This window comes from Methylomonas montana, from assembly GCF_030490285.1.
Lineage (GTDB): Bacteria > Pseudomonadota > Gammaproteobacteria > Methylococcales > Methylomonadaceae > Methylomonas > Methylomonas montana.
The window spans coordinates 1,664,163-1,894,848 of sequence record NZ_CP129884.1 but is presented as its reverse complement, the minus strand read 5'-3'; the positions used below and the strand labels follow the sequence as shown (position 1 = coordinate 1,894,848).

196 protein-coding genes, 7 tRNA genes, 1 pseudogene and 2 riboswitches (2 of these 206 only partly in view) are annotated in these 230,686 nt (G+C 52.6%); of the genes and pseudogenes, 65 read left to right on the top strand and 139 right to left on the bottom strand.

All coding sequences use genetic code 11. The annotated features are described in order from the left end of the window. The 13 genes from ssuE to QZJ86_RS08750 all read right to left on the bottom strand — a co-directional run. On the bottom strand, window positions 1-145 hold the beginning of the coding sequence (ssuE, locus tag QZJ86_RS08810; RefSeq protein ID WP_301938242.1) for an NADPH-dependent FMN reductase. The gene continues 476 nt to the left of window position 1, outside the view; 145 of the gene's 621 nt are visible here — the first part of the coding sequence; it begins with the start codon at window positions 143-145; its stop codon lies beyond the left edge, outside the window. Further along, window positions 136-1,377: a hypothetical protein gene (locus QZJ86_RS08805; protein WP_301938240.1), complete on the bottom strand. Its 1,242-nt coding sequence runs from the start codon at window positions 1,375-1,377 to the stop codon at window positions 136-138. The genes ssuE and QZJ86_RS08805 overlap by 10 nt, the downstream gene beginning before the upstream one ends. Before the next feature lie 222 nt (window positions 1,378-1,599). Further along, entirely contained in the window at window positions 1,600-2,634 is a 1,035-nt protein-coding gene (locus QZJ86_RS08800) for an IS5 family transposase (RefSeq protein ID WP_301938238.1), read from the bottom strand. Window positions 2,635-2,778: 144 nt separating this feature from the next. Further along, window positions 2,779-3,531, bottom strand: a complete 753-nt coding sequence (locus QZJ86_RS08795) for a GntR family transcriptional regulator (protein ID WP_301938236.1) — start codon at window positions 3,529-3,531, stop codon at window positions 2,779-2,781. Window positions 3,532-3,960: 429 nt separating this feature from the next. After that, window positions 3,961-4,104 (bottom strand): hypothetical protein, encoded by a 144-nt coding sequence (locus tag QZJ86_RS08790; protein ID WP_301938234.1) that lies wholly within the window; start codon window positions 4,102-4,104, stop codon window positions 3,961-3,963. A gap of 65 nt (window positions 4,105-4,169) precedes the next feature. Further along, window positions 4,170-5,390, bottom strand: coding sequence for a sigma-54 interaction domain-containing protein (locus QZJ86_RS08785; protein ID WP_301938231.1), 1,221 nt, complete (start codon window positions 5,388-5,390; stop codon window positions 4,170-4,172). Window positions 5,391-5,554: 164 nt separating this feature from the next. Next, on the bottom strand, window positions 5,555-6,826 hold the full coding sequence (locus QZJ86_RS08780; RefSeq protein WP_301938230.1) for a bifunctional O-acetylhomoserine aminocarboxypropyltransferase/cysteine synthase: 1,272 nt from the start codon (window positions 6,824-6,826) through the stop codon (window positions 5,555-5,557). A gap of 276 nt (window positions 6,827-7,102) precedes the next feature. Continuing rightward, entirely contained in the window at window positions 7,103-8,338 is a 1,236-nt protein-coding gene (locus QZJ86_RS08775; protein ID WP_301938229.1) for a bifunctional 3,4-dihydroxy-2-butanone-4-phosphate synthase/GTP cyclohydrolase II, read from the bottom strand. Window positions 8,339-8,348: 10 nt separating this feature from the next. After that, complete coding sequence (locus QZJ86_RS08770) at window positions 8,349-9,542, bottom strand: acyl-CoA dehydrogenase family protein (protein ID WP_301938223.1); 1,194 nt, start codon at window positions 9,540-9,542, stop codon at window positions 8,349-8,351. Beyond that, a complete protein-coding gene (gene sfnG / locus QZJ86_RS08765; RefSeq protein ID WP_301938220.1) occupies window positions 9,542-10,648 on the bottom strand; it encodes a dimethylsulfone monooxygenase SfnG in 1,107 nt (368 codons plus the stop codon). The genes QZJ86_RS08770 and sfnG overlap by 1 nt, the downstream gene beginning before the upstream one ends. A 10-nt stretch (window positions 10,649-10,658) precedes the next feature. Then, on the bottom strand, window positions 10,659-11,201 hold the full coding sequence (locus QZJ86_RS08760) for an OsmC family protein (protein ID WP_301938218.1): 543 nt from the start codon (window positions 11,199-11,201) through the stop codon (window positions 10,659-10,661). A gap of 102 nt (window positions 11,202-11,303) precedes the next feature. Then, the gene (locus tag QZJ86_RS08755; protein WP_301938217.1) at window positions 11,304-12,485 is read right to left on the bottom strand and encodes an acyl-CoA dehydrogenase family protein; all 1,182 of its coding nucleotides are present in this window, start codon (window positions 12,483-12,485) and stop codon (window positions 11,304-11,306) included. A 10-nt stretch (window positions 12,486-12,495) separates the two neighbouring features. Continuing rightward, window positions 12,496-13,074: an NAD(P)H-dependent oxidoreductase gene (locus QZJ86_RS08750; protein WP_301938216.1), complete on the bottom strand. Its 579-nt coding sequence runs from the start codon at window positions 13,072-13,074 to the stop codon at window positions 12,496-12,498. Between the two features lie 1,067 nt (window positions 13,075-14,141). On the opposite strand from QZJ86_RS08750, the pseudogene QZJ86_RS08745 reads away from it, so the two are divergent. Beyond that, a pseudogene (locus tag QZJ86_RS08745) lies at window positions 14,142-14,490 on the top strand (transposase); the annotation flags it as partial. A 60-nt stretch (window positions 14,491-14,550) separates the two neighbouring features. Here QZJ86_RS08745 and QZJ86_RS08740 read toward each other — a convergent pair. Beyond that, window positions 14,551-15,918, bottom strand: coding sequence for an OmpP1/FadL family transporter (locus QZJ86_RS08740; RefSeq protein WP_301938215.1), 1,368 nt, complete (start codon window positions 15,916-15,918; stop codon window positions 14,551-14,553). 442 nt (window positions 15,919-16,360) lie between these two features. On the opposite strand from QZJ86_RS08740, the gene traL reads away from it, so the two are divergent. The 14 genes from traL (at window position 16,361) to traN (ending at window position 29,942) form a co-directional block, all read left to right on the top strand. Then, the gene (gene traL / locus QZJ86_RS08735; RefSeq protein ID WP_301938214.1) at window positions 16,361-16,642 is read left to right on the top strand and encodes a type IV conjugative transfer system protein TraL; all 282 of its coding nucleotides are present in this window, start codon (window positions 16,361-16,363) and stop codon (window positions 16,640-16,642) included. Next, window positions 16,639-17,250: a TraE/TraK family type IV conjugative transfer system protein gene (locus QZJ86_RS08730; RefSeq protein WP_301938212.1), complete on the top strand. Its 612-nt coding sequence runs from the start codon at window positions 16,639-16,641 to the stop codon at window positions 17,248-17,250. The genes traL and QZJ86_RS08730 overlap by 4 nt, the downstream gene beginning before the upstream one ends. Further along, the gene (locus tag QZJ86_RS08725) at window positions 17,247-18,218 is read left to right on the top strand and encodes a TraK domain-containing protein (protein ID WP_301938210.1); all 972 of its coding nucleotides are present in this window, start codon (window positions 17,247-17,249) and stop codon (window positions 18,216-18,218) included. The genes QZJ86_RS08730 and QZJ86_RS08725 overlap by 4 nt, the downstream gene beginning before the upstream one ends. Next, window positions 18,218-19,597: a TrbI/VirB10 family protein gene (locus QZJ86_RS08720; protein WP_301938208.1), complete on the top strand. Its 1,380-nt coding sequence runs from the start codon at window positions 18,218-18,220 to the stop codon at window positions 19,595-19,597. The genes QZJ86_RS08725 and QZJ86_RS08720 overlap by 1 nt, the downstream gene beginning before the upstream one ends. A gap of 27 nt (window positions 19,598-19,624) precedes the next feature. Further along, a complete protein-coding gene (locus QZJ86_RS08715; RefSeq protein WP_301938206.1) occupies window positions 19,625-20,449 on the top strand; it encodes a DsbC family protein in 825 nt (274 codons plus the stop codon). Beyond that, window positions 20,446-20,958: a TraV family lipoprotein gene (locus QZJ86_RS08710; RefSeq protein WP_301938204.1), complete on the top strand. Its 513-nt coding sequence runs from the start codon at window positions 20,446-20,448 to the stop codon at window positions 20,956-20,958. Before QZJ86_RS08715 ends, QZJ86_RS08710 begins: the two co-directional genes overlap by 4 nt. 130 nt (window positions 20,959-21,088) lie before the next feature. Further along, entirely contained in the window at window positions 21,089-21,388 is a 300-nt protein-coding gene (gene traA / locus QZJ86_RS08705) for a TraA family conjugative transfer protein (protein WP_064007116.1), read from the top strand. 13 nt (window positions 21,389-21,401) lie between these two features. Further along, window positions 21,402-21,659 (top strand): RRXRR domain-containing protein, encoded by a 258-nt coding sequence (locus QZJ86_RS08700; protein ID WP_026600537.1) that lies wholly within the window; start codon window positions 21,402-21,404, stop codon window positions 21,657-21,659. Then, window positions 21,656-24,070: a type IV secretion system protein TraC gene (traC, locus tag QZJ86_RS08695; RefSeq protein ID WP_301938203.1), complete on the top strand. Its 2,415-nt coding sequence runs from the start codon at window positions 21,656-21,658 to the stop codon at window positions 24,068-24,070. The genes QZJ86_RS08700 and traC overlap by 4 nt, the downstream gene beginning before the upstream one ends. After that, on the top strand, window positions 24,060-24,377 hold the full coding sequence (locus QZJ86_RS08690) for a hypothetical protein (protein ID WP_301938201.1): 318 nt from the start codon (window positions 24,060-24,062) through the stop codon (window positions 24,375-24,377). The genes traC and QZJ86_RS08690 overlap by 11 nt, the downstream gene beginning before the upstream one ends. After that, a complete protein-coding gene (gene lepB, locus QZJ86_RS08685) occupies window positions 24,355-24,945 on the top strand; it encodes a signal peptidase I (protein ID WP_301938199.1) in 591 nt (196 codons plus the stop codon). The genes QZJ86_RS08690 and lepB overlap by 23 nt, the downstream gene beginning before the upstream one ends. Continuing rightward, window positions 24,932-26,131 carry a TrbC family F-type conjugative pilus assembly protein gene (locus QZJ86_RS08680; protein WP_301938198.1) on the top strand — a complete coding sequence of 400 codons (1,200 nt, stop codon included), beginning with the start codon at window positions 24,932-24,934 and terminating at the stop codon, window positions 26,129-26,131. The genes lepB and QZJ86_RS08680 overlap by 14 nt, the downstream gene beginning before the upstream one ends. Continuing rightward, complete coding sequence (locus QZJ86_RS08675; protein WP_301938196.1) at window positions 26,128-27,159, top strand: TraU family protein; 1,032 nt, start codon at window positions 26,128-26,130, stop codon at window positions 27,157-27,159. The genes QZJ86_RS08680 and QZJ86_RS08675 overlap by 4 nt, the downstream gene beginning before the upstream one ends. Window positions 27,160-27,164: 5 nt before the next feature. Then, on the top strand, window positions 27,165-29,942 hold the full coding sequence (gene traN / locus QZJ86_RS08670) for a conjugal transfer mating pair stabilization protein TraN (RefSeq protein WP_301938194.1): 2,778 nt from the start codon (window positions 27,165-27,167) through the stop codon (window positions 29,940-29,942). Window positions 29,943-29,954: 12 nt separating this feature from the next. Here traN and QZJ86_RS08665 read toward each other — a convergent pair whose 3' ends face one another. After that, the gene (locus QZJ86_RS08665; protein WP_301938935.1) at window positions 29,955-30,254 is read right to left on the bottom strand and encodes an HU family DNA-binding protein; all 300 of its coding nucleotides are present in this window, start codon (window positions 30,252-30,254) and stop codon (window positions 29,955-29,957) included. A 166-nt stretch (window positions 30,255-30,420) separates the two neighbouring features. Between QZJ86_RS08665 and QZJ86_RS08660 the strand changes: the two genes are divergently transcribed. After that, window positions 30,421-32,949 carry a DNA phosphorothioation-associated putative methyltransferase gene (locus tag QZJ86_RS08660; protein ID WP_301938192.1) on the top strand — a complete coding sequence of 843 codons (2,529 nt, stop codon included), beginning with the start codon at window positions 30,421-30,423 and terminating at the stop codon, window positions 32,947-32,949. A gap of 27 nt (window positions 32,950-32,976) precedes the next feature. Here QZJ86_RS08660 and QZJ86_RS08655 read toward each other — a convergent pair whose 3' ends face one another. From QZJ86_RS08655 to QZJ86_RS08615, 9 genes are all read right to left on the bottom strand, one after another. Beyond that, the gene (locus tag QZJ86_RS08655) at window positions 32,977-33,852 is read right to left on the bottom strand and encodes a protein kinase domain-containing protein (RefSeq protein WP_301938190.1); all 876 of its coding nucleotides are present in this window, start codon (window positions 33,850-33,852) and stop codon (window positions 32,977-32,979) included. A gap of 14 nt (window positions 33,853-33,866) precedes the next feature. Then, window positions 33,867-35,180, bottom strand: coding sequence for a GmrSD restriction endonuclease domain-containing protein (locus QZJ86_RS08650; RefSeq protein ID WP_301938189.1), 1,314 nt, complete (start codon window positions 35,178-35,180; stop codon window positions 33,867-33,869). Beyond that, window positions 35,177-40,597, bottom strand: coding sequence for an FtsK/SpoIIIE domain-containing protein (locus QZJ86_RS08645; protein ID WP_301938187.1), 5,421 nt, complete (start codon window positions 40,595-40,597; stop codon window positions 35,177-35,179). The genes QZJ86_RS08650 and QZJ86_RS08645 overlap by 4 nt, the downstream gene beginning before the upstream one ends. Continuing rightward, entirely contained in the window at window positions 40,597-42,117 is a 1,521-nt protein-coding gene (locus tag QZJ86_RS08640) for a hypothetical protein (RefSeq protein WP_301938185.1), read from the bottom strand. The genes QZJ86_RS08645 and QZJ86_RS08640 overlap by 1 nt, the downstream gene beginning before the upstream one ends. Continuing rightward, window positions 42,114-44,009: a hypothetical protein gene (locus QZJ86_RS08635; RefSeq protein WP_301938183.1), complete on the bottom strand. Its 1,896-nt coding sequence runs from the start codon at window positions 44,007-44,009 to the stop codon at window positions 42,114-42,116. The genes QZJ86_RS08640 and QZJ86_RS08635 overlap by 4 nt, the downstream gene beginning before the upstream one ends. A gap of 48 nt (window positions 44,010-44,057) precedes the next feature. Continuing rightward, window positions 44,058-44,861, bottom strand: coding sequence for a phosphoadenosine phosphosulfate reductase family protein (locus tag QZJ86_RS08630; protein WP_301938181.1), 804 nt, complete (start codon window positions 44,859-44,861; stop codon window positions 44,058-44,060). After that, complete coding sequence (locus QZJ86_RS08625; protein WP_301938179.1) at window positions 44,858-48,349, bottom strand: hypothetical protein; 3,492 nt, start codon at window positions 48,347-48,349, stop codon at window positions 44,858-44,860. The genes QZJ86_RS08630 and QZJ86_RS08625 overlap by 4 nt, the downstream gene beginning before the upstream one ends. A 9-nt stretch (window positions 48,350-48,358) precedes the next feature. Beyond that, window positions 48,359-49,264 (bottom strand): DUF4007 family protein, encoded by a 906-nt coding sequence (locus QZJ86_RS08620; protein ID WP_301938177.1) that lies wholly within the window; start codon window positions 49,262-49,264, stop codon window positions 48,359-48,361. Between the two features lie 156 nt (window positions 49,265-49,420). After that, complete coding sequence (locus tag QZJ86_RS08615; protein WP_064029425.1) at window positions 49,421-50,053, bottom strand: hypothetical protein; 633 nt, start codon at window positions 50,051-50,053, stop codon at window positions 49,421-49,423. A gap of 410 nt (window positions 50,054-50,463) precedes the next feature. Between QZJ86_RS08615 and ssb the strand changes: the two genes are divergently transcribed. The 10 genes from ssb to QZJ86_RS08565 all read left to right on the top strand — a co-directional run bounded on the left by ssb (window position 50,464) and on the right by QZJ86_RS08565 (window position 59,651). Next, window positions 50,464-50,895: a single-stranded DNA-binding protein gene (ssb, locus tag QZJ86_RS08610; RefSeq protein ID WP_152428902.1), complete on the top strand. Its 432-nt coding sequence runs from the start codon at window positions 50,464-50,466 to the stop codon at window positions 50,893-50,895. A gap of 143 nt (window positions 50,896-51,038) precedes the next feature. Further along, on the top strand, window positions 51,039-52,079 hold the full coding sequence (gene bet / locus QZJ86_RS08605; RefSeq protein WP_301938173.1) for a phage recombination protein Bet: 1,041 nt from the start codon (window positions 51,039-51,041) through the stop codon (window positions 52,077-52,079). Between the two features lie 95 nt (window positions 52,080-52,174). After that, a complete protein-coding gene (locus QZJ86_RS08600; protein ID WP_064007135.1) occupies window positions 52,175-52,510 on the top strand; it encodes a hypothetical protein in 336 nt (111 codons plus the stop codon). Continuing rightward, a complete protein-coding gene (locus QZJ86_RS08595) occupies window positions 52,507-53,508 on the top strand; it encodes a YqaJ viral recombinase family nuclease (protein ID WP_301938170.1) in 1,002 nt (333 codons plus the stop codon). Before QZJ86_RS08600 ends, QZJ86_RS08595 begins: the two co-directional genes overlap by 4 nt. Before the next feature lie 318 nt (window positions 53,509-53,826). Beyond that, complete coding sequence (locus QZJ86_RS08590) at window positions 53,827-54,039, top strand: hypothetical protein (RefSeq protein WP_301938168.1); 213 nt, start codon at window positions 53,827-53,829, stop codon at window positions 54,037-54,039. 111 nt (window positions 54,040-54,150) lie between these two features. Next, window positions 54,151-55,092: an AAA family ATPase gene (locus QZJ86_RS08585; RefSeq protein ID WP_301938166.1), complete on the top strand. Its 942-nt coding sequence runs from the start codon at window positions 54,151-54,153 to the stop codon at window positions 55,090-55,092. 2 nt (window positions 55,093-55,094) lie between these two features. Next, complete coding sequence (locus tag QZJ86_RS08580; RefSeq protein ID WP_301938164.1) at window positions 55,095-55,865, top strand: hypothetical protein; 771 nt, start codon at window positions 55,095-55,097, stop codon at window positions 55,863-55,865. Between the two features lie 83 nt (window positions 55,866-55,948). Further along, complete coding sequence (locus QZJ86_RS08575) at window positions 55,949-57,145, top strand: DUF3150 domain-containing protein (protein ID WP_301938162.1); 1,197 nt, start codon at window positions 55,949-55,951, stop codon at window positions 57,143-57,145. An 84-nt stretch (window positions 57,146-57,229) separates the two neighbouring features. Further along, window positions 57,230-58,768, top strand: a complete 1,539-nt coding sequence (locus tag QZJ86_RS08570; protein WP_301938161.1) for a vWA domain-containing protein — start codon at window positions 57,230-57,232, stop codon at window positions 58,766-58,768. 346 nt (window positions 58,769-59,114) lie between these two features. Beyond that, entirely contained in the window at window positions 59,115-59,651 is a 537-nt protein-coding gene (locus QZJ86_RS08565; RefSeq protein ID WP_301938159.1) for a hypothetical protein, read from the top strand. On the opposite strand, the gene QZJ86_RS08560 is transcribed toward QZJ86_RS08565, so the two are convergent. After that, window positions 59,629-60,006 carry a hypothetical protein gene (locus QZJ86_RS08560; RefSeq protein WP_301938156.1) on the bottom strand — a complete coding sequence of 126 codons (378 nt, stop codon included), beginning with the start codon at window positions 60,004-60,006 and terminating at the stop codon, window positions 59,629-59,631. The genes QZJ86_RS08565 and QZJ86_RS08560 overlap by 23 nt on opposite strands. 164 nt (window positions 60,007-60,170) lie before the next feature. Here QZJ86_RS08560 and QZJ86_RS08555 point away from each other — a divergent pair, with 164 nt between their 5' ends. The 4 genes from QZJ86_RS08555 (at window position 60,171) to QZJ86_RS08540 (ending at window position 63,752) form a co-directional block, all read left to right on the top strand. Next, window positions 60,171-60,833, top strand: a complete 663-nt coding sequence (locus QZJ86_RS08555; RefSeq protein ID WP_301938154.1) for a hypothetical protein — start codon at window positions 60,171-60,173, stop codon at window positions 60,831-60,833. Window positions 60,834-60,985: 152 nt separating this feature from the next. After that, window positions 60,986-61,483 carry a hypothetical protein gene (locus QZJ86_RS08550; protein WP_301938152.1) on the top strand — a complete coding sequence of 166 codons (498 nt, stop codon included), beginning with the start codon at window positions 60,986-60,988 and terminating at the stop codon, window positions 61,481-61,483. 352 nt (window positions 61,484-61,835) lie between these two features. Then, window positions 61,836-61,958, top strand: a complete 123-nt coding sequence (locus QZJ86_RS08545) for a hypothetical protein (protein WP_301938150.1) — start codon at window positions 61,836-61,838, stop codon at window positions 61,956-61,958. Between the two features lie 141 nt (window positions 61,959-62,099). After that, window positions 62,100-63,752 carry an ATP-binding protein gene (locus QZJ86_RS08540; protein WP_301938148.1) on the top strand — a complete coding sequence of 551 codons (1,653 nt, stop codon included), beginning with the start codon at window positions 62,100-62,102 and terminating at the stop codon, window positions 63,750-63,752. A 117-nt stretch (window positions 63,753-63,869) separates the two neighbouring features. Here the strand turns inward: QZJ86_RS08540 and QZJ86_RS08535 are convergent, their stop codons facing one another. Next, on the bottom strand, window positions 63,870-64,853 hold the full coding sequence (locus tag QZJ86_RS08535) for a hypothetical protein (RefSeq protein WP_301938147.1): 984 nt from the start codon (window positions 64,851-64,853) through the stop codon (window positions 63,870-63,872). 86 nt (window positions 64,854-64,939) lie between these two features. Here QZJ86_RS08535 and QZJ86_RS08530 point away from each other — a divergent pair, with 86 nt between their 5' ends. From QZJ86_RS08530 to QZJ86_RS08510, 6 genes are read left to right on the top strand one after another with little or no spacing between them, the layout of a single operon-like run. Then, a complete protein-coding gene (locus tag QZJ86_RS08530) occupies window positions 64,940-65,584 on the top strand; it encodes a flagellar transcriptional regulator FlhD (protein WP_301938145.1) in 645 nt (214 codons plus the stop codon). Further along, window positions 65,526-66,182 carry a FlhC family transcriptional regulator gene (locus QZJ86_RS08525; RefSeq protein ID WP_301938143.1) on the top strand — a complete coding sequence of 219 codons (657 nt, stop codon included), beginning with the start codon at window positions 65,526-65,528 and terminating at the stop codon, window positions 66,180-66,182. The genes QZJ86_RS08530 and QZJ86_RS08525 overlap by 59 nt, the downstream gene beginning before the upstream one ends. A 32-nt stretch (window positions 66,183-66,214) precedes the next feature. After that, window positions 66,215-66,808: an STAS-like domain-containing protein gene (locus QZJ86_RS08520; RefSeq protein ID WP_301938141.1), complete on the top strand. Its 594-nt coding sequence runs from the start codon at window positions 66,215-66,217 to the stop codon at window positions 66,806-66,808. A gap of 12 nt (window positions 66,809-66,820) precedes the next feature. Beyond that, window positions 66,821-67,285 (top strand): FlhC family transcriptional regulator, encoded by a 465-nt coding sequence (locus QZJ86_RS08515; protein WP_301938139.1) that lies wholly within the window; start codon window positions 66,821-66,823, stop codon window positions 67,283-67,285. Beyond that, window positions 67,236-67,673 carry a helix-turn-helix domain-containing protein gene (locus QZJ86_RS21595; protein ID WP_157203928.1) on the top strand — a complete coding sequence of 146 codons (438 nt, stop codon included), beginning with the start codon at window positions 67,236-67,238 and terminating at the stop codon, window positions 67,671-67,673. The genes QZJ86_RS08515 and QZJ86_RS21595 overlap by 50 nt, the downstream gene beginning before the upstream one ends. After that, on the top strand, window positions 67,556-68,569 hold the full coding sequence (locus QZJ86_RS08510; protein ID WP_407081659.1) for a tyrosine-type recombinase/integrase: 1,014 nt from the start codon (window positions 67,556-67,558) through the stop codon (window positions 68,567-68,569). Before QZJ86_RS21595 ends, QZJ86_RS08510 begins: the two co-directional genes overlap by 118 nt. Window positions 68,570-68,598: 29 nt before the next feature. On the opposite strand, the gene QZJ86_RS08505 is transcribed toward QZJ86_RS08510, so the two are convergent. The 13 genes from QZJ86_RS08505 to QZJ86_RS08445 all read right to left on the bottom strand — a co-directional run bounded on the left by QZJ86_RS08505 (window position 68,599) and on the right by QZJ86_RS08445 (window position 79,818). After that, window positions 68,599-68,675, bottom strand: a tRNA-Pro gene (locus tag QZJ86_RS08505). A 55-nt stretch (window positions 68,676-68,730) separates the two neighbouring features. After that, complete coding sequence (locus QZJ86_RS08500) at window positions 68,731-69,084, bottom strand: MerR family transcriptional regulator (RefSeq protein WP_301938136.1); 354 nt, start codon at window positions 69,082-69,084, stop codon at window positions 68,731-68,733. After that, window positions 69,068-69,364 carry an integration host factor subunit alpha gene (ihfA, locus tag QZJ86_RS08495; protein ID WP_026146839.1) on the bottom strand — a complete coding sequence of 99 codons (297 nt, stop codon included), beginning with the start codon at window positions 69,362-69,364 and terminating at the stop codon, window positions 69,068-69,070. Before ihfA ends, QZJ86_RS08500 begins: the two co-directional genes overlap by 17 nt. 2 nt (window positions 69,365-69,366) lie before the next feature. Further along, complete coding sequence (gene pheT / locus QZJ86_RS08490; RefSeq protein ID WP_301938133.1) at window positions 69,367-71,742, bottom strand: phenylalanine--tRNA ligase subunit beta; 2,376 nt, start codon at window positions 71,740-71,742, stop codon at window positions 69,367-69,369. Between the two features lie 15 nt (window positions 71,743-71,757). Continuing rightward, the gene (gene pheS / locus QZJ86_RS08485; RefSeq protein ID WP_301938132.1) at window positions 71,758-72,777 is read right to left on the bottom strand and encodes a phenylalanine--tRNA ligase subunit alpha; all 1,020 of its coding nucleotides are present in this window, start codon (window positions 72,775-72,777) and stop codon (window positions 71,758-71,760) included. Between the two features lie 140 nt (window positions 72,778-72,917). Further along, entirely contained in the window at window positions 72,918-73,280 is a 363-nt protein-coding gene (rplT, locus tag QZJ86_RS08480) for a 50S ribosomal protein L20 (protein ID WP_020481986.1), read from the bottom strand. Window positions 73,281-73,309: 29 nt separating this feature from the next. Next, window positions 73,310-73,507 (bottom strand): 50S ribosomal protein L35, encoded by a 198-nt coding sequence (gene rpmI, locus QZJ86_RS08475; protein ID WP_256600880.1) that lies wholly within the window; start codon window positions 73,505-73,507, stop codon window positions 73,310-73,312. Between the two features lie 161 nt (window positions 73,508-73,668). Then, complete coding sequence (gene infC, locus QZJ86_RS08470; protein ID WP_082879515.1) at window positions 73,669-74,193, bottom strand: translation initiation factor IF-3; 525 nt, start codon at window positions 74,191-74,193, stop codon at window positions 73,669-73,671. Window positions 74,194-74,215: 22 nt separating this feature from the next. Beyond that, window positions 74,216-76,123, bottom strand: a complete 1,908-nt coding sequence (gene thrS / locus QZJ86_RS08465) for a threonine--tRNA ligase (RefSeq protein WP_301938129.1) — start codon at window positions 76,121-76,123, stop codon at window positions 74,216-74,218. Between the two features lie 48 nt (window positions 76,124-76,171). Further along, window positions 76,172-76,248, bottom strand: a tRNA-Val gene (locus QZJ86_RS08460). A 269-nt stretch (window positions 76,249-76,517) separates the two neighbouring features. Beyond that, window positions 76,518-78,983, bottom strand: a complete 2,466-nt coding sequence (locus tag QZJ86_RS08455; protein WP_301938128.1) for a heavy metal translocating P-type ATPase — start codon at window positions 78,981-78,983, stop codon at window positions 76,518-76,520. A 163-nt stretch (window positions 78,984-79,146) separates the two neighbouring features. Continuing rightward, window positions 79,147-79,407: a hypothetical protein gene (locus QZJ86_RS08450; protein WP_301938127.1), complete on the bottom strand. Its 261-nt coding sequence runs from the start codon at window positions 79,405-79,407 to the stop codon at window positions 79,147-79,149. A gap of 30 nt (window positions 79,408-79,437) precedes the next feature. Further along, entirely contained in the window at window positions 79,438-79,818 is a 381-nt protein-coding gene (locus tag QZJ86_RS08445; protein WP_301938125.1) for a hypothetical protein, read from the bottom strand. A 208-nt stretch (window positions 79,819-80,026) separates the two neighbouring features. Here QZJ86_RS08445 and QZJ86_RS08440 point away from each other — a divergent pair, with 208 nt between their 5' ends. The 9 genes from QZJ86_RS08440 (at window position 80,027) to QZJ86_RS08400 (ending at window position 87,937) form a co-directional block, all read left to right on the top strand. Continuing rightward, window positions 80,027-81,316: a sulfite exporter TauE/SafE family protein gene (locus QZJ86_RS08440; RefSeq protein ID WP_301938123.1), complete on the top strand. Its 1,290-nt coding sequence runs from the start codon at window positions 80,027-80,029 to the stop codon at window positions 81,314-81,316. Between the two features lie 349 nt (window positions 81,317-81,665). Next, the gene (locus tag QZJ86_RS08435) at window positions 81,666-81,959 is read left to right on the top strand and encodes a hypothetical protein (protein ID WP_301938122.1); all 294 of its coding nucleotides are present in this window, start codon (window positions 81,666-81,668) and stop codon (window positions 81,957-81,959) included. Continuing rightward, window positions 81,956-83,203 (top strand): ABC transporter permease, encoded by a 1,248-nt coding sequence (locus QZJ86_RS08430; protein WP_301938120.1) that lies wholly within the window; start codon window positions 81,956-81,958, stop codon window positions 83,201-83,203. Before QZJ86_RS08435 ends, QZJ86_RS08430 begins: the two co-directional genes overlap by 4 nt. A gap of 2 nt (window positions 83,204-83,205) precedes the next feature. Further along, window positions 83,206-83,886 carry an ABC transporter ATP-binding protein gene (locus tag QZJ86_RS08425; protein ID WP_301938119.1) on the top strand — a complete coding sequence of 227 codons (681 nt, stop codon included), beginning with the start codon at window positions 83,206-83,208 and terminating at the stop codon, window positions 83,884-83,886. Beyond that, window positions 83,883-84,896 (top strand): hypothetical protein, encoded by a 1,014-nt coding sequence (locus tag QZJ86_RS08420; protein WP_301938117.1) that lies wholly within the window; start codon window positions 83,883-83,885, stop codon window positions 84,894-84,896. The genes QZJ86_RS08425 and QZJ86_RS08420 overlap by 4 nt, the downstream gene beginning before the upstream one ends. A 12-nt stretch (window positions 84,897-84,908) precedes the next feature. Beyond that, window positions 84,909-85,409, top strand: coding sequence for a nitrous oxide reductase accessory protein NosL (locus QZJ86_RS08415; protein WP_301938116.1), 501 nt, complete (start codon window positions 84,909-84,911; stop codon window positions 85,407-85,409). Window positions 85,410-85,414: 5 nt separating this feature from the next. After that, complete coding sequence (locus QZJ86_RS08410) at window positions 85,415-85,912, top strand: TlpA disulfide reductase family protein (protein WP_301938114.1); 498 nt, start codon at window positions 85,415-85,417, stop codon at window positions 85,910-85,912. A gap of 10 nt (window positions 85,913-85,922) precedes the next feature. Continuing rightward, window positions 85,923-87,368: a nitrous oxide reductase accessory protein NosL gene (locus tag QZJ86_RS08405; RefSeq protein WP_301938112.1), complete on the top strand. Its 1,446-nt coding sequence runs from the start codon at window positions 85,923-85,925 to the stop codon at window positions 87,366-87,368. 101 nt (window positions 87,369-87,469) lie between these two features. Then, on the top strand, window positions 87,470-87,937 hold the full coding sequence (locus QZJ86_RS08400) for a protein-disulfide reductase DsbD N-terminal domain-containing protein (RefSeq protein WP_301938110.1): 468 nt from the start codon (window positions 87,470-87,472) through the stop codon (window positions 87,935-87,937). Between the two features lie 189 nt (window positions 87,938-88,126). Here the strand turns inward: QZJ86_RS08400 and QZJ86_RS08395 are convergent, their stop codons facing one another. The 13 genes from QZJ86_RS08395 to QZJ86_RS08335 form a co-directional block, all read right to left on the bottom strand. Next, window positions 88,127-88,282, bottom strand: coding sequence for a hypothetical protein (locus QZJ86_RS08395; protein WP_301938108.1), 156 nt, complete (start codon window positions 88,280-88,282; stop codon window positions 88,127-88,129). A gap of 205 nt (window positions 88,283-88,487) precedes the next feature. Continuing rightward, complete coding sequence (locus QZJ86_RS08390; RefSeq protein ID WP_301938106.1) at window positions 88,488-88,892, bottom strand: winged helix-turn-helix domain-containing protein; 405 nt, start codon at window positions 88,890-88,892, stop codon at window positions 88,488-88,490. Between the two features lie 200 nt (window positions 88,893-89,092). Next, window positions 89,093-89,851, bottom strand: coding sequence for a hypothetical protein (locus QZJ86_RS08385; RefSeq protein WP_301938103.1), 759 nt, complete (start codon window positions 89,849-89,851; stop codon window positions 89,093-89,095). A gap of 90 nt (window positions 89,852-89,941) precedes the next feature. Further along, entirely contained in the window at window positions 89,942-92,194 is a 2,253-nt protein-coding gene (locus QZJ86_RS08380) for a cytochrome c peroxidase (protein ID WP_301938101.1), read from the bottom strand. Between the two features lie 20 nt (window positions 92,195-92,214). After that, on the bottom strand, window positions 92,215-93,114 hold the full coding sequence (locus QZJ86_RS08375) for a hypothetical protein (RefSeq protein WP_301938099.1): 900 nt from the start codon (window positions 93,112-93,114) through the stop codon (window positions 92,215-92,217). Window positions 93,115-93,237: 123 nt separating this feature from the next. After that, window positions 93,238-94,125 carry a hypothetical protein gene (locus QZJ86_RS08370; protein ID WP_301938097.1) on the bottom strand — a complete coding sequence of 296 codons (888 nt, stop codon included), beginning with the start codon at window positions 94,123-94,125 and terminating at the stop codon, window positions 93,238-93,240. Window positions 94,126-94,356: 231 nt separating this feature from the next. Beyond that, window positions 94,357-95,052, bottom strand: a complete 696-nt coding sequence (locus QZJ86_RS08365) for a YkgJ family cysteine cluster protein (protein WP_301938095.1) — start codon at window positions 95,050-95,052, stop codon at window positions 94,357-94,359. Window positions 95,053-95,060: 8 nt separating this feature from the next. Continuing rightward, window positions 95,061-95,924, bottom strand: a complete 864-nt coding sequence (locus QZJ86_RS08360) for an IS5 family transposase (RefSeq protein WP_301938093.1) — start codon at window positions 95,922-95,924, stop codon at window positions 95,061-95,063. A gap of 3 nt (window positions 95,925-95,927) precedes the next feature. Next, window positions 95,928-96,053 carry a hypothetical protein gene (locus QZJ86_RS08355; protein WP_301938091.1) on the bottom strand — a complete coding sequence of 42 codons (126 nt, stop codon included), beginning with the start codon at window positions 96,051-96,053 and terminating at the stop codon, window positions 95,928-95,930. Window positions 96,054-96,070: 17 nt separating this feature from the next. Then, window positions 96,071-96,220, bottom strand: a complete 150-nt coding sequence (locus QZJ86_RS08350; RefSeq protein WP_301938089.1) for a VPLPA-CTERM sorting domain-containing protein — start codon at window positions 96,218-96,220, stop codon at window positions 96,071-96,073. After that, a complete protein-coding gene (locus QZJ86_RS08345; protein ID WP_301938087.1) occupies window positions 96,210-98,246 on the bottom strand; it encodes a hypothetical protein in 2,037 nt (678 codons plus the stop codon). Before QZJ86_RS08345 ends, QZJ86_RS08350 begins: the two co-directional genes overlap by 11 nt. Window positions 98,247-98,423: 177 nt before the next feature. Further along, window positions 98,424-100,241: a class I SAM-dependent methyltransferase gene (locus QZJ86_RS08340; protein ID WP_301938085.1), complete on the bottom strand. Its 1,818-nt coding sequence runs from the start codon at window positions 100,239-100,241 to the stop codon at window positions 98,424-98,426. 66 nt (window positions 100,242-100,307) lie between these two features. Next, entirely contained in the window at window positions 100,308-100,718 is a 411-nt protein-coding gene (locus QZJ86_RS08335; protein WP_301938083.1) for a group III truncated hemoglobin, read from the bottom strand. Window positions 100,719-100,747: 29 nt separating this feature from the next. On the opposite strand from QZJ86_RS08335, the gene QZJ86_RS08330 reads away from it, so the two are divergent. Next, window positions 100,748-100,876: a hypothetical protein gene (locus QZJ86_RS08330; protein WP_301938081.1), complete on the top strand. Its 129-nt coding sequence runs from the start codon at window positions 100,748-100,750 to the stop codon at window positions 100,874-100,876. Window positions 100,877-100,971: 95 nt separating this feature from the next. Here the strand turns inward: QZJ86_RS08330 and QZJ86_RS08325 are convergent, their stop codons facing one another. The 13 genes from QZJ86_RS08325 to QZJ86_RS08265 form a co-directional block, all read right to left on the bottom strand. After that, window positions 100,972-101,856 (bottom strand): hypothetical protein, encoded by an 885-nt coding sequence (locus tag QZJ86_RS08325; protein WP_301938079.1) that lies wholly within the window; start codon window positions 101,854-101,856, stop codon window positions 100,972-100,974. A gap of 108 nt (window positions 101,857-101,964) precedes the next feature. Continuing rightward, window positions 101,965-102,042, bottom strand: a riboswitch (cyclic di-GMP riboswitch). A gap of 583 nt (window positions 102,043-102,625) precedes the next feature. After that, on the bottom strand, window positions 102,626-104,239 hold the full coding sequence (locus QZJ86_RS08320; protein ID WP_301938077.1) for a ShlB/FhaC/HecB family hemolysin secretion/activation protein: 1,614 nt from the start codon (window positions 104,237-104,239) through the stop codon (window positions 102,626-102,628). Beyond that, window positions 104,236-105,105, bottom strand: coding sequence for a coiled-coil domain-containing protein (locus QZJ86_RS08315; protein WP_301938075.1), 870 nt, complete (start codon window positions 105,103-105,105; stop codon window positions 104,236-104,238). The genes QZJ86_RS08320 and QZJ86_RS08315 overlap by 4 nt, the downstream gene beginning before the upstream one ends. Window positions 105,106-105,114: 9 nt before the next feature. Then, window positions 105,115-107,016, bottom strand: coding sequence for a putative porin (locus tag QZJ86_RS08310; RefSeq protein WP_301938073.1), 1,902 nt, complete (start codon window positions 107,014-107,016; stop codon window positions 105,115-105,117). Window positions 107,017-107,095: 79 nt separating this feature from the next. Next, window positions 107,096-107,767 (bottom strand): energy transducer TonB family protein, encoded by a 672-nt coding sequence (locus QZJ86_RS08305; protein WP_301938071.1) that lies wholly within the window; start codon window positions 107,765-107,767, stop codon window positions 107,096-107,098. A 525-nt stretch (window positions 107,768-108,292) separates the two neighbouring features. Further along, entirely contained in the window at window positions 108,293-108,697 is a 405-nt protein-coding gene (locus QZJ86_RS08300; protein WP_301938069.1) for an ExbD/TolR family protein, read from the bottom strand. A gap of 3 nt (window positions 108,698-108,700) precedes the next feature. Further along, window positions 108,701-110,482, bottom strand: coding sequence for a DUF2341 domain-containing protein (locus tag QZJ86_RS08295; RefSeq protein WP_301938068.1), 1,782 nt, complete (start codon window positions 110,480-110,482; stop codon window positions 108,701-108,703). Between the two features lie 334 nt (window positions 110,483-110,816). After that, window positions 110,817-111,656 carry a PEP-CTERM sorting domain-containing protein gene (locus tag QZJ86_RS08290; protein ID WP_301938066.1) on the bottom strand — a complete coding sequence of 280 codons (840 nt, stop codon included), beginning with the start codon at window positions 111,654-111,656 and terminating at the stop codon, window positions 110,817-110,819. Window positions 111,657-111,678: 22 nt separating this feature from the next. Continuing rightward, window positions 111,679-111,765, bottom strand: a riboswitch (cyclic di-GMP riboswitch). Window positions 111,766-111,913: 148 nt separating this feature from the next. Beyond that, on the bottom strand, window positions 111,914-112,333 hold the full coding sequence (locus tag QZJ86_RS08285; protein ID WP_301938065.1) for a hypothetical protein: 420 nt from the start codon (window positions 112,331-112,333) through the stop codon (window positions 111,914-111,916). 142 nt (window positions 112,334-112,475) lie between these two features. Continuing rightward, window positions 112,476-113,633: a cytochrome-c peroxidase gene (locus QZJ86_RS08280; RefSeq protein ID WP_301938063.1), complete on the bottom strand. Its 1,158-nt coding sequence runs from the start codon at window positions 113,631-113,633 to the stop codon at window positions 112,476-112,478. Window positions 113,634-113,747: 114 nt separating this feature from the next. Further along, a complete protein-coding gene (locus QZJ86_RS08275; RefSeq protein WP_301938061.1) occupies window positions 113,748-114,821 on the bottom strand; it encodes a molybdopterin-binding protein in 1,074 nt (357 codons plus the stop codon). 334 nt (window positions 114,822-115,155) lie between these two features. Continuing rightward, window positions 115,156-116,781 carry a hypothetical protein gene (locus QZJ86_RS08270; RefSeq protein WP_301938059.1) on the bottom strand — a complete coding sequence of 542 codons (1,626 nt, stop codon included), beginning with the start codon at window positions 116,779-116,781 and terminating at the stop codon, window positions 115,156-115,158. A 25-nt stretch (window positions 116,782-116,806) separates the two neighbouring features. After that, window positions 116,807-117,664 (bottom strand): hypothetical protein, encoded by an 858-nt coding sequence (locus QZJ86_RS08265; protein ID WP_301938057.1) that lies wholly within the window; start codon window positions 117,662-117,664, stop codon window positions 116,807-116,809. Between the two features lie 359 nt (window positions 117,665-118,023). Between QZJ86_RS08265 and QZJ86_RS08260 the strand changes: the two genes are divergently transcribed. Both QZJ86_RS08260 and QZJ86_RS08255 read left to right on the top strand, forming a co-directional pair. After that, window positions 118,024-128,355 (top strand): filamentous haemagglutinin family protein, encoded by a 10,332-nt coding sequence (locus QZJ86_RS08260; RefSeq protein WP_301938055.1) that lies wholly within the window; start codon window positions 118,024-118,026, stop codon window positions 128,353-128,355. A gap of 25 nt (window positions 128,356-128,380) precedes the next feature. After that, window positions 128,381-129,187 carry a sulfite exporter TauE/SafE family protein gene (locus QZJ86_RS08255; RefSeq protein ID WP_301938053.1) on the top strand — a complete coding sequence of 269 codons (807 nt, stop codon included), beginning with the start codon at window positions 128,381-128,383 and terminating at the stop codon, window positions 129,185-129,187. Between the two features lie 333 nt (window positions 129,188-129,520). On the opposite strand, the gene QZJ86_RS08245 is transcribed toward QZJ86_RS08255, so the two are convergent. The 10 genes from QZJ86_RS08245 to QZJ86_RS21590 all read right to left on the bottom strand — a co-directional run bounded on the left by QZJ86_RS08245 (window position 129,521) and on the right by QZJ86_RS21590 (window position 145,028). Further along, entirely contained in the window at window positions 129,521-129,703 is a 183-nt protein-coding gene (locus QZJ86_RS08245; protein WP_301939085.1) for a hypothetical protein, read from the bottom strand. A 144-nt stretch (window positions 129,704-129,847) separates the two neighbouring features. Next, window positions 129,848-130,312, bottom strand: a complete 465-nt coding sequence (locus tag QZJ86_RS08240) for a hypothetical protein (RefSeq protein WP_301938052.1) — start codon at window positions 130,310-130,312, stop codon at window positions 129,848-129,850. Between the two features lie 584 nt (window positions 130,313-130,896). Next, entirely contained in the window at window positions 130,897-132,954 is a 2,058-nt protein-coding gene (locus QZJ86_RS08235; RefSeq protein ID WP_301938050.1) for an amylo-alpha-1,6-glucosidase, read from the bottom strand. Then, window positions 132,944-134,893, bottom strand: a complete 1,950-nt coding sequence (gene treZ / locus QZJ86_RS08230) for a malto-oligosyltrehalose trehalohydrolase (RefSeq protein ID WP_301938048.1) — start codon at window positions 134,891-134,893, stop codon at window positions 132,944-132,946. The genes QZJ86_RS08235 and treZ overlap by 11 nt, the downstream gene beginning before the upstream one ends. A gap of 448 nt (window positions 134,894-135,341) precedes the next feature. Then, the gene (gene treY, locus QZJ86_RS08225; protein ID WP_301938046.1) at window positions 135,342-138,338 is read right to left on the bottom strand and encodes a malto-oligosyltrehalose synthase; all 2,997 of its coding nucleotides are present in this window, start codon (window positions 138,336-138,338) and stop codon (window positions 135,342-135,344) included. A 51-nt stretch (window positions 138,339-138,389) separates the two neighbouring features. Next, on the bottom strand, window positions 138,390-140,510 hold the full coding sequence (gene glgX, locus QZJ86_RS08220; RefSeq protein WP_301938044.1) for a glycogen debranching protein GlgX: 2,121 nt from the start codon (window positions 140,508-140,510) through the stop codon (window positions 138,390-138,392). Between the two features lie 115 nt (window positions 140,511-140,625). Next, on the bottom strand, window positions 140,626-143,943 hold the full coding sequence (gene treS / locus QZJ86_RS08215; RefSeq protein ID WP_301938042.1) for a maltose alpha-D-glucosyltransferase: 3,318 nt from the start codon (window positions 143,941-143,943) through the stop codon (window positions 140,626-140,628). Between the two features lie 202 nt (window positions 143,944-144,145). After that, window positions 144,146-144,547, bottom strand: coding sequence for a type II toxin-antitoxin system VapC family toxin (locus tag QZJ86_RS08210; protein ID WP_301938040.1), 402 nt, complete (start codon window positions 144,545-144,547; stop codon window positions 144,146-144,148). Continuing rightward, a complete protein-coding gene (locus tag QZJ86_RS08205) occupies window positions 144,531-144,776 on the bottom strand; it encodes a type II toxin-antitoxin system Phd/YefM family antitoxin (RefSeq protein WP_301938038.1) in 246 nt (81 codons plus the stop codon). The genes QZJ86_RS08210 and QZJ86_RS08205 overlap by 17 nt, the downstream gene beginning before the upstream one ends. A gap of 33 nt (window positions 144,777-144,809) precedes the next feature. After that, entirely contained in the window at window positions 144,810-145,028 is a 219-nt protein-coding gene (locus tag QZJ86_RS21590) for a protein NO VEIN domain-containing protein (RefSeq protein WP_407081658.1), read from the bottom strand. 239 nt (window positions 145,029-145,267) lie between these two features. Here QZJ86_RS21590 and QZJ86_RS08195 point away from each other — a divergent pair, with 239 nt between their 5' ends. Beyond that, window positions 145,268-145,840: a chemotaxis protein CheB gene (locus QZJ86_RS08195; protein ID WP_301938033.1), complete on the top strand. Its 573-nt coding sequence runs from the start codon at window positions 145,268-145,270 to the stop codon at window positions 145,838-145,840. Between the two features lie 195 nt (window positions 145,841-146,035). Here QZJ86_RS08195 and QZJ86_RS08190 read toward each other — a convergent pair whose 3' ends face one another. The 11 genes from QZJ86_RS08190 to ccmA form a co-directional block, all read right to left on the bottom strand. After that, window positions 146,036-146,869, bottom strand: coding sequence for a GGDEF domain-containing protein (locus QZJ86_RS08190; protein ID WP_301938032.1), 834 nt, complete (start codon window positions 146,867-146,869; stop codon window positions 146,036-146,038). A gap of 678 nt (window positions 146,870-147,547) precedes the next feature. Next, window positions 147,548-148,927 carry an oxygen-independent coproporphyrinogen III oxidase gene (hemN, locus tag QZJ86_RS08185; RefSeq protein ID WP_301938031.1) on the bottom strand — a complete coding sequence of 460 codons (1,380 nt, stop codon included), beginning with the start codon at window positions 148,925-148,927 and terminating at the stop codon, window positions 147,548-147,550. Further along, entirely contained in the window at window positions 148,927-150,135 is a 1,209-nt protein-coding gene (gene ccmI, locus QZJ86_RS08180) for a c-type cytochrome biogenesis protein CcmI (protein WP_301938029.1), read from the bottom strand. Before ccmI ends, hemN begins: the two co-directional genes overlap by 1 nt. Then, complete coding sequence (locus QZJ86_RS08175) at window positions 150,132-150,590, bottom strand: cytochrome c-type biogenesis protein (RefSeq protein ID WP_301938028.1); 459 nt, start codon at window positions 150,588-150,590, stop codon at window positions 150,132-150,134. The genes ccmI and QZJ86_RS08175 overlap by 4 nt, the downstream gene beginning before the upstream one ends. Beyond that, window positions 150,587-151,117, bottom strand: a complete 531-nt coding sequence (locus QZJ86_RS08170) for a DsbE family thiol:disulfide interchange protein (RefSeq protein WP_301938026.1) — start codon at window positions 151,115-151,117, stop codon at window positions 150,587-150,589. The genes QZJ86_RS08175 and QZJ86_RS08170 overlap by 4 nt, the downstream gene beginning before the upstream one ends. 5 nt (window positions 151,118-151,122) lie before the next feature. Next, window positions 151,123-153,060 (bottom strand): heme lyase CcmF/NrfE family subunit, encoded by a 1,938-nt coding sequence (locus QZJ86_RS08165; protein WP_301938025.1) that lies wholly within the window; start codon window positions 153,058-153,060, stop codon window positions 151,123-151,125. After that, complete coding sequence (ccmE, locus tag QZJ86_RS08160; RefSeq protein WP_301938023.1) at window positions 153,057-153,491, bottom strand: cytochrome c maturation protein CcmE; 435 nt, start codon at window positions 153,489-153,491, stop codon at window positions 153,057-153,059. The genes QZJ86_RS08165 and ccmE overlap by 4 nt, the downstream gene beginning before the upstream one ends. Continuing rightward, window positions 153,488-153,655, bottom strand: a complete 168-nt coding sequence (gene ccmD, locus QZJ86_RS08155; protein WP_301938022.1) for a heme exporter protein CcmD — start codon at window positions 153,653-153,655, stop codon at window positions 153,488-153,490. Before ccmD ends, ccmE begins: the two co-directional genes overlap by 4 nt. After that, window positions 153,652-154,413: a heme ABC transporter permease gene (locus QZJ86_RS08150; RefSeq protein WP_301938020.1), complete on the bottom strand. Its 762-nt coding sequence runs from the start codon at window positions 154,411-154,413 to the stop codon at window positions 153,652-153,654. Before QZJ86_RS08150 ends, ccmD begins: the two co-directional genes overlap by 4 nt. Then, a complete protein-coding gene (gene ccmB / locus QZJ86_RS08145) occupies window positions 154,413-155,087 on the bottom strand; it encodes a heme exporter protein CcmB (protein ID WP_301938018.1) in 675 nt (224 codons plus the stop codon). The genes QZJ86_RS08150 and ccmB overlap by 1 nt, the downstream gene beginning before the upstream one ends. Beyond that, entirely contained in the window at window positions 155,078-155,710 is a 633-nt protein-coding gene (ccmA, locus tag QZJ86_RS08140; RefSeq protein ID WP_301938016.1) for a cytochrome c biogenesis heme-transporting ATPase CcmA, read from the bottom strand. The genes ccmB and ccmA overlap by 10 nt, the downstream gene beginning before the upstream one ends. 146 nt (window positions 155,711-155,856) lie before the next feature. Here ccmA and purE point away from each other — a divergent pair, with 146 nt between their 5' ends. The 4 genes from purE (at window position 155,857) to lplT (ending at window position 161,202) form a co-directional block, all read left to right on the top strand. After that, the gene (purE, locus tag QZJ86_RS08135) at window positions 155,857-156,354 is read left to right on the top strand and encodes a 5-(carboxyamino)imidazole ribonucleotide mutase (RefSeq protein ID WP_301938014.1); all 498 of its coding nucleotides are present in this window, start codon (window positions 155,857-155,859) and stop codon (window positions 156,352-156,354) included. Continuing rightward, the gene (locus QZJ86_RS08130; protein ID WP_301938012.1) at window positions 156,351-157,445 is read left to right on the top strand and encodes a 5-(carboxyamino)imidazole ribonucleotide synthase; all 1,095 of its coding nucleotides are present in this window, start codon (window positions 156,351-156,353) and stop codon (window positions 157,443-157,445) included. The genes purE and QZJ86_RS08130 overlap by 4 nt, the downstream gene beginning before the upstream one ends. Window positions 157,446-157,771: 326 nt before the next feature. After that, window positions 157,772-159,940 (top strand): AMP-binding protein, encoded by a 2,169-nt coding sequence (locus QZJ86_RS08125; RefSeq protein ID WP_301938010.1) that lies wholly within the window; start codon window positions 157,772-157,774, stop codon window positions 159,938-159,940. 89 nt (window positions 159,941-160,029) lie between these two features. After that, a complete protein-coding gene (lplT, locus tag QZJ86_RS08120) occupies window positions 160,030-161,202 on the top strand; it encodes a lysophospholipid transporter LplT (protein ID WP_301938007.1) in 1,173 nt (390 codons plus the stop codon). On the opposite strand, the gene QZJ86_RS08115 is transcribed toward lplT, so the two are convergent. Next, on the bottom strand, window positions 161,144-161,770 hold the full coding sequence (locus QZJ86_RS08115) for a TetR/AcrR family transcriptional regulator (protein WP_301938005.1): 627 nt from the start codon (window positions 161,768-161,770) through the stop codon (window positions 161,144-161,146). The two genes, lplT and QZJ86_RS08115, sit on opposite strands and share 59 nt — an antisense overlap. A 69-nt stretch (window positions 161,771-161,839) precedes the next feature. Here QZJ86_RS08115 and QZJ86_RS08110 point away from each other — a divergent pair, with 69 nt between their 5' ends. Next, a complete protein-coding gene (locus QZJ86_RS08110; protein WP_301938001.1) occupies window positions 161,840-162,340 on the top strand; it encodes an NUDIX hydrolase in 501 nt (166 codons plus the stop codon). Between the two features lie 63 nt (window positions 162,341-162,403). On the opposite strand, the gene QZJ86_RS08105 is transcribed toward QZJ86_RS08110, so the two are convergent. Continuing rightward, a tRNA-Asp gene (locus QZJ86_RS08105) sits at window positions 162,404-162,480 on the bottom strand. Between the two features lie 64 nt (window positions 162,481-162,544). Here QZJ86_RS08105 and QZJ86_RS08100 point away from each other — a divergent pair. Beyond that, window positions 162,545-163,204 carry a class I SAM-dependent methyltransferase gene (locus QZJ86_RS08100; RefSeq protein WP_301937999.1) on the top strand — a complete coding sequence of 220 codons (660 nt, stop codon included), beginning with the start codon at window positions 162,545-162,547 and terminating at the stop codon, window positions 163,202-163,204. Here the strand turns inward: QZJ86_RS08100 and dmeF are convergent. Continuing rightward, the gene (gene dmeF, locus QZJ86_RS08095) at window positions 163,167-164,141 is read right to left on the bottom strand and encodes a CDF family Co(II)/Ni(II) efflux transporter DmeF (protein ID WP_301937996.1); all 975 of its coding nucleotides are present in this window, start codon (window positions 164,139-164,141) and stop codon (window positions 163,167-163,169) included. The genes QZJ86_RS08100 and dmeF overlap by 38 nt on opposite strands. Window positions 164,142-164,303: 162 nt before the next feature. Between dmeF and xseA the strand changes: the two genes are divergently transcribed. From xseA to QZJ86_RS08080, 3 genes are all read left to right on the top strand, one after another. Continuing rightward, window positions 164,304-165,647 (top strand): exodeoxyribonuclease VII large subunit, encoded by a 1,344-nt coding sequence (gene xseA / locus QZJ86_RS08090; protein ID WP_301937995.1) that lies wholly within the window; start codon window positions 164,304-164,306, stop codon window positions 165,645-165,647. Next, window positions 165,640-166,494 (top strand): peptidoglycan DD-metalloendopeptidase family protein, encoded by an 855-nt coding sequence (locus QZJ86_RS08085; protein ID WP_301937992.1) that lies wholly within the window; start codon window positions 165,640-165,642, stop codon window positions 166,492-166,494. The genes xseA and QZJ86_RS08085 overlap by 8 nt, the downstream gene beginning before the upstream one ends. Before the next feature lie 78 nt (window positions 166,495-166,572). Then, window positions 166,573-167,046, top strand: a complete 474-nt coding sequence (locus QZJ86_RS08080) for a hypothetical protein (protein WP_301937990.1) — start codon at window positions 166,573-166,575, stop codon at window positions 167,044-167,046. A 70-nt stretch (window positions 167,047-167,116) separates the two neighbouring features. Here QZJ86_RS08080 and QZJ86_RS08075 read toward each other — a convergent pair whose 3' ends face one another. Further along, window positions 167,117-169,165 (bottom strand): TIR domain-containing protein, encoded by a 2,049-nt coding sequence (locus QZJ86_RS08075; protein WP_301937988.1) that lies wholly within the window; start codon window positions 169,163-169,165, stop codon window positions 167,117-167,119. A gap of 587 nt (window positions 169,166-169,752) precedes the next feature. Beyond that, on the bottom strand, window positions 169,753-172,872 hold the full coding sequence (locus QZJ86_RS08070) for a sensor domain-containing protein (protein ID WP_301937986.1): 3,120 nt from the start codon (window positions 172,870-172,872) through the stop codon (window positions 169,753-169,755). A gap of 285 nt (window positions 172,873-173,157) precedes the next feature. On the opposite strand from QZJ86_RS08070, the gene uvrA reads away from it, so the two are divergent. After that, on the top strand, window positions 173,158-175,974 hold the full coding sequence (gene uvrA / locus QZJ86_RS08065; protein ID WP_301937983.1) for an excinuclease ABC subunit UvrA: 2,817 nt from the start codon (window positions 173,158-173,160) through the stop codon (window positions 175,972-175,974). Between the two features lie 181 nt (window positions 175,975-176,155). On the opposite strand, the gene QZJ86_RS08060 is transcribed toward uvrA, so the two are convergent. Further along, window positions 176,156-176,563 (bottom strand): YybH family protein, encoded by a 408-nt coding sequence (locus QZJ86_RS08060; RefSeq protein WP_301937981.1) that lies wholly within the window; start codon window positions 176,561-176,563, stop codon window positions 176,156-176,158. A 503-nt stretch (window positions 176,564-177,066) separates the two neighbouring features. Then, complete coding sequence (locus tag QZJ86_RS08055; protein ID WP_301937980.1) at window positions 177,067-177,459, bottom strand: YciI family protein; 393 nt, start codon at window positions 177,457-177,459, stop codon at window positions 177,067-177,069. A gap of 240 nt (window positions 177,460-177,699) precedes the next feature. On the opposite strand from QZJ86_RS08055, the gene QZJ86_RS08050 reads away from it, so the two are divergent. Further along, the gene (locus QZJ86_RS08050) at window positions 177,700-178,230 is read left to right on the top strand and encodes a metallophosphoesterase family protein (protein WP_301937978.1); all 531 of its coding nucleotides are present in this window, start codon (window positions 177,700-177,702) and stop codon (window positions 178,228-178,230) included. Window positions 178,231-178,268: 38 nt separating this feature from the next. Here the strand turns inward: QZJ86_RS08050 and QZJ86_RS08045 are convergent, their stop codons facing one another. Beyond that, window positions 178,269-178,931 carry a class I SAM-dependent methyltransferase gene (locus QZJ86_RS08045; protein ID WP_301937976.1) on the bottom strand — a complete coding sequence of 221 codons (663 nt, stop codon included), beginning with the start codon at window positions 178,929-178,931 and terminating at the stop codon, window positions 178,269-178,271. Window positions 178,932-179,263: 332 nt separating this feature from the next. Here QZJ86_RS08045 and QZJ86_RS08040 point away from each other — a divergent pair, with 332 nt between their 5' ends. Beyond that, window positions 179,264-179,854, top strand: a complete 591-nt coding sequence (locus tag QZJ86_RS08040) for a Uma2 family endonuclease (RefSeq protein ID WP_301937974.1) — start codon at window positions 179,264-179,266, stop codon at window positions 179,852-179,854. 129 nt (window positions 179,855-179,983) lie between these two features. Here the strand turns inward: QZJ86_RS08040 and QZJ86_RS08035 are convergent. Both QZJ86_RS08035 and QZJ86_RS08030 read right to left on the bottom strand, forming a co-directional pair. Next, window positions 179,984-180,059: transfer RNA gene (locus QZJ86_RS08035), tRNA-Val, on the bottom strand. A gap of 71 nt (window positions 180,060-180,130) precedes the next feature. Then, window positions 180,131-181,363: a dicarboxylate/amino acid:cation symporter gene (locus QZJ86_RS08030; RefSeq protein ID WP_301937973.1), complete on the bottom strand. Its 1,233-nt coding sequence runs from the start codon at window positions 181,361-181,363 to the stop codon at window positions 180,131-180,133. 125 nt (window positions 181,364-181,488) lie between these two features. Between QZJ86_RS08030 and QZJ86_RS08025 the strand changes: the two genes are divergently transcribed. Continuing rightward, window positions 181,489-181,983: a YchJ family protein gene (locus QZJ86_RS08025; protein ID WP_301937972.1), complete on the top strand. Its 495-nt coding sequence runs from the start codon at window positions 181,489-181,491 to the stop codon at window positions 181,981-181,983. A 24-nt stretch (window positions 181,984-182,007) separates the two neighbouring features. Here QZJ86_RS08025 and trmL read toward each other — a convergent pair whose 3' ends face one another. From trmL to secA, 3 genes are all read right to left on the bottom strand, one after another. Continuing rightward, window positions 182,008-182,475, bottom strand: a complete 468-nt coding sequence (gene trmL / locus QZJ86_RS08020; RefSeq protein WP_301937971.1) for a tRNA (uridine(34)/cytosine(34)/5-carboxymethylaminomethyluridine(34)-2'-O)-methyltransferase TrmL — start codon at window positions 182,473-182,475, stop codon at window positions 182,008-182,010. Window positions 182,476-182,478: 3 nt separating this feature from the next. Continuing rightward, complete coding sequence (locus tag QZJ86_RS08015; protein ID WP_301937969.1) at window positions 182,479-184,983, bottom strand: glycogen/starch/alpha-glucan phosphorylase; 2,505 nt, start codon at window positions 184,981-184,983, stop codon at window positions 182,479-182,481. 134 nt (window positions 184,984-185,117) lie between these two features. After that, window positions 185,118-187,856, bottom strand: coding sequence for a preprotein translocase subunit SecA (gene secA / locus QZJ86_RS08010; protein ID WP_301937967.1), 2,739 nt, complete (start codon window positions 187,854-187,856; stop codon window positions 185,118-185,120). Between the two features lie 417 nt (window positions 187,857-188,273). Here secA and trkA point away from each other — a divergent pair, with 417 nt between their 5' ends. Further along, a complete protein-coding gene (gene trkA / locus QZJ86_RS08005; RefSeq protein WP_301937965.1) occupies window positions 188,274-189,629 on the top strand; it encodes a Trk system potassium transporter TrkA in 1,356 nt (451 codons plus the stop codon). Here trkA and QZJ86_RS08000 read toward each other — a convergent pair. The 13 genes from QZJ86_RS08000 to QZJ86_RS07940 all read right to left on the bottom strand — a co-directional run bounded on the left by QZJ86_RS08000 (window position 189,626) and on the right by QZJ86_RS07940 (window position 197,916). Continuing rightward, entirely contained in the window at window positions 189,626-190,168 is a 543-nt protein-coding gene (locus QZJ86_RS08000; protein WP_301937963.1) for a hypothetical protein, read from the bottom strand. The genes trkA and QZJ86_RS08000 overlap by 4 nt on opposite strands. Further along, the gene (locus tag QZJ86_RS07995) at window positions 190,156-190,689 is read right to left on the bottom strand and encodes a hypothetical protein (RefSeq protein ID WP_301937961.1); all 534 of its coding nucleotides are present in this window, start codon (window positions 190,687-190,689) and stop codon (window positions 190,156-190,158) included. Before QZJ86_RS07995 ends, QZJ86_RS08000 begins: the two co-directional genes overlap by 13 nt. Before the next feature lie 6 nt (window positions 190,690-190,695). Further along, window positions 190,696-191,070 carry a VOC family protein gene (locus tag QZJ86_RS07990; RefSeq protein ID WP_301937959.1) on the bottom strand — a complete coding sequence of 125 codons (375 nt, stop codon included), beginning with the start codon at window positions 191,068-191,070 and terminating at the stop codon, window positions 190,696-190,698. Window positions 191,071-191,114: 44 nt separating this feature from the next. Next, the gene (locus QZJ86_RS07985; protein ID WP_301937957.1) at window positions 191,115-191,897 is read right to left on the bottom strand and encodes a hydroxypyruvate isomerase family protein; all 783 of its coding nucleotides are present in this window, start codon (window positions 191,895-191,897) and stop codon (window positions 191,115-191,117) included. Next, complete coding sequence (locus QZJ86_RS07980; RefSeq protein WP_301937955.1) at window positions 191,897-192,775, bottom strand: NAD(P)-dependent oxidoreductase; 879 nt, start codon at window positions 192,773-192,775, stop codon at window positions 191,897-191,899. Before QZJ86_RS07980 ends, QZJ86_RS07985 begins: the two co-directional genes overlap by 1 nt. Window positions 192,776-192,789: 14 nt before the next feature. Further along, entirely contained in the window at window positions 192,790-193,284 is a 495-nt protein-coding gene (locus tag QZJ86_RS07975) for a nucleoside triphosphate pyrophosphohydrolase family protein (RefSeq protein WP_301937953.1), read from the bottom strand. Window positions 193,285-193,451: 167 nt separating this feature from the next. Continuing rightward, window positions 193,452-193,940 (bottom strand): hypothetical protein, encoded by a 489-nt coding sequence (locus QZJ86_RS07970; RefSeq protein ID WP_301937950.1) that lies wholly within the window; start codon window positions 193,938-193,940, stop codon window positions 193,452-193,454. After that, a complete protein-coding gene (locus QZJ86_RS07965; protein WP_301937948.1) occupies window positions 193,940-194,389 on the bottom strand; it encodes an FMN-binding protein in 450 nt (149 codons plus the stop codon). The genes QZJ86_RS07970 and QZJ86_RS07965 overlap by 1 nt, the downstream gene beginning before the upstream one ends. A gap of 265 nt (window positions 194,390-194,654) precedes the next feature. Continuing rightward, a complete protein-coding gene (locus QZJ86_RS07960) occupies window positions 194,655-196,085 on the bottom strand; it encodes a porin family protein (RefSeq protein ID WP_301937947.1) in 1,431 nt (476 codons plus the stop codon). Window positions 196,086-196,192: 107 nt separating this feature from the next. After that, window positions 196,193-196,456: a GIY-YIG nuclease family protein gene (locus QZJ86_RS07955; RefSeq protein ID WP_301937945.1), complete on the bottom strand. Its 264-nt coding sequence runs from the start codon at window positions 196,454-196,456 to the stop codon at window positions 196,193-196,195. A 7-nt stretch (window positions 196,457-196,463) separates the two neighbouring features. Then, window positions 196,464-196,739 carry a hypothetical protein gene (locus QZJ86_RS07950; RefSeq protein ID WP_301937944.1) on the bottom strand — a complete coding sequence of 92 codons (276 nt, stop codon included), beginning with the start codon at window positions 196,737-196,739 and terminating at the stop codon, window positions 196,464-196,466. Between the two features lie 21 nt (window positions 196,740-196,760). Beyond that, window positions 196,761-197,201, bottom strand: coding sequence for a ribonuclease HI (rnhA, locus tag QZJ86_RS07945; RefSeq protein ID WP_301937943.1), 441 nt, complete (start codon window positions 197,199-197,201; stop codon window positions 196,761-196,763). After that, the gene (locus QZJ86_RS07940; RefSeq protein ID WP_301937942.1) at window positions 197,194-197,916 is read right to left on the bottom strand and encodes a class I SAM-dependent methyltransferase; all 723 of its coding nucleotides are present in this window, start codon (window positions 197,914-197,916) and stop codon (window positions 197,194-197,196) included. Before QZJ86_RS07940 ends, rnhA begins: the two co-directional genes overlap by 8 nt. A gap of 86 nt (window positions 197,917-198,002) precedes the next feature. Between QZJ86_RS07940 and QZJ86_RS07935 the strand changes: the two genes are divergently transcribed. After that, entirely contained in the window at window positions 198,003-199,598 is a 1,596-nt protein-coding gene (locus QZJ86_RS07935; protein WP_301937939.1) for a lytic transglycosylase, read from the top strand. A 291-nt stretch (window positions 199,599-199,889) separates the two neighbouring features. Here QZJ86_RS07935 and QZJ86_RS07930 read toward each other — a convergent pair. The 5 genes from QZJ86_RS07930 to QZJ86_RS07910 all read right to left on the bottom strand — a co-directional run bounded on the left by QZJ86_RS07930 (window position 199,890) and on the right by QZJ86_RS07910 (window position 202,259). Further along, window positions 199,890-199,965, bottom strand: a tRNA-Glu gene (locus tag QZJ86_RS07930). 73 nt (window positions 199,966-200,038) lie between these two features. Continuing rightward, window positions 200,039-200,114, bottom strand: a tRNA-Glu gene (locus tag QZJ86_RS07925). Between the two features lie 20 nt (window positions 200,115-200,134). Continuing rightward, a tRNA-Ala gene (locus QZJ86_RS07920) sits at window positions 200,135-200,210 on the bottom strand. Between the two features lie 41 nt (window positions 200,211-200,251). Beyond that, entirely contained in the window at window positions 200,252-201,658 is a 1,407-nt protein-coding gene (gene gltX / locus QZJ86_RS07915; protein WP_301937937.1) for a glutamate--tRNA ligase, read from the bottom strand. Between the two features lie 7 nt (window positions 201,659-201,665). Further along, the gene (locus QZJ86_RS07910) at window positions 201,666-202,259 is read right to left on the bottom strand and encodes a tetratricopeptide repeat protein (RefSeq protein ID WP_301937935.1); all 594 of its coding nucleotides are present in this window, start codon (window positions 202,257-202,259) and stop codon (window positions 201,666-201,668) included. A gap of 16 nt (window positions 202,260-202,275) precedes the next feature. On the opposite strand from QZJ86_RS07910, the gene QZJ86_RS07905 reads away from it, so the two are divergent. Beyond that, window positions 202,276-203,463: an OmpA family protein gene (locus QZJ86_RS07905; RefSeq protein ID WP_301937932.1), complete on the top strand. Its 1,188-nt coding sequence runs from the start codon at window positions 202,276-202,278 to the stop codon at window positions 203,461-203,463. A 102-nt stretch (window positions 203,464-203,565) separates the two neighbouring features. Here the strand turns inward: QZJ86_RS07905 and dnaE are convergent, their stop codons facing one another. The 22 genes from dnaE to QZJ86_RS07795 all read right to left on the bottom strand — a co-directional run. Beyond that, window positions 203,566-207,054 carry a DNA polymerase III subunit alpha gene (dnaE, locus tag QZJ86_RS07900; protein WP_301937930.1) on the bottom strand — a complete coding sequence of 1,163 codons (3,489 nt, stop codon included), beginning with the start codon at window positions 207,052-207,054 and terminating at the stop codon, window positions 203,566-203,568. Between the two features lie 6 nt (window positions 207,055-207,060). Continuing rightward, window positions 207,061-207,651, bottom strand: a complete 591-nt coding sequence (rnhB, locus tag QZJ86_RS07895) for a ribonuclease HII (protein ID WP_301937928.1) — start codon at window positions 207,649-207,651, stop codon at window positions 207,061-207,063. After that, window positions 207,626-208,396: an acyl-ACP--UDP-N-acetylglucosamine O-acyltransferase gene (gene lpxA / locus QZJ86_RS07890; protein WP_301937926.1), complete on the bottom strand. Its 771-nt coding sequence runs from the start codon at window positions 208,394-208,396 to the stop codon at window positions 207,626-207,628. Before lpxA ends, rnhB begins: the two co-directional genes overlap by 26 nt. After that, on the bottom strand, window positions 208,397-208,840 hold the full coding sequence (fabZ, locus tag QZJ86_RS07885) for a 3-hydroxyacyl-ACP dehydratase FabZ (RefSeq protein ID WP_301937924.1): 444 nt from the start codon (window positions 208,838-208,840) through the stop codon (window positions 208,397-208,399). A gap of 110 nt (window positions 208,841-208,950) precedes the next feature. Continuing rightward, window positions 208,951-209,451, bottom strand: coding sequence for an OmpH family outer membrane protein (locus QZJ86_RS07880; protein ID WP_301937923.1), 501 nt, complete (start codon window positions 209,449-209,451; stop codon window positions 208,951-208,953). Window positions 209,452-209,534: 83 nt separating this feature from the next. Continuing rightward, window positions 209,535-211,844, bottom strand: coding sequence for an outer membrane protein assembly factor BamA (gene bamA, locus QZJ86_RS07875; protein WP_407081643.1), 2,310 nt, complete (start codon window positions 211,842-211,844; stop codon window positions 209,535-209,537). A gap of 204 nt (window positions 211,845-212,048) precedes the next feature. Beyond that, the gene (locus QZJ86_RS07870; protein ID WP_301937922.1) at window positions 212,049-213,347 is read right to left on the bottom strand and encodes an NAD(P)/FAD-dependent oxidoreductase; all 1,299 of its coding nucleotides are present in this window, start codon (window positions 213,345-213,347) and stop codon (window positions 212,049-212,051) included. Next, window positions 213,347-213,640, bottom strand: coding sequence for a c-type cytochrome (locus tag QZJ86_RS07865; RefSeq protein WP_301937920.1), 294 nt, complete (start codon window positions 213,638-213,640; stop codon window positions 213,347-213,349). Before QZJ86_RS07865 ends, QZJ86_RS07870 begins: the two co-directional genes overlap by 1 nt. Window positions 213,641-213,645: 5 nt before the next feature. Beyond that, window positions 213,646-214,389, bottom strand: a complete 744-nt coding sequence (gene rlmB / locus QZJ86_RS07860; RefSeq protein WP_301937918.1) for a 23S rRNA (guanosine(2251)-2'-O)-methyltransferase RlmB — start codon at window positions 214,387-214,389, stop codon at window positions 213,646-213,648. Further along, window positions 214,386-216,710 carry a ribonuclease R gene (gene rnr / locus QZJ86_RS07855; protein ID WP_301937916.1) on the bottom strand — a complete coding sequence of 775 codons (2,325 nt, stop codon included), beginning with the start codon at window positions 216,708-216,710 and terminating at the stop codon, window positions 214,386-214,388. The genes rlmB and rnr overlap by 4 nt, the downstream gene beginning before the upstream one ends. 62 nt (window positions 216,711-216,772) lie before the next feature. Continuing rightward, window positions 216,773-218,365 (bottom strand): hypothetical protein, encoded by a 1,593-nt coding sequence (locus tag QZJ86_RS07850; RefSeq protein ID WP_301937914.1) that lies wholly within the window; start codon window positions 218,363-218,365, stop codon window positions 216,773-216,775. 569 nt (window positions 218,366-218,934) lie between these two features. Beyond that, window positions 218,935-219,381, bottom strand: a complete 447-nt coding sequence (locus tag QZJ86_RS07845; RefSeq protein WP_301937913.1) for a hypothetical protein — start codon at window positions 219,379-219,381, stop codon at window positions 218,935-218,937. 94 nt (window positions 219,382-219,475) lie between these two features. Continuing rightward, complete coding sequence (locus QZJ86_RS07840; RefSeq protein ID WP_301937912.1) at window positions 219,476-222,418, bottom strand: DUF748 domain-containing protein; 2,943 nt, start codon at window positions 222,416-222,418, stop codon at window positions 219,476-219,478. Window positions 222,419-222,440: 22 nt separating this feature from the next. Next, window positions 222,441-224,219: a hypothetical protein gene (locus QZJ86_RS07835; RefSeq protein WP_301937911.1), complete on the bottom strand. Its 1,779-nt coding sequence runs from the start codon at window positions 224,217-224,219 to the stop codon at window positions 222,441-222,443. Between the two features lie 247 nt (window positions 224,220-224,466). Further along, complete coding sequence (locus tag QZJ86_RS07830) at window positions 224,467-224,865, bottom strand: RNA-binding S4 domain-containing protein (RefSeq protein ID WP_301937909.1); 399 nt, start codon at window positions 224,863-224,865, stop codon at window positions 224,467-224,469. Next, window positions 224,858-225,217, bottom strand: a complete 360-nt coding sequence (locus QZJ86_RS07825; RefSeq protein WP_301937907.1) for a rhodanese-like domain-containing protein — start codon at window positions 225,215-225,217, stop codon at window positions 224,858-224,860. Before QZJ86_RS07825 ends, QZJ86_RS07830 begins: the two co-directional genes overlap by 8 nt. 24 nt (window positions 225,218-225,241) lie before the next feature. Further along, window positions 225,242-226,198, bottom strand: a complete 957-nt coding sequence (gene ispH, locus QZJ86_RS07820) for a 4-hydroxy-3-methylbut-2-enyl diphosphate reductase (protein ID WP_301937905.1) — start codon at window positions 226,196-226,198, stop codon at window positions 225,242-225,244. Between the two features lie 37 nt (window positions 226,199-226,235). Further along, window positions 226,236-226,721, bottom strand: coding sequence for a ribonuclease E activity regulator RraA (gene rraA, locus QZJ86_RS07815; RefSeq protein WP_301937904.1), 486 nt, complete (start codon window positions 226,719-226,721; stop codon window positions 226,236-226,238). Window positions 226,722-226,736: 15 nt separating this feature from the next. Then, entirely contained in the window at window positions 226,737-228,092 is a 1,356-nt protein-coding gene (gene trhP / locus QZJ86_RS07810; RefSeq protein ID WP_301937901.1) for a prephenate-dependent tRNA uridine(34) hydroxylase TrhP, read from the bottom strand. A 74-nt stretch (window positions 228,093-228,166) separates the two neighbouring features. Then, window positions 228,167-229,339, bottom strand: coding sequence for a glycosyltransferase family 4 protein (locus QZJ86_RS07805; RefSeq protein ID WP_301937900.1), 1,173 nt, complete (start codon window positions 229,337-229,339; stop codon window positions 228,167-228,169). Then, window positions 229,336-230,151, bottom strand: coding sequence for a glycosyltransferase family 2 protein (locus QZJ86_RS07800; protein ID WP_301937899.1), 816 nt, complete (start codon window positions 230,149-230,151; stop codon window positions 229,336-229,338). Before QZJ86_RS07800 ends, QZJ86_RS07805 begins: the two co-directional genes overlap by 4 nt. Beyond that, window positions 230,148-230,686 carry the end of a glycosyltransferase family 4 protein gene (locus QZJ86_RS07795; protein WP_301937897.1) on the bottom strand. Its footprint extends 568 nt past the window's final position, so the window shows 539 of its 1,107 coding nt (coding positions 569-1,107); the start codon falls outside the window, past its right edge; its stop codon occupies window positions 230,148-230,150. Before QZJ86_RS07795 ends, QZJ86_RS07800 begins: the two co-directional genes overlap by 4 nt.

The window sequence follows — 230,686 nt, the reverse complement described above, 5'->3', positions numbered from 1 at the left end:
CGATTTCCTCCAAATGCAGAAAAACCTTTCTGATTAATTCCGTGGATTTAGATTTGTCGGAGGGGCTACCCGCTATAGCGACGATATGTGTCATGGAATATCCTGATTTTGTTGGTTTTGAATAACGGTTAATAGTTACAGCCAATATTGGGCGCCGACGTAAACTTGAGTGTCGTTAACATCGAAATCGTGTTGAACCCGAACATTGGTATCAATATGTCCGAAGCGTTTGATATAACCCATATTTCCGCTAATACCCGATTGGTTTGTTGTTGCCAGCGTACTTCGATAAGGCTTAGCACCATTGGGATTGCTAATGCCGCCACCGATGAATATCGAGTTAAGGAAATTATCAACACCAAAGAATTGGGCCGCAAATACGTTGGCTTCGAAGGTTTCCGTGCGAGGGGAACCGGCGGCAACGCTGGTGTTGATATAACGGAAATTGAGTAATCCACCCAATTCCCACGTTTCCGCGCGCCGATTAAATGTTGGATCAGTCGCGGTATTGAAGTAGCCCAGCGGATTGGCGAATTGCATGCCGGTGGGTCCCATCGCCCGGCCCAAGGTTGCTTCTTGGCTTAAGAAGCCTTTGCTAAAGCCCAACGAACCGCTCACCATTAATGTTTTGTCAGCGCCTATTTTGCCGATACTGTTATCGATATATAAAACTTCGATGGCCGGACGCAGCATTTCGGTTATCTGCGGAGCTACATACTTAAAAGCACTACGCCATTGCTCTCCGTCATTGCCATAAGTGGCCATCCACTCCTTGTTATAGACGGCGACATAGCCGCCGCCAGAATCTTTGCCTGCAAAATTCTGCCATTGGGTCGAAACGATATATTTAATATCCTGCCACTGGTTTTGATAGGAAACCTTGGCAAATTTGGCGTCTTGAACGCTCTGGCTTTTATCGGCGAAGCCACCTCCAAATCCCAGTCCATTCGGCAAGCGATATTCGCCTTGAACTTCGGTGGAAATACGGTCGCCTTGAAGTACCTGCTGCGCACCGACAAACAATTCACCTAACTCTGGCTTGGTCAGTAATGGCCGGGCATAGCCACCATAATAATTGAGGTTCTGACCGCCTGTTTCCGAGACAAAAGAACCACCGCCGCCTTTAAATACCGGCGTCCATAGAATGTCGTTAAACGAAAAATCGCCGTTGGCATAACGATTAAAGTTGGAATCGAATTTTCCACCTTTAAAATAGGGCGATTGAGTGTAATCGTCATCTGCATTTGCCATAGTTTGTGCAAGCAGCATCGATACGGCTAATATGCCTTTATATGCTTTTTCACAATTTGGTTTGTTGGAAGTTGTTACAGCCGATTTTATTGGTAAATCAAACTTCCCATGCTTATTATTAGGCACAGTTAAATACTCCTTTTTTTTTAATAAACCTCCGGTTGTCCAGTCAGTTTTTTATATTGAAATTAATTGGGGACCTCGAAATACCGGCAAAATAGCCTAGAAATCTGTATCTAAGTTACCCCTCAAACCAGCCAGCTGATTTGGCGCCTTATTTTCGCCCTGTTTGGGGCGGTTTTTATCCTGAAATCGCCATTTTTGATGATTTCAGGCGGACGATGCCTGTCAGAAGGCAAAAGCAGGCTTAATACCGCAGGTCTTTAAACTGCAGAGGCGACGCAAATTATAAGTGGCCACCTTGAAGTTCAGTTGTAACGTGGCGCGAGCTAGCCCAACACTTCGCAAGCCTTTGCCGCCCATCTGTTCCAAACTGGCAAACACATGCTCAACTCGGGCACGGGTCTTGGCAATCCGCGTATTGCGCCGCTTTTGGCAGTCGGATAGCGGTTTGCCTTTGGCCGCCTTGCGTTGGATATGCACCCGAAGACCTGACGCTTTGATTCGCGCTTCACGTTCTTTGTCCACATAGCCTTTGTCAGCATACAGTTCGCGGCCGGTATTAAAAGTGTCCAGCACCTCATCCAGATGCAAGGTATCGTGCTCGCTGGCCGTGCTGACTTTAACTTTACGAACCAGTTTGTATCGCTTATCCACGTTGGCTGACAACTTGTATCCGAAGTACGATTTGCCATGCTTTTTTGTCCACATCGCATCGATGTCTTTTTGCCGACGCTTGGCAGGTGACCAGTCGATAGGCATGGCCTGCTCTTCGATCAGGGCTTTCTCGCCTTTAGGCCGATGCTGCTTGGGCGCGGGCACGATGCTGGCATCAATCATTTGGCCACCACGCGCCAGATAGCCGTGCTTATCTAATTCCCGATTCGCGGCTTCAAAGATCGTTTCACTGGCTCCCGCCGCCATCAGTCGCTCACGGAATGTCCAGAACGTGGTGCGATCGGGGATCTGGCTGCTGTGCCTTAGCCCGGCAAACCGTTGGAAACTCAAACGATCCAGCAATTGAAATTCCAGTTGTTCGTCGCTGAGGTTATACAGCTGCTGCAATAACAACGTACGAACCATGATTTCGGTCGGAAACGGCGGACGACCGCCGCGCTCCCGACTGGGTCGGGGTGCCGCTGCATCAATCGCAGCTGCTAAGGCGGCGAAATCGACATGCTGTTCCAGGATTTGAAGAACATCACCTAACTTGTTCAGCTTGGTTTCTCGTTCTTCGGCAGCAAACAGGCTTTCTTTGATCATGGGCTTTAGAATCCGCTGGATGATGATGCGACTATGTTCTCTTGGGGGCAGGTTTTTCGAGGTGCCCAATTGTCTAGCTATGACACGATTGATTCGAGTTAACCATGTCATGTAATCCCGTTCCGTCGAATTGGACCGGGCAATTTATCGGGTAATACGTAATCGGAATTGAAAGTTGTCGGCACGACAAAATAAGTATTCGAAATTCAATGGCGCGCCATCTTCTGTATGCGAAAGCCGTTCGACTCGTAAAATCGGCGAAGCCTCGGCTATTTGCAATAATTCTGCTGTTTCCGTATCTGCCAGTACTGCGTCAATCGCTAGGTCAGCGAATCCAAGTGGAATGCCGTAGTCATTTTCCTGAATCAAAAATATATCGCGGCTGGCAAGATCTTCTTTGGCGAGTCGTTCGCCAATACTGCTATTCACATAAAAAATATCGAACGAAATCGGTTCGCGATTGAGGTGGCGCACACGTCGCACTTCCGTGATTGAGCTACCCTCCGCCACCGCCAGTCGTTGTGCCATCTCCGCCGATGCCGGTAAAAAAGTAATACCAACCAATCGGTTATAGATTTCATGACCATGCTGTGACATCGCTTCCGCAAAGCCCTGCAACCGCGTCAACGATTGAAACGGTTTGGGCTTGGAAGCAAACATGCCTTTACCGGCTACCTTGAATAGCAAGCCTTCTTTTTCCAACTCACCCAACGCCTGACGCACCGTTATTCGGCTAACGCCATAACTCTTGATCAAGTCGCTCTCCGACGGTAAACGTTGATGCGGCTGGTAAGTGCCGGTAACAATCATGGTACGTAGCTCATCCCGGATACGTGCGTACAAAGGGCCAGGTGCCGACTGAAAAGAATTCGAAGTGGGTGTCACAGGTGTTGTCACGATATAACTCGTCATAACAGGTTATTAATGAAATGACGTTTGCGATATCCGTGCCACTTTATTTTTAAACTAATTTTTTATTATAAAATCTTTAATTTTCAAATGCTTATTAACATAATTGACGACATAAGGAATTAGACCATTTCCTTAGGAAATGCCTAGCCTGTTGCTTTATCAGCATAAAGTGTTGATAGGCTGCTGATAATTCAACAACTTACTTGATTGGTATTTACAACATCCCCACAGCGCGAATGCCCCATGGCGAAGTCCATGATTGCTGCAGAAACCGAATCCCCCGGAGGTTCTCGAAGGCTCCAACTTTTGAAAAATTGGGTTATGAAAGAGAAAAGCACGAAGCAAAACTCGAAAACGAGCTGTTCGCATAGCGCGGGAGTATCAAAGCGAATAAGGTTCGGAATGGGCCGTCATTCAATCGATTTCGGCCAAGTTTGCCTGTAGGCCGAGACAATCACAAACTGCCAGTGGAAGGCCATCTCGTTTCGCCCGATCGATGGCTTGCTCTTTAAATTGAAGGGTGTAGCGATTGCGTTGGGTGAATTTGTTCGTTTTCATAAGACGCCTCAGGGTCAGAGAAAAATCTCTTAACTGGGTGTCTGTGAAATCTGGGCAAGATCAAATCAAAAGCCCCAGCATTCTTGCGACGATTCGGCTAAAAAATCCTCATTGTATTCTTCATCCTTTGGAAAAAAGTCACGCACGATAATGGGAGATCCACCCGTACTCTGCGGCAATACAGGATGAGATTTTTCAGTTCCCTGCTCCCCTGCTGTCAGGATGTGGTGCTGAATCAATCTAGCCCGAACCACATGTCGGCTCAGCCCAAGCAATCTTGCTGTTGCCAATTGGTTTCGGTCGGTATGCATATAAGCCACTTGTAACAATGCTTGTTCGGCACGAGCATACAAATCAGGATAGCCTTGCTCACATAAAACCTGAAAAGCACTGACTAATCTCTCAAAATCCCCAGTATCAGAGTCTGCCGATTTAGGAAAACTTGGCAATTGAGAGAGATTTAAATCCGTTGGTTTAATGGTAAGGTCACGGGCTACCAATAAGGCATGATGGATAACATTTTCCAGTTCGCGGATGTTACCGGGCCAAGTATGCGATAACAAAATTTGCTTTGCAGTTGGAGCAATAGTAGCCTTCGGACAACCGAGTCGCTGACCATAAACTTTTAAAAAATGCTCGGCTAGGGGCAAGATATCCCCGATACGTTGCCGCAATGGCAATAAATTCAATGCAGCCACATTCAGGCGATAGTACAAATCCTCGCGAAACCGGCCGGCCATGACTGCTTCCTCTAACTTGACGTTGGTTGCTGCAATCAATCGCACGTCTATGGGTATTGCCTTGCGAGAGCCAACCCGAACCACCTCTCGTTCCTGCAAAACCCGTAATAATTTTACTTGCATCGACTGCGGCAGATCACCAATCTCATCCAAAAAAAGCGTGCCGCCCGAAGCAGCCTCAAACCAACCCTGTTTGGTCGTCATCGCGCCGGTAAAAGCCCCTTTTTCATGGCCGAACAGCTCGCTTTCAATCAATGTTTCCGGTAAGGCACAGCAATTAACCGCTAGAAAGGGCCCGTTGCGCTTTGCACTCAGTTCATGTATGTGACGAGCGACCAGTTCTTTCCCTGTACCGGTTTCGCCAATGATAAGAGCATTCAACTCACTGGGTGCAATACGTTTGATTCTGTCAAGTAACTCTTTGGATTTTGGATCTTCGAAAACGAGAGCCGATGCCCGAATTGAGAGAGCCATCTCGGTGGGATTAGGAAAAGCAAGTAAATGCATAAGTAAAAACATATCCTTTGAAGTTACGTTAGCCGTCAAGATAACATGCTTTAAAAAACTTATAAAACGATTAAGAACAATATGTTTATGCCTAAATGTAATAATTCGGGTTGTCGGGTTTCGCAAAAATTAACGGCTTTCAGGACAAGCAGATCCTGGCTTGTTGACCCCGGATCTGCCAAGTGCGGAATAATCCTCCGGCGTCAAACCACCTCGAGCGCCTGTTCCAGATCCGCGACAATGTCGTCGCCGTGTTCTATCCCTATCGATAAACGCACCATGTCCTCGGTGACGCCAGCCTTGAGCAGTTCTTCAGAAGACAATTGCCGATGCGTGGTCGATGCCGGGTGGCAAGCCAGCGATTTGGCATCGCCGATATTCACGAGCCGGGTGAACAGTTTTAGCGCATCCTGAAAATGCTCTCCCGCCTTACGGCCGCCTTTCAAGCCAAAAGTCAGAATGCCGGACGCGCGTCCGCCCATGTATTTATCGACCAACGCTTTATCCGGATGATCTTCGAGCCCAGCGTAGTTGACCCATTCCACCTTGTCGTGGTTTTGCAGGTATCGCGCCACCTTGACGGCGTTTTCAGAGATCCTGTCCATGCGCAGCGCCAGGGTTTCTATGCCTTGCAGGATCAAAAACGCGTTGAAGGGCGAAAGGGCAGCACCGGTATTGCGTAACGGCACGACTCGGGCCCGGCCGATGTAAGCGGCAGGTCCCAGGGCTTCGGTGTAAACGACACCATGATAGGACACGTCGGGCTCGTTCAGACGAGGAAAACGCGCTTTATGTTCGGCCCAAGGAAATTTGCCGCTATCGACGATCACGCCGCCGATGCTGTTACCATGACCGCCCAGATATTTGGTGAGCGCGTGCACGACAATATCGGCGCCGTGCTCGATCGGACGGCAAAGATAAGGCGACGGCACCGTGTTGTCGACAATCAGCGGCACGCCGTGGCGGTGGGCAATGGCGGCCAGCCGTTCAAAATCGGTCACGTTCCCGAGCGGGTTGCCGACCGATTCGCAGAAAATCGCCTTGGTTTTGCCGTCAATCAGCGCCTCGAAAGCTTCGGGATCGCGATAATCGGCAAAACGCACATCGATGCCGTATTGCGGCAGGGTATGGGCAAAGAGATTGTAAGTGCCGCCGTACAGCGTGGCGGCTGAGACGATGTTGTCGCCGGCTTCGGCGATGGTCATGATCGCGTAGGTAATCGCCGCCATGCCGGAGGCCAGCGCCAGCCCGGCGATTCCGCCTTCCAAGGCGGCCACGCGCTTTTCGAGCACGTCCGAAGTCGGGTTCATGATACGGGTATAGATATTTCCGGCCACTTTCAAATCGAAGAGATCGGCGCCATGCTGGGTATCGTCAAAGGCGTAAGACGTGGTCTGATAAATGGGCACGGCCACGGCTTTGGTGGTCGGGTCGGGGCTGTAGCCACCGTGTATAGCAATCGTTTCTAGTTTCATGGGTTTTAAAGTTGGTTGACGAGGTTGATAGAGTCTGTAAAGGGTCAGGTTTTAGGTTTCTATTACGGGCTTGAGGGGAACAAGCGATGTCATCGTCAGCCTCGGCTCGGCCTCTGCTCATCCGGCCTTGGCTTGCAACTCGACTTTTCCGGTATCGCCCACGAGGCTTAAATGGAATATCGATCTGGCGCGTGTTTTTTCAGGCGCTTTTGCAACCGGTAACAGGGGAACAGCAATTCGGCGACACGGGTAGGCTTCTTCCAGGTGCGGGTAGCCTCATTTAACGCTCAGCGTTTCCCAGGGCAGATTGTCCAGATTGAGCAAATGCCCCAGCTTCTCGGATTTAGTGCGTAAATAGACGATGTTCTCCCGATTGGGGGCGGGCTCCAGCGGTACGCGCTCGACGATTTTCAGCCGGTATCCCGCCAGCTGGCTGAACTTGGCCGGGTTATTGCTCATGAGTCTGATCGTCGTCACCCCCAAATCGCTGAGGATCTGGGCACCGACATCATAGCTGCGGGAATCGATAGGCAACCCCAAATCCAGATTGGCTTGTACGGTATCCCGGCCCTGATCCTGCAATTCATAGGCGCGCAACTTGTGCGCCAAACCGATGCCGCGGCCTTCATGCCCGCGCAAATAAACCAGTACCCCGCTGCCCGCCTGTTCGATTTTTGCCAGCGCCATTTTGAGTTGATTGCCACAATCACAGCGTAACGAGTCAAGCACATCGCCGGTTAAACATTCGGAATGCACCCGCACCAGGACGTTCTGCTGTCCCGTCACCTGGCCTTTGACCAGGGCCAGATGCTCCGAACCGTCCAGCACCGAGCGATAAACATGGGCGGTGAAAACCCCAACGGCGGTGGGTATCCTGGCTTCCGAGACGTGCTCGACCAGTTGTTCGTTACGGCGGCGGTAGGCGATCAAGTCGGCAATCCGGATAAAGGGTAATTGATGCTGGTTGGCGAATGCCCGCAGCGCCTCGCCGCGGGTCATGCTGCCGTCGTCATTCACGATTTCGCACAATACGCCGGCCGGATACAATCCGGCCAAGCGCGCCAGGTCCCCGGCCGCTTCGGTATGGCCCGGCCGCGCCAACACGCCATGCTGCCTGGCCCGCAACGGAAACACATGCCCCGGGCGCGCAAAATTGTCGGCGGTGCAGGCCGGATTCGCCAAGGCGCGGATGGTGGCGCTGCGGTCCGCGGCGGAAATGCCGGTGCTGGTGCCTTTGTTCAAGTCCACCGAAACGGTAAATGCCGTGCCATGTGCATCGCTATTGCTCGCGACCATCGGTTCCAGATGCAGCGCATCGACGCGCTCGCCCGGCAGGGAGACGCAAACGACGCCGCTGCTGTGCCGTACCAAAAAGGCCATGCGTTCGGGCGTGATTTTTTCGGCCGCGATGATTAAATCGCCTTCGTTTTCCCGGCTTTCATCGTCGGCCACTACCACGAAGCTACCGCTGCGGATGGCTTCCAGCGCCGTTTCTATTGTGTCGTAACTCATGTTTTGATCCTTAGGAGTAAAAGCTCGGAGTGGGCGCCTTGGCATTCAAAACCCATTCGCCAAGATCGCGCAGCTTATAATCGACCGGATCATGCAGCGAATGGGTGCGCAGATTGCGCCAATGGCGGTCGAAGCCGGCCTTGGCGCTGGTCGCCCGCGCGCCGGTGACTTCGAACAAGCGTTGCGTCACGTCCAACCCGGCTCTGGTAGCCAGAACTTTGGCCGTCGCGCTGGCGATCGCCACGCTGCCGCGCTCCGCCTCGGTGAGCGCATTTTCCTGGCGCCAGGCAGCATCCAATAAGCTGGCGGCATAATCGGTCGCCAGCGCGGCGGCGTTCAGGTCGACCCAAAACTCGCCGTACTTTTTGAGCACATAAGGATCGCGGGTCGCGCTTTCCACGCCGGACAAAAACCAGGCCCGCGACTGGCTGCGGGTATAACCTATCGCCTCCGCCAAAGCGCCTTCCCCAATACCTAAGTAGATATTGATTAACACCAGTTGCGCAATCAACGGGCGCAAGGTGGCAAACACGCTGCCCAAGGGGCCGGGTTGCCTTAAGATTTCATGGTCATAGATGCGCACTCCATGAAAGTCCACCGTGCCGCTGTCGGTCTGGCGCTGCCCCATATTGTCCCAATCCGAATGAATCCGGATGCCTGGGCGATCGCTGGGAATCGCGGCGATAACTAATTTGCCACCCGCCTCCGTCAAGGCCGATACGATTAAGTGATCGGAATCGGTGGCGCCGGAGCAAAAGCTTTTGGTGCCCTGCACCAGCCAGTCCTGACCGTCTGCGCTAATCTTGGCGCGGGTATCCAGAGGATTCAGGGTGTTGCCCCAAAACCAGCTGTTTTTAACCGTTTCGCGGTAATAATGCGGCCATTGGTCGCCGAACAGCCGCAGCGTCGCCAGCAGCAAATGCTGGAAACCGAACAGATGCCCGAGCGAACTGTCGGCCCTGGAAATAATGCGCACGATCTGCAAGGTATCGTGCCAATCCAGGCCGTGCCCGCCGTATTCGGCCGGGATGATCAGGTTTAACAGGCCGCTTTGACGCAGGCTGTCGCGCTCACTTTTCGCCGTGCCGCCGCGCCGATCGCGTTCCACGGCGGTGGCGGCAAACTCCGCCGCCAATTGTTCGGCCTTTTCGAACAACGCCTGAGTCTTTGCTTGAGCCTGCTTAGGAGGATTCGCCTTGCTCATCAGGCGGCCACTTTGTCGGCTTGCCGCGCTTCCAGTTCGCGGACCAAAGGCAAAACCCGCTGACCGAAATATTCGACTTCTTCCTGGAAATGCAAAAAGCCGGTCAGGATCAGATCGACGCCGACCGCTTTCAACGCGACAATGCGCTCGGCGATTTGTTCGGGTGTGCCGATCAGGTTGGTCTTGAAGCCATCGTTATATTGCACCAAATCTTCGAATGTGGACTTGGCCCAATTACCCTCGCCTTCAGGGGATGCTTTTCCTGCCTGCTTGACTTCATGTCCGAATGCATTGACGGCGTCTGCGTCGGCTTTATCAATAATTTCATCCAGTACCGCCCGGGCTTCCGCCTCGGTATCCCGGGCAATCACGAAAGCATTGACGCCGATCTTGACCGAATGACCTTCCTTGGCTGCCTTGGCGCGAATATCGTCGACCTGCGCTTTAATACCTTCCAATGTATTGCCATTGGTAAAATACCAATCCGAAATCCGGGCCGCCATATCACGCGCCGCCCGGGAACTACCACCCTGAAAAATCTCCGGATGCGGTTGTTGCAGGGGTTTCGGCTTCAAGGTGAAATGGTGGAAACGGTAGAAATCGCCGAAAAAGCTGAAATCGTTCTGTGTCCAAATGCCTTTCAACGCGCGGATGAATTCTTCCGAACGGCGATAGCGTTCGTCATGCTCCAGCCATGGCTCGCCTATCGCGGTAAATTCGGTTTTGAACCAACCGCTGACGATGTTGACGGCGATACGGCCGGCCGTCAGGTGGTCTATCGTCGCAATCTGCTTAGCGACGACTACCGGATGCCAGGGTCCCGGCAAAATAGCCGCGATCACCCTTAGCTTCTTGGTCGCGGCCAACAAGGCATGGGAGAAAGAGACCGATTCGTGCTGATACTCCGCACCGTAACCCGCGGTGAAACGGATCTGCGTGAGGGCGTAGTCGAAGCCGCTTTGCTCGGCGATTTGCGCGAGCTTGCGGTTATAGTCGATATCCCAGCTGGTGCGCTGCTCGACTTTGCTGACCAGCAGACCGCCGCTGACATTGGGAACCCAGTAGGCGAATTTGATGGGGCTGTTGCTGTGATGTGATTGGCTCATGTGGATTTCCTCACGCGGCATTGCTGGCCAGGACGTTCAGCGGCGCACCATTGAGTATGACCGTGCCTGCCACCTCGACAGGCCGGGTCAAGGTATCGAGCACGGGACAATGCGCTTCCACAACCGCCACCAGCTTTTCGATCGTTTCCGGGTCTGCAGGGCTCTTCAATGCGGTTTCGAAGCTGATTTTCTGGAAACCGGAGCGTACCTCTTTCAAGCCGAACAGGCCATGCAGATCCAGATAGCCCTTGGCGGTCACCTCGACGGCAGTCAAAGGGATACCCAACACAGCGGCGTAGGCCGCATAGACGATTTCCTGGCAGGTGCCGAGCGCGGCCAAGATCAGCTCGACCGGATTTGCCCCCGCGTCCCCCCCACCCAGTTCGGGCGGTTCATCAATGATCAGCGGCGGAAAATCCCGCACTTCGGCGACGCAACGCACGCCATTGAGCAGGCGGGTCTGCGCCTTGAAGACCAGGCGGGCGCCCGCCGGATTGTTTTGCAGGGTGGCAATGGTGTTCTCTAATGTTGCTTTCAAATCATTCTGTGACATGCGGTTCTCCGAAATAGTGTCGATCGAGATGGCTGGCTTCGCGCCTATGCCTTCCAATCGAGGCCTGGCAAAGGTTGATTAATCGAAACGTTCTTGCTGGTTCTACTCGCCGCCTGCCTCGAACAGTTCCAGCGGCAATCCGACCAGCGCCTTGCCTATCCATTCGCGGGCAATGTTGTTCGACGGCCCCATGCCGATGCCGGCTCGTGCATCACGGAAGATGCGTTCGATCGGGCCTCTCTTGTATCCGTAACCGCCGCTGACATCCAGGGCGTTGCGCGCCGAGATATTGGCGACTTCCGCCGCATGCACCTTGAATTCGGTCAACGGCAGTAGGATTTGCCCTTGCGGCTGGCCGGAGGCCTGCAACTGGTCCAATTGCCGCGCCAGATCGTGTTGCCAGGGCCGTAAACTTTCGACCAACACCTTGGACTCGCCCAATTGCTGGCGCAACACTTGGTAGTCGGACAGTTTGCGGTTGAAATCGCGGTGAATGGTGCCGGTCAGGTGATCTGATGCTTTTTCCAGCGCCGCCCTGGCCACACCGTGCCAGACAGAGCCCAGACCGACCAGATAGACCGGCGATACGCCGTGGTAAACGATGTCCTTGCCCTGGCCTTCGTCGCCCAGGCGATCGATGCTTTTTACATTGACATCCTTGTAGGTGATCGGCCCGCTGTGGTTGCCGCGCACGCCGAGCGCTTCCCAAGTGCCGTGCGTGATGCCGTCCAGCTTGGAATCTACGATGAAGAAGCTGATATCGGTGGGCCCCTTGGCGCCCGGCGAACGGGTTTGAAAAATGTAGTAATCCGCTTGTCCGGCGCTGGTGGTAAATGATTTTTCCGCATTCAGCATATAGTTATCGTCGCTGCCACGGCTGGCTTCGCTGAAGTTGAACCACCAGTGTCCGCCCGAGGCTTTTTCGCTGGTCGAATAGGTACCGATCAAACCGTCTCTGGCCGGCTTCAACCAACGTTCTTTTTGGTCGTGGTTGCCGAATAAGTTGATGGTCTGCGCCGCGCCGGTGTGCATCACATAGACCAGGCCGGTCGAAGCACAGGCACGGCCGATTTCTTCAGCCACGATCGAAAAGGCGACATGATCCAGACCCAAACCGCCGTATTCCTTAGGAATCAGTACGCCATTCCAACCCGCCCGGCCCAAGGCTTCAAGATTCTCCCGCGGGAAAACGCCAAGGTCGGTTTGCTCGGCATTAGGCCGAATGACTTCGTCAACCAGGGCGCGAATTTCGGAACGGATTTTTTCGTAATCGTGTACAGACATGATGCTCTCCTTAAGCTACTTCACATAATTGGGTTTGATCCGCTCGGATAAGCGCCGCTGTAACAGCCTGGCGCGCTGCCGCATGGATACGTTCATTGACGACGGCATCGCTAAAACGTGAACCGTCATAGTTCTGTTCGGTGGCGTAGATACCGGAAGGAACGGTTTGCGCACCGAAGAAGCCGAATAGCGGCCGCAGTTGATGTTCGATAATCAGGGCATGCTTTTCCCCGCCGCCGGTGGCGCCAAGAATCACCGGAACTTCGTTCAGCACTTTCACATCCAGAAAATCAAACACATGCTTGAATAGGCCGGTGTAGGAACCCTTGTAAACCGGTGTAACCGCGACCAGGATGTCGGCCGATCCGATAGAATCCAGCACGGCTTTGCCACTCTCGCTCAACTCCCCCGGATGACGGGCTGGACCGAAAACCGGGCCCAGATCAGCCAAGCTGTGGGTTATTACATCAATGCAAGCTTGCTGGTAGGCTTGCTGCTTGATTGCATCGATGATTTGCTCGGCCAATTTCAGCGTCTTGGACGGTAGCCCTAGATTGCCCGAAACAACCACGACTTTTAATGTACTCATGTTGATTGCCTTTGTACGGTTGAAAAATCCCAATGCCTGTAACGCATGGGTACTGTACTTAAGCTTTAGCACCGACCATGCCAACTAGTAAATCATTGTTTTTTATAAAACTTATAAGATGTTTACCGATTTCAATGCCGATTTTTCAGCAGTGAATCGCAGCGATTGCTGCTACAGCGGCAATCGCTGCGGGACAAACAACCGCCACCCCTATATGAAACCGCCCCGCTGTTTGGGCTCTAAACAGGACGATCGCTTTGTCCGCTCGCATAACTCTGGATTGGTTTATCGAGGAAATTCGCAAGGGGGGGGGGAATCCATCATGCAGTCGTCGGTCGCGACACGCCCGCCATCCCAATCTCCAACGAGAGCATTCGTGCGCACCCGAAACCGATCGGCATCGCCAAATAAATTGAAAAGACCTTGAACACACGGTGCTTGAGAGGAATTAACATGGAACCCGGATTCGGCCCTCCGACCATACAGGCCGATAAGTCGTTGCTCTAGCCGATTTATGGCGCCTGCAAACAACTGGATGTGCCGGTATTTTTAATATCCGGCCCAACCACACCGAACCTGGAATATGTCAATCCGGTCGCCGTCGGCAAGGTTGGCAGAGCTTTTTCAGGTTTGCCTAACGTCTGTCACCACGTTTTTTATCCCGTATGTGAACGAAATGATCGGCGTCGCATTCGCTATGAAAACGTTACGTCATCCCGAACATGTCTATTTTTACTGGATGGAAGCTTGTATGTGGGAAGCGTCTAACGGTTTTATGAAGGAGCAATTGTTATTAAGCGGCTTGTACCCGTTCCAGGGAATGAGGTAATCGATTGAGAATTTTCTAAAACCAGGTTTGCACGAAGACATGCGGACCAGGCTATATCAAAACGGTTGTTACGGATTTGAGCTGGATATTAGGGGCTGTTGCCATTTTGGAATGATAGTCTTGAAATCGAACTGATTTGCCCAATTGATTGAATTTTTCAATCAAAAGATAATCAAGCGATGCCACGACAGCTGTTTACGGACGAATACTGGAATAAATTCAAAGCCATCCTGTTAAGCCTGGGGATTTCTCGGTCACCGGTGGTGAAGTCCATGACTACAAAGAAGCACTGAAATTAGTGACTAAACTGCCTTTGGCTAACTACACGGTCGCTGACAAAGGATATAACAGTACACCCTTACGGATTCAAATTCGAGAGAAAGGGAGTGTCCCCATCATTCCTAGAAAACAGAATTCAACAGTCGGGAATCACGGAATGGATTGGTGTCTCTACAAATACCGCCACCTCGTTGAAAATGTATTTGCAAGACTGAAGCATTTCAGAACCATCGCGATATGACAAATTGAAACGTAATTTTGAAAGTGTCATCGCTTTGGCTTGCGCTTTCATTTGGTTACCTATGTGAAACGGCAACAGTCCCTAGTTTTGCCGAATAACCCATAGCGAATTATTCGGCGCTAATCACTTAAAATCTGAAATTGGCCCCCGCACCCAGCGCCCATTCGCTACTGTTAACCGCATACTCCCCCAAAGCCAGTGTACTGCGGCTTGCCGAACCTTCAAAAGCATAGGCCGCAAAGGCATCCAGCCTAAGCTTGGGTGAAAAAGCGTATCCCAAACCTGCCGTCGCTGTATGCTGCCAAACAACCGGGCCTAAGGTAGTTTGTACGACTTTAACCAAATCGTTGTTATTAAGAACACCAGGGACGCTGGTATCAAGAGGAAGCGACCCCACCCCTTTAAAGCCTCCCACCGTGCCGTTCGGTTCGTCGCGGAGCAACTGAGTAGCATAACTGTAGCCTGTCCTAAATTGCCAATTCCCCAGATTATATTGCCCGCCAAACATGGCCAAAAATTGATCATCATAGACATCCTTATATAACGAAGATTGCGACCAGTTTTTCCATGCTACGTCCGCCTCTAACAACAAATTAGTGGTCGGATTGGCTGCTATACCCCAAGTTGCTTCCAATGGTTGTTCGACCTTTACGCTTTGGTATTCCTGAGCGCCGCCCACTGTGGTCGACAATACATTACGATAGTTATATTCCAAAGGAGTCTTTACTGAAGCGCCTATCTTTACATCCTGAGTGAGCTGATAAGTTGCACCGAAAGCGCCACGAATTGAAATATTATGTACGCTGGACGTTGTCCCCCCAAAATCACCCGATAAACCGCCAAGTCCCGTAGTATTTCCCGCAGTCCCGAACTGGCCCAAACCGAATCCTACCGTTAATGCAGCGCCTAATGACAATTTGGGTGTCAACTCATAAGCAGTCCCCACATTGGCGCTAAATGACAGCAATTCCACATTCAAAGGCAAGGTAGCCGCGCCGCCGGCTCCGGCGCCACCCAGCCCGAGTCCGGCCCCTCCATTGATTGGCTGCGTACGATAATCGGCGCCCAGGCCGGAATCAACCGCAACCCCTGCACCAATCACAAAACCAGGCGACACTTCCCCACTGAGAGCAATATCGGGCGCAATGTAATTCTGGGCCAGACTATGGGAATGGTTGGTAAATCCGTTGTTACTTTGATAATTGTCCACTTCAGGCTCGAGAATGGCCGCTCCTAAACCAAAATTGAAGCCTTTAAATTGTGTCAAGGTGGCAGGATTGCCAAACAACGCGGCGGAAACTTCTTGAGGTTTAGTATAAGCGGCGCCCGCCATGCCACCGGCAATGGGCTTTAAAGACAGATTCAGATCAGTTCCGGTATTCAGCGCCAATACGCTAGGCGACACCGCACTCGCTAGCGCCAATAACGACATCTTCCGTAATTTCCATGAATTTATACCCTGGTAATTTTTGAGAGAAAACAATTCTCTATTCATTTGAAACTCCAATTAAAATATTTTCAGATATCGGCTACGTTCGTTAAGTTTGTCCCAATAGATTTCGCAGAAAGACAAACACGTTGCGCCTGATCTCTTACCTTGCAAACTTCATGCCGCTTATAAATAATTGTTTTTTCAGAATAAATTCTTTGTGTTTTTATTATTGATGCCGCGATAGCGGCAATGCAGTGGAAAAGCCGCCGCTATTGAAGCAATAAATTAGAAGAGCTAGTGTCCTTGGAGCAATTTGATGTACTTGTCGGCCTTTTACGCCGCCCCGCCTTGTCGGTAATTGGTTCTAACAACTCAAGGTAACAATAGCCCCCCTATCGAGTTATTAGAACCAAACATCTGCAGCTGAGCGCAAATTCGTCGTCAGCTGCAAATGACCTACCAAAAATCTTCTTCACAATAATGACCATCCCAACCAGAGGTCATTATGGAACCCGTTGCCATCCCCCAATCGATAGACGATCCGATTCATATTTTGCTGTGGAGCGCGGACGAGATCGTACCCTTCATGGTCAGCATGCTCACCGGCATGTTGATCGATCAGTTCATACCCGGCTTGGCGCTCGGATTCATCGCGGTCAAGTTTTACCGGCGTTTCCGCGATAACCGGCCTGACGGCTATACCTTGCATGCTCTGTATTGGCTGGGCCTGTTGCCTAATCGCGCGCAGAGCATTCCCAATCCCTACATCCGCCGGTTTCTGCCATGAGATGGTCGGATTTTCTGCAGACCTGGGACGGGCACGAGAGCGAGAACCGGTTTAGCCGCGTCGTCATCATTGGCTTGCTGGTCATTTGTGTGGTTACCTCGCTGGCCGCCTGGCGAACCGAGCGCAGCATCATTCTGGTGCCACCGACCTTGACACAGGAAGTCGAAGTGACGCGCAGCCAGGCATCCAGCGAGTTCAAAGAGTCCTGGGGCTTGTTCCTGGCTGAACTCCTCGGCAATACCACGCCGGCCAATGCCGATTTTCTGAAAACTGCGGTCGAGCCGCTATTAGCGCCGGATATTTACCGCAGTGTCCTGGATGCCATGAGCGATCAAATCAAGGCCATCAAAATGGATCGGGTCGCGATCAGCTTCACCCCGCGTCATGTCGATTACGAAGCCGAGACTAACAAAGTCTTCGTCAGCGGCGAACTGAAAAGCCAAGGCCCCAGTTCCAAACCCGACGTCAAACCCCGTACCTACGAATTCATCATCGCCATCAAAAACTATCGCCCCCGGCTGGAATACATCGACGTGTATCCGGATTCCCCCAGAACCTTGGATCGTCTGAAAGCATTGCAAGGCCAAACCCGCGAGGCTCGACCATGAATCGCTCATTCCCGCTAATTTTGTTATTCCTGACCGTTAGCACTGCCTTGTCTGCGGATGAATTACCCGTGACTGTGTTACCACCGGCAACCACTGTGGCCGAAGATTCTTCCTCATCGCAGCCAGGTGTCCCGTCGCAGCCAGATTTTGGCATCGAGTTACCGCCGGTCGATGCCAGCGTCTTGAAAGCTGCCAAACAGCAAGCGACGGCGTTAACCTCAACATCAGCCACTTCAATCGGGCCGCAACACATTGCCGTCAAACCCGGCATCAACGAACTGATGCCAATTGCCGTCGGCCACTTGAATCGCCTGGTCACGCCGTTCGAACATCCGGTGGTCACGACCACTAGCCAAGCCACCACCAGTACCAAAGGCAAAATCGTTTATGTCGCCACCGCCGACGAAACGCCGGTCACGCTATACATCACGCCCGGCGACAACCAGGACATCGCACTATCCCTAACCCTGATCCCCAAACGCATTCCGGCGCGGGAAATCCACCTCGATCTGGATAAGGACAGCTACCAATTGCTGAACCAATGGCAACGCGCCGATTCCGCAAGTCGAACCTCAAGCCAACAGGAACAGGCCTACATCAGCCAACTGAAATCGCTGTTTCGGGATTTGGGTATGCAAAAGACCCCGCCTGGGTTTTCACTCCGAGAACCCAAGCCGCAGGAACAGATTCGCTGCCTGCAAGACCGCGTGCAGATTAAAACCGGCCAAGTTCTGGAAAGCCAGGATCGATTGATTTTGGTGGGGCTTGCCAAGAATACCGGCAGCGAGATGCTCGAGTTCGACGAACGCAGTTGCGCGACGACGCAACAGGACGTGCTCGCCGTTTCGATCTGGCCCAACGTGGTATTGAAACCGCAGGAAGCGACCGAATTGTATGTCGTGGTCCGACAATCGCCTGAGGCGTCATCCAGTTTGCGGCCTTCGTTACTGAGCGGAGGTCAACCCTAATGGCCAGCGTCGATACCTGGTGGACACGCTTGAGTCCGAGCGCCAAACGTAATATGGCCGTTGGCAGCATTGGTACCGTGCTGTTGGCCGTCATCATCGCGCTGGCCACGGTTACCCCGGAAGTCAGCAAACCGCTGAGCAAACAGGCCACCATTCAACACATTCTGACCGACAGCGATCCGCGCTCGCTGGGCATCGACGGCATTTCCGCGCAATTGCGAGATCTGCTGCAGAAGAACGACGAGCAAGCCCGCCGACTGGCGGCCATCGAAGAACAGCAGCGCCGGGAACAGCAATCCGACGAAATCCGTTTCAAACAATGGACGGCAGCGGAACGCGAAGCCTATGAAGCCAAACTCCAGGCAGTCACCGGCGAAGTGGAGTCGTTGAAGAACAAATCGTCTACACCGGCAGTGGCTGGCAACCCTGGCGACGTCAGTCAAACCACCGTGGAGCCAACGACACCGGGAAGACCGTCAAACCGCCGCCCAGGCTATCCGCCGTTCGACAACGGCCAGGACGATCTCAACCGCGTGTTCGAGCAAGCCGCTATTCCCGCACCGACTGCTAGCAATTCCGGCGTCTCAGGAGCACGAGCCAATAACCAAGCACCGGCGGCGATGCAAATTCGCGTCATCCAGGAAGGCGCTGAGCAGTCCAATGGTAAAGACAAAGACGCAGCCCCTAGCGAGGGTCGAGACCGCTCGAACCGTGATCACGCCAGCAGCGATGTCTTCATCCCCGCCGGCAGTATTTTGACCGGCGTGTTGTTGAATGGTCTCGATGCCCCGACCGGCAAAAAAGCCAAGAAAGAACCCATGCCGGTGCTGTTCCGGATCAAGAAGGAAGCCATCTTGCCCAACCGTTTCCATGCCGATGTGCGGGAGTGCTTTCTGCTGGCAGCCGGCTTTGGCGACTTGAGTGCCGAGCGCGCTTACTTTCGCGGCGAGACTTTTTCCTGCGTACGCCAGGACGGTGGCGTAATCGAAGTCCCGATGAATGCCTACGCCACCGGCGAAGACGGCAAAAACGGGGTGCGTGGCCGCGTCGTTTCCAAACAAGGCGCGCTACTCGCCCAATCCATGATGGCCGGTTTCCTGCGCGGCTTTTCCGATGCCTTCGGCCGCAATCAGATTCCAATGTTGATGACCGGCGGTCTGGGGGCGCTTTCCGGTACTACACCGTTTCAAAGCGCGTTTTCCTCGCAGTCGATGGAAGGCGGTGCCCTGAAAGGCGCCGGTTATGCCATGGAGCGACTGTCGCATTTTTACATGGACATGGCTGAAGAGATTTACCCGGTCATCGAAGTCGATGCCACCCGCCAAGTCAACTTCATCGTGCAAAAAGGCACGGCGCTGAAGCTGAAGTCGCCGAGCTGATTCTTTAACCCAACTCCAAAGGTCGTTATGACGCTACGCCAAATTTCTTTATTGATAGCCACGTTAATCGGTACATCCATCGCCCTGGCCGCCAATCCGCAAAAGCAGGCGGTCTCGGATATTGCCGCCGGTTTGCTGTCGATCAAAATCGAAGGCATGCAAGACTTGCCGATCTCGGGCCTGAAGATGGTCAAATCCGGCGAGCAGACGGTGTTTATCTCCAGTAATGGCCGCTTTGCCTTTTACGGCGGCAAATTGATGGACATCTGGACCCAGCAGGAAATCAAGGCACTGGCGGATATCGACAATATCGCCAATCGCATCGATCTGTCCCGGATGAAACTCAAGGCCGACGACCTTGGCGCCGTGACTGTCGGCCACGGCAAAGGCCAGGTGTTGGTATTCATCGATCCGCGTTGCCCATATTGCGGCAAGGTCATGAAAGACCTGCAAGCCTTGCAAGACCAATACACCTTCAAACTGGTGATGGTCCCCATCCTCGGCCCCGAATCGCAAAACATCGTCGTGCAACTGGCGTGTCAGTTGGAAACCAACGAGACAAAAGCCAAAGACGCCGTGCGCGACCGCTTGTTGAAACAGGATTACACCGGCTTGCCGAGCGAACCGCCCGTTCAATGTAACAAAGAGCCGCTGCAAAAAGCCGTGGTCACCGCCAAGTTATTCGATTTGAAGGGTGTGCCATTTCTGATTGCTCCGGACGGTCGCACGCACAGTGGCGCACCCGAGGCGTTAGCCGATTGGTTGGCCGATAAACCAAAACCGTCGCCCAGTCTGGCAACAACGCCCGATACAAACGCACAAAACACAAACGCCACGGAGAAAAAGCCATGAAACGCTTTCATCAGTTTTCTATTTATAGCCTCAGTGTACTGCTGATCGCCATCACCACCGGCTGCGCCACCGACTACGGCTGTAAAGGCATGCCGGACGAACCCAGCTGTCTGTCGACGACGCAGGCCTACCAGGTGACCAATACGGCGTTGCCGGAAGCCCCTCCGGAAAATAGCCAGGAATTGGAGTCTGCCTCGACACCGGCACTCGCACCACCGTTACAACAACCCGTGCCCAAGATCGAAGATCCCACGCCGATTCGGACGCCATCCCAGGTGATGCGCATCTGGATCGCGCCTTGGGAAGATGCTGAGGGCGATTTGATGGTGTCCAACTACGTCTACACCGAACTAGAACCCCGGCGTTGGATGATCGGCAAGGCGGCACCGACAGCCAGTGCGTCGTTGATCCCGCTGCAAGTCGAGCAACGCCCAGCGGAGAAACGATCCAGCGTCGATACAGCTGACGACGAGAGCCAGGTAAATCGATTGGGTAATAAATTGCCTTGATCCTTAAACCCTTTCACCGCAGGTCACACACCCCCTCCGAGAGTGAGCGGGCAACCGCTTAAAACCTGCCGGACTGAACGTCCGAGATTCGACGGGCAACCGTCTTTTAACTACATAGAGGATATTTTTGATGAAAACATCGCATCGAACCGGGGTACTGGTGACCCTGGCATCGCTATTTTTTATGTTGATGGCATCCGACGCCATGGCCGGTGCTGGCGGTACCGAGTTCAACAACGTCTGGACCTTGCTGACCGGCTGGGTGGAAGGCTTGCTCGGCCGCATCATCGCCATCGTGTTCGTCATCGTCGGCCTGGTCGCCGGTGTCGTGCGTGGCAGCATCATGGGCTTTGTACTGGGGATTGCCAGCGGGGTCGGCCTGTTTGCGGCACCGACCATTATCACCAACATCGTGACGGCCACGATTTAGGCCTGGAACAACGATGACCGGTTCAACTATTGATACCGAGAACGCGGCGGGCAACCGCCGCCCTTGCACATTGGCGAAGGATAAGCGGACCGTCAAGGTCCAAGCCGCCAATGGCCAGCCGATCAACCCCTGCCATCCGGCCAGGGCACGGCAGTTGAAACGCAAAAAACGTGCGGTTCGCGTTTGTCGACATCCCTTTACGATTCGCCTGCGTGCCGAGCATCAAACCGAAGCCATGCAACACCTGTATTTCGAGGATCAGACCCCATGACCACCGCGCAACGCCAACGTGCCGATCAGTTATTCACGGTACTGGCTTATGAATATGACCATCATCTGTTCTTGATGGCCGATAGCAGCATTGGCTTTGGTTTTCTGTGCCGACCGCTGACCGGTGCCGATGCCAGCGTCTCCGCGCGGGTCAACGTGTTGCTAAACCAGGACTGGCCGACCGAAACGCTATTGCAAGTGTCGCTCTGGACATCACCGGATATTGAAGAATCGCTGGCCATCATGCAGACCCGCCGCTTGAAACAGCAAAAGCCAACCTATAAAACCATGACTCAAGCCAGTATCGAGTTTCTGCGACAAGGCACCACCAAACCGCCGGAATCGATCTCGGGGGCTCGCTTGCGGCGCAGTCACATTTTCGTGACCGTGAAATTGCCCATGGCGCATCCCCGGCCCAGTGAAAGTGACATCCGCCGGGCAACTGAATTGCAACTCGCTACGCAACAGTCGTTGTCGACCATTGGCTTGTATCCGGAGGTATTGGGGGCTGATCAATATGTGCGCATCCTGAACACACTACTCAACTGGCAGCCCGATGCCGGCTGGAAAGACCGGGTAGTACCTGAGTGCGATACTACCCAATTGATACGGGATCAATTGCTGGATTTCGATAACGCAATTCGAACCGACGAGAAAGGCATTTGGCTTGGATCAAAACGGGTAAAAACCCTATCCGCCAAACGCACACCGGATCATTTTTATTTCGGCAGCGCCAAGAGTTATCTGGGCGACATTTTGTCCGGCACCCGCGGCATTCGTCAAAACACCTTGCTCAGTCTGACCCTGCATTACCCGGACGCTGAATCGACCCGTACCCACCAGGAAGGTGTTCGGCAATTCATCACCAATCAGGTCAATACGCCGATAGCCCGTTTTCTACCGGTGCTGGTGCAACGCAAACACCATTTCGACGTGTTGTTTGACGCCTACCGTGACGGTGATCGACCGATCCGGGCGTATTTCGGTGTACTGCTGTTTTGCGACGAACAGGAAGAAGCGGCGGCGGTGTCCAATGCTCGGGTGTATTTTCGGGAATTGGGCTTTCAGCTTTTGGAAGACAAGTATTTCTGCATGCCGTTTTTCCTGAACTGTTTACCCTTTGGGCCGGAACGTTCAGCGATTGCCGACCTGAAACGTTATCGCACCTTGGCCACGCGCCATGCGATTCCGTTATTACCGCTGTTCGGTGATTGGGCCGGCACCGGGACGCCGACCTTGAATTTCGTCTCCCGTAACGGCGAACACATGGCGGTATCGTTGTTCGACACCACCGGCAACTACAACCTGTGCATCGCCGCCGAATCCGGCAAAGGTAAATCCTTTCTGACCAACGAGATCATCGTTAGCTATCTGACCGAAGGCGCGCAAATCTGGGCGATCGATGTCGGCCGCTCTTACGAAAACCTGTGTGAAGTATTGGAAGGCGATTTCGTCAAATTCACTCATGGTTCAAACATCTGCATGAACCCGTTTGAAATCGTGCAAAACTTCGAGGAAGAAGCCGACATGTTAGCCGGATTGGTCAGTCAGATGGCGGCGCCGACTGAGAAGTTGACCGACTTTCAAACCGCCGGTCTCAAGCGGATATTGAAACAGCTTTGGACCGAAAAGGCTCAGGCCATGTCCGTCGACGACATCGCCCGGCAGCTCTGCGCCGAAACCGATCAACGCTTGAAGGATGTCGGCGAGCAGTTATTTCCATTCACCACTAAAGGCGAATATGGCCGCTATTTTAACGGTAAGAACAACGCCAAATTCGCCAACGACTTTACCGTGCTGGAATTGGAAGAGCTAAAGGGCCGCAAGCATCTGCAACAAGTCGTGTTGCTGCAACTGATCTACCAAATCCAGCAGGAAATGTATCTGGGCGAACGCAACCGCCCGAAGATCGTCATCATCGACGAAGCCTGGGATTTGCTCACCGAAGGCGATGTGGCCAAGTTCATGGAGCACGGCTACCGGCGGTTTCGCAAATATGGCGGCGCGGCGGTGACCATCACTCAGTCGGTGAACGATTTATACCGAAACGCCGCCGGCCGGGCCATCGTCGAGAACTCCGCCAATATGTACTTGCTCGGTCAAAAAGCCGAAGTCATCGAAGGCATGAAGCAAGATCGGCGCTTGCCGTTGTCGGACGGCGGCTATGAACTGCTGAAAACCGTGCATACCTTGCCCGGCGCTTATTCCGAAATCTTCTTCATTACCGAGATGGGTTCCGGTATCGGACGGCTGATCGTCGATCCGTTCAAACGCATTCTTTTCTCCACCAAACCCGAAGATGTCAACGCCTTGAAGCAATTGCGCCGGCAAGGTTTGAGTCTGGGCGATGCCATTCAACAACTCATCGACAGCCGCCAGTCTAAAACACGGGAGTTGAATCATGGACGCTAAATCACAATGGCTCAGCACTGTTTTAATCGCTGTCTGTCTGGGATGTCTCGGTGGCTGTTTGGCTGCGCAACAGCAATTACAACAGCCCTTGGCGCGCCTGAATCTGGTTACGCCGGTGTTCGTGCTCGACCGTGCCAAATTGATTCAATCGATACCGCCCAATGCCAGTCAGGAGCAGATGGCCAAGATCGTCGATGACTGGCAGGGTCAAGCCAAAAAGCTCAGTGACGCAGGCTATCTGGTGATCGATTCGACGGCGGTGGTGGCTGCACCGGCGGATGTCTATGTTCAGCATCAAACCCGGTGAGTCTATGCAATCCAACCAATCAAGCGTCGCTATCGCCACGACAACCACGACCAAGCAGAAACCCTATCAAACCCGAGCGGCGTTAGTGCGGTTCATCGTGAAAGCTTTACCGATTTTGTTGCTGGTGTTAGCCGTGGAACGTTACCTCGGCCAACGCTTTCTGATCGGCGGTGATGAGCAGGTCGATCGCTGCCTGCCGGATAAATGGATTTACCTGATCGATACCCACAACAAGGACATCTGGCGCGGCGATTTGATTGCGTTCCGCGCCGAGCGCATGGCGCCATTTTTTAAGGACGGCCAGATCATTGTCAAAATCGCCGCCGGCGTCACGGGCGATACCATTCATGTCGATCCGACGCATACCACGATAAACGGTGAACCAGTTATCGACGGGCTACCCTTGACAGAGAAACTCAAGAAGCCGGCTACCCGTTTTAACCGCCATGAAACGATCCCACCCGCCGCCTATTGGGTGACCGGGCAAACCGACAAAAGCTTCGATTCGCGTTACTGGGGCTATGTCTACGACCATCAAGTGATTGGACGCGCCTATGCGTTGTTTTGATCGACCCCACCGTCCTTGGCGTCAATCGGCGGTCTGTTTGCTCTGTTGGTTCAGCGTTCATACGGTTCCGGCTGAAGAAGCCTGGCTAGATCGTTCTCAGGCCAATTTGCAAGCCTTGGAAGGCCAGCCTCGACCTGAGTGGTTGAATGGTCAATCTGAACAACTGGAAATAAAACGCCAGGCGCAACAAGTTTTGGATGCTTCGCAAGCGATGCGAGCAAAGGCACTATCGACAGGATCGGCAGGCGGCCTGCAGACATCCCCTTCGAACAAACCACTCACACTGCTGTTTGTCTCGTTTTCACTCGGCGATACGGCGCTAAAAGGCATCTTTGAAGAAGCGGCCGGCCGGGACAATGTGTTACTGGTGTTTCGCGGCCCCAAACCCGGCCAAAAACTGCCGGCGTTGATGGCGGACCTCAAGCGCTTGCTGAAGGGCATCGATCCACTGCCCAACATCATCATCGATCCCACCCATTTTCAGCGCTGGTCGGTGACGTCGGTGCCTGACATTATCGTCGAACAGGATGGGAAATCCCGTTTACACATTCATGGCGTCAGTAGTTTGTCATGGCTGGACGATCAACTCAAAGCCGGCAAGCAGGGTGATTTGGGAACGTTAGGCGATGTCAGCGAGATTGCCGAAATCGACTTGCTTGACGAAATCAAACGCCGGATGAATACCATCGACTGGAAACAAAAGCAGCAACAGGCGATTGCACGGTTTTGGGAACAGCAGAAATTTGAAGACTTACCTACTGCTCAGGAGGATCGCGATCGGTCCGTGGATCTGAGCATTACCGCACCGCGCGATTTGGCGGCGCCCAACGGGCAGCTGATCATCCGAGCCGGACAAACCGTCAACCCATTGGACAAAATGCCGTTTGGCTTATGCCTGATGGTGTTCGATGCCACGGTGCCGGGACAAGTCGAGCTGATTCGGCATCAGTCCTGCCAGGACAAAAAGGCCCACGTGATGTATTTGGCCACGTCTCTGTCGCGTCAGGAAGGTTGGGACAGTTTAAAGCGTTTGGAAACTACGTTGCATGCACCGGTGTATCTGCTGACGCCGGATGTGCGCAGCCGTTTTCAGTTACAGCATGTGCCGTCTTTCATCGAACAATCAGGCAACCGTCTGATTGTTCATGAACGAAAACTGCCTGTCTCTTCGGGAGAGCGGTCATGAAACGATTCGTTTTCCCTTGGATTTTGGGAGGCTTGATAACACTGGCAACCCCGCTTTATGCCGAAACCACAACCAATAGCGTCGATCCGTTGTGCTCGGATGCCGAATTGTGGTCCGGCAAGCTGGTCACCGATATTTGCTGGAGCTGTTTGTTTCCGATTCGAGCGGCCGGGGCGTCGCTGGGCGGTGGCAACGTACCAAGTATCGCCACCGATGAAAAGTTTTGCTTCTGTACCGATCCGATGGGAATTCCGGAACTTGGCATGACCATGGGTCTTTGGAATCCGGCGAGGCTGATCGAGATCGTCCGCAATCCCTGGTGCTCGCCGGCTTTGGGAGGCCATAAATTCAGTGCCTCGAACGTGCGTCTAATCGCCACCACCGGCAAGGCGGACTTCGATGCCAGCGAGATGTCATTTTTCAATTACCACTATTTTGCCTTTCCGCTGACCATCCTGCTAGATCTATTCTGGGATGGTCGCTGCAACAGTGACGGCTACCGGGATTTTGATTTGCTGTATGTATCCGAGCTCGATCCCACCTGGAACAGTGACTTGCTGGCGTTCTTCACCAGTCCGGAAACGGCGTTGTTTGCCAATCCGGTGGCCATTTCCGCCTGTGTCGCCGATGCCGCAGCGGCCGCCACCGGCAATCCCTTGGATGCCTTGTTCTGGTGTGCCGGTGCCTGGGGTCACATGTATCCCTTATCCGGGATTTCGCCGACCAGTTACGGCACCGATCCGCGTATCACCAGTTTGTTGGCCACACGTGCCACGGCGTCCTTGCATCGGCGCGGACTGGCCTGGAAAACATCCGGTAACGATGCTTTATGCGGCGGCTATATCTATCCCTTCATCCCCAAGTCGCAATACCGGCTATCGATGTTTTATCCGGTCGCGGAAACTGAGTCCAATCACGCCATCGGCGAAACCACCTTCAAGTGGGGGGCGGGCCGCACCTATCCGGGACCGGGCGAAGATCATCTATATCTACTTTGGTCTTGGCGTGACTGTTGCACAGGATATTGATCCGTATGAGACAGCTTTTTAACTCTCAGTCACTAATAAATCAAAGTCTGTCTGCCGTGTTGTGCGTCACGATGGCCTGGACACCGTATGGCGTTTCCTGGGCGGATGCCATTCAGGCGGCCGGGCGTGATGGCCAACAATTGGGCCAGCAAGTTCTGGGCGGTTTTGCGTTTCCGCTCGATACCGGTAACGGCACGCTGACCTTAAATCCGGGGACGGCTCAGGAAAGTGCCATATCGATTGGCACCTTGTTTCCGGATACTAACAGCGCTACGACCACGGCCCAGGACTTTGCCGATCTCTATGGCAACAACCCCGGCACACTGGCGGCGGGGTTGAACGCGCAGACCGCCTTGAACGGCGAAACCAGCTTCACCGGCGAAGCCTACCGCACGCTGATCGACAATGCCCACCAGTCGCATCCGGATTTACACAACGATGCAGTCTGGACTGCCGGCGATCAGGTTTTTGCCAATTTCACGCCCTGGGCGCAGTCGTTTTCGGACTGTACCACGGTGACGACTCAAACCGAGACCAGCCATTCGGTGCAAGTGCCGGATTATCAATTGTGTCTGCGCCAACCGACGGTACCGCAAAGTTGTACCGCCACCCATCAAGTCAATGTTGAGACGCTACTCAGCTTTGTCTCCGGTAACGGAGGCATGTCCAGTTGTGGATCTGGCTGCATGGATTTGTACGTGGGCCGCGTTGGCGATAACTATTGGTCAGCCGGCTGCGGCATATTCAACTGGGAAGTTACATACGACGTCCTGCATCCGGAAGCCATCATCAGTGCCACATTGGAGGATGTCGAGTTCGATGACCATGCCCGCGTGTATTACGGCGGCAATCTGATTTACACCGGTTCGACCGGCTGGGGCGGTTCTTGCGAACTGAGTAATAGCTGGGTCGATCATCCCAATCGTGATGTCACCTATGCCTTCAACAGTACGGGCAACAAAGTCTTTAAACAGGAAACCATGGTCGGTGGTAATGGTGAGGGTTATTCCAGGATTCGACTCCGCTACGATTTGTCGAAACTGATCACCCAGGACCAATGGAGTTGGAGTGGCCCGAATTGCCAAAACTTAGCCAATGCGATTACCGACGGCATTTGCCAAGCCGGCAGTCAATTGGTTTGCACGAACGATCCAGCCAATGCGTCGGGTTGTTACGTCGATCCCACCTCGCAAGTCATGGTCTGCGGTTCAGATTTGGCCCAAGCCCCGGTGGCCAGTTCGACCGGGATTCGCAATACCTGTATGAATATCCAGTCCTCTGGACACTGCGATTTGAATCAGTATGGCCAATGCTGGACCGATACCGCCGGCACCCACTGTTTAGAACCGCCGGCGAACGGGATACCCAACAAGACCTGTGCGTCGTTGGAAACGCAAGGCTGCTCGTTCATCAAAAGCCAATGTACCAGTGTGTTGGCCTCCGGCACCTGCTGGGACAGCGTCGATACTTATGACTGCGGGCAAACGGTGGGCATTCCCGGCATTCAAAGCAACACCCAACAGCAATGTGCCGGGCCGATTCGGTGTATGGGGGAAGATTGCATCACCATGAACCGCACCCAGAGCCAGGATTTCAGCAAGGCGGTCGCCTTACTCAATAGCGCCCAACAAATGGCGATGGATTTGCATTGTGACTATGCCAACGCCGATCTGCAGCAGAAGGATCCGACCACCTGTCAGGTATTCCAGGGTAAACCCGCCAGTTGCAAAATGGTCGGCGGCGCTCTCAGTCTGGTCGATTGCTGCGAAACGCCCTCGGGTGCGATGGGGCTGGGACGTTACATTGATCTGCTGATCGCCACCAGTCAGATGGACGGCGCTGTCATGGCCATGGACAGTACCTCGGCGATTCGAGGCGCCTGGGAAACCATGCGCACCCCGTTCACCTTGGCTGGCGATGCCTGGAACAGTTTTCAGGCGGATTTTGCATCGACGGTGAATGACTTGGTCGGCACCGACATGCTCAGTACCAGCGACATTGCCTCGCAAGGCTTGCTCGACTCGCTGAAAGGCGAATTAATGAAATCCGTGGCGGAATGGATCGGCCAGACCTTTGGCGAAGCGGCCGGCAATGCTTTGTTCAGTGCCGGTGGCCAGGCAGCTTTCGATTCGGCTGGAAATTTAACGCCAGCTGCGGAATCCGGTGGCGTCGAGTTGGGCGGCGGTGCGGCGGTCGCGGGCGAACTTCTCAGTACCTTGATGACGGCCTATACCGTGGTCATGATCATCATCATGATTATCCAGATCGTCTATTCCTGCGAAGAACCGGAGTACGAACTCGCCGCCAAGAAACAACTGAAAGTATGTACGGACCTGGGCACCTATTGCGAGAGCAAGGTCGCTGGGGTGTGTTGGGTGCGTAAGGAAAGCTATTGCTGCTACAACTCGCCGCTAGCGCGCATTCTCAACGAACAAATCAAACCGCAGTTGGGCATGGATTTTGGCACGCCGGAAAGTCCAAGCTGTACCGGCATCAAAGTTGCGGACCTGGACCGTGTGGACTGGACACAGGTCAATCTGGACGAGTGGTTGGCAATTCTGGCGCAGACCGGTCATTTACCGACCGCCGCCAATTCCTCATCCATGCTCAATCTAGATCAACTCACCGGCACAGGCAGCCGACTCAATCCGCAGAAATACGGCGCAGCCTCCAGCGGCCGCCAAGACACCTTAACCCGTACTCAAGGCCGGATGACCGATTTGGACGTGCCTACGGTCAAACGGCAGTCGGAACTGGAAGGCTGGGGTATGGGGCCGCAATGAGCGGTCTAAAACTTACTGAACCGCGTCTTTCAAGCCTTTGCCGGCTTTGAAGGATGGCAATTTGGCGGCGGCAATCGTAATGGCTTCGCCTGTTTGTGGATTGCGTCCAGCGCGTTCGGCACGTTCTTTTACTTCAAAGGTACCAAAGCCTACCAAAGCCACGGAATCACCGGATTTCAACCCAGCTTGAATGGATTGGGTGATGCCATCCAATGCGCGACCGGCGTCGGCTTTAGTTAGATTGGCGTGGCTGGCGATGGCGTCGATGAGGTCGGATTTGTTCATAGTAGGTGTAGGTTTAAGATAAAAAATTGATTTAGATACGATAAGCTACGCATCTGTAGCAACAGGGTGATAGGTTGTAAAAATCGGTTAGCAATATTTCAATTATGCGTAAACTGCATATGCCAAGGGAAGGTAAATATTATGGATTAATGGCCAACAACCCTTCAAATAAATTGTAATATGGCTTAAACCTATGCTGGGCAAAAAAGTTCTAAACAATGTTTATTGGCATTACAGTCTAACGGATTCTCAACATTACGAAATACAGCAGACTGTCAAGGCCGCCGAGATTTTGGCTCATTTAAAACCAGGCCTTGGTTACAACGTCATCAAGTATGACGGCAAATCAAGCATGCTGTCTTTGCTTTGGTATCCCAATTTCTTCGAAGAGCCATTCCCTGCCTTAGAGACGAGTTTTCGGATTGATCTGACAACGCAAAGAGTCGAAAAGCGCAGTTATCAGACCTCGTTAAATCCGCCGATCTTACATCGCAAGGAATTATTACTGAGCCGCGATGCGCCAAACTATCAGCAATTTACCCAATTAACCGAGACAGCCGAACAACTGGGGCTATTCGACGACACAATCAGGATTGGCTTCAAACAAGCCTGGGACGCGTTAATCCGCGAAAAAGGTTTTCAAATCATCGATTACCAATTTCTGCCGATTGGCAATGATGAATTTCCGTCCACCGATAGCCTAACATTTGAATCGATTGAAAGCACAAGCATTTCCCGGCACCTGACGGCGCTTTCCCGCAGTAATTTATCCGCGCCGATGCAATGCCTGGCGCGTCACGGATTTTTAGGCGGCTCGCTAACCGTATTCGATTACGGTTGCGGCAAAGGCGACGACATTCGTAATCTTTCGGCAAATGCCATTCCGGTGTCCGGCTGGGATCCGCATTACGCACCGGATCAACCCAAGCAAGCCGCCGACATTGTCAATTTGGGCTTTGTGATCAATGTCATCGAAAACTATCAGGAAAGACTGGAAGCATTGAGAGGCGCATATAACCTGGCTAACCAAGTGTTGGTGATTTCCGCCATGTTATTCAACCAAAATGCATTTAAAGGCCAGGCTTTTAATGATGGCGTCATTACTCAGCGCAATACCTTCCAAAAATACTATACCCAAAGCGAGCTCAAAGAATTTTTAACGGATTCCTTAGAAACGGACGCCATTCCTGTCGCGCCCGGCATCTTTTTTGTATTTAAAAATCAAGATGCGGAACAGCGGTTTTTGCTTGGGCTGCAACGTAGCCAACGCAACGTTTTACGCTTAACGTATCGATCCGTTTCACCCGCAGAGCCAAAACTGTCTCGAAGTGAGAAGAAGTATTTGGCGTACAAACACCTTATCGACCCGCTGTGGCAGAAAATTCTGGAACTTGGGCGGCAACCCGACAAATCGGAAATCGATGCACTGATCGAGCTCACCGAAACCTTTGGTAGCATCGGCAAAGCCATACGCTTTACGCTGGACAACAATGAAGAAGCGCTACTCGAGCAAGCCCGGCAAAGTAAAATCGAAGACTTAATCACCTATTTCGCGTTACAGGCCTTTTCCAAACGCAAGCCCTACAGACATTTAGAAACTGGGCTGCAAAAAGACATCAAGGCCTTTTTCGGCGATTATCAAAATGCCATCGGGACAGCCAGATCGATTTTATTCAAAATCAGCGATGCCGAGCTCATTGCCGAAGCCTGTAAACACGCGACTGAGCAAGGTCTAGGATTTTTGGATGAAGGCGAGGCTTTGCATCTGCACACCAGCATGGTTCAGGAACTGCCGGCTTTGCTGAGGATATACATTGGCTGCGCCACGATTTTGTATGGCGATATCGAACAAACGGATTTGATAAAAATACATATCCAATCCGGCAAATTAAGCCTGATGCGTTACGACGACTTTGAGAACCAGCCTATCCCACGCTTGCTGGAGCGAGTCAAAATCAATTTGCGAGAACAAACGTTCGATCTATACGAGTACGGCGACGCATTCGTACCCACCAACCTGTATTTAAAATCCCGCTTTATCAACGAGGAATTCCCGCACTTCGCCAATCAGCTAAATTTTGATGAGCAGTTACAAGCATTAAACTTATTTGACCTGAGCGGCTACGGCCCCCAACCCGAAGAGTTTCGGCAGACCTTAGCTCTAGCTCGATGGGAAATTGATGACTTTGAACTGATTCGTAGCCGTTCAATACCTGATCTAGATGTCCCATGCGGACAATATTTTACTTACCGACAGTTGATTGAATGCGGAGAAACCCAAGCGCGTATTGGACTTCCAAATCTCCCAAAAGAACCAGACAGCTACAACGCGCTTTATGAACTAGCTACGAAAATTTTGGACCCGTTAATCGACTACTACGGCATGATCAAACTCACCTACGGTTTCTGCTCACCCGAACTCAGCAGGCACATCAATGGACGCATTGCACCAAAGCTAGATCAGCATGCCGCACATGAGCTGAACCGACTGGGCAAGCATGTCTGCCCGCGATTGGGTGCAGCAGTAGACATCCTCGTAGAGGATGAAGATATGAAAGAAGTTGCTCAATGGATAATTGATAATTTGCCTTATGATCGACTGTACTTTTATGGATCAGATCGACCTATTCACGTAAGTTATTCGGCAATACCAAATGGAGAAGCTTGGGAATTACGAGTACAAGCAAATGGACTGAGAGTCCCAAGAGTTTTCTCAAGATAACCGGAATCTAGTGATAAAATATGATTTTTAAAATCCTATGGCTTGGACCACTGCTGTTCCGAATTCATTTGCCGTAGAAAAACGGCGGTTCAATGAATGCTGTAATCCCCGCGCTACAGGTTCGTAAAGGTATTCGGCTCCTATCCAGTCTTCACGAGACAATATTCCACTCGGATGCCGACGATTTACGACCCACCAGAAAACGGCGGCAAGCTGGAACACATCAGATGCAAAAGTAATCTCCTCCGACAATCCGATCGCTTTGTTGTTAGCCTCTGGCGACATCCAGAAGCGCGGTCCCGGAACCTGCCAACTTGGTGTCAGATCCTGTCCACCGCAGCCATCGAGAAGAGAACATAGCCCGAAATCACTGATCACCCATCGTTCACCGATAACAAGAATGTTATCAGGCTTAATGTCCCTGTGAATCGCGTGACGGTGAAGCAATTCCAAAGCGCTAACCAATCCACGGAATTGGGCAGAATAAATTTCATACTCAATGGGGACTTTCTCGTTTTTCACAAACTCTCTTAAAGAGCAGTTTGCTCGCTCCATTATGACAAAAGGTAAAGTCAACTTGCATTCCTTCTGCCGTTTGTCAAAAGTAGACGAATCAACGGTTCCGCTAGTGATAGAACCGATCAAATGGTCGTGTCGCAAAGCGGTAAGGCTCTGCATCAATTGTCGCTCTATTTCGAATCGTTCGGATCTGCTGTCTTCACGTGTGTTCGTCAGAAACTTGACTGCATACACTTCGCCATCGGATTCATCGGCGCATTCGCAGACTACAGCATTGCCACCCTCCGCAATTTGCTCCTGAACCGTATAGAACTTACCGTTTGTACCAGTGATACGCTCGGGAATCTTAAATCTCTTTTTATGGAAAAGAATATCTACAAACATATGTCTAGGCTTCCTCAAAATAGGCTGCTTTGCGACCCTTGATCAAAAGTTAGCTCATGAGATGTATCCTCGCTTGTGATGAAGGACCACTTCACAGGATCGGCGCACTCACTATGAATCCGATGCGTATTACTCAATTGGAACACGGCTGAGTCTTTAGGCCATCCTATGATCTCATCAGTTCTTGGATCAATGGACCGTTCGCATTCGGAGCAATCAAACTCTGGAGGTGGGCACATCCCACCTCCAAAATCGGTTGTCAATATGCGATAAAAGAGAACTGCTCCATCGCCTACGGGAGGCTTGCGCAAATAGCTTCCACTTAAAATGCTTTTCAGGAATTGTATCCGCCAACGTCGACTAGAATGGGAGTTTGCCTGTGAAACGCATTTGATCGCGTAGTCTCGGCAATCCTTACACTCAGATTCTGGAGCAATCAGTTGATCGAGCCATTTGAGATCTTCCCTTAACGGCCCTAATTCAATGTTGTCGATGTTCCCACCAGCCTTTCGTAGATCGTCGATCGCAAGAACGAGCGCATAAAAATCCGCTTTCTGCCTGAACCGAGTCGAAGATATCGGTAATTCGTCGGAGAAAATCCTCTCAAGATCTGCCACAACAGCCATAAATCTGTCATTGGTCGCTTCTCGATCCTGAGGCACCCATGACGCATACGACAAATAATACGAATCGAGCATATCGCGCTTGTCTTGGGGACCGGCAATCAACCCTGCCAACAATTCGGAAACGAACTCGACATCGGCGGAGCGGCGACGATTAGCTACGGTAAAAATTTTGCTTGTCTCGAGAAAGTCGATGAGCGCTAGACTTTCGGAAAGTCGCAGGAAATCCCCCGGAAAATCAGCCCTGCGCAACTCTTGTTTGGTAAGGGCAACAGAATATTTGTTCAGCCGAGAATAGGTTTCCCTTAGCTCCTCATCCGAGAATTCGATTGCCTCATTGAAATCGACGCGATACTGAAGAAAAGCATTTTTAACCTCTGTCGGCAATTCCGAGAAGAACTTACCTTGGAACTCCGCCGTATAGGGTTTTTCCAAATTGAATTGGTTTTTTAAGAAGGCCAAAATAGCACTAATGCGTTGCTGTCCGTCAATGACAGTGCGATATATCTGGTCATCCTTTATTGTTGAAGAGACGAAAATCTTCGGCATTGGAATGCCACGAAGTATGGTGTCCATCAACATGATCCTAGCAGCGTCGCTCCAGACCTCCTTTCGCTGAAAATCTGGCCTTATTTCAAGGCGTCCGTTGGTTTGCCAATCCCTGATATCGGAAATTGGATGCGGGCTCGAATTCCAACTTTTCATTTTCTAATCTCGTCGTCTGTTTGCTCGTTTGTCGATCTGATGGAATCGACAGCTAAAACGATGTCATCATCTGTCAAGAATGGGGCCTGCGCAAAAATCAGTCCCTGCTCGCCGTTGAGTTTCGCGGCAAGATGTCCCTTGCCCAGCAGTAATTCAGCGCCGGGTCGGTCCAAGGCGATTTTAGAGGTCGCCTCGCTGGCTACCTTCAGAATCAGCCTGTTCCCAAGATTCTCCCTAAGCTGCATTGGCATCACATCCTTATCAGGACGTTGAGCCGCAAATATCAGATGAATTCCAGCGGCACGAGCTTTAACCCCAAGCCTTTGGACCGCAGCTCCGACCGCTGCCTTATAAGCATCATCGAGCATCCAGTCAGCAAATTCGTCATGGACAAGGAAAACCATCGGAAGTCTACTTTCTGGAGTGGCTTTGGCGTTGTATGTAGCCAAATCCCGCGCTCTAGCTGCTGCGAACGTCCGGTAGCGAGTTTCCATCTCCTCGACCAATTCAGCAAGAACCTCGGCTGCGCGCTCCCGCGTGGTAACCATCGGCTCGCGCAAATGGGGTAAGTTCTCGAGAGCAACGTAGTCGACCCCCATCTTCGGATCGATCAAGACAATCTGTGCTAACTCTTTCGGATTGGTCACGGCTATATCCAGCAAAATAGCTTGGATTAAAACCGATTTACCACTTCCCGTTGCTCCCGCAACCAAAGAATGGGGTTCGTGAGCTGCAAGCCCAGCAAATTCTCCCCCTAAATTGAGATAAAGGATGGAGCCGCTGATCTCCTGTAGACCGAGGATGAAGGAAGTGTTAATTCCAGCGGCGTTCCTATTTAGTTTTCTGCGCGCCCAAAGATCCCACATGGAAACCGACTGTCTTTTCTCACTGGCCAGAGTAATCACAATCTCCCCTGGTTTTGGCTGAACGGTTACCAAACGAAGCGCATGTGTTGTTAACAGTTGTGTACGCTTTGCCTCTATATCCTCGATGCGTAAGCGGTCAGATCCGGCCAACCTAATAAGACAGCCATTGGGGGTTAAGCGTGTCCCTAGAACAGAAGTCTGTAAGCCGTAGCTGTTGAGCGCTGTCTTCAGTTTTTTAGTTGCTTCTTCGGCCCAAGATTCGCGCTCATCCTCCGCAGCGAACAAGCTGGCGGCCTTTAATGAAACAATTCGTGCAAATTCGGTGTGACCGTGTTCGGATTCGGCGAGTGGATTTTCGTCGGATACAGTCGGCTTAAACTCCTTTGGAGTCTTAAGCGGCGATGTCTCGACGCCGGTATCGGGAGGCTGCGGGACAAGAGTCACATCGCTTTTCACCTCTGTGTAAGATTCGACAATTGGAGTGAGTCTCTCAACCATAGCGGACCATGCCACTCGAGCCGCTGGTAAACGAGGATCGGAAAGTGTCCATGGGGTCTGAAAGCCAAAGGACGCCCGGATTGGTGTAGGATCTTCTTTGCATGAGTAGGCTTCCAAAAGCCGACGGAGCTCGGGTCTGTCAAAAACTTCTTGCCATGCATCGATCCCATCAGAATTATCCAACAGCAGCCTTTCGGATCCTGGAGACTGTGTGGTCGGGTCAGAGGAATGAATGAAGATATGCGAATAGCCTCGCAAGGAGATTTTAGCTTCTCCGTCCCTCAATTTAGCCCGCATTCTTTCAAGTAATTCCGCACATCCTGGCGGGATGTCAGAGTCAATGAGCAGATCGGCTAGCCTAGAGAGCCAGAGATCTCTATCGAGGCGACCAGGATCGCCGAAAAGCGCATCCCGAAACGTGCTTAGCGTGGCCAGGAGCTGAGCTTTAGAGGATCGTCGGGCCTCCGTAGCGCCATGCACTGATACATATTTGGACTCAACAACGACCACATGCAGCAGTGGCCCGTCGTCCGACTCTTCCACGCAAAGCCCCAATATATCAGCGATTCTACTCTCCCGCTGAGCTAGCCAGTCGGCATAGTCATCCAGCAGAAAATAGGCGGTGAAAGCTGGTCGCGCTCCATTGCCGGCAAGTCCTTTCAGTTCCCGCTCAACGAGATATCGACTCATCACCAAGCCAATCATTTCTCCAGCGGACACGCCTCTTTTCGCCGCTCGCAGGACAATATCTCCCGAGATCGATAGAGCGTCTCTTTTGGCACGATTGGTGACTTCATTGAGCTGGTCGGGGGTTAGCGTCACAACTTCTTCTAGCCGCCGTCGTAAAAGAACGCTTAATAGACGCAATTCCGATGTGGAACTCACAATCATATTTCGGCCGTTTGTCGTGGCTCGTCTATAGCGAACGACAGTGATTCCGTTGGCCTGTAGCTGGCGCTTGTCCAATAATTCATCGTAGGTGGCGACCCATTCTGCCAGAGAGTGCGCGTCGTCCAAAATCTCGTGAAGAGCTTCGCTTTGCAGGGAAATCCTACGAGCAGGAAGATACTGGGTGTTCAGGGGGGCATCTAACTGCCTCGCGACCGAGGCGACAGTATTCACATAAGCCCAGCCAGACGCGGTCTGGCGCGGACATGTGAGAAAAGTCGTCGATTTAAGCTCGTTCTCGCCGGAGACACTGCGGTAAGACCATCGAGAGGGTACGTGTTCCAAATTCGGGCGATCGTTACTCCAATCGACGGAGATCCATTCCACTACAGCAGTCCTGGAAATGACATCGTGCAAAAAGGCGATATCGAAGGGTCGGAACCCCGCAGAAGAGGAGGAAGGCGGTGTCGATGTTGCGGGTATAGCCGACATGCGCAGCTTTGATATGAAGTTTTCCGAGGTCTCACTGACCACAGGAAGGTCGGGATCATCGCTAGCCTTGGCGACAAGTTCCGTATAGACCCGACGCAGTTTTTCCGGATCACGATGCCGCACAGAGATATCGCATTGGAACCCACCATTAGTTTGCATCCCGGCGAGTTCACGCACGACGGACACTGGAAGTTCGGCTGCGTCCGAGTTATAGAGAAGTATGCTAAGGTTGGCAGCCTCATGTGGCTGGAGTCCAACATAGCGTTCCATGAGTTCTTTTACCTGCTTTGCTGCTATGCTGGGATCCACGTCAGACATTGAACTATCCTCACCACGAATGGGGCGCTCAAGAAGGCTATATCCGTTGACCGTACTAGTTTCAGAAACCAAAACCGCGCTGCCACCACGCGTAGCGATGGCAATCTCTGGATAGAACGGATGGGCTAGCTCTGCCGAAAACTCTCGAAAGAAGATATTTCTATCTCCAAAGGAAACGGCAGTTCCGCCTAACATATGAGAGATCAAACCCGCTACTCGGCGGGTTTTGACAGCAAGAGCTTTCATCCGCTCAGGATGCCAAGGAGGGATGATGACACAAGGCTGGTCTCCCAAAACGCGGACTGTGCCTATGGAAATGGTTTCGGAAACGAGCTTTGACCGACAGATATCGCCTCGAGCGTGGGTCAGTAACGCCCGTAGAAAGGTCGCAAAAGAGTCAGCTTGCCGCAAAACAGCCTCTCCATGCAGTCCCGTTTCAATGAAGTCTTTTACTGCCTGACTATAGTCAGCCTCAAAAACGTCCCATGTATTCCTCAATTCGTCGCGTTGCTCCGAAGTTAGACGACTCTCTGAGGCTAGTCCGTTGATCGCGGTCTTGATCACGTTCCGCAAGCTTTTCAGTTTCGCAGACGCTGGCACCAAAGAGCCTGCGTCTCTCGAAAACGTAGCCTCGATCGTGCTGGTGTCAAGCAGCGACACGCTCTGCACCCCCCCTTTTTTGCTTACCATCCGACGAGGAACCTCGGTGCAGGCAACCGTGCCTTTTTCTTGGAGACGACGCATGTCATCAAGTAGCGAAAGCCCGATCGACTCAGACCTGAATGTCCAGAGTAGCTGAGTCTTTTCCAAGATAGTTTGACTGTCGCCACGGCCCTCAATGAGAGCGACCTCGAATTTAATTTGGATAGCTTGGCGAGCCAGTGAAACGACTTTTTTGAATTTTTTACCTCGGATTTCCTTCTCTTTAGCGGCGAATAAAGGGAATTCGAAGATTGGATCAGGTAGGTTAGTAGCTCCTCGTATGGCCGGCCACTCGACCTTATCCCCCATTAAATCACGTAGGCCTCGATACATCAGAGAAAAGAAAGTTCCGACATCATGGTTGAAGCGCTCACGCAACTCCGTTCGGCCTTTACTAACGGTGAGTCGAAGGAACCTCTCTTTCCCGGAAGCTGAAAGTCCGGCCCTAGCGATCAGGCGATGAGTGACGGTGGCTAAGCCGTCTAGGAAGTCATTGCATTCAATTGGCTTACCGAAGATAAATTTTTCCCAGCGCGAATGCAGTGCCGGGTTTTGCTCCATATAGCGGCGGTGTAAATCGAAAAATGACTCGTCGTCTTCGTCACTTCCCTCCGATCGACGTTCTCTGCCCTTAAACTCGTCCAAGTAAGTTCGCCAGCGCTCTTCTAGCAAACATTCCTCATCACAATCGTGTTCGAAAAAATGCAACGTCGCCTCGGCAAGGCCAAGCTGCCTGGCTCGGGGTTTATCGAAAATGTGATGGACCCCGTCTTGCTCCCATTCAAAAACAGCCAAATCTACCGCAGTCTGTGAATTCCCGGGAACAGCCTCAATGAATGCTTTGATCGTGTCCTGCGCAGACTCGGCTATATCGTCGACATTTTGCTCGAAGCGCTCACGCATCTCGTCGGCGTCCAGCGGTTGACCGTTCGGCCGAAGCCTTTTCAACAGAGGGGCCCGTGTTGCATAAAGTTTTTCGAAAGCCTTGCGCCAAGACGTCGAAGCTGAACTATAGGATTTTGTGTTGGCGAAGAGCAAGGTGTCTCGAGGAAGACCAACGCAGTGAAGCGCCCAGCCCAAAGCGTGACGGATGGGATGCCCGTGTGATGTCGTGGCTTCGCTGATCATGCAGCAGTATTCCGCCAAATCGTTCAGAGAGAGTTCGGTGGCAGCTATAAGTCCTTTCAGAGCCGCGCGAAAGATGGCCCGATCTTCTGGAGTTGGTGACATGCCGGCTACATGACAAGACGCTTCAACCCATGCATATTCATTGGCTCGAAGCTCCTTAGCTCCAAGAGCCGAAACGTGGCCCAAAGTGTCGGCCAGGTTGTGCTCGTTCCCATTGGCTGTGAGCAATGCCTCTCGGGTCGTGCCTCCGTTTCTAACAGCCCCAGCGTTGAGGCTAGTTAGCGCTTGTATCGGAAGATCCTCACCCTCAACCAAAGTCATGGGTATACGAAGATCAACCCTGCGAGCCAAATCGGGGTTAGCGAGAATCTCCCGCACCACGGCAGCGATCTGGGCAGGCGATAGCTTGTCGAGCCTGAACAGGGCGGTACTCTCGTCTCCGAACAAGTCACCTTGGCGCGCTTCGTCCAGGCGTCGGCGCAGGATGTCAGCGCCCACGCGACCAATGATGCGATCCGTCAACATCAATTTTTTCCTCTTGCAAATGGATTCTCAACGAATGAACAGGAATCCGAGAGTCTGCGAACGAGGCCGAGACTCATAAGACGGGACTCTAAGTTTTCGCGATTGTCGCTAAGGGCTTCCTGGTCGATTTGATCCTCTCGTATCAGATGTCCTCCTTCGGTGTCGCCTATCACTAGACCATATCGGCGCTTGGCCTCATGGAGAAAATCGTCAAACTGCATTCTCTCGTCGACCATGGAAACGACCAAAGTTTTAAGCAAGCGATCATTAGGAGCGTAGCGATAGCGGCGAGAAAGCCTTCTAGAGCTAAGGCCTATGGCGCGCGACCAGGATGCGTGAATCTTGCCAAAATGCTGTTCGTGCCTAGCGAGGGCCTTTTCAGTTAGCACTGCGGCCATCTCTTCACCAGTCATCTGGCTATAATCGTTGTCCTCGTCACTCTCCGTAGACGGCCATTGAAAGCGGTCTCGCAACGCGAGTATGCATTGTGTGCTCTGATCGATTGAGGACAATGCGTTCTCCCATTCCGGAGTGAGCAGGAAACTTTCTATTGAGGCTCGAACCGCCCTCAAAGAAAGTGACTGATTTGCTTGGTAGCACTCACCCGAGAGAGCTCGAACCTTGCTCCTCTCACGAGAGACGATTTCGCAAACGATCTCGACAGGGTCAGTGTCTCCTGCTTCCGCTTTTGAGCATTCGAGGAAATAAAGCAGTAGGTTAAGTCCAGCGCTCGAGATGAGATGTTCCAAGGCATCATACACGGGCATGTCTCGCGAGAGGATCGCTAGCCAATCATCGCAAAGCCTGTCAAACCGTGAGTGCTTTAGATGTGGCAGATACCCAACTGCCCTCGGTTCTGGTGCATGCTGGGACTCTCCTTGCAGTGCTCGAGCGAGGCGATTAAGGGGAGAAGAGGAGACAAAAAGACGCTCGACGAGCAATTGACCGAGCTGGCGACCATTGATAGATCGACAAAGCATCAGATAGAGCAGCTCCCCCGTCCTCGCGAAGAATCGCCGATCGTTCGTGGCGCTTGATGAATCGATGCGCAAATCCTCGTAAAGGGCATCCGGCCCGAACGGGAAAATGAACTTGGAACTCCAGCGCTTGTTGCTGCGAGCCTCGAAAGCGGAAGACCTTAGGAGTTCGATCGCCTTGGCAAAGTCATCAAAGGAAAGGAAGACTTCACGTAGATAGTCGATATTCTCATCACCATGCCCAGTTGCTTCGGCTACAAATAGATCTCGCCATTGCTCCCACTTATCGCTGTCCGATATGGTGCGGTCGCGAACAGTCTGGACATAGGGATTGTTAAACAGCAAAGAGCGTAATCGGATCTGTCGCTGAGGCTTGTAACGAACCTTATCGCCAGGAAGCTCAATCAAGGGGGCGTCCTTGTTAGAGCCGAGAACTCCCAAAAACTCCAGGACTGCAAAATGTGGGAGCTGCTCGTCGTAGAGTCGATGTCCCCAGATATGTTCGTCGACCGTGAAGTCGACGTTATCGATCCGCTCCCTCATATTCCAACCCTAACTGCAATTGGTCTCGAAAAGCCATGGCCATTGTGCTCGATCTCGATAAAGTTAAGATAAAGAGTCCCGTCATCGGGAAGAGGCTCCCCATCTAGTTCCAGTCCGGATCGGAATAGTTCGGCTTGGCGTAGCAGCCGTGCCTTGAAGGCCATCAAGTCTTCCAAGCACTCGTTGGAAAAGCTCGCCGGCAGGGCTCCTTCGGCAACTCGGCAGAGAAATTCGAATCGAATTGGGGATAGGAGGAGGGAAACCTCGTCGTTTGCTCCAAACACGACCGTGATATCAATGCGGGGTTGACCGGTAATTTCGTCCAATTTAATCGCCATGCCTAGGCCGCCAGATACTTTCCGTGCAGGGAGTTCGCTATCACAAAGTACGCTAACTTTTGAATGCGTAAAGCCTCCAGAACTAGCGACAAATATCTTATCTGTATTCTCTAGCAGCAAGCCCGACATAATCCTGTTAAGTCCTCGCGCTAGGCGGGCGCGGGCAGGCTCAGCGATAGCTTTTCGTTGGACAAGGGCCGCAACCGTTTCCAAATAGTCTCCGGCGAAGCGAAACGCAGTCAGGTCCCAGAATCGGAAGTCCGGTTCAGTCTCGGGAAGAGTGAAAAATAGGCGCTGGCGCTGGCTCTCCATGCGCTTGAGGAAAGCCGAAGCGCCCTCGTCAAGCCTCGCCCCCTCATCGCCCTCCAAATATCTCCTTTGGGCGGCTAAATATGATTGCGTTGCTCCATAAAAGGCGTCGGACGCTACTAGGCGGGCGAATGCATCTGAAAGCTTGCTGTCGTCGGTTCCATATACGAGCAGGCCATCTATAGCATTCGAAGTCTCCTCCCCAATTCCAAAACCAGTCAATACCCGAAAAACTGGGCGAGATAAAGTTCTTCGCCTAGGGAGATTCGCGCCAAAAACGTTCCCGTATATACTGCCATTCTCGACGGATCCCGCTTCCTGAATTCTGACGATATCCGAGCAGGACATGAGACCTTCGCGTGCGGTTGGATGACCTAGGATCATGTTCGCGGATAAAGCTAGCAAATCGCGAACTGGTAGATGGGCGCCGTTGTATCTAGCAATCTCAACCAGATCACCTAATCTTTTTGCCATTCGGCGACCGTCGTTTTCTCCAAGTAAACGCCTGCGGTTTTCGGAAATTGGGCAAACACGCCCATCCTTATCCAGGGAACAGCTCAAGCAATTTGACCAAGCGGGATGCCTAGAGACGGCATCGAGTGATTCTTCGAGCGAATGTCGGTGGGCAGTTTTGCTCAAGTCGAAGACGGCTAGCCTTTCATGTTGAGAGCTCGATTGCAGGAAGGCGTCTTGTATGAGCTTGCGCAATGGATGGGAATGCCCTTGGCGATTACCAAGTGACCTGAGCCGCTCCAATATCTGCCCATGATTAGCAGCTAAGACTAGGAATTCCTGATCCTCCTTTCCCAGCACGGATCGTTCTAACATGCCAAGAGCTTCGTCGCCTTGTTCGTCGCTAAGCTCGCTTAGATCCTTTACGAATATGGCTACTCGACCGCCATCAATTGACTGTTTCTTGATTGGCTGGGGATCAGACCACACGCGATCATCACCTCCTAACTCAGACCACAGGCTGCGGCAATGGTATGTCTTGCCATCTCCAGCGGTTCCTGCTATTAGAATAGAGCCTGGCACACCGGAGCGAACACGCTCCAAGATATTAATTAGTTGAGGGCTATTGAGCCGAATAGGGGCAACCTTGGCTTTAGCTAAAGCAGCTGAAACATATTCGTCAAACAAACTTGCATTGTTTGGGGTGGGTCCATAGGAGCGTAAGAAACGTACCCACGAGCTAGCTGGCGGGCTTACAGATGTTTGCAAAGTACGAGTGATAGAATCGTCCATTATTCAGAAAATGAGGGCTAAATAGAGAATAATATTGGCTTGGTATTTTTAAAGAGTGCAAATGAGGCAAGACTCGTTATCTTCCTCGTCAGCGAGATTGGCTAACTGTTCTTGCCAGGGCATACGTTTTGTTACGGTTTTCCTTGAGTTAGCCTGAGCTTTGATATCACTCGCTCTTGCAACCAACTGTTCTAACGTTTCTCCCTGTGTCCATGTATATTGTTCACCGGTCAAAGTATTTAACTTCTCGTATTTCTTAGCGCGCTCGAAGAGATCGGGATGTCTCTCAGCGAGTGAAATCCACTCATTCTTGCGTTGAAAGAAACAAAAATAGCATCCGGATCGACTCCGCCACTCGTAATATTTTGGATAGCCAACTCCCGCATTGATCAAGATACGCTCAATATCTGACCGCACAATCCCGTCAACCTTAAAGGGGAATTTAGGTTGGATATTTGCTTTTGTGCTGCGGTACCCATCGCGATCTTCATCAGCCCGTATCGCAACATATGTAATTACTTGATCAATCCCTACCCACTCCTCGAACGGACGAATTTTCATCTCGCGAGTACACCATCTTGTGTTCGGTGACGGAAGAAAATTGTTGTACTTACTTAGAAGGTGATCAAAATCGCCATTCGTCATTAACCGAGTTATTGGCTTAGCCAAGTAGGCTTCGAGCTTATCAAGATAATCGTACACCTCGGGCAACTCAGCACCAGTGTCAGTAAAGAAATACTCCATCTCTGGCACCTTATCGCGCATATAAATTGCCAAGGCAGCACTATCCTTACCACCGGAGATGCCGAGAACGTGGCGAATTGGTTTGTTACTTACGATGCTAGTACTCATGATTTACCTTCCACTGCAACATATTCATTATTCCGATCAGCTTCGGGGATCGAAGACGTAGCTGCGGTAAAACTAAGCGCAAGAGCTGCATGTCTCAAGCTAACATCATCTAAACTAGAGAGAAGCTCAGAAATTTTACTGACAGTACCTGCCACAGCTCGTTTTTTGGCTGAATCTAGTACGACAAACAGCTCTGTTTCGCCAGTTTGCTGTTGTACTCCCTTAAGTAACATTACTTCGATATCATCACCGAAATCAGAAATTCGGTCTTGATGGACGAAACGCAACCGCTCCAAATCACGAATACGTTTTGCGTATTCAGTTATACGATATTCCACAGCCTTAATATCATCATCAGTCCATTTCTCAGGCGGTTTACGAGCAAGGAAACTCGCAATACTAATTAGCCAAGGGGTTTCCTCCCCGTAAGGATCTACAATGCGTCCTATGAATGCTCGCAATCCATGGATATCGATTGTGTAATTCTCTAATTGCATACATCGACCACGCAACATGTCGCGAAGATCCTGAATCAGGACATCATTTTCGATGCCAAACGCCTTCTTGATCATGTTCATAACATTCCAAAGCAAGCTATGATACGCACCTCTCAACTCTCCAATTACGCTCTGAAATTTTTGGGAGAACATATGCAATTGCTCTACTTCAGGCTTAATGCTAGTGAGAGAACTGAATCCACATGCTTTTGGCAGATCGACTAGGACAAGTTGTGCAGGCGATTTCGATTCGAAAAATAGGTTTCGTACTGAAATCGCTTCAGGGGACAGATGTTGGGTCCGTTTCGTGTAATCTGGCAGATTCACCATCATTTGAGCCAGCGGTTTGACTGCCGTGAGTAGTGTAGCTTCGTTTGGTATTTCTCCCGAAACAATTTCGGCATAACGTCTGAATAAAGCTTCTCGTAGAGAATCTATTTGAAAACGTTGAAGACTAAAAGACTTAGGGTTTTTCAGAAGCCGCTCGTATATCTCAACAGTCAGAAATGGGATAAAATTCCCTTCTTCAAATAACGCCAATTCATCTCTATTAGCTAGAAAAATTGTCAAAAATAGAATCGGGATTACGCCAGCTTTTAAGCCGTATGGCGGCTGAACTAGACGAGCAAACAAGTCAGCCACAGGAATCGGATTGGTTTCGGAATCGTCAAATTCTTTCTCGATAGCCTTCCAAACGGGTCGAATTCGATACTTATCCTTTAAAGTGGGGGATAAACCAAATTGCCAACCATCACCATTTTTGTAATGCAATCCTGTCGCCTTGAGCAAAGCACGATACATAGATTTTTCAGCAGGATATTTCTCAATCCCAAGATCTTCCTCATGGCCATGCTCAAACATTGCGGCGATCAGCTTATTGCGCCCAGCCATTGCGCTGGGGGATGGCTTATCGCGATTTATTAGCTCGTTATGTAATAAAGGGGCAGCATAATAAACATCATCCAATATTGCGGAAAATTTTTGTTGTAACTGGCGTTTATTATCGATCAAAGGTATACGCCCTTGAGCTATCCACTCAGATTGGTTAGGAGCCTCCAGGATCGAAGCAATAATGACAGTTTCGTTTTTTTGTGCAGCCGCCAGTCGATCTTTGAGTTCACGTTGAGCCACTGGATCATTGGCAAGTAAGGCATTTTCGCGCTGTATCCGAGATAGAGCGAATATGGTTAATACCGCCTCGCGCAGGGATTCAGGGTTCCCGACAATAACCCCCATAGTATGTCCGTTACCTAGTTCAATAAGCTTTTGCCTAAACAGAATTACTTCATCTGTCGTATTCGCAAGGCAAATAAATAATGTTGGCTTATTCATGGGCCGTATTCGGCTAATGCTAGGGGCGCTAACAAAGTCTGGCTGGTAATAGCGAAGAGTGCCAGTAGCAATAGCATGACGACGGGCTACGATTGGAGCTAGCGGCTTAGCTAGGTTCAATAACTCAGCAATATCGACCTGACCAATCTGAGAAATTTGCTCAGAGAGTGCGGTTTCTAAGTCGAAATCGCTTCCCTGCCACACACGATATTCTCCACTAAATTTACGGAAGGTAATTAGCGAGCGCTCACCCAGAGCATCGAGAGTGGACCTTGTGGTTTTGGCATTCTCATCACATAGTGATAGCACTTCAAATGAAGCCTTGAGCCCACCTTGAATACCAACGATATTCATAAGCCCTATCATCTTAAGCAAGGAAATTTCACTTGAAAGTGCATCGCCAAGCCGTTCAACGGCTGTTACAACTTCTGCCCAGCGACGGTGAGTATGTGGATCAGTGACTAAACCGGGTTGATTCAGAATGAAATAATCGTATATTTCCCATGGGCATATCCAATCTAACCGATCATTCTTGACACTGAGTCGGCTCAAACTTTCCATAAAACCGTGCGGTTCCTGGCTTCCCAAATAACTAAAAAGAGTCCGCTCATTCTGTGCTACACGCTGACAAAGTGCTGGCAATACCAACAGGGAAATAGGATGTAACGGGTAGCAAGCCGTAAACAACGCAGCAGCATCATCCACTAATAAGCCTGGAGGCAATGCTCGTTGTTGATCCAAAGCTGCAGCAAATTGGAATGCTTCAGCATCTAATTTAGTCTTTATGCGTGGGTCAAGATTCTGCACGAGTGCAGCCCTGATGACTCGAATGACCTGTTCGGCAGTCTCGACAAAGGGGATGCTTTCAAACCTCCCCTGAACCTTCTTCCACTCATTGCGAAGATGGTCGCCGAGGGTCTGGGCATATTGTTCAAAGGATTGATGTAACAGTACGACTAGTTGGAGAGGTGCTTCATCAGGGCGAACAGCGTGTTCGGCTAAGGCCTGCAATAGAAAAATTTCCGAGTTGCTCCGATGACGAGCCTCATATTCTAAAAATTTGCCAAGTTCGTCTACAACAATTAGGAGACCAGCGCCACCTACTTTGGTGATTGCACTCTGTAATTCAGAGATGAGAGCAAGGATATCGCTCGTTTTTGGATTGATCTCATTCGTAACTTCCTTTAACAGGGAAAGCAATTGCGGATTTAGATCATCGCGATGGTCACCAAAGTATCGCAAAACAGCCTTATTTAATGCTTGTAATAAACGGCGCCCAAGCGATTCCGGAGTGCCGGCAATACTAGCAATACAGTAGCCTTTTGGTGCTGCGCAATTTTTTTTGAACTGCTCAGCTAACTCGGGGGCGACTTGCTGCAAGCCGGCAATAGCGTGCTGAGTTGTCTCATCTTCTTTATTGCCTAAGAGTTGCGATAGGAATAAGCCAAAAGCCGATTTACCTGAGCCGTAAGGGCCCACTAGAGCCCATGCTCGTGGAATCTCAATTGGCTTTAATGTATCTGTAAAGCGATCGAGCACCTGTATAGCTCTGCTCGTTAAGATATAAGGACGAACACTATTTTGATATTCGCTGTCGCGCTCTATATTAATTGAACGGGTATAGCTTGTATTGACGTTTATAAATTGGGCGATTGACATAATGATCTACTAGTGTGCTCCAACATAGTGTCGACGTAACAAACTAATCGGTTCGAGTTCCTTGAGAAGATATAGCTGATGAATTCCCGCTGATTCTCTTAGGTTGAAAACACCAGGATACCAAGCAATCATCTCCTCAAGTTTAGTGATGAGACATTCCTCCGTGAGCCTAAACACAGAGCCAGGTGCGGCAAGAACGCCATCACTATGCATGAGACGCTCGATCGGTAAATTGGGTGCACCTGATTCCACAAGCACTTGGGCAACAGAAAAAGCAAAAATTGCCACTGGTACTGAGCGGAATTCGGGTTTGGACTCATGATATTTCGAACCTGTAGCCATCTCCATTAATCCGAGCATAGCCACAGGGGAATCTAAACCTTCTTCTGAAGGAACAGATTTTGAATTCAACGTGGGTTGATACATACGAACTAGCAAGGTCACGTCATGTTTGAGAGTGGCTTCAGAAACCTTAGCCGAAAGATGTTCCGAGACAAAATATTTCTGAGCATCTATGAGCTCCTTCATAGTGAACTCTGGCTTATGGAAACGATTAAAAAACCAGAATGGAGTGGTGGCTTCAGCAGGATTTGAAGAAATCAGCCAATGCAAAAGCCAAATTGTTGCATCATCTTCAAGGTAAGGATCCCATCCATTAGGGGAGAAGATACGTTCTCCTAGTTCCGATGACACGATAGATTGGCGATCACAGTTAATCATCTGCGTAGCGATAAGCCAATATTTAATCGCAGAAACCATGTTTTTCCCTACACCGAGCTTAACTGTAGCATCATCGTCTTCAAACACGCCAGGCGTAGACAACCAAGCTTGATAACCCTTAGTGAGCCAACCAAAGCGTAATGGAAAAGTTTCGTGGCGACCGAAGGAGTAGCAATCAGGTCTCAGCGGAATCATTTATGAAATCCTAGATTTTTTAGATGTACCATTATAAATCAGCTCATCCTTTTTCAATGTCCTTTATTGGAGATCTGATTAGCTCCGAAAGCTTTTAATTATTGATTTTAATAAGATTCATTTTGAATCGCTAAGAGCTGCCAGCGCAATGGTGTGTCAAAATTCAGCTGCATTTGCTGAAATTGCCTCTGGTTCATCGGTTAGCCCCTCAGTTTCCCTTGCAATCCTGAGTTCTTCACCATGCCCCTGCTCATACGCCGCCTGATGCGCATGTTTTTCCATCGTCACAATTTTATTTGCCAGTCGTTGCAATCGCTGCTGCCACTGATAACGGGCCTCAATGCAATGCTTGTTGGAGATGACCTGGCATAGCCACAAGGTGTCCATCACGATCATCAACTGATCCAGCAAACGAATCAACTCGACGAATTGCGCAATCTGCGGCGAGGCGATTTTCGCCACAAATTCCCTGGGGTGCGTGTACGTGGGCGTTTCGGTGATGCCGTTGTCGGCCTTGAGTTTTTCCAAGCGTAGTTTTTCCTGCTGCAGTTGCTCCGCGCATTCGGCAATCATCTGGCTAACAATGCCTTCAATTTCATCGACCGTTTCCTCTCTTCCAATGATGCGCAGAATCACGTCGATGGCGTACAGGGACACCATCAATCGATGATAGCTGTTACGAATCACGCGAATGGCTTGTTCGCTGTTGATGCTAAATGTACGCTCAAATATCGGCCGACTGATAGCGCGTCGCGGGACTGATTTAGGCTGTGGAGCTGTTTCGGACATGACTGTTTCCTGATATGGACGAATGGGCAGTGATCGTAAGCCAGATTTTTTTTAACCTGTCCGCAGCTGATGGCGAATTCGGCGTCAGCTGCAAAATCTCTTCAAAATAATTCTGCTTCAATACCCGCCAACTGAAATGGTTGGCCATCAGCCTTCCGCTTCACCCCAGACTTTCTCGGCTGGTCTTTCATGGCCGCCTTGATCCGACTTTGGTCGGCGTTCCGTTTTTAAGCGGCGACGGTGGTTTTCCATCGGCGTGTCAGGTGCGTCAAGCCTGATGTGAGTATTAATTGTTTAACCCTGCCGGGCGTATCGATTCCCCCAGGGATTCGAGGCGCCGGCATGCCCATCGCCGCGCCGCTGGGTATTTTATCGTTGAGTCGGGCGCGGCCGACAGGAGGAATGTCATCATGGCCAATCGCGGCGTGAACAAAGTCATCTTGCTGGGCCGGCTCGGCGCCGATCCGGATGTTCGCTTTATGCCCAATAACGGCGGCAAAGTCGTCGCCATCCGTTTGGCAACCAGCGAAATCTGGAACGATCCCAAAAACGGTAAACAGGAGCGGACCGAGTGGCATCGGGTGGTGTTTTTCAAAAAACTCGCTGATACCGCCGAACAGTATTTGCACAAAGGCAGTCAGATCTACATCGAAGGCCGTTTGCGTACCCAGCAATGGGGTCAAGCGGGCGATAAGCGCTACCGTACCGAAATCGCCGCCTTTGAATTGCAGATGCTGGATCGTCCCAATGCATCGGCATCCGCAAGCGGCTCGTCATCATCCCCAGCGGCGCCCGAAGATGCCGATTGGGAGGACGACTACAGCGATATGCCTATGCATTAATCCGCGGCGCGCCGATTATTGGCGTTCGTGGATATAACGTTTACACCGCCGATCCTTTTCAGGCTTCGGTATTTCAACCCCAAGGGGAATTCCATTCCCCGGCGGGCAATGGCGTTCCCTTTTTTTATTGAAGGAGACCCACCATGAGCCAAAACAACCGCAACAACTCACCCAAAACCCGCGACCTGCCGATGCCGGTCACTGCGCAACAAAGCTATGGCCTATCGGAACAGTCCTGGAAAGTACTGACGGAAGTGACCTTCCCGACAGCCAAAACACCGGAAGCCATCCTGATGGCGCTGGATTATTGCAAGGCCCGCAAGCTCGATATCTTCAAAAAGCCGGTGCATATCGTGCCGATGTGGAGTGCCGCTTTAGGCCGCAATGTCGAAACCGTCTGGCCGTCCATCATGGAAATTCAGACCACCGCATCCCGAACCGGTGTTTGGGCCGGCATGGATAGGCCCGTCTGGGGTCCTGATGTCACCAAGACCTTTACCGGTCGCTATAAGGACGACAACGAGCAATGGCAGGAATCCAGTGTCACCGTGACCTTTCCCGAATGGGTGGCGGTTACTGTATACCGGATCGTCGGAGGGAAACGCTGCGCCTTTACCGAGGAAGTGTATTGGCTGGAAGCTTACAGCACGGCCGGCGGTAAAAACTCGCAAGTGCCGACCGCGATGTGGATCAAACGCCCCAAGGGGCAATTGGCCAAATGCGGTAAAGCAGCGTCACTCAGGGCAGCCTTTCCGGAGGAATGCGGTTATGCGGCCGAGGAAATGGATGGCAAAACGCTCGACGACCTCACCGACGCTACTGTAATTGATGGCGAAGCGACTGTGTGGGAAGGCGATGCAGACGATCGGTTTCCCGAATCATCCGAGCACACGTCTCAGGTGATCAACTTGTCGCAAATCCATCCCAAGGTGCAAAAGGCCGTAGCGGAATTGGTACGTCGTACCAAGGCGGCAGGTGCCTGGAAAGCAGCCTACGACTATGCCCACCAGAAGTTCAAAGGCATCGACCTGACCTTTGCGTTGGCCGAGTTGGACAAGGTATCGCAAGTTGAACCCAAGGCAACACAAGCCCTGGAACAAACCGAAAACACTGGCATGCCACCCATGTCCGCGAAAGACATGGCCATGAATCAGGCCCGTCAAACCCTGGGACACGCGGCGTAGAAACGCTGCAATCCTAAATTCTTTAACCACCCACGAGGGCGTCATTATTCGCCCACGGGGTAGGACATGGCGCTCTTCATTTATCAGGAGAGGTCATGAACACAAACGATCAATCTTTAAACCGCGTGCCCTGTCATACCGACTGGCAACGTTACGATTCACCCACGGTGTTACGCCGTCACGGCCGAGGTTTTCTGGAACGCCTGTGGCGACCCCAGAGCAACGAACCCAATCCGCAACCCTTGAGCCAACCGGAATTGACGACACTGGCCGAGAGTTTTGGCGGAGTCTGTCTGCCGGCGCAAGACGAACTGCTGTTGCTATTCGGCGATGGCCATTGGGCCCGGCGTTGCCAAACCCAGTTGCACAAGCTCGGCATCGAGACGGTGCGCTTCGGTTGTCAGGTACAACTGACCGGATTCTCGCGATGAAAGTCGTCAACGTCTCCCAACGTAGCGACGCCTGGCGGCAATGGCGTTCACAAGGCGTCAGTGCCAGCGAAGCGGCCATTGTCATGAACCGCTCGCCGTACAAGACCCCGTGGAGGTTGTGGGCGGAGAAAATCGGCCTGGTGCTGGAAGTCAGTCTGGACAACAACCCGTTGATCCGCGCCGGTATCCAGCAAGAGCCCGAGGCTTTGCAACGCTTCGAGGACAAACACGATCTGATGTTGTTGCCGCTGTGCGGCGAGTCGGAACAGTATCCCTTGATGCGCGCCTCGTTCGACGGCTTGTCCGACGCGAATGAGCCCGTGGAAATCAAATGCCCGCACGAGACCACGTTTTTGGATGTGGAGTTGAATCGGGAAGCATCCCAGGCCTATCAACTGTATTGGTGCCAAGTCCAGCAACAATTGCTGGTGTCCGAAGCGCAACGCGGGTTTTTGTTTTTCTTCCATCAAGGCCAGGACATCGAGTTTGAAATTCAACGCGATGAGCACTTTCTCACGGATCTGATCGAGTCCGCGATGGATTTCTGGTCGGCGGTCAAATCGAAAAAGGAACCGATCAAGGATCCCGAACGCGATTTGTACTTGCCCAAAGGTCATGCGGAGCAGCAATGGCAGCAACTGGCGGCGAGTTATCGCAATCGTGCCGTGAAAATCGCGGATTTGAAAGCGGAGCTAGCAACCTTGGAGGATAGTCAGGCGGCCATTGAAAACACTTTGGTGTTGCTGATGGGCGAATACGTGGCTGCCGAACACTCGGGGTTGCGTATCAGCCGTTTTCAAAGCCAAGGCGCCATCGATTACAAGGCAGCACTCCAAGCCTTGCAACCGGATGTACAGGCCTCGGCGCTGGAAGTTTACCGAAAACCGTCTGCCACGCGAGTCCGTGTGACCTGCCGGGACGACGACGGTAAACACGCCGAAGTCCCGTTCGACGCGCAGGCCTTGAAAGACCTGGCTGGCGTGGACTTTTGGTTTTGAGTTTGATGGTTCGTTTCACGACATCCTGTAACCCTGGCGGTTGCAGGGTGTCGCTTGATTGACAGGAACATACATTCGGTGCCGGCGTGTCGGTTTTAGGCTGGATTTTCAAAAAAAATCCAACCCAAAACCCGCATCGTTCAGGCATTCCCTTCGTGGAATCCCGAATCCGGTTTCGACCGGCGTTCCGTTGTTAAGCGGCATGAGCGTTTGCCTCGTGTGCCAGGTGCGTCAAGCCTGGTGTTTTTGTTTGTCCCGTTGGGGTTCATCACCCTTGTGGGACTCGGTGACCCCTTTTATTGATTGAAGGAGGTCATTATGAATCACGACTTTTGGAAAACCTTGCATGGCTGGTTGAACGTTGCCCATAGCAACGACATTCAGGCCAAAAAACGTTTGTTGCTGGAAATGCATCGTCAAATCTCGGCCCCCGGTTTGAGAAGCGACATTCAGCGTATTGTGAGTTTGATGGATCGGGAGCTGTTGGCCCGCACCGAATGGGCGATGTACTGTGTGATGCAGTTGCGTTAACTATTTTTTATCCACCCTGGTTTACCAGGGTTTTAATCACCCGTTGGGGCTCATCACCCCTCGGGGCGGTGCGCCCCTTGTTTTCTGAGGCTAGTCCTCGAGGAGCTCACCATGTATCAATTTTATTCCATCGCCGACACCTTCGGCATTCCGGCCCCGGCCTCTATGAAAGTGGAAGGCTTTACACCCGGACAAAACGCCTATGTGCCGACGCAAAAGCCCTATGTGTTTCGTAAGGATCACCTGCGCGATGTGTTGGCGTTTTTAGGTGCCCACAACGGCGACGGCTTATACCTGACGGGTCCCACCGGTTCCGGTAAAACCTCGTTGTTGGAGCAAGTTGCGGCGCGTCTTAATTGGGGTGTGCATTCGGTCACCGGTCACGGTCGACTGGAACTCAACGATCTGCTGGGCCAGTACATGCTGGTCGATGGCGGCGCGATGAAGTGGATCGACGGTCCTTTGACCCTGGCAGTACGCCTGGGCCATGTGCTGTTGATTAACGAAATCGATGCCATCGACCCCGCAGAATTGATTGGCCTGAATGAAATCGTCGAAGGCAAGCCTTTGACGATCCCGCAGACCGGCGATGTGATTACACCACATCCCAAGTTTCGTTTGGTCGCCACCGGCAATAGTGCCGGCAGCGGCGATCAGTCGGGCTTGTATCAAGGTGTATTGCGTCAGAACCTGGCCTTCCTAGATAGGTTTCGCTTGATGGAGGTCGGTTATCCCGAGCCGGAAGACGAAATGAAACTGTTGGCCGATGTGGTGCCGAGCATGCCGGAAACGGTACGCGAAAGCATGATCAAGGTCGCCAATCAGATCCGCAAGGTGTTCATCGGCGGAGCAGATGGCGGCGGCATGTTATCGGTGACCTTATCGACGCGCGGTTTAGTGCGCTGGGCGTCATTGGTGGCCACCTTTAAAAGTGCGCCCAATGCCTTGGCCTATTCCTTGGATCGGGCCTTGACCTTCCGAGCCGAACCCGCCGAACGCGAAGCGATTCATCGCATCGCCAAAGATGTTTTTGGTGACGATTGGACGGCTTAACCATGGCTGCCTGGAATTTATATCGTCATCGTAACCCTGACGGCAGTTCCAAAGACTGGGCGATCCGAAGCAATTCGGATGGCAGTATCACCACCCGTTGGGGCAAAACAGCATCTTGTTTACCGGGTGTCAGTAACCGCAGTGGCGTTCGGAAATTCGACATCGAAAAGCAAAAACAGGCCAAGGGCTATGTGTTTATTGCCGAGGTCGATATTGATGGTGACGGCAATGTGCTATTTCCGAGTAAGACTTCGGTAAATACATCACAAAGGCCGCCTGAACTTGACGCAACTCCCCAGTTTGTGCCAACACCACGAGTCGAGGCACTGTATTGGACCATTGATTGCCATGCCAAACAGTCTATTCGTGTGGACTTGGGTATCGAGGTCAGGCGACTGATCGGCGCTATTCAAAACGTATCGAATCATCAGCCTAAGCCTGAACAGGACTGGGATGGCTGGCAACAGTGGATTGATGCCACCCTCAATGCCGAAACCTTTGAACTCAGTGGTCAGATCAAATCAGTGCTGGGTGTTTTGCCCTGGCTGTTTTTACTGGCGCTGAAAACAAAAGGTTTCCATGGTGTGGAGATCGATATTGCCACCGAAACTGCCCGAGATCTCTCGGTCGATCTGAAAGCTGAACAGGACGTGCTGGCATTTTTCGGCACCGATCTGGACAGCATTCGTGAAACTGCTGAAATTTTGGGCCTGCTCAAACCCCGATTAAATCTGGCAGCGGCCATGTCCGACACGGACGACTGCTGGTTTTAACCGGTTTGTTATTTTCATTTAACCCGACAGGGGCACATCGGCCCCTGCGGGATGGGTGTGCCTCTTTTCTATAGGAGGTTCCCATGTCTCATGAAACGCAAGTGTTATTAGACCGCGTGGTCTTGGTGAAAGTCGAAGCCAATATCTACGGCGCCCGCAAGAAACTGAAAAAAGAAGACCTGGTGCTGGCCGATGGCAGCAAATTGCCACCGGAGGACTTAGCTAGCCTGGGTTCAAAGCGTTTGCTCGATCCCGATAAGCTGACGGTGTTTAACCGTCTGAAGAAGGAGGCCGAACGCATTTGCTTGCGCGTCGGCACCCGCTTTCTGGGTGGCTTTGCCGTGCCGGTTGAATCGGCCGCCAGTATTACCGTGGAACTTGAGCGTATCGGGCTGGATTTTGCTGCGGCTAAAACCGAGTTTATTGCCGGTTACGATGCGGCGGTGACTGACTGGGTGGTTCGCCATCCGGAATTTGCCGGCATTATCGAGCAAGCGGTGGATTCAGTGGAATTCGTCTCGACGCGGTTGTCGTTTGATTTTCTGGTGGTCAGCGTCGGTTTACCCGATCGCTTGCCGCCGGCGGATGTCGCACGACTGGAAAGCAAAATCGGGTCACTCAGTGAGCAGATGTTCTACGAAATCTCCGTGGAAGCCAATCAACTCATCGAGCAATCGTTGCTGGGCAAGGAGCAAGTGACGCGTAATGCGTTACGGCCGATTCGCCGCATGCGCGACAAACTCGATGGTTTGGGCTTCCTGGATCATCGCGTGGCACCAGTAGTCGCCACCATTGACGATCTACTGGCTAGAATCCCCAATAAAGGCGCCATTGAAGGCGGCATTTTGCAGGAGATTCTGGCTACGGCGATGCTGTTGTCCGATCCGGATAAAACCCGGCGGCACGGTGAAGGCTTGTTGGCGACTCAACTGCCCGTTGTTGATGAGACTGAAGTAGTCATCGAATACGCGGAGTCCGAGCCACCAGCAGTACTCGTCGTACCAACAGCGCCGACACCCGTCATCGCTGAAAGCGCTGCAGACAGCCCCGATTTTACTGATCTGTTTGACGGCATCTTTGATGATGAACTCGAAGCGGAAACAGTGACAACATCGGATGACTGGGCGCTGGATATATTGCTGGAGAAATGTCAGACCGATCTAAAAACCGGTAACGATACCGATGAATCCAACTCTTCTGAGCATTCAGCAGAACCGGCAACGGTGACGGCGGGAGACGATAAGGAGGCGGACGATTCCGACCAGGATTACTGGTTCTGATCCTACGCCATTTAACTATTCACCCACTGGGGCAAATTCATGTCCCGCTGGGGTCGTGGTTTGCCCCAACTTTTGGAGCACACCATGAAAAATAGAACCTTACACAACGCATTTCCCATCGTCGCGGCGGCCATTGGCAATCGCTTTGGCGTCAAAGTCAGTGTCGGCGGTGATAAAGCCGAAACCGATGGCCAAACCATTTGGCTGCCGGCCTATGAGGGCGACGATGCGGATTTTCAGGATTACGCCTGGGGACTGTTGGCCCACGAGGCGGCGCATATTCGTTATTCGGATTTTACGCTGCGCTTTGGGCATTCGGTATTACGCAGGCGCTTATGCGGTGCCATCGAAGATGTCCGCATCGAGCACGAACTGGCCAAGGACTTTCCAGGGACACGGCTGACCATCCGCACGGTGATAGAAAAGATGATTGTCAAAAGGGACTTTGTAGCCAGCAGTATTGATGATCATCCGGCTAATATTCTGTACAGCTTTGTGTTGAAAAGTTTGCGGGCAAAGGTATTAGGTCAATCGGCCCTGCAACCTTTGGTTGAGCAAACCGAACTGGCACTAAAAGCGAAGTTTCCGAAAGGTGCGGTAACCCGACTGAAAGGCTTGTTGTCCGAAGTGCCGCTGGGTTTGCAATCGGAATCCGATTGTCTGCAGTTGACCGACCGTGTCCTGACGATGATCGAGCAGGAGTTCGAGCAACAACTGCTGCGCAATCAGACACTGTCATCGGCAGATGAGGACACACCGCCTGAACCGGATGATACGGATCAGGCCGCTGTATCAGCAGATTTGGACGATTCGAACGGCTCGGATTCCGAGGAGGATATGGAACACGATCAACGTTTACCTGCCGATAATGACGACGAACAGTCTTCAGAATCCGGTGGTAACGATGATTCGAATCCGGAAAATCCTGACGATCAACCCGGTGCGCAGGCAGAAAGTTCTTCATCCAATCCTCAAGGTGATGATGAAGAGTTCACGGAGATTGCCGACCCGAGGGGCGTCTTGCAAACTCTATTGTCCGCCGGAGACGATGACATCGAACAGGATTTGTTTGAATCGCTGAAAACGGCGTTGTCATTGGCGGCGGAAAATGTATCGGAATTGCTGATGCCGAGCGGCGACGAGCCACCCATGGACGAGAGGGCCGGTGCGTTTTTACTGCGCAAGGTGCAAGGCGAATCGGGAAAAATCCGTGCCGCTTTGCAAGGCTTGGTGCAATCGCAAACCTTAAACCGCTCGCAACACGCCAGTCGTGGTCGGCGGATGGATGGCAAGCGTTTACACCGTTTGCCATTAGGCGAAACCAAGCTGTTTCAACGCAAACAGGCCAAAGCTGCACCCAATACGGCGATTCATCTGTTACTGGATAAATCCGAAAGCATGGGTTATCAGGTGCTGATGGTGATGACCGATGGTCAACCCAACGATACCCTGAGCACGCTGGAATTGTTGCAGCGTTGTCGGGATAGCGGTATTGAAACGGTAGGTATCGGTTTGGGACTGGATGTCAGTCATCTGTTCCCGATTGCCATCACTATTAACGATCTATCGGAGCTGAGAGCGCAATTGTTCGAACTCTCGAAATCGTTGTTGTTGGCGGCGTAATCCTCAGTCCGTTATCCGTAGCCCAATCCTTGGCCCAATGCCTTGGATTGTGGCTATGGGTAGCTGATTGCACTTTCTGTTTGTCGAATATACTCCACATAACGAGCCCATTCGACAAACAGACATTTCATGCGTTCTTTCCAGAATGCTGAATCCGACTTCGGTCGGCGTTCCGTCATTAGGTGGCGAGCAAGGTGTTTCCTTGATCGTGTTGGGTACGTTAAGCCCGATGTAAAACGCAGTGGTATGACCCTCTGCAAATTCCAAACCCGCTTCGGGCGACCATCGCCCGGCCGGGTGTTGTTCATTCGAAGTGCTTTCTTAAATTTTATAAAGGAGAACTTCAATGAACTTTATCTTCGGCATCATTATTTTGGCGCTGTTCATCCTCGCCTTGCGGGTCATATGGACAACGGCGTTGCAACTGCTGAGCGCATTGAAACATGCGTCTCAAACGTTTCACCGCTATCGTGCGCAGCGATTGGCACGACACCGGCTACCGGTCATCATGCCACGTAGCCGCGAGGACATGGATTGGTTGGCAATATCGGATTCGGTACGTCAGGAAATTCATAGTCGCAATCGAGAAACGAATCGCGAACTGGATCGCTTGGAGCTTCAGTATCAAGCCAAACAGAAAACAATCAAACTTTACGAGGCGGATATTGAAATCGCCAAACTGGAGCGGGAGCTATTGAAAATCAAACCGACAATCGTCTCGGCGGAAACCGAGGCTAAACCCCGTCGGCGGTCTAAAAAAGTGGGCGAATCAGCCTTGGTGAATGACAAAACCACCAAAACCGCCCAACAGGTTTTTCAATTGCGGGAAGCTCTGAAAGGTAACGCCAATGCGTCACCGATTAATCCGCAAGCCCGCCATTGAATACCCGTAACGTGGTTCCGGTTGCAGTATTGATACGGCGAACTGGAATCTCGTGTTGATTCGATTCATCAGCAAACACCCAGCTGCCTTCGGGCAATAACGACAACAAATCGTTCTGGGTTTCCCGGCGAATTTGTCGAATCTTGTTTAGAAACGGCCAGGCTTGTTCAGGATCGTCCACACGATTGAGCACGTCGGCTTCCAAAACATCCAATTTTTGGAAAATTTGTTGGCAATGTCGAACGACTTTTAGTGGTTCGTCGACAGGACTCGCCATTGGTTTTCGACTTGGATACGGCTCCTGTGTCCGCTTAGGACTGAGGAAATCAAAAATGCGCAAAATATCGTCAAACATGGTTATTTCTCGGCTTTTTAATGAGTTTTAGCCACCATATACCGATTTTTGCGTGAATTCAATCCTGCTGTGCGAGCCGATTTTCGGCCTTAATCAGCGTTCTTTACCTGCAGGAACCTCATCCTGCCGGGTGGTTGTTCCTGCATTTTATGGAGGATACGACCATGAAAACAATCAACCAACCCAGCGTTGGCGCAACCCCACATGAGAACAGCACGGTTCGCTATCTGAATCAGTACCGCTGTCCCTACTGCCAAACCGAATGGGAGGATGTATGGGATTGCGGCTGTAACGATCGCTGCCCGGACTGCAACAAGGAGATCGAGCCTTATGAAAGCATATTGATCGATGGTGAATCGGCGAAAACCGAATCGCCAGTCGAAGAACCCGCCTCAGCCAATGTCACGGCGGAGGATGTGAATCGGCTCTTCGTAGTCTCCTACGAAATCGACTATGTGCACCGGGTGTCGGTCTGCATCACCGCAGACAGTCCCGAAGCGGCACAACAGATTGCCGAACAGGCATTCAATGATGGCACGATTTGGGATGACACCGCTGCCATGCCGTTATTTTCGGACGAATACCATGAAGCGGAGGGTGAAAGCTTGGCATGGGAATGCGTTGCCGTTGCACAGTTGCCAGAACCGGATCATTCGGTACGGCAATTGAAGAAGGAACAAGCGGCCATGCAAGTTTGCCGGGGTTTGGTTGACGCCTATCAACAAGGCGAAGCCAACGGCGGCAGTATCGATTGGGAAAATTTGGATCAGTTAATCCCTCTGGCATTACAAGCCTTGGGAAAACCTGTACTGGACATCCAATCCTGAAAACTGCGCGTTGATATGTTTATTGGCGCAATTTGTACAAGCCCGAGTTAGCCAAATCATTCGATTCGGCGCTCATTTTTATCCACCCACACGGGAATGCCATATTCCCGCTGGGGAATCGTGATGTTTCCGTTTTAATTGAGGACAACATCATGACACAAATCTTTGAACACACCTTCGGCACGGGTCATTGCATCCAGTACCAGCGTTTGCCGTCTGGCACCTGTTATCACGCCGACACACCGGAACCGGTGGTCGAGTTGTTGGAACAGCTTCGCCATAGCCGACGCAAAATCCGGCTGTATTACGGCGATACCCAAAGCGGCCAGTCCTGGCACGATGAACACGATGTCATCGGCTGGATCGGCCGTTCGACCGGCACCATCAAAGTGCCGCTGTTGATCGAACCGGGTGACATCGATGGTCCGGCATTGCTGGATCACTGCATCGTTCGCATTGATAGTCCACGCCAGGTACTTTACCAACACGATGATTTTCGGGTTGGCGAGGTGGAACTGGTCAGAGGCGAGCTTAAACGCTTGCCCTGGGAAATCTGGATCGACGGCAGCGTGCATGCCCGGTTCAAAGTAAAAATCGAAGCCCGACAGTACCAGGACTTCATTCAAGGCAAACGGTTTGCATTGATCTGACGCGCTGTTTTCATTTTTGACACTCGGTTAAGCCGAGCTTTTTCACTATACCCCTGCGGGATGATTCTATCCCGCCTGGGTTGAATCAGTCATCAGAGGTCTTATCGGAGATCACCATGATAGATAATCATCAGTATTATGCAACGCCTGAAGCCTTGAGTATCAAGGCTTGGGAAACTTCAAGAACCGGCATTTTATTCGTGTAGCAGAAAAACGCGATAAAGCCTTTCGAACCGAAGTCAGTAGGCACTGTAAACGAGATGGCCGGCATTATCACTTTGATCCATTTTGGGCGATCAAATACGGCGGTGAATCCGAACGTGAGCGAGGTCATACCCTGCTAACCCAGGCCATGAGCACTGTACTGGCAAATCATGGCATTGATCCCGATAGCTTGTTGGATAGCGATCAAAACGGTGTCCGGCAATTGGATTGGGATGGCCTGCATGATAGCCATTTGGCTTTAGCTTCATAGCCAGCGCACAAAATCTAAAGTAAGTCTTTTACATAACCACTGGTCTAACCAGTATCACCCGCCTCGGGGAGATGAACGACTCTCCCCAAGGGGTTAGTCTGTTTCATGTCCTCGGGGCTTTTTTATACCTGGAGATAACATATGAACACACAAATCAGTGAAGTCGCGATGAAAGTCAACCAAGCCAATTTGGTCAAAAATCTACGTTTCAGTTTCACCAACAAAACCACGGTGCTGGGTGAGCTAATCCAAAATGCTCGCCGGGCCAATGCGGCCATGGTGGTGATTAACTTTTGTCCTGAAACCAAAACGCTACAGGTTTTGGATGATGGTTGCGGCATCGACTCAATTGCAACACTACTGACAGTCGCCGAATCCGGTTGGGACGCAGACGTGGTTGCCCATGAGCATCCGTTTGGAATCGGATTTTTATCGGCACTGTTTGCCTGTCGGCAAATCAGCGTCATGAGCAAAAGCGGATCAATTGACGTCGAAACCGACCACATTTTGGCATTTAAACCAGTGACGATCACGCCAGTCCACGACTGGAGCGGTATCACCCGCATTACCTTGCAGGATGTGGAGTTGGACATGGGGCAAATTGCCACCACGCTGAAACGCTTGGTGCGCGGCTTTCCAATTCCAGTGCTGTTCAATGATCAATTGCTTGAACGCTCCTGCGCACTGGATAGTGGATTGACCTTTGTTGACACCGAGATTGGCGCGATTTATTTGCATGGCATAGACCACCCCAATGGGGCGCAGTATGAGTTCGATGTCTATCTGCAAGGTTTGCCCATATATTCCTCGCACAGCTACACATCGCATCGCCATATCATTCATCTGGACTCCTCCCGTTTTCACGCTCGCTTGCCGGATCGTGACAAGCTGGTCGATGAAGCCGATGTGATCAAACGGGTTAAAGCGGTTCTGGCACAAACCATCGAACAGCGCTTTATCCAGATGAAAGCCACTCTGTCTGCTGAAGCGTTCGTTGGTTTTTATGAAATGCTGCGGCATTGGGAGCTGTTGAAGTTACTCAACGATGTACCTGTAGTGCCGCCCGAGGCTTTACGCGAAATCATTGCCTACCCGGTTTGCGATACCGAGGTTTTCGATAACTTCGAACAGCGGCCGGAAAAAGCCATGACCCGTGCAGAAATTATGGCCCGCGGCATCGTCTCGATTGATGATGACATCAAACAGGACGGCGCTGGCCGTTATTTGTTTGCCTGGAGCCGGGATTATTTTCTGTACCACGGCACGTTGGATAAAGGTCATTGGATTCATGCCCTGGTTCGGCATCTCAATGATGAGGAGCTAGTGATTGAATCGGTCAATGAAAGCCACCAGGCTCAATTCCAAGGTGATTGGTGCTGGGTTAGCGTGCGTTTTTGCGATGCGTACCGAATCCAACTGGGACAGGATGTTGTTGAAATCAGGGATGAGGCTTGCTACCAAGGTCAGGAAAACGCCGATGACATCATTGTGCCCAGAGGCGATTGCTCGGCTCAGGTGTTGCAACAAATGGCCAGCTTCAAAAGCGAATATGATGAATTTCAGGAGTCGACATTTGAAAGCGATTCGGATGCCTTCATTGCCTTTGTGGTGGCCAATACCGCGAGCGATCCGGCCAATGCCATGCAACGCTTGTTACCGGATTTTTGCGGTTGTCCTGCCTTGTACGGTAAAGCCTTCGTGGTTGAGTTGGATCAGCAAGGTAAAACGGCTTCGGTGATGGCATTTCCTGCCGAATCGGGTCAAAAGCAAATCCTTCAAACCAGCATGAATTGACAGTACTTAGTGCATGAGCGCATTATCCAGCCGGATAATGCGCTCATTTTCTTTACCAAATCTGAAAATAAGTCACAGTTCCATCCCCACCAAAATGGCTGACGACCTTTGGAAAGTTTATCGCTCTACCAGTAACCGCCCGCAACGCGTGATTCGATCGAAACTAAACACATGCTCTCTTGGGCTTTCATAGCATCGACCCACCAACCTTCGCCGGTAATCCGGTTCGCCTTTTTCGAGATAAATAGTGGCTCCACAAATTGGACATGCGGCCGAATACCGAACTAACCGTACAACTCGTAAATCCCCATCGCGTAACAGCTCGAACTGCGCAGACTGTTCATAAAAATTTGTGAACAGTTCATGGGCGACGACGATTCGATCATCCAACAATAATATCCAAGGCTTGATGATAGTGACCCAGGCACCATAGGGAATCACGAAAATACTTATCAGTAATGTCAAATCGCGCGTTGTCACGGACCTGGGCACGGATAACGATAGCCAGCCGGCATAGGCAATTAATACTGCTAATCCAGCTATGATTGCTAGCCAACCCAATATACCCCAGACATGCCATTGTCTTAATTCGATCTGTCCATGCCGAAATAACCAACTCGCGATCCAACTGGGTTTGACTTCACCAAGTTCAGTCATTTGGTAGCTAGCTTGCAACTCTGCTGCGTTGCTCCCAGCCCGAACGTCCTCGATTGTTTGGTCTTCTTCCAATATCTCCGGAACCGGTTCAGCTTTGATATAGAACGTCGTGTGTCGTCCCGGCCCTCCTTTTGTGCTTTTACGCTCCGGCTTTGGATAATAAGGAAGCCCACGCTTACGGGCAAATTCCATGATTTGCGGTTCGCGGATTTCGCAATATTTTTTTAACGAACCCGGCCAGTCGATCCATTTTTTAGGTTCGGCACTTTCTAAGGACTCACCAACAGCAGCGACGATTGCATCGGCCGTGAAACGTCGCTTCGACTCTTCGAAATCCGCTTTCATTAACGATTCCTGGGCTAACGTACGCAATATGCGGTGGCCTTTTTCATCGCTTGGCTCGCTATCCAACCAATCGATCAAGCATTGAATTACCTCGCGCATAAACCACCCCAAACCAGGTAGCCGGCAGTTGCGGTCTGGTTTACGAACAGAAGTTTCATAACAATTTCCTCCATAGCCAATGTGATATGAGCGAAGTAAAAATGATTTTGGAATGTAGTTATTTAGATCAAACACCAAGTAAGACGCCGCTTGTCGCGGGCAAAGCCTCTGGCAAGCAGAACGAGATTAGAAGAATTTCAGGATCATTCAATCCATCAGATCGAACAAATAGCCTGCCGTTATCAAAGTGGCCATCCATCACATGCCGAAAGCAGCATCGCCAGCCCAATAAGCCGATTATTTTCAACAACGCCAAATCATATCAATCGGGGCGTCCAGAGCTTTGTGACCCAAATCAGGTCACTTTGCGACCGGGACATTTCCGCGTTGCCTGTCTAGCATATCGACAACAGTCGTTAATCAACTCAGAGGCGTTTATGTCAACACTGGATGAAGATCTTGCCCGGTTAAATTTCGAATATCTCATGCTAGCCAGGGAATGCTCACGCAGTAACCCTGAAGAAACGGCCTGGCGCTTTGGATTAGATCGGAATGGTATAGACCATCTCGCCGGCATGACACAGGAGCAACTTCGTGAACACGCCGAAAGCAGTCGCGCAGTAATTCAGTTATTGCCGGTCTATGTTCCAAGCAACTTGCCCATGGTTGCCTATGTGGATCTTCTCCAACCGTGTATCACTGGAACTGCGGATGAAACCAATGCCCTTTAAAAGCAGGTCAAACATTGGCACAGACTTGCTATTGGCGGAAAGACTAATCCAACTCGGCGCCCGTCCGCCAATTGTTAGCCAACTCTGCCATTTAACCCGAAAGCAAAGCATCGAATTTTTTAAAGCGGTACAAGGACAACCGCCCAAACAAGGCATGCTGCCACATGATCATCAATGGGCCATCCGCTCGGCGTTCAACAACATTCATGCCTCGCTATTTTTAAGCATGATCGAAAACATCAGACACCGGCTTTCTACTCCGAACCTGAGTGCAACCTTACTGGTTACGGCCTATGAGATCTACAGCAACGTCGCTTCCAGAATTTTAGCCGATCGGCAATGTATCCAACCGCACTCCAGCCAACATTATCCGTTAGATATAAACCGCGCTTGGTATTTAATCAGCCTGCTCTCGGCGGGTGATTTGGTATTCATTCTTTGCGGGCGTTGCCGCGCCCGTTACCTGGGCATGATTCATCCTGATACTGCATTTAGTCAATGCCCTATTTGCGAAGTGTGGACTGATCGCTCAGGTCGGCGACGCTGGATTTCCACAAAATCAAAAATGCTCACATTGAACAAACCAAGCGCTCGTTAGAGACGATCCATCAGCTACTAAGGAGAAGTCGCATGCATATCGTTGTCGTCACAGCCACCAATTCCCAAATACCTCAGTCTATCCATGGCAAAAACCTCGCGCGACTGGCACGCGAGTGCTTTGCCAATCAGCAATCGCTGACGATTGATTTTAAGGACGTTAAAAGCATCACGCTGGGGTTCTTTCAGGAATTGTTTTTGCCATTGGTCTCCGAATTCGGATCCGATTTTCTGAAATCGAAACTGAAAATAGTCAATATGGCGGGGCACATCGACAACATGATGCAGTCAGCATTCAAAAATCTTGAGGTCTACTTTGACAAACTGACGGCGATCGATCAACTGGGTTGCGATGAAGAGATTTATGCCATGAATCAGGCCTGGCTCATCAAAGCCAGAGAAATCGCACGGGAGAACCCGGTGCTGACTGAATTAATCTTGGGGATTACCGATGAGGCCATGCGCTTGGCAGTTGAACGTTTATCTTTAGAAGACATTGATTTCATTGCCCGCTCCAACTGGCTATGTTTTACCCCCCGATTTTCGAGTCAATTTATTCAAAACATCAACAGAGAATCTCCACCGATGGTGGAAGCCATGCTCGGATTGAGCGGCACTATTGATTAAGGGAGGCAGCTAATGCTCAAGAAATATCAACAGCAATCCCTGGCAATTGAACTGCTTAATCGTCACGCCAAGGTCAAAATCGTGCATCAAGCCACGGGTATTCCGATCAAGCTATTGAGACAGACATACCGTCAATTGCATGGCCGTTCGCCCAGCCGTGGATCCATCAAATTTTCCACCCGTGGCTTGACTGGAAGCCGGCGGAAACACAAGGACGTAACGCTGTTTGCCGTGTGCTATCGGGCTGCTTCAAACAAATCGGCCGACAGTCAAATCCAAACACTGATAAGCGCTTTTGACGCCTACAAGCGTTCCTATCCTTCCGGGCAACTCGACTTTTCGGCTGCTTGGGTGGTGGCCCAGGACATCAAAGATAAAAAAGTTCAGATTTCGACATGCAAGAATTGTCGAGCCTGGGTCTTGTTAAATGCTAGGGATGATCATGATCGCTGTGAGATCTGTAAGACCGGCATGTAAGCGATATGTTGATAATAACCACAGACGCCTAATTCAAAAAACTGCTATGGAGACACTTGATTTAAATGAAGCCGCACTTTTTTTGAAGATCAATCCAGAAGTACTCCGAAGAAAAGCAAAATCGAAGCAAGTTCCCGGTAAAAAAGTTGGGAAACGATGGGTTTTTGTTAAGGAACATCTTGCCGATTGGGTCAGTGATCGTTATCCTGCATCTGCGAGAAATCTGCAAGTAGTTGACGGATATACATCTAAGGAGAATATTCCATGTCAATCTACAAGCGAAAAGACACATGGTGGATCCAATTCACCGCGCCGGACGGAACGAGAATACAACGATCTGCTGGCACTAAAATCAAGCAAGAAGCGCAAGAACTGCACGACAGATTAAAGGCTGATGCTTGGAAAACGAAAAATCTTGGCGCGAAGCCAATACGCACTTGGCAAGAAGCAGTTATCAAGTGGCTTATCGAACAGGGTCATAAGCGAAGCATAGAAACCGACAAATTTCACCTTCGTTGGCTTGATGACATTCTTGGCAACAAGACTTTAAATCAAATCGACAAAATGATGTTGGAGCGCATTACGGAGGCAAAAAAAGCCGAAGGTTCGAGTAATGCCACTGCCAATCGGATTCTTTCGCTGATCCGGGCGATTTTGAATCGTGCTAAAAACGAGTGGGAATGGATTGATGCTGTACCCAATTTTCGCTTTTTGCCAGAACCGAATGAGCGAATCCGCTGGTTAACACATGAGGAAGCCAGCAAGCTCTTAATTGAGCTGCCAAGTCATTTGGAAGCCATGGCAAGATTCGCTCTTGCTACTGGCCTGAGGGAAGCCAACGTCACCGGTTTAAAATGGTCGCAAGTCGATTTGAGGCGAGAATGTGCATGGATAGATGCCGCGCAAGCTAAAGCCAAAAAGCCGATTTCTGTACCGCTCAATACTGATGCTATGGCAGTACTTAGAAGTCAACAAGGGCAGCACAATACCTTTGTTTTTACTTTTGATGGCGAACCCATCAAAAAGGCCGGCGGAAAAGCCTGGAAAAAGGCGCTAAAACGCGCAGAAATTGAGGACTTCCGATGGCATGACTTACGCCATACTTGGGCAAGTTGGCACGTTCAAGCGGGAACGCCGTTAAACGTTCTGCAAGAACTAGGAGGATGGGCAAGTTACGACATGGTTTTAAGATATGCACATCTTTCGAGTGAACACCTTAAAGTCCATGCAGGAAACTCAAAGCTTGTTGTGACAAAAATACTACACTTCGAAAAAAGAGCGTAGTAAAAAATCATGTAAGCTATTGAAAATATTGGTCGGAACGACAGGATTTGAACCTGCGACCCCTTGTCCCCCAGACAAGTGCGCTACCAGACTGCGCTACGCCCCGTGATTTATTGCTAGCGAAATTAGGAGCGGAATGATACCACAATTTCCATGAATTACTATTTCAACAACTCTAAAATATCTTCTAATTCGCCTATCATTTGGTGAATCAATTGTTTGGTCCGTAGGCTGTCTTCCTTGGCACTACCACTAGTTAGATGGGCCCTCGCCCCGCCTATCGTATAACCTTGCTCGTATAACAAAGCCCGAATTTGCCGAATCAGCAGTACATCATGGCGCTGGTAATAACGCCGATTGCCTCGCCTTTTTACCGGGCTCAGCTCGGTGAATTCCTGCTCCCAGTAGCGCAACACATGCGGCTTGACGCCACACAGCTCGCTGACTTCACCTATCGTAAAATAACGTTTGGCCGGAATGACCGGCAGTTCGTTGTTGTTACTGGGTTCCAGCATATGCTTCCACTCGAGCTTTCAATTTTTGCCCTGTTCTAAAAGTCACGACGCGGCGTGGCGTGATGGGGATCTCTTCGCCGGTTTTGGGGTTTCTACCTGGACGGCCACTTTTGTCACGCAACTCGAATTTACCAAACCCGGAGATTTTTACCTGCTCTCCACTCTCCAGGCTTTTTTTAATTTCGTCGAAAAATAACTCTACGATTTCTTTAGCTTCTCGTTTGTTTAAACCGAGGTCTTCAAACAATTTCTCTGCAATATCTGCTTTGGTTAATGCCACAATCACTCCCTCAATTTTGCATTCAGTTTAGCCGCTAAAGTGTCCAGCACTTTGCGAAATATAGCATCAATTTCGGTGTCGGTAAGGGTTTGTGTAAAATCCTGCAAAACCAGACCTAACGCGACACTCTTGCAACCCTCGACTACGCCTTGTCCACGATAAATATCGAAAATCGATATTTCGCGTATTGCCGCTTCCTGACACTGTTCAATAGTGCTGATAATCGTAGCAACCGATACTGCTTCCTCTACCAATAACGCCATATCTCGGCGTACGGAAGGAAATTTGGATAATGGACTAAATTTAGGCACCTGGCGCTCCAACACAGCGTCTTGCTCCAACTCGAACAGAAACACCGGGCTATCGAAACCCAATTGCTTCTCCAATGTCGGATGCAACATGCCAATCAAACCTAATACGTCGCCGCGTTGGTTTTTAATTTGTGCAGTTTGGCCGGGATGCAATGCCGGATGCTGAAATGCTACGAAGTCGGCGCCGATACCGGCTAAACCAAATAAGGCTTCGACATCGGCTTTCACATCGAAAAAATCCGTTTTCCTGGCTTTTTCGCCCCATTGCTCGGCATTAACCGTACCCAAGGCCAAACCGGATAACATTTTCCGTTGCTGAATTTGCCCGTCTTGATAGAAAAACCGCAAGCCAGTTTCGAACAAGCGTACCCGATTCTGCTGGCGGTTGATATTGTACAAGGCTGCGTTCAGCAAACCGCACCATAACGTGGTACGCATGACCGCCAACTCGGAGGATATCGGGTTTTTAATCCGGATAAACTCTTCGCCCGGCGCAACGGCATTTTGCATCGCCTCGTCGACAAAGCTATAGGTGATCGCTTCCTGATAACCGCGATCGACCAAACAATCCTGCAATCTGGCCAATGGCAACTGCGCCTCAGGCGCCTTCCCCAGCTCGGAACGCATCAACAGACTGCTGCTAGGTAAATTGTTATAACCGTAGATTCGGCCAATTTCTTCCAGCAAATCTTCTTCTATGGCGATATCGAAACGAAAACCCGGCGGGGTAATTTCCCAACCACTCTCGGATGCCTGGACTTGCATCCCCAGGCCTTCGAACAAGGTATGCACCTCATCGTCGTCGAATTGAATTCCCAGCACTTTAGCAATACGCTGGCTACGCAATTTGACCGGCGCTCTGGCCGGCAGCGCCGCAGCAGCAATCACTTCTTGAACCGGACCGGGGCTACCGCCGGCAATCTCCAGAATCAATTGGGTCGCGCGCTCGATGGCACGGCGTTGTAAATTAAAATCCACGCCTCTCTCGAAGCGGTGCGAGGAATCGGTATGCAAACCAAATTGGCGAGCCTTACCAGCCACATTGAGCGGCGTAAAAAAAGCGCACTCCAGGAAAATGTCGCGCGTTTCACCGAATACCGCGCTGTCCTTGCCGCCCATCACCCCGGCCAAAGCCAAGGCTTGCCGCTGATCGGCAATCACTAGCGCTTCGCCGTCCAGTTCTATGGTTTGATCGTTCAATAAAGCCAAGGACTCGCCGGCTCGACTGCGTCTAACCACAATTGGCGCACTCAGTTTATCGGCATCGAAAGCATGCAGCGGTTGACCCAGTTCAATCAACACATAATTGGTAACATCGACGACCGGGCTTAAGCTACGAATGCCGCAACGGCGCAGACGTTCTTGCATCCACAATGGCGTGACCGCGGCAGGATTGATATTTTTGATCAAACGCCCGAGATAAACCGGGCAAGCTTGAGAGTCTTCGACCTTAACGTCCAGGGTTTGTTGGTGCTGCGGTTCGATAGTAGCGAACGCCGTTGCCTGGAACGGCAGCTTATTCAACACCGCCACTTCCCTGGCAACGCCTTCGACGCTCAAGCAATCGGCTCGGTTTGGCGTCAAACCCAACTCGATCACATTGTCGTTCAGTGCCAAATAATCGCGGATATCGACACCAACCGGCGCATCTGCCGGCAATTCCATCAAACCTTCCGAACTAACCGCCAAGCCTAACTCTTTTTCCGAGCACAGCATGCCAAACGACAATTCGCCACGCAGTTTGGATTCCTTGATTTTAAAATCGCCAGGCAATACTGCGCCGATCAACGCCGCAGGAATTTTCAAGCCAGGCCGGACGTTGCTGGCGCCACAAACGATTTGCAACGGTTCGACCTGGCCAACGTTGACCTGACAAACCCTAAGTTTATCGGCATTAGGATGTTGAATGGTGGACAGCACTTCTCCAACGACTACACCGCTGAATTCGGCGGCAACAGGCGTTACGGCATCGACTTCCAGACCGGCCATGGTCAACTGCTCAACCAATTCGGCGGTAGCGACAGGCGGATTGACCAGTTCTCTTAACCAGGCTTCACTGACTTGCATGATTACTATCCACCGTTACTTAAACTGTTGTAAAAATTTGAGATCGTTTTCGAAAAACATCCGTAAATCGTTAATGCCGTAGCGCAACATCGCCAAGCGTTCGACGCCCATGCCAAAGGCAAAGCCGGAATAAACTTGGTTATCGATGCCGACAGATTTAAACACTTCCGGATGAATCATGCCGCAACCCATGACTTCCAGCCAGCCGGTTTGGCTACAAACCCGACAACCTTTGCCATCGCAAATCACACACTCGATATCGACCTCGGCAGAAGGCTCGGTAAACGGAAAATAGGATGGACGGAAGCGAACTTGAATGTCTTTCTCGAAAAAAGCCCGCAGAAATTCAAACACCACGCCTTTCAAATCGGCGAAACTGACATCGGTGTCAACCAGAAAGCCTTCCACCTGATGGAACATCGGCGTGTGGGTTAAATCGGAATCGCAGCGATACACCCGGCCCGGTGCGATGACCTTCAAGGGCGGTTTTTCGGATTCCATCACCCGGATCTGCACCGGAGAGGTATGGGTTCTCAATACCGTGTGGGCATCGAAATAAAAGGTATCGTGCATCGCCCGCGCAGGATGATGCTCGGGAATATTCAATGCACCGAAATTATGATAATCGTCTTCGATCTCCGGGCCTTCAACTACGTTGAAGCCGACGCTGGCGAAAATTTTGGCAATCCGCCGCAGGGTAATCGTGACGGGATGCAAACCGGATACGGCTTGGCCGCGACCAGGCAAGGTGACGTCTATGCATTCGCTAGCCAAACGGGCTGCCAATTCGGCATGTTCCAACGTTAGTTTGTGCTCATCCAAGGCTTCTTGAAAGGTATTTTTAGCATCGTTGATAACCTGACCAGCGCTTCGCCGCTGCTCCGGATCGAGGCTACCCAGCTCTTTCATCTGCTGAGTAAATAAACCTTTTTTGCCAAGATAATTGACTCTGACCTGATCCAGTTGGCTAAGGTCTGTTGCACTTGCAAGCTCTTGTAATGCCTGCGTAACAATATCTTCGATACTAGCCGACACGACTCAGCTCACTTTTGTCTGCAATTGAGGGGAATTCCAAAACGATAGGTTTCCGCCGACGGGATCGGGCGAAAAACTCCCTACCAAAGACAGGGAGTCGAGCGATTAAGCCACTCAGCAAGAGTGACTCAATATTTTCCTTACGGTTTGCTTTGGTTCGCTATAGCCACTTTCGCGATCGCACCAAAAGCGTCGATATCGCGTACAGCCAAGTCGGCCAATACTTTGCGATCGATCGCAACATTGGCTTTATTCAGACCGTTGATCAAACGGCTATAGGAAATACCGTACAAACGTGCGGCAGCATTGATACGCACAATCCACAAGGCGCGAAATTGGCGTTTTTTCTGTTTACGGTCGCGGTAAGCATATTGACCGGCCTTGATGACCGCTTGCTTGGCGACGCGGTAAACCCGGCTACGGGCACCGTAGTAACCTTTTGCCAGTTTTAAAATCTTTTTATGTCTTGCTCTAGCGGTGACGCCGCGTTTAACTCTAGCCATGTTCTACTCTCTTCAATATCAATTATAAATCAACTGTACGGCAGCATACGCGCAACCAATGGCGTATCCGACGGATGAAGAATGGCTGTTTTACGCAGTTGTCTTTTACGTTTGGTGGTTTTTTTGGTCAGAATATGACGCTTATGCGATTGTTTGCATTTAAAACCGCCAGTTCCGGTTTTCTTGAAGCGCTTGCCGGCACCACTATGGCTTTTCATTTTTGGCATTTGTTTTCTCCAATGATTAAAAGTAAAGTCCCTGAGATAAAACCCAGTGAGGCAAAATGCTTGGCCCCATTGAATTTCCGGACACAAAAGTATCCGCTAGCCGATTCGCTCCTGAATCGCGTTGCCGTTTTAAAAAAACGGCTAAAACCATTTTGGTGAAGCTATTTCTTTTTCTTAGGGCCCATCACCATGACCATTTGTCGGCCTTCCAGCTTGGGAAATTGCTCGACGATAGCCATTTCTTCCAGATCGGTCTCAATACGTTTCAACAAGTCCATACCCAACTCGCGATGAGTCAGCTCACGGCCTTTAAAACGCACGGTGATCTTGGTTTTATCGCCTTCGCTTAGAAATTTGATCAGGCTGCGCAGTTTGACCTGGTAATCGCCTTCTTCGGTACCGGGCCTAAACTTGATTTCCTTGATCTGGATTTGTTTTTGCTTTTTCTTGGCGGCTTGCAGTTTTTTGTTTAACTCAAACTGATATTTGCCAAAGTCCATGACTTTGCAAACCGGAGGATCAGCATTGGGCGATATTTCGACCAGATCCATGTTTGCATCGTAGGCGAGCTGTAACGCTTCGTTTATTGAAACAACCCCGACTTGTTCACCTTCAGCGCCTACTACCCGAACCCGTCTGGCGGTAATCTCGGTATTTAAGCGCGTTGCATCTTTTTTAGAGCTGATACCCTAATCCTCCAAGTTGTTATTATTTTCGATCCGCAATCTGGTTTCTCAAGCGTTCGCCAAGTTCGCCAATTGACAGACTTCCTAGATCCTCGCCCTGCTGCGTGCGTACACTGACAGTCTGAGTTTCTAATTCCTTGTCGCCGATAATCAAAAGATACGGCACACGCTGCATGGAATGCTCGCGGATTTTAAAGCCTATCTTCTCGTTTCTCAAGTCAATTTTGACCCTAAGACCTTGTTTTTCAAGTTCTCGCCGTACCTGCTCGGCATAATCGGCGTGGCGGTCGGTGATATTCATTACCACCAACTGCACCGGCGCCAGCCATAGCGGGAAGGTTCCGGCATACTGCTCGATCAAAATCCCAATGAAACGCTCCAAGGAACCCAGGATCGCCCGATGCAACATCACCGGCACATGCCTGGCGCTATCTTCGCCTATATAAGAGGCATCCAATCTTTCCGGCATCGAGAAATCAACCTGTATAGTACCGCATTGCCAGACCCGACCTATACAATCTTTTAAGGAGAACTCTATTTTAGGGCCGTAGAAGGCGCCCTCGCCCGGCTGCAATTGCCAATCCAGGCCTTTATTGTTCAATGCCAATTCCAAGGCACTTTCCGCCTTATCCCAGACCGCATCGTCGCCGACCCGATTTTCCGGGCGGGTCGACAGCTTGATAATCACTTCCTCGAAGCCAAAATCCTTGTACACCTCGAACAACAAATCGATGAAGGTAGAGACTTCGGATTGAATCTGATCTTCGGTGCAGAAAATATGCGCATCGTCCTGCACAAAGTTTCTAACCCGCATCAGACCATGCAAAGTACCGGATGGCTCGTTGCGGTGGCAGGAGCCGAACTCGGCCAGGCGCACCGGCAAATCGCGGTAACTCTTGATGCCTTGATTATAAATCTGGATATGACAAGGACAATTCATCGGCTTGACCGCATAATCGCGGTTTTCCGAATTCGTGGTGAACATCATCGCACTGAATTTATCCCAATGCCCTGACCTTTCCCATAAGCTACGATCGACAATTTGCGGGGTTTTGACTTCGCCGTAACCGTTGACGCGCAATTTCTCGCGCACGTATTGCTCGATCTGCTGATAAATAGTCCAGCCTTTGTCGTGCCAGAACACCATGCCCGGCGCTTCTTCCTGGGTATGAAACAAATCCAGCGCCTTGCCGATCTTGCGGTGGTCGCGTTTCTCGGCCTCTTCCAGGCGATGCAGATAAGCAGCTAATTCCTTACCGTCACCCCAGGCAGTACCGTAAATGCGTTGCAGCATCTCGTTCTTGGAATCGCCTCGCCAATAGGCGCCGGCAATTTTCATCAATTTAAAGGCTTTTAACTTGCCGGTGCTGGGCACATGCGGGCCCCGGCATAAATCAGTGAACTCGCCTTGTTGGTACAAAGACAAATCTTCGTTAGCTGGAATCGAAGCGATAATTTCGGCTTTATATTTCTCGCCCAAACTTTCGAAGAACTTCACAGCCTCATCGCGCGACATCAAAGAACGCTTGACGGCAATATCCTGAGCTGCCAGCTCCAGCATCTTCTTTTCGATAGCCACCAGATCTTCAGGCGTAAAGGAACGCTCAAAGGCAAAATCGTAATAGAAACCGTTTTCTATGACCGGCCCAATGGTAACCTGCGCAGAGGGAAACAATTGCTTGACGGCCTGCGCCAACAGATGCGCGGTGGAATGACGAATCACATCGACGCCTTCCGCATCCTTGGCAGTGATGATTTGCAGACTCGCATCGGAATCGATCAACGTGCTGGCGTCCACCAGCTTGCCGTTCACCTTGCCCGCTAACGTCGCCTTAGCCAAACCCGTACCGATAGACAGGGCCACATCCATTACAGACACCGCTTGGTCGAATTGACGCTGAGAGCCGTCAGGCAAAGTAATTACAGGCATTTTCGATTCCACAATAAAAAAAGCACCGTCATGCGGTGCTTTATGTTTTGGTAGGCGCGAGTGGACTCGAACCACCGACCCCCACCATGTCAAGGTGGTGCTCTAACCAACTGAGCTACGCGCCTAAAGTCTATCGTTCGAGCCGCGCATTATAACGATCCAAATCGTTTATGCAAGCTTTTTCTGGAAATCCTATCCTAGAAACCGTTTACACGGCCGCGCTCTACACAGCAAGAGCCGACTCTTTAGGCATCGAACATCGGATTTCAGAACTTTTTTTCAATTCAAACACAGGAAAAACTGGCGAGTCGTGCTTTAAACTCTGTCAATTTATCATCCCTCCAAGCAAAAAGAATTTTGACTCTAAATCGAACAAGATAAGTAAATTCATTACTTACTTACGTTGCAAACGTAGCGAGTTGAGAACCACCGAAATCGAACTCATCGCCATCGCCGCCGAGGCGATCATAGGATTCAGCTTGCCCATCGCCGCCACCGGGATCGCCACGGTGTTGTAGCCCAGCGCCCAGAACAGGTTTTGCTTGATGATACGCAAGGTTGCGCCGCTGAGTTCCATGACTTCAGCGACCTTGCCGATGTCGCCGCTGACCAGCGTCAGGTCGGCGGTTTCGATCGCTACGTCGGTGCCGGTGCCGATCGCAAAACCGACGTCGGCGGCGGCCAGTGCCGGCGCGTCGTTGATGCCGTCGCCTATCATGCCGACCTTGGCGCCTTTGGCTTGCAATTGATGGACGATGTCCAGCTTTTGTTCGGGCTTGGCGTGGGCGATGACGGTGGTGATGCCGACTTGTTCGGCGATGTAGCGCGCGGTGGCTTCGGTATCGCCTGTGACCATCAAGGGTTCGACGCCCAATTTGCGCAGACGATGAATCGCTTCGGCAGCGTGCTCGCGCGGTTTGTCGGCAATGCCGAACAAGCCCGCCGCCTTGCCGTCGATCGCGACGAATACCGGCGTCTTGCCTTGTGCCGCCAAAGGTGAGGCATGTTTGCCCAGGGTTTTGACATTGATTTTCAAGTCTTGCAGCCAATCTGCGTTGCCTATCAAGACCTCCGAACCGTCGATCCTGGCCTTGATGCCGTGGCCCGGAAAATTTTCGAAGGCCTCGACTTGCCCAGGCTTAACGCTACGCGACTCGGCATAGGCGACGAGGGTCTTGGCCAGGAAATGCTCGGAACCGTCTTCGGCCGCGGCGACCAAGGCCAATAGCTTAGTTTCGTTTTGTCTGGCGGCGATGATGAAGTCGGTGACCTCAGGCCTGCCTTCGGTGATGGTGCCGGTCTTGTCGAAAATGATGCTATTGAGTTTGGAAGCCATCTCCAGGCTGCCACCATTGCGGATGTAGACGCCGCGTTTGGCCGACTGGCCCGTGCCAACCATAATGGCCATCGGCGTCGCCAGTCCCAGCGAACATGGACAGGCGATCAGCAATACCGCGATGGCGTTGGTAAGAGCAAAGCCGAAACTGGCGCCGGTCAGCAGCCAGCCACCGAACGTCAAAGCCGAAATAGCCATCACCGACGGCACGAAAACCGAAGAAATGCGATCGACGGTTTTCTGTATCGGCAGCTTAGCCGATTGGGCCTGATCGACCATGTGAATGATGTTGGCCAGCACTGTGTCGTTGCCGACCGCGGTGACGCGCATCTTCAATACGCCGTTGGCGTTGATACAGCCGCCGACCAATTTGTCGCCGGTCTGTTTGATGACCGGCAGGCTTTCGCCGGTGACCATGGCTTCGTCGACAGCGGACAGGCCTTCCAGCACGATGCCGTCGGTCGGGATTTTTTCGCCGGGCCGCACCAGCAGGATGTCATCGACGGTTACTTGATCGAGCATGACGACGGTTTCCTGGCCATCGCGCAGCAAGGTGGCATGCTGAGGTTGCAGATCGACCAATTTGCGGATGGCTTCGTGGGCCTTGCCCTTGGCCTTTTCTTCCAGATAGCGGCCGATCAATACGAAGGTAATGATGCCGGTGGCCGAATCGAAATACAGCCCGCGCTTGCCGGCCAGTAGCGAGAACAGGCTGTAGCCGTAAGACGAGCCGACGCCCATCGCGATCAGACTGTCCATATTGGTGGCGCCCTGTTTGGCCAGTTTGGTGGCCTTGACGAAGAAGGGCCTACCGGCCCAGAACACCACCGGAATCGCCAACAAATGTTGCGCCCAGTGCCAGAGGCGCGAGCTGGGCGCCGCCATGCCGATCGCCATGACCGGTACGCTTAAAGCCACCGACAGTATCGCGCGGTTTCGAGCGTCTTTCAGACGTTGTTTTTCGCGTGCTATCAGCACCTGGCGTTGTGCCAGATTATCGAAACTGTGAGCCTTGTAACCGGCTTTTTCGATCAGGGCGGTGACTTGCTCTTTACTCAAACGGCCTTTGATTAAAGCCGACTCCGAGGCGTAATTGACGTTGGCGACGGTGATGCACGGATCGCGCCGCAGCAGCATTTCGATCAGCAGTGCGCAGGATACGCAGGTCATGCCTTCGATGGCCAGATTGTATTCCTGCTCCGCTTGCTTGGGATCGGCCTCCAGCGCTTCGGCAGCCAAAGGATGGTGGCTGTTTTTCTGGCCGACGTTACCCAGCAATGCATCCAGCACGGTCAACAGACTGGTTGACGACAATTTCAATGGATCGAAACGTATCGTCAGCGAGCCTATGGCTGGTACGCTGTGCGCGTCGACGATACCGGGGCGTTTTTTCAGCAGGATTTCCAGGATGTAACAGCGTTCCGGGTCTTTCTCCAAAACCGGCGAGATTATGCGGATGCGGCGCTTGAGCTTATGTACCAGTTCGCCGTGAGCCAGTTTGACGTTTTCATGGTTCGTTGTCATAACGATCTCCGGAAATTCTAGCTAACGCGTCTTGGAAAAGGCCCCAATGATTTGATTTTGTCGGGCTACGCCAACCCAATGTTTTGGTTTTTTCGACAGCGTCCTAAAATAACAAAAACGTTGCAAGCCCTTGGTTTCGCGCTTTTCGCGGGCAAACCACAGTTTATTCTTCGTGCGGTTGCGTTTCGATGATATCGTGGCGATATTTATACGCGAAGTAACCCAACGCAAAACCAGCTCCAAGCAAGGTAATTGGGTGGGTCAGGATTTTCTTCAGTGCGCTTGTCTTGGCGGTTGCAACTGCACCCGCGACAGCGCCTGTCATCATCGGATGCGTCATGGTCTCGCTCATTTTGCTCATTGCGGTATCCATCATTTTTGCGCCCGCGTCTGCGACCGCCTTTGCTCCGTGTACATGTGCCATTATCGTTACCTCACTACGTGTGAAAAGTGGTTATTTAGATTTGTCTCGTTCGCCTGCATATTCTCGGCTTTCGGCAACCAAGTCTAATAAATTTTCTTTTTGTCTCAGTACGAAATGCTTGCTTTCCATCGCGGTTTGAGTGCCAATTGCGACAATCTCTTTTCGGTATTTATGTGTCAGGTAACCAGTGACAGCACCGGAGGACAACAAAACGAGAGGGTGTCTGAACAGCACACGAGTGATATTTTTGCTGGCGTGAGTGACACCGGAGATGATGAAGCCCATGAGCACACCCTTGACCAGCGTTTCACCTCGGGTAGCAGGCGCCATACGACCGGATTTGCCTTTACGAGCGCTGTTTTTATGGTGACCGTCGCCAACGGATTCTCTGGTTTTTTCTATGTCATTCATAACTTGCTTCCGTGTTCTTGAAACCGTGAGAGTGACCGTGCAGCCTAAGCGGTGGCCTAATCGCTAAATCGAAAATTTCGATATGAAACTTGACCACCATATCTACATTCAATAATCTTGGACCACTTCATCCAGTCGGTCAACTCATTTGCACCCTTGAAAGGCTTTTGGTCTGATTCGTACTTTTTATACTTTTCGGAACTCCATCATGGCCGCCCATCCCAAAGAAGCCAACAATGGCATCGTAAAAAAAACCGCCATGATCACCTTGGCGTTGCTAGGCATTATTTTCATTCTCTGGCTGGACAGTTGGTTCATGGATCACGCCGGCATGCCGAATTTGACCGGCGATGTAAATTACGGTTTGTTGATCCTGATCGGCTTTTTGACCAGTTTTCATTGCGTGGGTATGTGCGGACCCTTGATTTTGGGTTATACCGCCAAAAGCGCCAGTTCTGGGCAAAAATCCTACGCCACGCATTTTTTGTATGGCCTTGGCAAGACCATTTCCTATACTTCTATTGGGGCCTTGTTTGGTGCATTCGGCGCCATCGTTGCCTTCACACCCTACACTCAAGGCGCTGTCGGTGTTGCCGCTGGTTTTTTTCTGATGTTGTTCGGATTGCATATGCTGGAGGTTATTCCGGCCTTGAGTCATTTCCAGCTCAAGACCCCGGCATTCGTGATGCGCTTCGTCGGCAAGGAATATCGCAAACACAGCAATCCGTTCGCCATCGGGCTGTTGAACGGCTTGATGATCATTTGCGGGCCGCTGCAAGCCATGTACGTGCTGGCGGCCGGTACCGGCAGTTGGTCCCAGGGCGCCGCCGTCCTGTTCTTTTTTGGCATAGGCACCTTGCCGTTATTGCTGGGTTTCGGATTTCTGACCAGTCTGTTGTCCGGCAATCTGACGCCAAAACTATTGAAGGCCTCCGGGGTGATCGTGATGGCGCTGGGGTTGATCATGCTCAATCGCGGCTTGGCGGTAACTGGCAGCGGACTCGATTTCAACACTATAGTCGCCCGAGCCTCTCAGGAATTGGCCCCCACCGCCGCCGAATCACCTAGTTGCGACACTGAACAAACCATACACATGGATGTTTTAAAAACCCGCTTCTCGCCGAACAAGTTCACGTTGCGAAAAGGTATCCCGGTAAAATGGGCCATCAACGTCAAGGAATTGAACGAATGCAACAAGGAAATCGTCGTCCGTGATTACGGCTTGGACATCAAGCTGCAGAAAGGTTTACAGGTCATTGAATTCACGCCCGCCGAGGCTGGCGTAGTGCCCTGGAGTTGCTGGATGGGGATGATACCGGGAACGTTTATCGTGATCGAAGATCCACAGCCGGCCAAAGACAGCACTCCTGGCGCCCCGCCCTTGATTCAGTCCGAACAGCCGCCAGCTGATGAGGACGATCAACAGCGCCTGATACGACAATTCAAGGAAGAGTGGCAACAAATTTTGAGTTTTTTTCGAGATCCAGTGGATTCATAATCCGGTTTTGTAAAAAATCGGGTGCTCGATCGCCTTAATACTGAGGCATATCACGCAATAAACCACGCTAAATAACATAGCTATATTTATCACTAACCAAATACTAATTTACTAGTGTTTGATATATAACTAAAAAGCAATTTTTGGTTTGATTTTACCCAGCTATAGGCGATCCATTTTTCGACTATCGATTCGTCACCATTGCTAAGCCGCCTACCTTGCTAACCCTGGGTTTTGTGCTGATAATGGCTTGGCAAAAATGACAAAATGTAAGCAGATTACGACATTTTGTTGCCTGCTCACCTTGACGAGCATCCTGAAAAGCAACGCATTGGGTAGCCAGTCGCTTATGAGAAATTCCTCACTATTTTTTCTAAGCATCCTCAGCGAAGCCGTGCTGTTGGGTGCATTGTTACTCCATGCTTCTTTCAGCGAAACGACCCAGCGCGGCATCCTTGAGCACAAAACCATGCTGGTCAAAAATCTGCGTCTGACTGATCTTTGTCTGTTCACCGAAGCCCGCTACACCCGGCATCTGTCGCAGGCCGATTTGAATACCGCCTTCCAGGATCATCCCTTGTCGCTGGAACATTTCCCGTCCGGGTCTTTCACCGAGCCCAATCTTCATAACGACATACCATGACCGTCTGGATCGAAAAACAACGTTACATCATCGATTTTACGATTTCTTCACTATTACGGCGTAAAGTCAAAAACATCGGTTTGCTGGCCTTATATACGCTGATCGTGTTCATTCTGGCTTCGACGATGTTTTTTACCTATTCGATCAAGAAGGAAGCCAAACTGATTCTGCAAGGCTCGCCAGAAATCGTCGTGCAAAAAATCGTCGCTGGCCGCCACGACCTGTTTCCGGTCAGTTACATCGACGAGATCAAGGCTATTCGCGGTGTAGCCGATGTCGAAAGCCGCTTATGGGGCTATTACTACGACAGTCTGGTGCAAGCCAATTACACACTACTGACACCATCAAAGCCCATCGACGAATCAACTTCAAAAGCTCGCACTACTGTCGTGGTCGATCCTCACGATCCACGCGCAGCCGATGTCAACAAGCCGCTGTATGACTACGACGGCGCGGCCCCGGAAGCCGGCACACTCATCATCGGCAACGGTGTGGCGCGGATGCGCGAGATTGGCCCCGGCGATTACATGCCGTTCATGGCGTTCGACGGTCAAATCATGAACCTGAAAGTAGCCGGCACGCTGGCGTCGGAATCCGAACTGGTATCGTCGGATTTGATTCTGGTCAACGGCCAGGACTTCAGAAAACTGTTCGGCATCGACGATAAATGGATCACCGACGTCATCGTTACTGTTAAAAATCCCAGCGAGATAGCGACCGTGGCTGGCAAGATCAAGAAAAAACTGCACGACTCCCGCCCCATCATCCGCGACGAAATCCTCAGAACCTATGATTCCATCTTCAACTGGCGCGGCGGCATGATGATCGTGGTGTTTTCGGCGGCGGTGCTGGCCTTCGTGATTTTCGCCTGGGACAAGGCCTCAGGGCTAAGCGCTGGCGAACGGCGCGAGATTGGCATCCTGAAGGCCGTGGGCTGGGAAACCGGCGACGTGATTCAGATGAAGTTCTGGGAAGGGGCGATGGTGTCGCTGACTGCGTATTTCAGCGGGGTGATTCTGGCCTACATCCATGTATTTTTTACCGGCTCCGCGGTGTTCGAACCGGCCTTGAAAGGCTGGTCGGCGTTGTATCCCAACTTTGCGCTGACGCCATTCGTCAATGCCGAACAGTTGACCACCTTATTTTTTCTGACCGTGGTGCCTTATACCGTGGCGACCATCGTCCCCATCTGGCGCGCGGCAACCATAGACCCCGACAGCGCGATGCGCCACACCGGAGAATAGCCATGATCGAATTGCTGAATGTCAGAAAAGTCTTCAATGCCGGCAGCCCCAGCGAATTTTCGGCGATCAACGGCGTCAATCTGAATATCGCCGAAAACAAGGTCACGGTGCTGAAAGGCCCCAGCGGTTCCGGCAAGACCACCTTGCTGAGCATCGTCGGATGCATGAGTCGGCCCTCGGCCGGCCGGGTCAAATTGCAGGATAGGGAGATTACCAGCCTGCCGGAGCGTTTCTTGACCGACATCCGCCGCAAGACCTTCGGTTTCATCTTTCAGCAGCCCAATCTGATCAAGGGTATCTCGGTGCTGGAGAACGTCATGCTGCCGGCCTATCCGCTCGGCGAAAAGCGCGCCTCTTTGAAAATCAAGGCGATGAACGGTTTGAATGAACTCAATCTGTCCAGCAAGGCGGCGTCGAAAGTGGAGTGGCTGTCCGGCGGCGAGGCGCAGCGGGTAGCCATCGTCCGCGCCCTGATCAACGATCCCGAAATCATCATCGCCGACGAACCGACCGCGCATCTGGATACCACGCTGTCCTACCGTTTCATGGAAATCGTCGACCAATTCAAGGCGCAAGGCAAGACGGTCATCATCACTAGCCATGACCCGCTGGTTTACGATTCGATCATCGTCGACGACGTGGTGAATCTGCGCGACGGCAGGCTCGAGGATAGCCCGAAGTGATCCTGAACCCCACCGTCATCGCCAATCTGTTGGCCTCGTATGTATCGAGCGGCATGTTGATCTATGCGGCCTATTACGGCGCGCAAATCCTCAAGCACTGGAACATCGAGAGCGGCGACGAATTGCAGTTGGTACTGGAGCGCAAGACTTATCTGATTTCGACGGTGCTGAGCTTCGTGTTCGGCCTGCAGCTCTTGTCGTTGTTTTTATATATTTTCACGGCCGATGCCTTGGCTCCCTTGTTCGTCGGCGCGATGTGCGGGGCCGGCACGTTGAATGTCAACGGCTTCGGCTATCCGACGCTGGAATTGAAAATCCTCAACTTCATGCTGGCAGGGCTTTGGCTGGTACTGAATCACGCCGACAATCAGGGTTACGACTATCCCTTGATCAAGAAAAAATATCTGTTGCTGGTGGTCATCACGCCGTTCATCGCCGTCGAAACCGTGCTGGAAAGTTTTTATTTCTTAGGGATGCGGGCCGATGTGATCACGTCCTGTTGCGGAAGCCTGTTCAGCAGTGAAAAAGCCGAGGGCCTGGGTTCGGAAATCGCCTCATTGCCGGCCAAACAAATGCTATGGGTCTTTTATGGCGGGATGTTCGTGACCTTGCTCAGCGGCTTGTTTTTTTACGTCAAGCGCAAGGGCGGCTATCTGTACGCAGGAATGAGTTTGGCGATGTTTGGGATTTCGCTGGTCGCCATCGTCTCGGCGATCTCGCTATACATCTACGAACTGCCGACCCATCACTGCCCGTTCTGCATCATCATGCAGGATTACAACTACATCGGCTATCTGCTGTACGTGCTGTTGTTCGGCGCCGTGGTGGCCGGCATGGGCAGCGGCCTGTTGCTGCCGTTTCGCGGCGTTGCCAGCTTGAATCAGGTGCTGGACGGCTTCATCGACAAGCTGGCGCTGGCTTCGATTTTGTTATATGGCCTGTTCACGGCCTTGGTGAGCTACGAAATAATCAGCTCCAGCCTGGAGATCAGTTATGAAGTCGTCTATTGAGTCGGAGGAATCATGAAAACGCATTTAGACGCGGCGCGGCTTGCGGCCTGGCTGCTGGGCTTATGCATGCTCTTGGCCATGACGAATGGTCGCGCGGATCAGCAAATAGAAATCACCAAGCAGGACCGTTGTCCGGTTTGCGGCATGTTCGTCTACAAATACCCCAAATGGGTCGCCCAGATTTATTTCAAGGGCGGCAGCGCCTATTTCTACGACGGCGCCAAGGACATGTTCAAACACATCTTCAACACCGAAAAATACACGCCTGGCAAGACCGTCGAGAAGATGACCGAGATTCTGGTGACCGATTATTACGAGGTGGAATTGATAGACGCCAAGTCGGCGTTTTATGTGATCGGCTCCGACGTGCTGGGGCCCATGGGCCACGAATTGCTGCCGTTCAAGGATCAGGAAGCCGCCAAGGAGTTTCTTGAGGATCACAAGGGCAAATCGATCATGCGTTACCAAGAAGTGACGCCGGCGATCATCGAATCCCTGGATAGACGCGGATGATGAGCATGACTCGGCGACGACTGCTGCTGATGGGCTTGATCCTGCTCGCGCTGGCCGGTTGCAACCGGCGCGGCGGCCTGCAAATCGACGATCCGGCGCCGGTCGTCAGTCTGCAGGACTTGCACGGCAAGACCTTCACCTTGCCGCAGGATTTACACGGCAAGGTCTGGCTGGTGCGATTCTGGTCGCTGGACTGCGGCTTTTGCGACAAGGAGGTTTTGCTGGGCCTGGAAACCTTGTATCAAAAATACAAGGATGGGGGCTTCGTGCCGGTCGCGGTCAATGTCGGAAAATACGATGCCGGTGATGAACACTGGAAACGCTTCGCGCAATTAAGCTATCCGATGCTGATCGACGAACGTGGCCTGACGGCAAAAAAATTCGGCGTAATCGGCTTGCCGACCAGTTTCGTGATAGATCGCGAAGGCGTGTTGCGGGAAAAAATCACCGGCGAAGCCGGTCTGGAAGAGATCGAAAAGCTTTTTACGACAGTACTTAAATAAGGAGAAGTTTATGAAGACAATGAAAACATTATGGATGGTACTACTTTGCCAACTACTGCTGCCCGGTTGGGCGTGGGCCGACGACCCTTCGATGAAACCGGTGATCGTGACACCGCATGAGAAACAGCAACGTCCAAGTTGCCGCGTCTGTGGCATGTGGATAGACCAATACATCAAAACCGCCGGCGTCATCACCTACAAGGACGACAGCCAGGAATATACCTGTGGCGTGGCGTGTCTATTGCGGGAAGTGACTGATGCTGGCGGCATCTCCGAATTGAAATCGGCCAAGGTGACCGACTGGGTATCCGGTGAACTGGTCGATGCCGATGCCGCGACTTATGTGGTTGGCAGCAAAGTCATTCCCGACATGCTGCCCAACTATATCGCTTTCGCCGAGCGCGACGAGGCGGTGGCCTTTGCCGCGAAGGAAGGCGGTGAAGTCATCGATTTTAATATTGCCTTTCAGGATTCGTCACCAGTCGGCACCACCGCGCCGTTCCGGATCCGCACCGCGGTGACGCCGGGAGAGGGGAATTTTAGCGTGGGGATGGTATACGGCTACATGCAAAAAGACCACGTCAAAGACGGCTCGAATGGCGCAGAGCCCGGCGAATTCATTGCAGGCAACGGCAATCAGTTGCAAGCCCCGAACGAAAGCCAAGTGATGCAACAGGCGTTGATTTTCAACTATTCGCCAACCGACAGCCTGGCATTATTCATGAACATGCCCTGGTTCGAAAAACGGGCGCATACCTTGAGCCGTAGCACCGCAAACGCCGCTGTTCGCGATACGGTCTCCGCAGAAAACGGCCTTGGCGATATCAGCCTCGAAGGCCGCTATAACTTCTGGCACAGCACCCGATACGATCAATTCGCCAGTGTGTTGTTGGGCACCAGCCTGCCGACCGGCGAGTTCAATGGTCAGCGCAACGCCAACCGAGTCCTGGTGACGAGCGCCGGGCTGCAACAAGGCAAAGGCACCGCGACATTCACCGGCGGTTTATTGTATTCCCAGCGTTGGAAAGATATTTGGCTACATGCCTCCGCGCTATACAATGCCAACCCCGAAAACGACGATCATTACAAATACGGCGACGTGGTAACCGGAGGCCTGGCCCTTCATTACACGCCCAACTACGACCTGATGCTGGGCATCGAAATCGATTCCAATTACACGCAAAAAAGCGAAGATCTAGGCAATAAAGTCGCCAACAGCGGCGGCCTGGCCACCAATCTGGCTTTTGTCGGTGATTATCGGTTTCTCAATGCCTTCGGCGGCAACTTTAAATTACGCGGCTCGGTAGGCCTGCCGATCTATGAAGACTTGAACTCCTTCCGCATCGCCCTGCCCGGCAACAATTACCGCACCCAAGTCCAACCCGGCGAGGGCTTCTTCGGCAATATCGCGATTCAATGGACGTTCCGCGACGCGCCGGACTATCATAACCACTAACCTTCGTTGTTCAATAGCCGGTTTGCCGGTACGGGCAAATCGGCTATCGGCCGTTATCCACACACATTATTCCCCCGCCACGACGACTTTGCATTGAAGCTATGCGGATACCTACATTGTTCCTTGCCAAGCTTTGGCTTTCATCGATATTGGCGTTCTTAGTCAGTGCCAGCGTATGGGCCGATGAAGAACCCCTGGATGCCGGCCAGGCTTTCGAATTGGCGAGCGCCCGCCCGGACGCCGACGCGATACGCTTGTCCTGGAATATCTCCTCCGGCTATTACCTTTACCGGCAAAAATTCAAATTTGTTTCGCTGACACCAGGAACCACGGTTGGCGCCCCCCAGTTTCCTACCGGACAAACCTGGCAAGACAGTAATTTGGGCCGCGTGGAAATTTACCGAGACCATCTGGAGCTGGAACTGCCACTACGACGACAAGACGACCAATCCGCAACGTTGCGCCTGGAAATCACTTATCAAGGCTGCGCCGATTCCGGCTTCTGCTACCTGCCTATCCATAAAACCCTGGAATTCGATCGGCCAATCATTCCCGACGCTCAGCGCTGACCCAGGAAATATTTTAGCCTGCTGTTGATTTTGCGACAGCGTCAACGCGCTAAAATAGTGACGCTTACCCCAATCCATGCCACTGCCTGTTGCGCTACACAGGTCGTCCCATGCTGATCACATTGTGCACAGCGCGTTAAACATATCAGGGTTAACAGTATCGGCTTCGTGTGGCTCTTGTGACTGCGCTCATTTATCCAGTGCCGAGAGGTCTTCCAGGGATAACACCCGGTTAAGAATCAGCAAAATGATCAACACATCGTCGACACGTACCATCGCCTGAATGAAATCGGTGCGAATAGCGGCCCCAAAATCCGGTGGTGGTTGGATATTAGATGAGGGCATTCCAGAATTTCCCTAACCTCATCCACCAGCATGCATGCCAATCATTTGCAAGCTTTTCGCCGTCTCGACGGTTACCAGCACTTTAACGAAAGTCCCAAGCAACTCATCGCTGAAGTCCGCGAACCCATACCCGTCGAACCGGGTTCGCCGGCTCGCTTTGACACCGAATATGAACGTCGCGACTTAATGATGATTTGCGAACCTACTATTCATCGGTCGGGCTTCCATCCGTCCGCTTAGCCATAAATCCGGAAAACAAGGGCAAATACGCTTGAGCGGTATGACTAACAGCCGTGGCCATTTTCGTGTACTGATCCAACACTTGCAGCCCCAACGGCGTCAGCGTCGTTCCTCCGCCGTGCCTGCCACCCTTGGCGGCATGTACCAAAGGACCGGAAAAACTTCGATTCATCACGTCCACCAACAACCAGGCCCGCCGGTAGCTCATATTCATGGTCTTACCGGCGGCCGCGATCGAACCGGTTTTCTGAATCGCTGCCAAGAGCTCAGCCTTACCCGGCCCCATGGCAATTTCATCGTTATGCAGCAAGCGTAGGGTGATTTTTAGGCGCGGAAGTGAAGCGTCCGTTTCTATCTCTGTGGATTTCATGCCATTTTAACGAATGAATATGATGACTAAGAGTTTTCATAATACATGACCAACGAAGATTAGGTGACAATCGCCTCATGCATTCGCCATTTATAACGCCATAAGTGCATTCGATCAAAGCTGCAATTTAACTAGCGAACGACAATCCCCCAAATTGCTCGTACTCATTCCGACTATAAGATACCGCCGTATAAAGGTATCTATAGAACCCGGCCGTCAATACTGCCCATTTTTTTGACGCTTATCATACCCAACAGACCAGCTGCAAATAGCCAGAACGCCGATGGCATGGGCACCGGCGCGGTACTACTGGAATCGAGTCCGGATTGGCTGCCGACTTTAGCGATAAAACGATTGCTGGCACCGGGAGCCAGTGTAAACACTAAATCCGCGAAACCCGATACCGATTGACTATCGTAGGCATGGTCGAGATAAGTGCCCGCTGCTGCGTAGTCCACTCCACTGACATTGTTGTTGGTATCCCAAAAATCCAGAAAAATAGCGCTGTTGGCGTAAATGCCGTTAGTCACGGCGTTTAGCCAGTAATCCAATTTCACATCAACGGTATAGCTGTTGGTGCCGGTATTACTAAAATCCATACTAAATACGCCGGTATGGAACGTGTTGACAGAGCCATAGAGTGCGCTATGGCCACTGACGCTGAATGTACCGGACGGGCTTAGGGCTCCGGAAAAATTAGGGGTATTGGTTTGATACGAACCGTCGCCGCTGGTAGCGGCATAAAAATCATTGGCGCCGGTCAACTCTAAAAACGACCCCGACATCGAAAGTCCGGACAAGTCATTAGGATTGTCAAGATTGGTAATGCTGTTAATCGTATAGAGGAGTGTTGCCGAACTCGTGTAGCTAACATCGGCGGAAGCGGTCGGAACGACCGCCATTACACTTGCTATCAATACGGAACCTACTAAAAGATATTTGTTACGGTATGGTTTCATAAGTCTATCCAAAGAACTGTTGTTTGAACTCGAATAGGCCGGCCCGGTTTTTCATAGACCGGCCCATTTCGTTAGCCTTTTTGCAGCAAATTATGGTGAAGCCGATAAAAACGCCGAAGTCGGCGCGTCCGATCCGCCGGCGCCAACCGCAGGAATCACCAACGGCTGATCCTGGGCCAGACTGGCATTCAACGGATTGCCAGCTGTCAATTGCAATTCGTTGCCAACCTGCCCGTGCATTACCGTCAATTGCGGATGATCGAACGGCGCCCGTTGGTATCGGACCCGCTCGTCGGTCAACGACAGCAGAAAATTCGTCAGGTCGGTGATGTTTTGCTCCGAATTCAGCAAGGTAGAAAAACTGGCAAGATGAAAATGCTGAGTGTCGCTGCTGAAATTGCCGTGCCGGCCGTAAAATTCCAATACTTGCCGCAAAGTGGCCATACCGCCGTTGTGCATATACGGGCCGGTCAGTTCGACATTACGTAGCGTCGGCACCTTGAACGCGCCTTGGGTCGCTATCGCCATTTTCGAGCCCGCCGAATTGGCTTGCGCGGCGGTCGGGGCCGGGATGAAAGCCGTTACTGGATTGAGGCAATTTTGATTGCGCAACACACCTTCGCGGCTACCGTCGGCGATCAAGCCATCGCTCGGTAAAAAATAATTGGGGAGATTAATCTGTAAGTTATAGGCCAAGGGGCTAATGAAATCGCAAGCGCGGATACTGTCCACACCGGGATCGATAATGGCCGCAGAATCGCCCAGCAAATAACCGACATACTGCTCGGTAAAGGACAGCGGATTGCCAAAATCGTCAACCCCGCCCAAGCCTGGATCGTCTTCGACCGCTACTGCGCCTATGTTGGTAAAGCCCAGGTCCATTAATTTAGGCAGCTGTTGAATATTGGTATCACGCGTCACGGTATTGCCGTACTGGGTCAAGCCTCCCTTGGACGCTGCGTTGAACGGTCCTAAGGCATTTGGCCCGAAGGCTATCGGCGTGTCCGGCGGTCCGAAGCTAGCGCCGGGCATTGGTTTCAGCAACGCGGCGTTGGTGGCGACTGCCGCTAAACTGAGCGAAGGGCCGGCATGGCAAAGATTGCAATGGTTATGAATGAATAATTCCACACCGTTTTTCAAAGACGCGACCAGCGTCGTGGTATTCGCCGGGGTTTCGGCAACAACGTTACGCCAGGTCGGTTTCATACTGGCATCGATCGGGCTCAAGTCGAATGGGGCCTGATCGGATACCAGCGTGGACTCGTACAACTGGATGGCAATGCCGAAAAACATCGCGAAGTTGGCTTCCATCTGATTGTAAGGCACACCAGAGACCGGCGCGCCGAACGGACCGACGCCGCTGTAGGCCCAGTATTGCGGATTGAAGGCCTGGGTAATCAGGCTCTTGTAAGTGGTTTTCAAACCCGGTTTCAAGCTGGCGCCGTTGCTCAAGCTAAGTGTGCCCAGCACGCTGTCCTGGGGATGAACAGACTGATTCTGCAACGGCTGCCGCAACAACAGCTTGCGGCCGATGTCCGGCCAGCCCCTGCCCTGGCAAGCCATTTCGACATCGTTGACAGGCGGAGCGACGGCCTGGGACGCCAAGGATGAATTGATCAGATGCAGTTTCTGTTTCACCACACTGAGGGCGTTTATTTTCACCCAAACGCCGGCGTTCGGATCGCGCTCGCCCCATGGGCTGCTGCCGTTGAACACATTGTTGGCGCGGCCATCCCAAAAGTTGCGGTGATTGAACACCGCATTGATCACGGTCGGCGCATTTCTGGAGGTCACCTGGCGCACGCCAATCCGGTTGACGTTAAACAACGGATCGGCGCTACGCAGACATTGATCGTTCGCGCCGCTGAACTGGGAAGTGGTTTTATATTGCCCGCCGAAGCTGCCGGCGGAACCCACCACATCATCGCTGCTGAAAATCACTTGACTGGTGTTGTCGGCCGGATTGCTGAATTGATGCAGCGGAAAATCGTCCAGGCTGAGCGTGTGATTCGGACCAGCGCCACCGGAAGCCAAGCCGTCAAAAGTATGACCGTTATTGTGGCCGGGATTGACCTGATTCTTGATCCTGCCGTCGGCACCGGCATGAAAATGGCAGGACGCGCAGGCCTGGCCGTCGCTGCCGACATTCTGATCCCAAAACAAGGCTTTGCCCAATGCTATCGCCGCGTTCTTGTTCACGACAATCGGATTGACACCGTCCAATAGGCCCGGTACCGGCGGCACAGGCACATTGCGTAACGAAACCGGCACCGGCCCAATAGCCAGGGCCGCTTGCGCAGCCAACAAGCCGCCGGTCAGCAAAAATATCTGGATAATTCGCATAAGCACCTCGTAAATAAAATTTATTGGGCCGCGCGGCGAGCCTTCGGAGGATAGGGCTTGCGTCTCAAACCGGCTAACATCGGCAAGCAGCCGCTCAGGAACAACCAGATACCAGCCGGCAGCGGCACGGCGGCAGCGCCGGCCGCCGCGCTGACGAAGATTTGCGAATGGCCGCCCGGTTTGGTGAGTTGATTGACCAGATAAGTGACATTGGCGTCCGCCGCCGAACCGAATAGCGAGACTATCCCGCCGCTGGCGACGCGATCCAGCAAATCGGCGTTGTCGCCCAAATCCCAGAAACGCGGCGCACAGACATCGTTACTGCAATTGTTGGTGCCGTTGAAATTGCCGCCGGCATAGCTGTAGCTTCCCAAGGTCTGGATGCCGTCCAGCAAGGTGCCGTACTTGCCGCCGACACCGAACACTGAGTTCCAGTTCAGATCGTTATTGGCCAAACCCAGCGGTCCGGCCGCAGACGCGTTAAACCAATTATCGCTTGCCAACAACGAGATATTGAAGTCACCGGCGGCCGGCACGTTGAACTGCGGGTTATGCGCCGGTACGCCCAGAATGTCGAAATTGGTATACCACTTCACCGAAACATCGGTGACATGCCAATTGCCGGCGCCGTATTGCATGTCGAACCTGGCCTTGATCGCCGACGTATCGTAAGCCACCAGCAAATCCAGGGTTCGCGGGTACATGATGCCCTGAATGTAATCCGGCAGATCCGCCGAAATCTGCATCGCCCCGAACGCCGACATATCGCGATTGGCATAGTCCGGGTCGCTGGAAATGAAAGTGTCGGCGACGGCATCGATATTCAAGGTGGTAGCGGCCAAAGCCATACCGGTTTGGCCAAACCCTGCCAGGGCGATCAGCGCCATCAGGCGGAAATGGTTGATTTGCTTTGTATTCATAAAAAGCCTTCTATTGAGGTCGCCCTTAAATTCCCTGTACTCGTCATTCCTGCGAAATCGGGCGCGACGATAATTAAGGGTCGGATTAATAAACGGTTAAAGGAGGGTGTTGTGGGGCTGAGACTATTCCGACCGGGTTGGTAAATGACGGCAGCCGGATACACCCAACAGGGCCAGGCAGCCGCTGATGAACAGCCAGATGCCGGCCGGAAGCGGCACGGAGGCAACGCCCGCCGCCGCGCTGACGAACAATTGCGGATGCGCGCCGTTGGCGCTACGCTGGCTGACGATATAGGTCACGTTGCTATCGGCCGCCGAGCCGAACAGCGACACAAAACCGCCATGGCCGATGATGCCGAATAAATTGGCGTTATCGCCCAAATCCCAGAAGCGCGGCGCGCAAACCTCGTTGAGACAATTGTTGCCGCCGTTGAAGTTGCCGCCGGTATAGTGATAGGTGCCGAGAGTTTGCACGCCGTCCAGCAAATTGCTGTAGGCCCCGCCGCTGCCGAAAACCGAATCCCAATTCAGATCGGTATTGGCAAAGCCCTTGTCGCCCGCCGTTGCCAGGTTGAACCAATCGTTATGGGTCAACAGGGAAATATTGAACGAGCCGGCGGCCGGCACATTCAGCTGCGGGTTCTGCGGGGCAACGCCTAGAATGTCGTAATTGGAATACCACTTCACCTTGACGTCGGTGACATGCCAGTTACCGGCGCCAAATTCGACATCGAAGCGGGTTTTGATCGCCGCCATGTCGTAAGCGATCAGCGCGTCCATGGTCCTGGGCGTGTTCATGCCTTTCGCCGGATTGGCCAGATTCGCCGAAATCCCCATCGCACCAAAATTAGACCAATCCCGGTTGGACAACTGCGGGTCACTGTTTAGATAGGTGTCGGCCACTGAATCGACGCTCAGCGTCGTATCGGCGAACGTTGTTTCGATTTGCCCAAATAGCGCCAAGGCCACGGCGATGCTCATCGGCAAACGCTTGGTAGGTATTTCTATCATCGTTGTTCTCCTGTAGAGGATTTCGCTAAAAATTACTTCCCGAAATGATTCCCCCCAAACCGTTCGTGCTGAGCCTAGTCGAAGCATGAACGGTTTGGCACGGTGAATGCCCGGATTTTCTCGTCCATCCTTCGACAAGCTCAGGACGAACGGGAAAATCCTCGTAACCCGAAACAGGGAAGTTATTTGTAACCATTTCCTAAGTATTGAAAAGCCTGCATTTCTTGCTGCTCAATGCAGGGTGCCGGGCGCAATCTCCGCATCCGAAGAAGCGCGGAATTTAATCTGCTCGAAAACTTTTCCCATCTCCTCAGGATTGACTTCCGCGATTCGAGCCGGCGCAAAAACCTCCTCGCCGCCAGCCCAGCGCCGATCACAGCTTTCGTCGTTCAACGCCAGCTGCAGCGCTTGATTCAGCTCGTAAAGGCTCCAGGCATAGCCGGAGTCGCGCAACGCCGACTGCATGGCGTTCTGGATCAAGCCGCGAAACAGCCGATGCGGCTCGGAAATGGGGATTCGCTCGACTCGACCGGCCGCCGCATCGACGCAAGCCTGCTTGTCGTAACAGGCATGTCCCCGGCACGCCAACGGCCGTACCGGATAAATCAGACACGCGCCTTGCATGATGAACGGGCAACGCCGCCTCAACTTCACCCGCTGCGCTTCGTCCAGGCCGCAGGTTTGTTGATTGGCCTTCGCAACCCGCTTAGCCAGATTGATCTCGCCGTCCGCAAACTTAGCCCAGGCGATGTACCGGGCAATCAACAACACTTCCGGCGCCGTCGCGGTCACCCGCAAGGTACAGCAGGTGGCGCAGCCCTTGTGACAAGCGATGGCCGGATAATCCTGGGCTTCCCTCTCCACGTTGCCTTCGAAACTGCTGAAGGCCTGCGACAACAAGCCGTCGATTAAGAGGATATCCGGCACATAAGATGCTAGGCGATAGCCTCTAGCCGCCGAGTGAGTACAAGAGTGCAGGCCAGATGGAGCAATGCCAAATAGTTGGCTCCCCTGCAGGTGTAGCGGGTCCTGATAGCCCGAAATCCTTTCAACCATGCAAAGGTGCGCTCGACTACCCAGCGTCTGGCGGGATGACTGTCCTGAGTCACATGCTGTTTTTCCTCGCCAATCCGACGGATATGCGGTGTGTAGCCATGGTTTAGCACCTCGATCTCAACGCGTTTCATGTCGTACGCTTTATCCAAACAGAGGTGAGGCCTTTCCTCCATAGGCTTGATTTTCGGTGCGGACAAGGCGAGACCTTCGACGGTGGCCGTCACTAACCGGCTGTCGTGAACATTGGCACCCGCCAGCGCCACGCCACAAGGCATGCCTTCCTGATCCGTCAAGAGATGAATTTTGCTACCACTCTTGCCGCGATCCGTGGGGTTTCTGCCCACCCCTTCCTCCGACAGACTTGTCGATTGGCGCGTAGGGGCTTGCACCAGACTGCCATCCATGGACTGCCAGTCCCACTTGAATCCTTGGAGTTCTTCATACCTGGCCGCCCCCAGTCTGAACATTTCGGCGAAAATACCGGCGCTCGCCCAACGCTGAAAATGTTCGTGAAGTGTGCTTTTCGATCCGTAGAAGCTCGGCAAAAACGCCCACTGGCAGCCCGTTTTGAGGAGGTAGAAGATGCCGTTCAATAGAACTCGGAACTCCAGCGGTTTGGAACCACCCGGCTTTCGGCGTTTGAACCGCTCCAATAAAGGCGCAACAAGATCCCAAAAATCATCCGAAATTTCCTGATAACTCATAACCCACAAAAAGTATTTATAAATCAGTAGATTATTCAATATTCATAACATATAGCACAAGTTGTGCCGGATATCCTCTAAATCGTCGCGGCCCCGGCGGCTCGCCAGGGTCTCAGCGAAAGCCTGCGCTTGCGCGGTAAAAAATTCCAAACTCTCGGTTTCGTTCATAATCGATTCCTGTCGAACTAAGCCACGCTACGCCGACTCACTGCCCCCAACCCCGCCAACGCACTGGCGAACAGCCAAACCGCCGCAGGCACAGGGACCGGCGCGGTAACGGCGTAGCCGCTGAAGCCGTTAACGGTGAAGCTGGCGTAGTGGTTGTCATAGGCCAAATCGTTGGCCGCGAATTTGGCCCAGGCTGAACCGTCGAAGTGCCAGACCGCCAGGTCGGACAGCTTGAAGCCGGCACCGATCAGCATGGATAGATAAACCGGGTCGCCGGAAGCGTAACCGGCACCAGGCGTAAAGTCCCAAGCACTGACCACGCCTTGACCGGATACCAGACCGCTTTGCAACAGGCTGCGCTCGCCGCTGGTGGCTTCGCTGGCCGAGATTGTCAGGCCTGGTGGGAGTGGTGCTGCCTTTAAAGCCCAGGCCGACACTGTCGCCGCTGGCGGCATCGGTGACCAGCAAGCGCTGGTTGACGGACAAATCTATCGTTTTGCTTTCGTCTGCCAAAGCCGTGGCCGCATCGGAAACGGTGACGGTGTGGGCGCTGCCATTCCAGACACCGCCCAGGGCTTGAACGCTGCCTGTGCCGGTTAGTGTGCCGTAAGCCATCGGGGTGTAGCTGCCGTTGGCGGCGTCGGCTCCGGCCGCAAGACGGATGGTGCCGTTGTTGGTGATTGCTCCGCTGCCATTACCGACGGTAAGGGAACTGCCGGCGCCAAGATCGGCCGTCATTCGTGACGACGTATTGATGATCAGAGAGGAAGCCGAAACAGCCCCTCCGTCACTGACGTTGAGTATTCCTGTGCCGTTTTTGCCGACGGTGAGACTGCTACTATTGATCCATTGTGAGCCTGCGCCGTCGACGCTGACCATACCGCTGGAACCGACGACGTTGCCGAGTGTGGCGCTGGTATTGGTGACGATTGCGCCGTCCGTGATGCCTAGGGAGCCCTTGCCAGCGTTGCCTACCGTGATAACCCCGCTGTTGGTCCATTTCGAATTCGCGCCGGTCACAGTGGCCGCGCCATTGGCACCCACCTTGGAGCCAAGAAAGCCGCCATTGGAGGCAATGTTGACACCATCCGTGATGAGCAAAGTGCCGGCGCCGAGATAGCCGACACCCAATGCGTTGGCGCCGGTCAGGCTCAGGTTTACGCTTACCCCATTTAATGCGAAGGATTGTGCGGTGCCGTGAGATGCATCAAAGACCAGATTCAGGTCGCTGACGATCCCGGAGGTATTGATGGTACCTGCACCAGATAATTGGGAGCCAGCGGCATAGAAGCCGCCGGTGTTAAGAGTGCCGCCGTTCGCGCCAAAATCCAATGTGCCGAAGCCGCCGAGATTGCTGAGGCCGGTAACGGTTACAGACCCGCCGTTGCCAATGAAGAGCTTTCCGATGCCAGCTCCACCGACTGAAAGGCTATTGCCAATCCACTGCGAGCCGGCGCCATCGACACTAAGGTTACCTTTACCTGTTACGGTACTGCCTAGCGAGCCGCTTGCCGCCGTGACTTTGGCACCATTGGTGATGGCGAGCGTTCCGCTACCGGAATTGCCGACGGTCAGATTGTTGCCAACGATCCATGCCGAATCTGCGCCGTCGACGCTAGCGCTGCCGGTGGAACCTATCGATGCGCCGAGAATCGTGCCGGACGTGGTGCCGCTATTGACCGTGCCGCCGTTCGCGATGGTCAAAATGCCGCTGCCGAGGTTGCCGATATTGAGAAGCCCGCTGCTGTTGCTGGTCCAGGTCGAATGGGCACCGCTGACACTTACGCTGCCGACAGAGCCGGCGCTATTGCCGAGAATAGTGCTGAAACTGCTGACCGCACCGCCATTGGTGATGGCGAGAGTCCCGTTGCCGGAAGTCCCAACATAAAAAGTGCTGCTTGTCAGCTGCGAGCCTGCGCCGTCGACACTGAGTGTCCCGGTTTTGCCGGAAGCGTAGCCTAGATAGGTCTTGTTGACGGTCAAACTGCTTCCGCCATCGATATTCAGGAGGCCATCGCCGGTGTTGTACCCAATATAGGCGATGGTTGAACTGGTCCAGGTCGTAGGTGCAATGGTGGGGGAAATATCGCCACTGTAGGTCAGGGCCGCATGAGCAGATGAATCTGCCAACGCCCCCATCACCACCGCAGCAATAGGTAATAATCCAGTTATTGGATTGGAAAACTTATGCACGAAAAACTCCTCGCCCTAGGGCATTTGTTCAATAAATTCAATGGAATCGAAAGCAGCAAAGTCTCGTGCGAATTCCCCTCACCCTAACCCTCCTGCTGGAGAGGGGCTTAATTGTCCTTTCAGGGATTAACCTTGTCGGCCCGCCGAGCGGCATTGACCGAAACGGTGTCGCCGCCATTAGTCAGCCTCCCACGGTTTTTGCAGCACCAGCCCATACATGGACACAAAGGCGGCCGGGTACTGTTCCTCGAACTGTGCCCAATTGGCGAGATCGGTGCCGTTAGGATCTTGCGAAAAATTTGCCCGGTATAGCGCTTGTAACGGCGCCGGCAGGCCGCGCATGGTGATGAAACGTAAATCCAGTTCTGCCAGATGCCGCTCGATTTGCGGCAAGGTGTAGCGATGTTCGTTGGCGTGGAATACCAGGTCGCGGAACATGCTCAGGTTATAGAAATCCCGCCATTGCAGCAGCGGCCGTAGCTCTTCATGCTCGCCGGCCAGGATGGCTTGCCGGAATTGCCGCATCCGTCGCGGCGTGGGCTGCCAGGCGTTGTCGGCGATCAGCCGCCTGGCGCGGACCACGGTCTGCCGCGCCGCTTCGCTGTACAAACTCACCAGCATGATGCCGCCGGGTTTTAATAAATCGGTCAAAATTCGCCAGCCGGCCACGGGGTCTTCCAGGTGATGCAACACGCCGCTGGCGGTGATCAGGTCGAAACGCTCGGCAAAGCCATCCAATCGGGTGATGTCGGCTTGTTTGAAGTCGATGGCCTCGGCCAGCCCAAATTGCCTTGCCATGCGTTTGGCATAAGCCAGACTGGCACGGCTTAGATCCAGCGCCAGATAGCGGCCGGTTTGAATTTGCCGAACCAGGGAAATCGGTTCCAGGCCGGTGCCGCAGCCGGCGGTCAGCACATTGACCGGGCCATCGAATCCGTCCGGCAGATGCAGGCCGGGAGCGAAACTTGCCAGCCACTGATTGGCCGTCAAACGCCGATGAGCGATAGGGTCGTGCTGCCAGCGCGGAAACGGGTTTTCTTCGTATTGCCGGCGCACTTGTTCGGAGACTTCGCCGCCGGTGGTGGTGAGGCTTTCGATTTCCGCAGTCTGGGTGCGTTCCGCCAGGCAGGCTTGCCATTCACGGATCAGCGGCTGTAAATAGGGTTTCCAACTGCCGGAAGCCGGCAGGAATAGCGAACGGCAATCGGCCAAATCCAGGCCGGAGCGATATAGCGAGTGGTAGGCCAGCGCTGCTTGCCAGGACGGTTCGGACGGCAAACTCAAGCCATCTTCCAATTGCCGCCGCAACAACCCGACAATGGCGGTTTCCTGTTCGTCCTCGGCGATGGCGTATTCGGTCAGCCAATTGTAATGGGCCAATGCGCCGATGCATTCCCATCCCGCCTTGCCCGGACGAGCGCTTTCAACGGTCTTGGCCGATGCGGCGTAGGTCAGCAGCAGCGCCTTGCGCAAACAGCGCAGCGCTGCTTCGAATTCCGGCAGTGGAATCAGACTGCCGCGTAATAGCAACAAAAACAAGGGCGTTTGCATCATTGCCCGCAGCTTGCCTTGGCGCAGGGCTTTAACAGCCAGCTGCTGATCGCCGGACAATAGCAATTCTAACGCCTCGTTAAATGCCGCATCATTGCGTAGCGAGCGGGCAATCACCACCGCATAGGCACTTATATCGGTTTGCGCCAGCACACTATGCAATACCCGCCGAAATTCGGCGGAATCAGGCAAATGCACGTCGCCGGCTTGCAGCAACAGCAGAAAATTGCCGCGAACTTCCGGATCGTTAGGCGCAATCATCAATAGCCTGGTTTGCTGCGCCAGCGCTTCGCCGATATTGCCATTGCGGTACAAGGCCAACGCGTAGCCGGCCAATGCTTGCCGGTAATGGGGCCATAGCCTGACTTTACGAGAATCGTCGCCGACTATTTGCCGCAGCAAAACCGTCGCCTGGCTATAGCGCTGCTGGCGCATAGCTAGCATGCTTTCGCTGAGCAACCGGTTCAAAACGGGAAATTGCGGGTTCTGGCCCATAGACTACTGCAGGCCTCAATCGCCGGGTTTGGCGCAAGACGTTGTCGACGCCGGGCTGTAGTCGAAGAACATGCCGACCTTGAAACTTTCCGCCATATGTTCGGCGCGGCCGATGGCGCGGTCGGCGGCTTCCCCAGGCAATACTTCCCTGGCCGTTTGCCGAAAATATTCCAACCAGATGTCGAAGTGTTCGATCTGCAACGGCAAACGGGTATGGATGGGGTAAGGACTGCCCTGATAGCGGTCGGTATTCAGCAGCGTCCGCGACCAAAAGTTTTCGACGACGCGATGGTGATGGTCCCAATCATGGATGGCCCCGTCGAAAATGGCCTTTAGCCTTTCATCGGCCGCTGCGTTTTCGTAGAAGCGGCGCACCAGTTCGGCTATCGTCTGTTCGGTGACTTCGGTGCTTTCCATGTTCATCATTACCTCTTCATAACAAGCAATTTAAGCGATTGGCCAAGACTGATACTTGGGAAATGGGCCGTACCGCAATCAGCAACATCAGGATTGCGGCGCGGGAAGACGACAGTGGGCTACCGATGGCAAACACAACGCCTTTTGAGATTCCGGAATTCGGCTGATCGCAATTGTCGATTTTTCAAAAAATGCTGAAATTTCCGGATTGGAGCCCATGACGGTGATCCTGGTCTGTTATCGATAGAACGAGGCAGCGAGACTACTTAAGCGCACTGCGTCGTTTTGGAATGCCCAGGACGGACAGGAAGGCGCTCAGGAATAGCCAGACGGCTCCAGGCAGCGGCACGGCCGCCGGGCCGGCTTCGGCACTGACAAATATCTGCGGATGGGCGCCTGGTTTAGTGAGTTGGTTAATTAGATAAACGACTTGATCATCGGCCGCGTAGCCGTGGAAGGATAAATAGTCGCCGGCCAGAATGTCATTCACCAAGCCGGAAGCCAGGCTCAAATCCCAAAAACGCGGCGCGCATGAATCAGGCACGGAAAAACAATCGGTGGTGCCGTTGACGGTGCCGGTTGGATAAAAGAAGGTTCCAGCGGCCTGTTGGCCGGCAAACAGGTTGCTGTATACGCCGCCGGCGCCGTACACCGAAGTCCAGGTCAGGTTGGCATTGGTCAGGCCTGTTGGTCCCGCTGTTGCTGGATTGAACCAACTGTCGTCGCTGAAATAGGAAACGCCGAAAAAACCGGCATGAGGCACGTTGAACTGGTTATTGTTGGCCGGCACGCCTTGTATGTCGAAATTGGTGTACCACTTGAGCTGTACGTCGGTGACATGCCAGTTGCCCGCACCGTACTGAGCATCGAACCCGGATTTGATGGCCGCCGTGTTATAGGCCACCAGATTTTCCATCGTGCGAACTTCGCTGATGCCCTGTACCAGATCGGCTTGCGGCGAGGAAATCATCATCGCCCCATAGCTGGACATGTTGGAGTTGGCCTGAGCTGAATAGCTGGTCAGAAAGGTATCGGAGATGGCTTCTACGCTCAGAGTGGACGCCGCCGTTGCCAGATCCGTCTGGCTCATCAGTGCTGCGGCAACTGCTGCCGCCAAGGTGGATGGGGTAAATTTCGATTGGTTCATCTGGAATCCTCTTATAGTTGGGCTAAGCTCCGCATGCGCAACTGTTAAATGAAATTAAGGTCATTAGTTCGATCACTCAGCCTTGTTTAAAGGCTCTCTGTGCTCGAATGAGGCAATCCGGCCAACTCTGATAAGAGTCCCGTGACTTTCCGGCCCGGCCTTGCGGCTGGTGTGGCAGTTTGGGTTTCCCTGGCCGTTTTCCCTTCTTACGGCTTCTTCCCCGTCGACATGACCGCTCTGCCTATCCCGCCCGCCAAAGAGGGCGGGATAAAGGCAAAACATTTCCCTGTCACAGCATCCTTGCTTGCTCAGGTTGCTGCAAAATGCAATAACGGCTCCCAATTGGACGCAAGGAGCGAGAGCAGTATCGATATGTAATACGGCCATAACAATACGATATGTACAATAGGACATAACGAAAGCAATCGTCAACCCATGTCTACCGGCTATAGAGGCTGTTTGTGGTTTCCATTATTGATCCGTACAACCGTTTGCCTTTTTGCACGGTTTTCCTGATACAGGATCAGACTTTAATTTCAATTAGCTACATTCCGGCTATGTGTGCTCGATCTGATTTTTTCCGCGTGATTTGTATGGATTTAGGAAATAATGTTTTTTTGATCTGCAAACGATATATCAAAAAAAATATATCGTTTGCGGGTGATTGGCGTTTGAAAACGGCTGGATACGTCAGGAAATAACGAATTTACGGTAGGCTCAAGTTAACTAGGCAAGAGGCGCAAACTTTCTTGTTGACCGCGCTCGATCTTCAAAATTCATACACCATTCTAAAATCCACACGTTGCTGACCTTGATCGATCGTACTTTGCCGGTAAAACGGATAACTCCAGTCAAGTTCGGCCAATAAATGCTTGAACCATTGCGTACGCAAGCCGATGCCGGCGGAGGCCAGGTGCGCCGTGGCAGGGGTGGGGGCAATGGGATTGTTGGTCCAGATATTGGCCCAATCAAAAAAGCTCAACAACCGCAGGTTCTGGCTGTCTTCCCACTTCCCCGGCAGCAGATGCGGCGATTGCAATTCGACCGACAGGTTGACGCCGTGGTCACCGAGCAGCTGGGTTTGATGATAACCGCGCACGCTGAGCGGCCCGCCCGCCGAGAACTGCTCGTTGCTGATCAAGGATGACATGCTGGCCTGCCCCCCTGCCCTGGTCAACAGCCGGAAATCCCATGGCAAGCGCTGCTGATGCTTGAGATCGCCGGTCAGATAGAGAAAATTCGGTTCGGCATCGAGACGCTTGTTGGCAAACTGTTGCGCGTCGTTACCCAAACCGCGAATCGAAAAGTGAGCCGCCAAGCTCAGCGACGTCACGCTGGTCTCGTTGCGCCGGCTGCCGTCATAACCGGTCATGAACGAGGCATAGCTGATCGGCGCATTTTCAGTGAAGCTGGCGATCTGTTGGTCGAAGCTTTTGTAATCGAAGCCCAAACTCAGACTATGCAGAATGTTATCCGACGAAGCGGCCAAAGGTTTGACCAGCCTAGCACCGTAGATCGAACCGGCGCCGACCACCGACAGGCCGCCGACGCTGACGCCGAGTTGGGTATTGGAGCTGATGCCGATACCGTATAGAGCCAGGCGGGTATCGGCCCAACCGGTCGGCAACACATAGGTGCCAGACCAGACGCTGACTTCGTCGCTAAGCTCCGGCGACACCTGGTATTGCAGCGATACGCTATGAAAACGCTGCCACAAGTTATCGTAGCGGACCGAGCCCAATAAACGGGTATAACTGGTATTTTCGGAATTACGGCTGTTCATTTCGAGATTGCCGTGCAGCGGCAATTCGTCCTTGACTTTCAGCTCCACTTCCATTCTGCCTGGCGTCGATCCGGCCCGAAAAATCGGCGTGACATTGCGGTCGGCCGACTGCTGGGCCAACGTATTCATCTGCTCCTGCACTTTGGGCATATGCGGCACCAGGCCCTCCGCCAGGGCCGGCACACCGTCGCGGATCTTGCCCAGCGCATAATAGCGCGAACCGCTGACATGCAAGGTCTCGATGGTGCCTTCCACCACGCTCAAGCGCACCGCGCCGCCGTCGACATCTTGTTCGGGAATTGCCACTACCACGGTTGGATAGCCGGCATTGCGGTAGGCTTCTTCCAAAGAAACGCGGGCTTTTTCCACGTCCTCGACGGTTTTGTCCGGCCCTAAATGCGGATAAACGGCCCGCTCCAGCGCTTCGTCATCCAGCACGCTGTTGCCTTCGATCTGGTAATCCAGCACATCGAAACGCGGCTGCTGCTCGCGAGCCCTTTGCTCGGCAATGTCAGCCGATTGCGCTGGCGGTTCGGCCGCTTGAACGACAACACCGTGCAGAATCAAGCCGATCGCAGCCGTTAAAGCATTGCGCGTCATCGCGGCGTCCCGGCACCGGGCGCGGTACGGCGACGACTAGCCGCCTCAACAGCAGTTTCGACCGATTCCTCGGCCATCACTGACTCGCTGCTATCCGACGTCAACCCACCCTGTTCCGGCGGCTGCTTACCGGCAATCACGTCGACGGCGGGCACGGACTGATCCGGCTCTTCGGCCCCGTCGCTCGCCGGAGAAATCGCCTGCACACCGGCCGTGCCAGCCTGGAACGGCGTAATCTTGAGTTGTTGCAAGCGATAGCGATAGTCTTCCGCCGCCGTCTCGGTTTGCACTTGGCCGATGCCGGTTAAAGGCTCCAACTCGGCTAACTGCTGCCACAAGCCTTTTTCCTTATATTGATTGACGATCTCCAGATTGGCGTTGCGCAGCTTTTGATTTAGCGCTCCGCATTGCGCGATCCATTGCTCGCGCTCCTTGACGGCCTGCACCAATAGATTGTTGTCGTCGCTACTGTCGCGAGCCTTACTCACCACCTCGTTATGCTTTTGCAGCAAAGCCTGCTCGCGCTGGCGCTGTTGGCCCAGTTGCGTTTCCAGATTGCCGCGGACCGCTTCCAAGCCGGATTTATAGCGTTCCACTTCGGCCTGTAAGCGTTGCAAGCGGGCGACCGCCGCTTCCAGACTTTTGACTTTGGCGTCCAATGTGGCTTTTTCCGTCAGCCAGACGGCTTTTTCGGCTTCCAGCATGCTTTTCTCCTGGCTCAGTTGGCGGATGATGCCTTGCGCTTTCTTGATCGCCTCGCCGCCAGGCGCCTTGGCTTCGGCCCGGCTGTTTTCCACCCCCGCCAGCAACGCCGCCAGTATCAGACAGGATAAACAGATCGGCATGGAAGGTACTCGTTTAAACATCGCCGCCTCCTAAAACCTGGCATTCAGATCGACATTCAAGGTGTCGATACTGTATTTGGGACCGTCGATGCTATCGGAGCTTAACCAACGCAGGTTCAGCCAGGTATTGCGCGCCAAGCCGTATTGCACGCCAGCCACCCAACCCTTGGCGTTGGTACCGCCCAAATGAAAGATCGAGTCGGTGAAGGCATCCAGCACCGCATCGCGCTGCACGTAGCGATAGGCCAGATTGACGCTCCAATCGGCCCAACGCCGGACCTCCGGCCGGCCGATATCGACCCGTATTTGATAAGCCGTGGTGCGGGGATCGGAATCGGTGTAGTTAACGATGCCGTTCTGAAACTCGGCGGCAATCCGTTGTCTGTCGAAGCCCAAGTTCTTGGCGTAATCGGCGGTCAGCAACACATGGGCCGGCGCGAAACCGGCGTAATCGAGCATTGCCGTGGCATTGAAGACTTTGAACTCCGAGGCTAGGCCGAACAAACAGCCAACCGTATCGTCGCAGACGCCGTTCAAGGTGTTGACATCGGTGATCGCCACCATCGAATTGCCCTTCTGCACGAACTGCGGCGCGGTCCAGTCGTAAGCATGGCTGCCGATCGGATTAGGGCGGGCGTTGACGTTTTGGAATTCGTAGTACGACGCGGCGACATTGAACCGCGAATCGTCGAACAGCAACCAGTCGACGCCGAGCTGTCCGGCATACAGCCATTTATCGTTGACCGAGACGTCGATGTCCTGCAACGGAAATACACCCAAGGTCAGGAACAGGCTGTCGGGGGTTTGTTGCCCCTGATTGATGCCGAAACGCGCGGTCGGATTAGGCGCGTGATAGCCGGCCAATTGATTACTGCCCCGGTTGAACGGCAGGCGGACACTGCCGGCCACCCCTTCGAAACTCAGATCGGGGTCGAAAACCACGTCGGTGGAGACGAAGGGATTGATAATCCGCCCGGCGTACAGACTGAACCAGTTGGTTTTTCGCTCGTCCAGGAAATCGTATTGCAGATAAGAACGGTCGATCGCAAACTGGTAAGACTGGCCGGTATTGCCCAGGGTCTGATCGTTGGACACCGGGTTGTTGATATTGCTGGTGGCGAAACGAATGCCGGCCTTCAAACCCTCGGCCAGATTGGCTTCAAAGCCCAGACGAAAGCGTTCCCGCAGTCGCAAACGGTCTTTTTGATTATTCAGGATCGCTTCGTTCGGGTTTAACGCCACCTGCCGGTTCAAGCCGCCTTGCGGGGTATTGCCGGCCCGGTTGATCGAAAGCCAGTTGTAGGGGCCGAAAAAATTGCCGTCGGCATCGATGCCGACATTATCGACACCGCCTTCGTTATCCTTGGCGTAGAAATCGTCGGCAAAACGCACACGCATATCGAAACTGGGATGAATCGCCGCCACCCACTCCGGCAAGGCGCCGGGGATACCCCAACCTTCGGTTTTGGCGTCCTGTTTGACGTCTTGCAACACCTCGGCTTTCAACTCGGCACGGACCTGGTCGCGAATTTCCTTTTTGACGAACTCCGGCACATAGCCGACATGCTTGATCTTACCGGCCTTGGTTTTGCCGCTGGCCGGCTCGCCGCCCCACTCGGCATTGACGGCAGCATCGCCCGCCGGGGTATTGACAGAGGACAACTCACTGACCGGCGCGGCTTTACCGCCATTGCCGCGAGCCGCGCTGGCTTGCGCGGTTCTGGCTGCTTCCGCGGCTTCCCGCTCGGCGGCGCTAACCAGACCATTCCCTTCGTCTTTGTTGATCACGCCGCGTTGCACCAACAAATCGACCAGATTGATCAAGGTGGATTTTTTGACCGGGATTATCTCGTCGGCGGCTTGCGCCGCGCCGGTCGTGACAGCCAGGCTGCCGGTCAGCAGCAGGACCAGGTTTTTCGTTGCGGTATTCATTGTGGTTTATCGCTTAATCAATAGTCTTAAAAATCCGGAGTGTTTGTCATGGCAATACTCACATGGAACCAGGAAGCCCCTACACCCTTGAGATGAGCCGAATCCGAATCGGCTGCGGCATGTTCTCCGGCGGCGGACGGCCAACGCTAGCTGTTAGCCTTAGCAGCGCGGCGCGCAAGGCCTGATCGACATCGGCCTTACCGCTGCCGGACGATAATTCGCTGCGGTCGACACGGCCGTCGGCGCCTATCCAGACATCGACAATGACGCTGTAACCGGCCTTGCCCGCGGCGCTGTCGGCCAGCAGACTTTGCAAACCGTTCTCCACCTGGCGCTGAATTTGGCCGCCGTACCAGAGAATGGCGTTGCCGCCACCGCCGCCTAATATCGATCGACCGCCCTTGCGCGCCGCCAGACCAAAGCCGTCGCTGCCGGCTGCGCCGTCGGCATCCAGCCCAAGCTCTTCCGCGGGCGGCGCCTGGTCCTGCTCCGGCGCGGGTTCCGGTTCGGGCTCGGGCTCCGGTTCTTCGATCTTTTCCTCTTTCACTTCTTCCGGCGGCGGCTTTTGCTCGGGCGGTGGTGGCGGCAGCGGCGGCGGCTGGATCATCGTGATCCGTTGCGCCACTTTCTTGGTTTGCGGCGGTTTCTCGAACTTTTCCGTCAACCACCACACTCCCAGCGCTATCAAGAGGCCCAAGCCAATCCCCAATAACAAGGGCAATCGGCGCAGCCAGGCATATTTGTTTTTCATCTCGTTATGTTCATTCGTGGTCACGGGACCCAAACGCCCGTGGTCTCAATTCAGTCCTAGCCCAATATCTGCTGTTGTTTCACTTCGGCTGCCTGCCGCATGGGCACTCATCGTGCCCACCGTACGCATCTAAATCCCCAATATTTTCAAGTGTCGGGACAGGGTGCTTCCCGTTATTCCGCCCCGAGCATCGCAGCTTTTGGCAAGATCAGCCCGCCAGGGGCGCGGCAAGGATGCCGCGCGTTTTCGGAGGGCCAGGGATGGCCCTTCCGAAAACCCTCGCCAAAAGCGAGACGCGCAGGATTAAGGCGGAATGTCGGGTGGCCTTTTCTTTGAATACTTTCTTTTGGCCACGCACAAATTCGTCAGGAACGAATTTGAACAGCCAAAGGCTGGCCCGAAGGGCGAAAACCATGGATGGTTTTCGTAGCGAAAGTATTTCGGCTGTCGGGCCGAGACCCGACTTCAAAATCATCCTCGCGTCAGCGACACTTCTTCCAACACCTGTAGCAATCAAAAACATCCTCACTTCACCAACTTCTGCGTCACCAACCCCAACTGACTAATCTGCAACCGAGTCACCACGTCCAACACTTCGATGACTTTCTGGTACTGCACGCTGGCATCGGCTTTCACCACCACCGGTAAGTCCGGGGTGGCGGCTTTGTATTGGGCCAGGCGGGTTTCCAGTTCCTGGAGCGACACCGGGTAGGTATCCAGATAGATGCTGCCGTCCGGGGTAATCGAGATGGCCTTGGTTTTGGGTTTGGACAAGGACGGCGTGCTGCTGGCCTTGGGCAGACTGACGGTGATGCCCTGTACGGTGGCGGTGGTCATGATGATAAAAATCAGCAACAGCACATAGGCCACGTCCAGCATCGGTGTGATGTTGATGTCGTCGTAGATTTTGCCTTCTTCCTCGACTTTCATGACTTAGGCTCTGCGCTGTTGTCGGGCGGCGCGCATCGACAACACGGCCAAAAACTCGTCGGCGAACATCCGCATACTGGCGGTGATGTCCTTAATCCGAGTCAACAGGTAGTTGTAGGCAAACAAGGCTGGGATCGCCACGGCCAGACCGGCGACGGTAGCCAGCAACGCGGCGGCGATACCGGGAGCGATGGCGTTAATATTGACGTCGCCGCTGGCGGCGATCGCCGCAAAGGTAATCATCACCCCGACCACCGTGCCGAGCAGCCCCAGGAAAGGCCCTCCGGCGATGGCGATGGTCAGTAACACCATGTTGCTGTTCAGGCGTTGGCTTTCGCTGACGATCTGGCTATCCAGCTTGACGCGCAGGTAATCCCAGGCTTCTCGGGTCACCACCTGATCGGCACCGCCTTGCAGCTTGTTCAGCTCGTGGATCGCCGTGTGGTACAGGTGATACAAGGTCGAGCTTTGGAAATGGTCGTGTTTGCCGACCAGCGCGGTCAACAAGTCCGAGTCGGCCAATTCCTGTTCGTCGCTGGTTTCGTCCTGATCCAGTTCGCCGAGTTTGTTCGAGTCCAGCCGGCGATATTTTTCCAGGAAGGCTCTGTTATCTTTCGTGACACGAGTAATGACCAATGTTTTGGTGACCATGACGATCACGGCAACGATCAGCATGATCAGGGTCAGACCTATCACCACCCAGCCGTCGACGGTGACGTTTTGGACGATGACCATGAAGTGGCCGGCATCGCCGCTGCTAACGGCTTCGTCCTGGCCGTAGCTCAACACCGAAAAGTCCGGGCTTTGGCTGCGAAAGCCAAACTTGACCCAATCGGCACTGCGGGCGGTGGCGGCGATTTGCACTTCGTCGAGTAGGCCCACCAGGTTGCGGCCGATGCTGATCGTCGGGTTAACGGCGGCTAACGTAATGGCGGCATTGCCGGCCAATACGCCATCGACATACAGTTCTAGTTTGTCGCTCTTGGCGGTCACAGCAATATGTTGCCAGCGGCCCAGGGTCAGGTTGACCGAGGCGGTGCTCGCGCCAGCTAACCACTTAGCGCTCAACACCGTGCCTTGAATGCTCAATTCCAGACCATTCGCGCCTTCGCGGGCTTCCAGCAGGCTGGCGGCGTTCTGCGGCTGATCAAGCTTCAGCCAGGTAGAAAAAGTCCAGCCTTTGGCGGGCGCCATGACCAACTGCGGCGCGGGATTAATCGACAATGGTCCGGTGCCGGTGAATTGAGCCGCAGCACCTATCCAACCGGCCGGCTGAATCGTGGCTTTGGAGTCGGCGGCGTGGCTGGCGTAGGCGGTGGCGTCCTGCGGCAGCGCTTCGCCGTCCTTGAAGTGGTAGACCAAACCTTGCGCCACGTCGTAGAGGTTTTTCGGGTCGGAACCATCCGGTGCATTGGCGTTGCCGTAGTACAGCCAGAAGTCGTCGCTGCTCACGCCGCCGCGCACTTGCGGCAGTTTCACCCAGATCAGACCGATCTCGCTCAACAGGTCGACTTGCTCGACGTCGTACACCAGCGGGGTTTTGTCGTCTTTTAAAAATCGAAAATCGCGGCCGTTCTCGGCCAGTTCGACGAAGTAGCCGAAGTTGCCGGCATGTAGCCGCACCAGTATCGGCACATCGCTCAGCGTCTCCTGAATGTCGGCGCCGGTCGCCGCTGCGTCCACCGCCAGTTGCCGGCGCGACGACCAGTCGTCGTTCCACCAAGCCAGGCATAGAGAAGGTAACAAAAACAGGCTCAAGGCCCACTTCAGTGCATTGTGCGTCATGAGTGTTAGCGGAATTAGTTCGGTTGATGTTGGCTATGCATGGGGCAATTCATATTCATCGCATCGGCTCCATGGTCGTGTAGTTGCGCGTCGAACCATTCATCGGCGAGTGACGGCTTCCGGCGGTAAAGATTATTCATCATCCCTGAGTGAATAATCGCGCCTACACTGTCACGGTGATTGCCTGCGGCGGCCCTGGCCGTCCGCGTCACCTCGGCTTTGACCCAACCAGGGGATCAAAGCCTTGGCTCTCGCATGACTCCACGCCGTTTCGCGATGCCTTGCAGTTTTTCTAGTCGAAAAACCGCCCGGCGCTGCGGCTTCCAGGGACTACTCAACCTTCACTCGCTAGCGCTTCGTTTCCAAGGTTTCGCAGCGGTTGCCTTGAGCCAGCGGCTTTGCGCCGGCCAGCCAGCAGGCCTAACAGACCAGTACCGAACAGCCAAACCGCGCCAGGGACGGGAACGGAAGCGACGGATACGACATTTTTAATGGTTTTGGATGAGCCGATCAAGGAGCTAAATGAGCCGTTGCCGTTATTACCATCCAATGCGTTGACCAGATCTAAAAAGCCGTTGCTCAGACCCGCCAACCAGAGGTTTTCGCCAGTAGAACCGCCGGTCAAACCAGGGTTATTCGCAGCCCAGCCACCGGTGAATTTAGTTTTGAAACCCACAGCGAAACCGCCATAGGTGCCGACATAGTCGGGAGTATTGTTGTCAGGGTTGATATCCAGTAGTTTGGCGCTCAGCAACAATTGCTCGGGTTGCGCGGACCATGAGGTGTTGCCAAAGGTGCCGGCAGGCAGGCTGCCCTTGATTTCCAAATAGTTGCTCAAGCTCGTAGAACCGATTGATGTGATCAATTTGCCGGCCGAGTTGAAGTTAGCCTGATATTTCACGCTATCGCTACCCAAATTAACATAATTGTCCACATCGCCCCAGAATGAAGCAGTGGAACCGGTGCCTTTCAATTGCCAATAAGTGCTTGAGCCAGAACCTTTTCTCTCGATCTTGATCGTTTCGTTGACATCCAGGAACAAAGGCCAGCTTGGCGCGCCGACGCCAGTGGCGTTATATGAGTATGGCACCGCATCGGCCACAGCGTTACCCGTGGTGGCTGCCAGCGGTAACAACAGGGCGAAGGCCCAGCGTGCATATTTAACGACTTTCATTTAAATCTCCTTAATTAATTAAAGTGGCAATCCGGCTATCGTGATGTATCGAACCCTCAGACCCGCAGTTTTCCGCCCCGACCTCACGATCGGTTTAGCTTTTACACACTTCTGATTTTGAATTAACACAACATAGGTACAACATGCCCTGCGCTTCCAGCGATGACTAAAACCTCGGCTCAGTCCCTATCCATGCCATGCCATGCCATCCCATTCATGCACCGCATTGAACAGCGCTGCGTGCTTGGTTCGGAAGCTTAGGCTGGCGCCTCCCGCCTCGGCTGTATAACCGATCTGTAATTGGCCTGGTAGGCAGCGCGCAACTGCGCCAAGCCCGGCATATCGGCGCCATGAATGAAGGCCGGGGCGGAAAAGTCGCCACGCCCGAAACGTTGTGCCAGTTCCTCCAAATGGCGGCGAATCGACCAAACCTGCTCCAGATCCATATCGTCGCGGGCAACGATCCGCTGCACGCCGCCGTCGGCTGTCTTTAGAAATTGATGCTGAGTCCGGGCCAGGGAAATCGGCGTCACTTCGGCGCCGCGACGGGCGACTTCCGCCTGTCTGGCAAGATCTTCGGCCGAAGCAGGATGACTTAACAGTGCCGATGCCATCAATTGGCAAAGGCATGCAAAGCGAGCGCGCAATGCAGGATTGATGGTGCAAGTGTTATTCACTAATAAACCTCCTTCAAGTTTTCTCAACAGGACGAAAACCAATACTGGGAAAATCATACCAAGTGCCTCGGAAAGGGTAGGCAGCCAGTCCAAGCTACCTACCCACCTTTCAGCGCGGTTCCTTAATTGCCATTCCAATGTTCTAAGGAAGGGGAACAGGGCTGGTTTCCGGGCGGAAGCCGTCGGTCAGCGTCGTCAAAAACGTCACGATGTCGTCGACTTCCTGGGCGCTAAGACCCAGCCGGCCTAAAGTGCCTGGCAACAACTGAGCGTTGCGATGGACGGTTTCCGGCACCTCGGCGGGCGGCCAACTGGCGACGTCGCGGGTGTTGTCGAACATCACCACTTCGTGCAGCGTCTTGAACACGCCGTTATGCATGTAAGGGGCAGTGACCTCTACGTTGCGCAGCGTCGGAATCTTGAATTTACCTCTTTGCAGCGGATCGTTAACCACCGCGCCCAAACCGACATCGACAAAATCCGCCCCATCTGGATTCAGCTCCGGCGGGAGGTCGTAGTAGGGGTTTTCGGGATTTTTCGGTACGCCCAGGTTTTGAAAACCGAAGCTGGTAAACAGCGGTCTGCCGTCCGGCCCACCCTTGGGCGTATGACAGTTGGAACAGCGCGCCTTGCCCATGAACAGAAGCCGGCCCCTTTCTTCCGCGGGCGTCAGCGTAGCCAGGCCGGCCAGGAAGTAGTCGTATTTGGCGCTGAACCGATTCATATCGTCCGAGCGTTCATAAGCCGCCAAAGCTTCGGCGATATGCTGAAAGGCCGTATCGACATCGTTTAGGGATTGCGGCCCGAATACCTTGCGGAAAAGATGGGCGTAGGACGAGCGGCGGACGGAACGCACCACGTCTGACTTGTCCTGGTTATGCATCTCCAACGGGTTCAGGAAAGGCTGTTTCGCCTGTTCTTCCAGCGTTCCCGTCTGCGACCGACCGTCCCAGAACAAGCCACCCACATACCCGCCCTGCGGGAAGGCCGGACGCACGGTTGGATCGAAATGGAGCGGCGGGGTGTAAGCCGTGTAGGCCGTGGTCATCGCGTTTCTGCTACCTAAGCGGTCCTTGAGAACGCCTCTTGACACCGGGAGGGCCTTGTTCGGATCGGCGAATCCGGCCGCCGGACTATGACAGGTGGAGCAACTCTGGCCGCTGGGTTTAGAAAGATCCGGGTCGAAAAACAGTTTTTCGCCCAGTTTGTCGATAGTCTCCGCTTTGAGTTTATCGGCATGGACGATCGAGCTCAGAACAAGGCTGCTAAACATCAGTATTTTGGGTATGGCTCGCATCATATTTCTCTTGAGTTATAGTGAATCTGGTACGGATGGGTAAGGCCATCAAGATCGAACAGCGAAACGGCTTTACATCCTCGTCGGATATTTTCAGGAGCCGCTCTCCTTTAAATGTTATCGGGCTGTTCCATGTAAACGATTACGGTAACTATTGAAACCGAACGCAAACAAACCGCTGAGCATGAAAATAGCGCTAGCCGGCAAAGGAACCGACGCCACGCTGACCACGGTCAGACTGGTCAGATTGGAAACATAACGGCCGCCCTTGGCGACATCGCCCGGCACCACCAATTCGGCAAAACCTTTGTTACCTAGCGAATTGCCTAAGCCGTCGGCATAGGCCACCAGTACCGAGATATTGCCGAAATTGGGATTCAGTTCGCCCAGCGCAAACACCGCCTGATAGCCGTCGCTGCCGGTAGCAACTACGTATTTACCGAGAATGTCGTTTTTGACGGCGGGATTAGCATTAATGCCGGACAGATTTACTAAATCCCAAAGCGATACGCCGGTAAACGACGATCCAGTCAGCGGTGGCGTATTCACAGTGACGGTCTGCGCCGGCAGCGCGGCCGCCAGGCTGGTCAGGCCGTAAGTCGCGGCATTGGCGACCGCGCCATTGACGGTAAATTGTCCCGACACGCCGGAGGCGGCGGGTGTGTAGTCGACATGGCCGACGTGCAGACTGGACAGATTCGATACCCAACGCCCAGCTTTGACGTCATCGGGCGACACGATGCGGGCGAAGCCGTTGCTGGTCAAATCCGCGCCGTTGAGTTTATAGGCAAGGATGTCGTTATGATTGCCAAAGGAGGCATTCATTTCCGCCAACGAAAATACTGCCTTATAACCGTCCGTACCGGTGGCGACCACATAATCGCGCAAGATGTCGTTCTTCGGTACGGTAGGATCGGTCTTTAAATAACTACCGAGAAAACCGCTCAGCGATACGCCGGTGTAAACATCGCCATTGCTCAAGGTAACGGTTTTCTGGGCGCCGGGATTGGCCTCTGCATAGCTTTGCAAGGCGGCCAGGTCGAAACTGGCGGGGCTGCCAGCGTTAAGATAGCCGCCCAGACTAAACTGGCTTGATGGAATCGCCGCGAAGACTGGATTGGCGAGTAATATGGCTAGCGACAGCCAGACCAAAGCAGCCGCGCGGCTAAGAAAAATTTTAGTGTCCAACATCAATGAGACGCCTTGGGTTAAATGAACAATTGCCGATAGCGATCTGGTCAAACCACGCATATCGGCGGAAGGCGGCACGTCCTTGTGCCGTTCAAGCCAGCCAAATCCTATGGCAACAGCTTGAAGTGTTGCTTGTTAACGCTATCTGGTATTTTCGATAGCTCCGACAACCGCCCCGACATCCTGTGCTCGGCGGCATGAAACTGGTTGGCAGGTCTCGCAAACCTGCCTATCGAAGAAAGGTGCACATCCTCGTGCCATTCAAGCCCGCCAAATCCTTATGGAATCAACTTGAATTTCCGAATCTATCGTTGCGATCGCCGCGTTAATATCCCTAACGCAGTTCCACGCTGCCGAAGTCCGGATTGACGACAGGGACCGCGCAGGCATCGGGAGTGCCACTCAGGGAACGTGTGAACGGCGTCACTGGGTTGGCCGGATCCCAAGTGGCCGGCGGCGCATGGCCGTTCGCGCTCAGCGCAATGTAACCGGCCTGACCCCAGCTATGATTACTCAAAGTACCGTTGCGAGAGGCAATCGTGCTGGGCAGACTGCTATATGCCACCAAGGCATTCAATGCGCTGTCCTGGTTACCGTTCACATTGTTTTTCCAGGAAATCGCGTACTCGCCAACCAAGGGATAATGACCCAGATAAACTTGCTCGCCGGTCGGCAGCGCACCGTTGATTTTAATGAAGCGGTATTTAGCGGTATTGCCCGCATTACGTTCGGTCGTTTGAATACTGATCGCCCATTGGTTGCCGTGCGGAACACCGGTAGCAGGCGGATTGGGAAACGGCGCCGGATTGCTGGTGCCGAACCAGCCGTTAGTGCCGTCGTTATAGTCGCCCAGACATTTTTCCACCGCGCCCAAACTGGTGGCATATTGCACATCGGCAAATCCGCCCGGTTGAGCCAAGTTAGGCGAGGATTCACCTAGACAAGGGCTTTGCATCACGCTAGCCAGCAAGGCCACCTGCTGGCCTGCGCCATTTTCGCGGCGGCAAATATGCACCGCGGTATCCAGGGGATTGGAGAGCCCGGCCACACCCGCCGTGACGCCATCGGCAACCACCTCCGGCAAGGTTTTTTCGACACTGCCGACTTTCACCCTGAACGTACTCCAATCGGGAATCTGTCCGGAAAACAAACTGACCAGTATTTCCTTGGACAAACTGGGGACGCAAGCCGCGCTTTCGTTACCTACCGTACAACTGGCGGGCAAGGAACCATTCTGGATTTGCGCGTACTGCAAAGCATTACGTAATTTCAAGGTCACCGGCGTACCGATGATATGGCCGCCCAAGGCATATTTATTGTCTAGCGTGGTGGCATCAATTTCCGGTTTGCCGGGCGTGACATTGTCCGTACCCCGAAACACATCCGGCGTTACGTCAGATGTCGCGGCAGTTGCCGCTATGCCGGCCGTAGCAGTGGTACAGGAATAGTTCCATTGATAGGTGGCGCCGCTAGACGAATAAGAACCGTTGAAGGCACTGCATACCGCCGCAGTTGGGTCTTTCAGATAAGTCAGTAAAGTGCCATTGGCGACAGCATCCAAACCGACATAAGAAGCACCTAGCCTACGCCGGGAAATCCATAAGCGGGTGGTATGGTGCGCACCGGTGCCGCCGGTCAAGCCGGGTATCTTGGTGTCGTCTGTATTGCAATAAATCGCCGAATAATTGTCGTTGGTCGCTTTATCGGCGGTACTGGCGGTATAAAAATAGACATGCGCGGTAGTGCCGGCGCCACTAGGTGTCGGGTCATCCAGACACAAGGCATTGGTCGGTGTGAGACCGTTGATCATGAAGCCGAAAGCCGGATCGTTGGATTGCGAACCCGGAATATAAAGCGTCAACTGCGGGGCACCGGCGGCCGGTGTCAGCGCCCAGACATTGCTGACGGCGGCCATCAGCAAGCCGGCGGCTGCCAATTTGCGCGATAAAGAAATAAACATAAATGCTCCAAAAAGTAGTAGTCAATCAAACTGCCGAGGAGAAGCCGGAGCGTTTTTGAACTCTTAAAACAGCCAACATACCGCTCAAAAACAACCAGACAGCACCAGGAACGGGCACCGGTGCTGCAGTGGAAGTCCAGTTCAGTTTGGCGTTGGCGACATCCAGACTCAAAAAGCCGCCCAGCTTATCGAAAACGGCTGGGGTACCTCCGGCAACTGCGCCACCGGGAGAATGGACGAAGAAAAAATTCACTGTCTGGTCAGGTGTTTCACCATTCCTGACCACCGCACTGCCAACCCAACCCGCGATATTCATCGATGCGCCCCAAGTGTTGTTGAAATAAGACGATATGTTGTTGGTTGTCACTTCGCTCAAATTCAAAGGAAAGTCTGTATTGGATGCATCACCGTTTTGTGCATCCTGGTTGATGTTCAAGGCATTGGCTCTAGCCATGACCTTGTTACCCCAGGTTGCGAGTGTGGTCATCGCGATACCACCCGGCGCGGAAGACCCCGTTCTGCGGCTCATCAAGACACCAAAGTCCGCGTCGTTGACCCCGACATAAGAGTTATTGCCAGCTACATTGAAGGTCAGCGGATCGCTGGTAAGCGATGCCCAGTCCACAAAACGTTGATCCAAATTCCAGGAAGTAGATGCTTGCTTGCCAGCCAGAAAGCTTTCAACCGTGGTGCCTAGATCGATACTGTATGAAGTTGCTGCCGCCTGGTCCCATACGTTCAGAAACATTTCACCCGCCGAACCGCTACCCAGAGCCTGAATCGCCAATCCTCCATTGTTGATCGCCGCCTGCGCGGTGTTGATACTAGCCACGACACAAATAGCTGCCGCCCATTGATAACCTTGCCGCTTTACCGTTTTCATAAATTACCTCGTCAAATATGATGAGACCGTAGTCCCGTTACCTACCCATGGCCGCAAAGTCGTGCCGGCATCAATCTATCCGTACCGAATACAGCCCTCTCGGTCAGGAGTGATCGGTCTTCGTTATGTCCTGACGGCTATAACGTATTCTAAAAATGCGAACTCGGTCAAATCTAATTAGGCAAATAACTTATTTCATATAAGGAAATTATCGCGACTAATTCAGCGTATTCGCTGGATTTACAATGATTCACGGGCTTTTTTTCCGGCATCTCTCGCTCGAGACTCGTATCGGCTGTTGCATATTCGATATAAACAAGCAAATATATAAAAACATCAAAGCGTTTCGGTCAGACAGGATGAACAAACAGCGCAGCCCGTTTATCGCCCCAAAAAAATTGCTCGGACTATCCATACGCCGCATCTTGACCGGCGGCGTATTTGCCATGTCCGGCGCCACCGATACCTTGGCCGATAACGGGCTACCGGTATCGATTAACGCCGGCGCCAGTGCCGGGACGGCCATACCCGACCTAACCGCTCCGGCACTGCATCCCGGTGTCGATGTTGGCCATGCCTCAGCCAGCTACAGCGCCGACGGTCAAAAATTGACTATCCGGCAAGCCACCGATAAAACCATTTTGGATTGGCAGAAATTTGACATCGACCCCGGCAAGAGCGTGCAATTCGAGCAACCCGCCAGTTCGTCGGTGGCGCTGAACAACATCCATCAACTCGATGCCAGCAAGATTTACGGGAACCTCAGCGCCAATGGTCAGGTGTATTTGGTCAACGCCAACGGTTTCGTATTCGGCAACGGCTCCTCGGTCAACACCAATTCGCTGGTAGCCACCAATCTGAAGATTGACGACGCGGTGTTCGCGCAAGGCATCGGCAAAATCGTGGACGCCAATGCCAGTGCCAACAACCAGGAGCCGGTGGCCGCATTGGCCGGCGACGGCACGGTGTACCGCAACACCGGCAACGGCAATCGCGAAAAGATTCGGATATTGGTGGAACGTGACGCCCGCATCGCCGCCGCAAACGGCGGCCGAATAATCATGGCCGCGCCACAAGTGGAAAATCAGGGGACGATCAGCGCGCCGGACGGTCAGGTGATCCTGGCGGCAGCCACCGACAAGGTGTATTTGCAAGAGACCGACGACGACAATCTGCGCGGCTTGTTAGTGGAAGTACAAACCGGCGGCGACGTCAAAAACGTCGGCAAGGTTTTGACCGAGCGCGGCAACACCACGCTGATGGGGTTCGCGGTGTCGCAACAAGGCATCGTCTCGGCCAGCACCTCGGTGGCATTGAACGGCAGCGTCCGGCTGCTGGCCCGCGAAGGCGCGCAATTGGAAGCCAGCGGCGACGGGTACCGGCTGAAACCGGTCAGCACATCCAGAGCCAGCGCCGCCGACGACGGCTTGGGCACTCAAGCCAGCGTGACGCTGGAATCGGGCAGCCTGACCACGGTGACCTTGGACGCCGGCAGCGCCGTCAAGGGCCAGGTTCAACCAAAATCGCAAATTGATTTGGAAGCCGGTCAAATACGAATGAAGGCCGGCGCGCGGATCGTCGCCCACGGCGGCAACGTCAACCTCAGGGCCAGCAGCGCGCCAAGCCGGCCGCTGCAAGGCACATCGGCCGACAATGCCAGCCGCATCCTGCTGGAGAACGGCAGTAAAATCGACGTTTCCGGCGTCAAGAACGTAACCATGCCAATGTCCGCCAATATCGTGGACGTGGAACTACGCAACTACGAACTGCGCGATGCGCCGATTCAGAAAGCCGGCATCCTGCACGGCAAAACCGTTAAGGTGGATACCCGTACCGGCACCAAACTGGCCGATATTTCCGGTGCGCTGGAAAAAGTTCAACACGGTATCGAAGAACGCAACATCGACGCTGGCACCGTCAATCTGGCTTCCGAAGGCTTGGTGCAGGTCGACCGCGGCGCCGAGATCGATCTGTCCGGCGGCTCGCTACATTATCTGGCCGGCAAAGTGACGACGACCAAACTGCTTTCGCACGGCCGGCTCTACGATATGGCCTCGGCCGATCCCAATCTTACTTACCAGCAGATCGTTAGCAATAGCTACTACCAGAGCGAGTATGTCCAAGGCGGCAATGCCGGCGGTTTGAATATCCGTACCCGCGACCTGAACTTGTCCGGCAACCTAAACGCCAATACCGTCAACAGTCTCTACCAGCGTACGGCCAATTCCATGAGCAAAGGCGGCACGTTGAGCATAGACACGGCCTGGTCTAACCAAGCTCAGCAAGACATCGTATTCACGGCCGGCAGCGGCGATTCGATTTCCTCCGCTGTACCCATCTATTTGAGTAATGCCTTATTCGCCCAAGGCGTCAATCGCCTGGCCATCACTAGCGGCGGCAAACTGACGCTCCCGCAAGACGCGCACTTAAACCTGGCTGCGGCTGGCAGTCTCAACCTGCAAGCCGGGGAAATAGAGGTGCAAGGCCGAATCACCGCGCCGGCCGGCAGCATTGAGTTGAAAACCCGACGCGGACTGGACCCGACCCGCGACCTGAACGGCCGAATTCATCTAACGGCCGGAAGTAGCGTCGACAGCAGCGGCAGCTGGATCAACGACCTAAGCGACAGCCAAAGGGCGCAAATCTTAAAACCCTTGACGATAGACGGCGGCGATATCGTGCTGCAAGCCCAGGGTGATTTGTTGCTGGACAGCGGCGCGAAAATCAGTGCCAACGGCGGCGCCGCGCTGAACGGCAAACTCCAGGCTACCGGCGGTAACGGCGGCGACATTCGTTTGATCAGCGCCGGCTTGGAGCCCAGCCGTTTCGATCTCGGCGCATCGCTGTCCTCCTATGCCTTGCAATATGGCGGCGCCCTGAGCCTGACCGCCAACACCGTCCAGATCGGTACTAGCACAGCTACCGACCCATCCACGCTCAATCTGCCTGCAGCGCTATTGCAGTCCGGCGGATTCGGCAGCTACCGCCTGACCGCCAACGCCGGCAATTTGAGCATCGCCGCCGGCACCTCCATCCGCTTGCGGCAAAGCAACTGGCAATTGAAATCCGCCGCAGCCCAGGCCGTCAGCGGTAGCGATCTCAGCCAGTTGGTGTCGTTAACGGTATTGCCGGATGACATGCGCCAGGCGGTCGGTCTAAGCCTGAATCTGGCACACAATGCCGCAATAGCCGGCGGCTACCTGGCCGAACGGGCGATCACGATCGCCGACCATGTCGCCGTCGTCGGCGATCCCCGCGCTGTTTTCTCGTTAACATCCGACGCCAACATCCGCATCGACGGCTCGCTGACCGCGCCGGCCGGCACGATAGCCTTGCAACTGACTACGCCGCCCAGCGCGCTGGACAAAGGCTATAACCCGAATCAGGCCATTGTGTTGGGCGGTAACGCCCGGCTGAACGCCGCCGGCACCACGGTTTGGAAAACCAATTCTCAAGGCCTGGCGCTGGGCGAGGTGTTGGCCGGCGGCACGATAGAGATGAGCGCCGAGCGCGGCTATATCCTGGCCGCAGCCGGTAGCAGCATCGACGTTTCCGGCGGACAAGCGAGCGTAGATATTGTCAACGCCAAGGGGCTAAGTCGGCAAACCCTCGCGTCCGCCGGCGGCGCGATTACGCTGACCGCCGCCGAAGGCATGGTACTGCAAGGCCAGTTGCTCGCCAAAGCCGGCCTGGGCAGCAGTGCCGCCGGTCCAGGTTGGAGCGTGTCGGGCGGCAGCCTGAACCTGACACTTAACGCCCAACATCGCGGCGAACCCGAAGATCAGATCTTCACCACCGGCAACCGCGTCATTCATATCGGTTCCGACTGGCCGAATCTGGCCGATGTCGAGCTAATGGCCGCCCATGGCATCCCCAACGCATTGAACGGTCAAGCTTATATTTCGAACCAACAGATCGAACAAGGCGGCTTTGGTTCGTTGACGCTGACGGCGGCGATGATAGAGCCGGATCAATATTCGGACACTCCCACTCAACCCGAACGTGGCGAAATCCGCTTCGACGGCAATCTCAATCTGACGCTGAGCCATTATTTGCAACTGGACGCACCGCTAATTTCCGGCGACGGACTTGTGCAGTTGCACAGCAATACCTTCAGTCTGGGGTCTAGCTGGAACCGCGCCGCCCACAGCGATCTATACGCCACAGATCCCGACGCCGTTCTCAGCGTCGACGCCCGGCTAATCGATCTAGTCGGCGCCAGCAAAATCGCCGGCTTCGGGCAAACCCGGCTAAATAGCACCGGCGACATCCGTATGACAGGCATCCGCCCGAACGGCGAAGCGGACTTGCTCGGCAATCTGTCGCTAGCGGGCGATTTAAGCCTGAGCGCCCGGCAAATCTACCCGACTACCTTCAGCCGCTACAGCCTGACGCTGGATGCCAGCCTCAATCCGGATGGCCTGATCGAAATCCTGCCGGCGAATGCCGACTGGGCGACGCCGCTGTCGGCGGCGGGACATTTGCGGATCGACGCCCCCAACATCGTCAGCCATGGCGTACTGCTGGCGCCCTTTGGCGGCATAGAACTGAATGCCGGCAAGGCATTGACACTGGCAAGCGGCAGCATCACCTCGGTCAGCGACGACGACGGCCTACTGATTCCGTTCGGCCGCACCCAGGGCGGCCTGGACTGGATCTATCCACTGGGCAACTACAGCAACATCCAAACCGGTAGCCCGGAAAAATCCATCGTCTTGTCCGGGCCGGACATCGACCTGGCCGCCAGTGCGGTAGTCAATCTGAACGGCGGCGGCGATTTGTCGGCATTCGAATTTATCGCCGGCCCTGGCGGGAGTGCCGACGTTTTGGATACCGACAGCGCCTTCGCCATCCTGCCCGCTTATCAGGCCGATTACGCCGCCTACGACCCGCTGGAATTCGCCAAATCCGGTCTGACGCCGGGCGACAGCGTGTACCTTGGTGCCGCCGCCGGCCTGGCGGCCGGTTTCTACACGCTGCTGCCAGCCCATTATGCCTTGCTGCCCGGCGCCTACCTGATCACCCCGCAAACCGGCACGGCCGATATGGCGGCCGGCACCACCACGCTACGCAACGACGGCGCAACTATTGTCGCCGGTTATCGCTATACGGCCGGTACCAGCGCGGGCGACAGCCGCTGGTCCGGATTTGCGGTCGAATCGGGTACCCTCGCCCGTACCCGCTCCGAATACCAGGAAACCACGGCCGCCAGCTTCTTCGCCGAACACTCGGCCAACCTACCGCAAGACGCCGGCAACCTGAGCCTGCTGGCTGGACAAAGTCTGCAACTGGCCGCGCAAATCAGCGCCACCGCCGTGGTCGGCGGCCAGGGCGGCATGCTCGACATTGCCGCCAACCGACTGGCTGTCGTCAACAATCGCAGCGCCATTCAGGACACGGATACGGTGGTATTGCTGGCCAGCGAACTGAATCGGCTAAGCGTCGATAGTCTGCTGCTGGGCGGTAGGCGCAGCCGTAGCAATAGCCACACCCAACTAACGGTTGGCGCGCAAACGGTTTCCATCGGCGCCGATACCTATTTGCGGGCGCCGGAAATCCTGCTGGCGGCCAGCGACAAAGTATCCATGGCCGGCGGCGCCGCTATCGTCGCCGAGGGCAGCCTGAGCCGCACCGACACCGATCTCGAAATCGTCAACGCCGATGCCAGCAGCGACGGCGCCCTGCTCAGAGTCTCGGCCGGCGCTCAGGCCGACATTCAGCGCGCCGCCGAGGCCTTGACCGGCCTGACCGGCACGCTGGACATCGCCGTGGGCGCTACGCTGTCCAGCGCCGGTTCGATACTGCTGGACGCCAGCAAGGACAGCCTGTTCTCGGGCAATATCGATATGAGCCAAGGCGAACTGGCGCTGAGTTCCAGCCGAATCGCGCTGGGCGACGCTAGCGCCGGCGGTGGCCTGATCCTGTCCGAGGCAACCCTCAACAGCCTACGTGCCGATAAATTGGTATTGAATAGCGACGGCGCTATCGACATCGCCGGCGCGCTGAATCTGCAATTAAAAGACCTGACGCTGAACGCCTCCGGCGTCCGCGGCCACGGCAGCGCCGGCCAACTTGCCGCAATCTCCGCTGATCGCCTTACCCTGACCAATCGCGGCAATCCACCCGCCGCCTCGACCGCCGACGGCAGCGGTCTGCTGAATCTAACCGCCAACACCTTGATTCTGGGGGCCGGCGATTATGCCTGGTCGGGCTTCGAAAGAGTGGCGTTGACCGGCCTAAGCGCCATCGTCGACAGCGGCACCGGCACCATTAACGCCGATAGCGATGTCACACTCACCGCGCCGGTTTGGACCGCCACGGCTGGCGCCGACACCACCTTGAACCTGGGCACGCATAACCTGACCACGCTGGCCTCCGGTAACGCCGCGCCCCAGGACGCTTTGGGCGCCAGACTCAGTATCAATGCCAATCGCATCGATCACGGCGGCCGCATCGAATTGGCCGCCGGCATCGTTAAATTGAATGCCGCCGGCGATATGCGGGTATCCGGCGGCATCGATACCTCGGGGCGCGATGTCGATCTGGCCGGCCAACATGTGTATACCGGCGGCGGCAGTATTTTTCTGAAATCCTCGGCCGGCGAACTGACGCTGGCAGCCGGCTCATTATTGGATGTGTCCGGCAGCCATTGGGGCGGCGACGCCGGCGGGCTATCGCTGTCCGCGGCGGCGGGGAATTTGACCCTAGCCGGGGATTTGCTGGGCAAGGGCTACCAGGGCGCCGTGGGTGGCGATTTTAGTCTGGATGCCAACACGGCCTCGCCGGCCGATTTCTCGGCATTGAATGCGTATCTGTATCGCGGCGGCTTTAGCGGCAATCTGAGCATCCGTCACCGGAGCGGCGATCTGACCGTCGCCGCCGGCGACACCGTCAAGGCCTCAAGCATTGCTCTCAGCGTCGATAGCGGCAAGCTGACGCTGCTGGGCGAGCTGGATGCCGGCGGCGAGCAGGCAGGGATCATTCGCTTGTCGGCCGGGGATAGCGTCGATGTGCTGTCCGGCGCCAAACTCCGGGCGGTGTCCACCGGTGCCGGCAAGACCGGCGGCTCGGCGATACTGACCTCGCTGGATGCCGACGGCGACGGTAACCAGGGCGTGACGGTCGCCGCCGGCGCTACGCTCGATGTATCTGGCGGCCAGGCTGGCAAGGGCGGCAGCGTCGAAGCCGTCGTCAACCGGATCGGCAGCGACGACGCGGCGGTATCGATAGCCGACGGCAGCGTGCACGGCGCCGAGACGATGAAAGTCACCGCGATGGCCCAGTATCGAGATACGCCGCTCGGCAATGCCCAAATCCAACAATGGCGCGGCGAAACTCAGACTTATCTGCAAGCCGCCGCTGAAAACAGCGGCTTGCAAGGCCGGCTGGGCGGTTTTCAACTGCAACCGGGCATCAGTATCCTCAGCAGCGGCGATTTGACGCTGGATCTGAGCGAATCCGCCAATAAACTCGCCTGGACTCAGCAAACCAGCTCGATCTGGAAAACCCGGCTCAACGATGTCGCGGGCGCGATCAATGCCTTGCATCAAATCGGCGGCAACGGCGTGGTCCACAAACTGACCGAGGCGGCCAGCAGTTCGCTGACCGTGGACGGCACCTATTATTTCGATGCCAATCCGCAGTCCGCAACCTTCCGCACCCTGTTCGTGCGGATATACCCCAATTCGGGCTCGGCCAGCGTCAAATACAATCCGACCAAAATCAACGGCAGCCTGATCTCCCACAATGGCTGGGACTTGGCTTTTCCGGATCGGCAGGGCCAAAGCTGGCATTTTGATAACGACAGCGTCGGCGTACTCAGCCTGCGAGCGGTCGGCGACTTGATGGTTGGCCAAACGCTCAGCGACGGCTTTGCCTTGTACGACTCTAAACAGCTGGCCGGTTTGTTGGGCGTCAGCGGCAACTGGCTGCGCACCCTGGTGTTGCAGACCGGCCAGTCTTGGAATTACCAATTGGTCGCCGGCGCCGACCTAAGCAGCGCCGATCCGCTCGCCGTGCAATCGTCCGCCGCGGGCTCGCTCACCGTGGCCGCCAACACCAGCGTCCGCACCGGTACCGGCAATATCGATGTTGCCGCGGCCGGCGATATCGTACTGAGCGATTCGACTTCGACCATTTACACGGCTGGCCATGCCAGCACCGACCAACGCTGGGGCAGTTTCAGCAACGCATTGGTCGCCGCCGCCTTTTTTGTGGATTATCCGTTCGACGGCGGCGATATCAGTCTCAATGCCGGCGGTAACATCGTCGGCACCGCCAGCCCGCAGTTTATGTCCGACTGGCTGCAACGCACGGGTAACTGGGATAGCAGCGACGGTATCACCAGTAAGGATAGAGCCACTGCTTGGGGCATTATGTTCGACGGTCTGGTCGTGCAAAACAGCAGCAACGCCAAGCTGCAAAACCTGAAATTCGGCTTTAGGGAAAACCTGGGCGCCTTGGGTGGCGGTAGTGTCCGCATCAAGGCCGGCGACGATATTCAAAATCTGTCGGTGATGCTGCCGACCTCGGCCAAACCGGTCGGCCAAGCGGCCAACGGCACAATCACCGAAAACGTCTGGCAACGTCTGGGCGGCGGCGATCTGGAGGTGCGCGCTGGCGGCGACATCGCTGGCGGGGTATTTTACGTCGACAAAGGCAAAGCCGAGATCCAGGCCGGCGGCGCGATCAAGGGCGGCAGCCAGTACAGCGCCGGTCCGGTTTTCGCGCTGGGCGATGCCCAATTCCAGGTCCAGGCCGGCAACGGTATCGAAGTCGGCACGGTGCTGAATCCTTTTTCGGTCGCACCCAGCAAATTTCTGGACAAAACTTCTTATTTCACCAGTTACAGCCAAGGCAGCGCCATCAGCTTGCAAACGCTGGCCGGCGACGCGATCCTGAATAACGACGTGCAGCCGATTGCTCAGTCTTACAAAATCTTCGACCAGGCGTCGCCCAAGGGCCGCGCGGTATTGAAAAGCACCGATTATCCGTTGTTGACTTTATATCCGGGCGATCTGACGGCACAGGCGCTGAGCGGCGGCCTGAGCATCGCCAATTCCATGACGCTTTATCCGACGGCCGATGGCAGCCTGGAATTGCTGGCGGCTGACGACATCAATATAGGCAACGACAACGGCGGCACCCGCGTCAATCAGCTGGATGTCGACCCGGCCCGCTTGCTATCGGCCATGCAGCCAGCCACTAGCGCGCTTGGAGCTACCCAGTATCTGTACACCACGCCTTTCGGCGGCGACGAATCCACCGTGCATGCCGCTCAACCGGTGCATCGTTACGACACCCGACGCAACCGCATCGTCTCGGCCAACGGCAGCATCGTCGGTATCGGCGATGCCTTGGTGGCGGCCGCCAAGGCCAGCGAAATCTCAGCCGGACTGGATTTGTTCAATCTGGGACTGATGATCCAGAACATCAATGCCGATGACGTCAGCAGCATCAGCGTCGGTCGCGACGTTGTGTTTCCGATCTTGCGAGATCCCACCACCGGCGCGGTTCAGGGCTCGGCCGGCGGCATCCAACTGGCCGGCCCCGGTTTATTGAATGTCTGGGCCGGTCGCGACATCGATCTGGGTAGCTCCGAAGGGATTACCACGGTCGGCCCGCTGCTGAACTCGGCCTTACCGCAAACCGGCGCCGACATCGTCGTGCTGGCCGGTAACCGTTTGCAGCGCGATACCCGGCCATTGGAAGATTTACTGAATTTCTACGTCGGCAACGGCGCCTACGCCGACCGTTTGGCGGAACTGAACCGACAAACCACGACGGCCGGCCGTCTGGCGCTCGCTCTGGATATTTTATTTACGGAAATTCGAGCCACCGCCGAGACTGCCGTGGCCTTGCCGGATTCGGCAAAGGCAGCCGCCTACCGGCGTGGCTATGATGCCATCGCCCGATTGTTTCCGGATAGTCCGGCCGGCGACATTAAGCTATTCTTCAGCCGCATCCAGACTCTATATGGTGGCGACATCGATCTGCTGGCGCCTGGCGGCATGATCAACGTCGGCCTGGCCTCGGCGTTTACCGGGCAGAAAAACGCCAATGAACTGGGCGTGGTGGCACAGCGTGAAGGCAACGTTAACATTCTGGTCAAGGGCGATTTGCTGGTCAATCAGTCCCGCATATTTACCCTGGATGCAGGCGACATCACGATTTGGTCGTCGGCAGGCAATATCGATGCCGGCCGCGGCGCCAAATCGGCGATTGCCACGCCGCGCCCTAAAGTCCGCCTGGATGCCAACGGCAATCTGGTAGTGATATTTCCGGCCACGGTATCGGGCAGTGGCATTCGCGCCCAGTCCGGATATAACAGCGACCGGATCGGCAATGTGTATTTGCTGGCGCCAAACGGCTATGTCGATGCCGGCGAAGCCGGTATCGGCGGCGGCAAAGTTATCCTGCCCGGCCCGGTGAGAGGCATCGATAATATCCAAATTGCGAATCCCGCACCGCCCCCGCCGACGCCGGTCGGCAGTCCAACGGCCGCCGGCGATGCCGCCGCAACAGCGGCGGCGAAAACGGCCGCCGACGTGTCCGCCGCAGACCAGGATTCCAATAACTCTGAAACATCCGCTAAAAAATCCGCAAAAGTCGCCATCCTCGATACGCAAGTCGTCGGCTTCGGCAAATGCAGCGTGTCCGATGTCAAAAACGGCACACCAGGATGCGGTTAATCATTCTTTCAAAACAGGCCACACCATGCGCTCCCTAGAAAAACCACGCCATTTCTCTATCTTCGCCGGCGGCGCGGCGATAGGCACGCTAGGCGGATTGATCGGGCTGGGCGGCGCCGAATTTCGTTTGCCCTTGCTGATCGGCCTGTTTAGATTCGGCGCACTGGAAGCGGTGATTCTGAATAAGGCGATGAGTCTGGTCGTTGTCGCCGCCGCGCTGCCGTTCCGTAACTCCGGCGTGCCATGGCGCGAGCTGGCGGCTCACGTCGGCGTGATAGCCACCCTGCTATCCGGCAGCCTGATCGGCGCCTGGCATGGCGCGGGCTGGGCTAGCCGGCTGAATTCCAAATTGTTATATCGGACCATCTCTCTAGCCTTGCTGGGCATAGCCGCCGCTTTGCTAAGCAGTCACGGCGCCTCGGCGGCCTCGGCCTGGTTGACAGGCTGGCAACAAACGGCGGCCGGTTGTGTTGCCGGTTATGGCATCGGCATCGTCGCCGCGCTACTGGGCGTGGCCGGCGGCGAATTGCTAATCCCGACTATCGTCTTGCTGTTTGGTGTTGATATCAAAATCGCCGGTAGTCTATCGCTGGCGGTTAGCCTGCCGACCATGTTGGCAGGTTTCGGCCGCTATAGCCGCCATCAAAGTTTTTCGGTATTGGGTCGGCAACGACGTTTTATCGTGTTGATGGCAATCGGATCGATAGCCGGCGCCTTTCTCGGCGGCCAATTGTTAACTCTTGTCACCATCACGACCCTATCACCGTTGTTAGCGAGCATTCTGGTGATATCGGCGATAAAAATATGGCGATTGAGCCAGCAAGAACAATGAATAACCTATATGCCGTTAAATACCAACGAAAGGCATTTGAACATTACTTCCTTGGCTGAAATAAGCTCCGTTTAAATTTCGTTATTTACTATTGTATGCAACGGATTAAACTAAGACCAAACCATCCGAAACGTAACGGTGTTTTTAGAAAAATGGTTCCTTAGAAGTTATCCCGCCGTCGCGGCGCGGGCCAAGTCCGAAGGCAGCGAAATCCACTAGGGAGACGAAACGGCGCTTACCAACATCCGATGTCCGCGGCAGAAATTATGCTCCTTCAGGCACCACATCATATTCCAGCGTCAGTGACCGGTTTTGGCATGCTGGGCTTGCAAATCACCAGAGGTTGAGCGGATTCGCCCGGTTTGCCAAATACTCCAGCAGTTCGCTGCACCAGCTATCGTTTCCAGTCGCTATCTGATGACGACGATAGATTTCAAATTCCTGGGTTGGCTGTGCCAGGTTTTTATCGCCAGGCAATGCCACCTGACGCTGAAAGCCGGTGAGTGTTTTCTTCAAGATTAGTTAGTCGTCTTCTGCTCCGTTTCATCTTCCTTTCGGACATTCAAGAGTAGCAGGCCTTACACTTAACCGGCTGTTCAACTTTCCCGGGCCACCTCAATATGCAAAGGAAGGCCTTTGCCTGATAAAAACATAGACCAATTATCCCCATATCACCCTATGAGCTTGTTTGGATACTTGAGTAGGTAATGACCGTGAGGCTGGAATTGAATATGATTTTTGGCTCACCGCAATCATATTTAAGCCAGACCTACGACGATCAGACTTTCTACGATCAAGAGTTGGCCGCTTGAACGGTAAGCCACTGGACCGACTATCGACACTCCAATGCCTGATTACATACTCGCCAACAGACTGCTTGACATTGCTAATCGACTGACCATTAAGCGACTTTATCAGACGCTTTTTTATCGCATCAGAATCGACTATCACTAAACCATGTCGCTCAACAGAAACTCCACTTTTAGCACAAACGAGCTCGATAATTTTTAGTGACTTTATAGCGCCTTTTCTTTGAAAAAAGCGTCCTTTTGCGGCTGGAATAACAAATTCCTCAAGATCATCTATTGAAACACTTGGCAGTAAGTTTTTGATAATTACATACATATAGCCCCCGTTGTAAGTAAATCAATCAATACACAGAAATATATCGGCAAACATCTGTCAGTCAAAGCTTACAACTTTTTTGACCCAGATCAATACCTGCTACCAAAGAATCTTTTATAGGGGACCAAATCTTATACTGACGCCTGCAGTTATCAAATCTGAAGATACAGAACTTGTATGCCGACATCATTGAATCTAAAAATTCGGCGAATTCCATAAAATTTCTATGCGACAAATTGTCACACTTTTTCTGGACACAGAACCTTTAATTCAATAGAATGCGCCCACCTTGACTTAGGTCAATACGAGCTGCAAGCTTCGTATCTATTGAGGGGGGAAGCGACCGTGTATGCGGTACAACAATAATAAGAGCGCAAGCCATTAACCTGCTGTCACTGAAGGTAGGCGTCCAACAAAACATAAAAATAACACCGGACGAGGCCCACTTCACGTGGGCTTTTTTATGTCTGCGATTTTTAACCAAGAAAAGTTGCAGCGGCAGCGGCCAACAAAAAAGGTAACTGCTATATCTGACCGCTTAATATCAAGCGACTGGAACCAGTCTCCCATCTAACCAATTTTAATTAACCATCCTGGTTTTCCGCGGCCTTCACCCAGACGCGAAGGATCTCCGCTACGCTCCAAGCCTGAGCGATACAGCCTCGCGGGGCGAATAAACCTTCGGCATCGAAAACTTCGCTGACGGAGCCAATACAGGCCTCATGCAAATGTCTCTCCAATAATTTATCCAGAAAGTCGCGCGCATCTTTGCGCTGGTCGGGATAAACGCGTAACCAGGCATCAATGTAGGGTCCCAGCAGCCAGGGCCAGACCGTACCTTGATGATAAGAGGCATCCCGGGCGCGCAGGTCGCCATGGTAATGGGATTTATAATCGGGATGATCCGGGGACAATGTCCTAAGCCCCACCGGCGTCAACAGCCGGTCTTTGATAGTCTGAAATACGGATTGCCAATGCGCCTGCTCCAATACCGGATGGGCTAGCGATAAAGCAAACACTTGATTAGGCCGACATGCCGGGTCGTTTTCAGCGTTTTCACCGTCGACCACATCATACAAATGCTCAGTCTGGGCATTCCAAAAGCGTTGATTAAAGCTAAGCCGGGTGAAATCGGCTAGCGTTGCAAACTCACTCACGCCTGGGCCTGAGTTTTCCTCCCGCATCCATTTTTCCAGCAGGCGTAGCGCGTTGTACCACAAGGCATTGATTTCAACCGCCTTGCCGCGACGCGGGGTAACGACCCAATCGCCTAATTTGGCGTCCATCCAGGTCAACGCGTAACGCGGATCGCCCTGGACCAGCAGACCGTCGGCAGGATCGCAATGGATGCCGAAGCGAGTACCCCGAATATGATGTTCGATAACATTCAACAGCTTGGGCAGCAATTCCTTGAGCAAAGCCCGGTCGCCGGTATGCTCGATATAACGATCCAGCGCATGGAAAAACCACAGCGTCGCATCGGCGGTGTAATAGACGCCCTCGCTTTCACCTTCCGGGAACAGGTTGGGAATCAGGCCGTCACGCAGATGATGGGCAAAAGTACGCAGGATATGTCCCGCCTCGATATGCCGTCCTGTCATCAGCGTCAGGCCTTCGAGGCTGATCATGGTGTCCCGTCCCCAATCGGTAAACCAGTGGTAACCGGCAATGATGGTGCGCACATCGCCGCCGGTTGCACAGATGCGAGGCGTTTCGGTACCCCGTTCGACCGGCGCGATAATAAACTGATCGGCCGCCAGTACCAGCTGCCTGGCCAAGCCTTTAACCAATTCCGGACGCGCCGCCGCCAGCAAACCTCGACGCCGTTCCAGTTCGGTCTGAAAGGTTTCCTCTGGCGTCAGCGCCAAAGTGCTTTCCCGGCTTTCCGCAGAAGCGATCAAGGTGACATCTTTGCCGACAGCCAGATCAACTCGAAAATAACCGGGGCTCCACAGATTACCCTGGGCCTCGTAGCCTCTTTGTCCTTCTACACGGTAAAGAATATCGCTGAAGCGTTTGGTTTCAATCGTGAATGCCGGGTTTTCGCCATCGACATAAAGCCGTAAGGGCGGAATTAAATGCCCATGAATTTCAAGGCGCCCGGCAGAGGCTTTAAGATCGTAGGAATCAATCGGAAAGCCTTCCGCCAAAGAAGCCTCATGGCGACGAAAATGCACGGCTAGGCGAATTTTGAGCCGTAACGGCCCTGTACCTGAAACCAGGCGATACCTCACCAGAACCGTATTGCTCATATAAGGCATCATGATCGATTTTTCAATCACATGGTCTGCCAGTTCATAGCGCCATATCGGCAAGCCGGATTCCAGGCGAAATTCGCGCAGACTGGACATGCCGTATAGATCAAGCGCTCCGCCCGCCAATTCGATGCCGCCTATTTTCTGGCTGCTGCCATCGGGAAACCGAACCATCTCACTGAGTTGATTAAGCATCACGTAGCGGCCTCGAGGGTCGGGAAGCGCGGCGGTTAGTAGGCTATGAAAACGGCGGGTGGGTACGCCTGATATGGTTCCGGAGGCATAGCCGCCCAGACCATTCGTGACTAACCATTCGCGTGTTAGCAACGCTTCCTGTTCAGCAAGATCCCCAGTCCAATGGGTTCGAATAACCATATCACTGTTCATGATCCACGCTCTCCTTTGCCTGCTTAATCGGCCGTAGCACCACAGCGGATTCGCCCTGAAGATACCAATTGCCTTTCGTGGGCCAGGGCGGCATGCCCATACCACCGTAACGAGGATCGTCGCTGAACCATATGGCATCCCAAACACAGTCCTTCGGCGGGGCCAATAACGGTTCCGGCGCCGGAACCAGATGAAGATCCCGGCTCAGGTTAACCAATAAAAGCCGATCGTCACCCGGACTTTCTCCGAAAAAACGTATCAACCATGCGTCCTGGCTTAACACTGCGCCATCGATACGGTGGCTATGCTCGCTGGCCTGAAACACCGGATCGTTACGGCGCAAGCTTAATAAATCGCGGTGCAAGGCATATTCTTCCTGATGCTGGTTGCGGTCATTCAAGTCCAGTTTTGAAGCGGTAAAGGTTTGCGGGTCGCCCGGATCCGGCAGCCGGGCCTGCATTTCGGGAGTTGCCAAGGCACGAAATTGGGCCAGAAAACCGGAGCGTCCTCGCGCCACCAAATGGGCGATTTCATCTTTGTGGTCGGCAAAATAAAAGAACGGACTGGTGGCGGCAAACTCCTGGCCTTGAAACAACATGGGTGTCTGCGGAGCCAATAAAAACAGGGTTGTCAAAGCCCGGTAGCGGTTAGGACTGGTCATTGTGTGTACACGTTTGCCACTGCCGGAATTGGCCAATTGATCGTGATTTTGGATGAAGTTGACGAATTTGCCTGGCGGCATGTGCAGACCTGGGGTTCCGCGTGTTTTGTTTTGCCACGAGTACCATTGACCTTGATACAAGAAACCTCGCTTGAACGTGGATATAAATTCCTGAGCGACACCCCGGTAGTCGCTATAGTAAGCATCCGCTCGCCCTGTCATCGCGACCATCGCGGTATGGTGGAAATCGTCGTTCCATAACGCGTCCAGGCCGAAGCCTCCATATTCGAGAGGCAAAAACAATTTTGCATCCTGCGGCTCATTCTCGCCGACGATAAAGGTCTTGCGCGGCGCCCCGGCGCGACGCGCTGCCTGCACGATGGCGGCAATAATATGTTCAGCGGAGCTGTCGAAGATTTGCTGGGTTGCATCAAGCCGCAGGCCGTCAAGGTGGAACTCTTTAATCCAATACTCACTATTGGCGAGCACATACTCACGCACTGCATCTGAGTGCGGCCCGTCAAAATTCAGTGCATCGCCCCAGTCTGACTGATAGCGGGCGGAAATGTAATCGCTGGAGAACTTCGATAGATAATTGCCATCCGGGCCCAAATGATTGAATACCACATCCAGAATCACGCCGAGACCCACGGCATGCGCCTGGTCAACGAAATAGCGAAATTCGTCCGGGGTTCCGTAAAGCCGTGTCGGCGCGAACAAATTGACGCCGTCGTAACCCCAGCCAAACCGGCCCGGAAAGTCGGCCACCGGCATGATCTCCAACATCGTCACGCCCAATGCCGCCAGCTCGGGCAGTTCCTTGGCCGCTGCGAACCAATTGCCTTCATGCGTAAACGTGCCGATATGCATCTCGTAAATGACCTGGCCTTGGGCTGCGATTCCCGGCCAGGTGGCGTCCGTCCAGTCGAACGTTAAGGCATCGATTACTTGCGAGGGTCCGTGCGGACCCTGGGGTTGAAAACGCGAAGCAGGATCAGGGTATGGTTGCGGGTCATCGTCCAGCAGGTAGCGGTACAAGCTTCCTGCACAAGCCTCTTGCACAATGACCGAAAAATAACCGTTGCCTTCGCTTTGCAGTTCGATTTCGGTCTGAGGACGGGGAGGGTCACGCTCTTCACCCGGAGTATTCATGACCAGTTTCACGGTCTTTCTTTCGGGCGCCCAGACTCGAAAATGCATGCCTTTTTCAGGCACGCGCTCTGCCCCGATCGGGAATCGGCGGCCATTGACTAATTCGTTAGTAATCTGTTCGCTCATGATTGTTACTCCAAAGTACGCCGTTCAAAAAGTCAAATATTGCGATTTCAAAATTTCAAAGGGCGCGATTCAAACTGAGGCGTAAATTAACGAAACGCTACGCGAACCCAATTTAAAGTCGGTTCTCGGACCGACAGCCGAGTTGCTTTCTTTTGCTCGGCCAAAAGAAAGCAACCAAAGAAAAGGCCACCCTGATACCGCCTGGATCCTGCGCTTCTCGCATTTGGCGAGGGTTTTCGGAAGGGCTATCCTTAGCCCTCCGAAAACGAGCGGCATCCATGCCGCTCCCCTATCGGGCTATTCTCGCCAAATGCTGTGATGCTCGGGGCGGTATAAGGGGATTAACCCCATGCCTTCGGCATATTTCCGCTTCGCGGTATTTTTGCAGACATAAGAATTCCGCCTCTGTTTGAATCGCACCCGATTTCAAAAGCTGCAATCCACCATTTCATAGCTCCTCGGCGGCGAGGCCGTTCTCACCGATAACCAGCCCCACGGGAAATTCCGTCAGGATTTGTGCGACTGAGATATTCCAACGAGACTGCCGCTTCTGAGGTTTGAGCTCCTTCCCGGTGAACACGCAGGTATATTGCTTATCGCCCAGACCAGAAGGCAGTTCCACTGAGGTATTCCCCCAAATTTTTTCTCCCAGAGGCGGCATTTCGGCGTCACCCAGCAACCGCACAAAGAAACGCGGCGCCACGGTGATGACGGTGCGATCACCGAATCTGCGCGCATAGGCGCACAGATGAGCCGCTTGTTCTCCCCTGATTGCCAACGGTAAATAGCTTCCTTGCTGAAACACCTCCGGCCAGCGTTCTCGCAACATCAGCCCCAACCAAACAATCAGCAGTTTGGCCCGGCCGTCTTCCAGCGTCTCGCATAACGCTCTTACCCCAGCAACACGTTGCAGCGATGCTTGGGCGACAAGCGTTTGTAATCCAACCAGCATGGTTCGGCGGCAGTCGAAATCAACCGGCCGCCGGTTGTCGGGGTCCACCAGACTGAAATCCCAACATTCGCAACCTTGATAAATATCCGGTACACCCGGCACGGTGAGCTTGATCAATGTCTGCGACAGGCTGTTGAACATCCCGAGCCGCGCAATCCGCCGCTGAAAAGGCCGAAAATCCGCCAGGAACGCACTCTCTACCGGCGAAGTGATCAGGGCTTCGGCAAACCCCGTTACAGCATCTTCATAGGCTACATTAGGGTTTATCCAACTGGTATAAACCTTGGCTTCGCGCAAGGCCTTGACCAGATATTCTTTGATCCGGGCAGAAAAACGCGCCATTTCATTGCCGTCGGGTTCACCTGCCGGCCAAATCCCCAGCAAGGTCTGATAGATGAAATATTCATCGTTGCGGGTGGGTACCAGCATACCGTCCACGATGTGTTTAAGACTTCGATTGGTGCGGCGCCACTGTCGAAGCACCAACCGCCAAGCCGCCGGTATTTCAGACAACACATTGAGGCGGGCGCGCATATCCTCGCTACGTTTGGTGTCGTGACTGGAAGTGGCCAACATGGAATGTGGGCTGCGCTCAGCGCGCAGTTGATTGGCGCGGTGAAATGCGCTACGGGTCACGCCGAATCGGCGAGGGTCGCCGCCGACTTCATTGAGCGACAGCAAGCGGTGGTAGATGTAGGCGCTGGTGTCCTCCAGGCCTTTTGCCATCACCGGGCTGGTGAATTGCTGGAATTTCATGGCAAAGGCCAGCACCTGCTCAGCGTACGCAGGCGATTTGCCATCTGCTGCGGCAAGCGTAAGTACCTCACGCAAAAAATCGAAAATACTGGCGTCTGCTGTCGTGCTTCTGCGTTTTGCCGCTACGGTTGCCTGTTCGATATTACGGCGATCTTCCGGTGCTACTTCGTAGGCGTTGATGTAGCCACGATAAACCGGGAAGCAGGCAACGATTTCCGCCAATGCCGTACGCAATCCGTTCAGCGTGTAATCGCAAGTATGGCGGTCGGCTTCGGCGATTTTCGAGAGCAGGTTGGCCAACACATTCAATTCCCCCGATAGCGCGGATTTCATGATCAGCTTTTTGGAACGGTAGAGCAGATCATCGAAATTGACATGCTCGCCGATGAAGCTGTGATAGACGCGCTGCATACGTTTGGCAGCGCTGGTAGCCACAAATAGCCCGTTGAGAAGATTGGTGAATTCGTAACCCGTCGTACCCTGCACCGGCCAGCTACTGCGCAAATCCTCGTCTGCCGCCAGAATTTTTTCGACCACCAGATAAGGTGCACGCCCGGCACGCTTGCAGTGTTCGACCAGCTTGAAAAAATACGCTTCCGGATCGTACAAGCCATCAGGATGATCCAGGCGCAGGCCATCCAGCTTGCCTTCCTGAATCAGGCGCAACAATAGCTGGTGGGTCGCATCGAAGACCTCGTCGTTCTCCATGCGCAAGCCGGCAAGATCGTTGATGTCGAAAAACCGCCGGTAATTAATCTCGTCCGAGGCTACCCGCCAAAACGCCAGCCGGTAAGCTTGCGCCTCGATCAATCGGTGGAGTTGATCGAAGCTGGATGATTCGCCAGTCTTACCGTTTAAGATGTACAAGTTCTCGTCCAGAAACCGGGCAATCTCGGCGGAATAGGCAACCAGACCGGCTAGTTGGCGCTTATGTACTTCCTTGTCGCGCCTGCGCTCAAGCTGGCGTTCAGGCGACACTTCACCACGGGACGGCAGATTATGGAATGCGGTCACCAGACTCTGGTATTCCATCAATAACCGATTGTCTTCCCCTAAGCGAACACTCAAGGCATCCATGCGAAACGCCAGAATATGCGGGTATTCCGCCGGATCTACCGGAAAGTGGTGTTCGAAGTAATAGATGCCGAATTCGCCGTGTTCCGCATCAAAACGCAGTTGTAATTCGGCATTGTCCAGCGCCGCACCATAATGCTTGCCCAGCACCGGCAATAGCACCTTGCCATGCAACTTAGGCTTTATCGGCGCCCAGTCAATATCGAAAAACCCGGCATGCGCGGCGGTCTGACCATTTTCCAGCACGTCCAGCCACCAGGCATTATCGCCGCCCAACACGCCCATATGATTAGGCACCACATCCAACACTTGCCCCATGCCGTGCTGGGCGAGCGTTTCGCAAAGCCGCTCAAATTCCTCGTCCGAGCCAATCTCGGGATTCAGCATGTTGTGATCGATGATGTCGTAACCGTGCCGACTGCCTGGCCGTGCCTTGAGATAGGGTGAGGCATACAGGTGGGAAATGCCCAGCGCACTCAGATAGGGAACAATTTCGCGCGCTTGATTAAAAGCGAAGTCGCCGTTGAATTGCAGACGATAGGTGGCCAATGGAATACGCGGTTCAGGCAACGGTGGCAAGTCGGTTTGTCGAGACTGTGCCTGGCCGGTTTTAGCATGTTGGGCGGTAATATCCTCAATAAAGCGCTTCACATTATATTTCATGCCCGCCCATCCTCACCCCAAATAGCATGTCATGCACGCGTTTCATGTGGTCTACGCCTGTTTCAGCAGCACCAGCGAGCGTCCGCCCAATGGATAAGCTTGCTCCGTCTTGTAACGCGAAACATCCGGCGTACCAACAGCATCCCGCGTGTCGAGTAGCACTTCCCAATACTCATGATCCTCAAATTGCGGCAACATAAATGCGATCTCCTCATGATAAGCATTCAGCAGCAACAACAGATTATTGTCCTGTAAACGCCGTCCACGCCCGTCGGTTTCGATCAGTTTACCGCCGGCAAAATATAGGCCCAGACAATGCGAAGACGCCTGATTCCAGTCGTCATCTCGGGTTTCGGAGCCATCGGAATTGAGCCAGACGATATCTTTTATCTCGCCGCCGTAATTGGGGCTTCCCTGAAAAAAATAACGTCGCCGAAACAAGGGATGTTGGTTGCGCAGGCTGATAATACGCCGAGTGAATGCAAGCAAATCCTGATCCTGTTTCTTCAGCTCCCACGACAGCCAGCTAATCGCGTTATCCTGACAATAGGCATTGTTATTACCCTGCTGGCTACGCCCGATCTCATCGCCTGCCTGCAGCATCGGAACCCCTTGTGAAAACAGCAGAGTAGCGAGCAGATTGCGCTTTTGCCGAGCACGCAAGGCGTTAATCGCCGAATCGTCGGTTTCTCCTTCGATGCCGCAATTCCAGGAATGGTTATTGTCGTTACCACTGGCATTCTCTTCTTGATTGGCCTCGTTGTGTTTAGCATCGTAGGTCACCAGGTCATGCAAGGTAAAGCCGTCGTGGGCACTGATGAAATTGATGCTGGCATGGGACCGCCCACTGCGTTCGTAGAGGTCGCTGGATCCGGTCAAGCGTTGCGCCAGTTCCCCGATCAAGCCTTCATCGCCTTTCCAGTAGGCACGAATACAATCGCGATACTTATCGTTCCATTCCGACCAGCCCAGCGGGAAATTTCCCACTTGATAGCCGCCTTCGCCCAGATCCCAGGGTTCGGCAATCAGCTTGATGGTGCTCAGCACAGGGTCCTGACGGATGGTATTGAAGAAGGTGCCAAGCTGGTTTACTTCGTGTAACTCTCTTGCCAGTGAGGACGCCAGATCGAACCGGAAGCCGTCTACATGCATTTCCAGCACCCAGTAACGCAAGCTGTCCATCATCAATTGCAGCACGCAGGATTGTTGCATGTCCAGGGTATTGCCGCAGCCGGTGTAGTCCATGTAAAAGCGTGGATTATCGCCCAGCAGCCGATAGTAGGATGCATTGTCGATACCGCGGAAGGACAGCGTCGGCCCCAGTTGATTGCCTTCGGCGGTATGGTTGTAAACCACATCCAGAATCACCTCAATACCGGCTTTATGCAGTGTCTTTACCATGGTTTTAAATTCACTGACCTGACCGCTGGCCGAATAACGGGAATCGGGCGCCAGAAAGCCTATGGAGTTATATCCCCAGTAATTGCGCATGCCTCGTTCCACCAGATAGCGATCATCGAGAAAAGCATGCACCGGCATCAGTTCAACGGTCGTCACGCCTAACCGTTGGAGATGCTCGATGACCGGGTCCATCGCCAATCCGGCATAAGTGCCGCGCAACTTGGGCAGAATATCAGGATGCTGCATGGTAAAGCCTTTGACGTGCAGCTCATAAATCACCATATCGCACCATTGGATGTCGGGGGGATGATCATTTCCCCAGGCGAAGGCCTGATCGATCACCCGGCACTTCGGCATCACATTGGCATTGTCGCGACGACTGAAGGAAAGATCGTCGTCCTTGGCGCCTATCCGATAGCCGAAATGGGCGTCGCTCCAGAGCGGCGTCCCCACTATATCTTTTGCATAGGGTTCTATCAGCAGCTTGTTCGGATTGAACCTATGCCCGTCTTGCGGACGGTAATGCCCATGCACCCGGAAACCATAAAGCAGTCCGGGACGGGCCTCGGGCAGATAGCAGTGCCAGACTAAATCGCTACGTTCTTTGAGTTCGACGCGCTGGACTTCGTCCTTGCCCTTGGCATCGAACAAGCACAATTCGACCTTTTCGGCATGCTCGGAAAAAATGGCAAAATTCACCCCTTCGCCGTCCCAAAATGCGCCGCGCGGATAGGGGCGCCCCGGCCATACCGCCGTTATCGTCTTAGACATCTTGCTAACCTCCCGTCTGAATTATTCGGGTTTAATTGTATTGGTCATGGCCACGATTGCGCGCCTGGTTGAGCCGTCTGCTGGCTACCCTGCAATCCTTAGATCAGATCGCGGATTACAATCGAGACAGTATGCAGCGCAGCGGGATCACTACCCAATCCGGGCGCTGATCAAGTTCGTTGCGCACATCGAAAAGCGCCTTTTCCAGTATAAATAGATCGAGTAGCGGTGCGTCCGATATAACCACTGAATTGCCCACTGCTTGACTGTAGGCTGCTAAGAAAACGCGGCCAACTTCTGCTTCCCAGTCACGTACAAACGGCTCAAACTTTGCCATATCCTTGGGCTGTTCTATACTGGCGTGCGCGAGTGCAGTATCGGCGGCATAATTGAAGGATCTCAGCATGTCGGCGACATCCCTCAATGGCGAGTGTTTATGCTGGCGATCGACGAAAGTGCGAGTAGGATCACCCTTAAAATCGGTAATCACGAAATCATTCTGGCTGAGTAGTACGTTCCCCAGATGATAATTGCCGTGGTAACGTGTCTTGACCGTATTAAACTGTCCGGAAATACAGGTCTGGAGACGTTCTACTAGTGCATTGCGTCGCGCGAGCAATGTTTGTGCTAGCTCTAGAACAGATACCGTAAGGCCTGCCCCCCGCCTTTTGAGCAGATCCAGCGTCGCTTGCGCTTCGGCTTGCCCGTGCTGGATCCAGTCCGAGAGATCGGAGTCGTTAACAGGCTCTGGATCAAAGGCGGAATCGCCGGTTATTTGTCCTAGCGCGTTGTGTAGTTCGCCAGTCCGTTGACCAAGCGTGTGTACTAGAACCAGATAAGCAGCATGTGCTTGTCCCGCTGATTTGGGTGGCTCGACTGTTGTACGGCATTCCTCAAGGAATCGCCCAAGATAATCCAACGTATAATTCCAACAGTCACCCTGATTTCTTAAATATCCCTGCAACAAAGCCAGTGTCATTTTTCGACGTTCGCTGTCCTCATACTCAACTATGCCAAATACTGGTGCTATATTGGGAAATTTGACCACCTCGGTTAAAAAACGCCCAATCTCGAACTCCGGGTTGATGCCGATTGCCAGATGCCGATAGCCTTTCAGAAAATATTGCTCAGCCAATACGACGGTAGTATTACTGCCCTGTATGCCAAGCGATCTTATTGAAAGGTCGGCAAATCCCTTGCTAAGTAAAACAAAAGCATCGGTAGGTAAAAAACGGATAGTGCCTGTTGCGCAAGTTAGCGTTTCTCGTGAGCCAATGGCCTCTTCCAACGCGTGACAAAACGACTCGTCGGCAAAGGCATCAGCCAGTTTGCCAATTTGAGCCTGTTGGCGCACTTTGGCGACAGTGCTTGATAACATGGCATGCAGGTGTTTCTCGTCGCCATTTTCCCACGCCAGGGCAAGTGGCAAAAAGCAGAAATATGGCTCATCTAAATCACCTTCAACGCTGCATAATGCTACCAGCCACTTTTTACCATCACGCCCCCACTCGGCATAATCCTTAATCACAACACGTCGCACATTACCTTTAGCGCAAGACCAGTATCTCGTAGCGACAAAACTCGGTAATACCTCTTCTTCGAGCTGATTGCGGACTTTCTCGGCGATGGCAATACGCGAAGGTACAACTCGATCACTGAAGAAGCTGTTCCAACCATCGAACAGCACCAATGTCGGCAATTCCTCGGGCGGTAAGTGCTCCTCGTGCCAGGCTGTAACCTCTTCGCCACTGGCCAGTCGGAACCAATAATAATTATGGCCGGGTAAGGTAAGGAGATAGGGTAACTCACCAATTGGCGGAAAAAATGCACGCCCCATTAATTCCACAGGCACGCATCCCCTATACGCAGAAAGATCAAGCTCAACCGCCTGAGCGGCACGCGACAGGTTGGCTACGCACAATATAATATCGTCTTGATATAGTCTGAAATAGGCCAGTATCTTGCGATTTCTGGGGTGTAAAAAAACCAGTTTCCCGCGACCAAATGCCTGATGGTTTTTGCGTAGCGCCAGCACACGCTGCATCCAGTTCAGCAGTGAACCGCGTTCGCGTTGCTGCGCCTCTACATTGACTGACCCGAAGCCATAGACCGGATCCATGATAGGCGGTAGGTATAAGCGTTGTGGATCGGCGCGCGAGAACCCGGCATTACGGTCCGGACTCCATTGCATGGGGGTGCGTACGCCATTGCGATCGCCCAGGAAAAAATTGTCTCCCATACCAATTTCGTCGCCGTAATAGAGACTGGGCGAGCCCGGCATGGAGAGCAGCAAGCTATTCATCAGCTTGATTTTATCGATTTCGTTGTCCATCAGCGGGGCCAGTCGGCGCCGAATCCCGACGTTCAAGCGTGCGCGTTGATCGACAACATACATCTGGTACATATAGTCACGTTCTTTGTCAGTGACCATCTCCAAGGTAAGCTCATCATGATTGCGCAGAAAAATAGCCCATTGGCAGGAATCTGGAATATTTGGGGTCTGCCGCATGATATCGACGATAGGATGACGATCTTCCTGAGCAATGGCCATGTACATTCGAGGCATCAGGGGAAAATGGTACGCCATGTGACATTCATCGCCATCACTGAAGTAGTCATGAACATCTTCCGGCCACTGATTAACTTCGGCGAGAAAAACGCAGTGCGGATAATGCGCATCAAGCACCGCACGCATTTGTTTGATCACGGCATGCGTCCCCGGCAGATTTTCGTTTTGGGTGCCCTCGCGCACGCACAGATAGGGAATTGCGTCCAGACGCATGCCGTCCACACCAAGATCTAACCAAAAACGCATCAGTTTTATGACCGCTTTTACCACCATTGGATTATTGAAATTGAGGTCCGGTTGATGATAGAAGAAACGATGCCAGTAATAGGCGTGGGCTTCTTCGTCCCAGGTCCAGTTCGATCTCTCGGCATCTTTGAAGATAATCCGTGTCTCTGGAAATTTCTGGTTGGAATGACTCCATACATAAAAATCTCGCTTGCTTGAACCAGCGGGGGCCCGGCGCGCAGCTTGAAACCAAGGATGCTGATCGGAGGTGTGATTGATGACTAGTTCAGTGATAATTTTAAGGCCACGACGGTGCGCTTCCTTTACGAACAGTTTGAAATCGGCCATGGTGCCGTAGTCGGGATGAACGTTGCGATAATCAGCAATATCATAACCGTCATCTCGCATTGGAGAAGGATAGAAGGGTAGCAACCAAAGTGTGTTTACACCTAAATCCTGGATATAATCGAGCTTCTGGATTAACCCGGGAAAATCCCCGGTGCCATTATTGTCGCTGTCATAAAAAGCTTTGATATGCAGCTCGTAAATGACGGCATCTTTATACCAAAGCGGGTCTCCCATCCATTGCGCGAAATCCACCTGGGGTTCTTTTATATCGTTGGATTTTGTCTGGTTCATAGTTCTCTTTTGCAGAAAGCTGTCAAAGCTCATTCGGTAAACATGTACCGAAGGAATTTAAAAATATGCGTAGCCCCTTAGCGAGGGTGCGCTTTCTACTCAGCTAAATCCTATGGGATTTTTTGTTGTTTGTTTAAACGTATCCATGCTTTTGGGTTTTCCAGATAATTTGCAGTAAGTACCCATGAGTTTAAAGACCTACTTACCAAATACATTGCAAGCCAGGATTGGCTCGAAGTTTTTCATCCGCCGTGATCAGCGGCGCTTGATGCGCAATAGCGGTGGCCGCAATCAATCTATCGCCCGGATTACCATGAGTGACAATGCCGCTTTCGGCCAGAGCGGCAATCGAAGGCGTCAGTTGCAGAATATTCAGGCCGAGCGATTCTACGATGTCGTCCATGTACGACGTTGGGGTATGGTGTGCGGGCAGTGCCAAGCGATTTTTACGAAACAGCATGGCTATTTCCCAGAAACTGATTGCGGCACAGGCGAGTGTGCCTCGTTCCCGTCCTTGATCTAAAGCTTGTTGAGCGGCAACGGTCAAGCGATCTCGATTATCCGCCCAGAACAATAAGACGTTGGTATCACAGATTGTCAGCATCGGCGGTCCATTCTTCATCTAACGGAGCCAGAATATCACCGACAATGACTGTCCCACGCAGAGCTTCTAGGCGTTTTAATGCGGCTTCGCGTTTGTTTTCTTGGCGATCGGGTACGATACGAGCAATAGTTTTGCCATGCAGCGTAATCGCAATTTCTTCGCCTTGTTGCACTTGCTTAAGGTAATCGGGCAAGTGTTGGCGTAGTTCAGTGACATTAACGGAGTTCATACACACTCCAATTCTGTACAGTCGTTCTGTGCATTATAGGCTTTCGGCTCTGGAAAGTAAGTTTTCCAAATTGTCGTTAATGCTGGCGACGCCGAATTCAGGCACCTGGCTAAACGGATTTTTCAGGTAATACGGGCCTTGGTGGCTATCGCCATCGACAATGACGATGGCCAAAATGAATTGATCGCTTCGATTGAGACCATCGATGATTTCATTACGGCTAACGGTAATGGCGGATTGTGGTTTTCTGATTTAGGTTCACTATACTTCTACCCTTTAGAATCAGTCTGTACGACTATGTACTATCCTGGGCATTTGCCAAAACATAGCAATGTTCTCTAGCGTACGGTTGTAATGATTTGGCGGGTATAGGATGCTTGTTTACTGAAATTTATAGGGGCGCGAATGATCCATGAGATATTAGGAGCCATACATAAATCAGCAAGTCCAGGGGTGGAAAACCACAGTCGACTAAATAGAACGGTGCCTTGGTGAACGATTTCCCTATCGTTTGTGTGGGTGGTTCGGCTGGCGGGCTCGACGCTTACATTCGGTTATTACAAAATCTACCGGCTAACCTAGGTGTGGCTATAGTTATTGTTAATCACATCACCGAAATGCCGACCATGCTGCATGAAGTGCTGCCGCGCTTCACCAGCATGCCGGTCGAGCTAATCACGGAAAATTTGTTAATTAAACCAAACTGCGTGTTTATCATTCCCGCCAATCGAGACTTACACGTCACCGACGGACAGTTTCATCTAAAGCCAATATCGAAACCTCGTGGCTGGCCCGATGTCATCACGGTCTTCCTACGCTCATTAACTAAGCACTGGGACGGTAAGCTGATTGCTGTGATTGTCTCTGGCTATGATGGCGACGGAGCAGATGCGCTTTGCGGCATCAAGGAAGTCGGCGGCATCACCATTGCTCAAAAGCTTGATACCGCTATTCAGCCAGACATGCCGGAGTCAGCAATCGCGAGTGGTTGTATCGATTTTGTCCTGTCACCGGAAAATATCGCTGAAAAACTTGCCTGCGTTGCCAGGAATGAGGTGTTGTGACAGCCGGTTAAGCCGCATTGCCAATTTCGGATCTTCGATCAGTCCGATGCTGCCTCATTCATGATCGTACCGACGGTATTGCCTTCCAATGCCTGCACTACCTCTGCCCGTTGGGATGTATTGAGTATCTCCAGAGGTTTGGCTGGGCTTTAACGATGCTACCCTGAACACTTAAAATACCAAATAAAACAGGACTCATTGGACAAATGCGTAGCCAGACTTTTTTTGTTTAGCTTCGTACATTGCCTTGTCGGCACTCTTGATCAGGTCGGGACCGGTAGTGCCGTCTTTCGGATATATTGAGATGCCAATGCTCAACTTGATAATGAGTTCACCTACGCTGAGCTGACAGGGCTCTTGAATGGCATTCAAGATATTTTTTGCAAGAAGAATGGTGTCTTGATTATCTCCGATGCCCACCATTAGGTACAAAAACTCGTCGCCGCCCTGACGACTGACCGTGTCGCCTTCGCGAGTAGTCTGTTTCAATCGTTCAGCCACGATTTTCAGTACGGCATCGCCGATATCGTGTCCATGCGTATCATTGATCTTCTTGAAACCATCAAGGTCCATGAACATCACTGCCAAAGTCACACCCTGATGTTTAACTTGTGCGATTTCCTGTTTCAGTCGCTCGTCGAACAGTGCCCGATTAGGCAAACCAGTCAAAGGATCGTGAACGGCGGCATGATCGGCCGCTGCTTTTTCATGCGTGACTGTGACCAGTTGCTGCTCCAGTCTCTGGCGCAAGTCGGCCTCTATCTCCAGTGCGTGGTTCACGGCTGACAACTGGTCGTCCACTGCCTGTACCTCGCACTCGATCGACTCACTCTTTTCAAGCGCTTCTTCAAGGCCTGAAGGTTGATTTTGACCCGCGAGTTCGTCTTTGAGCACCGTGTTGACCGACGACAATTGTTCGGCGCACGCCGCAACCATATCTTTTGCGCGCCTACTTTGCTCAAGAACCTTAGTAAGAGGTTTGGCCTGTGATACCTCAACTGGAGATTTTGATTGTGGGTTATCTGTCATGTATTTGCGGTGCCTACTCTCGAATTTATCGTCGCGCGCCTTTTATAGGGATTCTAACGCCGATTGATCCTAAATTCAGCGTATACATTGAGAGAGTGCGGTCTATGCGCCATCTAACATAGGCCAATTAAGAAATTTTAGTTTTTGACGGCAAACAATAGCTATCAAATTCCATTACCTTTGGGCCAATAGGAATGGCGACAATTCTGTTTCGATTAATCCCAAAGAACTTAGAAAGCGTGGCTTTATCATATGCGTCAAGAATCCCTGTCAACATTAGAACGGGCGGCAGAGCAAAATAGAATGGCGCGTAACCTGGAAACCGTTTAACTGCAAAGACCCGCGAACCAGGCACATTTTCGGCGAGACACGGAAATCATCAGCCGATTCTGACCAGCATTGCAAAACCCAGCGCCACTTCAGTCGCCCAGAAAGCCGGCAGGCTACAGGCGCCCGGCCCGAAATCGGCCTGCAGATCCTTCATCCTAAAAGAGCAGTTGCCCATTATATGCTGGAGCCGGCAGCCATGGCGGAGTGGTCAACTGTCGGCCTCGCAGATATTTCATCGTCGCCAAACAGAGAATTCGGCACCAGCGTTGTAAGGTCGTCAACTGCTCTTTTTAGCATGAACGTACACTTTAACAGTGACATTCTGCCCATGCTATCTTCCGCTTAGGATTAAATCACCTTAGAAAACTGCTGCTGTTTCTGGGCCAGATATTTGTCAAACACCATGCAGATATTGCGGATCAGCAAGCGGCCGGCGGAAGACACTTTGATGCCATGTCCATCCAGACCCAATAAACCGTCTTCCTTCATCAGACGCAAACTTTCCAGTTCGGACGCGAAATACTCGGAAAAATCGATATTAAACTCGGATTCGATTTTGCCGAAGCTCAGCTCGAAGTGGCAAATCAACTGGGTAATCACCGCCCGGCGCAGTTTATCGTCTTCATCCAAGTCCACACCGCGAAACACCGGCAATTTGCCTTGCGAGATCGCCGCGTCGTATTCGTCCAGTTCCTTATAATTTTGCATGTAGGCATCGCCGACCCGGCCGATGGAGGTCACGCCCAGGCCCACCAAGTCGCAATCGGAATGGGTGGAATAGCCCTGGAAGTTGCGATACAGCTTGCCTTCACGTTGCGCCACGGCCAGTTCGTCATCGGGTTTGGCGAAGTGATCCATGCCGATGTACACATAACCGGCATCGGTCAGTTTTTTGCCGACCATTTGCAGGATTTCCAGCTTCACCGCCGGTGTCGGCAAATCGCTGTCGTTGATTTGCCGCTGGGTCTTGAAACGGCTGGGCATGTGCGCATAGTTAAAGATCGAAAATCGATCCGGCGCGTAAGCCAGCACTTGCGCCAGCGTGGTAGCAAAGGTTTTTTCGGTTTGCAGCGGCAAGCCGTAGATCAAATCGATATTGGTCGAGCGAAAGCCTTCCTTGCGTGCCGCTTCCAAAACCGCAAAAGTTTGTTCCTTGCTTTGCAGCCGGTTGACGGCTTTTTGCACGTCCGGATCGAAATCCTGCAAGCCCAGACTGATGCGGTTGAAGCCCAGTTCGCGCAATTGAGCGATGGTTCTGTCGTTGGTTTCGCGCGGATCGACTTCGATGGAATATTCGCCACTGTCGTCATCGCGCAAATTGAAATATTGACGAGTGGTGTCCATCAATCGCTGCATTTGTTCGCCACTCAAAAAAGTCGGCGTGCCACCGCCCCAATGCAGTTGATTCACCGGGCGGCTGTTATCGAACAGTTTGCCCTGCATCGCAATTTCCTTGCAGAGGTTTTCCAGATACGGCACCGCGTGCGCACGGTTCTTGGTGACGATTTTGTTGCAGGCGCAATAAAAGCAAACGGTGTCGCAGAACGGAATATGAAAATACAGCGACAGCGGCCCGCCAGCAGCATTGGATTTTTCAATATGTTTTAAATACTCGGCCTCGCCGAAGCCTTCGTGCAATTCCAGCGCGGTGGGATAAGAGGTATAGCGAGGACCGGACTTGTCGTAACGTTTGATCAAGTCCAGGTCGAATTTGATTGATTGATCCATTACTGCACTTCTTGATTGATGGTAATGCCGACGCTGGGATTACCCGATACCGAATCCAGCTGCGCCACGCCGATCAAATCGCCAGCTTGCGGCATCGCGTTACCGGTTTTGGAAATCCGGGCGACGATACGCAATTGCTTGAAATCGGCCAGATGGGTTTGCGGTTGCATCGCCACGCTGTCGTTCAGCACCACACTGGCCGGCAAATCGGCTACCTGTTTACGGACAATGGCCAGCGGCATTTTCGGACCGTTCACGGCCTGCGCATAAATGAATACGGTGTGTTGCGGCTCAACATTGGCTTTGACCGCCGCATCCAGTTCAACCTTGACATTAATGTCGATTGACGCCGCCGATGATGCTGTTGCTTGTGGCTTTTGCTGCTCCGCTTCGGCCATTTGTATCATTTTTTGCAGCTGCGGCAGGGTTTCGTCATTGGTCGGCAGCAGCGCGGATAATTTGTTCCAATGCGCTATCGCTTGCGCAAAATCGCCGGCTTCGGCTTTGGCCATGCCAGCCAACCATAACGCTGTGTGATCTTCCGGCACCAGTTTTAAGGCTTGTTCCACCAGTTCGCTCGGCTCGCCGCCCATTTGGCCGTTACGCGCCATCGACAAGGCATCGGCATAATGCAGCATCACCGCCGGATCGTTGGGCTTGCGCCGATTCAATTCGGCAAACACATCGGCGGCATCCTGATATTGCTCGGCATAAACATAAGAACGCCCCAGCATCATCCAGCCTTCCAAATCTTCCGGATGTTGTTTCAGCCGTTGGATCAGCTTGTTGACCATGTTTTTTACATTGTCGGCAGCTTTTTGATTGCTAGCCGCCAATTCGGACTTGACCAAAGCTTGCGGTTCGCCGAGCTGCATGTACAAAAATACGCTGAGCAGCGGCACGGCAATGACAAGGACAGACACTATCCAGCGACCTGTTTTGCCGCTTGGCACCGCCGGCGCATCCACTTCCAGATCGTCCAGCAGAGTGAGTTGCAATTCCCGATACTGCGCATCGTATTGATCTTGCGACAACACCCCAGTTTGTAATTGCAGTTTAAGCTCGGCCAACTGCTGGCGGGCGATAGCGGTATTGCGCTGCTCGCCATCGGCATAGCGTAATGGTGTTTTTTTGAACAGCGGCGGCAACAACACCAACAACGCGAGCATTATTAAACCGGCTATCAATAGCCAAAACTCGATATTCACGCGTCGTCACCTTTTTCCAAAATGCTGTTTAGCTTGGCCTGTTGCTCTTTCGTTAGCGATTGATCCTCGCTGGTGCTGGTTTTGCTGCGTAACACCCAAACCGTGGCCAAGCCGATGACCAGGAACAGCACGGGGCCCAACCAGAGCAACATGGTTTTCAATTTCAAGGCCGGCTTGTACATCACGAAATCGCCGTAGCGGTCGGTCATGAAATCGACGATGTCTTGCCGGGATTTACCTTGTTGCAGCATTTCGTAAACTTGCCGGCGCAGATCCTTGGCCAGGTCGGCGTTTGAATCGGCGATGGTCTGGTTTTGGCAGACCAGGCAACGCAGCTCGGAAATCAGGGTTTGATAAGCCTGTTCTTGCTCCGGTTGTTTGAAGTCGCGATATTCGATCTCGGCTTGAGCCTGGTAGACAAACAGCGACAAGATCAAGGCGTAGAGAGTTTTCATGCGCTTTCCGCCTCCAGTTGTTCGATCAGCGGCAGGAAGATTTTTTCCAGTTCGCCGGGCTGGATCGGACCGGTATGTTTGTAACGCACCACGCCGCGCTTATCGATCACGAAGGTTTCCGGCACGCCATAGACGCCGTAATCGATGCCAACGCGGCCGTCAGCGTCCATCACGCTGACGTTATAAGGATTGCCGTGTTTGCCCAGCCAGGCGTTGGCAGCCTGAGCCTCGTCTTTATAGTTCAAACCGACCAGCATCACCTTATTTTGCTTAGCAAGCTCGATCAATAAGGGATGCTCCTCGCGGCAGGATACGCACCAGGACGCCCAGACATTCAGCAGCCAGACTTTACCTTTAAAATCGGCCTGGCTCAGATGCTGCTCCGGGGTTGCCAAAATCGGCAGATTAAACGCCGGCGCCGGTTTGTCGATTAGCGGCGACGGGATTTCCCTAGGATTGAGCTTTAAACCGATCGCCAAAAAAATCGACAAGGCGATGAACAATAGCAGCGGTAGCAAATATTTCATTAACGTTACGAAATGGGTTTGTTAAGCAAACGATAGCGGCGGTCGCTGGCGGCAATCAGGCCACCCAAGGCCATGAACACCCCGCCCATCCAGATCCAGCGGATGAAGGCTTTGTAATAGACTCGCAAACTCCAGGCGCCCTGCTCACCCAAGGGTTCGCCCAAGGCCACGAACAGATCGCGGAACACGCCGGCGTCGATGGCTGCCTCGGTCATCGGCATGGTTTGCACCCGATAAACCCGTTTTTGCGGAGATAGCTCGGCGACGGTTATACCGTCGTGGCTGACGGTTAGATAACCCTGCTCGGCGCGGTAATTCGGCCCTTCGGTGCTTTTCACGCCATGAAACTGGAACACATAACCGAATAAATCCAAGGTTTCTTCCGGCGCCAAGCGCACGTCGCGTTCGATGCTATACACCGAGGTAAAAGTAATACCGATCACGAACACCGCGATACCGAAATGCGCCAAAGTCATGCCGTAAAAGCCGGCAGGAATTTGTCGCAGACGCTGCCAGGACCAGCTTTGCAGGCGTTGTTTGAAAGCCAGGCCGGTGATGGCCAAGGTCCATAAAGCCAAACCAGTACCCAAGGCCGCACCCCAGGAATAAAACGGCATCAGTAACGGCGTCAATAACGCCAGACCCACAGAAGCTGCAATCAGCCAACGTACCCGTATGCCTAAAGCCTTCAGATCGTCACTTTTCCAGCGCATCAAAACACCAAGCCCGACCACCAGCGCTAGCGGCGCCATCAACGGAATGAACACCGCATTGAAATACGGTGGGCCGACCGACAATTTGCCCAATCCCAGCGCATCGACCACCAGCGGATACAAGGTACCCAGCAAGATGCTGGCGGCGGTAACCACCAGCAACACATTGTTGACCAACAATACCGATTCCCGCGACACCAACTCGAAACGCGCGTGGCTTTTCACCTGCGGTGCGCGAATCGCGTACAGCAGCAGTGAGCCGCCGACCACTACGGCCAGGAATATCAATATAAACAGACCACGGGAAGGATCGCTGGCGAAGGCATGTACCGAAGTCAATACCCCGGAACGGACCAGGAAGGTGCCGAGCAAACTCAAGGAAAACGCGAAAATCGCCAGCAACACCGTCCAGGTTTTGAACACACCACGTTTTTCGGTGGCTGCCAGCGAGTGTATCAACGCAGTGCTGACCAACCAAGGCATGAACGAGGCGTTTTCGACCGGGTCCCAGAACCACCAGCCACCCCAGCCCAGTTCGTAATAGGCCCACCAACTGCCCAGCGTGATTCCCAGCGTCAAAAACATCCAGGCGATATTGGTCCAGGGCCGCGACCAGCGCGCCCAGGCCGCGTCCAGCCGTCCTTCCAGCAACGCCGCGATGGAAAATGCAAACGCCACCGAGAAACCAACATAACCCATGTACAGCATCGGCGGGTGAATCGCCAAGCCTGGATCTTGCAATAAGGGATTCAAGTCGCGGCCTTCGGGCGGGTACGGAAACAAGCGTTCAAACGGATTGGAAGTCAGCAATAAAAACAGGATAAAGCCGATGCTGACCAAACCCATTACCCCCAACACGCGAGCGCGGGTGGCATCGGGGATATGCCCGCTAAACGCAGCGACCAAGCCGGTCCAGATCGATAAAGTCAACGCCCACAGCAATAAGGAACCTTCGTGCGCGCCCCACACCCCGGAAATCAGGTAAATCAACGGCAAGGCGGTATTGGAATTTTGCGCGACATACGCCACCGAAAAATCGTGGCTGATGAAACTGGCGGTCAAGCAACCATAAGCTAAGGCCATGAACAACAACTGCCCAAACGCGGCGGGTTTGGCGACATGCACCCAACCGGTGATAGCTTTTCCAGCGCCGATGATAGGCAACACGCCTTGTACTACTGCCATGCACAAGGCCAGGATCAATGCAAAATGACCGATTTCCGGGATCATGGTTGCGCCGCCGGTTTTTTCAGGCTGCCGGCCACTTCCGGCGGCATGTAGTTTTCATCGTGTTTGGCCAGCACTTCTTCGGCGACGAACACGCCTCGGCTGTCCAATTGGCCTTTGGCGACGATGCCCTGCCCTTCCCTAAACAAATCCGGCAAGATGCCTGAATATTCCACCGTCACTTCCTTTTCGAAATCGCTAAGTTTAAAACGCACCAATAAATCGGCATTCGGCCGTTCCACGCTGCCTTTGACGACCATACCACCCAAACGAAACACCGCGTTATTCGGCGCCTTACCGGCCGCCACATCGCTGGTGGAGAAAAAATACATCAGATTTTCGTTAAAGGCTTTTAACGCAAACGTCGCGGCCAATCCCAGCACCACCAACATTAAAACGATCAATATCAAACGCTGTTTTCGTATCGGTTTCATCGTGCTTGCGTGCGTTTTTGTTTAATAGTGAGTTGTCGCAGCAGCTGCTTGCGTTGCAGCACCGGCCAAACGATGTTGACGACCAATACCAGTGCGGTCACACCGTAAGCCGGCCAGACGTAGATGGCGTAGCCGCCCATGTATAAAAAGCTTTCCCAGCTCATGCCTGTTTCTCCAGCAGCGCTTTAACCCATTGCGAGCTTGTTTCGCGCTTCAATAATTCCAGTTTCGCAGCCTGCAATACCGCGATCAGGTAATAAAATTTGAAAGCCACCGCCATCAGCAACAATGGCACCAGCATACTGAGGTGAATGGAAGGCTTATCCATCTTGCTGACGGTCGGACCTTGATGCAGCGTGTTCCACCATTCCACCGAATAATGGATGATGGGTACATTGACCACCCCAACCAATGCCAATATCGACACCGCGCGCGCCGCCGAGCGTTTGTCTTCGATCGCGCCGTACAAACTGATGACCCCCAGATACTGAAACAACAGGATCAACTCGAAGGTCAAGCGCGCATCCCACACCCACCAGGTACCCCACATTGGCTTGCCCCACAAGGAGCCGGTCACCAGGGCCACGAAGGTAAAGCCGGCGCCGATAGGCGCGCTGCCGATCAGCATCACTTCCGCCAGTTTCATGCGCCAGACCAGCGCTATGCCACCCATCACCGCCATCAGCACGTAAATGAACAAGGACATCCAGGCCGCCGGCACATGGATATAAATGATCCGGTAACTGTCGCCTTGCTGATAATCGGTCGGTGCCTGATATAAGCCCAGATAAAGGCCGGAAACCAACAAAATCAAAAAAATAATCGTCAACCAGGGAATAAACCGATCCGCCAATGCATAAAAATGTGGCGGCGACGAAGTACGATGAAAAAACCGGCTAACCGGTGCAGGTATCCAAGACATCAATTAACACTCATTTTTAACGCGGCCGCCGTCGGCAACGGTACCAATACCAGTGCCGACAACAACATGGCCAATAAAATATACAGTTGGGCGCCGACCGGCAAGCCGCTGGCAGCCCTATCGACAGCTCCACTAGCAAAGATCAACACCGGTACATACAAAGGCAATACCAATAAGGACAACAACATGCCGCCCCGGCGCAAACCGACCGTCAATGCCACGCCGATGGCGCCGATCAGGCTCAGCAGCGGAGTAGCTAAGATCAATGTCAGCCACAAAGTTCCCATCGCTTGTTCGGGCAGCCCTAAAAACATCGCCAGCAGGGGTGCGACTAACAACAATGGCAGGCCAGTCACTAGCCAGTGAGCGATGATCTTGCCCAACACCAATACCGATAAGGCATGCGGACTGAGCAGCATTTGCTCCAACGAACCGTCCTCGAAATCGCTACGGAATAAACTATCCAAGGATAACAAGGCCGCCAATAACGCGGACACCCAGATCACGCCCGGCGCCATCGCCCGCAACAGATTAGGTTGCGCGCCGACGGCCAGCGGGAACAAGGTCACTACCAGCACGAAAAAAAACAGCGGATTGGCCATTTCGGCGCGGCGCCGAAACGCCAGCAACAAATCGCGGCGAATGATCGCCCAGAAAGCCTGGATTATTGGCATGCTTGCAGATGGATGCGTTTCAGATTGAGATCGGCCATGCTTAAATCGTGATGGGAGGTCAAAACCGCCATGCCGCCGTGCTCGATGTGCTCGGCCATTAGCGATTCTATCAATTTGATGCCTTGTCTATCCAGCGAGGTAAACGGTTCGTCGAGTATCCACAGCAAGTTATGGGTAATCAACAAGCGCGCCAGCGATAGTCGTCGCTTTTGCCCGGCGGACAAGGTATGCACCGGATTGTCGTCAAACCCGGCCAATTGCACCTTATCCAAAGCCTGCTCGATGTCGTATTTGCCGGCGCTGCCCAAGGCCAGCGCGAATTTCAGATTTTCCAGCACCGTCAATTCCTTCTTGGTACCGTCGGCATGACCGACATAAGCCATGTCGTTGTAATAACTGCTATCGGCGATTTTGCTGCCACACCAATATATCTCGCCGGCATCGGCTGCTCTAAATCCGCACAGGATACGCAACAACGAGGTCTTGCCGCTGCCATTGGCGCCTTCCAGCAGCAAGGTCTCGCCAGCATGCAGCCCGAAATTCAAATCGGAAAACAACAAGCGCTCATCGCGGAAACACGATAATTCACTGGCCTGCAGCGAAGCGTGTTGCGAGTGGTTCATTCATCCATCCTTAGGCTGAAACATTACGAGGGGCGCTATCTTATCACTAAGCCCGGTCTTGTTCCCAACTTGCCGACAGAGAAAAACCGAACATTTATGCGATAATCCAGCCCGTTTTGATTTATTGCAGATACCGGAGATTTTGCATGACCGCATTGATAGGCATCATCATGGGTTCCACATCCGATTGGGAAACCATGCAACATGCAGCGCAAACCCTAGAACATCTTGAAATTCCGCATGAAGTGGAAGTGGTATCGGCGCACCGTACCCCCGACAAGCTGTTTCAATATGCGGAAACCGCCGAAGGCAAGGGTCTGGAAGTGATCATCGCCGGTGCCGGCGGCGCCGCGCATTTGCCCGGCATGACCGCCGCCAAGACCGCATTACCGGTATTGGGCGTACCCGTGCAGTCAAAAGCCTTGAACGGCATGGACTCTTTATTATCCATCGTGCAAATGCCGGCCGGCATTCCGGTCGGTACGCTGGCGATCGGCAAGGCCGGCGCCATCAATGCCGCACTGCTGGCCGCAGCGATTGTCAGCAATAAACATCCGCAATACCGTCCGGCGCTGGATGCCTATCGTCAACAGCAAACCGACAGTGTGATCGCCACCCCCGATCCAAGACAGGTGGCCGGATGAAAATAGGCATTTTGGGTGGCGGCCAACTCGCCAGAATGATCGCTCTGGCCGGTTATCCGCTGGGATTGAAATTCATCGTGCTCGATCCTGACGTCAATGCCGGCGCCGCCGGTTTGAGCGAACATTTATTGGGCGCTTACGACGATCCGGATTTGTTGGCGGAACTGGCCGAAAAAGCCGACATCGTGACTTACGAATTTGAAAACGTACCGGCTCATGTTGCCGAGTTTTTATCCAGTCATACCAAAGTCTATCCGCCGGCCGGTGCATTGGCTGTCGCCCAGGATAGACTGCTGGAAAAAAATTTCTTCAAAGATTTAGGCATCCGCACTGCGCCGTTCGCAGCCATCGATAGTTTGGCGGACCTGCAGCAAGCGATGAGCGAAATCGGCTATCCGGCGATTCTCAAAAGCCGGCGGATGGGTTACGACGGCAAGGGCCAAGTGGTTTTAAAATCGGCCGAGGCGCTGGAAACGGCCTGGCAAAGCATGCAAGGCGCAGCGTCTATTGTCGAAGGCTTCGTGCCGTTTCAGCGCGAAGTATCGATCATCGCCGCTCGCAGCCCATCCGGCGAAATCGCTTATTACCCTTTATCGGAAAACCAACATCGCGGCGGCATTCTGCGCGTGGCCGAATGTTGCGCTAACGATGCGGAACAAGCTATCGCGGAAAATTACGTCAGCCTGTTGCTGGAAAAGCTCGATTACGTCGGCGTGATTGCTTTGGAATTATTTGACCTGAACGGCGAGCTACTGGCCAATGAATTCGCGCCGCGCGTGCATAACTCCGGACATTGGAGCATAGAAGGCGCCGAGACCAGCCAATTCGAAAATCATTTGCGGGCGATCCTGGATTTGCCGCTGGGTTCTACCCAGCCGCGCGGTTACACCGGCATGGTCAACTTCATCGGCGGTCTGGCCGACGATGCGACATTGTTAATCATCCCAAACTCACATTTACATCTATACGACAAAACCCCGCGCAAAGGTCGTAAAGTGGCGCACGCCACTATCAGAGCCGATAACGAAAGTGATTACCGCGAAGCATTGCAGCAATTGGCGAATCTAGCACTTGCGGTCGACGATTCGTAAAATACCGCTTTACCCGACCTTTTCACAGGTGTTTCGCTTGTTGAGCTTTAGAGGCTGCCCGAACGTATACTTAAGGGTCGACTCTAAATGACAAAAAAGCCATCTTCAACTGAGATGGCTTTTTTGTTTTGGCTCCGGACACATGCAGCGCCGATCAAACCAGCCCTCCAGCACAACGACCGCGCCCAACGATCATCTAAGCTGATCAAAAACAGCCATCCGTCCAACTTGGACAAATTATAATTGAACGTAGTTTAATTTATGTTTATAGTGCTCTCCGGCAAATCGCAAACTGTCTGTTAATATGCGCGCACGGGAGGAATTCTATGTTAAAAATTGCATTACGCTGGCTACTGACGCTGGCTTTCAGGGTCAAAGTCAAGGGTCTGGAAAATTACGACAAGGCCGGTGATCGGGTGCTGATCCTATCAAATCACACTTCTTTTCTGGATCCACTGTTGCTGGGCGTGTTTTTGCCCGACGACATCACCTTTGCGATCAACACCCAAATTTCCGAACGCTGGTGGCTGAGACCGTTCTTGCGCTTATCGAAAGTGTTTCCGATGGACCCGACTCATCCGCTGTCTTTAAAAGCGCTGATCCATCATATGCAAAACGACACCAAGACCGTGATTTTCCCGGAAGGCCGCATCACCGTTACCGGTTCGCTGATGAAGATTTACGATGGTCCCGGCATGGTCGCCGATAAGTCCGGCGCCACGATATTGCCCGTACGCATCGACGGCGCGGAATACAGCCGCTTTTCCAAACTCGGCGCTGTCGTGCGCAAGCGCTGGTTCCCGCGCATCACCATTCATATCTTGCCGCCAACGCTGATCGAAACCCACGGCGACGTGACCGGCAAGGCCCGCCGCAAACACAGCGGCCACATTCTGTCCGACATCATGACCGAAATGATGTTCGCCACCAGTCATTACCAACAGACGATATTCTCGGCCTTACTGGAAGCACGCGCCATTCTCGGCGGAAACTATACGGTCGCCGAAGACCTGGAGCGTAAACCGTTGAGCTACGACGCGCTGATTACCCGCAGCATCATCGTCGGCAAGCTGATTAGAGCCATCACCCAACCCGGCGAAAACATAGGCGTGTTGCTGCCCAATAGCTGCAAGACTCTGAACGTGATTCTGGGCTTGCAGCTCTATCAACGCGTACCGGCGATGCTGAATTATTCGCTAGGCGCCAACGGCATGGTTGCAACCTGCCGGACCGGACAAGTCAACATCGTCTTGAGCTCTCGCAAATTCATCGAATTGGCACATCTGGACCATGATGCGGAATTGTTGGCAAAACAAGTCAAGCTGGTCTATCTGGAAGACTTGGCGACCTCGCTGACCACTATCGACAAACTGAGCGGCTGGTTGCAAGCCAAAACCGCCGGACTCTGGTACAAAAGCCATGCTTACGAGGCCGACGACGCGGCCGTGGTGTTGTTTACCTCCGGCTCGGAAGGCTTACCTAAAGGTGTCGTGCTGTCACATGCTAACGTACTGGCCAATCACAAGCAGATCAGGTCGCGCATCGACTTCGGCCCCGGCGATGTGGTGCTGAACTTCCTGCCGATGTTCCATTCCTTTGGCTTCTCGGTCGGCACCTTGATGCCGATTCTGAACGGTATGACCAGCTTCTTCTACCCGTCGCCGCTGCACTATGCTGTGATACCGGAAATGGCTTATGAAGTGGGCGCCACCATCATGTTCGGCACCAACACCTTCTTCGCCGCCTACGCCAAAAAGGCCCATCCTTACGATTTTTACAAAATGCGCTATGTAGTGGCCGGCGCCGAAAAACTCCAGGAAAACACCCGCACCACCTGGCTGAACAAGTTCGGCATCCGCATCCTGGAAGGCTATGGCGCCACCGAAACCTCGCCGGTCACCTCGGTCAACACGCCGATGGATTATAAGGCCGGCAGCGTCGGCCGCTTCATGCCGGACATGCTCTACCATCTGGAACCGGTGCCCGGCATCGAAGGCGCCGGCAAGCTGCATGTCGCCGGCCCCAACATCATGAAGGGCTATCTGCTGCCGGATAATCCCGGCGTGCTGGTGCCGCCCTGCTCGGCCGCTTACGGCGAAGGCTGGTACGACACCGGCGACATCGTCCATGTCGACGACGAAGGCTTCATTCACATCCAGGGCCGCAGCAAACGATTCGCGAAAATCGGCGGGGAGATGGTGTCGTTGACGGCGGCCGAACAATTGGCGATCCAGGCTTGGCCTGACGCACACCATGCCGTGGTCAGTCTACCCGACCCCAAAAAAGGCGAACAATTGGTATTGTTGACCACGCAAAAATCGGCATCGGCCAAACAACTGGCGGAAGCCTCGCCCGGCGTTGCGGCGCTGAATCTGCCCAAGAAAGTGTTCGTACTGGAAAAACTGCCGGTATTGGCGACCGGAAAAACCGATTATCCCGGCGCAACGGCATTGGCGGCTGAGTTATTGGCAGGCCATGCGGAGCTGCCCGCTTAAGTGCTACTAATCACTAAGCCCGCGATGCTTAGGCAATCCGCTTGTTGCATCGCAAGGCTTATCGTTTCTTATCAAAACCCTTTCCAGCCATGAGCAAACACATCTACCCACTGCTAGTCGCCCAATTTCTGTCGGCATTCGCCGACAACGCCATTTTGTTCACGGTCATTGCGATGGTGATGCAGGAAGCGCATCCGGCCAGCTGGTACGTGCCGGCTTTGCAGAGCGTATTTCTGGTGGCCTTCGTGGTATTGGCACCCTGGGTGGGCGGAGTTGCCGATAGCCACGCGAAATCGCGAGTATTGATCGTCGCCAACCTGATCAAGGCCTGTGGCGCCGGCTTGTTGCTGTTAAAGGTGGAACCGTTGTTGGCTTATTGTCTGGTCGGGGTCGGCGCGGCCTTGTACAGCCCGGCCAAATACGGGATTCTGCCGGAATTGGCCGGCCATGACGGCCTGGTCAAGGCCAACAGCTGGATCGAAGGCTCGACGATACTGGCGATATTGACCGGCATGGTGGTTGGCGCCAAGCTGGCCGATTATTCGACCGCTTGGGCCTTGATCGCCACCATAGCCCTGTTCTTGATCTCGGCGGCGACCACCTTATTCCTGCCGGTGGGCTTGCGCAAAACGCCGCCATCCGGCTCGAAAGTCGTGTTGTTTTACCGGGAAATTAGTACTTTTCTGGCCATGCCGCGCTCGCGGTTTGCGGTACTCGGCGCGTCCTTGTTTTGGGCGGCGGCGGCCAGCGTGCGGGTCATCATCATCGCCTGGGCGCCGTTGGTGCTAATGACTCACAACGCCAGCGACATCGCCAACCTGACCCTGTTTCTGGCGCTTGGCATCGTCGCCGGCTCGGTGCTGGTACCGCGGATGATTCCGCTGGAACATTTGCGGCGAGCGCGAATTCCGGCATATTTGATGAGCCTATTCATCATTGCCCTGAGTTTTACCGAAACGATTTGGCCGGCGCGTTTTGTGTTGTTTCTAATGGGCATGGCCGGCGGCATGTTCATCGTCCCTATCAATGCCGCGTTGCAGGAGATCGGCCAACACAGTATCGGCAGTGGCGGCGCGGTAGCGATGCAGAATTTTTTCCAGAATGTGGCGATGTTGTTGTCGGTCGGCGCTTATACGCTGGCTGCCGCCCAGCTGGTCACACCGATTGCCGCGTTGATTGGACTGGGTTTGTTACTGATGGCGGCTACTTTCCTGGTGGTATGGCATCTGCCTGAAGTGGAACGGCCTTCCAGCCTTGAATGAAGGTATTGACCAATAAATCCACGCTCAATTTGGACACTTCGACGTCGCTGGTTTGCGGTTTGGCGGTCAGCGATAAAATGCAGATGCCGTGTACGCCGCTCCATAGCGTCCTGGCTGCCAGCCGGCTTTGCTCGGGAGAGCCATTGGGCGTCAGCTGTTTAAATAATTCTTCGACGATAGCAAATAGTTGCTCGATTTTTTGCTGATACCACTCGGGCGGCGCTTCCTCGCTTTGCACATCAAAAATCATCCGCCAGCGGTTGAAATGTTGGGCGGCGAAGTTTAGATAAGTCTCGGCCAAGGTCAGAATATGCTGTTCGACACCACCAGTGGGCGCGCAATCGCTTAACTGTTTGGCCAACTCGTCCAGCGTTCGCGCTTTCACATGGGTCGCCAAGTCATTCATATTGGCAAACACCATGTAAATACTGCCCACCGTATAGCCGATCTCCATCGCGATCTTACGCACCGTCAACGCGTTAAAACCATCCTCGACGACGATGGTTTCCGCCGCGACCAACACCATTTCCCTGATTTGTTCCTGACTATGTTCGCTTCTTCTTGCCATATTCACTCTGCGACATGCACTAAAAGCAGCTACCATACACGACCTTGCCACAGGAATCGATAGTTAAGCATGCACAACGAGCTTCTTGATGTCGTCGACGCAGACGATGCAATCATCGCCCAGCGGCCGCGCCGGGAAATTCACGCCAATGGGCTGCGCCACCGCGCGGTACATATTCTGGTCTTCAACGATCTGGGCGAGTTGTTTCTGCAAAAACGCTCGATGAAAAAAGACCTGAATAAAGGCCTGTGGGACAGCTCGGCGGCCGGCCACGTTGACGCCGGCGAAAGCTACGACAGCTGCGCGCCGCGCGAGTTACAAGAAGAATTAAACGTATCGGCCGCGCTAGAGCCATTGTTCAAACTGGAGGCTAGCGCCGAATTGGGCATGGAGTTCATTCAGGTCTACCGCTGCCGGCATAACGGACCGTTTAACTTGGCGGCGGAAGAAATCGACGAAGGCCGATGGTTGAATCCAGCCATCGTGGACGATCGCGTAAACACTAACGATCCAACTTTGACAGTCACTTTCAAAATGATCTGGCAGCAGTTTCGGCAAACCGCAAACTAATGGAAGCAAGAGATTTAATTCCAACGAAACCGTGGAAAAGAGCACTGCGAGGAACCAAGGAAATGGCGGAGCGGACGGGGCTCGAACCCGCGACCCCCGGCGTGACAGGCCGGTATTCTAACCAACTGAACTACCGCTCCGCAGTAGTGAGCCGCGCATTATACATTGCATGTCCCTGCCGTCAAGCAAAAGCCTGAATTAATCATGACAGCCCTCACTTGTCCACTCTGTGCGGCCACCGATACCCACCATTTTCATAGCGACCGGCGACGCGATTACAGCCGTTGCGAAAATTGCTTGTTAGTGTTTGTCGACAGCAATCAGCATTTGCCGCTGGCACAGGAAAAAGCGATTTACGACCTGCATCAAAACGCTATCGACGACCCTGGCTATCTTAAATTTCTGTCGCGCTTAGCCAGGCCCCTGCTCGAACGTTTACCGGCCAATGCGCTAGGTTTGGATTACGGCTGCGGCCCCGGCCCGGCACTAGCCGAGCTAATCAAAGCCCAAGGCCATCGCGTCAAGCTCTACGACCCGTTTTACGCCGATTTTCCGGAACACCTGCAACAGGATTACGACTTCATCGTCTGCACCGAAGTCGTCGAACATTTTCGCGAGCCTAAGCAAGAGTTCAACAGGCTGCTTGGTTTACTGAAACCCGGCGGCTGGCTGGGTATCATGACTAAACTGGTGATAGACGCCGAAGCGTTTGCCAAATGGCATTACAAAAACGATCAGACCCATGTCGCCTTTTTTTCCCAGGCAACTTTTAACTGGCTAGCGGCGCGTTACGATTGCCGAATCGAATTTGCCGCTAGCGATGCGATTATTCTGCAACGCAATCTTGGCCGTTGCAGCGATTGACTTCCACGGTAATGTGATCGAGCTGCGCGAAATTAGCCAGCAAGGTTTTGTAATAACTGGGTGACTTCGGCTGCTGGGTGACTAAAACCACGATCGCCGCGTAGTGATTGGCACTGATCGGCCAGACATGCAAGTCGCTGACCCGGCATTCGCCGTCTTGCTCCAGTGCCGCCTGAATTGCCTGTAAATACTGGCCATCGATACTCAGATCCAACAATACCGGGCTGGTTTCCTTAATTAAGCCGAAAGCCCAGATCAGGATCACGGTGGCACCGACGAATCCCATCACGGTATCCAGCCAAACCCAACCGTAATATTTACCGGCCACCAAAGCGATAATCGCCAGCACCGAGGTCAACGCGTCGGCCATCACATGCAGATACGCCGCTCGCAAGTTATGATCGTGATGAGGGCGATCATGCTCGTCATGGTCATGGTCATGGTCATGACCATGGTGGTGATTGTGCCCGTGATGATGATCGTGATGGTCTCCCAACAGCAGCGCACTTAACAAATTGATCAGCAAACCCACTTGCGCCACTAAAATCGCCTCGTCGAAGCGAATCAGCTCCGGCATCAGTAAGCGTTCCACCGAGTCGGCGATCATCACCAAAGCCACCATCGCCAACGCGATCGAACTGGCAAATCCGCCCAATACCCCGGCCTTGGCCGGACTAAACGCAAAAGTCTGGTCGCCTTCGTGGATCCGACTGTAACGGTAAGCAAAGATTGCAATCATGAACGCCACCACATGGGTGGCCATGTGCCAGCCGTCGGCCAGCAAGGCCATCGAGTGAAACTGCATCCCGGCGACAATTTCCACCAGCATGGTCGCAAACGTCAGCAGTAATACCCATTTGGTACGCCGCTCGCCCCTGCGATTGATCCGGGCGAAATTATGCGGATGCTGCCAGTTGCTCAATTGATGTTCATGCATGGGTAGATTCCTTATTCTCCAAAGCTAAAACGTACACTAAATCGCCATTCTAGCTCAGCTGATATTGAAAAACGCGCGGCCAAATAAAAGCCGCAACGGATACCGGCAATCCACCGTAAAATAGGGCTTTGCATATTTCCGACCACCCGGCTGCCACCGTTGATGAGCCCTACCGAATTAATTTACAGCGTTTCCCAACTCAACCGCGAAGCCAAACGCTTGCTGGCCAGCCATTTTCTGACCGTGCAGGTGCAAGGTGAAATTTCCAATCTCAGCCTGCCCTCCTCCGGCCATTATTACTTCACGCTGAAAGACGCCCAAGCCCAAATCCGCTGCGCGATGTTTAAGGGCCAACAGCAACGACTGCGTTTTAAACCAGCCAACGGCAATCTGGTGGTCGCCACCGCTCAGGTCAGCTTGTACGAGCCGCGTGGCGACTACCAATTGGTGGTGGAACAACTGGAAGAAGCCGGCGACGGCGCGTTGCGGCTGGCTTACGAACGCTTGAAACAAAAACTGTTACAAGAAGGCTTGTTCGAACAAAGCCGCAAGAAGCCGATACCGGCGCTGCCCTGCCAAATCGGCGTGATCACCTCGGCCAGCGGCGCGGCGATCCACGACGTTCTCAGCGTCTTGAAGCGGCGTTTCCCAGCGATACCGGTGTTGATTTACCCGGTGGCCGTACAAGGCGACAACGCCAAGTTCGAAATCAGTGCAGCTCTGGCCTGCGCGAATCGACAGGCTTTGGTAGACGTCATCATCCTGGCGCGCGGCGGCGGTTCACTGGAAGATTTATGGGCGTTTAACGAAGAAATCGTCGCCCGCGCGGTGGCTGCCAGCCGGATTCCGGTGATTTCGGCAGTCGGCCATGAAGTGGATTTCAGCATCGCCGATTTCGTCGCCGACTTGCGCGCGCCGACGCCCTCGGCAGCCGCCGAATATGCGGTACCGGATCAAACCGCCTGGCTAAACCGTTTTACCGCTATCGAGCGTCAGCTGACTCGGCAGATGCAAGGACTATTGTTACAACAGCAACAGCGGTTGACCTGGCTGAATAAAGCCTTGCAAACCCAGCATCCCGGCGAAAAACTACAGCGCAATGCCCAACGCCTGGACGAGCTGGAACAAAGGCTGAATCGGGCGATACAAGGCCGCTTGCAACAAAGCCGTCAGCAACTGGCGCTAAACGATCAACGCCTGAACCGCTACCAGCCTTTGGCCGCAATCCACGCCTATCGGCAACAGCTGGACTATTTTCAGCAACGGCTGATCCGTTCGGTAAAACTCAAGCTGGCGACTTTGAAAAACCAACAAAACGCGGTCGCGCAAACCCTGCACGCGGTCAGCCCGCTGGCAACGCTGGAACGCGGCTACGCCATCGTTCAGCGCCACGACAACGCTCACATCGTCAAATCCATTAGCCAACTGGCCAAGAACGAGTTGCTCGACACCCGTTTCGCCAGCGGCCGCATCGTCAGTCAAATTAAAGAGATTATCCATGATTAATAAAATAATCGGCCTCTGGCTACTTCCCTGGTTTTGCCTAGCCGGCCAGTTACCGGACGCCTCGTTGGTACCCGGCGGCATCGCCATATTGCCGGTCGGTGATGGCACGAAACCGGCGCCGAAAGTGTTCTACCACGGTAATCGGGTGCTAGTGGCCGAACACGACGGCGAATGGCAAGCGCTGGTCGGCATCCCGTTATCGGCGCCGCTTGGCAGCCATGGCATCGACATCGAACGCGATGGCGCCAGTAGCCGGCTCGATTTCAATGTCGCCGATAAAGCCTATCCGGAACAACGGCTGACTATCCAGAATAAGCGCATGGTCGATGAAATGACGCCCGAGGATTTAAAGCGCATCGAAGCCGAGAAAATCGAAATGGCCCGCATCAAGGACACTTGGAGCGAGCGCGATGCCGACACCTCGTTTACGGCCCCGGTGGATGGCCGACTCAGCAGCCTGTTTGGTCTGAAACGTTTTTTCAACGAAGCCCCCCGCCAACCGCATAATGGCCTGGACATAGCCGCCGGCACCGGCACCGCGATCAACGCCCCGGCAGCGGCCACGGTGATCGGCGCCGGTAACTACTTTTTCAACGGCAACACGGTGTTTTTGGACCATGGACAAGGTCTGATCAGCGCTTACCTGCACATGAGCCGGATTTCGGTAAAAATCGGCCAGCAACTCAAAGCGGGCGACCGGCTCGGCGATGTCGGCGCCACCGGCCGCGTCACCGGCCCGCATTTGCATTGGATCGTGTATTTAAACAAGGAAACCGTCGATCCGGCTTTGTTTATCGGTGCGGATATTCCCAGACTGGCAGCCAGAAACCAAGCTGAGCACAAATAGTCATTCAACAGTCGAAGCTTCCTATCCTCGGCGAACAGTCTACAATTGCCGCATTGACAGCAAACCTGGGGCACCGCTATGAAACTAGAAAAATGGTTTGAAAACTGGGGACTGACCAAATTAAAAGTCAGCGTCGGCTTCCTGGAAAGCGAATGGGAACCCCGCGAGGTCGACCGAGACGCGGCTTGGGAACTGTATGTGGAAATGCTGACTCGCGTCGTTACCCAACCGATGATCGATACCGGCGACGACGAACAAACTGCACTTGATAGCGTCCATGCGCTGTTCGGCATTACCCGCGAAATCCTCCGCCGACGCGGCCGCGACTGTATTCAGTTCAGCAAAATCGCGGTGGTCGTGTTAAATCAGATCGTCAGACCGTTCACCGCCAAGTGGCACAGACTGGCGCTATCTGGCGCCTTCGAGCAGAGCGAGCAATGCCAGGCGTTTCGCCAGGAGCTGGCGGCGCTGCAAATCGATTTGAGAAACTACGCCAGAGCCCTGGCTGACATAGCCCATGTGGAGGATTTGACCGAGCTGGCGTTTGATTAAGGCGAAACCAGCTCGGCGCTTTCGCCGACACGGACCCATGCTGAACATAAGCATGGGCGTGGCTGTGCTATCAAATAGTCGATTTTAATCTCGCCAGCCCCATCAAAATCAAACCAATCGCTTCTTCATGATTAACCGTCGCAAACAATCTCAAGTTTTCCTGATCGCTCAGGCCGTTATTCAAGCCGCTAATACCGATTTCGGCAAACGTCTCGACGACGGCCGAATAGTCGATTGAGTCAAGCGCTAGTTGTTGCGATTTGATCTGTCCATTGAACTCTTCCAGCAATATTTTGTAGCCCGGATTGGTGCATTGATAAGCCTCGGTCAGTTGCCGAGGCTTACCGCCGCGCAAAGCCTGGATGATGATCCGGGCCGCGCCGCCGTAACCGCCGAGTAGGAACAACGGTTTTTTGGCTTTTAGCGTTAGCAGCGCTTCTTCAACCAGGCCGGGATACTTGCCTTTATAGTCGACGGTACGGCCGCCTAACAGGATGCGAGCCTGAGTATTGGCCACGATTTGTTCGCGCATCGCCGTTAAACATCTAGCCCAAACATAAGCGGAAATATCGCCTATGTCGCCTCCCTGCGGAATTTCGGGGATTAGTCCGGTTTGTTTTAGATCTGCCGGCGCATCGACTTTCTTGATTTTCAATGCGTCCTTGTGTTGTGCGGCCCAGGCCATATCCAGCGTCGGTATCAATGGCCAGGCCAGATAATTGATAACCGGTTTAATTTGCTTTTTCAGCGCGTCGTTGTGGTAACGAACCAGTTCCAGTAGGTCTTCGGTAAAACCGTTGGGCCTTAAATCGCCGCCGTAAATCAGCGTCGCGCCCTGCGCCAGGCAATGGCAAGCAATTTCCACCATGGCATTTTTTAAATGCGCGCCGCTCAAACCCAAGGCCTGCAATTCGCCGGGATCGGTATCGGATATCGAGATGCCGATTGCCAAGCCTTGTAAAGGTTCGCCGCGTAAGGTGGTCGGTGTAAATAGCGGAATTTGGTATTGACTCAGTTCACTGTTTTCTTCGTAACCCAAGGGTGGATCGGGATAGACGATCTGCTTGGCCGGCTGGTTTTTAAGATCGCGTTCTTCCGGCGGCCTGGCCAGAATCAGCGCATCCCGCGGCAACCAGCCCATGGTTTTTAAATGTTCAAAATGCCGCTTGATATAGATAAAACGCAATACTTCCAGCAACGCAAAATCGATGATGGCTTGCAGTTTGTTCTGGGTTTCCGGTGCGGTTAACGACGTGTCGGGCTCGAAACGCATCACCGGCACATTGCTTAAATACGGAAAGCTGCGATCTTCATGATGGCGCAAGATATCGACCACGATCATCGGCCGATTCAGGCGTTTGGCAGTCATCACTTCCATCCGGCACCAAGGGCTGTCGCTATAACGATCCGAGCGTATTGCGATCAGCGCGGCATTCTCGATATTACCCTCGATTTCATCGGCAAAGTGGTGGCCCGCAGCAATATCGACGGAATCGAAAAACCGGTCCATTTGGGTATCGTCCAAGGCCTGTTTCAAGGCTTCGGCCAACTGTAGGGCGTTGGCCTCGCGTTTGGTATGGCTGATGAATAATTTGATCGGCAACGGACTGAGTGCGGCGCCCTGCGTGGTGATTCTTTGGCTGTTTTCCAGCAAACGGGCTAAGGCATGGGCCGCATAGTGAATCAGATGGGTTTTGAAGGCGGCCGGGTCAAGATTAAACAGACGCACAAAATTGATTTTTGCTATGTCCGGATGCAGATTAAATCCGGAACCGGTCAACGCCACGGGCACAAGCAAATGTTTGCCGGTACTGGCTTGCGCTTGCGAATACAGCCCAGCCAGATAGTTTGCCCAGGTTTCGTCGAGCACCATATGATCGTCAACCAACGCGAAAATCACCGTATGCTCCGCCGCATTTAAATCGATGGCTAACGGCAGGTTAGCGCCCGATTCCGGCGCACAACGAAAATAAGCAGGAATACCGATGCCGTGCGCGAACGGCTTGTCAGGATCACGGTTTAGACAGACATACAGCGCAGTTGCCAGCGGCCTGCAAAGAGTATCCGCATCCGGGTGCCAGACGATGTAGACGCTTAAGATGGGGCTGTAGGGTTGCACATTATTACTCCTGACTAGCGATACGATAGCGGATGCGGCTTTTTCAAAGGCTGGTCGCCGGCGCTAGCCAAAACCCCCGATCCGCGCCTATCCCTGAGTCTGCTGGAACATTATCCCGGAAAACAGATGTTTGCAGAAGACTATGGCATGGCCGATTCGGTCTGAACGCTACGTGCTTGTTAATCGGTTGTATGCGAGCGCGCTGATCTGCCCTCAAACAGCGTCGACTGCCGAACGCTTTTGAAATTGATGGGGTAAGAACAGTCGTTCATCAACGCTTGGACCACTCAATAGTCGTCGGTAATAATGGCTTTAGACCTTTATGCCAATCTCGTTATACGTTCATTCCTATATCCGACCTAAGGTTATCTTCGCTGATTTTAGGCCGATGATCAGTGCTCAGTAGCTCGTCTATTATCGGACATTAAAAAACCCGCCAAGCCAATAGCTTGCGGGTTTTTTATGCGTTCACTCTCTGCCGAGATAGCTCAGATTATACCTTGCATAAATCGATTCAAATAGAGTTTTATAGTGTGGGAATATTGGTCACTCACCCTGGACTAGTACGCCATAGCACGCTGCCCACCCTAAGCCATCATTCGATTTTTCGAAAGCAAGGCCTCAAATTTATCGGCGGGAACGGGCTTGGACCATAGATAACCCTGCCCATAATCGCAACCGATTTGTTTTAGCAAATCACTCTGCCCCTGAGTCTCCACCCCTTCCGCGATCACTTTAATTCCCAGTTTGTGCGCCATCACGATCATGGCTTCACATAGCGCCATATCGTTGGAGTCGGGCACCAGATTTCGCACAAAAGACTGGTCGATTTTTAGGTAGTCAATGTCGAATTTCTTCAGATACGACAGGGATGAGTATCCCGTTCCAAAATCGTCGAGTGCAATCTGCATCCCATTATCCCGTAAGGCTAGCAATTGGCTTCTGATTTCGTCTCTAGTTTCCATTAACAAACCTTCGGTAATTTCCACCACAATGCCGTGCCCCGATAACCCAAGCTCTTTTAAGTAGTCGAACCACGACGCTTGATGGTTAACATCGGCTTTGAACTGCACCGGCGATGTGTTGACACTGATCTGAAATTCCGGGTGATATTCCGTACGGAAATCAGCCGACCGTGCGGCTGCCTGACGAAATACCCAGTTACCAATCTCGATGATCTGCCCCGTGTCCTCGGCAATGGGAATAAAGTCGGCCGGACTTACCAGCCCAAGCCTAGGATGTTGCCAACGTACCAGTGCTTCCGCCTTGTAAATACGCCCCGTCGCCATTTCTACGATAGGTTGGTAATAAACTTTGAATTGGTTTTCCGCCAACGCACTATGCATATCATTGGTGAGCCGCATGCGGGCGTTTGCAGCCTCTTGCATGGCTGGCGTGTAATAGTGAAAGCGATTTCTCCCCTGGCGCTTGGCGGCATACATGGCCTGGTCGGCGTTCTTGAGCAAGGTGGCGGCTTCGGTTGCATCGTCGGGATAAATGGAGATGCCGATGCTGGCTGAAATGTAGGCCGTCTCAATCCCCAACTGATAAGGCGTAGCGAGTTTGTCTAATAGTTTATTGGCAATCTGCCCCACGCAATTAATATCGTCCAGGTCATTCAGGATGATGACGAACTCATCCCCACCCAGGCGACCTATAATATCGGAATCGCGTACGCAGCTCATCATGCGTTGAGCCGATTCCTTCAGCAAGATATCGCCCACCTCATGTCCAAGGGTGTCGTTTACTTCCTTGAAGCGGTCAAGATCCACGAATAGCACTGCCAGGTGCTTCCTATCACGACGAATTTTCTTGATTTCCTCGCTCATCCGATCGTAAACCATGCGTCGATTGGGCAGCTCGGTCAACATGTCGAAGTTGGCTTGCCGCCATATCAAGTCTTCATTCTCTTTCTCTTTGGTAATGTCAGAAAACAACGCGACACGACGATGGACAGAACCATCGGCTTGATAGATGGTGTTGATGGTCAGCCATTCCGGGAAAATTTCCCCATTTTTGCGGCGGTTCCATATCTCGCCTTGCCACTTCCCCGTGGTGTTGAGCGATGCCCACATGGTCTGATAAAAAGCTTTGTCGTGGCGACCGGAACTGAGAATCTTTGGATTTTGGCCAAGGCTTTCTTTTTGCTCATAGCAAGTCACATCAGTAAAGGCAGGGTTAACGGTAATGATATGGTTGTCCGCATCGGTGACCATCATTGCCTGACTGCTGGCTTGATATACCAGTGCGGCAAGGCGTATGTCATCCTCGGCACGCTTGCGCTCGGTAATATCAGTAAACATGGCAAACGAACCGGCAAAATTACCTTGGTCGTCCATTAAAGCAGTGCTATTGATTGAGAACCAACAAATATGGCTATCCTTATGCCGGAAACGGAGTTCATACTGGCTGTTTATTTTTTGTTTATGCAGTTCTAGCTGGCGTTTTATATCGGGCAGATCTTCCTCAAAAACAAAGTCATACACGGCACGGCCCAGTATTTCCTCCGGATTGCGCCCCAACATCTGGCTCATGGCAGGATTAACAAATGTGGTCCGAATGTCATGATCTATTGACCAAATACCTTCACTACTGGTCTCAACGATGCGTCTATAGCGCTCTTCGCTCTTGCTGAGCGCATTCTGGACCTGTTTCCACTCACTGATATCCTCGACGATAGACCAGATATAGCGCTGGCCATCGGCACCGGTGATCAGCATACCGTTAAGGCGGATAGGAATCAGTCTGCCATCCTTGCGTCTGTATTCTTTCTCGTAAGGCCCGTAGTATCCTTTACCGGTTAGCAAATCCAGTTGCGTTGCCTCCTGTGGCGCATATTCCTTCGGCGTCAGGGTCCAGTAATCCAGAGTCTTGAGTTCGTCGGCTGAATATCCGCAGATGCGACGAAAGGCTTCATTAAAGTTAACATAGCGGCCTTGCATGTCAGTTAATGCAATGCCAAGAGGAGACAATTCGTAAAGACCACGTAATTTTGTTTCTTTCTCGCGTAAGCGTTGATGACTTCCATAACTGAATGCCAGACTCATCGTGACCATCAAGCTCAGAAAGCCCAACCAGCCTAAAGGAACAAAATGAATGATGGACAACCTCACCAGAACGCCTTGAATCAAACCAAGCACTAGAAATCCGAACCCAAACATCATGCTCAGATGTACGCCACTACGATGACTTCGGTAACAGCTGCCCAAGGCATAAACTATATAAGCGCAACTGACCAAAAGACTTGCAACAGCGAGGTAAAACCAGCCGCTGTTGGCACCATCGGCCAGCGTAATCAACTCTCCCCAGGGTAAGCGCAACTGCTCAAGCCCGGTAACCAGGGCATATTGCAGACTATAAGGCTGAAGGAAATTAACCACGCACAGTGCCACATCAAGCGCGGACAGACCGACCAACAAATAAACCGAGCGTTTTTCCGTATATAAGGCAATAAACCAAATTAACAGCACGAAAAATACCAGGGTGAATGCCATGCTCCACTTAAGTGCGATCACGAATTGATTGAGGTCTTGGGCACGCAAGCTGAGACTATGAGAAATGGCAAACAGAAATAGTATGCCGGCCATGCCAGAGAGCATGATTTGAGGAATATCCCGGCGAACCACTCCCGCATAAAAGTGAATAATACCGGCGTAAAGACAGGCGCCGGACAACAGATACAGACTAGGGACAATGATGTCGGTCATTCTTGCGTAAGGTTCAAGCAAAGTTGCGCAAGGCTAACATCTATATCCACCATGATCAAAAGACATCGTGGCATTTACTATGGGTCGCCGCCACGATTATCTCTGTTTAAGATAGGAAACAAATATACTTAACAAACCCAATCTGTCGTCCCTAGCACCTTAAGTCTGGATACGACTAACACCGCGGCATCGATGACGGCCCTCAAAATCCCAATCGCCCTTTGCCCAATCCCCACTATTCCCCGTATAGTATCGGGCTGTTAAAAATTCCAGGAAGTCACAGCAGTGGACACCATCAGCATACGCGGCGCCCGCACTCATAATCTGAAAAATATCGATCTGGACCTGCCGCGCGACAGCCTGATCGTCATCACCGGCTTGTCCGGCTCCGGCAAATCGTCGCTAGCGTTCGACACTATTTACGCCGAGGGCCAGCGCCGCTATGTCGAATCGTTATCGGCTTATGCCCGGCAATTTTTGTCGATGATGGAAAAGCCGGATGTCGATCATATCGAAGGCTTGTCGCCGGCGATTTCCATCGAGCAAAAATCCACTTCGCACAATCCGCGCTCCACGGTCGGCACCATCACCGAGATTTACGATTATCTCAGGCTGCTGTATGCGAGAGTCGGCATTCCGCGCTGCCCCGAACACGGTGTGTCCTTGCAGGCGCAGACCGTCAGCCAGATGGTGGACCAGGTGTTGGCGCAGCCGGAAGGCGAGCGCTGGATGTTGCTGGCGCCGGTGGTGAACGACCGCAAGGGCGAGCATGTATTGCTGCTGGAAGACTTGAAGGCGCAGGGCTTTCTGCGCGCCCGCATCGACGGCGAAGTCTACGAGCTGGACGAGCCGCCAGCGCTGGATTTGAAGAAGAAACACACCATCGAAGTCATTGTCGACCGCTTCAAAATTCGCGACGACATCGCGTTGAGATTGGCCGAATCCTTCGAAACCGCGCTACGCCTGTCGGAAGGCTTGGCGATTGCCGCTTCGATGGAAAATGATCAGCAACTGCTGTTTTCCGAACGCTACGCCTGCCCGCACTGCGGCTACAGCCTCAGCGAGCTGGAGCCGCGCATATTCTCGTTCAACAATCCGAAAGGCGCCTGCCCTAGTTGCGACGGTCTGGGCGTGCGCCAACATTTCGATCCGCAACTGGTCGTGCATAACCCGGAGATCAGTCTGGCCGGCGGCGCGGTACGCGGCTGGGACCGGCGCAATGCCTACTACTACCAAATCATCTGTGCGCTGGCTGCGCATTACGATTTCGACCCGGAAGCGCCGTTTTCCAAAATACCCAAGGACATTCAGGCGGTGATTCTGTACGGCAGTGGCGAGGAAAGCATCAGCTTTACCTTCCAGATGGGTAACGGCAAACCAAAAACCAGCCGCCATCCGTTCGAAGGCATCATTCCCAATATGGAGCGGCGCTACCACGAAAGCGACTCGCAAATGGTCCGCGATGAATTATCCAAATACCTGGCGCAACAAACTTGCGCAACTTGCGACGGCGCGCGTTTGAACCTGGGCGCGCGCAATGTGTTTGTCGAGGATCAACCCTTGCACCACGTCACCCGGCTGCCAATCAAACAGACGCTGGGATTTTTTCAACAGCTGAATATTCCCGGTCACCGTGGCGAAATCGCCGCCAAGATCAACAAGGAGATTCAGGAACGCCTGGAGTTTTTAGTCAACGTCGGTCTGGACTATCTGACCCTGGACCGCAGCGCCGACACCTTATCCGGCGGCGAAGCGCAGCGCATCCGCCTGGCCAGCCAGATCGGCGCCGGCTTGGTGGGTGTGATGTATGTGCTGGACGAACCGTCGATTGGTTTGCATCAACGCGACAATGAGCGTTTGTTGAACACATTGTTTAGATTGCGCGACTTGGGCAATACGGTGATTGTCGTCGAGCATGACGAGGACGCGATCCGCGCCGCCGACCATGTGGTCGATATTGGCCCCGGCGCCGGCGTGCATGGTGGCCAGATCGTCGCGCAAGGTACACCCGCTCAAATTCTGGCTAATCCTGACTCACTGACCGGCCAATATTTATCCGGCGCGCTAAGCATAGAAATACCCAAACGCACCGCGCCACGCGACCCGGCCAAACAAGTCACCATCCGCAAAGCCAGCGGCAACAATCTGCAAAACGTCGATGTCAGTTTCCCGATCGGCTTAATGACTTGCGTCACCGGTGTATCCGGTTCCGGCAAATCGACACTGATCAATGACACGCTGTATAGCCACGCCGCCCGCCTAATCAACGGCGCCAGTTGCATCCCGGCGCCCTGCGAGGCGATCGAAGGCCTGGACCAATTCGACAAAGTGGTGGACATCGACCAAAGCCCGATCGGCCGCACCCCGCGTTCCAATCCGGCCACCTATACCGGCATCTTCACGCCGGTGCGCGAACTGTTTTCCGCCACGCCGGAAGCGCGTTCGCGCGGTTACACACCGGGCCGCTTCAGTTTCAACGTCAAGGGTGGCCGCTGCGAAGCCTGTGCCGGCGACGGCGTGATCAAGGTGGAAATGCACTTTCTGCCCGACATTTTCGTACCCTGCGACATCTGCCACGGTAAGCGCTATAACCGGGAAACCCTGGAAATTCGCTACAAGGGCAAAACCATCCACGAAGTGCTGGAAATGACCGTGGAAGACGCCACCCAATTTTTCTCGGCCATCCCCAGCCTGGCCCGCAAACTGCAAACCCTGATCGACGTGGGTTTGAGCTACATCACGCTGGGTCAAAACGCCGTGACCCTGTCCGGCGGCGAAGCGCAACGCGTGAAACTGGCGAAAGAGCTATCGAAACGCGACACCGGCACCACGCTGTACATCTTGGACGAACCGACCACTGGCCTGCACTTTCACGACATCAAACAATTGCTGACCGTGCTGCACACCCTGCGCGACCATGGCAACACCGTGATCATCATCGAGCACAACCTGGACGTGATCAAAACCGCCGACTGGATTGTGGACATGGGCCCCGAAGGCGGCAGCGGCGGTGGCATGTTGGTGGCGGAAGGTACACCCAAGCAAATAGCCAAGCACAAGACCTCACATACCGGGACATATTTGAAGCGGTTTTTTTCTTAAAATCCACACATCCAACTTTTCCCAACTTCTCCTGGTTACCACGCGCCGCGTGGTAACCAAAAAGCATCGCGCTGCGGTGCAATGATAACCGCAACGCGGTCAAGACCAGGCGTTCCAACTCAGCGCGTTGGAACGGAGGGGAACTGGCTGCATTGCCTCGACAACTGCGTGCCAGCCATTGTTATTTAATTTCAATTCCGGCAGCACGCGCAAATGCAACATAATCAAGTGCCGTATTTTGGTCGTGCACGATTCGCCATTGACCTTCTTGCAACTGAAAAACATATGTTAGCCAAGTGCTGAATGGTGCAGCATCCTCTTTTGGGCGATATTGATATTTGACAAGAGCCATCGCCACATCCTCTCCGACGACTTTATGCACAACCGTACCCTCCCAAACCCAGTTTGGATCTTGAAACCATTGTTTATGAATTTCAATAGTTTCCGAAGGCGTTGTGAATGCGTGTCCATTTTGAACGACTGTATAGAGCGTTTCGCCCCGCGTAAGGTGTGATTTAAACGCTTCAATATCTCGATTAGAGATGGCCGCAAGATGCTGCTGTAGAGCAGTATCAAAATCCGGTTTCATGGCTACTCCTCCAGTACAAGAAGTAAGTGTGAAAAGAAAAAAAGTGATTAGGCCGGGTAACCACGTGCCCTTAACGCGAGTAGTTCGTTTATTGGTTGAGCTCATGAGGATTCTCGCTAATGTACGTTTTGCATGAGCCATAGGTGACTAGCATAGCCGGTTAACTGTCCGCTCGATGGAAAGGTTAGCCGGGCTCGGCCCAGGCCAAATGTTCTTCGCCATATGTCCGATCAACAAGGCCGACTTCCGATCAAGCAAATCAACCGTTAGAAAAGCTCCTGCCTCGTATACGAATGTATCTATAGTTTGGCATTGCCCGGCTGTTTATTTCTTTCGAAGGATGATGCGCTCCTTAACCGCCATACCGCCCCGGGCCAATCGGCGGAAATCAGAGATTTAACCGTATAACAAAATTGTCGATCAACATATGGATCACCCGCGAGCGAACGTTTACCTGAGCTCGCCTGCGCCTTAGGTGATCTGCGGTTGGATCCTTTTGTATCTTATTTCGCCGCAAGCCGCCGCTTCTCGCTTTCAGCAATCATCGCCGATAAATCCTCGGCTGGGCGAATTTCCCAAGACCCCATCTTGATCCCGGGATGGTTGGATATCAACTGAATGGCGTGGTTAATATCCGTCGCCTCCAAAATCAATAGCCCGCCCAAAAGCTCTTTGGTTTCGGCGTAAGGGCCATCGATACAGGACTCTTCGCCATTTTTATGGCGCAAGGTGACGGCGGTGTTGGGGCCTTGCAGTCCTTCACCGCTAATCCAATTACCATTTTTCCTGAGTATCGCATCGTAGGCAAAGCACGCATCAATCATGGCTAGTTGTTCGGTTTCCGGCTTGCTCGTCCAGTTTTCGACGTCCAGGTATCCGAAGCAAATGTATTTCATGGTTTTCTCCTGAATTGGTTTATGAAGATAAAGACACTGTCTTCGGAATAGTCGTTTGGGAAGCGTCCAAATCAACAACAGCTCGAAAAATTATTTTTTCAATTCGGCCAAGACCATGGAAATCATTGACAGTCTTCATAACTGGCAGTTGCCAGATTGAATTTAGGTCGCAACGCTTACCAAAATCAGTTTTTTACTTTAATTCCACCACACCCAAGCCCGGCGTAAACTAGGTCTAAAATGGCTACTCAAACCGAACCCCCAATTTTTCAGCGCATCGGCATCATCTCCGACACCCACGGCCTACTGCGCCCCGAAGCGCTGGCGGTTTTGCACGGCTGCGAGCGGATTATCCACGCCGGCGACGTCGGCAAACCGGAGGTATTGCAGCGGCTGAACGAGTTGGCGCCGGTTACGGCGGTGCGCGGTAACAACGACAAAGGGGAATGGGCTGAGGAATTGCCGATCAACGCCAACATCACAGTGGGACAAGTCTCAATTTACCTGATTCACGATCTGACCGATCTGGTCATCGATCCGGTGGCAGCGGGCGTTCGCATCGTCATTTCCGGCCATTCGCATAAACCGTCGCTTCAGGAGCGCGACGGCGTGTTGTACCTGAATCCTGGCAGCGCCGGTCCGCGCCGTTTCAAGTTGCCGGTTACCGTTGCCGAATTGACCGTCCGCGGTCAGCAAATCAACGCCAGGATTATCCACTTGCCGATAGATAGCCAGCTCAGGCACGCTGCGGACGATTTAATCTATCCCTAATCTAAAACTCTCTTGCGACGGTTTGAGTACGAAAAGTTTCAACGTTTCACAGCCAAGGTCAGGCCGTCGGCTATCGGCAGCAGGCTGATACTGACCCTGGGATCGACGTGAATTTTGTCATTGAGGCGACGAATCGCTTGGGTATCCGCATCCTTGATGTTTGGATCGATCACCTGGCCGTTCCACAGTACATTGTCTATCACCAATAAGCCGCCGGTACGCAAAAGCGCCAGGGATTGCTCGTAATAGCCATCGTAATTGGCTTTGTCCGCATCGATAAAGGCCATATCGTAACTGCCCGCATCACCAGCGGCGATAAGGCTGTTCAGCGTTTCCAGCGCAGGAGCCAGCCGAAGGTCTATCTTATCGGCAACACCGGCCTGCGCCCAATAGCGGCGCGCCACATCGGTAAATTCTTCGTTAATATCACAAGCCGTGATCCGGCCTTCCGGTGGCAGTGCCAACGCCAGACAAGTGGAGCTATAGCCGGTGAAAACCCCGATTTCCAGAATTTTTTTCGCGCCTATCAGTTCTACCAACAGCGCCATGAACTGCCCCTGCTCCGGCGCAATTTGCATGACGCTGTGGGTATGTTGCGCGGTTTCCTCGCGGAGTTGTTGCAATACCTCCGGCTCGCGCAGCGAAGTCGACAGAATGTATTGATAGAGGGCGTCGGTTACCAAAATACTTTTTATAGTCATCGTAAATTTGCAATGGAAGGTCAGTTACGCTTGAGAGTGCGCTGATTTAATCACTTCTCGAGAAGCGAGTAGCTTCTGGTGTTTAATCGGCCATTTTAAAATCGCCTAGCCTGTATTAATCCGGCTTGGTGACAGTGATGGTAAGTTCGTCGGCATTCCGCTTCTGGTATCGGAAGTTCATAGTTACTTGGCCTACCCAGCGAAGTAAACTAGCGATTTACCTTCTATCCGAAAAGTCCCTGCAACTATTCATTTGAAATATCTCGCATCGCTGGCCCAACTGGATAGAATACCGAATGCGCTAATAACACGGCAAAACAGGAGGCAAACCAATGGCTTTAGCATTGAAAGACCGGCAATCTCATACTTACGGCGATTATTTGAATTGGCCGGACGACTTGCGTTACGAGCTGATCGACGGCGATGCTTATCTGATGTCGCCCGCACCGGATTTGCCGCATCAGGATGTGGCGGGGGAAATTTATTTCCAGACTAGGCAAGCACTGCAAGGCAAATCCTGCCGCGCCTTTATCGCACCCGTCGATGTGCGCTTACCCAAAGCCCAGGAAACCGACGAATCTATTGATACTGTCGTGCAGCCCGACGTGCTGGTCGTGTGCGATAGCGGCAAGCTGGATAAACGCGGCGTGCGCGGCGCACCGGACTGGGTGGTGGAAGTGCTGTCGCCCTCCACCGCCGGCCACGACCAAATCAAAAAACGCCAACTCTACGAACAGCATGGGGTGCGCGAATATTGGCTGGTTCATCCGGTCGATCGGGTGCTGACGATTTACCGCCTAGAGGATGCCGAATATGGCAAGCCGCAAATCTATCAACTGGAAGGCGAAACCCAAGTGGGCATTTTACCGGAAATCGTGATTCGTTGGGACGAACTGGCGGCGCGCTTGCCGAAAGATTACTAAAAGGATCGTTAAAGCGGTAGACGTTTCGCAGACTGGTCGGCGACTGGATAATAGCAACAGCCACCGCCGTGAAGATTTCAAATCGAAGCAATAGAAACAGTTCTATGCATTTGGAAACCACCAATAATCTGGTGGGTGCTGAGGGGTTCGAACCCCCGACCCTCGCCTTGTAAGGGCGACGCTCTCCCAGCTGAGCTAAGCACCCGACTAAAGGCCGCGCATTTTATACAAAATGCACGGATATGCAAAATGTTTTCTCTCAGGCATTAACACGCCTCAGTCCTTCCCTACCCATTTCTGCACGACCAAGCTCCCGATCATATCGCCTTCGACATTGACCATGGTCCGCACGGTGTCGAGTAAGCGATCGATCGGCAGCAGGATGGCGATGGCTTCCGTGGGTAGACCGACCGATTGCAGCACCATCACCATCGTCACCATGCCGGCACTGGGAATCCCGGGCGCGCCCATCGCGGCGATCATCGTGGTGAAGAACACGATCAACTGCTGGGCCAGATCCAGCTCGATACCCGCCAAATTAGCGACAAACAACGCAGCGGAAGCTTCGTACAGCGCGGTACCGTCCATATTGACGGTGGCGCCCAGCGGCACCACGAACCCGGCGATACCGGGTTTGACGTGCAGATGCTGCTCCACGCAGCGCAAGGTAACCGGCAGCGTCGCCGAACTGGAACTGGTGGCAAATGCTGTGATCAAGGCCTCGCGCGATCCGCGAAAAAACTTTAGCGGCGACATCTTGGTCACTAAGAACAATAGTAAGGGCAACACCACAAAGCCATGCAGCAAGGTAGTGCCGATCACCACCGCGACAAATTCGGCCAGGCTATTCAACAGCGCCATGTTCTGGGTCGCCAGCAACTGGGCCAGCAAGGCCATAATGCCGAACGGCGCCAGCCGCATGATCCAGCCGACCAGGCGCAGCATCAACTCCAGGCCTTCCTGCATCAGCTGCAACAAATTGCGATAACGGTCGCCACCCACCACCAAGGCAATACCCAGCAACAAAGCAAACATCACGATCGCCAGCACATTGGCTTGCGCCAAGGCTGCAAACGGGTTGACGAATAAACCGTGCAGGAAACTGGCGACAAATTCGGCAAAGCTCATCTGTTTGGCCGCGAAACCCTGGCCGGCATTATGAAACAAGTCCAGACTCAAGCCCTTACCCGACTCGAACAGATTGGTGGCAATCAGACCCAGCACGATTGCCAAGGCCATCGATAACGCAAAAAATCCCAGCGTGGATAGCCATACCCGATGTAACTGGCTATGCAAACGCAAGTTGGCAACACCGACAGCGATAGAGGTAAACACCAAGGGCACCAACACCATTTTCAGCAAATCGATGAACAAGTTGCCTAACAAACCGCAGAAATAGATGCCTTGCTTCGTCGCCTTAGCTTCCGGCCCCAGTTTGGCGAACACTAAGCCCAGCGTAATGCCCAGCAAGGCACCGAGAAAAATTTGGGTGTTTAATGCGACTTTCAAGCTAGCCTCCTTTAAAACGGTTTTTGTCGATCCCTGCCGCCCTGCGAGCGATATTTTAGAAAAAAGACACATGATACCGGCGACGATTGGCTTTAGACCTGTCTATTTCGGTAAAATCGATCGCTATGACAACATTGACCAACAATACCGAATCTTGTTTATGCGGCTCCGGCCTGAATTATCCGGAATGTTGCGGCCGTTATCACGGCGGCGAACACTACCCGCCCACGGCAGAGACTTTGATGCGCTCGCGTTTTAGCGCTTACGCCCGACGCGATGTGGATTATTTATTGGCGACTTGGGATGCCTCGAAAAGACCGGCGAACATTGACTTTTCCAAGGAAACCGCACAATGGCAAAAGCTGACCATCGTCGACACTAAGAAAGGCGGCGCACAGGACAGCAAGGGTATCGTCGAGTTTAAGGCCTATTACAGGCAGGATGGCGAAGATTATTTCATGCACGAAATCAGCCGCTTCGTTAAATCAGATTCGCGCTGGCGGTATCTGGATGGCGTTATTAAAGCGGCCGGCAAAGTCGTAGCAAACACCGATACAGGCAAAAATGCGCCTTGTGCGTGCGGCAGCGGCAAAAAATTCAAGCGTTGCTGCGGGCGCTGAGACTCGGTATTAACGACCTTGCATTCAGCGTAACGCATCCTGATAGCCCAATTGCTTCCAGGCTTCGTACAGCACAACGGCAACGGTATTGGATAGATTGAGGCTGCGGCTTTCCTTACGCATCGGCAAATACAGCTGCTGCGCGGCAGGATGTTGGCTCAGGAATGCTGCCGGCAAACCGCGAGTTTCCGGACCGAACAACAAAGCGTCGCCTGCCTGATAGCGCACCTCGCTATAACTTGTGTTGCCTTTGGTGGTTAACGCAAATAAACGCTTAGGTTTGGCTTTTTCAACATAATCGTTCAACGAGCCATACTGGCGGATATTGACCCATTCGTGATAATCCAGCCCGGCCCGACGCAAACGTTTGTCATCCAAATCAAAACCGAGCGGTTGGATCAAATGCAAATGCGCGCCGGTATTGGCACATAAGCGGATGATATTGCCGGTATTGGCCGGGATCTCCGGCTCGAACAAGACAATATCGATCATCGTTTAATAGCTTTCCACATCGACCGGTGTCAGATTCCAAATTTCGCGGTTATATTCGCTAATCGTCCGGTCCGTGGAAAATTTGCCGCTGGCGGCGGTGTTTAAGATACTCATTTTGGTCCAGTGTTCCTGATCCCGATAAGCCTGTTCCACGCGTTTTTGCGCTTCCAGATAACTGCGAAAATCGGCAATCGTCATCCAGGGATCTTGCGGGCTCTTAATCGAAGCGATGATATCGTCGAAAATGCCCGGCTCGAATTGATTGAAATGACCACATTCCAGCAAACGCATCACGCCTTGCAAATCGCCATCCTGATTGATGAACCATTGCGGATCGTAATGGCCCCGCAAGGCTTCCACTTCCTGTTCGGTCAAACCGAACAAGAAGAAATTATCGGCGCCGACTTCTTCGCGGATTTCGATATTGGCGCCATCCAAGGTGCCGATGGTCAATGCGCCGTTCATCATGAATTTCATATTGCCGGTACCTGACGCTTCCTTGCCGGCAGTAGAGATTTGCTCGGACAGATCGGCGCCCGGACAAATTTTTTCCATCGCCGACACACAATAATTGGGCATAAACACCAATCTAAGTTTGTCACCGACATCCGGGTCGCCATTGATGACATTGCCAACGTTATTGATCAGTTTGATGATTTTTTTCGCCATCACATAGCCGGGCGCGGCCTTACCGCCAATCAAGACGCACCTATCCACCCAGTTTTGGGTGTCGCCGCGTTTGATGCGATCGTACAGATGGATCACATGCAGCACATTCAAAATCTGCCGTTTGTACTCGTGGATGCGTTTGACCTGCACATCGAACAAAGCATCGACATTAATCTCGATGTCGTGCTCTTCTTTTTTGAAATCAACCAGCCGCTGTTTGCTGGCCCGATTCAAGTCGTACCATTTTTGTCTGAACGCGGCATCCTCGGCGTATGGTCGCAACTTAACCAACTGGGACAGGTCGGTCAGCCAGCCGTCGCCGATAGTAGCGGTAATAAATTCGGCCAATTCCGGGTTGCAACCGGCCAACCACCGTCTAGGCGTGACACCGTTGGTCTTATTATTGAATTTGCTCGGCCATAGCTCGTAAAAGTCTTTGAACAAACCTTCCTGTAACAGTTTGGAATGCAGTTCAGCGACACCGTTAACCGAAAAGCTGCCGACGATAGCCAGAAATGCCATCCTCACTTGCTTTTGATGACCTTCTTCGATAATCGACATTCGCGCCATCCGCGCGCCATCGCCCGGCCAATGTGCCGATACTTCGGCCATGAAGTGGGCGTTGATCTCGAAAATAATTTCCATCAAACGCGGCAGCAAATACTGCATCAAATTCACCGACCATTTTTCCAGCGCTTCCGGCAGCAAGGTATGATTGGTGTAGGCCATGGTGCTACGGGTGATGTTCCAAGCCTCTTTCCACGGCAAACCGTGAATATCCATCAGCAAGCGCATCAATTCGGCGACGGCGATGCTGGGATGGGTATCGTTGAGTTGGAAGCAGTTTTTTTCGGCGAAGCGCGTGAAATTATTACCGTGACGACCCACCCAATTGGCGATTACGTCCTGCAAACTGGCCGAAGCCAGCAGATATTGCTGTTGCAGACGCAAGGCCTTGCCGTTTTCGTTGGCGTCGTTGGGATATAACACCATGGTGATGTTTTCGGCGGTGTTTTTCTCGGCGACCGCTTCGGCATAATCGCCAGCATTGAATTCCTGGAGATTGAATTCCTCGGTAGCAATGGCTTTCCACAAACGCAAGGTATTGACGGTGCCGTTTCTATAGCCCGGCACTGGCGTATCGTAAGGCATCGCCAACACATCATGCGTATCGACCCAACTGCTGCGTTTATTGCCTCTTTCATCGATATGGCTTTGGGTGCGGCCGCCGAATTTGATGCGATGCATGTACTCCGGCCGTTCGATTTCCCAGACGTTGCCCATCCGCAACCAGTGATCCGGCCGTTCCACTTGTTCGCCGTTGACGATCTGCTGCGAGAACATGCCATATTCATAGCGCAAACCGTAGCCGGTCACCGGCAATTGCAGAGTCGCGCAACTGTCGATAAAACAAGCCGCCAGCCGGCCCAAACCGCCGTTGCCCAGACCGGCATCCGGCTCGCTTTCCACCAGTTCCTCAGCTTCCAAGCCTAAATCGTACAAGGCCTGAGTAACAATATCGTCGACGCCCAGATTCAGCATCGCGTTGCTCAGCGAACGGCCGATCAAAAATTCCATCGACAAATAGAAGGCTTTTTTGCAATCCGAATCCCGATAGACGTTATAAGTTTTTTTCCAGCGTTCGACCAAGCGGTCGCTGATAGCGAGCGATAACGCCTCGTAGGCGTAATGCGGTGAGCGGCAGTTTTCGTCTCGCCCCAGCCGATGGCTGTAATAGTGTTTGAAGTCGGCGATAAAATGCTTTTTTTCCATACCCAGCTTGGGAAGCTTGGTAATATCGGCGGCGGGGTTACTTTTATGAAAGACTCTATGCGGCATAGTGATTACCCTTGGAAATAGTGAATTTTAAAAGCTGTGGGCCGCCGAATTTGTAAAGCAATGCCCTACAAAGAGCCTCTATATCGGTCGGTCTGGGCAACCATGACGCCACGATGGTGGCGCCATGCTTGCCTTCAATTTAACTTGCCGTGGCATTGTTTATACTTTTTACCGGAACCGCAGGGGCAAGGATCGTTACGGCCCACTTTGCTGCCGTGCCGAACAAAAGGCTGTTCGGCCAATTCTGACTCCACGGCTGGCGGTTCTTCCTGCTCGCCCTCGAATATCGAATGCGCTTCGGCATGTTCGTAATGCATTTCCTGTGGCGCCTGGCGCTGTTCGTCAATCGCCTGTACGTCTTCTTCGCGGGCCACCTGTACTTTCGCCAATATTGTCACCACTTCCTCTTTGATGTGGTTTAACAGGCTGGTAAACATGTGAAACGACTCGCGTTTGTATTCCTGCTTGGGATCTTTCTGCGCGTAACCCCGGAAATGGATGCCCTGGCGCAATTGATCCATCGCCGCCAAATGTTCTTTCCAGCTATTATCCAACACTTGCAGCATCACCGATTTTTCGAAATGACGCAGCACTTGCTCGCCCACCGCCGCTTCCCGCGCCAGGCTTTCTTGTTCGGCTTTTTCGACGATCAGATGGCGCAATTTTGCCTCGTTCAACGAATGGTCTTTTTCCATCATCTCAGTCAACGGCAAATGCAGATTGAACTCTTGCTGCAAATGCGCTTCAAGGCCTTGCACATCCCATTGCTCTTCCATGGTTTTCGGCGGAATGAACTGGGTAATTGCTTCGTTAATCACATCGGCCCGAATCGCGGTGATAATGTCATTAATATCCTCTGCTGCCATCAATTCGTTGCGCTGAGAGTAAATGACTTTACGCTGGTCGTTGGCGACGTCGTCGTATGCCAGAATTTCTTTCCGAATATCGAAGTTACGGTTTTCCACCTTGCGTTGCGCACTTTCGATGGAACGCGTTACCCAAGGATGTTCGATGGCTTCGCCCTCTTCCATGCCCAGTTTTTGCATCAAACCGGCCACCCGCTCGGACGCGAAAATCCGCATCAAATCGTCTTCCAGCGACAGATAGAATCTGGTGGAGCCAGGATCGCCCTGCCGGCCGGAACGGCCGCGCAGCTGGTTGTCGATCCGCCGCGACTCATGGCGTTCGGAGCCGATCACATGCAAACCGCCGCTAGCCAACACTTTTTCGTGTCTATCCAGCCAGGCGCCACGCACTCTTTCTTTGTCGGCTTCGCTGGCGTCCTCGCCCAATACCGCTAATTCGGCATTCAGGTTGCCACCCAGCACGATGTCGGTACCACGGCCGGCCATGTTGGTGGCGATGGTCACCGCACCGGGCATACCGGCATTTTCGATAATATGCGCTTCGCGTTCGTGTTGCTTGGCGTTCAAGACTTCGTGCGGGATATTTTGCTGGTGCAGCATCCTGGAAATCAGCTCGGAATTCTCGATCGACGTAGTACCGACCAATACCGGCTGCCCGCGTGTGACGCAATCTTTAATATCTTCGATCACGGCGTTGTATTTTTCGCGCGCCGACAAGTACACCAGATCGCCTTTGTCCTTACGGATCATCGGTCTATGGGTCGGAATGACGACCACTTCCAATCCGTAAATTTTATTCAGCTCAAACGCTTCGGTATCGGCGGTACCGGTCATGCCCGACAACTTGCTGTATAGTCGGAAATAATTCTGGAAAGTAATCGAAGCCAGCGTCTGGTTCTCGTTCTGGATCGATACGCTTTCCTTGGCTTCCATCGCTTGATGCAAACCTTCCGACCAACGCCGTCCGCTCATCATCCGGCCGGTGAATTCGTCGACGATAATAACCTGCCCTTCCTTGACCACGTAATCGACATCTTTCTGGAACAGCACATGGGCGCGCAAGGATGCGTTCAGATAGTGCATCAAGCGGATATTGGCCGCTTCGTACAAGGTGGAACCATCGGCAATCAGGCCGTGTTCGGCCAACAAGCGCTCGACATGTTCGTAACCGGCTTCGGTCAGATGAATCTGCCGGGATTTTTCGTCGACCGCGTAATCGCCAGGCATTTGATCCTGTTTTTCCGGATCGTCGGCTTTTTCCTGTTTGGTTAAATACGGAATGATTTGGTTGGTTTTCAGGTAAATATCGGTACTGCCTTCCGCCTGACCGGAGATAATCAACGGCGTTCTAGCCTCGTCGATCAGAATCGAATCCACCTCGTCGACGATGGCAAAATTTAGCTCGCGCTGAACTTTTTGCTCCAGGCTAAAAGCCATATTGTCGCGCAGATAATCGAAGCCAAATTCGTTATTGGTGCCGTAGGTAATATCGGCGGCATAGGCCACTTGACGCTGCTCGTGGGTCAGATCGCTGACGATGACACCGGTGGTCAACCCTAGAAAGCCATAGAGTTTTCCCATCCATTCCGCGTCGCGGCGAGCCAAATAGTCGTTGACGGTCACCACATGTACGCCTTTACCCGGTAAGGCATTCAAATATGCGGCCAGGGTTGCCATCAAGGTTTTACCCTCGCCGGTTTTCATCTCGGCAATCTTGCCGCCATGCAGCACCATACCGCCGATTAGCTGCACGTCGAAATGGCGCATGCCGAAAACCCGCGTCGAAGCTTCCCGCACCGCGGCAAAGGCTTCCGGCAACAAATCATCGAGTTTTTCGCCCTGGGCAAGACGATCACGAAACTCTTGAGTTTTGCCTTGCAAGACCGCGTCAGATAATTTTTCGTATTCGGCAGCCAGCGCATTGACTTTCTTGACCAGCTTACGTTTCTTCTTGACCAGCCTGTCATTGCGGCTGCCAACTACCATTTTAACCAGCTTACCCAGCATGATACTTCCAGTGTGAGAGTGAACCAAAGTTTGCGATTATAAACGGTATGGGGCGGCTATGACCAGAAAACAAGCCTTAGAAACAATGCCAACCCGCGCGCCGGCACGGCGAAAGCATATTCGAACGACGAGAAATAATCATCGAAAAATATTCGTGCCACGCCCGAAAAGCGCTTTAACGACACCGAGTCAAGTCGACCATTCTCACCTGTCGATTTTAAGACTTTGAAATCTAACACATCGAAAATGCGTCAATAGCAAATACCGGCATTATTCAGCCGGAGCAAGGATATGTTTTGCGCATGGACAAGGTGAGCGATCAGCGTATAATTCGCCGCCTTCACCTACTGCGTTAGGCACATTCGATATTCCCACCCAAACGATCTGCATTTCTGTCCTTCTAGCTTTGACTTTGTTATGAAAATAGTAATTCTTGGCGCCGGCGTTACCGGCTCTTCGGTTGCCGGCGCGCTAGCCAGTGAAGAAAACGATATTGTCGTCATCGACAAAAATCCGCTTTTACTTTCCGCATTGAAAGGCCGCCTGGATATAGCCACCATCGAAGGCAATGCCGCGCATCCCAGCACGCTTGAGCAGGCAGGCATCCAGGATGCCGACATGGTGATTGCCGTCACCGACCGCGACGAAACCAATATGTTGGCCTGCCAGGTCATCAACACACTTTATAGCAAACCCAAAACCATCGCCCGGGTGCGGGCCATCGACTTTTTGAACCATCCGGAATTATTCCAACCGGGCGGTATCGACATCGTTATCAGTCCGGAACAGGTCGTCACCGAATCGATCCACAACTTGATCAAATACCCCGGCGCACTGCACGTATCGGAATTCGCCGACGGTCTGGTCAGATTGTTTTCGATTCGCGTGGTACCAACCGGCTTCCTGACCGGTAAACGTATTCACGCGGTGAAGGAAAAACTCGCCGACAGTATGATTCGGGTCGCGGCGATTTTCCGGGACGGCAAAGCCATTCCGGTCAACGGAGAAGCCGTGATTGCCACCGGCGACGAGGTATTCTTTGTCTGCCCGCGCGACAAAGTGCATAAGACCTTGGTCGATTTACACAAACTGGAATCGCCGATCAAAACCATCATGCTGGCCGGCGGCGGCCATGTCGGCAAGCGCCTGGCGATCGCGCTGGAGAAAAACTATCAGGTCAAAATCATCGAAAAAGAACTGCCCCGCGCCAAGGAAATTGCCAACGATTTACGCGAAACCCTGATTCTGCATGGCGACTGCACCGACGAATCGCTGCTTTTGGAAGAAATGATCGAAGACATCGACCTGTTCTGCGCAATCACCAATAACGATGGCATCAATTTGATTTCGGCTGGACTGGCGAAAAAACTCGGCGCTAAAAAAGCCATCTGCCTGATTAATAACAATTCCTATCTGAAATTGCTGGACGGCACCGACATCGATCTGGCCATCCAACCCAAACTGGAAACCTTGGGCGGCATTCTGAAACACGTCAGGAAAGGCGACGTGGTTGGCGTCAGCTCGGTGTGCGGCGGCAGCGCCGAGGCGATTGAAGCCATCGCCCACCGCAGTAAGAACGCCAGCTCCGTGGTCGGCTTGCGGGTGGATCAAGTCAATTTGCCGGACGGCGTCATTTTAGGCGCGCTGATTCGCGAGAAAGAAGTGATTCCGGTGCATCACGACACCGTGTTTGCAGAAGGCGACCATGTCGTGATGTTCGCGTTGAACAAAAAAATGATCAAAGACATCGAAGGCTATTTCCAGCCTATTTAATCTTCCAAATCAGCATCGATAAAAGCCAATGCCCGCTGCGGCAGGCCTTCGCCGTCCTCGCCTTGCAACGATGCCTGACTGTCCTCGTGCACCGCTGTCATAAATTGCAATAGCTGCATTTCGATTTTCAGTTTTTCCTGCGGCTCTTGTGCGTCCCACATCCGATTCAATAACTGCTTGGCGTGATGATGAATCGTAAACGCCACGGCTTCCGGTAAATGCGCATAACTGCTGCGCAACGAATCCTTTAACCTATCCAACGATTGCAGATATTGTTGATAGTCTTTTAAATCCTGCTTGCACTGGGTTTTCACCATCGCCAGTTCGTTACTGTTGCGAGCTTTATTGATGGCCAGTTCGTGAGCCAGTTGCTGCGACTGTTTTTTTAACTGCGCCACCAAAGCCTGCTCAGCTAATACCTTGGCTTGCCGCAGCTCCGCGACATCGCCGTGCCTGGACAGTTGCCATTGCAGATTATCGTCGCGACTACGCCGTAAAAACGCCAGCGCCTCACCCACCCAACGAGCTAACGGGGACATGGAATCTGTTGACGTAATGCCAGCATCGCCGCAGCGTCGGCTTGTTTGCGGCATCGACGTAACGCCTTGCGCAAATCTTTATATCTAGCGGTCGGCAATTGCGCCCTCACCGTCTGCAATTCGCGGTTAATCGCATCGGACAACTCTCTGGCCTGCTTGCGGTTATCTGCCGTCAGCACGTGCTGGCGCCTTAATCGATGCCAATAGTCCAACTGCCGCCATTCCGCAGCCTCACGTCGCTCTACATCTTCTCGGCGCATCTGCAAAGATAAAAGCTGCCGCAATGCGGCGGATTCGCGATTGAAATACGCACTGAATTCGCGGTACACGGCTTTGAACAAGGCGATCGCGCCCAACAAAGCCAATAAAATCAAAGCCAGCAGCATGACTTTACTAGCCAGCAGATAAAACAGCCCCATCAACAAACCCAAACCGAATTGCAAACAGACAAAGCCGACCACGAACAGCAGCATTGCCAAGCTCGCTATCAATAATCCGCCGAAGAAAAGCCGTCCGAACATGATCGATCAGGGCCGCTCGATAAACTCCAGCGCGTTACCGTCACGATCCCGACAGAACAGCGCCTTGCGGCCGGAAATACTCAAGGTGTAAGCCGTATGGGTCCGCTCCAGGTCTTCACGCAAGACATCAACCGAATCGATATGCATCGCCACATGCCTATCACGGCCGCCATGCGCCGGCCGACCTGTCGTCGGATCGGGATTATCCAATTCCAGCAAATGAATCTGCTGCGCCCCGATTTGCAACCAGGCACCCGGAAACGGCAGATTCGGCCGCTCGGTCTGCTCCATCCCCAGCACGTCGCGGTAAAAAAGTAGCGATTGCTCGGTATCGGAGACGATCAGGCTGGCGTGATGAATGGTGAAATTATGCTTGGACATGGCAATGAACCGGTGATTTGAGGCTAGGCGATTATACCGCCCGATTATTTTACAGCGCAGGTTTTCAACCAATCCAGGCTGGCGGCGGTGATGCCGGTCGGCCGATACTCGGCACCGACCCAACCTTTGTAGTCCGAAGCGGCGATAATATCGAACAGCGTGTCGAAATCCACCCCGCCGCTACCGGGCTGGCCGCGACCTGGGCAATCGGCAAACTGAATATGGCCGATCTTATCGAGATGTTGCCGTAAAAATCCGGCGCAATCTTCGCCCATCCGACTCATATGATAAATATCGTATTGCATGCGTAAATTCGGATGATCGACTTTTGCGAGTACATCCAGCATCCCCTGGCTGCTATCGACGATAAAGCCGGGCATGTCGTAGCTATTGACGGCTTCAAATACCGTAGTGATCCCCAGTTCAGCGAAGGCAGACGCCGCGTAGCTCAGATTTTCCAGCAAGGTGGTTTGATATTCCCCTAAGCGTTGCGGGTCCAGGCAGCGACCGGGCAACACATTAATAACACGAGGCTTCAAGCGCTCGGCATAAACCAGCGCTTGCTCTACCGCCGTTTTGAATTGATCGCGTTTTTCCGGAACCGCCGCCAAACCCTCACCGCCCTGCAACAAGATATCGGCATCGACATTAAACAGCACCAGTTGCAAATCCTGTTGATCCAGTAAATTTTGGATTTGCTCGGCCGGAAGCGTGTAAGGGAATTGAATTTCCACCGCCTCGAAACCGTGCTGTTTAGCGGCCTGAAACCGTTCGAGCAATGGCAGTTCGGCAAACAATAAACTCAAATTAGCGGTAAAACGCAGCATTAGTCTTGGGCGTATAGTTTGATCAGAGTCGATGGATCCTGCTCCAGAAAACCACCACTGCCATGCAATTGCATCAGTTGCGCCGCCAAGCCGGAAATCGGCACTGCGCTGCCCTGCTTGCCGGCCAAATCGACCGCCATATGCAAATCTTTCAACAGGGTTTTCACCCGCCATTTCACCGGCTCGAAACGCTTATCGGCCATTTCCGGTCCGACAATTTGCAAGGGTTTGGAATCGGCAAAACCGCCAGCCAGCGCTTCGGGAATTTTCGCGGCATCGACGCCGGCCGATTTTGCCAGCGCCATCATTTCCGCGATCACCAACACATTGCAACTGACGATCATCTGATTGCAGATTTTAGTGGTTTGACCGCTGCCGACCACACCCATATGCGTCAAGCGGCTATACAATGGCCGCAACACTTCGCGCGCGATCTCAATATCAGAGTCGGCACCGCCGGCCATAATCGCCAAGCTGCCCTGCTCTGCGCCGGCGGTTCCGCCCGATACCGGCGCATCTACCCAGCGCATGCCGCAAGCGGCCCGCAACTCGGCCGCCATGCGCCGGGTCGCGTCCGGGTGGATGCTGGACAAGTCTATTAACAATTTATCGGCGCTGCCGTTGGCGATAATCTGTTCCCTCACCACCGCTTCCACGGCAGCGGTATCGGTCAGGCACAAAATCACCACATCGGAAGCTTTGACCAATTCACTGACACTGTCACAGACTTTAGCACCGGCACCGCTGATTCCATCCAACTTGGCGACGGTGCGATTCCAGACATTGACCCGAAAACCCGCCGCCAACAAGCGCAAGCTTAACGGCAGGCCCATCAAGCCTATACCAACAAAGCCGAGCGTATAGCGTTGTTCTACCATGCTGCTGCCCGCCTTTATTCGAATAGCGCGGGACTCAAATCCAGATGATCGGCGTCGCCCCGACCGCTCATCAAATGCTGATGGACGATTTGGAAAGCTTCGTCGAAATCGGCATTGATAAAGCGCTGTGATAAATGCGCGCAAATTGCATACAAGCCGGAATAGTGCACGGTCTCGCCGGAGGTACAGCTATTGATTCTTTCCGACAATACCCGCATCACTGATAACACCGAACCATCCTGACGCCAGTTGGCGGACACCGCGATAACGTCGTCGCCGCGACTGGCAATTGCTGCCAGCGCATTAAAGGATAAGTCCACCAGGCCGGCCAAAATCTTGACCAGATCGCCGCTAGCGATGGCTTTGAATGTCTCGCTGCCGCAATCGAGCAGCAAGGCTTGGCGCATCACAATATCCATATCCGACAAATGCCCGATTTCACCGTCGTCGGGCTGAATAATGCCGAATTTCCGATGAAAATCTCTGACTAGTTGTAAATGTTTATTCATGGCTTTTCTCTAGGTTGAAGTCAAAAACTCGGGTGGATGGCGTGTACTACCATACAGAATAGATCGGACATCGCTCCACCCTCTTAATGCCACATGTGTACGACATCGGCTAAAGAGAAGAGTGCATCAATGCTCAATAATCGGCGAAACGGAAAAGACGAGCCGTTTTAGCGCAAGTGCCGGCGTGATTCAATCAGCGACAGACCGACGATGACGATTAGCAGGAACAAGGAAGTTTCCAGCGATAAAAATGCGGCTATTTTAAAATATGCAAATCCTGGATGAACAAAACGCACCAACCAACCGGCTGCTTCATCGGCGATTGCCGCCGCATAAACTATCGCGCTAATCCAGACTTTCATCAGGGTTGGCAGCGAGGTCATCAGCATCAGATGGGTCAGCGTCAATACCAGCATGCCCATCGCAAACAAATGAAAATGCGTGACTTCCAGCAGGCTTTGATAGCTTTTCGGCTCGTTAAACTCTTGCTCATTCCCTAAATAATAAGAAACTACCGACTCAGGGGTGAGATTCATTTTATGAAAATACATCAGGCCGTTGCTGACCCACAACAAGGCCACATAGACCAAGAACATCAAGATCAAGGTATTGATCAGCAGCTGGCGATTCTGCTCGCCGGTAACAAAAAAACGCATCAGTGTGACTTGTTTTGGATAAGAACTTGGTAAATCGCCAATACCTTACGGGCACTGTTGATCGCGGCGCGGGTACTGAGTGTGGCGCCAGCCACGCCTTGAATATCCTTGCTCAGACTCAATTCTTCGATGGAATGATTGGCCAGCAACGCCATCCAGCGCTCCGGCGGCTGATATTCCGGCGGCTCGTGAAACGCCAGCGTATAGACGTTACGCAATTTGCCTTCCGGCGTTAGCACCACCAGCAGGGTTTCCGGCTTGGTTCTAACGGTGTGAGATTCGATGGCGGCATAACCAATCACGGTATCTTGCTTCTTGCCGACATAAAAACTGAACAGATTGGATTCCAGCTTGACCTTGGCCAATTGTTCGATTTGCGCCACTTCTTCCGGCGTGGGGAACAGCGATTGCATTTCCACGCTAGCATCGTCGCCGAACGCAAGCTTCATCGCTTCGTCCTTGCTATAAAAAACAGCGGCGGCAACGTTTACGATCGTTAAACAAAAAACCAGTAGCGTCAGCAGAAGCCGACGAGTTTTTGAAATCAGCATGAGTTGGACAAATCCAGGGAGTGAATAATACGGCGGCTATGATAGAGACCGGCCGACGATTTGCCAAGCCGTTACGCGGATAACCGGGTTAGATATAGCATTATATACCGGCGCGCCCCGCCGTATGAACCGACGGGGCCAATCCAGCAATCACCCGGCCGTTCTAGAAAATAAAGCCTACACCCAAGTTAAAGTCATCCGGAGAAGCGCCGGATTTTTGGGTGAAATTACGGTAATCAGCCTTAATCACGACATTGGGAATGGGTTTATAGTTGAGGCCGACTTGGTAGATTTCTACATCCCTGGTCAGATCATCGACTCGACCTGTCGGCACTGTAGCGACAGTATCCATCCGTTCGTAACGAACAAACGGCGCCAGATACTGAGTCGTATCGTGCAAGAAATGCGGCAGAATGTCGTAACCGACTTCGCTGTACCAACCGTAGTTTTCTTCGCCTATGGTGGTGCTTCGTGCAGCACTCAACAAGGCCGCGTCGCCGATATGCCCCCAGGAACCCAAGGTACGGAATTCCAGACCACGATATTTCCATTGCAAATGCGCTTCGTAAAGCTGCGTGGCCACGTCGAGTTGTCTACCGTTATAGAGCTGATTCTGCCCGGAATTGCCGACGTAAGCCGAACCGCCGACCATCACACCCGGCAGCATTGGCGGCGTGTAATCCAAGCGACCGACATAGGCCAAGTCTTCCGCCAACGCCTGGCCGCCCGCTTGCCGACCGCCACGAATACCTGAAGCGCTGAAGTTTCTGGCATTCATGCCATTGACTACATAGGTCGTGTACGTCAAACCTGGCAATAACTCGCCGAACAAACCGACACCATTCTCGCGCCAAGTACTAGGTATGATGCGTCTCTCGACTTCGGGACGGTTGTTACCGAAATAAAATGGCGGTTCGTGAATCTGGTTGATGAAACCCATCGGCATCAACAACATGCCAGCCCGGACATTGACCATCGGGTCGATGAAGAAATCCAAGGACGCCATTTCGACGGAGACGGTACCAGTGTCTGAACCGGAAATACCCGAGCCATTATTTCCTGTAGACGCGTGTTCAAACTCGATTTCACTATTGAACAGAATACTGTCGCTGAATTTGTAACCGGTATAGATGACCAAGCGCTCGACGTCGGTATTATCAGGATTGGTAAAAGTCCCGTTTGCGTTTCGCCCACCCTGGTCGTCAACCCGCGCCTGATAATTCGCCTCGCCGTAGCCGCCAATCGACAAGCCCTTACCGACTTGATAAACCTTGGAGGCTGCCGGGCCCAAACCATAAGCACTCTTGTATTCGACTTTCTCAGGCACCACCAATTCGGTGCGAAGCTTCTCAACCTCTTCGGTCAGCACATTGGTTTTACGTTCCAAGTTGCTGACTTCGCCAGTTGGGCTTTTTTGCGCCACAGCTTCCAGCTTCTTGGTCATGCTGTCGATTTGCTGCTGCTGAGCCTGAATAATCTTCCACATTTCATCCATGGTTTGCGGCTTTTCAGCGGGAATACCAGCGGCATTTGCCCCGGCACTGACGGCAATCGTCGCGATAGCGACACTAAGTTTCGACTGCAATGGCTTCATATCGGTCTCCAGAAAATTGAGACTCGAGTATAAAACCCTTACAACAACTAATGCAAATCATTCTCATGAACATCCGCATTTCACAAACCCTACGCCATCATTTGCCATTAATTCATTACCAATGGACAGGCAGCGATCAGCTGCAATTTCTCATTGCGCTTCATTTTTTTAATCAGCGCTTCGCGGCGACTCGCAGAGACCCGGTCATGACCGGTCTCGACAAAGACCAACTGACTTGGCCGACGACTTCTGAAATATTTTGCACCCTGTCGACCAACATGTTGCTGAAAACGCCGCTCTACATCGGTGCTGATACCCGTGTACAAACTACCGTCATCGCATTGAATGATATAGACCGACCAGGCTGCCATCGGCCTTTTAATCAGCTGATTTGTTCAGCCAACCGTTCAGCAGTACCGCAGCCAGCACACCGAATCCGATATAGGCGTAGCGAACGATAAAAATGAGTGCGGCGCTCTGGTTATGACTTGCCATATCCTTGATACTCGGCGTAACTACCAGCGTCCATAGCAAGGCCGCCAAAAAATAGACCACCACGCCGGATACTGCCCATGACACCGCCGGGCGTCCCGAGCGTGCAGCCGTATGGTAGAACCAGATACCGACTAAAGCCGCTGCTATCGAACCTAACATGATATTTCCTATGCTCTTGTTTCAGGAGCGAGGCAGTTGCTCGATCCCCTCATTGGCCAGTTGGTCGGCGCGCTCGTTACCTACATCCCCAGCGTGGCCTTTGACCCATATCCAATCGATATTATGACGTTGAATGGCGGTATCCAAGCGCCGCCACAGATCTTCGTTTTTGACCGGCTTGTTCGCCGCGGTTTTCCATGCCCGCTTTTTCCAGTTAACCAACCATTCGGTGATACCTTGCAGCACATATTTGGAGTCGGTGTGCAGTCTAATGCTGCACGGTTTGGTTAAGGTTTCCAAAGCCTGAATCGCCGCCATCAATTCCATCCGGTTATTGGTGGTTTCGGTTTCACCGCCGTACAACTCTTTTTCATAAGCCTTATATTCCATGCGCACGCCCCATCCTCCTGGACCGGGATTACCCTTGCATGCGCCATCCGTATAAATAATTACTTCAGTCATGACCTTCCGATTTATGTAATCTCGATTCCAAACTTAATCCAGCCGTGGCCAGATTGGCTTTACGGCGCTGTACCGCCGATAAAGGAATCAAAGTATATTGCCTTTTAACCGCTTTGACGCCGTAAGCCATTGCAAACAAAGACCCCAAACAGAACTGGAATTTGCCATGGGCGATGGTATAGCTGTCAAGGCCGAATTCGGCCGTCGTTAATAATTCAAAATTCATCAATTTCAACCAATCCAAGACCCGTACCTTGGTAATGAAATGCGCCCGCCAAGAATCGGCAAGCTTCCTATCCCATAAGAATTGAAAGCGCACCGAGAGGCTAAACGGATTGAAATTCAACATCACCAATTCGCCGCCCGGCTTTAAGACCCGATTAACTTCACGCAAAGTTTGGAAACGCCGCGCATCGAACTCCAACATGTGCGGCAGTATTATCAAATCCATCGACTCGGTTTGAATCGGCAAGTTGAATGCTTTGGCAGTGACTTTCAGGGCGTTGCCATCGCCCTCTCCCTTACCGTCCAGAATAAGATAATTCTGATATAAGGAAAAATCGACGAACTCGTTTTCCCAACCCAAGCCGCCGATCTGTAATTGTTGTTGCTTACAGCTGACGGTAATCGACCGCTTTAAATAGCTGGCCTCCATGGTTTGCAGTAACTTACCCCGTGGGGTTTGGTACAACGCAAATAGAAATTCTCTTTTCATTTATCCGCCCGCTAAGGGTATGTTTTTTTGGCTATTTCGGAAAGCCATGCTAGCATCTAATTTTTTTATTTTAGCGAGTTCAGACAATGCCCCGCTCAATTTCTAAAAAATCAGGCCGTCATCTGTCTTATCTACTGCCGATTTTGCTGGTTACCGGCTGTAGCCAACAAGCTCAAAAAGACCACCTGACTCAGTCTTCGACTAGCAAGTTTTCCGTATTTACGCGGAATGGCAATGGCGGTAATCACAACAAAAAACAAGCGGAAGTAAAAGAACATCCCACTATTTGGGACAGAATGCTGTCCTTGTACGCTTTACCGGAAATCGATAATGCCAGAATCGATCGCGAAGTAAATTGGTATCTTAAAAATCCGGAATATCTGACCCGGGTTCAACAGAGAGCGGAACCCTATTTGTATTTCATTCTGAATGAAATCGAAGCCAAAAACATTCCCGGCGAACTAGCTTTGCTGCCGGCCGTTGAAAGTGCATTCCGCCCCGATGCGATGTCTCCCGCCCAAGCCTCCGGTCTTTGGCAATTCATCCCGCCGACCGGACGCCTATACGGTTTAAAACAAAATAGTTGGTACGACGCTCGTCGTGGCGTAGTCGAATCCACTCAAGCCGCTACCACCTTTCTGAAGGAATTGAGCGAAACCTTCAATAACGACTGGCTATTGGCCTTGGCCTCCTATAATGCAGGTAAAGGCAATATCAGGAATGCCGTGGATAAAAATGTGGAACGAGGCCAACCTACCGACTTTTGGTCGCTGGATTTGAATAACGAAACCTCAGCTTATGTGCCTAGACTGTTAGCCATCGCGAAAATTTTTGCTAATCCTGAAAAATACAACGTCAATCTGCAACAATTTGCCAACCAACCCTATTTCGAGCTGGTCGATGTCAAATCGCAAATAGACCTGGGTAAAGCGGCGGAAATGGCGCAGACACCGCTGGATCATTTTTTCAAATTGAATCCGGGATTCAACCGTTGGAGCACTGACCCGAACGGCCCCCATCACCTGTTAATCCCAGTCGATAAAGCCGATACTTTCAAAGAAAAATTGGCAGAACTGCCGTCTCAAGAAAGAATTAAATGGGAACACCACACCGTCGGCAGAAAGGAATCGCTGAAAACCATTGCCAAACGACACAATACCAGTGTTGAAGAAATTCAAAACATTAACCACCTCGACGACGAGATCGTTGCCGAAGGCAAAATCCTGCTGATTCCGGTGTCTTATCAGCCACTAAAAGGCGAATCCGCAACTGCTGTAGCCACAGCCACACAAGTGCAAACGCCTCCGCAGCCTCAATTCACCAAGCAGGTATACACCGTTAAGAAAGGCGATACGCTGTGGAATGTGGCCCAGCACTTTTCGGTCGATAAAGACGATATTTTGAGCTGGAACAAATTGCCCAACAAAGCCGCGTTAAAACCGGGTCAAAAACTCACTATTAAAAAGACCGGCGGAGCTATCACCGTTGCGTCCACAGCGCCTGCAATCAAGCAAATCAGCTATACCGTTAAATCCGGTGACACCTTGGCCCAGATCTCGAAGAAATTTAATGTCAACGTCACTGAATTGCGCAAATGGAACAATGTCCCCAAAAACAAGGCCGACATCAAACCAGGTTCAAAATTGAAAGTAATGATTGAAGCCGGCCACCCTTCCACCTAAAAACTCAAAGACCCATCGCGCCTTTAGCAACATTACTTGAGAGAGTGGATGTGGCTAGGGTTTAGATAGTCAGAACGCAAACCAACCCTATGCCAACGGCTTAGGGTTGGTTTATCGACCTACCTGCATTTTGATGTCAGATCCTTGACGAATTGGCAACACCAACACAAATTCAGCACGGCAAACAAATCGGCAAATATATGCGATTTCGCCAAAGACGAACTGAAGGATATATCGGGAAGACTACGAGATTGATCAGAAGCATCTAAAGTAAAACTACTTTAGATAAATTGGCGTCCCCAGGGGGGTTCGAACCCCCGTTACCGCCGTGAAAGGGCGGTGTCCTAGGCCACTAGACGATGGGGACTAAGGACTATTTGCAGAATACTCTGCTTATATACGTAATTTATTGTTATCAGCCTAAACTGATATTAGCCAATTGGCGTCCCCAGGGGGGTTCGAACCCCCGTTACCGCCGTGAAAGGGCGGTGTCCTAGGCCACTAGACGATGGGGACTAAGGACTAATCAACTAATTTGGTGGAGCCAAGCGGGATCGAACCGCTGACCTCTTGCATGCCATGCAAGCGCTCTCCCAGCTGAGCTATGGCCCCGTAGTTGAGTCCTCGTATTATACGCAGTTTCAGAACTTTGTCTATAAATTTTCTAAATTCTTTATATAGCCTATAGCCCGTTCTATTCTGCTCAGCGTTTTCTCTTTACCCAGTAGCGCTAAAGTCACGTCAATCGCCGGCGAGACTCCGCTGCCGCAGACCGCGACACGCAAGGGCTGCGCAACTTTACCGAGATTAAGTTGCAATTGCTCGGCGCTATCCAAGACAATCTGATGCAAGCCGGACGCCTCCCAATCGCTTGCCGCGCTAAATTGCGCGGCCAAATGTCCTAGTACAGCGTCAACACCCTGCTTGAAGTTTTTCTTGGCAGCCTTGTCTTCGTAAGCGTCGAACTCCCGATAGAAATATTCGCTTTCTGCAGCCATATCCACCAGCGTTTTGCAGCGCTCCCGCTGGGCTTTCACCACATCGGCCAATGCCGGACCGTTTGTCGGGTCTATCCCCCGCTCACCCATATGCCAGGCCAAATGTCGAGCGACATGCTCCGGATCGCTATTCATGATGTACTGATGATTCAGCCACAACAATTTATCGGTATTAAACGTGGACGCCGAGACATTGACTTTTTCCAGTTCGAATAACGCCACCATTTCTTCCAAGGAAAACAGCTCCTGATCGCCATGCGACCAACCCAAGCGCACCAAATAATTCAGCAAGGCCTCGGGCAGAAAGCCGTCGTTGCGATACTGCATCACGCTAACCGCGCCGTGACGCTTGGATAAGCGCGCGCCATCAGCCCCCAAAATCATCGGCACATGCGCATAAACCGGCAATTGCGCACCCAGCACTTTTAGGATATTGATCTGCCGCGGTGTATTGTTCACATGATCGTCACCGCGTATCACATGAGTAACGCCCATATCCATATCGTCGACTACCACGGTCAGGTTATAAGTAGGCGTACCGTCGGAACGGGCGATGATCAGGTCATCCAACTCCTTATTCGCCACAACGATGCGACCCTTCACCAAATCCTCGATCACTACTTCACCTTGTTCAGGATTCTTGAAACGGACCACCCGCTCGCCTTGCGGATTCTCGACGCCATGCCGGCACTTGCCGTTGTAGCGGGGCTTCTCTTTATTGGCCATTTGCTGTTCGCGCAAGACATCCAATTCTTCGCGGCTGCAATAGCAATAATAGGCATCGCCCTGCTCCAGCAATTGTTGAATCACTTCTTTATACCGATCGAAGCGATGGGTTTGATAAAACGGCCCTTCGTCATATTCCAAGCCCAACCAGGTCATGCCCTCCAGAATTGCGTTCACCGACTCCTGAGTGGAGCGTTCGAGGTCGGTATCCTCTATCCGCAGAATAAAACGACCACCGTGTTTGCGCGCGTACAGCCATGAAAACAAGGCGGTTCTCGCGCCGCCAACATGTAGATAACCGGTGGGACTTGGAGCAAATCGGGTTCTGATACTCATTATTCAATTATTTGGTGGTTAAAAATTTTTTTGCATATTCCGTTGGAATCGAGCGCGCGGCACTCAATCGCATCGCTTGATAATTAAATTGCACGCTGCCTTGAGCGGCTTCGTTTTTACCTAAAATAGCCAGGGAGGTGCCATGACCTTGCGCCGCGGCTTTTTCATACCAGCGTGTCGCCTTGTCTCGGTCGCCTGTGACGCCAAGCCCCCTGTCGTACATCGCCCCCATGATCACCTGGGCATCGACCACGCCTTGATTGGCGGCTTTTTCCATCCATTCGGCGGCTTTTTGCTCGTCCTTATCAAAACCCTCTCGGCCCAGCAAATAAAGTGAAGCGAGCTTGGCTTGGGCCAGAGCATTTCCCTGCTCGGCCGATTCTTTTATACTTTCAGCCCAGGCAAAATTGGCCTGCCACAACAGAAAACAAAGAGTTAAAATCTTACGCATAACATTCTCCCCAAAAACGGATGGATAAATACCAGCCGGCATTATTTCACGGCATTCGAATAAGATGAATGAACTATAAAAAAATAAAGGATTAATGTTAGACTTGCCTATCAAGGCAAAGTAATCGGCCTTGCCGTTAAAGAATAACAATCAGGAGACCCCAGCTATGAGAAAGAACCTTTTATTCACGGCCACCTTGGCGGGTGCGCTATTATCAGGCTGCGCGACACAGTCTAGCAACACCTTCCAGGCATTCCAGCCCGAAGATTTAAATGCATTGGTGAAATCCGGAAAACTGGTACAAAAAACCAATAACTTCTTCGTCGTCAACGATTCATCTTCGTCGATGAGCCGCACCTACCTGAACTCCGCCGATTACAGCGGCACCAAGCTGGATGTAGAAAAAAACCTGTTGAATAAATTCAACAAATCGATTCCGTCTATCCCATTGACATCCGGCTTGCTGAGCTTTGGTTATGGCCCTTGCCTGTCTTGGAACTCGACTCATTTGAATCAAGCCGTACAAAATTACACACCTGCTGGCTTTGATAGCGCGATCGCGTCCCTGAATTGCTCTAGCGGCGGTACACCATTGGCAACCGCATTAACTGAATCCGGTCATGATATTAGCAATGCTGCCGGCAACATCGCGCTGATCGTACTGAGCGACGGTATTGAGGAATTTTCTCCCGCACCAGCCGCTGAAGCCTTGAAAGCCCAATACGGCGACAGACTGTGCATTTATACCGTATGGGTTGGCAACGACAACGACGCAGCCGGCCAAGCCACCTTGCAACAAATTTCCGACGCATCCGCCTGCGGTTTCTCAACCACCGCCGATAGCATCAAAGATGCACACGGCATGAGCGAATTCGTCAAAAACGTATTCTTCAAAGCTGGCACGCCAGCAGTTGTCGCGGATTGCTCAAAACTCGATGACGACAAAGACGGTGTCAACAACTGTGCCGACAAATGCCCCGACACCCCCAAAGGCGCCATCGTCGATAGAGACGGTTGCTGGGCGTTCCGCGGCCTGCTGTTCGATTTCGACAAAGCCAACGTCAAATCCAAATACGACCCACTGATCCAAAACGCCGTTGAGGTAATGAAGCTGAATCCCGGTCTGACCGTAGAAATTCAAGGCCACACCGACAGTTACGGCACCGACGCTTACAACCAAAAACTTTCCGAGCGCAGAGCCAATGCGGTAAAAGCCGAATTGATCAAACAAGGGGTAGACGGCAAACGTTTGACAGCGGCGGGCTTCGGCGAATCCAAACCGGTCGACACCAACGACACCGATGAAGGCCGCGCTTATAACCGTCGTGTCGAATACAAACGTACCGACAAGTAATCGCTGAACCATATCGTGGGTTTCCTGAACCCGCGATTTAATACTTGGGGAGGGCTTTAACCCTCCCTTTTTTATGTCTTGAACAAAACCCGATCACCGAACTCAATATCGGACTTGCACGGCCTCGACCGACAGCAACCGTCGTAAACGCGTCAACAACTCATCGGCGGGATGCACCCGCCAGTCGTCGCCCAATTGCAGACTGGCTTTCGCATCGGACTTTGCAAACTCGACGCTGATCGGACACAAACCGCCGCAAAACGGATTGAGAGTCTCCATTAGCTCGTCGACAAAAGAGCGTTCTGTCGGCCACTGCCGACAATCCCAATTCAAAACAATCGCCCTAGCAAACATTTCCCGTGCCTGCTCCATGCTGTAGAGCTTTTCGGCAGTCATGCGCAGACTATTGGTAAAGTCGTCCATTGCCAACGATCCTTCTGCAACCAACAAGGTGTCTTTCGCCAGCAAATTCCGATATTTGTCGAAAATGCCGCTAAACGCCGCCACTTCCAGTCGGCCGGTACGGTCGTCCAAGGTCGCAAAGCCCATCATCTTGCCTTGCTTTGTTTGCCGGGTACGCATTTCCACAACCAATCCTGCCACGCGGCCTTCCATCTTGCCCCTGGAGCGGCCGGCGTCGACTTCCAGGCTGGCCAGCGAACCGTAGGTAATATGCTTCAATTCCGGCAGATATTCGGCTATCGGATGACCGGTCAGAAACAAACCCAGAGTCTGCTTTTCCGCTTCCAGCTTTTCTTTTTCGGTCCACGGTTCGACGACGGTCGAATAGGCTTCCGCTTCGCCATCGCTGACTTCCACCTGCACCGCCAAACCGAATAGATCGTTTTGACCGGCCAGCGCCATTTTTCCGTGCTGTTCGGCGACTCTTAGCGCGGTGGTCAATTCGGCCAGATGTGCGGCACGATTGGGATCAATGCTATCCAAGGCGCCTGCCCTGATCAGAGCCTCCAAGACCCGGCGATTGACCTTACGCAAATCCACGCGCTTGCATAAGTCATACAAGCCGGCAAACGGGCCATTAGCATTGCGCTCTTTCAGCAAGTCTTCTATCGCATTTTCGCCGACGCCTTTGATCGCGCCGATGCCGTAAACGATCTGGCCTTGGTCGTTTACAGTAAAACGGAAATCGGAAATATTGATGTCCGGAGGACAGATATCCAGCTTCATTTCCCGACATTCGTCTATCAACACCACCACTTTATCGGTGTTATCCATATCCGACGACATCACCGCCGCCATGAACGCGGCAGGATAATGCGCCTTCAACCAAGCGGTTTGATAAGCGACCAGCGCGTAGGCAGCCGAGTGCGATTTGTTGAAACCATAGCCGGCAAACTTTTCCATCAGGTCGAAAACATAGGTGGCGATAGCTTCGTCGATCTGGTTTGCCACCGCACCCGACATAAATTTTTCGCGCTCCTTGGCCATCTCCTCCGGCTTTTTCTTACCCATCGCCCGTCGCAGCATGTCGGCGCCGCCCAAGGTATACATCGCCAATTCTCGGGCGATTTGCATCACCTGTTCCTGGTAGAGAATTACGCCATTGGTGGGTTTGAGGATCGGTTCCAACAAAGGATGGGCATACTCGGCCTTGGCGCCATGCTTGACGTTGATGTAGTCATCGACCATGCCCGATTCCAGCGGTCCGGGACGAAACAGTGCCACCAACGCGATGATGTCATCGAAGCAGTCCGGTTTCAGTTTTTTGATCAATTCCTTCATGCCGCGCGACTCCAGCTGGAACACCGCCGTGGTCTGAGCATTTTTCAGCAATTCGTAACTGGGCAGGTCGTCGCGCGGAATCTGACTGATGTCGACCGCTTCCTCGCCGCGCTGGGCGCGTTGGCGATTGATGGTCTGCAGCGCCCAATCGATAATGGTCAGGGTCCGCAAACCCAAGAAGTCAAACTTGACCAAGCCAACGGCTTCGACGTCATCCTTGTCGAACTGCGTGACTAGATTGCCGCCGCCCTGCTCGCAATACAGTGGACTGAAATCAGTCAACTTTGTTGGCGATATCACCACTCCGCCTGCGTGCTTGCCGGCATTACGGGAAATACCCTCCAGCGAACGCGCCATGTCGATCAGGGATTTGACCTCTTCCTCGGTATCGTACAAAGCTTTCAACTCGGCGCTGTCTTGCAGCGCCTTATCCAAGGTCATGCCGATTTCAAATGGAATCAATTTTGCCAGCCTATCCACGAAACCATAGGCATGCCCCATTACCCGGCCGACGTCGCGAATTACCGCCTTGGCCGCCATCGAGCCGTAAGTGATGATCTGGGAGACATGATCTCGGCCATAGTGGCGGGCTACGTAATCGATCACCTCGTCACGGCGATCCATACAAAAATCGATGTCGAAGTCGGGCATCGACACCCGCTCCGGATTCAAGAAGCGTTCGAACAGTAAATCGAATTCAATCGGATCCAGGTCGGTGATTTTCAACGCGTAAGCGACCAGCGAACCGGCCCCCGAACCCCGGCCCGGCCCGACCGGAATATCGTTGTTTTTGGCCCACTGGATGAAGTCCGCGACGATCATGAAATAACCGGGGAAACCCATCTGGGTAATCACGCCAAGCTCGGTTTCCAAACGCTGGTCGTAAACTTGGCGATTTTCCTCGAAACTGCCCTTGCCCACCGGCGGATGCTGTTGCAAGCGCTCTTCCAAACCTTGCCGCGATGCTTCCATAAACACCTGATCCAGCGTCATACCCTCGGGTACCGGAAAGTCCGGCAGATAGTTTTCGCCTAGCGTCAATTCAACATTGCAGCGCTTGGCTATTTCCACGCTGTTTTCCAGCGCTTCCGGAATATCGGCGAACAATTCGGCCATTTCCTCGGCACTGCGCAGATATTGCTGAGCGGTATAATTTTTCGGCCGGCGGCTGTCGTCCAGTACCCGGCCCTGATGGATGCAAACCCGCACTTCATGCGCATCGAAATCGTTCTTGCCGATGAAGCGCACGTCGTTGGTCGCCACTACCGGCAACTCCAGCTCGACAGCCAAATCCACCGCCAGTTTGATATAGCGCTCCTCATCGACTTTGCCGACCCGTTGCAACTCCAAATAAAAACTGTTCTCGAACAGACTCATCCAGTATTCGGCGCAGCTCTTGGCCTGTTCGGCGTTTTCCGCCAATAAAGCCATGCCCACATCGCCATCCATTGCTCCCGACAGAACGATCAATCCTTCATGGTTTTCGGCGATCCAGTCCTTCTGCAGCATCGGGATACCCTGATGCTGGCCTTGTTGGTAACCGAGAGAAATCAGCTCGGTCAGCGTCACATAGCCTTTTTTATTGCGGGCTAATAGCGTCAAGCGAAATGGTGAAGCAGGCTCATCGGGGTTGAATACCAGCACATCGGCGCCGATCAGCGGTTTGATGCCGGCGCCTTGCGCGGCTTTATAAAATTTAACCAGCGAGAATAGATTGCTTTGCTCGGTAATCGCCGCGGCCGGCATCGCGTATCCCGCCAGTTTCTTCACCAACGGCTTGATTCTGACGATACCGTCAACCAGCGAAAATTCGGTGTGGATACGAAGATGAACGAAACTCGGATTCATGGCTGCTTAAGCAAGATATTTCTTGACCGGTGCAAACGATTTTCGATGCTGCGGGGTGATGCCATATTGTTGCAGCGCTGCTAAATGCTGCTGAGTCGGATAGCCTTTATGAACGGCAAAATGATAGCCCGGATATAGCCTATCCAAAGTCTGCATTTCCTCGTCGCGCGCCACTTTGGCCAATATTGATGCGGCGGAGATCTCGGCAACCAATAAATCCCCTTGCACGATAGCTTCGCCAGGCATATCCAGTGCCGGTAAGCGATTGCCGTCCACCCTTACCCAATCGGGTTGACAAGGTAAATAAGCAACGGCGCGTTGCATTGCCACCATCGTCGCTTGCAAAATATTGATACGGTCGATTTCGCTGGCCTCGGCACGGGCGACGGCCCAACACCAAGCATTTGCCATGATATGTTCGGCCAGCCAGCGACGTTTTTTTTCGGTGAGTTTTTTGGAATCGGTCAAACCGGCGATCGGCTTGGCCGGATCGAGAATCACCGCAGCGGCGACCACCGGTCCGACTATGCAGCCTCGGCCAACTTCGTCGATACCGGCAATCCGTGAACAGTTATCGGAGGATGCCGCGTGTGACATTACGCAGGAAACTGACCATGTTGGACAGTTCGTTGCTTTCACCGGCCATGTCTTCCATTTCTTCGATAGCGTCTTCCAGACGCAGATTATTTTTGTAGAGGATCTTATAGGCTTTACGAATCTGCCTGATCACCTCCGGCGGTACGCCGTTGCGTTCCATGCCCACCGAGTTGATGCCATGCGGCCGGGTCGGCCTGCCGCCGACCATCACATACGGCGGAATATCCTGGGTAATCGCACTACCCATCGCCGAAAAACTGTATTCGCCTATCTGGGTGAACTGATGCACCAGCGTGAATCCGCCCAGAATCGAGTGATCTCCGAGATGTACATGGCCGGCAATCGAGGCACCGTTGGCCATGATGACGTTGTCGCCGATCACGCAATCATGGGCGACATGGGTATAAGCCATGAACAAATTGTCGCTGCCGATCAATGTTAGTCCTTGATCCTGCTGAGTGCCGCGGTGCATGGTGCAGAACTCGCGAATCACATTACGGTCGCCGATCTCCAGTCGAGTAATTTCGTCCGCGTATTTCTTGTCTTGCGGATCCTCGCCTATCGAGGTGAATTGATAGATGGTGTTGTCTTTACCGATTGCGGTCGGCCCTTTGATCACCACATGCGGACCGATCTCTGTGCCGGAATCGATTTGCACATCAGGACCGATAATCGAGAACGGACCGACTTTGACGTCGTCGGCCAGTTCGGCGTTGATATGTACAACGGCTCTAGGATCTATCATTTAAGCCGCCGAGGCCGCACACATGATCTGCGCGCTAGCGGCCAATTCGCCGTCCACTTCGGCTCGACAGTCGAACGACCAAAGATGCCGCTTGTGCTTGATATAAGTGATTTCCAAGCGCAGTTGATCGCCGGGCACGACTTGTCTTTTAAACCGGGCATTATCGATGCCAGCCAAATAATAAATCGTGCCTTTGCCCAGTTTGTCGTTGCTCTGCGAAGTCAACAGCGCAGTGGCTTGCGCCAGCGCTTCCATGATCAGCACACCTGGCATAATCGGCTGATTCGGGAAATGGCCTTGAAAAAACGGTTCGTTAAACGTGACGTTTTTCACAGCCGACAAGCGCACACCCGGTTCGCATTCAAGCACCTTGTCTACCAGCAGAAAAGGATAGCGGTGCGGCAATAATTCCTGAATTTGTAAAATATCGAGTGAGCCAGCCATGAGTTGTTTGTGCGATGAGGATTGGATAGCGGGAAGTCCATGCTTGCCGAACTTCCCTGCCTGTAAACGGTGAGTACTTTCCCGAATTCAGGAAAGCATCGGTGACGACTTTATTGCGACAATGTTTCCAGTTTTTGCTGAACTCGAGCGGTGACGTCGATTTGATCGTTGGCATAGATGACGCCGTCTGTCAGCAATAAATCGAAAGACTCTTCCTTCGCTAACGCTCTTACCGCTTCGACAATACGCTTTTGCAAATTGCCAAGCTCTTCGTTTCTGCGCATATTGAAGTCTTCGCTGAACTCCTGTTGCGCTCTGGCGGCATCGCGTTTTTTATCGAGAATGTCTTTTTCCAGTCTATGGCGCTCTTCTTCGCCCATCACCGCAGAGTCCTTACCAAGTTTGTCTTCCAGGTTTTTGATTTCTTTTTGCTGAGAAACCAATGCTTTATCGCGAGGTGAAAATTCGGTTTCCAAGCGGGTTTTTGCTTTTGCCGCTTGCGGCGCTTTTTCCAAAACCTTAGCCACATTGACAAAGCCGATTTTCAGCTCCGCATGGCTAACGCCAGCAAAAATCATCAGCATTAGAAACAAAGAAATTCTATTTTTCATGGTCAAAACCATCTCCGGTTAATATTTGAGTTTTTAAGACAGAACGCAACGGCGATTATAGGGTAAAAACGGCTCAAACTAAACTAAAATCCCGAACCGAAGGTGAACTGGAAGGCTTGAGTTCTATCGCCCTCTTCCGAATTAAGCGGTTGAGCGACACTAACGGCCAATGCCCCGAAGGGCGACAACCATTCGCCCGACAAACCCGCCGAATAACGGAAATACTTCTTCAGATCGCCTGTGTTCAGTCCCGGCGCCAGGGTACCGGCGTCAACGAACGAACCAATCCGCACCGATTTGACATCGCTTAAAAACGGCACCGGAAAAAACAGCTCGGCCTTGCCGATCAATTTAGTGGATCCGCCGATAGGCCTGTTGTAGGTGTTACTAGGGTTGAGCACGTTGGTATCGATACGGCCCAAGGTGTTTTGCATGAAGCCCCTGACATCCCCGGTACCGCCGGCGAAATAGTTTTCGAAAAACGGCAATCCCGCGCTGCCGCCGTAGCTACCGCCATGCGCTACCTCGCCCAACAAGCGGAAGGTGAAGTCGTTGGACAATGGAAAATAATGCTGCTGTTTATAACCAACCTTGAAATATTCCAAGTCGCTGCCCGGCACGGTAATCAAACCGGAAACCCGCTGTTGCCCGCCCTTGGTGGCAAAAGTCGCTCTATCCAAGGTATCGTGAGTCCAACCTGCCGAGGTGGACAGCGTCGTGAAACTATCGCCGTTATCTTGGATAAATTTAATGATGGTATCCGAAGACAAACTGGTCTGGGAAATACCGGTATGTTTTAGATCGATATCGAAACCGACCCGATCGAACTCGTTCAGCGGAATACCGAAATTGACGCCGGCATTGGCGATATTGGTGTTATAGCTGGCCAGGTTGGCCGCGTAAGCGTTACGGGAGGTATAACCCAGGTTGTAACCCAGCGCCACACCGTCCAGCGTGTAATAAGGATCGGAGAAACCCAGATTGTATCGTGTCAAAATACTGCTGTTATTGAAAGCAAAATCGACCCGTTTGCCGGTACCGAAGATATTGTCTTGCGACACGTTGGCATTAAAAATGATACCTTGCACCTGCGAATAACCGACCCCGGCCTGCAAGTTACCCGAAGCTTTTTCCTTGACCGTGTAATTGACATCGATCTGATCGGCGGAGCCGACAACCGGCGGGGTTTCCACGCCGACTTCCTCGAAATAACCCAATCTATCCAAACGGGTCTTGGTACGTTCGATCTTGCTGCTGGCCGCCCAGCTGGATTCCATCTGCCGAGCTTCGCGACGAATAACTTCGTCACGGGTTTTGGTGTTGCCTTTGACATTGATCCGCCGCACATAAACGCGTTTACCCGGATCGACGAAGAAAGTCATCGCCACGGTTTTTTGCGACTCGTTGATTTCCGGCACCATATTGACGTTTGCGAAGGTATAACCCTCGTCGCCCAAGCGATCAGAGATCGCTTTGGAGGTTTCGGTGGCGTTTTTCCGGGAAAAAATCTCGCCCGGCCCAACTTTGACCAGCTTGATCAAGTCTTCGGGCGGCACAATCAATTCGCCTGACAGCTTGACCTTATCCAGCATATACACATCGCCTTCCTTGACGTTGATCGTGATATAGATTTCCTTCTTGTCAGCGGTGATATCGACCTGAGTCGACTCGATGGAAAAGTTGATATAGCCGCGGTCCAGATAATACGAACGCAGCTTTTCCAAATCGGCGGACAATTTTTGCTTGGAGTACTGATCGTCTTTGGAATAAAAAGACAGGAAATTGGTGGTGCTTAATTCGAACTCTTTGCGCAATACATCGTTGGCAAACGATTTGCTGCCGACGACATTGATCTGCTTGATTTTTGCAACCCGGCCTTCGGAAATGTCGATATGAATGCCGACCCGATTGCGGGTCAATTCGGACACTTCTGTTTTGATTTTCAGGCCATATTTACCATGGCTGAAATATTGCCGGCGCAGCTCTTGTTCGACTTTATCGAGAATCTGCTTGTTGTAGACTTTGCCCTCCGCCAAGCCGATTTTCTTCAAAGCCTCGGTCAAGTCTTCTTTTTTAATATCCTTGTTGCCTTCGATGACCACCTTGGCAACCGAAGGCCGCTCGACGACGTTGACGACCAGCGTACCGCCGTCTCGTTCCAGGGAAATGTCCTTGAAAAATCCAGTGTTGAATAAGGCTCGGACCGCCGCGGCTTGTTTGTCTTCGGAAAAGGTTTCACCGACGTTAACCGGCAGATAGTTGTAGACGGTACCGGCGGAAATTCTTTGCAGGCCTTTGACCTGAATATCCTCAACTACAAAGCTACTGGCATGAGCGGCCTTGCCGGACAGCATACTCAGCAACAGTATTTGTAATAGCGGTTTTTTCTTCACGCAGTCAACCAAGGAAAATGAACAGGCGCGATTGTAACACGCAGTTTTCGGATTCCCGCGCCTTCCATGGTAAATACTCATTAATTTTGGCTGAAAAATTGCTTTCTTATTCAGTTTCAATTGCAAGGAAAAACAATTCAAAAAAAATTACAAAAAAATACCACAAACTATTGAAATAAATTGTTTTTAACTTAAAAAGTCAAATCAGCGAAAGGTATCGGCAACCAAGCTCCGATAAACTACACGCGCATAATCGGCTTCCAAGGCCGCCGCTTCATCGTCGCTCCGTACGCTGACGCCGCCTGCGCCTTTCACCGACATTATCGCGTTTACCGCATCCAACTTGTAAACGCCCGCAACCGAAATACCGTGCTCAGGGGTGATCAGGCTATAACAGGTATTTAGCCAATGCGGTTCCGCAACGGGTTTCTGATGAATCAAACTCGCCACCGCCAACGCGCAAGCCTTGGCTTCCGAATTAGCGGCAAATGCGGATTTAGGGATCGACGCATAATGAGCCGCATCGCCGATCACATGAATAAACTCATTGAACAGCGATTGTCCGGTCAACGGCCGAACCGGGCACCAGCCGCCGACATCGCTTAAGCCGCTCTGCACCGCGATGCCAGCGGCAGTTTGCGGCGGAATGATGTTCAACACATCGCCCCGAAATCGATCGCCGAATTCGCTAGTCAGCGTCCTACTCTGCCGGTTCAGTTCGAGCAAGGGATTATCCGCCAAGCTATGCCATTCGATCAGGCTATTGGCGGCGCCGTAGCCGTAATGTTTTATCCAGCCTGCTTCGAATAGCGCCTGCTTGGAAAAACTGCGTTTGGCATCGAGAATGATGATTTTCGAACGCGGCTTATGTTGTTTAAGCCAATAAGCCATCATGCTGGCCCGTTCATATGGGCCGGGCGGACATCGGTAAGGATCGGCCGGCACCGCCATCAGCACCACTCCACCGTCGGGCATCGCTTGCAGTTGCCGAGCCAACAGCAAGGTCTGCGGCCCGGCCTGCCAGGCATGCGGAAATAGTTGTGCGGTAACCTGGTCGTAACCGGCAATCGCATCCCAACGAAAATCGATGCCGGGCGACATAATCAAGCGGTCGTAAACGATACTTTGGCCGCTGGTCAAGCGCAGCCGCCGCCGCGCCGCGTCTACACTACTGACGCTATCGACGACCAATTCGATGCCGTACTTGTCTTGCAAAGCCAGATAATCGACTGTCAATTGGTCGAGATTGGTCAATCCAGCAAACAGCCAATTGCTCGCGGGACAGGTAATGTATTTAGCTTTAGGTTCGATCAGCGTGACCCGGATATTCGCATCCAGCAAACGCAAAGTTTTCGCCGCCGCCGCGCCGCCGAAACCGCCACCGACCACTACGACATGGGCTTTGGCACCGGTTAAGTTCGACAACCCAGCACAGCCACCGAGAACGCCCGCCCCCACGCCGGCAAGGCCTTGCAAAAAACGCCTTCTGGATAAACCGGCCATTAATCGCGGCTCAAATAATCGGCAACCGCCGCCAGTTCCTCATCGCTATAGCCTTTGGCGAGACGCGGCATTAGCGTGGCAGGCTTTCTGTCGTATTTAAAATCCAGCAAGGCTTGCTGGATTTGCTCTCTTGATAAAGTTTCCAGCGACGGAATCGATGTATCCACCGAAGCGGAGGAATCGGCATGACAATTCAGGCAATTAAAGGCTATGGCCTGGGCATCGATCTCGGCATGGATAACAGCGCCAAACAAACTAGCAGCCAGAGCCGCCGCATAGCAAATTCGCTTCATGCCGCTTAAGCAAGCTGTTTCTGCCGAAACACTTCGTACAACAGCACGCCGGCCGCGACCGAGACGTTCAAACTCTCCACCTGCCCTGCCATCGGAATTTTCACCAGAAAATCGCAATGCTGGCGGGTCAAGTGGCGCATGCCGGTGCCTTCCGTGCCCATCACAAGCGCTAACGGCATATCCAGTTTCATCTGAAATACCGTTTGTTCGGCTTCGCCGGCCGCACCCATGATCCAGATGTTTTGCTCTTTCAACCAACGCAACACCCGCGCCAGATTGGTGACTTGATAGACCGGCACCGTTTCCGCAGCCCCGCTGGCGACCTTGCAAACCGTCGGCGTGATGCCGGCGGCATTGTCCTTGGTGACGATCACGCCGTGCGCGCCGACCGCATCGGCGGTGCGTAGACAAGCGCCGAGATTATGCGGGTCTTGCACTTGATCCAGCACCAGATAAAACGGCGTGGCAGTCAACGCTTCGACATCCTGCTTGAGCTGATCTTCGCTGCGCATCGCCGGCAATTCCACCGCCACGACGATGCCTTGGTGATTCTTGCCGTCGGCCATCTTTTCGAGCTTTTTACGCTCGGTTTTTTCCGGATTGATGCCAAGCTTGACTAGATCATCAATCACTTGTTTCAGACGCACATCCTGCCGTTGATTATCGATCCAGGCACGGCGAATTTTTTGCGGCGAATAATCCAGCGCAGCTTGCACCGCGTGAATGCCGAACAATTGGGTTAAACTCATGAGCGACGACGTCTTTTAGCTTTTGGTTTGCCGGCGGGTTTCTTGGCTTGGTCGGCCTTGGCGGCTTTACTGGTGGATTCGGACTTTTTGCGGCCCGAGGACGACTTGGTTTTCGCGATTTTCTTGCCGGATTGTATCAACTCGAAATCGATTTTCTTGTCGTCCAGATTGACCCGCACCACGCGAATCTTCACCGTATCGCCCAAGCGATAACGCACGCCGGTGCGCTCGCCGTACAACTGATGCTTGCTGGCGTCGAAATTAAAATAGTCCTGTACCAAGGAGGCGATATGCACCAGGCCTTCCACGTAAATGGCCTGCAATTCAACGAAAAACCCAAAACCGGTGACGGCGGAAATCACGCCATCGAACTCTTCGCCAATCTTATCCATCATGTATTCGCACTTCAGCCAGTTCACGACATCGCGAGTCGCTTCGTCGGCGCGGCGTTCGTTAGCAGAACAATGCTCGCCCAGCAACACCATGTCGGGGTGCGTGTAATGAAAGCTATCTACTGTTTTACCGGCCAAACAATGGCGAATAGCCCGATGCACCAACAGATCCGGATAACGGCGGATTGGCGAAGTGAAATGTGCATAGGCATCCAGCGCCAGACCAAAATGGCCTTTATTTTCCGGGCTGTAAACCGCTTGCGACATGGAGCGCAACAAAATGGTCTGAATCAAATGCGCATCCGGACGTTCCCTGACCGACTCCAATAAATGCATGTAATCCAGCGGCGTAGGCTGGGCTTGGCCGCCCAAGAATAAACCCAGTTCGCCGAGAAAGGTCTTCAAGGCCAACAATTTTTCCGCGCCGGGGCCATCGTGGATACGCAGCAAGCGCGGCATTTTTTTCCGGTTTAGAAAGCGAGCCGCAGCCGTATTGGCGGTGATCATGAATTCTTCGATCAGCTTGTGAGCGTCGTTGCGTTGCAATGGCACGATTTCGGCAATTTTGCGCTCCGGCCCGAAAACGATCTTGGTTTCCTGGGTATCGAAATCCATCGCCCCGCGCAACTCGCGCTGATTGCGCATCACTTTGTATAAGCCATACAAGGTCTGCAGATGCGGCAACAAATCGGCATATTTTTTCGCCAGTTTCTGATCGCCGTCCACCAACATCCGCGCCACTTCGGTATAGGTCAAACGGGCGTGGGAACGCATCACCGCTTCGAAGAAACGCGAGCGTTGCACATTGCCTTCGTCGTTGATCAACAACTCGCAGACCATGCACAGCCGATCCACTTCCGGATTCAAAGAGCACAAACCGTTTGAGAGTATCTCTGGCAGCATCGGAATCACTTTTTCCGGGAAATACACCGAGGTGCTGCGATTTTTCGCTTCGCTATCCAAAGCGGTATCGACTTTCACATAATGCGAAACGTCGGCAATCGCCACCAGCAACTTCCAGCCTTTTGGGGTTTTCTGCGCGTAGACCGCATCGTCGAAATCGCGGGCATCTTCGCCGTCTATCGTCACCAAGGGCAGCTTGCGGATGTCTTCCCGGCCCTGCTTTGCGGACTCGGGCACTTGCGGCGTCAGCACCTTTATTTCTTGTAATAACTCGTCCGGCCACTGGTTCGGCAATTCGTAAGAGCGAATCGCCATTTCGATTTCCATGCCCGGCGCCATATGTGCACCCAACACTTCGGCAATGCGTCCCAAGGGCTGGCAATGCTGGCTAGGCTGCTGAATGATCTCGGCCACCACGATCTGGCCTTTCTTGGCGTTGCCGATGTCTTCCTTGGCAATCAGCACTTCATGATTGATTTTCTTGTTTTCGGGTACGACGTAAGCGACCCGGCCTTCGGTGAAGAAGCGCCCGACCACCTGATGGGTATTGCGCTCGCTGATTTCGATCACTGCCGCTTCCCGGCGCCCGCGTCTATCGATACCGGCTACTCTGGCGACCACTCGATCGTTGGGCATCAACGGTTTCATTTCCCGCGGCGACAAAAACAAATCCTCGCTACCGTCGTCAGGCTTCAAAAAACCGAAGCCTTCCGGATGGCCCAATACTCGGCCGGCAATGGTATTTTGCCCCGACCCGATGCTGTATTTTTGCCGACTATTGAAACTGAGTTGACCGTCACGCTCCATGGCCCGTAGGCGTCGGCGCAAGGCTTCCAGCGCATCGGGCGCTTCCAAGGAAAATTGCTGGGCGATTTGCTGGCGTCTTAAGGGCTTGCCGGCTTGTTGAATAAGCTGGAGGATTAGCTCGCGGCTGGGAATGGGATTCTCGTATTTTTCGGCCTCACGCTGAGCATGAGGATCGACGAGTGTTGAAAAATCAGGTGCCTGATCGGTATTTGATGTCATCGAATCTTTTTGTTGAGTTGTGCCGCCTATTCCGCCTTGGGAACGGCCGGCAATCGTATTTGTTATATAAAGTCATAGCCTTTTTTCTTACTCGTGGCCTGTGTCACTTCGTGCACTATCCGCCGGCATTCAAACTGCCAATACCCCAAGCCTATATTTTTTCTGCCATTCAAAATGATAGTGAAATTTTCATTTCCCATGAACATCCGGAGCAGATCGCCGTCTTTCAATCCGAAAGAATCCAGGATGATAAAGCTCTTTTCGCCTTCTTGATCCTTGGTGCCATAAATTAAGCCCTTTTTTCGTTCCGTATTCGCCGCAGCATCAACTGCCTGATACGCCACCGAAAAACACTGAGCGGCAATTACCATCACCTCGAAAATCAGCTTGCTGTCTTGTTTGGGCAACACAATTTTGCAGACCACGCCCAACGAGCGCTGCTGCAGCGACGCATCGGTTTTTCGGAAACTGACCAGACTGCCGATTGACAACACCCCTTCCCTTTCAAAACTACAGGACAAGGCCCGTTCTGAATCGGTCTGCGCCCGTATTTCCAAATCGACATCCGCATTGGGTATTTCGGTATCCAACAGATAATAGGTGGTTTCCAAACCAATAGCCACATACCTATCCAGTCGATCGCCAAAATATACAGTGCCTTGCTGCTCCTTGCCCTGCCAACGCTGCATCAGATAATCGAATAACTCGGCCGATAATTTTAGCTGACTGAGCTTATCAAGCTCCAGAGCACTGAAGCGCGCTTCGTCCTTGCTACAATACTTGTCGGCCTGCTTAAAAATTTTAGCCAGTTTGGTTAAATTGAGATAAAGCATGGCGGCATCGGAACGCCTATCGCTCTGTGCAGTATCAGCCAAGAAAGCCGGCGGCAAATCTTCATCCATCAAAATCGAACATTGCACGGCCTGACCGGCTACCGGTTTGCGTTCGATTTCCAATAAATCGTTGATTTTTTCGGCAAACCCATAAACCAGCTGAAACTCTTTCTGCATCAGGCCCGATGGATACGCCAAGCTCAGCAACAATATCTGTTTATAACTACCCTCAATCGACGATAGCTTGCTGAAAACACCGTTTTGGTCAGCCACTTTGGTATCGGCTTTACCCAATTTCACCGCAAGCTTATAAAGCGAATGCAGATCAATCCAGATCCAATCCGGCACCGGATAGCTCATCATGTAATGGGTGATGACTATACGACTCAAACCCTTGATGGTCCGTTGAATGGCCAAAGCCGTGCTCTTACCCTGCAGCCAGCCGATTTCGCGGCGCGTCAACTCTCGGGCCACACTCCAATAACCGATGGTAAATTGTCTTTCGATCGTGCAGGACAACCCAAATATCTTTTTCTCGACCTCCCCTTTCGGGAAGCCCGACCTGATCAAGCGCGAACGCAGATAATCGTCTATCGAAAAAAAGCTGTCCCTGAGCAACTCCAAGGCCTGCAAGCGTTTTGCCGCCGGCATTTCCACGGAAATCAATTCGGACAATAATTCATGAAATAGCCGTGCGGCCAAACCGGGATTGGCGGTAGGAAGCTCGGAAACCCATTGCCTAAGCGCATCATCGGTAAACGACGCTAGTAATTGCTTATCGTTTTTTTGTTCAGGAATAACCAGAAAAAAAGAGTTTTTCACACACAGTCCAAAATTTAAGAGAGCACGGCCAGGTACCCCATATCTGGCATACTACGCGAGTCTAAGGCGATAAATTGACGTATTTTCAAGATCAACAAAAACATTCCCCAATTTTAGCAATGAGTTCCGATTAAAACCGACATCTTTACATGCGATAACGAGCATCGCCAAGAAAAGTGCCTCGTCGTCCGCTAGCGGACTTTGTCATCCATTGAACGTCTTTTCTAAGTCGCCGATACCCTGACCATTTCATTGTCAGTATCCGACGCTACCGGCCTAGCTTGTTTGCCAAACAATTGTTATAGGGAAACCTCTAAAAATTCTCTCTCCCTCTGGGAGAGTATTAGGGTGATGGATTAAGTTGTTGATTTAATGCCCTCATCCCAACCTTCTCCCAGAGGGAGGAGGAGGTTATTTTGATTTTTAGAGATTCCCTTTAGATAAGCCACCACTTTCGGGTGATCGGCCGCCAGCCACTCACCGCAATCTCAATGGCCTGGCGATTTCTCACCGACCCAATATAGAACAAATTTCAAAAACCATTAGCAGAATACACGGGCTTAAGCCCTTCATCTGGGCGAAATATTCAACGCACCCAAGGTGACACCAATATCGATACCGCGCCCCTTACCGGACAGGACCAGGGAAATTTCGCCCCTCGTCAATACTTGCGCATCGACCGATTTAGTAGCGCCGGCATGCCCTTCCAAGGCAACAAAATTGCCATATATTTCATTCAGATTCCTAACCTCGGAAAATACGCCGGTGCCCTCTATCTCCGATTTACCGATGGTAAAACCGATACTTTTCGACGCAAGCGCCACCTGCGCGCGTTGGCCGTTACTGCAACTGATATTGCCGATACCATCATACTGCTTATAAACCAACGACCAGCCGCTGAGCTTGTAGGTCATGGTACACGACGTTAACGGTTGCGCTGCCGCCGGCAACGCGAATAACAGACCGCTAAAAGCTACGACTAGCTGCGGAATAAATTGAAAAAACTTGGTTCTCATGGGGATCTCCATCTTTTATAAACCTGTAAGACAAACCGATAAGTTCCTGCATCGGCACAGCGCACAATTATATTACAAACAGGCGAGCCGCCATTTACTGCGACGCGTTCAAGGATAAAACCGATGTAATACCGTCGGCTGTTTCGGCCTGGCTGAGTTCGGTAGCCAGAATATACACCCTATCTTTACTAATGCCGCCTGGCTCAGTCAGATACTGCGCAATATGGTTGGCTCTAGCAACTGCCAAATCGTTAAGGCGCTGCGGGTCTGGTGGAAAAACGCCTTCCAGTTTTTGCCGCGCCACCGTATAAAAATCGGCATTCGGATCGTTTTTAATCCGCGGCCTGCCCAACAATGAGCGATCCATATCCTGCGGGAACACTTCGCCAAAAAATTTCGCCAACAAACGTTTATAGTCGTCATCGGACAACTCGATGTACTCGTGACGGACTTTCTGGCCTTTATCGAGCAATTCACCCGACTTCATTTTTTTCAAGACGTCCTTCACCGCCTCTAAACGCATCGCTGGCCAATCCAGATTTTGATAGGCAATGCCTTTGACTTCCAAAGTCAACTCGGGTTTGCTGTCCAAGGCTTTTTTCAGTTGATCCAACTTGGCCGTTTCCTCGGCGACCAGCTCGGCGCTACCCGGCGCGAAGCTAACCGTGCTGAAATCTGTATCATCGCCCAACAACGAGGCTATCGCCTTGAATGGCGAAGTTGCTACTTTGGCTACCAGATTGACCAGAACATCGGCAATCAAGGAACCGATGCTGAATTTAGGATCCTCCAGACTACCCGTAATTGGAAAATCCAGATTGATCTTACCGTCGGTATCTTTCAACAAGGCGATGGCCAAATGCAGAGGCAACGATACAGCATTGGGATTTTCGATATGCTCACCCAAAGTCAATTGGTCGATAAACAGTTTATTCCGCACTTCTAGTTGCCGATGCTTGATCTTATACTGTAAATCAAGAGTCATCTGGCCTTTTTCGATTTTGTAGCCGGCAAATTCCGCCATATACGGGGTAATCAAAGGCAAAGGCATATTGGCAAAATTTAGGGTAATATCGGAATCTCCATTATCAAATTGGTATTTGCCTTTAATCCCCACCGTGGCCATATCATAAACCTTACCTTTCAGCACCAGCTTGGCCTCGGCATCTTTATCCGAGGAAAAACCGCTAACATCGCCATTTAAACTATTCATTTCCGCGACGAACGGCAAAATCAAGGAATAATCGGCAAAATCGGATTTTCCGTCCTTCAGTTCGATTTTACCGATGCTCACGCGCGACTCGCCGGATTTGCCCGACTCGGGTTTAGGCACCGATTTAGCAGTCGCTACTGTCTTGGCCGGTTTCTGCGACACCATGATGTCGTCGACATTGGTTTTGCCGTCTTTTTTGATGTTAAAGCGTAGGTAAGGCCGATCGAACATCACCTTGCCAATCTTGAAATCCTGTTTGGCTAAATCGATGTCGACGCCTATCAGCGCTAAATTGGCCCATTTTAGAAAATCTTTGTTTTTAGCCTGATCGCGGGTAATCAAGCCGTCGAGATTCGCTTCGCCCTGAAACGTCAGTTGCAATTGATCGGCAGCCGCCAATTGCAAGTTCCCCTTGCCGTTAAAGTCGCCGTCGACTAAATCCAGTTTCAGATACTGATCCAGATATGGCTGGAACACTTTCAGATTGACGCTCTTGATGTCTAAAGCCGCAATCGCGGCAAAGGGTTCCAGGCTCATCTCGCCGTCGATTTTCAAACTGCCGGATCGATTGAATCGGCTGCTGAATTGCACCGGCAATTTGCCATTTTCTTGATTATCGAATTTCTGCAATTTACAGTTCAGCTCGCTCAATTGCAGTTCGACCGGCTTTTTCAAGGTGAGGTCGGTAAAGTCGATTGCGTAATTGTTTAGTGCCAACTCATCAAGCTTAATCAGCCATGGCTTGACGACAGTTGCCGGCGGCGCCGAAGCAGTTTGAGCCGCCGCCGGCGCGGGGGAATCGCCGGCAAACAGTGCCTGGTAATTCAGCACACCGTCGGCTTGCAGCCAGGCTTTGATGACGGCATCGCTACTGGACAGCGAGGCAATGCCGACTTGTTGTTGATTGACATCGACGTTAATCCCGCCAATCGCCAAGGCCGGGACGCTTAGCAAACGCTTACCCTGATTTTTCTCGGTAATTTCCAGCTGCTTTATGTCGACATTGCCGTTGCTGACCGTGGTTAGCAAGCCATCCGGCGCTTCCGACAATGCGTAATCGACTTGCAAACCGAGCCGACCGTCGACGATCTGCATTGGCAAAATTTGTTGCAAAAACAATTGCCAGCCTCTTGCCAGGCTAATGTTTGCCAATGTCAGATGGCCTTTTGAAGCCAATGGCGCAATCGTAAAATCGCCGCGCCATTCGATCGTACCGCCCGACTCCAAACCCACATTCAGCTCGCCGACCGCATTGCTTGCCGCCTGGGTGCTAAGCTCGCTAAACGTCAAATTCAGCGGCAACAGGTTCTCCGACAACACTTGTCCGGTCGCGGCGTCCTGCCAGCCGATCCGTCCCTCTTTAATCGCGACTTGATGTATCAATAACGCCAAGCTGTCGCCACCGTTGTCCTGCGCTTCTGGTTCGGGCTCCGCCGGCTTAGCTAGTAACTCCGCAAAATTGAACATGCCATCGGCGCGGCGTTCGATATTAAACTGCGGTTTTAGCAACTCGATACCTTCCAAAACCATGCCGCCCAATTTCGCCGATTCGATGACATCCAGATCGATCACTAGACGCTCGAAGCCGAGCAAATTTTTGCCATCCGCGGCAGAAGACAAGGCAAAGCCTTCCAACTCCAATATGAAACTGAACGGGTTTAGACGAACCGATTTCAGCTGAGTTTGTTGCCCGGTTTTCTGCTGCAACACTACCGGTAGTTTGTTCACCGCGATATACGGCACCAAGTAGAACCCCAGCAAGGCATAGATGGCCAGCGCTGCCGCTACGATCCCTGCCGAAATCAGCATTTTTTTCCGGTTCATACTCATCATCAACCGTTAAGAACTAATGCAGCTTGTTTATAAAATCGGCTTCAATTCGGCAACCGCCCAGATCGGGATAGTCAGCCAGATTTTGTTCGAAATCCCGGAAGGACGGATGCTGGAAGGCCAAACGGGCAATCTTACCCTGCACTAATTCGAACTCCAACGCCCCGCCTTTTTCGCGAGGACTGCCGGGTTTAGTGACAAACAACATAATGCCGATATTGGCCAAAGGCTGACCTTGTTCCTGCGCCGGACGCGCGCAACTATAAGTTTCCACATTCAGACCGCTAAACACCCCGGCCAATTGCCCGGCATTGACCGTGACTCCTTCATCGGCAATCGTCGGCAATTGCAACAAAGTTTCCAGACCGAAATTACTTAAATGGTTTTGTAACAGCACCGTGCCGTTACCGCCTTTTTCGGTATTTAATAACGGATACAACTGACGAGCCGCTTCGTCTTTATTGGGATTTTGCAAGGCCGACAAAAATTGCCGCGCGGCAGATTGAATCGGACTGATGACGCCTTCTTTCTTCTGTCTGGAATTGGTCAAGGCTTCCCAGTCCTGTTCGGTGTTTACCGCCAATTTCATGCTCTTCATCACCGCATAATCCTCACCGGCCAGACAGCCTGAGAAATCCTTAAGGCGATATTGTTCCAATAACTTAGGACGAATCTCGTCGGTCATCGCCCGTTGCGCGGAGATATTGAAGTTTTTCCAATCCGGCGACGATTTGCTCAGAAAATAATATAACACCGCGTTGCGATCGAATTTATTGAAGCCCAAATCCTTCAGCGCCAACTTCAAGCGGCGGCATTGGCTTTCCACCTCTGGATAATTTTGCCAATCGGGCTGTAAATTGGGTTTCGTGGCCGGATCGATTTGCTCAATCAACTGGCGCAGACTGAGTTCGCCGTTAGCGGTCTGAATTGGCACCCGCCATAATTCTTCCAGCGATAAATCGTGAGCATCGGGCGTGACATCGCCGGCGGTTTTCAATAACAGCGACGAGGCGATTTCCGGGTATACACGCAACTCGCCAAGCAATTTAGTTTCGGAAGCCCAAGCCTTCAAACCGGCTTCGACCACTTCGTAAACCGCCAAGCGGCTTTGATTGAGATTGCCGCTGTCGCCCGCCAGCACCACGGCGGCCGGCAGGGAATGCGTTTCCGAGCTGTATTTGCCGGTGGTGGCCGGGTTTTTAGCCACTACTTGCGGATTACTTTCCACCCAATTGCCGGCCAACTTACCCATCACCGCCATGCCGGTGCCGACACCGGTCAATGCGAACAAAGTACTGGCGGCATTCACATCGCTGACCAGTTGCGAAAGATTGGCTTCGTGACTATTGCTGGTCAAAAAGTTGTAATCGATCAAAGTATCCTTGCTGGAATCCAACCGCAGCCAAGGCGTCAAATAAGCTTTTTTGGTTTCCAGTTTGAAGTTGCATTTGCCGGTCGTGGCCTGATACAAAAAACCGCTGGCTTCGCGTTTAAGTTTGAGCGCATCGTTATGGATGCTGAACACCAGGGCCGCAGACAAATCGCCGTTTTCGTATTGGCCGCCGACATCGCTGCAACCGCCTTTCAAGGCGTTATCGCCCTTGAATTCAAAATCGGAAACCAGTTGTACGTAATAATCGTCGCCGCTAACCGCGGCCTGACCACGTAGAGGTTTGATCGGAAAAGTTTCGGTTTTAGGATAATCAACCGCAATTTGCCGGGTGGTGGCGCAACCCGCCAACAAACCGCTACCCAGCAAGGCCATACTGATAACTAATAAACAACGTACCGACATTCATGATCCTATAGTGTCCGCCATCTGGGTCGATATGCGGATCTCGCATACGCCCGAAGCAATATTGTTTAAATTTAGAACCGCGTTCTTATCCCTCGCTTAACCACGATTCGATACACGCAATCAGCCCTGTTGCCAGCTTTTCGACACAGGCTAATCAATCGCTAATTCTCTGCAAATTAACAAGGAATAATAAATTGAAGCGGTGTGTGTGGCTATTGTTTTGTGCGCTGACCACAATGGCCGTTCAAAGTGCGTCTTGTTTGAAGCGATGAATCTGACGGCGCTGTTTCTTGTTAGGCTTATGCTCGCGCTCGGAAGGATGTTGCATAGCCTGTTGCTGTTTGTGTAATTCGACCTGCTTGAGCCGTTTGGCTATGCTGGCCTGATCTTCGCTATAGAGCAACGCCGCCTCTTGAGCGGGGCGGCGTTGTTTGTTGAGATCGGTAACCCGAACTTCCCAAGTATATTGATCTTTGCTAACGGTAATCAGATCGCCGGCTTTGACCTCTTTTCCCGGTTTACAACGCTGGCCGTTAACGTGTACCTTGCCGCCGTTGACCGCCTCGGCGGCCAATCCGCGGGTTTTAAAAAAGCGCGCCGCCCACAACCATTTATCGATGCGGATTTCGTTAAGCTCAGTCAATGCTTAAACCACTCTCCGACCAAGCCTTGAAACCGCCAGCCATGCTGACCGCGCTACTATAACCCAATTGATTCAGCGTTTGCGTAGCCAGTGCTGAACGGCCGCCGGTCTGACAATAAACCATAATGGCCGACTGTTGCTTGCCTTGAAAATCCGGATGACTGTCGATTTTAAACTCCAATACCCCGCGCGGAATATTGATAGCGCCCGGAAGATGCCCGGCGGCATATTCGGCGGGCTCTCTGACGTCGAGAATCAAACTGCCGCCTAACTGGCCTTGCGCAGCCGTCAAATCGATTTCGGTAATCTGCTGTTTTGCGGCAGCCACTAGTTCTTGAGCGGTAACAGTCATAAAACTCTCCAGAGATTATTCAAATCAAGCTTCCATGGCTTTTTTCAATTCCTTCGGAATCGAGAATACCACTTTTTCTTCAATGCCCTTATTTTCACGGACGTTAGTGTTTTCTCCGCCCCATTCCTTCAATTGGTTAATCACTTCCTGCACCAATACTTCCGGTGCCGATGCGCCAGCGGTGACGCCAACCACCTCGACGCCATCCAACCATTCCTGCCGTAAGTCTTTATGAGTGTCGATCAGGAACGCCGGCTTGCCCAACTGTTCGGCAATTTCCCGCAAGCGATTTGAGTTGGAGCTGTTTGGCGAACCGACCACCAAAATCAGATCTGATATTTTCGCTAAATCGTGGACCGCATCCTGACGGTTTTGGGTAGCGTAGCAAATATCGTCCTTCTTCTGTTCCTTGATCGACGGAAATTGTTCGCGCAGCGCGTCGACCATGACTTTGGTATCGGTCATCGACAATGTGGTTTGCGTGACATAGGCCAGATTATCCGGATTATTGACTTTCAGGTTTTTGACATCGTCCGGCGTTTCCACCAGATAAATATCACCATGTTCGGTGCATTTATCGTACTGCCCCATGGTGCCTTCCACTTCCGGGTGGCCGGCATGGCCAATCAGAATCACTTCTCTATCTTGCTTGGCATGCTTGGCGACTTGCATGTGCACCTTGGTCACCAGCGGACAAGTGGCATCGAATACAGTCAGTTTGCGTTCCTCGGCTTCTTTTTGCACCTGTTTGGAAACGCCGTGCGCGCTGAAAATCAAATACGATCCGACCGGCACATCGCTGAGTTCTTCGATAAAAATAGCGCCCTTTTCCTTCAAACCATCGACCACGGTACGGTTATGCACCACTTCGTGCCGCACGTAAATCGGCGCACCGAAGGTATCGATCGCCTGATCGACAATTTCAATAGCCCGGTCAACGCCGGCACAGAATCCACGAGGGTTAGCGAGTACGATTTGCATATTCTTGAGTATTTTACTGGGTTAAGACGAAACGATTTTAATCCAATTTTGTTTCCGAGACGATAATTCCGTCGCTATCGGCATACAAATAGTGATCTTTTTTGAAGTTGACACCGGCAAAAGTGATCACCGAGTCCCGGTGACCGTGACCGTGTTTACTACTGCACAATGGATGAGTATTCAGGGCCATCACCCCTATCGGCATTCGATCAATCGCCTCCGAGCCACGGATACTGCCGTACACGACGATGCCTTGCCAGCCATTTTCTACCGCCAAACCGGTTAAGGTGTCGCCCAGTAAAGCGCAACGTTTGGAACCGCCACCGTCAATCACCAACACCCGATCATTGACTTTCTCTTCTAACGTGGTGCGCACCAAAGTATTGTCTTCAAATACTTTCAAAGTAGTGATTTGGCCACTAAACTGGCTTTTACCGCCAAAATGCCGGAACAAAGGCTCGGCGATTTGAAAGTTTTCTTGAGTTGAAAACCGATCGCATAAATCGGCGGTAAGAAACGACATATCAGCCTCCAAGGCCTAGTAATAACGCGCCAGCAATCCGTATTGGCAATCGACATCGGGCAGCGGAATCTTCACTTCATAACCGCCGCCGGACGCCTCCTGCATGGGCTGGCCGTATTTGTCGACCATATTTTCGACGGTGATATCCCGATTGCCGTGCGGCAGGATCAATTCCAGCTTATCGCCCAGCGAAAACTTATTCTTGACGCTAATATCAGCCCAACCGCTCTCGGCATCGTAATGGGTAATTTCGCCGCAGAACTGTTGCTGATGGCTTTTGGAATAGCCGGACAGGTAATTTTGATGCTCGTGCGTATGATGGCGCTGATAAAAACCATCGGTATAGCCACGATTAGCCAGATTATCTAAAACGCCCAGCAACTCGGGCTGGAAAGGACGACCGGCCAAGGCGTCGTCTATGGCCTGTCGATAAGTTTGCGCGGTGCGCGCCACGTAAAAATGCGACTTGGTGCGACCCTCGATTTTCAGACTATCGATACCGATTTCCACCAGGCGCTGCACGTGCTCAATCGCCCGCAAGTCCTTGGAATTCATAATATAGGTACCGTTTTCGTCTTCCATCACTGGCAACAACTCACCCGGACGGCCTTCTTCTTCCAGGAAATAAATATTGTCCGCCAAGGGATGCCGATCGGCACCACCGCAGCTGGCGGTATTTAGCCCCTGGTTCAAATCGTTCATCGAAATGACAGCACTCTCAGCCAACAAATAATCGCCCTCAGCATTTTCCACCGCCGGCTTGGTATCGTATTTCCAACGGCAGGAATTAGTGCAGGTACCTTGATTCGGATCGCGATGATTGAAATAACCTGACAACAGACAGCGACCGGAATAGGCAATGCACAAGGCGCCATGCACAAACACTTCCAATTCCATGTCCGGACATTGCTGACGAATCTCGGCGATCTCGTCCAGCGATAATTCCCGAGACAGAATCACCCGCTCCACGCCCATGCTCTTCCAGAACCTGACGCTGGCATAATTGACGGTATTGGCTTGCACCGACAGATGAATCGGCATGTCCGGCCATTGCTCGCGAGTCATCATAATCAGACCCGGATCGGCCATGATCAGGGCATCCGGCTGCATCGCGATAATCGGCGCCATGTCTTTCAAAAAGGTTTTGATTTTGGCGTTATGCGGAATCACATTGGCGGCCAGAAAAAACTTCTTGCCCAATTGGTGGGCTTCGGCTATGCCTTTAGCTAAGTTTTCCGATAGAAAATCGTTATTGCGTACCCGTAAGCTATAACGCGGCTGCCCGGCATAAACCGCATCGGCACCAAATGCAAAAGCGTAGCGCATGTTGCGCAGGGTGCCGGCCGGGGAGAGGAGTTCGATGTGTTTCATGTTTATGCTTCAAAATAGGTTAACGTGCATTTTAACAGATTAGAAGGGCAACTTCTTTCGAACCTACCGCATGTTTAATGCCTATCCCGCTCTATCAACCCATTGATAAACTTAATATATCTATCTACGACATCACTCTCAGAAAATTGTGACAGCACCCGATCTCTAGCAGCCCTTCCCAAACGCACCCGTAAGCCTGGATCGCTAGCCAAACGATTAATTTGCTCTGCAAGATCAATTTCATTTCCCACCGAAAATAATAATCCGGACACTTCATCAATAATCGCATCGCTAACTCCATATATTCGAGAACCTATAGCAGGAATACCAAAAGCTGCCGCTTCAAGAACCACCATTCCGAATCCCTCTCGATAACTGGGCAGACACAAAAAATCAGCCATTGCTAAAAACTCTTCCGGTTTATCCGTAAACCCGTTGATTAAAACTCTATTAGCAGCAGTTCCACAACAAAAGAAAATCCTTTTACTAACATTCTCTTCATCTGGCCCAACAAATACCAGCCAAAGCTCAGGATGAGCTTTGCTGACATAGGCAAACGCATTTGCCAAGTCGTAAACACCTTTATCGGATGTGATACGTCCTAAAAATAAACAGACTAATGCATTCTCAGGAATATTGTGTTCTGCGCGACATGAGATTCTTAAATTCAAATCAGGTTTAAAACGGTCAAGATTGACTCCGGAAATCGAGCCACCTCCTAAAACAGTTGATTTTCCTACTTGAATAACACCCTCAGTTTCAAGAAACCCTTGCTCGGAGTGACTAACGACTAATATATGATTAGCGCAAAAACTGGTGATTTTATCGGCTGTTTTGAGTAAGTATCTGCTCAAGCCTGAACGCGCTGCCCACACTTCACCCTGAAAAAGGAAAACACGATGCTTTATACCGGCTAAAAGAGACGCTAACATTCCAATCAAACCAGCTTTAGGAGCGATGGCCCATACCAAATCAGGTTTCTCGTTCTTTAACAAGTCGTACAATTGCCGAAGAGCAAGCAGATCATCAACAATGGCGATACGACGCTGAATTTTAATTGGGATTAGTCGAACGGGTAAATCCAACGCTGGCGTATAAGTGTCATTGTCCGGATTAACGACTAAGAGTATTTCAGAAGAAATAGATAACGCCTTAATATGTTCCCTAAGAAAAAAATGAACAATCAACGGTGTCGTCGATACGATGCAAATTTTAGGGCGAATTTCAGGCGGGGCAGGTAAATTCATACGCCCACAAATCTCCTCATACTGCGAATGACACAGCGTCTGACAAATTTAAGCAATGAGAACAAACTTGCACTTAAATAAACAGGCAGCGCCAACAATTTACTTTGATACAAGATTTTAAATACGCCCAACTCGCATCTTTCATGCACGATCAAATTACCGCTGTAACCATCAGCACTAAACTCCGGGCGAAAGGTAAATGCCAACTGAATAGGTAGTTTCCATAGTTTTTTGTCAGATAATGCCAATGACAGCCATAACAAATAATCCTCGGCACGCATTTTTTCCCCAAAACGATAAGGCACGTCTTTTCGCATAATTACACTGCGCGTTGGAATTGGATTTTTAAATAAAATAGGGTAAACGGATAACTGAAATGGCTCTAACCAGTCAGGTGTTATTTTATTTAGAGCTTCGTTCCATTGACTATACTCGTGAGCACACAAATCGACTGCTGATTGCTTTTCTAACCAACCAAATTGGATCTCGATTTTCTGAGGATGCCAAACATCGTCCGCATCCAAAAAGGCTAGCCAAGGTTGGGTTGCCATATCCCAACCTGCATTCCTTGCCCCTCCCGGCCCGCGATTTTTAGGTAAGGCTAACACTTGAATACGCTGTTCATCTAATTTAACAAGCTGGGCCAGCAGGGCAAAGGTATCATCCCCACTGGCATCATCCACCAGAATAATTTGGGCGACGGGTCTAGTCTGAGCAAGAATTGAATCCAGTGCTCGCTTGATAGTATCTCTGCAACGAAAGCACGGCACAATCACACTGATTGCCGCGACTTCTTGTCCATTAATTCTCAAGGGAAAACCTCGTGCATAATATTCAAGAACTTTGATTGAACACTCAGTAAATCAAAACGACTGTCTATAACCGATGTTTTACGCCCAGTGTTTAATGCTCCGTGAATGCCGACAACGATGGATTCGATGGATTTAGGATCGAAATAGGTAGGATAATCGGCCGCAACTTCACGGAATACCGGCAAATCAGAACAGGCTATGGGAGTTCCGCAGGCCATACTTTCCAAACAGGCGCGCCCAAACCCTTCCCCTAGCGATGGAAATACAACCGCGTCCACCGATTCATAAGCTACGCGCAGCTCCTCTAGGCTCAGATACCCCAAGAACCAAACTTTTTTACGTAACCGTTTGCTTACCGTCGCCAGTAATGTTTGCCATTGCTGATTCTGGTAACCAGTCACCAACAGCATTGGTGCATTTTTATCGGCGCTATTTAACTCATCAAGTGCAACCAATAAACGCGGAATATTTTTTCGATATTCTATGCCTGCCGTATAGAGCAATAACGGTGCATCAAAAGAAAATTTCTTACGCC

Excerpts from the sequence above, each read along its gene's own strand:
- QZJ86_RS08800 (WP_301938238.1), bottom strand. The coding sequence starts at position 2,634 with ATGATCAAAGAAAGCCTGTTTGCTGCCGAAGAACGAGAAACCAAGCTG.
- QZJ86_RS08790 (WP_301938234.1), bottom strand. The coding sequence starts at position 4,104 with ATGAAAACGAACAAATTCACCCAACGCAATCGCTACACCCTTCAATTT.
- QZJ86_RS08780 (WP_301938230.1), bottom strand. The coding sequence starts at position 6,826 with ATGAAACTAGAAACGATTGCTATACACGGTGGCTACAGCCCCGACCCG.
- QZJ86_RS08775 (WP_301938229.1), bottom strand. The coding sequence starts at position 8,338 with ATGAGTTACGACACAATAGAAACGGCGCTGGAAGCCATCCGCAGCGGT.
- QZJ86_RS08770 (WP_301938223.1), bottom strand. The coding sequence starts at position 9,542 with ATGAGCAAGGCGAATCCTCCTAAGCAGGCTCAAGCAAAGACTCAGGCG.
- sfnG (WP_301938220.1), bottom strand. The coding sequence starts at position 10,648 with ATGAGCCAATCACATCACAGCAACAGCCCCATCAAATTCGCCTACTGG.
- QZJ86_RS08760 (WP_301938218.1), bottom strand. The coding sequence starts at position 11,201 with ATGTCACAGAATGATTTGAAAGCAACATTAGAGAACACCATTGCCACC.
- QZJ86_RS08755 (WP_301938217.1), bottom strand. The coding sequence starts at position 12,485 with ATGTCTGTACACGATTACGAAAAAATCCGTTCCGAAATTCGCGCCCTG.
- QZJ86_RS08750 (WP_301938216.1), bottom strand. The coding sequence starts at position 13,074 with ATGAGTACATTAAAAGTCGTGGTTGTTTCGGGCAATCTAGGGCTACCG.
- QZJ86_RS08740 (WP_301938215.1), bottom strand. The coding sequence starts at position 15,918 with ATGAATAGAGAATTGTTTTCTCTCAAAAATTACCAGGGTATAAATTCA.
- traL (WP_301938214.1), top strand. The coding sequence starts at position 16,361 with ATGGAACCCGTTGCCATCCCCCAATCGATAGACGATCCGATTCATATT.
- QZJ86_RS08730 (WP_301938212.1), top strand. The coding sequence starts at position 16,639 with ATGAGATGGTCGGATTTTCTGCAGACCTGGGACGGGCACGAGAGCGAG.
- QZJ86_RS08725 (WP_301938210.1), top strand. The coding sequence starts at position 17,247 with ATGAATCGCTCATTCCCGCTAATTTTGTTATTCCTGACCGTTAGCACT.
- QZJ86_RS08720 (WP_301938208.1), top strand. The coding sequence starts at position 18,218 with ATGGCCAGCGTCGATACCTGGTGGACACGCTTGAGTCCGAGCGCCAAA.
- QZJ86_RS08715 (WP_301938206.1), top strand. The coding sequence starts at position 19,625 with ATGACGCTACGCCAAATTTCTTTATTGATAGCCACGTTAATCGGTACA.
- QZJ86_RS08710 (WP_301938204.1), top strand. The coding sequence starts at position 20,446 with ATGAAACGCTTTCATCAGTTTTCTATTTATAGCCTCAGTGTACTGCTG.
- traA (WP_064007116.1), top strand. The coding sequence starts at position 21,089 with ATGAAAACATCGCATCGAACCGGGGTACTGGTGACCCTGGCATCGCTA.
- QZJ86_RS08700 (WP_026600537.1), top strand. The coding sequence starts at position 21,402 with ATGACCGGTTCAACTATTGATACCGAGAACGCGGCGGGCAACCGCCGC.
- traC (WP_301938203.1), top strand. The coding sequence starts at position 21,656 with ATGACCACCGCGCAACGCCAACGTGCCGATCAGTTATTCACGGTACTG.
- QZJ86_RS08690 (WP_301938201.1), top strand. The coding sequence starts at position 24,060 with ATGGACGCTAAATCACAATGGCTCAGCACTGTTTTAATCGCTGTCTGT.
- lepB (WP_301938199.1), top strand. The coding sequence starts at position 24,355 with ATGTTCAGCATCAAACCCGGTGAGTCTATGCAATCCAACCAATCAAGC.
- QZJ86_RS08680 (WP_301938198.1), top strand. The coding sequence starts at position 24,932 with ATGCGTTGTTTTGATCGACCCCACCGTCCTTGGCGTCAATCGGCGGTC.
- QZJ86_RS08675 (WP_301938196.1), top strand. The coding sequence starts at position 26,128 with ATGAAACGATTCGTTTTCCCTTGGATTTTGGGAGGCTTGATAACACTG.
- traN (WP_301938194.1), top strand. The coding sequence starts at position 27,165 with ATGAGACAGCTTTTTAACTCTCAGTCACTAATAAATCAAAGTCTGTCT.
- QZJ86_RS08660 (WP_301938192.1), top strand. The coding sequence starts at position 30,421 with ATGCTGGGCAAAAAAGTTCTAAACAATGTTTATTGGCATTACAGTCTA.
- QZJ86_RS08655 (WP_301938190.1), bottom strand. The coding sequence starts at position 33,852 with ATGTTTGTAGATATTCTTTTCCATAAAAAGAGATTTAAGATTCCCGAG.
- QZJ86_RS08650 (WP_301938189.1), bottom strand. The coding sequence starts at position 35,180 with ATGAAAAGTTGGAATTCGAGCCCGCATCCAATTTCCGATATCAGGGAT.
- QZJ86_RS08645 (WP_301938187.1), bottom strand. The coding sequence starts at position 40,597 with ATGTTGACGGATCGCATCATTGGTCGCGTGGGCGCTGACATCCTGCGC.
- QZJ86_RS08640 (WP_301938185.1), bottom strand. The coding sequence starts at position 42,117 with ATGAGGGAGCGGATCGATAACGTCGACTTCACGGTCGACGAACATATC.
- QZJ86_RS08635 (WP_301938183.1), bottom strand. The coding sequence starts at position 44,009 with ATGGACGATTCTATCACTCGTACTTTGCAAACATCTGTAAGCCCGCCA.
- QZJ86_RS08630 (WP_301938181.1), bottom strand. The coding sequence starts at position 44,861 with ATGAGTACTAGCATCGTAAGTAACAAACCAATTCGCCACGTTCTCGGC.
- QZJ86_RS08625 (WP_301938179.1), bottom strand. The coding sequence starts at position 48,349 with ATGTCAATCGCCCAATTTATAAACGTCAATACAAGCTATACCCGTTCA.
- QZJ86_RS08620 (WP_301938177.1), bottom strand. The coding sequence starts at position 49,264 with ATGATTCCGCTGAGACCTGATTGCTACTCCTTCGGTCGCCACGAAACT.
- QZJ86_RS08615 (WP_064029425.1), bottom strand. The coding sequence starts at position 50,053 with ATGTCCGAAACAGCTCCACAGCCTAAATCAGTCCCGCGACGCGCTATC.
- ssb (WP_152428902.1), top strand. The coding sequence starts at position 50,464 with ATGGCCAATCGCGGCGTGAACAAAGTCATCTTGCTGGGCCGGCTCGGC.
- bet (WP_301938173.1), top strand. The coding sequence starts at position 51,039 with ATGAGCCAAAACAACCGCAACAACTCACCCAAAACCCGCGACCTGCCG.
- QZJ86_RS08600 (WP_064007135.1), top strand. The coding sequence starts at position 52,175 with ATGAACACAAACGATCAATCTTTAAACCGCGTGCCCTGTCATACCGAC.
- QZJ86_RS08595 (WP_301938170.1), top strand. The coding sequence starts at position 52,507 with ATGAAAGTCGTCAACGTCTCCCAACGTAGCGACGCCTGGCGGCAATGG.
- QZJ86_RS08590 (WP_301938168.1), top strand. The coding sequence starts at position 53,827 with ATGAATCACGACTTTTGGAAAACCTTGCATGGCTGGTTGAACGTTGCC.
- QZJ86_RS08585 (WP_301938166.1), top strand. The coding sequence starts at position 54,151 with ATGTATCAATTTTATTCCATCGCCGACACCTTCGGCATTCCGGCCCCG.
- QZJ86_RS08580 (WP_301938164.1), top strand. The coding sequence starts at position 55,095 with ATGGCTGCCTGGAATTTATATCGTCATCGTAACCCTGACGGCAGTTCC.
- QZJ86_RS08575 (WP_301938162.1), top strand. The coding sequence starts at position 55,949 with ATGTCTCATGAAACGCAAGTGTTATTAGACCGCGTGGTCTTGGTGAAA.
- QZJ86_RS08570 (WP_301938161.1), top strand. The coding sequence starts at position 57,230 with ATGAAAAATAGAACCTTACACAACGCATTTCCCATCGTCGCGGCGGCC.
- QZJ86_RS08565 (WP_301938159.1), top strand. The coding sequence starts at position 59,115 with ATGAACTTTATCTTCGGCATCATTATTTTGGCGCTGTTCATCCTCGCC.
- QZJ86_RS08560 (WP_301938156.1), bottom strand. The coding sequence starts at position 60,006 with ATGTTTGACGATATTTTGCGCATTTTTGATTTCCTCAGTCCTAAGCGG.
- QZJ86_RS08555 (WP_301938154.1), top strand. The coding sequence starts at position 60,171 with ATGAAAACAATCAACCAACCCAGCGTTGGCGCAACCCCACATGAGAAC.
- QZJ86_RS08550 (WP_301938152.1), top strand. The coding sequence starts at position 60,986 with ATGACACAAATCTTTGAACACACCTTCGGCACGGGTCATTGCATCCAG.
- QZJ86_RS08545 (WP_301938150.1), top strand. The coding sequence starts at position 61,836 with ATGAGCACTGTACTGGCAAATCATGGCATTGATCCCGATAGCTTGTTG.
- QZJ86_RS08540 (WP_301938148.1), top strand. The coding sequence starts at position 62,100 with ATGAACACACAAATCAGTGAAGTCGCGATGAAAGTCAACCAAGCCAAT.
- QZJ86_RS08535 (WP_301938147.1), bottom strand. The coding sequence starts at position 64,853 with ATGCGCGAGGTAATTCAATGCTTGATCGATTGGTTGGATAGCGAGCCA.
- QZJ86_RS08530 (WP_301938145.1), top strand. The coding sequence starts at position 64,940 with ATGAGCGAAGTAAAAATGATTTTGGAATGTAGTTATTTAGATCAAACA.
- QZJ86_RS08525 (WP_301938143.1), top strand. The coding sequence starts at position 65,526 with ATGTGGATCTTCTCCAACCGTGTATCACTGGAACTGCGGATGAAACCA.
- QZJ86_RS08520 (WP_301938141.1), top strand. The coding sequence starts at position 66,215 with ATGCATATCGTTGTCGTCACAGCCACCAATTCCCAAATACCTCAGTCT.
- QZJ86_RS08515 (WP_301938139.1), top strand. The coding sequence starts at position 66,821 with ATGCTCAAGAAATATCAACAGCAATCCCTGGCAATTGAACTGCTTAAT.
- QZJ86_RS21595 (WP_157203928.1), top strand. The coding sequence starts at position 67,236 with ATGCTAGGGATGATCATGATCGCTGTGAGATCTGTAAGACCGGCATGT.
- QZJ86_RS08500 (WP_301938136.1), bottom strand. The coding sequence starts at position 69,084 with ATGCTGGAACCCAGTAACAACAACGAACTGCCGGTCATTCCGGCCAAA.
- pheT (WP_301938133.1), bottom strand. The coding sequence starts at position 71,742 with ATGCAAGTCAGTGAAGCCTGGTTAAGAGAACTGGTCAATCCGCCTGTC.
- rplT (WP_020481986.1), bottom strand. The coding sequence starts at position 73,280 with ATGGCTAGAGTTAAACGCGGCGTCACCGCTAGAGCAAGACATAAAAAG.
- rpmI (WP_256600880.1), bottom strand. The coding sequence starts at position 73,507 with ATGCCAAAAATGAAAAGCCATAGTGGTGCCGGCAAGCGCTTCAAGAAA.
- thrS (WP_301938129.1), bottom strand. The coding sequence starts at position 76,123 with ATGCCTGTAATTACTTTGCCTGACGGCTCTCAGCGTCAATTCGACCAA.
- QZJ86_RS08455 (WP_301938128.1), bottom strand. The coding sequence starts at position 78,983 with ATGACAACGAACCATGAAAACGTCAAACTGGCTCACGGCGAACTGGTA.
- QZJ86_RS08450 (WP_301938127.1), bottom strand. The coding sequence starts at position 79,407 with ATGGCACATGTACACGGAGCAAAGGCGGTCGCAGACGCGGGCGCAAAA.
- QZJ86_RS08445 (WP_301938125.1), bottom strand. The coding sequence starts at position 79,818 with ATGAATGACATAGAAAAAACCAGAGAATCCGTTGGCGACGGTCACCAT.
- QZJ86_RS08440 (WP_301938123.1), top strand. The coding sequence starts at position 80,027 with ATGGCCGCCCATCCCAAAGAAGCCAACAATGGCATCGTAAAAAAAACC.
- QZJ86_RS08435 (WP_301938122.1), top strand. The coding sequence starts at position 81,666 with ATGAGAAATTCCTCACTATTTTTTCTAAGCATCCTCAGCGAAGCCGTG.
- QZJ86_RS08430 (WP_301938120.1), top strand. The coding sequence starts at position 81,956 with ATGACCGTCTGGATCGAAAAACAACGTTACATCATCGATTTTACGATT.
- QZJ86_RS08425 (WP_301938119.1), top strand. The coding sequence starts at position 83,206 with ATGATCGAATTGCTGAATGTCAGAAAAGTCTTCAATGCCGGCAGCCCC.
- QZJ86_RS08415 (WP_301938116.1), top strand. The coding sequence starts at position 84,909 with ATGAAAACGCATTTAGACGCGGCGCGGCTTGCGGCCTGGCTGCTGGGC.
- QZJ86_RS08410 (WP_301938114.1), top strand. The coding sequence starts at position 85,415 with ATGACTCGGCGACGACTGCTGCTGATGGGCTTGATCCTGCTCGCGCTG.
- QZJ86_RS08405 (WP_301938112.1), top strand. The coding sequence starts at position 85,923 with ATGAAGACAATGAAAACATTATGGATGGTACTACTTTGCCAACTACTG.
- QZJ86_RS08400 (WP_301938110.1), top strand. The coding sequence starts at position 87,470 with ATGCGGATACCTACATTGTTCCTTGCCAAGCTTTGGCTTTCATCGATA.
- QZJ86_RS08395 (WP_301938108.1), bottom strand. The coding sequence starts at position 88,282 with ATGCCCTCATCTAATATCCAACCACCACCGGATTTTGGGGCCGCTATT.
- QZJ86_RS08390 (WP_301938106.1), bottom strand. The coding sequence starts at position 88,892 with ATGAAATCCACAGAGATAGAAACGGACGCTTCACTTCCGCGCCTAAAA.
- QZJ86_RS08385 (WP_301938103.1), bottom strand. The coding sequence starts at position 89,851 with ATGAAACCATACCGTAACAAATATCTTTTAGTAGGTTCCGTATTGATA.
- QZJ86_RS08380 (WP_301938101.1), bottom strand. The coding sequence starts at position 92,194 with ATGCGAATTATCCAGATATTTTTGCTGACCGGCGGCTTGTTGGCTGCG.
- QZJ86_RS08375 (WP_301938099.1), bottom strand. The coding sequence starts at position 93,114 with ATGAATACAAAGCAAATCAACCATTTCCGCCTGATGGCGCTGATCGCC.
- QZJ86_RS08370 (WP_301938097.1), bottom strand. The coding sequence starts at position 94,125 with ATGATAGAAATACCTACCAAGCGTTTGCCGATGAGCATCGCCGTGGCC.
- QZJ86_RS08355 (WP_301938091.1), bottom strand. The coding sequence starts at position 96,053 with ATGAACGAAACCGAGAGTTTGGAATTTTTTACCGCGCAAGCGCAGGCT.
- QZJ86_RS08340 (WP_301938085.1), bottom strand. The coding sequence starts at position 100,241 with ATGCTAGCTATGCGCCAGCAGCGCTATAGCCAGGCGACGGTTTTGCTG.
- QZJ86_RS08335 (WP_301938083.1), bottom strand. The coding sequence starts at position 100,718 with ATGATGAACATGGAAAGCACCGAAGTCACCGAACAGACGATAGCCGAA.
- QZJ86_RS08325 (WP_301938079.1), bottom strand. The coding sequence starts at position 101,856 with ATGAACCAATCGAAATTTACCCCATCCACCTTGGCGGCAGCAGTTGCC.
- QZJ86_RS08320 (WP_301938077.1), bottom strand. The coding sequence starts at position 104,239 with ATGACGCGCAATGCTTTAACGGCTGCGATCGGCTTGATTCTGCACGGT.
- QZJ86_RS08315 (WP_301938075.1), bottom strand. The coding sequence starts at position 105,105 with ATGTTTAAACGAGTACCTTCCATGCCGATCTGTTTATCCTGTCTGATA.
- QZJ86_RS08310 (WP_301938073.1), bottom strand. The coding sequence starts at position 107,016 with ATGAATACCGCAACGAAAAACCTGGTCCTGCTGCTGACCGGCAGCCTG.
- QZJ86_RS08305 (WP_301938071.1), bottom strand. The coding sequence starts at position 107,767 with ATGAAAAACAAATATGCCTGGCTGCGCCGATTGCCCTTGTTATTGGGG.
- QZJ86_RS08300 (WP_301938069.1), bottom strand. The coding sequence starts at position 108,697 with ATGAAAGTCGAGGAAGAAGGCAAAATCTACGACGACATCAACATCACA.
- QZJ86_RS08295 (WP_301938068.1), bottom strand. The coding sequence starts at position 110,482 with ATGACGCACAATGCACTGAAGTGGGCCTTGAGCCTGTTTTTGTTACCT.
- QZJ86_RS08290 (WP_301938066.1), bottom strand. The coding sequence starts at position 111,656 with ATGAAAGTCGTTAAATATGCACGCTGGGCCTTCGCCCTGTTGTTACCG.
- QZJ86_RS08280 (WP_301938063.1), bottom strand. The coding sequence starts at position 113,633 with ATGATGCGAGCCATACCCAAAATACTGATGTTTAGCAGCCTTGTTCTG.
- QZJ86_RS08275 (WP_301938061.1), bottom strand. The coding sequence starts at position 114,821 with ATGTTGGACACTAAAATTTTTCTTAGCCGCGCGGCTGCTTTGGTCTGG.
- QZJ86_RS08270 (WP_301938059.1), bottom strand. The coding sequence starts at position 116,781 with ATGTTTATTTCTTTATCGCGCAAATTGGCAGCCGCCGGCTTGCTGATG.
- QZJ86_RS08265 (WP_301938057.1), bottom strand. The coding sequence starts at position 117,664 with ATGAAAACGGTAAAGCGGCAAGGTTATCAATGGGCGGCAGCTATTTGT.
- QZJ86_RS08260 (WP_301938055.1), top strand. The coding sequence starts at position 118,024 with ATGAACAAACAGCGCAGCCCGTTTATCGCCCCAAAAAAATTGCTCGGA.
- QZJ86_RS08255 (WP_301938053.1), top strand. The coding sequence starts at position 128,381 with ATGCGCTCCCTAGAAAAACCACGCCATTTCTCTATCTTCGCCGGCGGC.
- QZJ86_RS08240 (WP_301938052.1), bottom strand. The coding sequence starts at position 130,312 with ATGTATGTAATTATCAAAAACTTACTGCCAAGTGTTTCAATAGATGAT.
- QZJ86_RS08235 (WP_301938050.1), bottom strand. The coding sequence starts at position 132,954 with ATGAACAGTGATATGGTTATTCGAACCCATTGGACTGGGGATCTTGCT.
- treZ (WP_301938048.1), bottom strand. The coding sequence starts at position 134,893 with ATGAGCGAACAGATTACTAACGAATTAGTCAATGGCCGCCGATTCCCG.
- treY (WP_301938046.1), bottom strand. The coding sequence starts at position 138,338 with ATGAAATATAATGTGAAGCGCTTTATTGAGGATATTACCGCCCAACAT.
- glgX (WP_301938044.1), bottom strand. The coding sequence starts at position 140,510 with ATGTCTAAGACGATAACGGCGGTATGGCCGGGGCGCCCCTATCCGCGC.
- treS (WP_301938042.1), bottom strand. The coding sequence starts at position 143,943 with ATGAACCAGACAAAATCCAACGATATAAAAGAACCCCAGGTGGATTTC.
- QZJ86_RS08210 (WP_301938040.1), bottom strand. The coding sequence starts at position 144,547 with ATGCTGACAATCTGTGATACCAACGTCTTATTGTTCTGGGCGGATAAT.
- QZJ86_RS08205 (WP_301938038.1), bottom strand. The coding sequence starts at position 144,776 with ATGAACTCCGTTAATGTCACTGAACTACGCCAACACTTGCCCGATTAC.
- QZJ86_RS08190 (WP_301938032.1), bottom strand. The coding sequence starts at position 146,869 with ATGACAGATAACCCACAATCAAAATCTCCAGTTGAGGTATCACAGGCC.
- hemN (WP_301938031.1), bottom strand. The coding sequence starts at position 148,927 with ATGGATCAATCAATCAAATTCGACCTGGACTTGATCAAACGTTACGAC.
- QZJ86_RS08175 (WP_301938028.1), bottom strand. The coding sequence starts at position 150,590 with ATGAAAACTCTCTACGCCTTGATCTTGTCGCTGTTTGTCTACCAGGCT.
- QZJ86_RS08170 (WP_301938026.1), bottom strand. The coding sequence starts at position 151,117 with ATGAAATATTTGCTACCGCTGCTATTGTTCATCGCCTTGTCGATTTTT.
- QZJ86_RS08165 (WP_301938025.1), bottom strand. The coding sequence starts at position 153,060 with ATGATCCCGGAAATCGGTCATTTTGCATTGATCCTGGCCTTGTGCATG.
- ccmE (WP_301938023.1), bottom strand. The coding sequence starts at position 153,491 with ATGAAACCGATACGAAAACAGCGTTTGATATTGATCGTTTTAATGTTG.
- ccmD (WP_301938022.1), bottom strand. The coding sequence starts at position 153,655 with ATGAGCTGGGAAAGCTTTTTATACATGGGCGGCTACGCCATCTACGTC.
- QZJ86_RS08150 (WP_301938020.1), bottom strand. The coding sequence starts at position 154,413 with ATGTCTTGGATACCTGCACCGGTTAGCCGGTTTTTTCATCGTACTTCG.
- ccmB (WP_301938018.1), bottom strand. The coding sequence starts at position 155,087 with ATGCCAATAATCCAGGCTTTCTGGGCGATCATTCGCCGCGATTTGTTG.
- ccmA (WP_301938016.1), bottom strand. The coding sequence starts at position 155,710 with ATGAACCACTCGCAACACGCTTCGCTGCAGGCCAGTGAATTATCGTGT.
- purE (WP_301938014.1), top strand. The coding sequence starts at position 155,857 with ATGACCGCATTGATAGGCATCATCATGGGTTCCACATCCGATTGGGAA.
- QZJ86_RS08130 (WP_301938012.1), top strand. The coding sequence starts at position 156,351 with ATGAAAATAGGCATTTTGGGTGGCGGCCAACTCGCCAGAATGATCGCT.
- QZJ86_RS08125 (WP_301938010.1), top strand. The coding sequence starts at position 157,772 with ATGTTAAAAATTGCATTACGCTGGCTACTGACGCTGGCTTTCAGGGTC.
- lplT (WP_301938007.1), top strand. The coding sequence starts at position 160,030 with ATGAGCAAACACATCTACCCACTGCTAGTCGCCCAATTTCTGTCGGCA.
- QZJ86_RS08115 (WP_301938005.1), bottom strand. The coding sequence starts at position 161,770 with ATGGCAAGAAGAAGCGAACATAGTCAGGAACAAATCAGGGAAATGGTG.
- QZJ86_RS08110 (WP_301938001.1), top strand. The coding sequence starts at position 161,840 with ATGCACAACGAGCTTCTTGATGTCGTCGACGCAGACGATGCAATCATC.
- QZJ86_RS08100 (WP_301937999.1), top strand. The coding sequence starts at position 162,545 with ATGACAGCCCTCACTTGTCCACTCTGTGCGGCCACCGATACCCACCAT.
- dmeF (WP_301937996.1), bottom strand. The coding sequence starts at position 164,141 with ATGCATGAACATCAATTGAGCAACTGGCAGCATCCGCATAATTTCGCC.
- xseA (WP_301937995.1), top strand. The coding sequence starts at position 164,304 with ATGAGCCCTACCGAATTAATTTACAGCGTTTCCCAACTCAACCGCGAA.
- QZJ86_RS08085 (WP_301937992.1), top strand. The coding sequence starts at position 165,640 with ATGATTAATAAAATAATCGGCCTCTGGCTACTTCCCTGGTTTTGCCTA.
- QZJ86_RS08080 (WP_301937990.1), top strand. The coding sequence starts at position 166,573 with ATGAAACTAGAAAAATGGTTTGAAAACTGGGGACTGACCAAATTAAAA.
- QZJ86_RS08070 (WP_301937986.1), bottom strand. The coding sequence starts at position 172,872 with ATGACCGACATCATTGTCCCTAGTCTGTATCTGTTGTCCGGCGCCTGT.
- QZJ86_RS08060 (WP_301937981.1), bottom strand. The coding sequence starts at position 176,563 with ATGAAACCGGATTTTGATACTGCTCTACAGCAGCATCTTGCGGCCATC.
- QZJ86_RS08055 (WP_301937980.1), bottom strand. The coding sequence starts at position 177,459 with ATGAAATACATTTGCTTCGGATACCTGGACGTCGAAAACTGGACGAGC.
- QZJ86_RS08050 (WP_301937978.1), top strand. The coding sequence starts at position 177,700 with ATGGCTACTCAAACCGAACCCCCAATTTTTCAGCGCATCGGCATCATC.
- QZJ86_RS08045 (WP_301937976.1), bottom strand. The coding sequence starts at position 178,931 with ATGACTATAAAAAGTATTTTGGTAACCGACGCCCTCTATCAATACATT.
- QZJ86_RS08040 (WP_301937974.1), top strand. The coding sequence starts at position 179,264 with ATGGCTTTAGCATTGAAAGACCGGCAATCTCATACTTACGGCGATTAT.
- QZJ86_RS08025 (WP_301937972.1), top strand. The coding sequence starts at position 181,489 with ATGACAACATTGACCAACAATACCGAATCTTGTTTATGCGGCTCCGGC.
- trmL (WP_301937971.1), bottom strand. The coding sequence starts at position 182,475 with ATGATCGATATTGTCTTGTTCGAGCCGGAGATCCCGGCCAATACCGGC.
- QZJ86_RS08015 (WP_301937969.1), bottom strand. The coding sequence starts at position 184,983 with ATGCCGCATAGAGTCTTTCATAAAAGTAACCCCGCCGCCGATATTACC.
- secA (WP_301937967.1), bottom strand. The coding sequence starts at position 187,856 with ATGCTGGGTAAGCTGGTTAAAATGGTAGTTGGCAGCCGCAATGACAGG.
- trkA (WP_301937965.1), top strand. The coding sequence starts at position 188,274 with ATGAAAATAGTAATTCTTGGCGCCGGCGTTACCGGCTCTTCGGTTGCC.
- QZJ86_RS08000 (WP_301937963.1), bottom strand. The coding sequence starts at position 190,168 with ATGTCCCCGTTAGCTCGTTGGGTGGGTGAGGCGCTGGCGTTTTTACGG.
- QZJ86_RS07995 (WP_301937961.1), bottom strand. The coding sequence starts at position 190,689 with ATGTTCGGACGGCTTTTCTTCGGCGGATTATTGATAGCGAGCTTGGCA.
- QZJ86_RS07990 (WP_301937959.1), bottom strand. The coding sequence starts at position 191,070 with ATGTCCAAGCATAATTTCACCATTCATCACGCCAGCCTGATCGTCTCC.
- QZJ86_RS07985 (WP_301937957.1), bottom strand. The coding sequence starts at position 191,897 with ATGCTGCGTTTTACCGCTAATTTGAGTTTATTGTTTGCCGAACTGCCA.
- QZJ86_RS07980 (WP_301937955.1), bottom strand. The coding sequence starts at position 192,775 with ATGGTAGAACAACGCTATACGCTCGGCTTTGTTGGTATAGGCTTGATG.
- QZJ86_RS07975 (WP_301937953.1), bottom strand. The coding sequence starts at position 193,284 with ATGAATAAACATTTACAACTAGTCAGAGATTTTCATCGGAAATTCGGC.
- QZJ86_RS07970 (WP_301937950.1), bottom strand. The coding sequence starts at position 193,940 with ATGCGTTTTTTTGTTACCGGCGAGCAGAATCGCCAGCTGCTGATCAAT.
- QZJ86_RS07965 (WP_301937948.1), bottom strand. The coding sequence starts at position 194,389 with ATGAAGCTTGCGTTCGGCGACGATGCTAGCGTGGAAATGCAATCGCTG.
- QZJ86_RS07960 (WP_301937947.1), bottom strand. The coding sequence starts at position 196,085 with ATGAAGCCATTGCAGTCGAAACTTAGTGTCGCTATCGCGACGATTGCC.
- QZJ86_RS07955 (WP_301937945.1), bottom strand. The coding sequence starts at position 196,456 with ATGGCAGCCTGGTCGGTCTATATCATTCAATGCGATGACGGTAGTTTG.
- QZJ86_RS07950 (WP_301937944.1), bottom strand. The coding sequence starts at position 196,739 with ATGTTAGGTTCGATAGCAGCGGCTTTAGTCGGTATCTGGTTCTACCAT.
- rnhA (WP_301937943.1), bottom strand. The coding sequence starts at position 197,201 with ATGACTGAAGTAATTATTTATACGGATGGCGCATGCAAGGGTAATCCC.
- QZJ86_RS07940 (WP_301937942.1), bottom strand. The coding sequence starts at position 197,916 with ATGAAAAGAGAATTTCTATTTGCGTTGTACCAAACCCCACGGGGTAAG.
- QZJ86_RS07935 (WP_301937939.1), top strand. The coding sequence starts at position 198,003 with ATGCCCCGCTCAATTTCTAAAAAATCAGGCCGTCATCTGTCTTATCTA.
- gltX (WP_301937937.1), bottom strand. The coding sequence starts at position 201,658 with ATGAGTATCAGAACCCGATTTGCTCCAAGTCCCACCGGTTATCTACAT.
- QZJ86_RS07905 (WP_301937932.1), top strand. The coding sequence starts at position 202,276 with ATGAGAAAGAACCTTTTATTCACGGCCACCTTGGCGGGTGCGCTATTA.
- dnaE (WP_301937930.1), bottom strand. The coding sequence starts at position 207,054 with ATGAATCCGAGTTTCGTTCATCTTCGTATCCACACCGAATTTTCGCTG.
- rnhB (WP_301937928.1), bottom strand. The coding sequence starts at position 207,651 with ATGTCACACGCGGCATCCTCCGATAACTGTTCACGGATTGCCGGTATC.
- lpxA (WP_301937926.1), bottom strand. The coding sequence starts at position 208,396 with ATGATAGATCCTAGAGCCGTTGTACATATCAACGCCGAACTGGCCGAC.
- fabZ (WP_301937924.1), bottom strand. The coding sequence starts at position 208,840 with ATGGCTGGCTCACTCGATATTTTACAAATTCAGGAATTATTGCCGCAC.
- QZJ86_RS07880 (WP_301937923.1), bottom strand. The coding sequence starts at position 209,451 with ATGAAAAATAGAATTTCTTTGTTTCTAATGCTGATGATTTTTGCTGGC.
- QZJ86_RS07870 (WP_301937922.1), bottom strand. The coding sequence starts at position 213,347 with ATGGCCGGTTTATCCAGAAGGCGTTTTTTGCAAGGCCTTGCCGGCGTG.
- QZJ86_RS07865 (WP_301937920.1), bottom strand. The coding sequence starts at position 213,640 with ATGAAGCGAATTTGCTATGCGGCGGCTCTGGCTGCTAGTTTGTTTGGC.
- rlmB (WP_301937918.1), bottom strand. The coding sequence starts at position 214,389 with ATGAGTTTAACCCAATTGTTCGGCATTCACGCGGTGCAAGCTGCGCTG.
- rnr (WP_301937916.1), bottom strand. The coding sequence starts at position 216,710 with ATGACATCAAATACCGATCAGGCACCTGATTTTTCAACACTCGTCGAT.
- QZJ86_RS07845 (WP_301937913.1), bottom strand. The coding sequence starts at position 219,381 with ATGAGAACCAAGTTTTTTCAATTTATTCCGCAGCTAGTCGTAGCTTTT.
- QZJ86_RS07840 (WP_301937912.1), bottom strand. The coding sequence starts at position 222,418 with ATGAACCGGAAAAAAATGCTGATTTCGGCAGGGATCGTAGCGGCAGCG.
- QZJ86_RS07835 (WP_301937911.1), bottom strand. The coding sequence starts at position 224,219 with ATGTCGGTACGTTGTTTATTAGTTATCAGTATGGCCTTGCTGGGTAGC.
- QZJ86_RS07825 (WP_301937907.1), bottom strand. The coding sequence starts at position 225,217 with ATGACTGTTACCGCTCAAGAACTAGTGGCTGCCGCAAAACAGCAGATT.
- ispH (WP_301937905.1), bottom strand. The coding sequence starts at position 226,198 with ATGCAAATCGTACTCGCTAACCCTCGTGGATTCTGTGCCGGCGTTGAC.
- rraA (WP_301937904.1), bottom strand. The coding sequence starts at position 226,721 with ATGTCGTTTCTTACCGCCGATTTATGCGATCGGTTTTCAACTCAAGAA.
- trhP (WP_301937901.1), bottom strand. The coding sequence starts at position 228,092 with ATGAAACACATCGAACTCCTCTCCCCGGCCGGCACCCTGCGCAACATG.
- QZJ86_RS07805 (WP_301937900.1), bottom strand. The coding sequence starts at position 229,339 with ATGAATTTACCTGCCCCGCCTGAAATTCGCCCTAAAATTTGCATCGTA.